The organism is Enterobacter sp. DSM 30060, from assembly GCF_013375955.1.
GTDB classification, from domain to species: Bacteria; Pseudomonadota; Gammaproteobacteria; order Enterobacterales; family Enterobacteriaceae; genus Enterobacter; species Enterobacter intestinihominis.
Genome location: NZ_CP056118.1, coordinates 2,808,813 through 3,039,498 on the forward strand (window position 1 = coordinate 2,808,813; position 230,686 = coordinate 3,039,498).

Annotated in this window: 208 protein-coding genes, 1 tRNA gene, 1 other RNA gene, 6 pseudogenes and 1 other annotated feature (2 of these 217 only partly in view); of the genes and pseudogenes, 122 read left to right on the top strand and 94 right to left on the bottom strand. The window is 56.6% G+C overall.

Annotated elements, in window-relative coordinates; genetic code table 11:
- From ribD to thiL, 4 genes are all read left to right on the top strand, one after another.
- Positions 1-367 carry the 3' end of a bifunctional diaminohydroxyphosphoribosylaminopyrimidine deaminase/5-amino-6-(5-phosphoribosylamino)uracil reductase RibD gene (gene ribD, locus HWQ15_RS13340; RefSeq protein ID WP_022647225.1) on the top strand. Its footprint begins 737 nt before the window's first position, so the window shows 367 of its 1,104 coding nt (coding positions 738-1,104); the start codon falls outside the window, past its left edge; its stop codon occupies positions 365-367.
- A gap of 87 nt (positions 368-454) precedes the next feature.
- Positions 455-925, top strand: coding sequence for a 6,7-dimethyl-8-ribityllumazine synthase (ribE, locus tag HWQ15_RS13345; RefSeq protein WP_003859098.1), 471 nt, complete (start codon positions 455-457; stop codon positions 923-925).
- A gap of 22 nt (positions 926-947) precedes the next feature.
- The gene (gene nusB / locus HWQ15_RS13350) at positions 948-1,367 is read left to right on the top strand and encodes a transcription antitermination factor NusB (RefSeq protein ID WP_006809908.1); all 420 of its coding nucleotides are present in this window, start codon (positions 948-950) and stop codon (positions 1,365-1,367) included.
- 77 nt (positions 1,368-1,444) lie between these two features.
- On the top strand, positions 1,445-2,416 hold the full coding sequence (gene thiL, locus HWQ15_RS13355; RefSeq protein ID WP_022647226.1) for a thiamine-phosphate kinase: 972 nt from the start codon (positions 1,445-1,447) through the stop codon (positions 2,414-2,416).
- A 69-nt stretch (positions 2,417-2,485) separates the two neighbouring features.
- Here thiL and HWQ15_RS13360 read toward each other — a convergent pair whose 3' ends face one another.
- From HWQ15_RS13360 to xseB, 4 genes are all read right to left on the bottom strand, one after another.
- Positions 2,486-3,460: an aldo/keto reductase gene (locus HWQ15_RS13360; RefSeq protein WP_032624758.1), complete on the bottom strand. Its 975-nt coding sequence runs from the start codon at positions 3,458-3,460 to the stop codon at positions 2,486-2,488.
- 62 nt (positions 3,461-3,522) lie between these two features.
- On the bottom strand, positions 3,523-5,385 hold the full coding sequence (gene dxs, locus HWQ15_RS13365; protein WP_063149153.1) for a 1-deoxy-D-xylulose-5-phosphate synthase: 1,863 nt from the start codon (positions 5,383-5,385) through the stop codon (positions 3,523-3,525).
- A gap of 24 nt (positions 5,386-5,409) precedes the next feature.
- Positions 5,410-6,309 carry a (2E,6E)-farnesyl diphosphate synthase gene (gene ispA, locus HWQ15_RS13370; protein WP_038415485.1) on the bottom strand — a complete coding sequence of 300 codons (900 nt, stop codon included), beginning with the start codon at positions 6,307-6,309 and terminating at the stop codon, positions 5,410-5,412.
- Positions 6,310-6,552, bottom strand: coding sequence for an exodeoxyribonuclease VII small subunit (gene xseB, locus HWQ15_RS13375; RefSeq protein WP_003859094.1), 243 nt, complete (start codon positions 6,550-6,552; stop codon positions 6,310-6,312). It lies immediately after the preceding gene.
- A gap of 178 nt (positions 6,553-6,730) precedes the next feature.
- Here xseB and thiI point away from each other — a divergent pair, with 178 nt between their 5' ends.
- Entirely contained in the window at positions 6,731-8,179 is a 1,449-nt protein-coding gene (gene thiI, locus HWQ15_RS13380; RefSeq protein ID WP_022647230.1) for a tRNA uracil 4-sulfurtransferase ThiI, read from the top strand.
- A gap of 87 nt (positions 8,180-8,266) precedes the next feature.
- Here the strand turns inward: thiI and yajL are convergent, their stop codons facing one another.
- Positions 8,267-8,857 carry a protein deglycase YajL gene (gene yajL / locus HWQ15_RS13385; protein ID WP_022647231.1) on the bottom strand — a complete coding sequence of 197 codons (591 nt, stop codon included), beginning with the start codon at positions 8,855-8,857 and terminating at the stop codon, positions 8,267-8,269.
- Complete coding sequence (panE, locus tag HWQ15_RS13390) at positions 8,820-9,731, bottom strand: 2-dehydropantoate 2-reductase (RefSeq protein ID WP_063149154.1); 912 nt, start codon at positions 9,729-9,731, stop codon at positions 8,820-8,822. The genes yajL and panE overlap by 38 nt, the downstream gene beginning before the upstream one ends.
- A 125-nt stretch (positions 9,732-9,856) precedes the next feature.
- Here panE and HWQ15_RS13395 point away from each other — a divergent pair, with 125 nt between their 5' ends.
- The gene (locus HWQ15_RS13395; RefSeq protein ID WP_022647233.1) at positions 9,857-10,348 is read left to right on the top strand and encodes a YajQ family cyclic di-GMP-binding protein; all 492 of its coding nucleotides are present in this window, start codon (positions 9,857-9,859) and stop codon (positions 10,346-10,348) included.
- 32 nt (positions 10,349-10,380) lie between these two features.
- On the opposite strand, the gene HWQ15_RS13400 is transcribed toward HWQ15_RS13395, so the two are convergent.
- The 7 genes from HWQ15_RS13400 to HWQ15_RS13430 form a co-directional block, all read right to left on the bottom strand.
- A complete protein-coding gene (locus HWQ15_RS13400) occupies positions 10,381-11,742 on the bottom strand; it encodes an MFS transporter (RefSeq protein WP_063149156.1) in 1,362 nt (453 codons plus the stop codon).
- A gap of 114 nt (positions 11,743-11,856) precedes the next feature.
- The gene (gene fucA, locus HWQ15_RS13405; RefSeq protein ID WP_017383181.1) at positions 11,857-12,504 is read right to left on the bottom strand and encodes an L-fuculose-phosphate aldolase; all 648 of its coding nucleotides are present in this window, start codon (positions 12,502-12,504) and stop codon (positions 11,857-11,859) included.
- 28 nt (positions 12,505-12,532) lie between these two features.
- Entirely contained in the window at positions 12,533-13,528 is a 996-nt protein-coding gene (locus HWQ15_RS13410) for a LacI family DNA-binding transcriptional regulator (RefSeq protein WP_023299444.1), read from the bottom strand.
- A gap of 60 nt (positions 13,529-13,588) precedes the next feature.
- The gene (locus HWQ15_RS13415) at positions 13,589-15,178 is read right to left on the bottom strand and encodes an FGGY-family carbohydrate kinase (RefSeq protein ID WP_032621616.1); all 1,590 of its coding nucleotides are present in this window, start codon (positions 15,176-15,178) and stop codon (positions 13,589-13,591) included.
- Positions 15,179-15,189: 11 nt separating this feature from the next.
- A complete protein-coding gene (locus HWQ15_RS13420; protein ID WP_000858088.1) occupies positions 15,190-16,140 on the bottom strand; it encodes an ABC transporter substrate-binding protein in 951 nt (316 codons plus the stop codon).
- Between the two features lie 46 nt (positions 16,141-16,186).
- On the bottom strand, positions 16,187-17,170 hold the full coding sequence (locus tag HWQ15_RS13425) for an ABC transporter permease (RefSeq protein WP_022647237.1): 984 nt from the start codon (positions 17,168-17,170) through the stop codon (positions 16,187-16,189).
- 2 nt (positions 17,171-17,172) lie between these two features.
- Entirely contained in the window at positions 17,173-18,672 is a 1,500-nt protein-coding gene (locus HWQ15_RS13430; protein WP_063149157.1) for a sugar ABC transporter ATP-binding protein, read from the bottom strand.
- A 407-nt stretch (positions 18,673-19,079) separates the two neighbouring features.
- Between HWQ15_RS13430 and fucI the strand changes: the two genes are divergently transcribed.
- Genes fucI through fucU form a run of 3 tightly spaced genes read left to right on the top strand, consistent with a single transcriptional unit; the run spans position 19,080 to position 22,732 of the window.
- Entirely contained in the window at positions 19,080-20,858 is a 1,779-nt protein-coding gene (fucI, locus tag HWQ15_RS13435) for an L-fucose isomerase (RefSeq protein WP_063216056.1), read from the top strand.
- 49 nt (positions 20,859-20,907) lie between these two features.
- Positions 20,908-22,311 carry an L-fuculokinase gene (gene fucK, locus HWQ15_RS13440; RefSeq protein ID WP_023305580.1) on the top strand — a complete coding sequence of 468 codons (1,404 nt, stop codon included), beginning with the start codon at positions 20,908-20,910 and terminating at the stop codon, positions 22,309-22,311.
- Positions 22,304-22,732, top strand: coding sequence for an L-fucose mutarotase (gene fucU, locus HWQ15_RS13445; RefSeq protein WP_063149159.1), 429 nt, complete (start codon positions 22,304-22,306; stop codon positions 22,730-22,732). Before fucK ends, fucU begins: the two co-directional genes overlap by 8 nt.
- Positions 22,733-22,772: 40 nt before the next feature.
- Here fucU and cyoE read toward each other — a convergent pair whose 3' ends face one another.
- From cyoE to HWQ15_RS13480, 7 genes are all read right to left on the bottom strand, one after another.
- Positions 22,773-23,660, bottom strand: coding sequence for a heme o synthase (gene cyoE / locus HWQ15_RS13450; RefSeq protein WP_022647242.1), 888 nt, complete (start codon positions 23,658-23,660; stop codon positions 22,773-22,775).
- Positions 23,661-23,671: 11 nt separating this feature from the next.
- Entirely contained in the window at positions 23,672-23,998 is a 327-nt protein-coding gene (locus HWQ15_RS13455; RefSeq protein WP_006809888.1) for a cytochrome o ubiquinol oxidase subunit IV, read from the bottom strand.
- Positions 23,998-24,612: a cytochrome o ubiquinol oxidase subunit III gene (locus HWQ15_RS13460; protein ID WP_022647243.1), complete on the bottom strand. Its 615-nt coding sequence runs from the start codon at positions 24,610-24,612 to the stop codon at positions 23,998-24,000. The genes HWQ15_RS13455 and HWQ15_RS13460 overlap by 1 nt, the downstream gene beginning before the upstream one ends.
- On the bottom strand, positions 24,602-26,593 hold the full coding sequence (gene cyoB, locus HWQ15_RS13465; protein WP_006809887.1) for a cytochrome o ubiquinol oxidase subunit I: 1,992 nt from the start codon (positions 26,591-26,593) through the stop codon (positions 24,602-24,604). Before cyoB ends, HWQ15_RS13460 begins: the two co-directional genes overlap by 11 nt.
- A gap of 16 nt (positions 26,594-26,609) precedes the next feature.
- A complete protein-coding gene (gene cyoA / locus HWQ15_RS13470) occupies positions 26,610-27,557 on the bottom strand; it encodes a cytochrome o ubiquinol oxidase subunit II (RefSeq protein WP_006809886.1) in 948 nt (315 codons plus the stop codon).
- Positions 27,558-28,034: 477 nt separating this feature from the next.
- Complete coding sequence (gene ampG, locus HWQ15_RS13475; RefSeq protein WP_022647245.1) at positions 28,035-29,510, bottom strand: muropeptide MFS transporter AmpG; 1,476 nt, start codon at positions 29,508-29,510, stop codon at positions 28,035-28,037.
- Positions 29,511-29,555: 45 nt separating this feature from the next.
- A complete protein-coding gene (locus HWQ15_RS13480) occupies positions 29,556-30,134 on the bottom strand; it encodes a lipoprotein (RefSeq protein WP_022647246.1) in 579 nt (192 codons plus the stop codon).
- Between the two features lie 303 nt (positions 30,135-30,437).
- On the opposite strand from HWQ15_RS13480, the gene bolA reads away from it, so the two are divergent.
- From bolA to HWQ15_RS13525, 9 genes are all read left to right on the top strand, one after another.
- The gene (gene bolA / locus HWQ15_RS13485; protein ID WP_003859051.1) at positions 30,438-30,755 is read left to right on the top strand and encodes a transcriptional regulator BolA; all 318 of its coding nucleotides are present in this window, start codon (positions 30,438-30,440) and stop codon (positions 30,753-30,755) included.
- 331 nt (positions 30,756-31,086) lie between these two features.
- Complete coding sequence (tig, locus tag HWQ15_RS13490) at positions 31,087-32,385, top strand: trigger factor (protein WP_006809881.1); 1,299 nt, start codon at positions 31,087-31,089, stop codon at positions 32,383-32,385.
- A gap of 260 nt (positions 32,386-32,645) precedes the next feature.
- Positions 32,646-33,269, top strand: a complete 624-nt coding sequence (gene clpP, locus HWQ15_RS13495) for an ATP-dependent Clp endopeptidase proteolytic subunit ClpP (protein ID WP_006809880.1) — start codon at positions 32,646-32,648, stop codon at positions 33,267-33,269.
- Positions 33,270-33,396: 127 nt separating this feature from the next.
- On the top strand, positions 33,397-34,671 hold the full coding sequence (gene clpX, locus HWQ15_RS13500) for an ATP-dependent protease ATP-binding subunit ClpX (protein WP_006809879.1): 1,275 nt from the start codon (positions 33,397-33,399) through the stop codon (positions 34,669-34,671).
- Between the two features lie 184 nt (positions 34,672-34,855).
- Positions 34,856-37,210: an endopeptidase La gene (lon, locus tag HWQ15_RS13505; protein WP_014882775.1), complete on the top strand. Its 2,355-nt coding sequence runs from the start codon at positions 34,856-34,858 to the stop codon at positions 37,208-37,210.
- 210 nt (positions 37,211-37,420) lie between these two features.
- Positions 37,421-37,693, top strand: a complete 273-nt coding sequence (gene hupB / locus HWQ15_RS13510; RefSeq protein ID WP_002444653.1) for a nucleoid-associated protein HU-beta — start codon at positions 37,421-37,423, stop codon at positions 37,691-37,693.
- A gap of 212 nt (positions 37,694-37,905) precedes the next feature.
- On the top strand, positions 37,906-39,777 hold the full coding sequence (ppiD, locus tag HWQ15_RS13515) for a peptidylprolyl isomerase (RefSeq protein WP_063149160.1): 1,872 nt from the start codon (positions 37,906-37,908) through the stop codon (positions 39,775-39,777).
- 148 nt (positions 39,778-39,925) lie between these two features.
- Positions 39,926-40,306, top strand: a complete 381-nt coding sequence (locus HWQ15_RS13520) for a helix-hairpin-helix domain-containing protein (protein ID WP_038415510.1) — start codon at positions 39,926-39,928, stop codon at positions 40,304-40,306.
- A 97-nt stretch (positions 40,307-40,403) separates the two neighbouring features.
- Positions 40,404-40,802, top strand: coding sequence for a YbgC/FadM family acyl-CoA thioesterase (locus HWQ15_RS13525; RefSeq protein ID WP_017694410.1), 399 nt, complete (start codon positions 40,404-40,406; stop codon positions 40,800-40,802).
- 62 nt (positions 40,803-40,864) lie between these two features.
- Here HWQ15_RS13525 and queC read toward each other — a convergent pair whose 3' ends face one another.
- Positions 40,865-41,560: a 7-cyano-7-deazaguanine synthase QueC gene (gene queC / locus HWQ15_RS13530; protein WP_063149161.1), complete on the bottom strand. Its 696-nt coding sequence runs from the start codon at positions 41,558-41,560 to the stop codon at positions 40,865-40,867.
- Positions 41,561-41,626: 66 nt separating this feature from the next.
- Entirely contained in the window at positions 41,627-43,327 is a 1,701-nt protein-coding gene (locus tag HWQ15_RS13535) for an SgrR family transcriptional regulator (RefSeq protein ID WP_063149162.1), read from the bottom strand.
- Between the two features lie 101 nt (positions 43,328-43,428).
- Between HWQ15_RS13535 and cof the strand changes: the two genes are divergently transcribed.
- Positions 43,429-44,247 carry an HMP-PP phosphatase gene (gene cof, locus HWQ15_RS13540; RefSeq protein ID WP_063149163.1) on the top strand — a complete coding sequence of 273 codons (819 nt, stop codon included), beginning with the start codon at positions 43,429-43,431 and terminating at the stop codon, positions 44,245-44,247.
- 41 nt (positions 44,248-44,288) lie between these two features.
- On the opposite strand, the gene HWQ15_RS13545 is transcribed toward cof, so the two are convergent.
- A complete protein-coding gene (locus HWQ15_RS13545; protein WP_022647253.1) occupies positions 44,289-45,335 on the bottom strand; it encodes a PLP-dependent cysteine synthase family protein in 1,047 nt (348 codons plus the stop codon).
- 115 nt (positions 45,336-45,450) lie between these two features.
- Here HWQ15_RS13545 and HWQ15_RS13550 point away from each other — a divergent pair, with 115 nt between their 5' ends.
- From HWQ15_RS13550 to amtB, 5 genes are all read left to right on the top strand, one after another.
- Positions 45,451-45,909: an Lrp/AsnC family transcriptional regulator gene (locus HWQ15_RS13550; RefSeq protein ID WP_022647254.1), complete on the top strand. Its 459-nt coding sequence runs from the start codon at positions 45,451-45,453 to the stop codon at positions 45,907-45,909.
- A 30-nt stretch (positions 45,910-45,939) separates the two neighbouring features.
- The gene (locus HWQ15_RS13555; protein WP_063149165.1) at positions 45,940-47,694 is read left to right on the top strand and encodes a SmdA family multidrug ABC transporter permease/ATP-binding protein; all 1,755 of its coding nucleotides are present in this window, start codon (positions 45,940-45,942) and stop codon (positions 47,692-47,694) included.
- On the top strand, positions 47,687-49,468 hold the full coding sequence (locus HWQ15_RS13560) for a SmdB family multidrug efflux ABC transporter permease/ATP-binding protein (RefSeq protein ID WP_023299457.1): 1,782 nt from the start codon (positions 47,687-47,689) through the stop codon (positions 49,466-49,468). Before HWQ15_RS13555 ends, HWQ15_RS13560 begins: the two co-directional genes overlap by 8 nt.
- A gap of 211 nt (positions 49,469-49,679) precedes the next feature.
- Positions 49,680-50,018, top strand: coding sequence for a P-II family nitrogen regulator (gene glnK / locus HWQ15_RS13565; protein WP_006809867.1), 339 nt, complete (start codon positions 49,680-49,682; stop codon positions 50,016-50,018).
- Positions 50,019-50,053: 35 nt separating this feature from the next.
- Complete coding sequence (gene amtB / locus HWQ15_RS13570) at positions 50,054-51,340, top strand: ammonium transporter AmtB (RefSeq protein ID WP_022647257.1); 1,287 nt, start codon at positions 50,054-50,056, stop codon at positions 51,338-51,340.
- Positions 51,341-51,433: 93 nt separating this feature from the next.
- On the opposite strand, the gene tesB is transcribed toward amtB, so the two are convergent.
- A complete protein-coding gene (gene tesB / locus HWQ15_RS13575) occupies positions 51,434-52,294 on the bottom strand; it encodes an acyl-CoA thioesterase II (protein ID WP_022647258.1) in 861 nt (286 codons plus the stop codon).
- 203 nt (positions 52,295-52,497) lie between these two features.
- Between tesB and HWQ15_RS13580 the strand changes: the two genes are divergently transcribed.
- Positions 52,498-53,025, top strand: coding sequence for a YbaY family lipoprotein (locus HWQ15_RS13580; protein ID WP_022647259.1), 528 nt, complete (start codon positions 52,498-52,500; stop codon positions 53,023-53,025).
- A 37-nt stretch (positions 53,026-53,062) separates the two neighbouring features.
- On the opposite strand, the gene HWQ15_RS13585 is transcribed toward HWQ15_RS13580, so the two are convergent.
- Positions 53,063-53,374: an MGMT family protein gene (locus HWQ15_RS13585; RefSeq protein ID WP_058676952.1), complete on the bottom strand. Its 312-nt coding sequence runs from the start codon at positions 53,372-53,374 to the stop codon at positions 53,063-53,065.
- A gap of 170 nt (positions 53,375-53,544) precedes the next feature.
- Here HWQ15_RS13585 and ffs point away from each other — a divergent pair.
- From ffs to HWQ15_RS13600, 3 genes are all read left to right on the top strand, one after another.
- Positions 53,545-53,641, top strand: an RNA gene (ffs, locus tag HWQ15_RS13590) — signal recognition particle sRNA small type.
- A 247-nt stretch (positions 53,642-53,888) separates the two neighbouring features.
- Positions 53,889-54,140, top strand: coding sequence for a hypothetical protein (locus HWQ15_RS13595; protein ID WP_022647261.1), 252 nt, complete (start codon positions 53,889-53,891; stop codon positions 54,138-54,140).
- The gene (locus HWQ15_RS13600; RefSeq protein WP_006809861.1) at positions 54,137-54,352 is read left to right on the top strand and encodes a hypothetical protein; all 216 of its coding nucleotides are present in this window, start codon (positions 54,137-54,139) and stop codon (positions 54,350-54,352) included. The genes HWQ15_RS13595 and HWQ15_RS13600 overlap by 4 nt, the downstream gene beginning before the upstream one ends.
- Positions 54,353-54,422: 70 nt before the next feature.
- Here HWQ15_RS13600 and HWQ15_RS13605 read toward each other — a convergent pair whose 3' ends face one another.
- Positions 54,423-55,844 carry a PLP-dependent aminotransferase family protein gene (locus HWQ15_RS13605; protein ID WP_058676951.1) on the bottom strand — a complete coding sequence of 474 codons (1,422 nt, stop codon included), beginning with the start codon at positions 55,842-55,844 and terminating at the stop codon, positions 54,423-54,425.
- An 84-nt stretch (positions 55,845-55,928) separates the two neighbouring features.
- Between HWQ15_RS13605 and HWQ15_RS13610 the strand changes: the two genes are divergently transcribed.
- The 3 genes and pseudogenes from HWQ15_RS13610 (at position 55,929) to HWQ15_RS13620 (ending at position 60,879) form a co-directional block, all read left to right on the top strand.
- Positions 55,929-56,540 (top strand): YitT family protein, encoded by a 612-nt coding sequence (locus tag HWQ15_RS13610; protein WP_022647263.1) that lies wholly within the window; start codon positions 55,929-55,931, stop codon positions 56,538-56,540.
- 75 nt (positions 56,541-56,615) lie between these two features.
- Positions 56,616-57,686 (top strand): LacI family DNA-binding transcriptional regulator, encoded by a 1,071-nt coding sequence (locus tag HWQ15_RS13615; protein WP_063149167.1) that lies wholly within the window; start codon positions 56,616-56,618, stop codon positions 57,684-57,686.
- A 103-nt stretch (positions 57,687-57,789) separates the two neighbouring features.
- Positions 57,790-60,879, top strand: a pseudogene (locus HWQ15_RS13620) (beta-galactosidase).
- Positions 60,880-60,930: 51 nt separating this feature from the next.
- Here the strand turns inward: HWQ15_RS13620 and HWQ15_RS13625 are convergent.
- The gene (locus tag HWQ15_RS13625) at positions 60,931-62,490 is read right to left on the bottom strand and encodes an EAL domain-containing protein (protein ID WP_063945703.1); all 1,560 of its coding nucleotides are present in this window, start codon (positions 62,488-62,490) and stop codon (positions 60,931-60,933) included.
- A gap of 215 nt (positions 62,491-62,705) precedes the next feature.
- Between HWQ15_RS13625 and HWQ15_RS13630 the strand changes: the two genes are divergently transcribed.
- Positions 62,706-62,966, top strand: a complete 261-nt coding sequence (locus tag HWQ15_RS13630) for a type B 50S ribosomal protein L31 (RefSeq protein ID WP_015571255.1) — start codon at positions 62,706-62,708, stop codon at positions 62,964-62,966.
- 2 nt (positions 62,967-62,968) lie between these two features.
- Positions 62,969-63,109 carry a type B 50S ribosomal protein L36 gene (gene ykgO / locus HWQ15_RS13635; RefSeq protein WP_003859006.1) on the top strand — a complete coding sequence of 47 codons (141 nt, stop codon included), beginning with the start codon at positions 62,969-62,971 and terminating at the stop codon, positions 63,107-63,109.
- Here the strand turns inward: ykgO and HWQ15_RS13640 are convergent.
- Complete coding sequence (locus HWQ15_RS13640) at positions 63,106-63,816, bottom strand: GNAT family N-acetyltransferase (protein ID WP_063149169.1); 711 nt, start codon at positions 63,814-63,816, stop codon at positions 63,106-63,108. The two genes, ykgO and HWQ15_RS13640, sit on opposite strands and share 4 nt — an antisense overlap.
- Positions 63,817-63,918: 102 nt before the next feature.
- Between HWQ15_RS13640 and HWQ15_RS13645 the strand changes: the two genes are divergently transcribed.
- On the top strand, positions 63,919-65,379 hold the full coding sequence (locus tag HWQ15_RS13645) for a PLP-dependent aminotransferase family protein (RefSeq protein WP_063149170.1): 1,461 nt from the start codon (positions 63,919-63,921) through the stop codon (positions 65,377-65,379).
- On the opposite strand, the gene HWQ15_RS13650 is transcribed toward HWQ15_RS13645, so the two are convergent.
- The 6 genes from HWQ15_RS13650 to acrA form a co-directional block, all read right to left on the bottom strand.
- A complete protein-coding gene (locus HWQ15_RS13650) occupies positions 65,351-65,818 on the bottom strand; it encodes a YlaC family protein (protein WP_022647269.1) in 468 nt (155 codons plus the stop codon). The two genes, HWQ15_RS13645 and HWQ15_RS13650, sit on opposite strands and share 29 nt — an antisense overlap.
- A 116-nt stretch (positions 65,819-65,934) precedes the next feature.
- A complete protein-coding gene (gene maa, locus HWQ15_RS13655; RefSeq protein WP_022647270.1) occupies positions 65,935-66,486 on the bottom strand; it encodes a maltose O-acetyltransferase in 552 nt (183 codons plus the stop codon).
- Positions 66,487-66,693: 207 nt separating this feature from the next.
- Positions 66,694-66,912, bottom strand: coding sequence for an HHA domain-containing protein (locus tag HWQ15_RS13660; protein ID WP_015571250.1), 219 nt, complete (start codon positions 66,910-66,912; stop codon positions 66,694-66,696).
- Between the two features lie 28 nt (positions 66,913-66,940).
- On the bottom strand, positions 66,941-67,315 hold the full coding sequence (gene tomB / locus HWQ15_RS13665) for an Hha toxicity modulator TomB (RefSeq protein ID WP_006809850.1): 375 nt from the start codon (positions 67,313-67,315) through the stop codon (positions 66,941-66,943).
- Between the two features lie 509 nt (positions 67,316-67,824).
- A complete protein-coding gene (gene acrB / locus HWQ15_RS13670) occupies positions 67,825-70,971 on the bottom strand; it encodes a multidrug efflux RND transporter permease subunit AcrB (protein WP_023299464.1) in 3,147 nt (1,048 codons plus the stop codon).
- Positions 70,972-70,993: 22 nt separating this feature from the next.
- On the bottom strand, positions 70,994-72,187 hold the full coding sequence (gene acrA / locus HWQ15_RS13675) for a multidrug efflux RND transporter periplasmic adaptor subunit AcrA (protein ID WP_022647272.1): 1,194 nt from the start codon (positions 72,185-72,187) through the stop codon (positions 70,994-70,996).
- Positions 72,188-72,328: 141 nt separating this feature from the next.
- Here acrA and acrR point away from each other — a divergent pair, with 141 nt between their 5' ends.
- Entirely contained in the window at positions 72,329-72,982 is a 654-nt protein-coding gene (gene acrR, locus HWQ15_RS13680; RefSeq protein ID WP_032624732.1) for a multidrug efflux transporter transcriptional repressor AcrR, read from the top strand.
- A gap of 113 nt (positions 72,983-73,095) precedes the next feature.
- Positions 73,096-76,473 carry a mechanosensitive channel MscK gene (gene mscK, locus HWQ15_RS13685; RefSeq protein WP_023305598.1) on the top strand — a complete coding sequence of 1,126 codons (3,378 nt, stop codon included), beginning with the start codon at positions 73,096-73,098 and terminating at the stop codon, positions 76,471-76,473.
- Between the two features lie 33 nt (positions 76,474-76,506).
- Here mscK and rsmS read toward each other — a convergent pair whose 3' ends face one another.
- Entirely contained in the window at positions 76,507-76,701 is a 195-nt protein-coding gene (gene rsmS / locus HWQ15_RS13690) for a pleiotropic regulatory protein RsmS (RefSeq protein ID WP_022647275.1), read from the bottom strand.
- Between the two features lie 12 nt (positions 76,702-76,713).
- The gene (gene priC, locus HWQ15_RS13695; protein ID WP_058646028.1) at positions 76,714-77,241 is read right to left on the bottom strand and encodes a primosomal replication protein N''; all 528 of its coding nucleotides are present in this window, start codon (positions 77,239-77,241) and stop codon (positions 76,714-76,716) included.
- Between the two features lie 50 nt (positions 77,242-77,291).
- On the opposite strand from priC, the gene HWQ15_RS13700 reads away from it, so the two are divergent.
- From HWQ15_RS13700 to HWQ15_RS13740, 9 genes are all read left to right on the top strand, one after another.
- Positions 77,292-77,669: a DUF454 family protein gene (locus HWQ15_RS13700; RefSeq protein ID WP_023299466.1), complete on the top strand. Its 378-nt coding sequence runs from the start codon at positions 77,292-77,294 to the stop codon at positions 77,667-77,669.
- A gap of 151 nt (positions 77,670-77,820) precedes the next feature.
- Positions 77,821-78,372, top strand: a complete 552-nt coding sequence (gene apt / locus HWQ15_RS13705; protein ID WP_000127359.1) for an adenine phosphoribosyltransferase — start codon at positions 77,821-77,823, stop codon at positions 78,370-78,372.
- An 88-nt stretch (positions 78,373-78,460) separates the two neighbouring features.
- Complete coding sequence (gene dnaX / locus HWQ15_RS13710) at positions 78,461-80,389, top strand: DNA polymerase III subunit gamma/tau (protein WP_063149172.1); 1,929 nt, start codon at positions 78,461-78,463, stop codon at positions 80,387-80,389.
- Positions 79,719-79,783, top strand: a sequence feature (DnaX frameshifting element). It overlaps the preceding gene by 65 nt.
- Positions 80,390-80,442: 53 nt before the next feature.
- Complete coding sequence (locus HWQ15_RS13715) at positions 80,443-80,775, top strand: YbaB/EbfC family nucleoid-associated protein (protein ID WP_003858972.1); 333 nt, start codon at positions 80,443-80,445, stop codon at positions 80,773-80,775.
- Positions 80,775-81,380, top strand: a complete 606-nt coding sequence (recR, locus tag HWQ15_RS13720) for a recombination mediator RecR (protein WP_006809843.1) — start codon at positions 80,775-80,777, stop codon at positions 81,378-81,380. The genes HWQ15_RS13715 and recR overlap by 1 nt, the downstream gene beginning before the upstream one ends.
- Positions 81,381-81,490: 110 nt before the next feature.
- Positions 81,491-83,365 carry a molecular chaperone HtpG gene (gene htpG / locus HWQ15_RS13725; RefSeq protein WP_015571245.1) on the top strand — a complete coding sequence of 625 codons (1,875 nt, stop codon included), beginning with the start codon at positions 81,491-81,493 and terminating at the stop codon, positions 83,363-83,365.
- A 228-nt stretch (positions 83,366-83,593) separates the two neighbouring features.
- Positions 83,594-84,238: an adenylate kinase gene (gene adk, locus HWQ15_RS13730; protein ID WP_022647279.1), complete on the top strand. Its 645-nt coding sequence runs from the start codon at positions 83,594-83,596 to the stop codon at positions 84,236-84,238.
- 124 nt (positions 84,239-84,362) lie between these two features.
- A complete protein-coding gene (gene hemH, locus HWQ15_RS13735) occupies positions 84,363-85,325 on the top strand; it encodes a ferrochelatase (protein WP_017383216.1) in 963 nt (320 codons plus the stop codon).
- 62 nt (positions 85,326-85,387) lie between these two features.
- Positions 85,388-86,692, top strand: coding sequence for an inosine/guanosine kinase (locus tag HWQ15_RS13740; protein WP_022647280.1), 1,305 nt, complete (start codon positions 85,388-85,390; stop codon positions 86,690-86,692).
- Between the two features lie 106 nt (positions 86,693-86,798).
- Here HWQ15_RS13740 and ybaL read toward each other — a convergent pair whose 3' ends face one another.
- Both ybaL and HWQ15_RS13750 read right to left on the bottom strand, forming a co-directional pair.
- Positions 86,799-88,475 carry a YbaL family putative K(+) efflux transporter gene (gene ybaL / locus HWQ15_RS13745; RefSeq protein ID WP_022647281.1) on the bottom strand — a complete coding sequence of 559 codons (1,677 nt, stop codon included), beginning with the start codon at positions 88,473-88,475 and terminating at the stop codon, positions 86,799-86,801.
- 232 nt (positions 88,476-88,707) lie between these two features.
- On the bottom strand, positions 88,708-89,928 hold the full coding sequence (locus HWQ15_RS13750) for an MFS transporter (protein ID WP_063149173.1): 1,221 nt from the start codon (positions 89,926-89,928) through the stop codon (positions 88,708-88,710).
- Positions 89,929-90,092: 164 nt separating this feature from the next.
- On the opposite strand from HWQ15_RS13750, the gene ushA reads away from it, so the two are divergent.
- Entirely contained in the window at positions 90,093-91,745 is a 1,653-nt protein-coding gene (gene ushA / locus HWQ15_RS13755) for a bifunctional UDP-sugar hydrolase/5'-nucleotidase UshA (protein ID WP_063149174.1), read from the top strand.
- A gap of 121 nt (positions 91,746-91,866) precedes the next feature.
- Here ushA and ybaK read toward each other — a convergent pair whose 3' ends face one another.
- From ybaK to copA, 3 genes are all read right to left on the bottom strand, one after another.
- Positions 91,867-92,346, bottom strand: coding sequence for a Cys-tRNA(Pro)/Cys-tRNA(Cys) deacylase YbaK (gene ybaK / locus HWQ15_RS13760; protein ID WP_010428207.1), 480 nt, complete (start codon positions 92,344-92,346; stop codon positions 91,867-91,869).
- Between the two features lie 198 nt (positions 92,347-92,544).
- Positions 92,545-93,339, bottom strand: coding sequence for a TraB/GumN family protein (locus tag HWQ15_RS13765; protein WP_023299471.1), 795 nt, complete (start codon positions 93,337-93,339; stop codon positions 92,545-92,547).
- Between the two features lie 103 nt (positions 93,340-93,442).
- Complete coding sequence (copA, locus tag HWQ15_RS13770; RefSeq protein WP_063216046.1) at positions 93,443-95,941, bottom strand: copper-exporting P-type ATPase CopA; 2,499 nt, start codon at positions 95,939-95,941, stop codon at positions 93,443-93,445.
- 108 nt (positions 95,942-96,049) lie between these two features.
- Between copA and cueR the strand changes: the two genes are divergently transcribed.
- Positions 96,050-96,460, top strand: coding sequence for a Cu(I)-responsive transcriptional regulator (gene cueR, locus HWQ15_RS13775; protein WP_017383222.1), 411 nt, complete (start codon positions 96,050-96,052; stop codon positions 96,458-96,460).
- On the opposite strand, the gene HWQ15_RS13780 is transcribed toward cueR, so the two are convergent.
- The 3 genes from HWQ15_RS13780 to HWQ15_RS13790 all read right to left on the bottom strand — a co-directional run bounded on the left by HWQ15_RS13780 (position 96,457) and on the right by HWQ15_RS13790 (position 98,829).
- On the bottom strand, positions 96,457-96,909 hold the full coding sequence (locus HWQ15_RS13780) for an NfeD family protein (RefSeq protein WP_032624729.1): 453 nt from the start codon (positions 96,907-96,909) through the stop codon (positions 96,457-96,459). The two genes, cueR and HWQ15_RS13780, sit on opposite strands and share 4 nt — an antisense overlap.
- Positions 96,906-97,820 (bottom strand): SPFH domain-containing protein, encoded by a 915-nt coding sequence (locus HWQ15_RS13785; RefSeq protein ID WP_003858941.1) that lies wholly within the window; start codon positions 97,818-97,820, stop codon positions 96,906-96,908. The genes HWQ15_RS13780 and HWQ15_RS13785 overlap by 4 nt, the downstream gene beginning before the upstream one ends.
- Before the next feature lie 154 nt (positions 97,821-97,974).
- Complete coding sequence (locus HWQ15_RS13790; protein ID WP_063149176.1) at positions 97,975-98,829, bottom strand: hypothetical protein; 855 nt, start codon at positions 98,827-98,829, stop codon at positions 97,975-97,977.
- A 142-nt stretch (positions 98,830-98,971) separates the two neighbouring features.
- Between HWQ15_RS13790 and fetA the strand changes: the two genes are divergently transcribed.
- Entirely contained in the window at positions 98,972-99,643 is a 672-nt protein-coding gene (gene fetA, locus HWQ15_RS13795; protein ID WP_023305606.1) for an iron ABC transporter ATP-binding protein FetA, read from the top strand.
- On the top strand, positions 99,636-100,418 hold the full coding sequence (fetB, locus tag HWQ15_RS13800; protein ID WP_022647290.1) for an iron export ABC transporter permease subunit FetB: 783 nt from the start codon (positions 99,636-99,638) through the stop codon (positions 100,416-100,418). The genes fetA and fetB overlap by 8 nt, the downstream gene beginning before the upstream one ends.
- A 49-nt stretch (positions 100,419-100,467) precedes the next feature.
- Here the strand turns inward: fetB and HWQ15_RS13805 are convergent, their stop codons facing one another.
- Genes HWQ15_RS13805 through tesA form a run of 3 tightly spaced genes read right to left on the bottom strand, consistent with a single transcriptional unit; the run spans position 100,468 to position 102,803 of the window.
- A complete protein-coding gene (locus tag HWQ15_RS13805) occupies positions 100,468-101,322 on the bottom strand; it encodes a co-chaperone YbbN (RefSeq protein WP_022647291.1) in 855 nt (284 codons plus the stop codon).
- A 58-nt stretch (positions 101,323-101,380) separates the two neighbouring features.
- Complete coding sequence (locus tag HWQ15_RS13810) at positions 101,381-102,190, bottom strand: SDR family oxidoreductase (RefSeq protein WP_096216772.1); 810 nt, start codon at positions 102,188-102,190, stop codon at positions 101,381-101,383.
- Positions 102,171-102,803, bottom strand: coding sequence for a multifunctional acyl-CoA thioesterase I/protease I/lysophospholipase L1 (gene tesA, locus HWQ15_RS13815; RefSeq protein WP_003858933.1), 633 nt, complete (start codon positions 102,801-102,803; stop codon positions 102,171-102,173). Before tesA ends, HWQ15_RS13810 begins: the two co-directional genes overlap by 20 nt.
- On the opposite strand from tesA, the gene ybbA reads away from it, so the two are divergent.
- The 3 genes from ybbA (at position 102,774) to HWQ15_RS13830 (ending at position 107,199) form a co-directional block, all read left to right on the top strand.
- Positions 102,774-103,460 (top strand): putative ABC transporter ATP-binding protein YbbA, encoded by a 687-nt coding sequence (gene ybbA, locus HWQ15_RS13820; protein ID WP_006809828.1) that lies wholly within the window; start codon positions 102,774-102,776, stop codon positions 103,458-103,460. The genes tesA and ybbA overlap by 30 nt on opposite strands.
- Positions 103,457-105,871 (top strand): putative ABC transporter permease subunit YbbP, encoded by a 2,415-nt coding sequence (gene ybbP, locus HWQ15_RS13825; protein WP_063149177.1) that lies wholly within the window; start codon positions 103,457-103,459, stop codon positions 105,869-105,871. The genes ybbA and ybbP overlap by 4 nt, the downstream gene beginning before the upstream one ends.
- Before the next feature lie 182 nt (positions 105,872-106,053).
- Positions 106,054-107,199, top strand: coding sequence for a porin (locus tag HWQ15_RS13830; protein WP_022647296.1), 1,146 nt, complete (start codon positions 106,054-106,056; stop codon positions 107,197-107,199).
- Between the two features lie 125 nt (positions 107,200-107,324).
- Here the strand turns inward: HWQ15_RS13830 and mnmH are convergent, their stop codons facing one another.
- The 5 genes from mnmH to ppiB all read right to left on the bottom strand — a co-directional run bounded on the left by mnmH (position 107,325) and on the right by ppiB (position 111,392).
- Positions 107,325-108,395, bottom strand: coding sequence for a tRNA 2-selenouridine(34) synthase MnmH (gene mnmH, locus HWQ15_RS13835; RefSeq protein ID WP_038415556.1), 1,071 nt, complete (start codon positions 108,393-108,395; stop codon positions 107,325-107,327).
- Positions 108,396-108,479: 84 nt separating this feature from the next.
- Complete coding sequence (gene purK, locus HWQ15_RS13840) at positions 108,480-109,547, bottom strand: 5-(carboxyamino)imidazole ribonucleotide synthase (protein WP_063149178.1); 1,068 nt, start codon at positions 109,545-109,547, stop codon at positions 108,480-108,482.
- A complete protein-coding gene (purE, locus tag HWQ15_RS13845) occupies positions 109,544-110,053 on the bottom strand; it encodes a 5-(carboxyamino)imidazole ribonucleotide mutase (protein WP_006809824.1) in 510 nt (169 codons plus the stop codon). Before purE ends, purK begins: the two co-directional genes overlap by 4 nt.
- Before the next feature lie 118 nt (positions 110,054-110,171).
- A complete protein-coding gene (gene lpxH, locus HWQ15_RS13850) occupies positions 110,172-110,894 on the bottom strand; it encodes a UDP-2,3-diacylglucosamine diphosphatase (protein WP_022647299.1) in 723 nt (240 codons plus the stop codon).
- Between the two features lie 3 nt (positions 110,895-110,897).
- On the bottom strand, positions 110,898-111,392 hold the full coding sequence (gene ppiB / locus HWQ15_RS13855; protein ID WP_000256009.1) for a peptidylprolyl isomerase B: 495 nt from the start codon (positions 111,390-111,392) through the stop codon (positions 110,898-110,900).
- Between the two features lie 175 nt (positions 111,393-111,567).
- Here ppiB and cysS point away from each other — a divergent pair, with 175 nt between their 5' ends.
- A complete protein-coding gene (gene cysS, locus HWQ15_RS13860; protein ID WP_063149179.1) occupies positions 111,568-112,953 on the top strand; it encodes a cysteine--tRNA ligase in 1,386 nt (461 codons plus the stop codon).
- An 86-nt stretch (positions 112,954-113,039) separates the two neighbouring features.
- Here the strand turns inward: cysS and HWQ15_RS13865 are convergent, their stop codons facing one another.
- The 5 genes from HWQ15_RS13865 to folD all read right to left on the bottom strand — a co-directional run bounded on the left by HWQ15_RS13865 (position 113,040) and on the right by folD (position 117,602).
- Complete coding sequence (locus HWQ15_RS13865; RefSeq protein ID WP_045307898.1) at positions 113,040-113,564, bottom strand: metal-dependent hydrolase; 525 nt, start codon at positions 113,562-113,564, stop codon at positions 113,040-113,042.
- 73 nt (positions 113,565-113,637) lie between these two features.
- On the bottom strand, positions 113,638-114,654 hold the full coding sequence (gene malI, locus HWQ15_RS13870) for a Mal regulon transcriptional regulator MalI (protein ID WP_023299483.1): 1,017 nt from the start codon (positions 114,652-114,654) through the stop codon (positions 113,638-113,640).
- Between the two features lie 83 nt (positions 114,655-114,737).
- Positions 114,738-116,237 (bottom strand): PTS transporter subunit EIIC, encoded by a 1,500-nt coding sequence (locus HWQ15_RS13875; protein ID WP_003858916.1) that lies wholly within the window; start codon positions 116,235-116,237, stop codon positions 114,738-114,740.
- Positions 116,238-116,520: 283 nt separating this feature from the next.
- The gene (gene ybcJ, locus HWQ15_RS13880) at positions 116,521-116,733 is read right to left on the bottom strand and encodes a ribosome-associated protein YbcJ (RefSeq protein WP_022647303.1); all 213 of its coding nucleotides are present in this window, start codon (positions 116,731-116,733) and stop codon (positions 116,521-116,523) included.
- Positions 116,734-116,735: 2 nt separating this feature from the next.
- Entirely contained in the window at positions 116,736-117,602 is an 867-nt protein-coding gene (gene folD, locus HWQ15_RS13885) for a bifunctional methylenetetrahydrofolate dehydrogenase/methenyltetrahydrofolate cyclohydrolase FolD (RefSeq protein ID WP_022647304.1), read from the bottom strand.
- Positions 117,603-117,911: 309 nt separating this feature from the next.
- Here folD and fimA point away from each other — a divergent pair, with 309 nt between their 5' ends.
- From fimA to sfmF, 6 genes are all read left to right on the top strand, one after another.
- Positions 117,912-118,475, top strand: coding sequence for a type 1 fimbrial major subunit FimA (gene fimA, locus HWQ15_RS13890; RefSeq protein WP_022647305.1), 564 nt, complete (start codon positions 117,912-117,914; stop codon positions 118,473-118,475).
- Between the two features lie 69 nt (positions 118,476-118,544).
- Positions 118,545-119,087 (top strand): type 1 fimbrial protein subunit FimI, encoded by a 543-nt coding sequence (fimI, locus tag HWQ15_RS13895; RefSeq protein WP_023305613.1) that lies wholly within the window; start codon positions 118,545-118,547, stop codon positions 119,085-119,087.
- A 34-nt stretch (positions 119,088-119,121) separates the two neighbouring features.
- A complete protein-coding gene (gene fimC, locus HWQ15_RS13900) occupies positions 119,122-119,814 on the top strand; it encodes a type 1 fimbria chaperone FimC (RefSeq protein WP_022647307.1) in 693 nt (230 codons plus the stop codon).
- 14 nt (positions 119,815-119,828) lie between these two features.
- Complete coding sequence (locus HWQ15_RS13905; protein ID WP_063149180.1) at positions 119,829-122,387, top strand: fimbrial biogenesis usher protein; 2,559 nt, start codon at positions 119,829-119,831, stop codon at positions 122,385-122,387.
- Positions 122,380-123,387: a type 1 fimbria D-mannose specific adhesin FimH gene (gene fimH / locus HWQ15_RS13910; protein ID WP_022647309.1), complete on the top strand. Its 1,008-nt coding sequence runs from the start codon at positions 122,380-122,382 to the stop codon at positions 123,385-123,387. Before HWQ15_RS13905 ends, fimH begins: the two co-directional genes overlap by 8 nt.
- Positions 123,388-123,396: 9 nt before the next feature.
- Positions 123,397-123,918 carry a fimbria assembly protein gene (gene sfmF / locus HWQ15_RS13915; RefSeq protein ID WP_023299488.1) on the top strand — a complete coding sequence of 174 codons (522 nt, stop codon included), beginning with the start codon at positions 123,397-123,399 and terminating at the stop codon, positions 123,916-123,918.
- A 50-nt stretch (positions 123,919-123,968) separates the two neighbouring features.
- On the opposite strand, the gene fimZ is transcribed toward sfmF, so the two are convergent.
- The 3 genes from fimZ to HWQ15_RS13930 all read right to left on the bottom strand — a co-directional run bounded on the left by fimZ (position 123,969) and on the right by HWQ15_RS13930 (position 126,811).
- A complete protein-coding gene (gene fimZ, locus HWQ15_RS13920) occupies positions 123,969-124,601 on the bottom strand; it encodes a fimbria biosynthesis transcriptional regulator FimZ (protein WP_022647311.1) in 633 nt (210 codons plus the stop codon).
- Between the two features lie 806 nt (positions 124,602-125,407).
- Positions 125,408-126,124, bottom strand: a complete 717-nt coding sequence (locus HWQ15_RS13925; RefSeq protein ID WP_023299489.1) for a response regulator transcription factor — start codon at positions 126,122-126,124, stop codon at positions 125,408-125,410.
- Between the two features lie 24 nt (positions 126,125-126,148).
- The gene (locus HWQ15_RS13930) at positions 126,149-126,811 is read right to left on the bottom strand and encodes an EAL domain-containing protein (protein ID WP_063149181.1); all 663 of its coding nucleotides are present in this window, start codon (positions 126,809-126,811) and stop codon (positions 126,149-126,151) included.
- A 303-nt stretch (positions 126,812-127,114) separates the two neighbouring features.
- On the opposite strand from HWQ15_RS13930, the gene HWQ15_RS13935 reads away from it, so the two are divergent.
- Positions 127,115-127,191, top strand: a tRNA-Arg gene (locus HWQ15_RS13935).
- Positions 127,192-127,320: 129 nt separating this feature from the next.
- Here the strand turns inward: HWQ15_RS13935 and HWQ15_RS13940 are convergent.
- Complete coding sequence (locus HWQ15_RS13940) at positions 127,321-127,611, bottom strand: hypothetical protein (protein WP_022647314.1); 291 nt, start codon at positions 127,609-127,611, stop codon at positions 127,321-127,323.
- Positions 127,612-127,919: 308 nt separating this feature from the next.
- On the opposite strand from HWQ15_RS13940, the gene HWQ15_RS13945 reads away from it, so the two are divergent.
- The 10 genes and pseudogenes from HWQ15_RS13945 to HWQ15_RS13990 all read left to right on the top strand — a co-directional run bounded on the left by HWQ15_RS13945 (position 127,920) and on the right by HWQ15_RS13990 (position 140,239).
- Entirely contained in the window at positions 127,920-128,348 is a 429-nt protein-coding gene (locus tag HWQ15_RS13945; RefSeq protein ID WP_063149182.1) for a glycine zipper 2TM domain-containing protein, read from the top strand.
- Between the two features lie 10 nt (positions 128,349-128,358).
- Positions 128,359-129,078, top strand: a complete 720-nt coding sequence (locus HWQ15_RS13950) for a lipopolysaccharide core heptose(II) kinase RfaY (RefSeq protein WP_023305620.1) — start codon at positions 128,359-128,361, stop codon at positions 129,076-129,078.
- 149 nt (positions 129,079-129,227) lie between these two features.
- Positions 129,228-129,503: a DUF1471 family periplasmic protein YahO gene (gene yahO / locus HWQ15_RS13955; RefSeq protein WP_022647318.1), complete on the top strand. Its 276-nt coding sequence runs from the start codon at positions 129,228-129,230 to the stop codon at positions 129,501-129,503.
- A gap of 200 nt (positions 129,504-129,703) precedes the next feature.
- A pseudogene (locus HWQ15_RS13960) lies at positions 129,704-131,886 on the top strand (TonB-dependent receptor).
- Between the two features lie 127 nt (positions 131,887-132,013).
- Positions 132,014-133,987, top strand: a complete 1,974-nt coding sequence (locus HWQ15_RS13965; RefSeq protein ID WP_063216044.1) for a PhoX family phosphatase — start codon at positions 132,014-132,016, stop codon at positions 133,985-133,987.
- A gap of 102 nt (positions 133,988-134,089) precedes the next feature.
- On the top strand, positions 134,090-135,478 hold the full coding sequence (gene pheP / locus HWQ15_RS13970) for a phenylalanine transporter (RefSeq protein ID WP_176587395.1): 1,389 nt from the start codon (positions 134,090-134,092) through the stop codon (positions 135,476-135,478).
- 302 nt (positions 135,479-135,780) lie between these two features.
- Positions 135,781-137,016 carry an MFS transporter gene (locus HWQ15_RS13975; protein ID WP_023299501.1) on the top strand — a complete coding sequence of 412 codons (1,236 nt, stop codon included), beginning with the start codon at positions 135,781-135,783 and terminating at the stop codon, positions 137,014-137,016.
- Between the two features lie 15 nt (positions 137,017-137,031).
- Entirely contained in the window at positions 137,032-138,057 is a 1,026-nt protein-coding gene (locus HWQ15_RS13980) for a sugar phosphate isomerase/epimerase (RefSeq protein WP_063149185.1), read from the top strand.
- Positions 138,050-139,192 carry a Gfo/Idh/MocA family protein gene (locus HWQ15_RS13985; protein WP_045621285.1) on the top strand — a complete coding sequence of 381 codons (1,143 nt, stop codon included), beginning with the start codon at positions 138,050-138,052 and terminating at the stop codon, positions 139,190-139,192. The genes HWQ15_RS13980 and HWQ15_RS13985 overlap by 8 nt, the downstream gene beginning before the upstream one ends.
- 75 nt (positions 139,193-139,267) lie before the next feature.
- Entirely contained in the window at positions 139,268-140,239 is a 972-nt protein-coding gene (locus HWQ15_RS13990) for a LacI family DNA-binding transcriptional regulator (RefSeq protein ID WP_063149186.1), read from the top strand.
- On the opposite strand, the gene HWQ15_RS13995 is transcribed toward HWQ15_RS13990, so the two are convergent.
- Entirely contained in the window at positions 140,240-141,484 is a 1,245-nt protein-coding gene (locus HWQ15_RS13995) for a mechanosensitive ion channel family protein (RefSeq protein WP_022647326.1), read from the bottom strand.
- A gap of 67 nt (positions 141,485-141,551) precedes the next feature.
- Entirely contained in the window at positions 141,552-142,988 is a 1,437-nt protein-coding gene (locus HWQ15_RS14000; protein ID WP_063146562.1) for an MFS transporter, read from the bottom strand.
- Between the two features lie 107 nt (positions 142,989-143,095).
- Here HWQ15_RS14000 and HWQ15_RS14005 point away from each other — a divergent pair, with 107 nt between their 5' ends.
- Positions 143,096-143,965 (top strand): helix-turn-helix transcriptional regulator, encoded by an 870-nt coding sequence (locus HWQ15_RS14005; protein ID WP_022647328.1) that lies wholly within the window; start codon positions 143,096-143,098, stop codon positions 143,963-143,965.
- A 153-nt stretch (positions 143,966-144,118) separates the two neighbouring features.
- Positions 144,119-144,721, top strand: coding sequence for a hypothetical protein (locus tag HWQ15_RS14010; protein ID WP_023299508.1), 603 nt, complete (start codon positions 144,119-144,121; stop codon positions 144,719-144,721).
- Positions 144,722-144,748: 27 nt separating this feature from the next.
- On the opposite strand, the gene nfsB is transcribed toward HWQ15_RS14010, so the two are convergent.
- The 3 genes from nfsB to HWQ15_RS14025 all read right to left on the bottom strand — a co-directional run bounded on the left by nfsB (position 144,749) and on the right by HWQ15_RS14025 (position 146,471).
- Positions 144,749-145,402, bottom strand: a complete 654-nt coding sequence (nfsB, locus tag HWQ15_RS14015) for an oxygen-insensitive NAD(P)H nitroreductase (protein WP_003858884.1) — start codon at positions 145,400-145,402, stop codon at positions 144,749-144,751.
- A gap of 120 nt (positions 145,403-145,522) precedes the next feature.
- Positions 145,523-145,891, bottom strand: a complete 369-nt coding sequence (locus HWQ15_RS14020) for an MmcQ/YjbR family DNA-binding protein (protein ID WP_022647330.1) — start codon at positions 145,889-145,891, stop codon at positions 145,523-145,525.
- Positions 145,881-146,471, bottom strand: coding sequence for a TetR/AcrR family transcriptional regulator (locus tag HWQ15_RS14025; protein WP_176587396.1), 591 nt, complete (start codon positions 146,469-146,471; stop codon positions 145,881-145,883). Before HWQ15_RS14025 ends, HWQ15_RS14020 begins: the two co-directional genes overlap by 11 nt.
- A gap of 192 nt (positions 146,472-146,663) precedes the next feature.
- Here HWQ15_RS14025 and HWQ15_RS14030 point away from each other — a divergent pair, with 192 nt between their 5' ends.
- Together HWQ15_RS14030 and HWQ15_RS14035 are read left to right on the top strand one after the other, a co-directional pair.
- Complete coding sequence (locus HWQ15_RS14030; protein ID WP_022647332.1) at positions 146,664-147,767, top strand: RomA family MBL fold metallo-hydrolase; 1,104 nt, start codon at positions 146,664-146,666, stop codon at positions 147,765-147,767.
- 32 nt (positions 147,768-147,799) lie between these two features.
- Positions 147,800-148,141, top strand: a complete 342-nt coding sequence (locus HWQ15_RS14035; RefSeq protein ID WP_017694370.1) for a RamA family antibiotic efflux transcriptional regulator — start codon at positions 147,800-147,802, stop codon at positions 148,139-148,141.
- Between the two features lie 106 nt (positions 148,142-148,247).
- Here HWQ15_RS14035 and HWQ15_RS14040 read toward each other — a convergent pair whose 3' ends face one another.
- Positions 148,248-150,392 carry a TonB-dependent siderophore receptor gene (locus HWQ15_RS14040; RefSeq protein WP_063149187.1) on the bottom strand — a complete coding sequence of 715 codons (2,145 nt, stop codon included), beginning with the start codon at positions 150,390-150,392 and terminating at the stop codon, positions 148,248-148,250.
- Between the two features lie 123 nt (positions 150,393-150,515).
- Between HWQ15_RS14040 and HWQ15_RS14045 the strand changes: the two genes are divergently transcribed.
- On the top strand, positions 150,516-152,084 hold the full coding sequence (locus HWQ15_RS14045) for an alpha/beta hydrolase-fold protein (protein WP_063149188.1): 1,569 nt from the start codon (positions 150,516-150,518) through the stop codon (positions 152,082-152,084).
- On the opposite strand, the gene HWQ15_RS14050 is transcribed toward HWQ15_RS14045, so the two are convergent.
- Complete coding sequence (locus tag HWQ15_RS14050; RefSeq protein WP_003858875.1) at positions 152,070-152,318, bottom strand: DUF1158 domain-containing protein; 249 nt, start codon at positions 152,316-152,318, stop codon at positions 152,070-152,072. The two genes, HWQ15_RS14045 and HWQ15_RS14050, sit on opposite strands and share 15 nt — an antisense overlap.
- Positions 152,319-152,806: 488 nt before the next feature.
- Here HWQ15_RS14050 and HWQ15_RS14055 point away from each other — a divergent pair, with 488 nt between their 5' ends.
- From HWQ15_RS14055 to HWQ15_RS14065, 3 genes are all read left to right on the top strand, one after another.
- Complete coding sequence (locus HWQ15_RS14055; protein WP_063216041.1) at positions 152,807-155,515, top strand: cation-transporting P-type ATPase; 2,709 nt, start codon at positions 152,807-152,809, stop codon at positions 155,513-155,515.
- Between the two features lie 111 nt (positions 155,516-155,626).
- Positions 155,627-156,691 (top strand): efflux RND transporter periplasmic adaptor subunit, encoded by a 1,065-nt coding sequence (locus HWQ15_RS14060; protein ID WP_063149190.1) that lies wholly within the window; start codon positions 155,627-155,629, stop codon positions 156,689-156,691.
- A 9-nt stretch (positions 156,692-156,700) separates the two neighbouring features.
- Positions 156,701-159,856, top strand: coding sequence for an efflux RND transporter permease subunit (locus HWQ15_RS14065; protein ID WP_063216039.1), 3,156 nt, complete (start codon positions 156,701-156,703; stop codon positions 159,854-159,856).
- On the opposite strand, the gene HWQ15_RS14070 is transcribed toward HWQ15_RS14065, so the two are convergent.
- Positions 159,786-160,907, bottom strand: coding sequence for a YbdK family carboxylate-amine ligase (locus HWQ15_RS14070; RefSeq protein WP_063149192.1), 1,122 nt, complete (start codon positions 160,905-160,907; stop codon positions 159,786-159,788). The genes HWQ15_RS14065 and HWQ15_RS14070 overlap by 71 nt on opposite strands.
- Positions 160,908-161,011: 104 nt before the next feature.
- Between HWQ15_RS14070 and HWQ15_RS14075 the strand changes: the two genes are divergently transcribed.
- The 12 genes and pseudogenes from HWQ15_RS14075 to HWQ15_RS14125 all read left to right on the top strand — a co-directional run bounded on the left by HWQ15_RS14075 (position 161,012) and on the right by HWQ15_RS14125 (position 173,561).
- Complete coding sequence (locus HWQ15_RS14075) at positions 161,012-161,902, top strand: oxidoreductase (RefSeq protein WP_063149193.1); 891 nt, start codon at positions 161,012-161,014, stop codon at positions 161,900-161,902.
- A gap of 117 nt (positions 161,903-162,019) precedes the next feature.
- On the top strand, positions 162,020-162,457 hold the full coding sequence (locus HWQ15_RS14080; protein WP_063149194.1) for a DcrB-related protein: 438 nt from the start codon (positions 162,020-162,022) through the stop codon (positions 162,455-162,457).
- 17 nt (positions 162,458-162,474) lie between these two features.
- Complete coding sequence (locus tag HWQ15_RS14085; RefSeq protein ID WP_150323864.1) at positions 162,475-166,686, top strand: RHS repeat-associated core domain-containing protein; 4,212 nt, start codon at positions 162,475-162,477, stop codon at positions 166,684-166,686.
- On the top strand, positions 166,683-167,114 hold the full coding sequence (locus HWQ15_RS14090; RefSeq protein WP_063149196.1) for an SMI1/KNR4 family protein: 432 nt from the start codon (positions 166,683-166,685) through the stop codon (positions 167,112-167,114). Before HWQ15_RS14085 ends, HWQ15_RS14090 begins: the two co-directional genes overlap by 4 nt.
- A gap of 1,202 nt (positions 167,115-168,316) precedes the next feature.
- The gene (locus HWQ15_RS23215) at positions 168,317-168,430 is read left to right on the top strand and encodes a hypothetical protein (protein WP_237764299.1); all 114 of its coding nucleotides are present in this window, start codon (positions 168,317-168,319) and stop codon (positions 168,428-168,430) included.
- Positions 168,431-168,441: 11 nt separating this feature from the next.
- On the top strand, positions 168,442-168,975 hold the full coding sequence (locus tag HWQ15_RS14100; protein ID WP_074143554.1) for an SMI1/KNR4 family protein: 534 nt from the start codon (positions 168,442-168,444) through the stop codon (positions 168,973-168,975).
- A 231-nt stretch (positions 168,976-169,206) separates the two neighbouring features.
- Positions 169,207-169,560 (top strand): SMI1/KNR4 family protein, encoded by a 354-nt coding sequence (locus tag HWQ15_RS14105; RefSeq protein WP_223862001.1) that lies wholly within the window; start codon positions 169,207-169,209, stop codon positions 169,558-169,560.
- A gap of 240 nt (positions 169,561-169,800) precedes the next feature.
- The gene (locus tag HWQ15_RS14110) at positions 169,801-170,322 is read left to right on the top strand and encodes an SMI1/KNR4 family protein (RefSeq protein ID WP_045309179.1); all 522 of its coding nucleotides are present in this window, start codon (positions 169,801-169,803) and stop codon (positions 170,320-170,322) included.
- Between the two features lie 498 nt (positions 170,323-170,820).
- Positions 170,821-172,167 (top strand): annotated as a pseudogene (locus HWQ15_RS14115) (RHS repeat-associated core domain-containing protein); the annotation flags it as partial.
- 150 nt (positions 172,168-172,317) lie between these two features.
- Positions 172,318-172,527: pseudogene (locus HWQ15_RS23220) on the top strand (ribonuclease domain-containing protein); the annotation flags it as partial.
- Positions 172,527-172,865: a barstar family protein gene (locus HWQ15_RS14120; RefSeq protein ID WP_023299531.1), complete on the top strand. Its 339-nt coding sequence runs from the start codon at positions 172,527-172,529 to the stop codon at positions 172,863-172,865. The pseudogene HWQ15_RS23220 and the gene HWQ15_RS14120, both read left to right, overlap by 1 nt.
- A gap of 132 nt (positions 172,866-172,997) precedes the next feature.
- On the top strand, positions 172,998-173,561 hold the full coding sequence (locus HWQ15_RS14125; RefSeq protein WP_023299532.1) for a hypothetical protein: 564 nt from the start codon (positions 172,998-173,000) through the stop codon (positions 173,559-173,561).
- 83 nt (positions 173,562-173,644) lie between these two features.
- Here HWQ15_RS14125 and HWQ15_RS14130 read toward each other — a convergent pair whose 3' ends face one another.
- The 3 genes from HWQ15_RS14130 to HWQ15_RS14140 form a co-directional block, all read right to left on the bottom strand.
- On the bottom strand, positions 173,645-173,974 hold the full coding sequence (locus HWQ15_RS14130; RefSeq protein WP_032671566.1) for a type II toxin-antitoxin system HigB family toxin: 330 nt from the start codon (positions 173,972-173,974) through the stop codon (positions 173,645-173,647).
- 200 nt (positions 173,975-174,174) lie between these two features.
- Positions 174,175-174,585: an ASCH domain-containing protein gene (locus HWQ15_RS14135; RefSeq protein ID WP_023299534.1), complete on the bottom strand. Its 411-nt coding sequence runs from the start codon at positions 174,583-174,585 to the stop codon at positions 174,175-174,177.
- A gap of 200 nt (positions 174,586-174,785) precedes the next feature.
- Positions 174,786-175,241 carry a hypothetical protein gene (locus HWQ15_RS14140; RefSeq protein ID WP_023305643.1) on the bottom strand — a complete coding sequence of 152 codons (456 nt, stop codon included), beginning with the start codon at positions 175,239-175,241 and terminating at the stop codon, positions 174,786-174,788.
- 703 nt (positions 175,242-175,944) lie between these two features.
- Here HWQ15_RS14140 and cspA point away from each other — a divergent pair.
- The gene (cspA, locus tag HWQ15_RS14145; RefSeq protein ID WP_022647355.1) at positions 175,945-176,157 is read left to right on the top strand and encodes an RNA chaperone/antiterminator CspA; all 213 of its coding nucleotides are present in this window, start codon (positions 175,945-175,947) and stop codon (positions 176,155-176,157) included.
- 226 nt (positions 176,158-176,383) lie between these two features.
- Here the strand turns inward: cspA and HWQ15_RS14150 are convergent, their stop codons facing one another.
- Positions 176,384-177,280, bottom strand: coding sequence for a LysR family transcriptional regulator (locus HWQ15_RS14150; RefSeq protein WP_063216034.1), 897 nt, complete (start codon positions 177,278-177,280; stop codon positions 176,384-176,386).
- A 105-nt stretch (positions 177,281-177,385) separates the two neighbouring features.
- Between HWQ15_RS14150 and budA the strand changes: the two genes are divergently transcribed.
- From budA to HWQ15_RS14175, 5 genes are all read left to right on the top strand, one after another.
- Complete coding sequence (budA, locus tag HWQ15_RS14155) at positions 177,386-178,165, top strand: acetolactate decarboxylase (RefSeq protein ID WP_088581799.1); 780 nt, start codon at positions 177,386-177,388, stop codon at positions 178,163-178,165.
- Between the two features lie 58 nt (positions 178,166-178,223).
- A complete protein-coding gene (gene alsS, locus HWQ15_RS14160) occupies positions 178,224-179,858 on the top strand; it encodes an acetolactate synthase AlsS (protein WP_226860900.1) in 1,635 nt (544 codons plus the stop codon).
- Positions 179,859-179,878: 20 nt separating this feature from the next.
- On the top strand, positions 179,879-180,649 hold the full coding sequence (locus HWQ15_RS14165; protein ID WP_045623291.1) for a (S)-acetoin forming diacetyl reductase: 771 nt from the start codon (positions 179,879-179,881) through the stop codon (positions 180,647-180,649).
- 130 nt (positions 180,650-180,779) lie between these two features.
- Positions 180,780-181,253 (top strand): cold-shock protein, encoded by a 474-nt coding sequence (locus tag HWQ15_RS14170; protein WP_022647360.1) that lies wholly within the window; start codon positions 180,780-180,782, stop codon positions 181,251-181,253.
- A gap of 107 nt (positions 181,254-181,360) precedes the next feature.
- Positions 181,361-182,059 carry a GNAT family N-acetyltransferase gene (locus HWQ15_RS14175; RefSeq protein ID WP_063149199.1) on the top strand — a complete coding sequence of 233 codons (699 nt, stop codon included), beginning with the start codon at positions 181,361-181,363 and terminating at the stop codon, positions 182,057-182,059.
- A gap of 333 nt (positions 182,060-182,392) precedes the next feature.
- On the opposite strand, the gene betA is transcribed toward HWQ15_RS14175, so the two are convergent.
- The 3 genes from betA to betI are packed head-to-tail and all read right to left on the bottom strand — an operon-like array spanning position 182,393 to position 186,144.
- Positions 182,393-184,057: a choline dehydrogenase gene (betA, locus tag HWQ15_RS14180; RefSeq protein WP_017694353.1), complete on the bottom strand. Its 1,665-nt coding sequence runs from the start codon at positions 184,055-184,057 to the stop codon at positions 182,393-182,395.
- A 13-nt stretch (positions 184,058-184,070) separates the two neighbouring features.
- Positions 184,071-185,543 (bottom strand): betaine-aldehyde dehydrogenase, encoded by a 1,473-nt coding sequence (gene betB, locus HWQ15_RS14185; protein ID WP_023299543.1) that lies wholly within the window; start codon positions 185,541-185,543, stop codon positions 184,071-184,073.
- A gap of 13 nt (positions 185,544-185,556) precedes the next feature.
- Positions 185,557-186,144, bottom strand: coding sequence for a transcriptional regulator BetI (betI, locus tag HWQ15_RS14190; RefSeq protein WP_003858827.1), 588 nt, complete (start codon positions 186,142-186,144; stop codon positions 185,557-185,559).
- 128 nt (positions 186,145-186,272) lie between these two features.
- Between betI and betT the strand changes: the two genes are divergently transcribed.
- The 7 genes and pseudogenes from betT (at position 186,273) to HWQ15_RS14225 (ending at position 192,731) form a co-directional block, all read left to right on the top strand.
- A complete protein-coding gene (betT, locus tag HWQ15_RS14195) occupies positions 186,273-188,306 on the top strand; it encodes a choline BCCT transporter BetT (RefSeq protein WP_063149200.1) in 2,034 nt (677 codons plus the stop codon).
- A 138-nt stretch (positions 188,307-188,444) separates the two neighbouring features.
- Positions 188,445-188,831: pseudogene (locus HWQ15_RS14200) on the top strand (type II toxin-antitoxin system RelE/ParE family toxin).
- A gap of 2 nt (positions 188,832-188,833) precedes the next feature.
- The gene (gene nadS / locus HWQ15_RS14205) at positions 188,834-189,118 is read left to right on the top strand and encodes a NadS family protein (RefSeq protein ID WP_003858821.1); all 285 of its coding nucleotides are present in this window, start codon (positions 188,834-188,836) and stop codon (positions 189,116-189,118) included.
- A gap of 211 nt (positions 189,119-189,329) precedes the next feature.
- Positions 189,330-190,241, top strand: coding sequence for an iron/manganese ABC transporter substrate-binding protein SitA (gene sitA / locus HWQ15_RS14210; protein ID WP_032624705.1), 912 nt, complete (start codon positions 189,330-189,332; stop codon positions 190,239-190,241).
- Positions 190,242-190,243: 2 nt separating this feature from the next.
- Positions 190,244-191,050, top strand: a complete 807-nt coding sequence (gene sitB / locus HWQ15_RS14215) for an iron/manganese ABC transporter ATP-binding protein SitB (RefSeq protein ID WP_063149201.1) — start codon at positions 190,244-190,246, stop codon at positions 191,048-191,050.
- Positions 191,047-191,895: an iron/manganese ABC transporter permease subunit SitC gene (gene sitC, locus HWQ15_RS14220; protein WP_022647369.1), complete on the top strand. Its 849-nt coding sequence runs from the start codon at positions 191,047-191,049 to the stop codon at positions 191,893-191,895. The genes sitB and sitC overlap by 4 nt, the downstream gene beginning before the upstream one ends.
- The gene (locus tag HWQ15_RS14225) at positions 191,892-192,731 is read left to right on the top strand and encodes a metal ABC transporter permease (RefSeq protein ID WP_022647370.1); all 840 of its coding nucleotides are present in this window, start codon (positions 191,892-191,894) and stop codon (positions 192,729-192,731) included. Before sitC ends, HWQ15_RS14225 begins: the two co-directional genes overlap by 4 nt.
- Here the strand turns inward: HWQ15_RS14225 and entD are convergent.
- Together entD and HWQ15_RS14235 are read right to left on the bottom strand one after the other, a co-directional pair.
- Positions 192,667-193,356: an enterobactin synthase subunit EntD gene (gene entD, locus HWQ15_RS14230; RefSeq protein WP_063149202.1), complete on the bottom strand. Its 690-nt coding sequence runs from the start codon at positions 193,354-193,356 to the stop codon at positions 192,667-192,669. The genes HWQ15_RS14225 and entD overlap by 65 nt on opposite strands.
- A 519-nt stretch (positions 193,357-193,875) precedes the next feature.
- Positions 193,876-196,116 carry a TonB-dependent siderophore receptor gene (locus HWQ15_RS14235; RefSeq protein ID WP_023299551.1) on the bottom strand — a complete coding sequence of 747 codons (2,241 nt, stop codon included), beginning with the start codon at positions 196,114-196,116 and terminating at the stop codon, positions 193,876-193,878.
- Between the two features lie 146 nt (positions 196,117-196,262).
- Here HWQ15_RS14235 and fes point away from each other — a divergent pair, with 146 nt between their 5' ends.
- The 3 genes from fes to entF are packed head-to-tail and all read left to right on the top strand — an operon-like array spanning position 196,263 to position 201,539.
- Positions 196,263-197,462, top strand: a complete 1,200-nt coding sequence (gene fes / locus HWQ15_RS14240) for an enterochelin esterase (protein ID WP_032670401.1) — start codon at positions 196,263-196,265, stop codon at positions 197,460-197,462.
- Between the two features lie 10 nt (positions 197,463-197,472).
- Positions 197,473-197,685, top strand: coding sequence for an MbtH family NRPS accessory protein (locus tag HWQ15_RS14245; RefSeq protein WP_032624700.1), 213 nt, complete (start codon positions 197,473-197,475; stop codon positions 197,683-197,685).
- A complete protein-coding gene (entF, locus tag HWQ15_RS14250; protein WP_063149471.1) occupies positions 197,682-201,539 on the top strand; it encodes an enterobactin non-ribosomal peptide synthetase EntF in 3,858 nt (1,285 codons plus the stop codon). Before HWQ15_RS14245 ends, entF begins: the two co-directional genes overlap by 4 nt.
- An 88-nt stretch (positions 201,540-201,627) precedes the next feature.
- Here entF and fepC read toward each other — a convergent pair whose 3' ends face one another.
- The 3 genes from fepC to fepD are packed head-to-tail and all read right to left on the bottom strand — an operon-like array spanning position 201,628 to position 204,418.
- Positions 201,628-202,428: an iron-enterobactin ABC transporter ATP-binding protein gene (gene fepC / locus HWQ15_RS14255; protein ID WP_023299555.1), complete on the bottom strand. Its 801-nt coding sequence runs from the start codon at positions 202,426-202,428 to the stop codon at positions 201,628-201,630.
- Positions 202,425-203,414 carry an iron-enterobactin ABC transporter permease gene (gene fepG / locus HWQ15_RS14260; protein WP_074143601.1) on the bottom strand — a complete coding sequence of 330 codons (990 nt, stop codon included), beginning with the start codon at positions 203,412-203,414 and terminating at the stop codon, positions 202,425-202,427. The genes fepC and fepG overlap by 4 nt, the downstream gene beginning before the upstream one ends.
- Positions 203,414-204,418: a Fe(3+)-siderophore ABC transporter permease gene (gene fepD / locus HWQ15_RS14265; protein WP_022647378.1), complete on the bottom strand. Its 1,005-nt coding sequence runs from the start codon at positions 204,416-204,418 to the stop codon at positions 203,414-203,416. Before fepD ends, fepG begins: the two co-directional genes overlap by 1 nt.
- Before the next feature lie 108 nt (positions 204,419-204,526).
- Between fepD and entS the strand changes: the two genes are divergently transcribed.
- On the top strand, positions 204,527-205,753 hold the full coding sequence (gene entS / locus HWQ15_RS14270) for an enterobactin transporter EntS (protein ID WP_058677448.1): 1,227 nt from the start codon (positions 204,527-204,529) through the stop codon (positions 205,751-205,753).
- A 77-nt stretch (positions 205,754-205,830) separates the two neighbouring features.
- Here entS and fepB read toward each other — a convergent pair whose 3' ends face one another.
- The gene (fepB, locus tag HWQ15_RS14275; RefSeq protein ID WP_063149473.1) at positions 205,831-206,790 is read right to left on the bottom strand and encodes a Fe2+-enterobactin ABC transporter substrate-binding protein; all 960 of its coding nucleotides are present in this window, start codon (positions 206,788-206,790) and stop codon (positions 205,831-205,833) included.
- 188 nt (positions 206,791-206,978) lie between these two features.
- On the opposite strand from fepB, the gene entC reads away from it, so the two are divergent.
- From entC to entH, 5 genes are read left to right on the top strand one after another with little or no spacing between them, the layout of a single operon-like run.
- Positions 206,979-208,154 carry an isochorismate synthase EntC gene (gene entC / locus HWQ15_RS14280; RefSeq protein WP_022647381.1) on the top strand — a complete coding sequence of 392 codons (1,176 nt, stop codon included), beginning with the start codon at positions 206,979-206,981 and terminating at the stop codon, positions 208,152-208,154.
- Between the two features lie 9 nt (positions 208,155-208,163).
- Positions 208,164-209,774 (top strand): (2,3-dihydroxybenzoyl)adenylate synthase EntE, encoded by a 1,611-nt coding sequence (gene entE / locus HWQ15_RS14285; RefSeq protein WP_045622252.1) that lies wholly within the window; start codon positions 208,164-208,166, stop codon positions 209,772-209,774.
- Between the two features lie 10 nt (positions 209,775-209,784).
- Complete coding sequence (locus HWQ15_RS14290; RefSeq protein ID WP_022647383.1) at positions 209,785-210,639, top strand: isochorismatase; 855 nt, start codon at positions 209,785-209,787, stop codon at positions 210,637-210,639.
- Positions 210,639-211,391, top strand: a complete 753-nt coding sequence (gene entA / locus HWQ15_RS14295) for a 2,3-dihydro-2,3-dihydroxybenzoate dehydrogenase EntA (protein ID WP_063149474.1) — start codon at positions 210,639-210,641, stop codon at positions 211,389-211,391. The genes HWQ15_RS14290 and entA overlap by 1 nt, the downstream gene beginning before the upstream one ends.
- Complete coding sequence (entH, locus tag HWQ15_RS14300; RefSeq protein WP_022647384.1) at positions 211,391-211,804, top strand: proofreading thioesterase EntH; 414 nt, start codon at positions 211,391-211,393, stop codon at positions 211,802-211,804. Before entA ends, entH begins: the two co-directional genes overlap by 1 nt.
- Positions 211,805-211,902: 98 nt before the next feature.
- Here the strand turns inward: entH and HWQ15_RS14305 are convergent, their stop codons facing one another.
- The 3 genes from HWQ15_RS14305 to HWQ15_RS14315 are packed head-to-tail and all read right to left on the bottom strand — an operon-like array spanning position 211,903 to position 214,185.
- Positions 211,903-213,015 (bottom strand): M20 family metallopeptidase, encoded by a 1,113-nt coding sequence (locus tag HWQ15_RS14305; RefSeq protein WP_063149475.1) that lies wholly within the window; start codon positions 213,013-213,015, stop codon positions 211,903-211,905.
- A gap of 13 nt (positions 213,016-213,028) precedes the next feature.
- Positions 213,029-213,493, bottom strand: coding sequence for a YjiG family protein (locus HWQ15_RS14310; protein ID WP_063149476.1), 465 nt, complete (start codon positions 213,491-213,493; stop codon positions 213,029-213,031).
- On the bottom strand, positions 213,490-214,185 hold the full coding sequence (locus HWQ15_RS14315; RefSeq protein ID WP_063149477.1) for a nucleoside recognition domain-containing protein: 696 nt from the start codon (positions 214,183-214,185) through the stop codon (positions 213,490-213,492). Before HWQ15_RS14315 ends, HWQ15_RS14310 begins: the two co-directional genes overlap by 4 nt.
- A gap of 268 nt (positions 214,186-214,453) precedes the next feature.
- Between HWQ15_RS14315 and cstA the strand changes: the two are divergent.
- Positions 214,454-216,559, top strand: a pseudogene (gene cstA / locus HWQ15_RS14320) (pyruvate/proton symporter CstA).
- Between the two features lie 104 nt (positions 216,560-216,663).
- Positions 216,664-216,861: a YbdD/YjiX family protein gene (locus tag HWQ15_RS14325; protein ID WP_006809671.1), complete on the top strand. Its 198-nt coding sequence runs from the start codon at positions 216,664-216,666 to the stop codon at positions 216,859-216,861.
- On the opposite strand, the gene HWQ15_RS14330 is transcribed toward HWQ15_RS14325, so the two are convergent.
- The 4 genes from HWQ15_RS14330 to HWQ15_RS14345 form a co-directional block, all read right to left on the bottom strand.
- Positions 216,858-217,262 carry a helix-turn-helix transcriptional regulator gene (locus HWQ15_RS14330; RefSeq protein ID WP_038415640.1) on the bottom strand — a complete coding sequence of 135 codons (405 nt, stop codon included), beginning with the start codon at positions 217,260-217,262 and terminating at the stop codon, positions 216,858-216,860. The two genes, HWQ15_RS14325 and HWQ15_RS14330, sit on opposite strands and share 4 nt — an antisense overlap.
- Positions 217,237-217,539, bottom strand: coding sequence for a type II toxin-antitoxin system RelE/ParE family toxin (locus HWQ15_RS14335; protein ID WP_058645965.1), 303 nt, complete (start codon positions 217,537-217,539; stop codon positions 217,237-217,239). Before HWQ15_RS14335 ends, HWQ15_RS14330 begins: the two co-directional genes overlap by 26 nt.
- 183 nt (positions 217,540-217,722) lie before the next feature.
- Complete coding sequence (locus tag HWQ15_RS14340) at positions 217,723-218,466, bottom strand: SDR family NAD(P)-dependent oxidoreductase (protein ID WP_006809669.1); 744 nt, start codon at positions 218,464-218,466, stop codon at positions 217,723-217,725.
- Between the two features lie 57 nt (positions 218,467-218,523).
- A complete protein-coding gene (locus HWQ15_RS14345; RefSeq protein ID WP_023299565.1) occupies positions 218,524-219,612 on the bottom strand; it encodes an oxidoreductase in 1,089 nt (362 codons plus the stop codon).
- Between the two features lie 159 nt (positions 219,613-219,771).
- Between HWQ15_RS14345 and HWQ15_RS14350 the strand changes: the two genes are divergently transcribed.
- The 4 genes from HWQ15_RS14350 (at position 219,772) to HWQ15_RS14365 (ending at position 224,675) form a co-directional block, all read left to right on the top strand.
- The gene (locus tag HWQ15_RS14350) at positions 219,772-221,274 is read left to right on the top strand and encodes a sugar ABC transporter ATP-binding protein (RefSeq protein WP_063149479.1); all 1,503 of its coding nucleotides are present in this window, start codon (positions 219,772-219,774) and stop codon (positions 221,272-221,274) included.
- Positions 221,271-222,266: an ABC transporter permease gene (locus HWQ15_RS14355; RefSeq protein WP_022647397.1), complete on the top strand. Its 996-nt coding sequence runs from the start codon at positions 221,271-221,273 to the stop codon at positions 222,264-222,266. The genes HWQ15_RS14350 and HWQ15_RS14355 overlap by 4 nt, the downstream gene beginning before the upstream one ends.
- Positions 222,267-222,285: 19 nt before the next feature.
- Complete coding sequence (locus tag HWQ15_RS14360; protein WP_023299568.1) at positions 222,286-223,350, top strand: sugar ABC transporter substrate-binding protein; 1,065 nt, start codon at positions 222,286-222,288, stop codon at positions 223,348-223,350.
- An 83-nt stretch (positions 223,351-223,433) separates the two neighbouring features.
- Positions 223,434-224,675 carry an LVIVD repeat-containing protein gene (locus HWQ15_RS14365; protein WP_023299569.1) on the top strand — a complete coding sequence of 414 codons (1,242 nt, stop codon included), beginning with the start codon at positions 223,434-223,436 and terminating at the stop codon, positions 224,673-224,675.
- Between the two features lie 87 nt (positions 224,676-224,762).
- On the opposite strand, the gene mtnK is transcribed toward HWQ15_RS14365, so the two are convergent.
- Complete coding sequence (gene mtnK / locus HWQ15_RS14370; protein WP_063216344.1) at positions 224,763-225,962, bottom strand: S-methyl-5-thioribose kinase; 1,200 nt, start codon at positions 225,960-225,962, stop codon at positions 224,763-224,765.
- Positions 225,963-226,064: 102 nt separating this feature from the next.
- Here mtnK and mtnA point away from each other — a divergent pair, with 102 nt between their 5' ends.
- Together mtnA and HWQ15_RS14380 are read left to right on the top strand one after the other, a co-directional pair.
- Positions 226,065-227,081, top strand: coding sequence for an S-methyl-5-thioribose-1-phosphate isomerase (mtnA, locus tag HWQ15_RS14375; protein WP_063149481.1), 1,017 nt, complete (start codon positions 226,065-226,067; stop codon positions 227,079-227,081).
- A 43-nt stretch (positions 227,082-227,124) separates the two neighbouring features.
- Positions 227,125-227,595, top strand: a complete 471-nt coding sequence (locus HWQ15_RS14380; RefSeq protein ID WP_176587397.1) for an SRPBCC family protein — start codon at positions 227,125-227,127, stop codon at positions 227,593-227,595.
- A gap of 61 nt (positions 227,596-227,656) precedes the next feature.
- Here HWQ15_RS14380 and HWQ15_RS14385 read toward each other — a convergent pair whose 3' ends face one another.
- Positions 227,657-227,929, bottom strand: a complete 273-nt coding sequence (locus HWQ15_RS14385) for a helix-turn-helix transcriptional regulator (protein ID WP_045308960.1) — start codon at positions 227,927-227,929, stop codon at positions 227,657-227,659.
- A gap of 106 nt (positions 227,930-228,035) precedes the next feature.
- Between HWQ15_RS14385 and HWQ15_RS14390 the strand changes: the two genes are divergently transcribed.
- The gene (locus tag HWQ15_RS14390; RefSeq protein WP_023299573.1) at positions 228,036-228,260 is read left to right on the top strand and encodes a helix-turn-helix transcriptional regulator; all 225 of its coding nucleotides are present in this window, start codon (positions 228,036-228,038) and stop codon (positions 228,258-228,260) included.
- 121 nt (positions 228,261-228,381) lie between these two features.
- Here the strand turns inward: HWQ15_RS14390 and HWQ15_RS14395 are convergent, their stop codons facing one another.
- Genes HWQ15_RS14395 through HWQ15_RS14405 form a run of 3 tightly spaced genes read right to left on the bottom strand, consistent with a single transcriptional unit; the run spans position 228,382 to position 230,221 of the window.
- Positions 228,382-228,924, bottom strand: a complete 543-nt coding sequence (locus tag HWQ15_RS14395; protein WP_058645960.1) for an acireductone dioxygenase — start codon at positions 228,922-228,924, stop codon at positions 228,382-228,384.
- Positions 228,921-229,610: an acireductone synthase gene (mtnC, locus tag HWQ15_RS14400; protein WP_023305674.1), complete on the bottom strand. Its 690-nt coding sequence runs from the start codon at positions 229,608-229,610 to the stop codon at positions 228,921-228,923. Before mtnC ends, HWQ15_RS14395 begins: the two co-directional genes overlap by 4 nt.
- Positions 229,607-230,221, bottom strand: a complete 615-nt coding sequence (locus tag HWQ15_RS14405; RefSeq protein ID WP_022647407.1) for a methylthioribulose 1-phosphate dehydratase — start codon at positions 230,219-230,221, stop codon at positions 229,607-229,609. Before HWQ15_RS14405 ends, mtnC begins: the two co-directional genes overlap by 4 nt.
- Positions 230,222-230,343: 122 nt before the next feature.
- Here HWQ15_RS14405 and HWQ15_RS14410 point away from each other — a divergent pair, with 122 nt between their 5' ends.
- A protein-coding gene (locus HWQ15_RS14410; protein ID WP_063149483.1) for a pyridoxal phosphate-dependent aminotransferase crosses the window boundary here: on the top strand, positions 230,344-230,686 show its 5' end (the start). Its footprint extends 818 nt past the window's final position; the window shows 343 of its 1,161 coding nt (coding positions 1-343); its start codon is at positions 230,344-230,346; the stop codon falls past the right edge of the window.

A 230,686-nucleotide genomic window follows, 5' to 3' on the forward strand; every position in this document is an offset into this window, starting at 1 on the left:
GCAACCGGGGGAAACCTGGATTGCCCGCACCAAAGAAGATACGCGCGAATGGCCGCAAGGCGTGCGCAGCATTATGGTACCGGAGCACAATGGGCATCTCGATCTGGTGGTGCTGATGATGCTGCTGGGTAAACAGCAGGTCAACAGCATCTGGGTTGAAGCCGGTCCGACGCTCGCCGGCGCGCTGCTCCAGGCAGGGCTGGTGGATGAGCTTCTGGTCTACGTTGCGCCTAAACTGTTAGGTAACGACGCGCGCGGCCTGTTTGTGCTGCCCGGCCTTGAAAAACTGGCCGATGCGCCGCAACTCTCATTCAGCGAGATTCGTCCGGTAGGCCCGGATGTCTGCCTCCATTTAACGACAGCGTAATTGCTCCTGAAATAGGGAAGCAGTGCGCAAAGTATTATGATAAAATCCGCCCCCCTGCGGGGCCAAATGAACCCGTAAAGGAAGAGTATGAACATTATTGAAGCTGCTGTAGCTACCCCGGACGCTCGCGTCGCCATCACCATTGCGCGTTTCAACAACTTCATCAACGACAGCCTGCTGGAAGGTGCGGTTGACGCCCTGAAACGTATCGGCCAGGTTAAAGATGACAACATTACCGTCGTTTGGGTACCAGGTGCTTACGAACTGCCACTGGCAGCGGGCGCGCTGGCGAAAACTGGTAAATACGACGCGGTGATTGCACTGGGTACCGTTATTCGTGGCGGCACTGCGCACTTCGAATACGTTGCGGGCGGTGCAAGCAATGGTCTGGCGCACGTTGCACAGGATGCTGAAATTCCTGTCGCGTTCGGCGTACTGACTACCGAAAGTATTGAACAAGCCATCGAACGTGCTGGCACCAAAGCCGGTAACAAAGGTGCAGAAGCTGCACTGACCGCGCTTGAAATGATCAATGTATTGAAAGCCATCAAGGCCTGATTTTTTTTGTAAGGGGAATTCCGTGAAACCTGCTGCTCGTCGCCGCGCCCGTGAATGTGCCGTCCAGGCACTTTACTCCTGGCAGTTGTCCCAGAACGACATCGCTGATGTTGAATACCAGTTCCTGTCAGAACAGGACGTGAAAGACGTTGACGTTCTGTACTTCCGTGAACTGCTGTCGGGAGTGGCGACTAATAGCGCGTATCTCGATGGTCTGATGAAGCCATACCTGTCCCGTCTGCTCGAAGAGCTGGGCCAGGTCGAAAAAGCAGTGTTGCGTATCGCGCTGTTTGAGCTGTCTAAACGTGATGATGTGCCGTACAAAGTAGCCATCAACGAAGCGATCGAACTGGCAAAAACCTTCGGCGCTGAAGACAGCCACAAGTTTGTAAACGGCGTGCTGGATAAAGCCGCACCTGCGATCCGTCCCCACAAAAAGTGATCCGCAAACCGGAGTCTTGCATTGCCTTTTTGGCAGTGCGGCTCCGGTTTTTTCTTTTATTTGCTGAGGCATAACGTATGGCATGCGGCGAATTCTCCCTGATTGCCCGTTATTTCGACCGTGTCAGAACCTCTCGTCTTGATGTTGAAACCGGCATTGGCGATGACTGCGCACTTCTCAATATTCCCGAAAAACAGACGCTGGCAATCAGCACCGACACCTTAGTATGTGGGCGTCACTTCCTGCCCGATATCGATCCTGCCGACCTGGCGTATAAGGCGCTGGCGGTAAACGTTAGCGATCTGGCGGCAATGGGCGCCGACCCGGCTTGGCTGACGCTGGCGCTGACCCTGCCGGAGGTGGATGAAGCCTGGCTTGAAGCCTTCAGCGATGCCCTGTTTGAACAGCTGAATTATTACGATATGCAGCTGATTGGCGGTGATACCACCGCCGGGCCGCTGTCGATGACCCTGGCAATCCACGGCTATGTGCCAGCGGGGCGCGCGCTGAAGCGTTCGGGCGCAAAACCGGGCGACTGGATCTACGTGACCGGTACGCCGGGGGATAGCGCGGCCGGGCTGGCGATCCTTCAGAACCGTTTAGCAGTTGAAGATGCTGACGATGCGGCGTACCTGGTGAAGCGCCACCTGCGGCCCACACCGCGTATTTTGCACGGTCAGGCGCTGCGCGAGCGGGCCAGTTCTGCTATCGATCTCTCTGACGGGCTGATCTCCGATCTCGGCCATATCCTGAAGGCCAGTGGCGTGGGCGCACGGATCGATCTGGATCTGTTCCCACTGTCAGAGCCGTTGCGTCGCCATGCCGATCCTGAACAGGCGCTGCGCTGGGCACTATCCGGTGGGGAAGATTATGAGCTGTGCTTTACCGTTCCCGAGCTGAATCGCGGGACGCTGGATGTGGCGTTAGCGCATCTGGGGGCGAAATTTACCTGCATCGGGCAGGTGATGCCGGAAAGTGAAGGGCTGCTGTTTGTCCGCGACGGTGCCCCGGTTACGCTTGACTGGAAAGGGTACGATCACTTCGCGTAATTTTGTGCGCTCTGTATTGCCGGGTGGCGCTGCGCTTACCCGGCCTACGGATTTTGTTCCCTGAATTGTTTATTTAAACCCTACCACCGGATGTTGCTGATACGGCGTCTCCAGCTCGGCAATCTGCTCCGGCGTCAACGATAAGTCCACCGCACTCAACAACTCGTCCAGCTGTTCTTCCCGCGATGTGCCCACAATCGGCGCGGCGACACCGCGCTTGCTCAGCAGCCACGCCAGCGCTACCTGCGCGCGCGTTGCACCGATATCGTCGGCGATCCCGGCTAATCGTTCGGCAATTAACGCATCGCTGGCTTCTGTATCGTCATACAGATTTTTACCTACTTCATCCGATACCAGCCGGGCGGTAGTTTCACCCCACGGACGGGTTAACCTTCCGCGCGCCAGCGGGCTCCACGGGATCACCGCCACGCCTTCCTGGTAGCAGAGCGGCAGCATCTCGCGTTCTTCTTCCCGGTAGATCAGGTTGTAGTGATCCTGCATAGTGACAAAGCGCGCCCAGCCGTTCTGCGCCTGGAGATCGAGCGCCTGAGCAAACTGTGAGGCATGCATGGACGATGCGCCGATGTAGCGCGCTTTACCGGCTTTCACGACGTCGTTCAACGCTTCAAGCGTCTCTTCGATCGGCGTGTTGTAATCCCAGCGGTGAATTTGCAGCAGGTCGACGTAATCCATGTTCAGGCGTCTGAGGCTGTCATCAATGGAGCGCAGGATCTGCGCGCGAGAAAGGCCTTCCGCCAGATCGCCTGACGGGTAATACACCTTGGTGGCGACCACAATCTCATCCCGACGGGCAAAATCTCGCAGGGCGCGGCCCACAATCTCTTCGCTGCTGCCGTCGGAGTAGCTGTTGGCGGTATCGAAGAAGTTGATGCCGCCGTCAATGGCGCGCTTAATGATAGGGCGGCTGCTCTCTTCAGGCAGCGTCCAGGCGTGATTTCCCCGGTCAGGCTCGCCAAACGTCATGCAGCCCAGGCAAAGCCGGGACACCTTGAGGTCTGTTTTTCCTAATGTTGTGTATTGCATGGTTCCGCTCCTGCTGTTTAAACAATACGTTTAAGCATAGCAGGAGCAGAAAAGGGGAGGGATCAGGCCAGCCAGGTGCGGATTTTAGCTTCGATACCGACGGCGTCCAGGCCAATGTCGGCGCGCGCCTCGTCCTGAGTGCCTTGCGGGATGAAGTGGTCCGGCAGGCCGAGATTAAGCACCGGAACGACTTTACGGTTCGCCATCAGCACTTCGTTCACGCCGCTACCCGCGCCACCCATGATGGCGTTCTCTTCCAGCGTGACCAGCACCTCATGGCTTTCCGCCATGCTCAGAATCAGAGATTCATCGAGCGGCTTCACAAATCGCATATCGACGAGCGTCGCATTCAGGTTTTCAGCGGCTTTTGCCGCTTCCGGCATCAGCGTACCAAAGTTCAGGATCGCCACTTTTTCACCGCGACGTTTCACCAGACCTTTACCGATGTCCAGTTTTTCCAGCGGCCGTAATTCAACGCCAAGGGCATTGCCGCGTGGATAACGTACCGCACAGGGACCGTCCTGATAGTGGTAACCGGTATACAGCATCTGACGACACTCGTTTTCGTCGCTTGGCGTCATGATCACCATGTCCGGGATGCAGCGCAGGAAGGAGAGGTCAAATGCGCCCTGGTGCGTCTGGCCGTCAGCCCCCACGATGCCCGCACGGTCGATAGCAAACAGCACCGGCAGCTTCTGGATGGCAACGTCATGGATCACCTGATCGTAGGCGCGTTGCAGGAAGGTAGAGTAAATCGCTACCACCGGCTTGTAGCCGCCAATCGCCAGGCCCGCTGCGAAGGTTACCGCGTGCTGCTCGGCAATGGCGACGTCGAAATACTGGTCCGGGTATTTTTTGGAAAACTCGACCATGCCGGAGCCTTCACGCATGGCAGGCGTCACCGCCATCAGCGTGTTGTCTTTCGCCGCCGTTTCGCACAGCCAGTCGCCAAAGATTTTTGAGTAGCTCGGCATTCCGCCGCTGCTTTTCGGCAGACAACCGCTGGTATGGTCGAACTTGGGCACCGCGTGGAAGGTGATCGGATCTTTTTCCGCCGGTTCGTAACCACGCCCTTTTTTGGTCATGATATGCAGGAACTGCGGGCCTTTCAGGTCGCGCATGTTTTTAAGCGTCGTCACCAGACCTAACACATCGTGGCCGTCCACCGGGCCAATATAGTTAAAGCCCAGCTCTTCAAACAGCGTACCCGGCACGACCATGCCTTTGATATGTTCTTCGGTACGCTTAAGCAGCTCTTTGATCGGCGGTACGCCCGAGAAGACTTTTTTCCCGCCTTCGCGCAGTGAGGAGTAAAGCTTACCGGACAGCAGCTGCGCCAGATGGTTATTCAGCGCGCCGACGTTCTCGGAGATCGACATTTCGTTATCGTTGAGGATCACCAGCATGTCCGGTTTGATATCGCCCGCGTGGTTCATGGCCTCAAAAGCCATCCCGGCGGTGATCGCCCCGTCACCAATCACGCAGACGGTACGGCGTTGCTTATTCTCTTTTTCGGCGGCAACGGCAATCCCGATGCCTGCGGAAATGGAGGTGGAAGAGTGGCCGACGCTTAACACGTCAAACTCGCTCTCGCCGCGCCACGGGAACGGATGCAGGCCGCCTTTCTGGCGAATGGTGCCAATCTTATCGCGACGTCCGGTCAGAATTTTGTGCGGATAGGCCTGGTGGCCAACATCCCAGATCAGCTGATCGAACGGCGTGTTATAGACGTAATGCAACGCCACGGTCAGCTCAACCGTGCCAAGTCCGGAGGCGAAGTGGCCGCTGGAGCGGCTAACGCTGTCGAGCAGGTAGCGACGCAGCTCGTCACACAGCTTCGGCAGACTCTCTTTCGGCAACAGACGTAACTCCTGAGTGGAGTCAACTAACGCCAGTGTCGGGTATTTGGCAATATCAAAACTCATCAAAGGCTCATCGAGATATATAGTTTATTTATTACGCTGGATTATGTAGTCCGCTAGCGCTTCCAGTGCCGAGGTATCCAGCGATTGCGCGGCCAGCTCATTCAGTGACCGGCGGGCATCGTCTATCAGATCCCGGGCTTTACGTTGGGCATGCTCAAGGCCCAACAGGGCGGGGTAGGTACTTTTGCCAAGCTGCTGATCCGCACCCTGACGTTTTCCCAATGTTGCAGTATCGCCCACCACATCCAGAATGTCATCCTGAACCTGGAATGCCAGACCGATACTTTCTGCGTATCTGTCCAGAACCGGCAGGGCTTTACGCCCGCGTTCACCCGCGCTCAGCGCGCCCAGACGAACGGCTGCCCGAATCAGGGCGCCCGTTTTGTGACGGTGGATGCGCTCCAGCTGTTCCAGAGTTACCTGACGACCTTCAGCCTCTAAATCCAGCGCCTGGCCGCCGCACATCCCGGCGACGCCGCTGGCCATTGCCAGTTCGGACACCATTGCCAGACGATCGCGATCGCTCACTTCAACCATCGGCGCATCGCTCAGAATAGAGAACGCCAGGGTTTGCAGCGCATCACCTGCCAGAATAGCATTCGCTTCGCCGAACTTAATGTGGCAGGTCGGCTGACCGCGACGCAGATCGTCATCGTCCATGGCCGGCAAATCATCGTGGATCAGCGAATAGGCGTGGATACACTCCACGGCGGCTGCCGGGGCGTCCAGCGTGTTATCGCTGATACCGAACATGTTGCCCGTGGCATACACCAGGAACGGACGCAGGCGTTTACCCCCCAAGAGTGCGCCATAGTGCATGGCTTCAACCAGAGGAGTGTTCTGAAAAGGCTGCGGCTCAATGAAACGGCGCAGCGCGTCGTTGGCGCGGATGACGCGCGCCTGAAGCGCGTTGGAAAAATCCATTTACTCGGCGTCCGGTGTGAATGGCGTGGTTTTAGCGTCTTCGCTGTCGGAAAGCAGGATCTGCACACGCTGCTCGGCCTGCTGGAGTTTTACCTGCCCCTGGCGCGCGAGCTGCACGCCGCGTTCAAATTCGTTGAGCGCGTCTTCCAGCGGGAGATCGCCGCTCTCAAGACGGGTAACGATCTGCTCCAGTTCACTCAGCGCAGTTTCGAAACTGGCCGGTGCGTCGTTTTTCTTCGGCATAGTGAATTGACTCTTAAATTTTTCGCCCTGACATGGTAACGGACTCAGGGCAATTATCAAATAACGCGAGTGGCGCGATGGTGGTATACTTGCGCGCCTGGATGCAGCCACGGGTGTGGGCTGCTGTATCATTTTCCACTACAAGCCTTTATAAGCTTGCCTAAGAAACATTGCCGCCATGAAGTTTATCATTAAATTGTTCCCTGAAATCACCATCAAAAGCCAATCCGTGCGTTTGCGCTTTATTAAAATTCTCACCGGGAACATTCGTAACGTATTAAAACACTACGACGAAACGCTCGCCGTGGTGCGTCACTGGGACCACGTTGAAGTCCGCGCGAAAGACGAAAACAAACGTCTTGATATTCGCGACGCGCTGACCCGTATCCCGGGTATTCACCATATTCTGGAAGTGGAAGACGTTCCCTTCACCGATATGCACGATATCTTCGAAAAGGCGCTGGTACAGTACCGCGATCAGATCGAAGGGAAAACGTTCTGCGTACGCGTGAAGCGCCGTGGTAAGCATGAGTTTAGCTCCATTGACGTTGAGCGCTATGTCGGCGGCGGTCTGAACCAGCACGTTGAGACGGCGCGCGTGCGCCTGACTAATCCGGACGTTACCGTTAATCTTGAGATCGAAAACGATCGCCTGCTGCTGGTTAAGGGCCGTTATGAAGGTATTGGCGGCTTCCCGATCGGCACGCAAGAAGATGTGCTGTCGCTGATCTCCGGCGGGTTCGACTCCGGCGTTTCCAGCTATATGCTGATGCGTCGCGGCTGCCGCGTGCACTACTGCTTCTTTAATCTGGGCGGCGCGGCGCACGAAATCGGCGTACGTCAGGTGGCGCATTACCTGTGGAACCGCTTCGGCAGCTCTCACCGCGTGCGTTTCGTGGCGATCAACTTTGAGCCGGTGGTCGGCGAAATTCTTGAGAAAGTGGATGACGGCCAGATGGGCGTGGTCCTGAAACGTATGATGGTGCGTGCGGCGTCCAAAGTGGCTGAGCGCTACGGCGTGCAGGCGCTGGTCACCGGTGAAGCACTGGGGCAGGTCTCCAGCCAGACGCTGACCAACCTGCGCCTTATCGACAACGTGTCTGATACGCTGATCCTGCGTCCGCTGATCTCTCACGATAAAGAGCACATCATCGATCTGGCGCGTAAAATCGGTACTGAAGATTTTGCCCGCACCATGCCGGAATATTGCGGCGTGATCTCAAAAAGTCCAACCATTAAAGCGGTGAAGGCGAAGATCGAAGCGGAAGAAGAGAACTTCGATTTCAGCATCCTGGAAAAAGTGGTGGCGGAAGCGTCCAACATCGATATCCGTGAGATCGCCCAGCAGACCGAGCAGGACGTGGTTGAGGTGGAGACGGTCAGCGGCTTCGGTGCTAACGATACGATTCTGGATATTCGTTCTGTTGATGAGCAGGATGACAAGCCGTTGCAGGTGGAAGGCGTGGAGGTGGTTTCGCTGCCGTTCTACAAACTGAGCACCCAGTTTGGCGATCTCGACCAGAGCAAAACGTATCTGCTGTGGTGCGAACGTGGGGTCATGAGCCGTTTACAGGCGCTGTACCTGCGCGAGCAGGGCTTCGCGAACGTGAAGGTGTATCGCCCGTAGCCTATTGCCCGGCGGCGCTTCGCTTACCGGGCCTACGGTACCGTACACTTGTAGGCCGGGTAAGGCGTAGCCGCCACCCGGCTTTTTTTACTCGTAGTAGTTATAAATCCCTGCCGCCATCACCAGCGATGACGCCACTTCGTACGCTTTTTCGCGCCCGACCAGCAGGTCAATAATCTTCAGGCCAAAATCAATGGCGGTACCCGGCCCCTGGCTGGTGAGCAGGTTAACGCGCGGATCCCAGACCACGCGTTTATCCACCCACTGGTCTTCCGGAATCGTATCCTTCAGGCCTGGGAAGCCGGTCATATTGCCGATGGGGAAAATGTCGTGCGGAACCAGTACCGTACCTGCGGCCGCACAGATTGCCGCGACGATACGCCCGGAAAGATGAAACTGACGAACGGTTTCAACCAGCAGCGGGCTGTCGCGGAAACACTCCGCGCCTTTCAGACCGCCCGGCAGCACGATAATGTCGTAATCACCGTCCGCCACCTGTACAAGCGGTGCATCTGCCAGGATCTTGACTCCACGCGAGCAGGTAATCGCCAGACTTCCGTCGCTGGCGACGCTGGCGGTGGTAACCTTAATACCACCACGTACCATCAAATCAATGGTGGTGACCGCTTCTGTCTCTTCGCTACCAGGGGCGAGGCATACCAGTGCCGATGCGCTCATACTCACTCTCCTTTCGTTTTACTAACTCAAACAGACGGCTGTTTTCCGCAACGGTAATGCCGTGTGCCCGGGCGCGTTTTAACAGATAACCGGTAATGTAATCAATTTCGGTATGCCGCATAGCCCGGATATCCTGCAGCATTGAGGAGATATTTTCTGCCGTACTCTCAATGACCTGGTCGACATAATAACGTAAATCAGACTCTGAGGTGTGGTAGCCTTCGCGTTCAATGACGGCGGCAACTTCCCGGCAAATCAGCGCTAACCGATCGGGATGCTGGCGCAGATCACCGTTAGGGCAATCCAGCAGGGCAGTCAGCGGATTGATCGCGCAGTTGACCGCCAGCTTGCGCCACAGTTCCGCACGAATGTTATTGTGCCAGGCGACGTCAGGCAGCGTGCATTGCAGGGTATCCGCAAGATAGCTGTAATCGCCGGGCTGCTCACGCGCAGGACCGATATGGGTGATGCCACTGGCAACATGAATAATGACGTTACCGTCGCGGCGTGCCGCGTGGGTGGTTGTTCCCATCAGCAGCGGTTGCCGGACAGACTTTAGCTCTTCAATGGTACCCATACCGTTGTGAATCAGCAGGACTGGCGTGCTTTCAGGTAATTGGGCGGCCAGGCTTTTCACCGCATCGGAGACCTGCCAGGCCTTCAGCGTGACCAGCAGCAGATCGCTGCTCGCGAGAAATTCCGGATCGTTTGCCGTCAAAGACTCGTTAAAAATTGAACCGTCTGTACCTATCACATTCACACTGCAATAGGGTTGGGGAATTCGCAGCCAGCCCTGAACGTCGTGTCCCTGTTTGCATAGCGCGCTAAGCCAGAGTTGACCAAGGGCGCCGCATCCAAGCACTGTTACTTTCATTGTTCCTCCTCACCTGCAACTGCGCCAGGTGCTAAGACGCTAAGTATAGCGCCATCAGCTAAGCTTCTCGTTATGCCTCGTTGCAGGTATTATGCAACGCAACAAAAATGAAGGGAGAAGAAAAGATGCCATCTTTCGATATTGTTTCTGAAGTTGATCTGCAGGAAGCGCGTAACGGCGTAGATAATGCTATTCGTGAAGTGGAGTCACGTTTCGATTTTCGTGGCGTTGAGGCGACCATTGAACTGAACGACGCGAACAAGACAATCAAAGTCCTGAGTGAGTCTGATTTCCAGGTCAACCAACTGCTGGATATCCTGCGCGCCAAGCTGCTCAAGCGCGGCATTGAAGGGACCTCACTTGATGTACCGGAAGATTTTGTTCACAGCGGCAAAACCTGGTTTGTGGAAGCGAAGCTGAAGCAGGGGATTGAAAGCGCGGTACAGAAAAAAATCGTTAAGCTTATCAAAGACAGCAAGCTGAAAGTGCAGGCGCAGATCCAGGGGGAAGAGATCCGCGTGACCGGAAAATCCCGTGATGACCTGCAATCCGTGATGGCGCTGGTGCGTGGCGGCGATCTCGGTCAGCCATTCCAGTTTAAAAACTTCCGCGATTAAGACAATTATGCCCGGCTAAACCGGGCATTTTTTCAGGCCTTCAGCGCCTGCTCTACCTCAAAGCGGTTAGTCACTTTGCTGTCAATTTTGACATACGCACTGCGCTCTTCCGGGACAATCAGCACTTCGCTCACGCCCTCTGTCGCTTCCAGACGCTTTTGTAACGCGTCACCGATTGCCACGTCATCGGGAATTTCTACCCGCAGGCTACTCACATAGCGCGGCTCTTTCATGGTGCTGGCAACAAACAGCCAGAGCATCGCCAGTAGCGCACCGGCGAGGAACACGGTCTGAGAATCAAAAAGGCCGTCCACCCAGCCGCCGAGGGACCCGCCGATCGCCACGCCGAGAAACTGGCTGGTGGAGTAAATGCCCATCGCGGTGCCTTTGTATCCTGCCGGAGACTCTTTGCTGATAAGCGACGGCAGCAGGGCTTCCATCAGATTAAACGCCAGGAAGAACAGCTGTACGCCTGCGATCAGCTCCCAGAAATGTGGGCCGGCGCCCCACAGCACAATCTCGGCAATCAACAGTAACGCCACGCAGCCCACGAAGACGCGTTTCATTTTGCGCTTCACTTCGGCGTAAATAATGAAGGGCACAACGGAGACAAACGAGATCAGCATTGTGACCAGATAAATTTTCCAGTGCTCTGCCGCCGGGAAACCTGCTGCGGCAAGTTGACCGGGCAGGGCGACAAAGGTGGACATCAGCAGAATGTGCAGGCACATAATGCCGAAGTTCAGCTTAAGCAGGCGCGGCTCGGCGATGACTTTGCTGAAGCAGCCTTTGACCATCCCGGATTCACGGTTCAGGACATGGTTTTTACTGTCCGGCACAACCCACAGCGTGAGTGCGATCCCGATGGTTGCCAGCACGGCTATCATCCAGAACAGGGCGTGCAGGCCGAGTGAATGGGTAATAATCGGCCCCAGCACCATGGCAATGGCAAACGTAACGCCGAAGCTGACGCCAATAAACGCCATGGCTTTGGTGCGGTTTTGCTCGCGGGTTAAATCTGACAGCAGCGCCATCACGGCGGCGGCAATCGCCCCGGAACCTTGCAGGGCGCGGCCAAGAATAATTCCCCAGATGGAGTGGGAGAGGGCGGCGATGATGCTGCCAAGTACAAACACCAGCAGCCCGCCGACAATCAGCGGTTTGCGACCCACGCGGTCGGAGAGCAGGCCAAAGGGGATCTGGAATATCGCCTGCGCCAGGCCGTAGATACCGATCGCCAGACCAATCAGCGCTTCGCTGGCACCCTGTAACGCCATGCCATATGTGGTCAGAACGGGCAGGACCATAAACATGCCAAGCATCCGCAGCGAGAAAACAGTCCCTAAACCCCAGGTCGCACGCAGTTCACCTGGCGTCATTTTATAATCGTTCATTACCACCTCTACCAAAAAGCAGGCCATAGTTTAGGCGGGGTGATAAGTGCGGTAAATAGGTGTTTGTTTAAGAGATATTACGAGGGTGTGATAAAAGCACCCCCGGATAAAAAATTACGCCTCGACGCGCAACCCGTAGCTTTTAAATTTCTCAAGAACAATGGCAATTTCATCGTCACTGAGTACCGGAACGGGATCCACGATCGCCAGCGTGGCCAGGTAGAGTTTTGCCAGCACCTCTACCTCCTGCGCCAGCCACAGTGCCTTCTCAAGATTTTCTTCGCAGGTGATCAGGCCGTGGTGCTGTAATAGCGTCGCTTTGCGATCGCGTAACGCGACCGCGACATGCTCTGACAGCGCGCGCGTCCCGAAGGTCGCGTAAGGCGCGCAGGGAATGGAGTTTCCCCCGGCGGCGGCAATCATATAGTGAATAGCAGGAATGGGGCGGTTGAGTATCGAGACGGCGGTACAGTTAACCGCATGGTTATGGACGACGGCGTTAGCATCCGGGCGGGTCTGATACACAACCTGATGAAAACGCCATTCGCTGGAGGGTAGTTTATCCTCTTCGTGTCGCCCCTGTGCATCGACATAGACGATACTCTCTTCGGTCAGATGCTCGTAGGGAATTCCGGTCGGCGTAATCAGCATACCGTCGCGATAGCGAACGCTGATATTCCCGGCGGTGCCCTGATTTAATCCCATGCGGGTCATCTCAAGGCAGGTGTCGATAATGTCTCTGGCTAATCGGGCTCGTTCCATTTTTTATTCTCCGGGTACAGTTTTATTTTTACTGGCGGGAACGTTTGACCAGCTTCATATCGACTTTCGCCGTCTCGTTGACCGCTTCGCCGTCGATGGCTCGCTGCATCAGTTCAAACGCTTTTTCCGCCCAGGTATCTTCATCCTGCTGCATGGACCAGACGCTGTTAGGCAGGAACCCCAGCATGGGGTGCTCATCGAAGGTACCAATATTGATGTGTTGAGGCACGGTACCGGTACGCGTCCGCAGGGCTTCGATTGCCCCTTCCAGGACGGGTAACGATGAGGCGATAAACGCCTGCGGAACACCCTGGCTGTCGATAAGCGAATCCATCAGGGCATATCCCCCCTCCGGCGTATTGTCCGGCCCTTCGATGACCCACTCGCGATGGTGAATACCGGCTGTTTTCAGGGCCTGCAAATAGCCGTTCAGACGGTCCGTAATGCTGGGCAGTGCGGTATCGCCCACAAGGAACCAGAGCGGCGTTTTGCACTCTTCCAACATATTGCGGGCCAGTTCATCCCCCCCAGCCTCGTTATGACTCTCTACCAGCGCGTTGTCAGTAAAGCCAAAATCCCGGTCAAGGAGCACCAGTGGCTTTTGGATCTGCCGCAAATGATGCTGCTGATTTTCCAGCGTCGAGGGAACGATAAATAAGCCGTCCACGTTGCGCGCCATCAGAGCTTTTACCAGCTTGTTTTCGTAATCCACATCGTTGTAAGTACAGCTGATCATCAGCTGGTAGCCCGAACGGCGGCAGCGCAGTTCGAGTTTCTCGGCGAGCGTTGCAAAGAACACGTTTGAGATGTTGGGCACGATGAGCCCCAGCGTCTCGGTTTTGTTTAACTTCAGACTGCGCGCCGAATGGTTGAGGGTATAGCCGAAGCGCTCGACGTGTTCATTAATTCGGGACTGTGTTTTCACACTGATCCGATACTGTTCGGCTTTCCCGCTCAGTACCAGCCGCACGGTGGTGACGGATAAATTCAGATCCTTCGCTATCTGTTCAACTGTTTTGGCCATCGCTACGCCTCAATCCTTAACGTACGTAAAAACTGCTGATAAAGCATACGCATCCTGCCATTACATTTCCTGCTGCATCAGGAGATTAAGCGCCTGTTGCTGGGTCCACAGCATCAGGTACGCCTCATATTTTTGCCGGTGGAAGGCCGCGGTTTCCGGCCGACGGGTGATGATAGCGCCGGCTTTGACCATTTCCCGGGTGGCGTCGGTAAGCGTTGCCCATGCACCGCTCGCCACAGCGCCGCAAATGGCCGCGCCGAGAGTGACCGCATCTTCTTCGGCTAAAAGGTGAATATCGCAGCCTGTGGCATCGGCATACTCCCGCAGCCAGAGCCGGTTATGAGTAGCTCCACCACAAATGACAATGCGCGACAAGGTGTGCCCATGATGTTTCAGAGTATCCATAATGTGTCGTGTGCCGTAGGCAATGGCCTGTAGCGTAGCCAGATAGAGCCTCGCCAGCGCGCGCTCACCGGTCTCTAATGTCAGACCGACAACGCTGCCCCGGGCATCAGGACGCGAACGCGGCGAGCGGTTGCCGTGGTGATCGGCCAGAATGTGCAGGTTGCGGGTGGGATATTTTTCTTCCTGTTCAAGCGCGGCTACCCAGTCGTTGAGTAATGCCACTGGATGGCATTGCGCCGCTTCTGCTTTTGCAAACAGCTCTGCGCTGACTCCGTGCTCGCGCAACGTCCAGTCGACCAGCGCCCCGGCAGCACTTTGCCCGCCTTCCGTCAGCCAGTAGCCCGGCAGCATGGCGCTCCAGTAAGGTCCCCAGACGCCGGGCGTATGGATCTCCGTCTGACTGGCAAGCATATGGCAGTTCGAGGTTCCGCTGATGAGCGCCAGCGTGCCTTCCGGGTGTGAGCCCGTCAGCGCCACGCCACCCGCGTGGGCATCGATCATGCCGCTTGCCACAACCACTTCTTCGGACAAACCCAGAGCTTGCGCTGCCTGCGGGCTAAGTTTTCCGACGCATTCAGCGACGTCCAGAATAGTGCCGGGAATTTTTGTCAGTAAGTTTTCCAGCCCCACCGCCCTGAGCAGCGATTCGCTGAACTGCGCCTCATGCGCAAGGTAGTTCCATTTGCAGGTGAGGGTGCACAGGCTGGCGACGTCCTGGCCCGTCGCTTTCCAGACCAGAAAATCGGCTAGGTCGTAAAAGCGCCAGGCCTGATTCCAGGTTTCAGGATGATGCCGCTGCAACCACAGCAGTTTTGGCAACTCCATCTCGATGCTGACCTCGCCGCCCACGTAGCACAGGGCCGGATCGCGTGTGGCATTGATGTGAACGGTTTCTTCGTGAGCACGATGATCCATCCACATAATGATGTCCTGCGATGCCGGACTGTCCGGGGAGACGCTCAGGCCGTTACCGTCAGCATCCAGCGCGACCAGCGAGCACGTGGCGTCGAAGCCAATCGAACGAATGGCGTCAGGTGAAATCCCAGAGGAGTCGACGGCTTCCCGCACCACCGCACAAACCTGCTGCCAGATTTCCACAGAGGATTGTTCCACGCGCGCGTTGCTGGCGTGAAACTGCGAAATCGGACGGGTCGCGAAGCTCAAACGCTCGCCTTGCGCAGAGTAAAGCCCTGCACGAACGCTGGCTGAACCTACATCTACCCCGAGGAAATAGCCGTCACTCATCATGAACTTCCTTATTTTTTACCAAACGGATGCAGCAGTTTATCAATTTCAGGCGTGTTGATATTCTGCGCATTGACATATTTCACTGGAATATCAATTTCTTTGGCCACCGTCTGTCCGGAAATCACCGCGTTCAGCGCTTTTATGCCCTGATAACCAATCTGATAGGCGTCCTGCACCACGAAGCCCTGAATCACACCGTTTTTAAGGAAGTTAATGATGGCTTCGGTGCTGTCAAAACCGATGACTTTTACTTTGCCCTTCAGATTCTGGCTGTCGATAGCGTTCGCAACGCCCAGGGTTGAGCCTTCGTTGGTGGCATAAATACCGGCGATATCCGGGTTGGCCTGAACCATATCAATGGTTTTATCCATCGCTTTTTGCGGGTCGCCATCGCTGTATTGCACCGGCAGTACCTGAATATTCGGGTACTTCTCTTTCATCCGCTCGCTGAACCCTTCAGAGCGCTCAATGGCGGACGTCGTCCCGGCTACGTGAGCGATAATACCCACTTTCCCCTTCTGGCCAACCTGCTCCGCCAGCGCATCCGCAGCCTGTGCGCCCGCCTTACGGTTATTGGTGGCGACAAAGCTGGCCGGGATATCCGAGTTCACGCCCGAGTCGAAGGTCACCACTTTGATCCCCCGGCTGTTGGCGGTTTCGACCAGCGGGGCAAGGGCGTTTGCATCAAGTGCGGCCAGCAACAGGCCGTTTGGCTTTTGTGCCATGGTGTTTTCGACTAACTGGATCTGTTCGGCGATTTGCGTTTCATCGGCAGGGCCAACGTAGCTGGTTTTGTCACCCAACTCTTTTGCGGCAGCTTCCGTTCCCATTTTGACCGTCTGCCAGAATTCGTGCTGGTAACCTTTACTGACCACCGGCAGGTTTAAATCTTTTGCCAGCGCGCTGCTGGACAGGATGGCAACGAGCGACAGGGCGCTCAGGATATGGCTGGTTTTCATTATTTTGCTCCGTTGTAGGGTTGGCAGGGCTTGTTGTATCGAGAACCTAACGCATTCTTTTACGTAACGTGTCCAGGTAGACGGCGGCAACGACGACCACGCCCATCGCCACCATCTGCCAGAACTGGGACACGCCCATGAGATTGAGGCCGTTTTTCAGCACGCTCATAATGAACGCGCCTATGATGGTGCCGCCAATCGTGCCCACGCCGCCCATCAGACTGGTACCGCCGATCACTACCGCCGCAATGGCTTCCAGCTCATAACCCACGCCCACGGTTGGCTGGCCTGAGTTGAGACGAGAGGCGAGGATCACCCCGGCCACGCCGGTTAACAGGCCGCAGAAGGCGTAAACGAAAATTTTCACTCGCTGGACTTTGATCCCGGAAAGGTGTGCCGCCGTTTCATTGCTGCCGACAGCGTAGATATAGCGGCCCATCACCGTTTTCTTCAGGATCCACATGGCGATCAGTGCCACGATGACAAGGTAGAACACCGGATAAGGCAGAACGTCGAACAGGCGACCCTGTGCTAGCAGCTTGAACTGCGGGTAGTCAGAAAAATAAATCGCGCGGCCATCGGTCATCACCATATTGATGCCGCGTACCGACATCATTAAGCCGAGGGTGGCAATAAACGGTGGTATGGTCATTTTGGTGACCAGAAACGCGTTCACATAGCCGCAAAGTCCGCCTGCGAGCACGCCTGCCAGAATACAGACCGGCAACGGCATACCAAACCCGGCGGCGATGCCCACCGCAACCCCTGAGAACGCCACCACCGATCCGAGTGACAGGTCGATCCCGGCGGTAATAATCACAAAGGTCACGCCAATGGCCATGATGCCAATCACCGCCGTTTGCAGGGCGATAGTCATGATATTTTCAGTATTAAAGAAGAACGGTGAGCTGAAGCTGAAAAACAGAACCAGCAATACCAGGCTAAAAAGAGGCGCCAGACGCATCAGGAGCGCTTTATTTATTTTCATCGTATGACTTCCGCTTTGCGGCGATGGAACGGTAACGGACATGATTAATCCTCCAGCGTGGCGTATTGCATGATTTTTTCCTGGGTGGCGTGCTCAGCCGCTATTTCGCCGGCAATGCGGCCGCTGCGCATCACGAGTATGCGGTCGCACATTCCTAATACTTCCGGCAGTTCGGATGAAATCATGATGATCGATTTACCTTTAGCGACAAGGCGATTCATTAATTCGTAGATTTCCAGCTTGGCGCCAACGTCAATTCCCCGGGTTGGCTCATCAAAAATTAAAATATCGGTGTCTTTGCAGACCCAGCGGGCAATAATAATCTTCTGTTGATTACCGCCGCTTAAATTCAGTGCCGCCTGTTCCAGATGTGGCGTTTTTATTCGCAGCGTATCCACCAGTTTCTGGCTGGACTCCCGGCAGCGTTTTTCATCAACATTACCCGCGGCGCCAGCGTAGTCCGGGTAATTGCCGAGCATAATGTTCATCTCAACAGAAAGGCCGAGGGCGAGTCCCTCTTTTTTGCGGTCTTCTGTTAAATAGCTGATGCCTTTCTCAATGGCGTCAGCCACGTCTTTAATACGTGTGGGGGTGCCGTTCAGCGTCAGGGTGCCAGCGTCGATCGCATCGGCGCCAAACAGGGCCCGGCCCAGTTCAGTTCGGCCTGCGCCCATTAAGCCAGCGAGACCGAGGATCTCACCGCGCCAGAGGGTAAAGTTGATGTCATGCAGTACACCATTACGCGTCAGGCCGTTCACCTCCAGCACTTTTTCTCTGCGCTGATGCGGCGGGCGTTTTGGGTAGATGTTATCGAGATTGCGGCCAACCATCATGGCGATAAGCTCGCCGATCTGAACCGTTTCATAATCTACGGTGGCGATGTATTGTCCGTCGCGCATGACGGTCGCGCGATCGGCGATCAGCGCCAGCTCTTCCAGACGGTGCGAGATGTAGACAATCCCCGTGCCCTGAGCCTTGAGCATCCGCGTGACGTCAAACAAACTCTCGATTTCACTTTCGGTCAGCGCGGCGGTGGGTTCATCCATGATTAGCACTTTGGCATTGACCGAAATCGCTTTGGCAATTTCCACCATCTGCTGCTGGGCTACGGTTAATTCACTGACGCGGGCGTCCGGGGCGATTTTTAAATTCAGCGTGTGCAGTATTTTCTCAACCGCCTGTCGCTGGGCGCGTTTATCTAACTGCCAGCGACTATTTTTGCAGAATTCACGGCCAATAAAGATATTCTCTTCCACGGTTAAATCGGGGAAGAGATTAAATTCCTGATGGATAATCGTAATACCTGCATGCTGAGCACTTAGCGGATCGCTGAATGATACGGATTGCCCTTCATAGCGAATTTCACCGGCATCAGGTTGGTAAACACCGGATAATATTTTCATCAGCGTCGATTTGCCGGCACCGTTTTCACCTAAGAGGGCATGAACTTCGCCGCAGCGTAAATCGAAATCAACCTGATTCAGCGCCAGCACGCCGGGAAAGCGTTTGGTAATGCACGTCATCTGAATAAGAGTCTCTGACATTGCAAAATTCCTGTGTTGGAAAGGCAATGAATCACAAGCCACAGTGATTTAGTTAATAAGCTAACTCGACTTAGCTTTCGTCCTTAAAAGCTATTTTAGGGTTATAATTTAGCCAAATCATTTGTATTCAAATTGTGACGTCGTGCAAAGGTATTTTGTTATTTGATTGAATTTAAACGATATGTTTAGTTTTTGCTGAATCGTAATACCTGACGTTGATCGAATTTTGACCTCTCATCGTGAAACTGCTCACAGATCCTGCACATTTATCTTGTCTCATTTTTAGTGTGAACCCTAAGCTAATTCGAGTTAGCAAATTTCACCACTTTCCGTTCACGGCGCTGCCTGGGCGCTTTTTCACGGCTATGCCCCTGAGACGGATAGGTTAACCAACGTGAGGAAGGGCTATGAAAACGATAAAAGCGTTACCCCGTATTGGCATTCGACCTGTTATTGATGGCCGCCGAATGGGCGTACGCGAGTCTCTGGAAGAGCAGACCATGAACATGGCGAAAGCCACGGCGGCGCTACTCAGTGAAAAATTACGCCACCCCTGCGGTACGCCCGTTGAGTGCGTGATTGCCGATAGCTGCATTGCCGGAATGGCGGAGGCCGCTGCTTGCGAAGAGAAGTTCAGCACGTGCCACGTTGGTCTGACGATCACCGTCACCCCCTGCTGGTGTTACGGGAGTGAAACCATTGATATGGATCCGCTGCGTCCGAAAGCGATCTGGGGCTTTAACGGCACCGAGCGTCCGGGGGCAGTATATCTCGCGGCGGCACTGGCGGCGCATAACCAGAAAGGGATCCCGGCGTTTTCCATATATGGCCACGATGTACAGGATGCGGGCGACGAGACCATCCCGGCAGACGTTGAGGAAAAATTGTTGCGCTTCGCCCGCGCGGGCCTGGCGGTCGCCAGCATGAAGGGGAAAAGTTATCTGTCGGTGGGCGGCGTCTCGATGGGGATTGCGGGCTCGATTGTCGATCACAACTTCTTTGAATCCTGGCTGGGGATGAAGGTGCAGGCGGTGGATATGACCGAACTGCGTCGCCGCATCGATCATAAGATTTACGACGAGCAAGAACTTGAGCTGGCCCTGGACTGGGCGCAAGCACATTTCCATTTCGGCGAGGATAAAAACGCGGATCAGTATCGTCGCAATGAACAGGAGAATGCCGCGATCCTCCGGGAGAGTCTGCTGATGGCGATGTGCATCCGCGACATGATGCAGGGTAACCCAAAACTCGCTGCGATGGGCCGCGTGGAGGAATCTCTGGGCTATAACGCCATCGCGTCCGGGTTCCAGGGACAGCGCCACTGGACGGATCAGTATCCAAATGGCGATACCGCAGAGGCGCTGCTGAACAGCTCCTTTGACTGGAACGGTATTCGCCAGCCGTTGGTGGTGGCGACGGAAAATGACAGCCTGAACGGGGTAGCAATGCTGTTTGGACATCTGATGACCGGTACAGCGCAAATCTTTGCCGACGTGCGCACCTACTGGTCGCCAGAGTCGGTTGAGCGTGTTACCGGCCAGAAACTCACTGGACGGGCTGAGCAGGGCATTATTCATCTGATCAACTCCGGCTCGGCGGCACTGGACGGTACAGCGGAGCAGAAAGATGCCGAGGGGAAACCGACCCTGAAACCACACTGGGACATTACTGAGCAGGAAGCCAACGCGTGCCTGGCCGCAACCCACTGGTGTCCGGCGGTGCATGAATACTTTCGCGGGGGCGGTTTCTCATCAAACTTCCTCACCCGAGGTGGCGTGCCATTTACCATGACCCGCGTAAACCTCATCAAGGGGGTGGGCCCGGTATTACAGATAGCGGAAGGCTGGAGTGTTGAGCTGCCGGAACAAGTACATGACATTCTGAATAAGCGCACCGATTCAACCTGGCCCACCACCTGGTTTGCCCCACGTCTGACCGGTAAAGGCCCGTTCAGCGACGTCTATTCAGTGATGGCGAACTGGGGGGCTAACCACGGGGTGCTAACCGTCGGGCACGTCGGTGCTGATTTCATCACCATGGCGTCCATGCTGCGCATTCCCGTGTGCATGCATAACGTACCGGAGGCGCTTATTTATCGGCCGACGGCCTGGGGCGCTCACGGTATGGATCCGGAAGGGCAGGATTACCGCGCCTGTGAAAATTACGGACCGTTATACAAACAATAAGCCGGTTTGCCAGCCTGCTCCGGCGGACTGGCAGCCTGTGGGGACCGCAATGAAAAAATGTTTTCTGGTTCTCGATTGTGGCGCGACGAACGTGCGCGCCATTGCGCTGGATCCTGAAGGGAATATTGTGGCGCGAGCCTCGGTGGCGAACGAAAGCGAAAGTGCCGCTGAAAATCCGGCCTGGCACCAGTGGTCGCTCGACGCCATCATGCAACGTTTTGCCGTCTGTTGTCAGAAAATCAGCGCAGTGCTGAGCAAGCATCAACTGTGCGGAATGAGTGTGACGACCTTTGGCGTGGATGGCGCGCTGGTAGATGAGCGGGGAGAACTGCTTTACCCGATCATCAGCTGGAAATGTCCACGGACCGTGCCAGTGATGGAAGCGGTTGCCCGTTTGTGCTCCCCGGCTGAACTACAGCAGATCACCGGCGTTGGGCAGTTTAGTTTCAACACGTTGTATAAGCTAGGCTGGCTTCAGGACAACCATCCCGATCTGTTACAGCGTGCTCACGCCTGGCTTTTTATCTCCTCGCTAATCAACCATCGCCTGACCGGAAAAATGACGACCGATCTCACGATGGCCGGTACCAGTCAGATGTTCGATCTGCATCAGCGGTGCTTCAGCGAAACGATCTTAAGCAAGATCGGCGTGCCTCATTCCCTTTTCCCGCCGCTGGTTTCCCCCGGAGAGATGATGGGTGAACTGCAGCCCGACGCTGCATCCAGACTCGGATTGCCTTGCGGTGTGCCGGTGATCTCCGCCGGGCACGATACGCAGTTTGCCCTTTTTGGCGCCGGTGCGGGAATTAATGAGCCGGTTCTCTCTTCGGGAACCTGGGAGATTTTAATGGCGCGCACCTCGCAGGTTGATACCGCTTTACTGGGGCAATACCCGGGCGCGACCTGCGAACTGGATAGCCGGACGGGGCTCTATAATCCGGGAATGCAATATCTGGCGTCTGGCGTACTGGAGTGGATCCGCGCGCTGTTCTGGTCGCCTGATGTCAACTGGGACACTATTCTGGCTCAGGCGGCGGCAATTCCGTACGGGGCGGATGGCGTCACGATGAATACCCAGTTGCTCGATTCTCCGCTCGCCGGCTGGCAGGGCGTTACGCTCACCACCACGCCAGCCCATTTTTACCGCGCAGCCCTGGAAGGACTCACGGTGCATCTGCAAGAAAAACTCCAGGCGCTGGAGGCGATCGCGCAATTTAAGGCGCGTGAACTCCTGCTGGTGGGGGGAGGTAGCCGCAATATGCTGTGGAATCAGCTCAAGTCCAATGCGCTTGGGATCCCGGTGAAGGTTCTTGAAGATGCAGATACGACCGTGCTGGGGGCGTCTTTGTACGGATGGTGGGGCGTCGGTGAAACGGCCAGCGCTGAGGCTGCTCGCGATCGGGTCCACTATCGTTACCGTTATTTCTATCCTGAGGAGCAAAGCCGTGCTTAAAACGATATCCCCACTGATTTCACCCGAGCTGCTGAAAACGCTGGCAGAGATGGGCCATGGTGACGAGATTATTTTTGCAGACGCTCACTTTCCCGCGCACAGCCTGGGGCCAAAGACGATCCGCGCAGATGGCCTGCTCATCAGCGATTTGCTGGCCGCGGTGATACCGCTGTTTGAACTCGACAGCTATGCGCCACCGCTGGTGATGATGGCCCCTGTCGACGGGGATACGCTCGATATACAGGTAGAAGCACGCTATCGCAACGCACTCTTTGGTGAGGCGGGAGGGGAGGGGATTATGCGTATTGACCGTTATGCGTTTTATGCGCGGGCACAGAAAGCGTACGCCATTGTGGTGACAGGCGAGACAGCGAAATACGGCAATATACTGTTAAAGAAAGGGGTTACGCCGTACCAATAAAAAACGCCGGGTTAAACCCGGCGTTTTCACTTCAGTCTTCTTACCAGACGTACGTCAGCAGGCTTTGTGAATCTGGCACCATGAAGTCTACGGACATCATCACGGACAGGGAGGTGATGGCGACAATCGAGAACACAAACAGCTTGCGTGCCCAGACCTTGTCATCTTCCACTTTGTAACCGCGCAGAGCCATGCCGAGCCACCAGACGCTCACCGCAGCGGCCACCACCAGATATTTATATCCGGCGTAACCGCCCAGAGAGAGCATCAGCGTTGCCACGGCAAAAGCGATGATGTACAGCGTGATGTGGTTTTTGGCAACTGAGATGCCTTTCACGACCGGCAGAACCGGAATGTTCGCTGCCTGATAATCCTTAAAGCGGAAAATCGCGATGGCGTAGGAGTGCGGCATCTGCCACAGGCTAAAGATAGCCAGCAGGATCAGCGCACCGCTGTCGAACTCGTTCGTGACGGCGCAGTAGCCAATCACCGGCGGCGCAGCGCCGGAGAGAGAACCAATCAGCGTGCCGTAGACGGAGTGGCGTTTCATATACAGGCTGTAGACGCCTACATACACCACGAACCCCATCACCCCCAGCCAGCAGGCCAGCGGGTTAGCACCAAACCACAGCAGCATAAAGCCAGCAATACCCAGCAAGGTGGCGTACACCAGCGAGACGGAAGGAGCAATCAGGCCTTTAACCAGCACCCGATTTTTGGTCCTTTCCATCTTCTTGTCGATATCCATGTCGATGTAGTTGTTAAATACACAACCGGACGCAACCACCAGTGACACACCGACCAGCGTGTAAATAAAGAGGGTGTAATCAATGCTGCCTTTAGAGGCCAGCAGGAACCCTCCGATTACGGAGATCAGGTTGCCAAAGATGATGCCTGGTTTCGTGACTTGCAGGTATTGCTTAAACATACTCGCCGCTCTTAGTGAACCATCATGTTGTAGTTAAGGTTCCACATAATCCAGATGGAACCGACTACCAGGATAGCGATGATAATCACGGTAAAGATAAAGGCCGTCATGTTCCAGCCTTCATCGGACTTGGTATTCATGTGCAGGAAGCAAACCAGATGCACCAGAATCTGAATCACCGCGGTCACCAGGATTGCGCCTAGGATAACCGGCTTAGATGCAGAACCGTTCATCACCATCCAGAACGGGATCACCGTCAGGATGATCGACAGGATGAAACCTGTCATGTAGGTTTTTACGCTGCCGTGGGAAGCGCCATGATCGTTAGAATGACTCATTACATCGCCCCCATCAGATAGACAACAGAGAACACACAGATCCATACCACGTCCAGGAAGTGCCAGAACAGGCTCAGGCACATGATACGGGTACGGTTAGTACTGGTCAGGCCGCGACGGGAGATCTGGAACATCAGCACTGCCATCCAGATCAGACCCGAGGTCACGTGCAGACCGTGGGTGCCGACCAGCGCGAAGAACGCTGACAGGAAGCCACTGCGATCCGGACCAAAGCCTTCCGCAATCAGGTGATGGAATTCATAGATTTCCATCCCGATAAAGCCAGCACCAAATAACCAGGTCAACGCCAGCCAGGAAACAACCTGGCTTTTGTTGTTTTTGTACATGGCGATAGCCGCCATGCCGTAGGTGATGGAGCTGAATAACAGCAGTGCGGTTTCAACCAGAACGAACGGCAGCTCAAAGATGTCCTTACCGGTCGGGCCGCCCGCTGTGCCGTTCACCAGAACGGCATAGGTTGCGAACAGACAGCAGAACAGGATGCAGTCGCTCATCAGGTAGATCCAGAAACCGAAGACTTTCGTCGGTCCTGTATCATGGTGCGCATGTTCATGCGCGTGGGCAGTCGAGTGCGCCAGAGTATCAGTTGCCATTTTTCAGCCCCGCTTTAGAAATCTCGTCAAAATGCTGGTTTTCCAGCTTTTCAACTTCACGGACTGGTACGTAGTAGTCCACGTCCTCGTCAAAGCTCTTCACAATCCAGCTGATTACGATGCCAGCGAAGCCAACAATCGCCATCCACCAGATGTGCCAGATCATTGCGAAACCAAATACCGTTGCGAAGGCGGCAATCACGATGCCCGCACCGCTGTTTTTCGGCATATGGATCTCTTCGTAATGTTCAGGTTGCTTGTACGCTTCACCTTTTTCTTTCATTTCCCAGAATGCGTCACGCTCATGAATGTGCGGCACTACGGCAAAGTTATAGAACGGAGGTGGAGAAGAGGTAGACCACTCCAGCGTACGGCCACCCCACGGGTCACCGGTCAGGTCGCGGTTCAGGTTACGGTCACGGATAGACACGTAGTACTGAATCAGCTGGCACAGGATACCGCAGGCAATCAGCGCGGCGCCGCCCGCTGCAATCATTAGCATCGGATGGAACTGCGGATCGATCTGCTGGCTCAGACGACGGGTCATCCCCATGAAGCCCAGCACGTACAGCGGCATAAACGCCACGAAGAAGCCGATGATCCAGAACCAGAACGCGCGTTTGCCCCATTTTTCGTTCAGGGTGAAACCGAACGCTTTTGGCCACCAGTAGGTCACACCTGCGAAGCAGCCGAAGACGACGCCGCCGATGATAACGTTATGGAAGTGCGCAATCAGGAACAGACTGTTGTGCAGGACAAAGTCAGCGCCCGGAACCGCCAGCAGCACGCCGGTCATCCCACCTACGGAGAAGGTCACGATGAAGCCGATGGTCCACAGCATCGCTGAGTGGAACTGGATACGGCCCTGGTACATGGTGAACAGCCAGTTGAAGATCTTAACCCCGGTCGGGATCGCGATAATCATAGTGGTAATACCAAAGAAGGCGTTTACGTTGGCGCCCGCACCCATGGTGAAGAAGTGGTGCAGCCAGACGATGAACGACAGGACGGTAATACACACGGTTGCCCACACCAGAGAGGTGTAACCAAACAGACGTTTACGCGAGAAGGTTGCCGCGATTTCGGAGAACACACCGAACACCGGCAGAACCAGGATGTACACTTCCGGGTGACCCCAGGCCCAAATCAGGTTGATGTACATCATCATGTTGCCACCCATATCATTCGTGAAGAAATGGGTACCCAGATAGCGATCCAGGGTCAGCAGCGCGATGGTGACGGTCAGAATTGGGAACGACGCGATAATCAGGACGTTGGCGCACAGAGATGCCCAGGTAAATACTGGCATCTTGAACATCGTCATACCTGGTGCACGCATCTTCAGGATGGTCACGAAGAAGTTAATACCGGTCAGGGTGGTACCGACACCGGAGAGCTGAAGCGCCCAAATCCAGTAGTCAACGCCCACGCCCGGACTGTACTCAATTCCCGAAAGTGGCGGGTAGGCCAGCCAGCCGGTCTGAGCAAATTCGCCCACACCCAGTGACAGGTTAACCAGGATAACGCCGACAACGGTGAACCAGAAGCTCAGGTTGTTCAGGAACGGGAACGCAACGTCGCGCGCGCCGATTTGCAGCGGAACGACAACGTTCATCAGACCGATTACCAGCGGCATCGCCACGAAGAAGATCATGATAACGCCGTGAGCAGTAAAGATCTGATCGTAGTGGTGCGGTGGCAGGAATCCGGCTTCGCCCGCAGACGCAAGCGCCTGCTGGCTACGCATCATGATTGCATCCGCAAAGCCACGAATTAACATGACGATACCGACGATGCAGTACATGATGCCGAGTTTTTTGTGGTCAACCGAAGTCAGCCACTCGTTCCACAGGTAGCTCCACTTACCGAAGTAAGTGATCAGGCCAACTAAGGCCGCGCCACCAATGATAATTGCAGCAATCGTAACCATGATAATGGGTTCATGGTACGGCACCGCATCCAATGTCAATTTTCCGAACATTTTCTTCCTCGGCCCCTTAGTGAGCGGTTTCCGCGTGGCTCATGTCCATGCCTTCCATACCCTGGTGCGTGTTGTGCTCGCCTTCAGGCTGGGTCATGTCCATGCTCATGCCGTGATCCATAAATTTGCCAATAACATCTTTGAACAGATTCGGTTTCACGTTAGAGAAGTACTCCACCTTGTTGTATTCGCTAGGTGCAGCCACTTTTTCGAACGCCGCCATGTCAGACATGGTGTTAGGAGACTGCTTCGCTTTTGCAACCCACTGGTCGAAAGTCGCGCGGTCTGGCGTAGCGATAGCTTTGAACTTCATACCCGAGAAGCCCGGGCCACTATAGCTGGCGGAGATACCGTCGTAGGTGCCTGCTTCATTCGCAATCAGATGCAGGTTAGTCTGCATACCGGCCATCGCGTAAATCTGGCTGCCCAGACGTGGGATGAAGAAGGAGTTCATTACGGAGTTGGAGGTCACTTTGAACTGAACCGGAGTGTTCGCCGGGAAGGCGATTTCATTCACGGTAGCAATACCCTGTTCTGGATAGATGAAGAACCATTTCCAGTCCATGGAGACCACTTCAATGGTAATGGGTTTTTCATCGTGAACCAGCGGTTTGCTCGGCTCAAGTGCGTGAGTGGTTTTCCAGGTCAGTACAGCAAGGAACAGGATGATCAGAATAGGTACCGTCCAGACCACAGCTTCCACTTTATTGGAGTGTGACCAGTTAGGGCTATACTTCGCATCTTTATTGCTCGCACGATACTTCCAGGCGAAACCAACAGCCATCAAGATGGCAGGAATAACCACAATCAACATCAGGCCAAAAGCCGTCAGTATCAATGAACGTTGTTCCAGTCCAATCTGTCCTTTGGGGTCTAGTAGTGCAGAATCGCAGCCACTGAGTAATACAGTGCCTGCGAATAATGACAACCATCCCAAACTTTTATTGTATTTCCTGAGTCTCATTTAACGACCTCAATTCCACGGGAGTCTGGTGGCGTTTAAAGTGTGGGGGCATTTTACGGGAAGGTTACATTACTGTAAACATCATTAGCCCTGTGTCAGGAAGGTGTTACTGGGTTCTGCCGCACATGTCACAAGTGTTGCAAATTATGTCGCGTTTCCAGACGGAAGCCGCACGGAGTGGGCGTTATAACGAAAGGGTGCCCCAGCATACCGCAAAAGGGACAATTGGTATAACCATTGCGAAAAACACACAATTAGTTAACAATTAATTATCAATAAAAAGACAACTAAAAAACGAAAATTCAATGTTTCGAATGCTGAATCGTTTAATGAAAAATAGCGTAGCGAAATAAGCTCCAATAATTTCCGAATGCTATCCCGCACAAAACAACAAATATTTTTTTGTCGATGGCGGTTATTTCACCGTTATAATTTCGGGCTGTTATTACAACGGGAAATAACCTTTCGCTTTTTACTTCATGTCATCTGCGTCTTTCGTAATGACATGAAATCCAGCATCCCACCCGTCAGGATCCCCGCCAGGGCGAGAAACACACCTGCATCAAGCAGAAGGGTTTCAAAAGGAAGTGACAAGTCGGTAGTCGCATTCATGATGAGCACCGTGAGCCACCCTACCAGGGCAAGACAACCTGCCATTAGCAGACGCAGGGCAAACCGATAGGCAGCGTGATATTCCGTGCGCGGCATGAAGTGTTCCGTCCGCTGGGTATATTCCAGCGTCTGGCGACAGACCAGCAGCAATAAAATCCCCGGCACGGCCGCCACCACCGAGAAGAGATAAAAGGTCGGCCAACCGTAGGCTTCAACAAACCAGCCCGCGACGGGGCCAACGTATACGCGCCCGACGGCGGAAAGGGCAGAGAGCAGCGCAAACTGGGTAGCGGAAAATGACTTATTGCACAGCGTCATCAGCAGGGCGACAAATGCCGCAGTGCCCATACCGCCGCACAGGTTCTCAAAGAATACCGCCGTCCCCATACTGATCATATTCTTGTCGGTGATCGACAGCAGCCAGTAACCGGCATTCGATGCGCCCTGAAGGATGCCAAATATCAGCAGAGCGCGGAACAGCGTCAGGCGCTGCATCAATACGCCGCCGTACAGCGCGCCGACAATCGTGGCAAACAGCCCCAGGGTTTTGTTCACCACGCCGACCTCGCCCGCATCAAACCCGACGCCGCGGATCAGGAAGGTAGTGGTCAGACTCATGGCGAAAGCGTCGCCAAGCTTATAAAGGACAATAAGCAGCAGGATCAGCCAGGCATTATTGCGACCAAAGAAGTCGCGCAGCGGTGCGGCGACGGCCTGCTCCAGCGAGCGTGGAACCGGGATCACATCGCTCGGTTCAGGCGCGAATAGGGTGGCAATAATGCAGGGGATCAGCAGTGCGGCCATCAGCCAGTACATGCCCTGCCAGCCGAGATAGCGGTCAGCAAGCCACAGTGCGAGTCCGCCGGAAACCAGCATACCCAGGCGGTAGCCGAGCACGCTGATTGCCGCACCGGCGCCACGCTCTTCTGCTGGCAGGACGTCCGTTTTCCAGGCGTCAAAAACAATGTCCTGCGAGGCGGAGCAGAAGGCGATGACCACCGCAAGCGCGGCCATCCAGCGCAGCTGCGTTGACGGTTCAAGGAAACCCATTGCGGCAATGGCGAGCAACAGCAGCACCTGCGTCATCACTAACCAGCCGCGACGGCGCCCGAGGAACGGTGGGGTATAGCGATCCATCACTGGCGACCACAGGAACTTAAAGACGTAAGCCTGGCCGACGAGCGAGAAGAAACCAATGGTTTTAAGATCGATGTTCTCAACCGTCATCCACGCCTGTAACGTGCCGGAGGTGAGCGCAAGGGGTAAACCGGAGGCGAAACCCAGGATCAGCAGAATAGCTGATTTCGGTTGCTGGAAAATGCGTAAGTAGTGACTGGACATGTTCTTATGAACTGACCCGGTGAAGCACCGGGTCAGTCAGCAGGATTAACGTGCGTTCTGCTTGATGAAGTCGTGAATGCTGGTGTCCTGTGCCATGTCGGCAATGGTGTCAGTCAGCACGCTGTTAACCGCGTTAGCGATATTTTTGTTGGAGGCCTGGAATGCGCCTTCAACGGAATAGCTTGCACGGTAGTTTTTGTTCATCTTGTTGCCGTTCTTCGCGGTAGCGATGATGGAGATATCGGCTTTGGTCGCAATGTTGTAGCGAACGTTACCCTGAGAGACGTCAGCGTACAGGTTGTTCACGATGATTTGCAGATCAACCGCGCCGCTTGGGCCAATCATGTAGCCACGGGAGGTCATCTGTTTTTCCAGTACTTCCTGCAACAGGAAGCGCAGGTCGCGGGAAGCGGTCAGCGTAACCTGCTGGTTGTCGCGAGTCACTTTCGCCAGCGCCTGGTCCTGACGCTGATCGGCGCCATTAATGCTGACCGTCACGCCCATCAGGCTTGGATCCTGCTGAGGCAGGGTAATTTTTGGTGAAACGTCAATGGTCGTCGGCGGGGTTGCGCAACCGGCGAGCATAAAGAGTGCTACCAACGGAAAGAAGATTTTTTTTAACATTTTCGGGTTCTCAACGAATCGTAAGCAAAGAGAGAAAAATTGCCGCCATCATAACATCGCCAACGGCCAGGGGAAGTGGTCAACGCATGTAAATTCATCGCCTTGTCCGAAAACTGACCACCTTGCCGCTTTTCTCTGCCTGTAAGTGACAAAACGTATGAACCTCATAGTGAACTTCATCCGTTTGGATGAGAAAATCAGACGAAAGCTAAATATTTGTTGTCACGGTGTAATGGAACCGGTAAAAGCGGCTAATATTTAAAGGGATGGGTGACATCTTAGCGTTGTCGGAGGAGTGATTTCATGATGATACGTGAACAGATAGAAGAAAAATTAAGGGCAGCGTTCAACCCTGTGTTTCTCGAAGTTGTCGACGAAAGCTATCGTCATAACGTGCCGGCAGGTTCTGAAAGCCACTTCAAAGTGGTTCTGGTCAGCGATCGCTTCACGGGAGAACGTTTCCTGAACCGACACCGCTTGATCTACAGCACCTTGACGGAAGAACTCTCCACAACCGTACATGCGCTGGCGCTGCATACCTACACCATTAAGGAATGGGAAGGGCTGCAGGATACGGTATTCGCATCACCGCCTTGTCGGGGTGCAGGCACCATCGCCTGATAAATCGGATTTGCAACCGCCGGAGTTTTTCCAGTATGTTGCTTACAGATTTCGTCAAAACGGCCTTCGGGCCGTTTTGTTTTGTCTGAGTTTTGAGCGGATGGCGCGTTTTTAAGGCTAAAAATAGCCTTAAAGTGTGAAAAAAGCCGCAGCAACATGCTCCAACCGTTCTCGACTCACCTAAGTGATGCCGCTATAATGCCGCGTCTTATTGAATGTCTTCGGGATGATTCTGGCGACAGGGAATGTGAATCTGCACATAAGAGAGCATCCCGGTATAACAGACAGATTCAGAGTTGACCGAGCACTGTGATTTTTTTGAGGTAACAAGATGCAAGTTTCAGTTGAAACCACTCAAGGCCTTGGCCGCCGTGTAACGATTACTATCGCTGCTGACAGCATCGAAACTGCTGTGAAAAGCGAGCTGGTCAACGTAGCAAAAAAAGTACGTATTGACGGCTTCCGCAAGGGCAAAGTACCAATGAATGTTGTTGCTCAGCGTTATGGCGCTTCCGTGCGTCAGGATGTGCTGGGTGAACTGATGAGCCGCAACTTTATCGACGCGATCATCAAAGAAAAAATCAATCCAGCCGGCGCGCCAAACTACGTTCCAGGTGAATACAAGCAGGGCGAAGACTTCACCTATTCCGTAGAGTTCGAAGTGTACCCGGAAGTTGAGCTGAAAGGTCTGGAATCAATCGAAGTTGAAAAACCGATCGTTTCCGTGACTGACGAAGACGTTGACGGCATGCTGGATACCCTGCGTAAGCAGCAGGCGAACTGGAAAGAGAAAGAAGGCGCTGTTGACGCGGAAGACCGCGTAACCATCGACTTCACCGGTTCAGTAGACGGCGAAGAGTTCGAAGGCGGTAAAGCGTCTGATTTCGTACTGGCGATGGGCCAGGGTCGTATGATCCCAGGCTTCGAAGACGGTATCAAAGGCCACAAAGCAGGCGAAGAGTTCACCATCGACGTGACCTTCCCTGAAGAATACCACGCTGAAAACCTGAAAGGTAAAGCAGCGAAGTTCGTCATCAACCTGAAGAAAGTTGAAGAGCGCGAACTGCCAGAACTGACTGAAGAATTCATCAAGCGTTTCGGCGTGGAAGATGGTTCTGTTGCGGGTCTGCGTGCTGAAGTGCGTAAAAACATGGAGCGCGAGCTGAACGGCGCTGTACGTAACCGCGTGAAGTCTCAGGCGATTGAAGGTCTGGTGAAAGCGAACGACATCGACGTTCCTGCTGCCCTGATCGACAGCGAAATCGACGTTCTGCGCCGTCAGGCTGCACAGCGCTTCGGTGGCAACCAGCAGCAAGCGATGGAACTGCCACGCGAGCTGTTCGAAGAGCAAGCGAAACGTCGCGTTGTTGTTGGCCTGCTGCTGGGCGAAGTGATTCGTACCCACGAGCTGAAAGCTGACGAAGAGCGTGTGAAAGGCCTGATCGAAGAGATGGCTTCTGCATATGAAGATCCATCAGAAGTGATCGAGTTCTACGGTAAGAACAAAGAGCTGATGGACAACATGCGCAACGTTGCACTGGAAGAGCAGGCTGTTGAAGCGGTACTGGCGAAAGCGAAAGTAACCGAAAAAGAGACCTCTTTCACCGAACTGATGAACCAGCAGGCGTAATTTCGCCCCAACGGTTTAAAGTTTGAACAAAAAACCCGTTGCCCTCCGGCGACGGGTTTTTTTTATCACAGCTTTAGTCCTGGAAGGGTGCTAAAACGCCCTTTCAGTGTTAGCGTTACAACAAAACGTTGTTATGCTTGAAATAGGGCATGGCGACCCCCATTAGTATGTAATCACGATGATTGAGACTGGCTGATAATCCGTCCATAAGGTTACAATCAGTACAGCAGGTGTTTTCAATTTTGAACCAGGAGACGGAAATGTCATACAGTGGCGAACGAGATAACTTTGCACCCCATATGGCGCTGGTGCCAATGGTTATTGAACAGACCTCACGCGGTGAGCGATCTTTCGATATCTATTCCCGTCTGCTCAAGGAACGCGTTATCTTTCTGACCGGCCAGGTGGAAGACCATATGGCTAACCTGATCGTGGCGCAGATGCTGTTCCTGGAAGCGGAAAACCCGGAAAAAGACATTTACCTGTACATCAACTCGCCGGGCGGTGTGATTACGGCGGGCATGTCTATTTATGACACCATGCAATTCATCAAGCCGGATGTCAGCACCATCTGTATGGGACAGGCGGCGTCCATGGGGGCTTTCCTGTTAACCGCAGGGGCGAAAGGTAAGCGTTTCTGCCTGCCTAACTCCCGCGTGATGATTCACCAGCCGCTGGGTGGTTACCAGGGCCAGGCGACGGATATTGAAATCCACGCCCGAGAAATTCTGAAAGTAAAAGCGCGCATGAATGAACTTATGGCGCAGCATACGGGTCAACCACTCGAGCAGATCGAGCGCGATACCGAGCGCGATCGCTTCCTGTCTGCACCTGAGGCAGTTGAGTACGGCTTAGTCGACTCCATTTTGACCCATCGTAATTGATGCCCGCGACGCGAGTGTGCCGCTATACTAATTTAGGGCGGCACGTTGCCTGTAAGCAGCTTGCGTCTGAGTATGGCATTTGCGTCGTCATGTGCGGCACATAGAACTTAAAAAGAGGTTTGGACTCATGACAGATAAACGCAAAGATGGTTCGGGCAAACTGCTGTACTGCTCTTTTTGCGGCAAAAGCCAGCATGAAGTGCGTAAACTGATTGCCGGGCCGTCCGTGTATATCTGCGACGAATGCGTCGATTTATGTAACGACATCATTCGCGAAGAGATTAAAGAAGTCGCGCCGCACCGTGAGCGCAGCGCGTTACCAACGCCACACGAGATTCGCCACCACCTGGACGACTATGTCATTGGTCAGGAGCAGGCGAAAAAAGTGCTGGCGGTGGCGGTATACAACCACTACAAGCGTCTGCGTAACGGCGATACCAGCAATGGCGTGGAACTGGGCAAAAGTAACATTCTGCTGATCGGGCCTACGGGTTCCGGTAAAACGTTGCTGGCGGAAACGCTGGCGCGCCTGCTGGATGTTCCGTTCACCATGGCGGATGCCACCACCCTGACCGAAGCCGGTTATGTGGGCGAAGACGTTGAAAATATTATCCAGAAGCTGCTCCAGAAGTGCGATTACGACGTACAGAAAGCCCAGCGCGGGATCGTCTATATCGATGAGATTGACAAAATCTCCCGTAAATCAGACAACCCATCCATCACCCGTGACGTCTCGGGCGAAGGCGTGCAGCAGGCGCTCCTGAAGCTGATTGAAGGTACGGTTGCGGCTGTTCCACCGCAGGGTGGGCGTAAACATCCGCAGCAGGAATTCTTGCAGGTTGATACCTCCAAGATCCTGTTTATCTGTGGTGGTGCGTTTGCAGGCCTGGATAAAGTGATCTCTCACCGTGTGGAAACCGGCTCCGGCATTGGTTTTGGCGCAACGGTGAAAGCTACGTCTGAAAAACCAAACGAAGGCCAGCTGCTGGCGCAGGTTGAACCGGAAGATCTGATCAAATTTGGTTTGATTCCGGAATTTATCGGCCGTCTGCCGGTTGTGGCGACCCTGAACGAACTGAGCGAAGACGCGCTGATTCAGATCCTGAAAGAGCCGAAAAACGCGCTGACCAAGCAGTATCAGGCGCTGTTTAATCTGGAAGGCGTTGAGCTGGAATTCCGTGACGAAGCACTGGACGCGATTGCCAAGAAAGCGATGGCGCGTAAAACCGGTGCCCGTGGCCTGCGTTCTATCGTGGAAGCAGCATTGCTCGACACGATGTACGATCTTCCTTCTATGGAAGATGTCGAAAAAGTCGTGATCGACGAGTCCGTCATTGGTGGCCAGACCAAGCCGTTACTGATTTACGGTAAACCGGAAGCGCAGCAGGCATCTGGCGAATAATTCACCATTTCATACAATCAGTTAATCAAAAAGGGGGGATTTTATCTCCCCTTTACTTTTTCCGTATTCATGGCGTTGAATGTATGGGAAACATCCCCATATACTGAATTACATGTTAATGGTTGTGTGAAGCACAGTTACATGACCAGTTTACCTGGCGGACACTAAACTAAGAGAGAGCTCTATGAATCCTGAGCGTTCTGAACGCATTGAAATCCCCGTATTGCCGTTGCGCGATGTGGTGGTTTATCCGCACATGGTCATACCCTTATTTGTAGGGCGGGAAAAATCTATCCGTTGCCTCGAAGCCGCCATGGATCATGATAAAAAAATCATGTTGGTTGCGCAGAAGGAAGCATCAACGGATGAGCCGGGTGTAAACGATCTTTTCACCGTCGGGACCGTGGCCTCTATTTTGCAGATGCTGAAGCTGCCAGATGGCACCGTGAAGGTGCTGGTGGAAGGCTTACAGCGCGCGCGTATTACCACTCTGTCAGACGATGGCGAGCACTTCTCTGCGAAGGCAGAGTACCTTGATTCACCGGAACTTGATGAGCGCGAGCAGGAAGTGCTGGTACGCACCGCGATCAGCCAGTTTGAAGGCTACATCAAGCTGAACAAGAAAATCCCACCTGAAGTGCTGACGTCGCTGAACAGCATCGACGATCCTGCACGTCTGGCGGATACCATCGCTGCGCACATGCCGCTGAAGCTGGCTGACAAACAGTCCGTGCTGGAAATGTCCGACGTTAACGAACGTCTGGAATACCTGATGGCGATGATGGAGTCTGAGATCGATCTGCTCCAGGTTGAGAAGCGCATTCGCAACCGCGTCAAAAAGCAGATGGAAAAATCGCAGCGTGAGTACTATCTGAACGAGCAAATGAAAGCCATTCAGAAAGAGCTCGGCGAGATGGACGATGCGCCGGATGAAAACGAAGCGCTGAAGCGTAAGATCGACGCGGCGAAGATGCCGAAAGAGGCGAAAGAGAAAGCCGAAGCTGAGTTGCAGAAGCTGAAAATGATGTCTCCGATGTCGGCAGAGGCGACCGTCGTGCGCGGCTATATTGAGTGGATGGTGCAGGTTCCGTGGAATGCCCGCAGCAAGGTCAAAAAAGACCTGCGTCAGGCGCAGGAAATCCTCGATACCGACCACTACGGCCTGGAACGCGTGAAAGACCGCATTCTTGAGTACCTCGCGGTACAGAGCCGTGTGAACAAAATCAAAGGTCCAATTCTGTGCCTGGTAGGGCCTCCAGGCGTGGGTAAAACCTCTCTGGGCCAGTCCATCGCCAAAGCGACCGGACGTAAGTATATCCGTATGGCGCTGGGCGGCGTACGCGATGAAGCGGAAATCCGCGGTCACCGCCGTACCTACATCGGTTCTATGCCGGGCAAGCTGATCCAGAAGATGGCGAAAGTGGGGGTTAAAAACCCGCTGTTCCTGCTCGATGAGATCGACAAAATGTCTTCGGACATGCGTGGCGATCCGGCGTCGGCGCTGCTGGAAGTGCTTGATCCAGAACAGAACGTGGCGTTCAGCGATCACTACCTGGAAGTGGACTACGACCTGAGCGATGTGATGTTCGTGGCGACCTCCAACTCCATGAACATTCCGGCCCCGCTGCTGGACCGTATGGAAGTGATCCGTCTCTCCGGTTATACCGAAGATGAGAAGCTGAACATTGCTAAGCAGCACCTGCTGCCGAAACAGATTGAGCGTAACGCGCTGAAAGCCAACGAGCTGACCGTCGAGGACAGCGCGATTATTGGCATCATTCGCTATTACACCCGTGAAGCGGGCGTTCGTAGCCTTGAGCGTGAGATCTCTAAGCTGTGCCGTAAGGCGGTGAAACAGCTGCTGCTGGATAAGAGCCTGAAGCACATTGTGATTAACGGCGACAATCTGCATGCTTACCTTGGCGTTCAGCGCTTCGACTACGGTCGTGCGGACAACGAAAACCGCGTTGGTCAGGTGACCGGTCTGGCATGGACGGAAGTGGGCGGCGATCTGCTGACCATTGAAACCGCCTGTGTACCGGGTAAAGGCAAGCTGACCTACACTGGCTCGCTCGGTGAAGTGATGCAGGAGTCCATCCAGGCAGCGTTGACCGTGGTGCGTGCGCGCGCGGAAAAACTGGGTATTAACCCGGATTTCTACGAAAAACGCGACATTCACGTTCATGTTCCGGAAGGGGCGACGCCGAAAGATGGCCCAAGCGCGGGTATTGCTATGTGTACGGCGCTGGTTTCCTGCCTGACGGGGAACCCGGTCCGTGCTGATGTGGCCATGACTGGTGAAATTACGCTGCGTGGTCAGGTACTGCCCATCGGCGGGTTAAAAGAAAAACTGCTGGCGGCACACCGTGGTGGGATCAAAACCGTATTGATTCCTTACGAGAATAAACGCGATCTGGAAGAGATTCCGGACAACGTTATTGCTGATTTGCAGATCCATCCGGTGAAACGCATTGAGGAAGTTCTGACTCTCGCACTGCAAAATGAACCGTCCGGAATGCAGGTTGTAACCGCAAAATAGTGACCTCGCGCAAAGAGCGCTAATAAAAACAAGGCTGGTAAGTCATTTCGTACTTGCCAGCCTTTTTTTGTATAGCTAATTTAGATTGCTGATTGGGTTAGCCATCAACAACGGGTGTTGTAAGGTCATAGCAGGACTGATATAACTGCTGCGCGGTCGCGCTGTGAAGGATTCAGGTGCGATATAAATTATAAAGAGAGGAAGAGAACAGTGAATAAATCTCAACTGATTGACAAAATTGCTGCGGGTGCTGATATTTCTAAAGCTGCAGCTGGACGTGCTTTAGATGCTTTAATTGCTTCTGTTACTGAATCTCTGCAAGCTGGGGACGACGTTGCACTGGTAGGCTTCGGTACTTTTGCGGTTAAAGAGCGTGCTGCCCGTACTGGCCGCAACCCGCAGACCGGTAAAGAGATCACCATTGCTGCCGCTAAAGTGCCGGGTTTCCGTGCAGGTAAGGCGCTGAAAGACGCAGTAAATTGATTGCTTTCCCGCTCCAGGGAAGCTGAAAAGTACAAGGGCGCATCGTTTGATGTGCCTTTTTTGTTTGTCCAGACCTGATTTGTGCGAGTTTATGCGAGTTGTGGGCTGACAATTGCCCTGTTTTCTTGTCACAATACGCCTTTACGCGCGACGGTCAGGATTTTCCGTCAGCGTCAGGTAACCAGTCACCTACAGCGGAGTGTTGTTACACCATGATGGACAGCTTACGCACGGCTGCTAACAGTCTCGTGCTCAAGATTATTTTCGGTATCATTATCGTGTCGTTCATATTGACCGGTGTGAGTAGTTACCTCATCGGCGGTGGCGCGAACTACGCCGCAAAAGTGAATGGCCAGGAAATTAGCCGTGGGCAGTTCGAGAACGCTTTTGCTGGTGAACGTAACCGCATGCAGCAACAGCTGGGCGACCAATACTCTGAACTTGCAGCCAACGAAGGCTATATGAAAAACCTGCGTCAGCAGACGCTGAACCGCCTTATCGACGAAGCGCTGCTGGACCAGTACGCGAAAAGCCTCGGTCTGGGCATCAGCGATGAGCAGGTTAAAAAAGCCATCTTCTCGACGCAGGCTTTCCAGTCTAATGGGAAGTTCGACAACGCGCGTTACAACAGCATTGTTAACCAGATGGGGATGACGGCTGACCAGTACGCACAGGCGCTGCGTAACCAGTTGACCACGCAACAGCTGATCAACGCGGTGGTGGGCACCGATTTCATGCTGAAAGGCGAAACTGAAGCGCTGGCGGCACTGGTGGCGCAGCAACGCGTGGTGCGTGAAGCGACGATTGATGTCAATGCACTGGCGGCGAAACAGCAGGTTAGCGACGCTGAAGTTAATGCTTACTATGAGCAAAACAAGAACAACTTCATCTCTCCTGAACAGTTCCGCGTAAGCTATATCAAGCTGGATGCAGCTGCGATGCAGAAAAACGCGGCTGACGCCGAGATCCAGTCTTATTACGACCAGCATCAGGATCAGTTCACTCAGCCGCAGCGTAACCGTTACAGCGTGATCCAGACCAAAACGGAAGCAGAAGCAAAAGCCGTGCTGGACGAGCTGAACAAAGGCGCTGATTTCGCGACCGTGGCGAAAGCAAAATCCACCGACATTATTTCTGCCAAAAACGGTGGTGATATGGGCTGGCTGGAAGATTCCACCACCCCGGATGAGCTGAAAAATGCGGGTCTTAAAGAGAAAGGCCAACTGTCTGGTGTAATCAAATCCTCCGTTGGCTTCCTGGTGGCGCGTCTGGACGATGTCGTGGCGGCGAAAACCAAGCCGCTGGCTGACGTTCGTGATGATATCGCTGCGAAAGTGAAGCAGGAGAAAGCGCTGGACGCCTTCTATGCTCTGCAACAGAAAGTGAGCGATGCCGCAAGCAACGACAACGAATCACTGGCGGGCGCTGAGCAGGCTGCTGGCGTGAAAGCGGTTGAGACGGGCTGGTTCAGCCATGAAAATCTGCCGGAAGAACTGAACTTCAAACCGGTTTCAGATGCCATTTTCAATGGTGGTCTGGTAGGTGAGAACGGTACGCCGGGCAGCAACTCAGACATCATTACCGTTGACGGTGACCGTGCGTTCGTACTGCGCGTCAGCGAGCACAAAGCCGAGGCAGTGAAGCCCCTGGCGGAAGTGAAAGATCAGGTGGTGGCGCTGGTCAAACACAACAAAGCGGCACAGCAGGCAAAACTGGATGCAGAGAAAATTCTGGCCGATCTGAAAGGCGGTAAGAACGATGCACTGAAAGCGGCTGGCCTGAGCTTTGGCGAAGCCAAAACGCTGAGCCGTACCGGTCAGGATCCTGTCAGCCAGGCGGCGTTTGGTCTGAGCCTGCCGGCGAAAGACAAACCTGTCTTTGGCACCACGACCGATATGCAGGGTAACGTGGTGATTCTGGCGCTGGATGAAGTCAAAGCCGGCACGCTGCCAGACGCGCAGAAGAAGGCCATGGTTCAGGGAATTACCCAGAATAATGCCCAGATTGCTTTCGAAGCGATGATGAGCAACCTGCGTAAAGAAGCCAAAATCAAGCTGGGTGATGTGGTGACCCAGGAGCAATAATTACGTACCTGCTCGCAGATTTTCGTAAGGCTCTGCAAAAACTAAAGGCCGCTTTCGCGGCCTTTTCCATTTCTGCAATCTGCTGTTTGTCCCTGTTTTCTCGTACGGCTATCGTGGCGTGGCTGTCAACAAACAAGGAGAAAACAGCATGAAATGTGGAATCAAAGCACTGTTAATTACACTGGCTATTGCCACTTCCGGGATGAGTGCGGGCGCGCTGGCGGCGTCGCCCTCGGCTAAAGCGCAGGCTGCACAGACCAAAACAGACTCAGCTGCGCAGGCTTATACGCAATCAAAAGCGACTGATGCCGGTAAAAGTGCAGAGGATGACGGTACGCGAGTCAGCATCAATTCGGCATCGGCAGAAGAGCTCGCGCGCGTGATGAACGGTGTGGGACTTAAAAAAGCCCAGGCCATTGTTAGCTACCGCGAGGAGTACGGTCCTTTCAAAACCCTTGACGATCTCAAGCAGGTGCCGGGTATGGGCAGCGCGCTGGTTGAGCGCAATCTCGCACACCTGACGCTGTAATCGCGTAATCACTTGCACTGCGGCAAAAATTTGCCAGGATAAAGAGGTCATACCAGTTATGACCTCTGAACCTATAACAACGAAAGGCTATTGCGCTATGCAGACACAAATCAAAGTCCGTGGTTATCACCTCGATGTTTACCAGCACGTCAATAACGCCCGCTACCTTGAATTTCTTGAAGAGGCGCGCTGGGATGGCCTGGAGAACAGCGAAAGCTTCCAGTGGCTGACCGCACACAACATCGCGTTTGTGGTCGTCAACATCAACATTAACTACCGCCGCCCGGCTGTGCTTGGGGATGTGCTCACCGTGACCAGTGAGGTCCAACAACTGAATGGCAAAAGTGGTGTATTGAGCCAGGTCGTCACGCTTGAGCCAGAAGGGCAGGTGGTGGCCGATGCGCTGATCACCTTTGTCTGTATCGATCTCAAAACCCAGAAAGCGTTGCCGCTGGAAGGGGAGTTGCGCGAAAAGCTGGAGCTGATGATCGCATAAGTAATATTCAGGAATGCCCGCGCTGTCGACTCCTGTTGTACGACAGCGCGGACAGTTAGCCCTTATTTCAGACCGGTCTTTTTCTGCATCGCGGCCATCACGCCCGCTTTATCCGCAAGATAATGATTCAGACCGTTCGCGCGCAGGTTACAGGCGGCACACTGCCCGCAGCCGTCCCCTTTAATGCCGTTGTAGCAGGTCAGGGTCTCGTTGCGAACGATATTCAGCTTGCCCCAGTAGTCGGCCAGCGCCCAGGTTTCGGCTTTATCCAGCCACATCAGCGGCGTTTCGAAGCGGGTCTCTTTTGCCATACCCAGATCGACGGCGTGATTGAGTGCTTTCACGAATTCATCCCGACAGTCCGGGTAGCCAGAGAAGTCGGTCTCACATACGCCCGTGATCACCGCTTCGGCTTTCACCTGGTAGGCATAGATTGCCGTCAGGGTCAGGAAGAGAATATTACGCCCAGGTACGAAGGTATTCGGAATGCCGCTGGCATCCGGTTCGTAATCAGGAACCGGAATGCTGTCGCGGGTGAGGCTGCTGACGGCCAGTTCATTTAACAGCGTCACGTCCAGCACTTTATGAGCGCGGGCGCCCAGTTTGAGGGCCAGTTCACGAGCGACATCGATTTCAGCGCGATGACGCTGACCATAATCAAAAGTGACGCAATGCACTTCATCATACTGGTGAAGTGCCTGAATCAGGCAGGTTGTGGAATCTTGTCCTCCGCTGAACACGACGACGGCACGTTTCATAGATCATCTCGACAGTTACGGTAAAAGCGTCATGTTAACGCCTGGCTAAAGCGGCGACCAGCTTCTTCACGCGTTTGGTGGAGGAAGCCAGGCTTCGGTGAAGTCAAACCAGCCGCGAGTGTTAAGGCGTATGCCGTTGACCCCCGGAGGCGCGCTGATTTGATACTGGTAGTTAAAGAGCGGTGTCAGGACGGCTGTCTCCATTAATCGGCTGAAGATAGCCTGAAGTCCTGCGTGTCGGTCACGTTCGTCGGCCTGCGTCTGCACCGCATCCAGTGTGGCCTGCAAATGGGCGTATGCCGGTGCGCTCAGCAGATGCGGCCAGAGCGCATCGCAGCGGAGCCATTGCTCAAGGGTGTACGCTGGCGCTTCGCCAATCAGTCTGTCTCCCATCATGATGTCTGCATCGGCAAGCTGCTGGCAACCGTCCCACGTCTTGGCGTCGTGAAAGATGACGGTCAGTTCACACCCCTGCCGCGCAAGGTATGCTTTTAACTGACTGGCCATGGTGTGAAGCTCAACCGGCAGGTGGTAGACAAGCGTCAATGCCTCTGGCAGCACAACGTCGGTTAAATCAGTCCACTGGGGGATCGCCCAGCCGGGAAGCAGTTCCTCGGTAGGAGTGATGAGCCCTTCGTTCAGGGGAAGCGTGTGCAGCAGCGTTGAGAGATGAATGATATTAATCAGCCGCTTTGCCTGAAGTTCGCTCAGACGCTGACTTTGTTTCAGCGTGAGGTAGCAGAAGCCCAGACTGGTGCTGTTACTCACCAGCCGCAGGCTGGCCAGCTCGTCGGCCTCGCCAATGGCGATTTGCACCGGGTGGCGACAGCTGGTGCCCAGACTGTAGTCAAAAAGCTGGGGCGTGATCCAGTACTCGATAGCCTTAAGCAACGGATGGCCAAGATGATACTGCTCGTGGCTTTCCAGACGCACCAGTTCAGGCTCAAAAACGCTCAGCCGAAAGGGACCGCTGCCCACCACGGGGTAATCAGGATGCGCCAGACGGCTACAGTAGGTTGCCAGCCTGTGCGCCAGCCAATAGTCAGGTTGATGCAGAATAAACGTCAGGCTTTGCGGATGCGTGGTTTCGATACGTAAGACGCTGCGGAAAAGCGTGTCCATGCCGGGCTGCGATAGCAGCGCCGTCAGGCTTTGCCTGAGCTGTGCCGTCTCTATTTTATCGCCGTTATGCCAGTGCAGGGTGGAGCGTATGTAGAAATGCCAACGCAGGCCGTCAGCAGAGACTTCCCAGTGATGCGCCAGATCGCCCGTGGGTTCACTGCTGTTACCATTAAAACGCGTCAAACCAGAGAATACCTGTCCCGCCAGATGCTGCTCCGCCCGGCCAGGGAGAAACCCCGGCTGAAGCGGCTCCAGCGAGCGATAGTAGGGAATACGCAGCGTCGGCGTATCGTTCTGCCATTGCCCGCCCATAAACGGATGCAGCAGCGATCGCAAATCTTCAGGCGCGAGCTGGGCCAGCTCCAGCGCGTTTTGCTGCTGTCCACTTTTCAGGGCCTTTTCCATCATCGTATTACGCAACGAATCCGGGGTGACGTGAAAGCGTAATTCCCCACGCTTTCCTCGTCCGGAGCGGGCGTGCCAGCTTAGCCAGCCCGCCTCCTGCGCCTGGCGCAGCAGGGTGCGTACATGTCGCTCGCTGCAAAAGCAGCGGCTGGCAAGTTCACTGATGGTCACCTGCTGCGTTGCGCCGGCGGAGGGGTGCCACAGACGCTGATACTGGTTAAGACGGTTAAGCTGGCGCATGAAAAACCCGGAACAATAATTATCATCTATTCACTATTACTTCCGTATATCTCACGTAATACTGATGCACAAGTTAACCGCATCACATTTCGGGAGTAATTATGGCTCGGCTCGCTGCATTTGATATGGACGGCACGCTGTTAATGCCGGATCACCGTTTAGGGGAGAAAACCCTGAACACACTTAAGCGCCTGCGCGAGCGTGAAGTCACCCTGACGTTTGCCACTGGTCGTCATGTGCTGGAGATGCGCCATCTACTGGGAACATCTGCCCTCGATGCGTTCCTGATCACCGGCAACGGGACGCGCATTCACTCCGTCGAGGGCGATGTGCTGCACCGTCAGGATCTGGATCCGGAAGTGGCGGACATCGTCCTGCACAGCACCTGGGATACGCAGGCCAGCGTGCATGTTTTTAACGATGAAGGCTGGTTTACCGGGCGTGAGATCCCGGCCTTGCTGCACGCTCACGTTTACAGTGGCTTTAAATATCAGCTCATCGATTTGCGCCGCATTCCGGCACACAAGGTAACCAAGATCTGCTTCTGCGGCGATCACGACGATCTCTGCCGCCTGCGTATTCAGCTTAACGAGGCGCTGGGCGACCGGGCGCACCTGACCTTCTCGGCGGTGGACTGTCTTGAAGTGCTGCCGGTGGGCTGTAACAAAGGATCTGCGCTGGCGGTGCTGAGCGATCGTCTGGGGCTGACGATGCAGGACTGTATGGCCTTTGGTGACGCCATGAACGACCATGAGATGCTGAGCAGCGTAGGCCGTGGTCTGATTATGGGGAACGCGATGCCGCAACTTATCGCCGCGCTCCCGCATTTACCGGTTATCGGACACTGTCGTAACGAAGCGGTGTCCCATTTTTTGACGCATTGGCTGGACAAAAATAACCTCCCATATTCCCCCGAATAGCGAGATCCTTCCAGCAAGCCAGGCTAAAGCCTGGCTTTTTTTTATTTCACCAGATGCGAAATCTGCGCTTTCCACGGTTCAACATCGCCAATATTGGCCTGCACCCATTCTGCGTTGTAATAGGTGTCCAGGTAGCGCTCCCCGCTGTCGCACAGCAGCGTGACGACAGAGCCGCTAAGGCCTTCTTCACGCATTCTCGCGGCCAGTTGTAGCGCCCCCCACATATTGGTGCCGGTAGAGGCCCCGACTTTACGGCCAAGCTGTGTCTCCAGCCAGTGCGCCGTCGCGACGCTGGCGGCGTCCGGCACGCGGAGCATCTCATCCACAACGTCCGGAATGAACGAGGGTTCGACGCGCGGGCGACCAATTCCTTCGATCTTGCTCCCCACAGGGCTGCGCAGGCTGGCATCGCGAGATTGCCAGTAATCAAGGAACACCGAGTTCTGAGGGTCAACCACCATCAGCTGCGTATCATAACCCTGACAGCGGATATAACGTCCGATGGTGGCGGAGGTTCCGCCCGTGCCCGCGCTCATGACAATGTAAGAGGGGACGGGATGTGGCTCGTGGGTCATCTGGCGGAAAATGCTGTCCGCAATGTTATTATTGCCGCGCCAGTCGGTGGCGCGCTCGGCGAAGGTGAACTGGTCCATATAGTGACCATTTAGTTCGCGGGCCAGCATTTCGGAGGCCGCATAGATTTCGCAGGCGCTTTCCACAAAGTGGCAGCGTCCGCCGTAAAATTCGATCTGTTCAACTTTACGTTTCGCCGTGCAGGAGGGCATCACAGCGATAAACGGAAGGCCCAGCAGGCGGGCAAAGTAGGCCTCTGAGACGGCAGTTGATCCGGACGACGATTCAATAATCGTGGTGCCTTCTTTAATCCAGCCGTTACATAAACCGTATAAAAAGAGTGAACGCGCCAGGCGATGCTTCAGGCTGCCGGTAGGATGGGTACTTTCATCCTTCAGGTAAAGCTGAATGCCGGGAAATCCAGGCAAAGGCAGGCGGATCAAATGGGTGTCTGCCGAGCGCTGATAGTCGGCATTTATTTCGCTGATGGCATGTTTAACCCAGGTGCTATTCATCGTAGTTATCCGTTTGTCATTTTGTGCCCAGCATAGCGAAAAGCACAGAAAAAATTGTTGCTATCTGGCCTTTAAAATAGAATGTAAGGAGAATAATTTTCTCTGGGAGGTGGATATGCTAGATAAAATTGACCGCAAGCTGCTTTCTTTGCTGCAAAGCGACTGCACCCTCTCTTTGCAGGCGCTGGCAGATGCCGTTAATCTGACCACCACACCGTGCTGGAAGCGCCTCAAGAAGCTGGAAGACGATGGCATTCTGCTGGGACGTGTGGCGCTGCTGGACCCCGAAAAACTGGGGCTTGGACTGACCGCCTTCGTCCTGATAAAAACGCAGCATCACAGCAGCGAATGGTACAGCCGCTTCGTCACCCAGGTTTCCGACATGCCCGAGGTGCTCGGCTTCTGGCGCATGGCGGGGGAATACGACTATCTGATGCGCGTTCAGGTGGCAGACATGAAGCGCTACGATGATTTTTACAAGCGGCTGGTCAATAGCGTACCGGGCTTGTCCGATGTCACCTCCAGTTTCGCCATGGAACAGATTAAATACACCACAGCGTTACCCATTGAATAACTTCATAAAATATCTTCAGGAAAAGACCGCGTGCGATTATTTGCCCAATTAAGCTGGTACTTTCGTCGGGAGTGGCAACGCTACCTCGGCGCGGTGGCCCTGCTTATTATCATTGCCATTTTGCAACTGATCCCGCCCAAAGTGGTGGGATACGTCGTGGATGGTGTTACGGAACAACATTACACCGCCGCACGGGTGATGATGTGGGTCGGTACGCTGGTGTTGACGGCCGTGGTGGTTTACCTGCTGCGTTATGTCTGGCGCGTGCTGCTGTTCGGCGCGTCCTATCAGCTTGCCGTTGAGCTGCGCGAGGACTTTTACCGCCAGCTGAGCCGCCAGCACCCTGAGTTTTATCTGCGTCACCGTACCGGGGATCTCATCGCCCGCGCCACTAACGATGTGGACCGTGTGGTGTTTGCCGCCGGTGAAGGGGTGTTAACGCTGGTGGATTCCCTGGTGATGGGCTGTGCGGTACTGATTGTGATGTCTACGCAAATTAGCTGGGAGCTCACGCTGCTGGCGCTGCTGCCGATGCCGCTGATGGCGCTGGCGATTAACCGCTACGGCGAGCAGCTCCATGAACGCTTTAAGCTGGCGCAGGCGGCGTTCTCGTCGTTAAACGATCGCACCCAGGAGAGCATGACCAGCATCCGCATGATCAAAGCGTTTGGTCTGGAAGACAGGCAGTCCGCGCTGTTTGCGGCCGACGCCGCCGATACCGGTGCGAAAAACATGCGCGTGGCGCGTATAGACGCCCGCTTTGATCCGACAATTTATATTGCGATTGGCATGGCGAACCTGCTGGCGGTGGGCGGCGGCAGCTGGATGGTGGTGCGAGGCACCATGACCCTCGGGCAGTTAACCAGCTTTGCGATGTACCTCGGGCTGATGATTTGGCCGATGCTGGCGCTGGCCTGGATGTTTAACATCGTTGAACGTGGGAGCGCCGCCTACAGCCGTATCCGCGCCATGCTGGCGGAAGTGCCGGTAGTGAACGATGGCAGCGAGCCGGTACCGGAAGATCCGGGTGTTCTGAAGGCTGATATCCGCGTCTTTATCTACCCGCAAACGGAACATCCGGTGCTTGAAAACGTCAGTTTCACGCTGCGTCCTGGTCAGATGCTGGGCATCTGCGGCCCGACGGGCTCCGGTAAAAGCACCATTCTGTCACTGATTCAGCGCCATTTTGACGTGAGCGAAGGCGATATCCGTTTCCATGACGTCCCCCTGCCACGTCTGCTGCTGGATGACTGGCGCAGCCGCCTGGCGGTCGTCAGCCAGACGCCGTTTTTGTTTTCAGACACCATAGCCAACAATATCGCGCTCGGGTGCCCGACGGCGACACAGGACCAGATCGAGCATGTGGCGCGCTTAGCCAGCGTCCATGAGGATATTCTGCGCCTGCCGCAGGGCTACGACACAGAAGTGGGTGAGCGGGGCGTTATGCTCTCCGGTGGACAAAAACAGCGTATCTCTATTGCCCGCGCGCTGCTGCTGGACGCTGAGATCCTGATTCTGGATGATGCGCTGTCCGCGGTTGACGGACGTACTGAACATCAAATTTTGCATAACCTTCGCCAGTGGGGAGAGGGGCGCACGGTCATCATCAGCGCGCACCGTCTGTCGGCCCTTACCGAAGCCAGCGAAATTCTGGTGCTTCAGCACGGGCATATTGCTCAGCGTGGTCAGCATGAGCAGCTTGCCGGGCAGACCGGATGGTATCGGGATATGTACCGCTATCAACAGCTTGAAGCCGCGCTGGATGAGGAGGTCGCCGATGCGTAAGTTTGGACAGATGTGGCCGACGTTAAAACGGCTGCTCGCCTATGGCTCGCCGTGGCGCAAACCGCTTTCCATCGCCGTGCTGTTGCTGTGGATCGCCGCGATTGCGGAGGTGACCGGTCCGCTGCTTATCAGCTATTTTATCGATAACATGGTGGCGAAAAGCTATCTGCCGCTGGGGCTGGTGGCGGGGCTGGGTGTGGCGTATGTCGGGCTACAGCTGACGGCGGCGGGGCTGCACTATGCGCAGTCGCTGCTGTTTAACCGGGCCGCCGTGGGCGTGGTCCAGCAGCTACGCACGGATGTGATGGATGCCGCGCTACGCCAGCCGCTGAGCGAGTTTGATACCCAGCCGGTCGGGCAGGTTATTTCGCGCGTCACCAATGACACCGAGGTGATCCGCGACCTTTATGTGACCGTTGTCGCAACGGTTCTGCGCAGTGCCGCATTGATTGGCGCGATGCTGGTGGCGATGTTCAGTCTGGACTGGCGGATGGCGCTGGTGGCGATCGCTATTTTCCCGGCGGTGCTGATTGTGATGGTAATTTACCAGCGCTACAGCACGCCGATTGTTCGTCGCGTGCGCGCTTACCTTGCAGACATCAATGATGGCTTCAACGAAGTGATCAACGGCATGAGCGTTATCCAGCAGTTTCGCCAGCAGGCGCGTTTTGGCGAGCGAATGGGAGAAGCCAGCCGTTCGCACTATATGGCGCGGATGCAGACGTTACGTCTGGACGGCTTCCTGTTACGCCCGCTGCTGAGCCTCTTCTCTGCGCTGGTGCTGTGCGGGATGTTGATGCTGTTTGGCCTGACGACGCGTGGAACCATTGAGGTGGGAGTGCTGTACGCGTTTATCAGTTACCTTGGCCGTCTTAACGAACCGCTGATTGAACTCACTACGCAGCAATCGATGCTGCAACAGGCGGTAGTCGCGGGTGAGCGTGTGTTTGAGCTGATGGACAGGCCGCGTCAGACCTATGGCGATGATGAACGTCCGCTGGAAAGTGGATCCATAGCGTTTGATCATGTCTCGTTTGCCTACCGCGACGATCAGCTTGTCTTGCAGGATATCAACCTCGAGGTACCGTCGCGCGGTTTTGTCGCCCTGGTTGGGCATACCGGCAGCGGCAAAAGCACGCTCGCCAGTTTGCTGATGGGCTACTATCCGTTGACGCAGGGGGAGATCCGTCTGGATGGACGGCCTCTTTCCGCGCTTAGCCACAACGCGTTGCGTAAAGGCGTCGCGATGGTGCAGCAGGATCCGGTAGTGCTGGCGGATACCTTTTATGCCAACGTGACGCTGGGACGATCTTTCACGCCTGAGCAGGTATGGGAGGTGCTGGAAACGGTGCAGCTGGCAGATCTGGCGCGCGGGTTAAGCGAGGGGATCAATACCCGGCTGGGCGAGCAAGGCAATAACCTCTCTGTCGGGCAAAAGCAGCTCCTGGCGCTGGCGCGCGTGCTGATTGAGACGCCGCAGGTGTTGATTCTGGATGAAGCGACCGCAAGCATCGACTCCGGTACCGAACAGGCGATCCAGCTGGCGCTGGCTGCCGTGCGGGACCGCACTACGCTGGTGGTGATCGCTCACCGCCTCTCAACGATCGTCGATGCCGATACCATTCTGGTGCTGCACCGTGGCCAGGCCGTTGAACGGGGTACGCACAAAGCGCTGCTCGAGGCAAAAGGACGCTACTGGCAGATGTATCAGTTGCAGCTGGCAGGCGACGAGCTGGCCGCCAGCGTGCGCGAGGAGGAGTCACTCAGCGCCTGATGCACCATAACAAGGCAATGCGCTAACAGTCTTAACCGTTGGTGCAAAACTGAAACGCACCCTGCACTGCCATGGTGCGTTTTTTTTCACCCCTTAGCTGCGCATGCGCGCCGCGGCGCTTTCCTCCTCACATTTCACTTCTGGCACACCCTTTGCAATATCCCTCTCGTGTTAGCTGCGGCCATTACCGAATTCTGACTGGAGGGGATATATGAAGCTGGTTACGGTGGTAATCAAACCATTCAAACTCGAAGACGTGCGTGAAGCGCTGTCTTCCATGGGTATTCAGGGACTGACTGTCACCGAAGTGAAAGGCTTTGGGCGTCAGAAAGGTCATGCCGAGCTTTATCGCGGGGCGGAATACAGCGTTAACTTCCTGCCAAAAGTGAAGATTGATGTGGCGATTGCCGACGATCAGCTTGATGAGGTGATTGATGTCGTCAGCAAAGCGGCCTACACCGGAAAAATTGGCGACGGCAAAATTTTCGTTGCCGAACTACAGCGCGTCATTCGCATCCGTACCGGCGAATCTGACGAAGCGGCGTTGTAAGTAACTCCTGGCACACAGTGATAGGGATCGAGAAAATGATGAAAGCAACAATGAAAACAGGTCTGGGTTCGCTGGCACTGCTGCCGGGCCTGGCAATGGCTGCACCTGCTGTGGCAGACAAAGCCGATAACGCCTTTATGATGATTTGCACCGCGCTGGTGCTGTTCATGACGATTCCGGGGATCGCGCTGTTTTACGGCGGCCTGATCCGCGGCAAGAACGTACTCTCCATGCTGACGCAGGTTGCCGTCACGTTCGCGCTGGTGTGCGTGCTGTGGGTGGTTTACGGTTATTCGCTGGCCTTCGGGGAGGGCAACGCCTTCTTCGGCAACGTTAACTGGGCGATGCTGAAAAATATCGAACTGACCGCGGTAATGGGCAGCTTCTATCAGTATATTCATGTCGCGTTCCAGGGCTCATTCGCGTGCATCACCGTGGGGCTGATTGTGGGCGCGCTGGCTGAGCGTATCCGCTTCTCTGCGGTACTGATTTTCGTGGTGGTCTGGCTGACGCTCTCCTATGTCCCGATTGCGCATATGGTCTGGGGCGGTGGTCTGTTGGCTTCCCATGGCGCTCTGGACTTTGCGGGCGGCACCGTTGTTCACATCAACGCCGCCGTAGCCGGCCTGGTAGGCGCATACCTGATTGGCAAGCGCGTGGGCTTCGGGAAAGAAGCATTTAAGCCGCACAACCTGCCGATGGTCTTTACCGGCACCGCCATCCTCTACTTTGGCTGGTTCGGCTTCAACGCAGGTTCAGCCAGCGCCGCTAACGAAATCGCCGCGCTGGCCTTCGTGAATACCGTGGTGGCAACTGCCGGGGCCATCCTCTCATGGGTATTTGGCGAGTGGGCCGTTCGCGGCAAGCCATCCCTGCTGGGTGCCTGTTCTGGGGCGATTGCCGGTCTGGTAGGTATTACGCCAGCATGCGGTTACGTGGGCGTGGGCGGCGCATTGCTGATCGGTATCGTCGCGGGTCTGGCGGGGCTGTGGGGCGTTACCGCACTGAAACGTATTCTGCGCGTTGACGATCCGTGTGATGTATTCGGCGTACACGGTGTGTGCGGCATTATCGGCTGTATCATGACCGGTATCTTTGCTGCACAATCTTTGGGCGGCGTGGGTTATGCTGAAGGCGTGACCATGATGCATCAGGTGCTGGTCCAGCTTGAAAGTATCGCGATTACGGTTGTCTGGTCGGGCGTTGTAGCTTTTATCGGCTACAAGCTGGCCGATATGACCGTGGGGCTGCGCGTACCGGAAGAGCAGGAGCGCGAAGGTCTGGACGTCAACAGCCACGGCGAGAATGCGTACAACGCATAATTTGAGTGCCTTGCCGGGTGGTGGCTTCGCCTTACCCGGCCTGAAAAAGTGAAATTTGCAGGCCCGGTAAGCGTAGCGACCGGGCTTTTTAACTCACCCGCGATTACGCATCACACCTTCCTGCACGGTAGAAGCCACCAGCACACCATCCTGGGTGTAAAACTCCCCGCGAACAAAACCGCGTGCGCTGGACGCAGAGGTACTTTCTACGCTGTAAAGCAGCCACTCGTTCATATCGAAAGGACGATGGAACCACATGGAATGGTCAATCGTGGCGACCTGCATCCCTTTTTCCAGGAATCCCACGCCGTGCGGCTGTAGCGCAACCGGCAGGAAGTTGAAATCCGACGCATAACCCAGCAGATACTGATGCACGCGCAAGTCTGCCGGTACGCTGCCGTTGGCGCGGATCCACACCTGGCGGGTGGGCTCAGCAGTATGCCCCTTCATTGGGTTATGAAATTCGACCGGGCGGATCTCCAGCGGTTTATCGCACAGAAACTTCTCTTTTACCTGCGGCGGCAGCAGATGTGCGAGTGCGCGGGCAATTTCGGTTTCCGATTTCAGATCGTCCGGCGATGGGGCAGACGGCATCTGTTTTTGATGCTCATAGCCCGGCTCTGGCGCCTGGAAGGAGGCGGTCATGTAGAAGATGGGTTTCCCATGCTGGATGGCCGCCACACGGCGAGCGCTGAAGCTTTGGCCGTCACGCAGAACTTCCACGTCGTACACAATCGGTTTAGCGCTGTCACCGGGGCGTAAAAAGTAGCTGTGGAATGAGTGCACCAGACGGTCTGCCGGAACGGTCTCCTTAGCGGCATATAGCGCTTGCCCCACGACCTGGCCCCCAAAAACCTGGCGTAAGCCTAAATCTTCGCTCTGTCCGCGAAAAAGCCCTTCTTCTATTTTTTCCAGGTTCAGCAATGTCAGCAGATTGTTCAGTGCCTGACTCATAGTGGTCCTCAATAAACGCCGTGACGAAAGATACGCTGAGTATAACGCAGAAACGATAGTGGTCCGATGGGTAGAATTATCTTAATACCTGGGCAAAATTAGGCATAAATCCGTGATTTGTGCCACACTTGTTTACGTTATGTGAATAAAACGACATCGGATGGGATCGATCCCGCCGGTGCATTGATGATAAGGAGACTTCAATGAAACTCGTGCCTATGTTAAGCGGTGTTGCAATGGCGGTGGCGTTGTCCGCCTGTGCGGATAAGAGTGCCGATGTAGCGGTACCAACGGCGACCCCAAACGGGATTAACACCCTTTCACAGCAAGCTATTCGACAGCCTAACGTGTCCGGTACCATCTGGATCAAACAGAAAGTCGCTCTGCCGCCGGACGCGGTTTTAACAGTCACGTTATCCGATGCGTCACTGGCGGATGCACCGTCTAAAGTCCTTGCACAGCGTGCAGTTCGTACAGAGGGTAAACAGGCGCCGTTCAGCTTCGTGCTGCCGTACAACCCGTCTGACGTTCAGCCTAACGCGCGTATCCTCCTGAGCGCGGCGGTAACGATCAACGATAAGCTGGTCTTTATCACCGATACCGTGCAGGAAGCGGTCAACAAAGGGGGCACCAAAATCGACCTGACCCTGGTCCCGGTGCAGCAGACTGAAGTGCCTGTGGCAACGCAGACCAATCAGCCGACCTTGCCTACACCGCCAACACAGTTGTAACTTTCTTTCGCCCTCTTCATTTTGACGGGAGAGGGCGTCAGTATTCCCAGCGATACTTCTGCATATCTATCTGTCCCGTCCCGGACACCTGTACCCCTTCTGAGAGTAATGCCTGACGCTGGCGCTGCAAGTCTGGCCCGGTGAGGGAAATGGCACCATGGCGATTAACTACCCGGTGCCATGGTAACGTACTTCCCTCCGGAAGCCTTCTCAGCACGCCGCCAACCTGACGCGCTGCGCGCGGAGAGCCCGCCAGTCGGGCGACATCCCCATAGGTCGTGACATAGCCTTCCGGAATCGAGGCCACGATTTGCCACACTCGCTGTGGGAAAGTGTCATGTTCGTCCATTGTTTCTCCAGCGGGAATTCAGCGAAGGGTAATGTTATACGAAGATAAAGAAGATTGTCGGGTCAGTTTGCGCAATAATCCAGCATCCAGTTGCCAGCGGCTTGCAATTGAGGTGCTCCACAGGGATAATGCGCCAGCGCGTTGGTTATCAACGCTCTCAATGGGGGCTCTGTTGGTTCTCCCGCAACGCTACTCTGTTCACCAGGTCAGGTCCGGAAGGAAGCAGCCAGGGCAGACGACGTGGGTGCCGGGATGTAGCTGGCAGGGCCCCCACCCATTTGTGTTCTTCTCTGAAGTTTCCCCCTATATAAACCTTCTCAATTATGTGCCTATTTTGTTCGTGCAATATATCCTTCATTGAACTGAAATAATAATGTCATAAACCTGTAATAATAGACTGTCATTTTATTATTGGGCGTCTTTTTGTTGTCATAAGTAAAAAAATATATATCTGGATAACAAACTTATCTTCGTGTATTAAATTAAACACGTGTTCCGAAAGGATGTGACAATCATGGTAACTGCGGTTTTAAACGTTAAAATTGATGAAGCGCTAAAAGAAAGACTCCGCCACTATGCGGAAGACAATAATGAGAATTTAAGCGTGACCACAGAGAAACTGCTGCTGCTGGCATTTGAAGCAGTAGAAGAGGCGGGAGTATCGGAAGAGGATGTTGATAATCAGCATACGGAAGAAGAGAGCGTAAATCCATTTACTCCTAAAGAAATCAAAGCACTACGTAAACTTCTGAAGAAGAGAAAATGAAACAACAACTATCGACTGCCAGCGATTACAACGAGGCCTGCAATCTGTTACGTTCGGGCTATGTGAAACATGTTCGTCTTGGCTGGAATGTAGGAAGCGATGAGTTCTTTCGAATTGCGTCTGACTGGTGTGATACCGGTGCAAAAATAAAGAAAGAAGGTGAAAATTTCATTATTTCGCTGAAAGGCTTCCCGATTCCTCCTCAACATTAAGTTCTTCTTCATAAAAACAGCTGACTGCATACGTTACAGTCAGCTGTTTTTATTGTTTCTGGCGAATAATTTACACCAGGCTCCGTTTTACTGGCGGTGTACTTTTATTTAAGGCAAGCCACAGCGGTTTGATACGCAGTAATGCCTCTTCAAGTTCTGGCGAATTGAGTGAGAAGGGCATACGCAGGTAGCGGTCAAACGCGCCTGAAAGCCCAAAGCGCGTGCCGGTGCCCATAATGATGCCTGTCGTTTCCGCACGTGCCGCCAGTTGAGTCGCCAGCATGCCGGGTAGTTCAATCCAGTATGAAAGTCCTCCCTCCGCTTCCTGAAACCGCCATTCGGGGAAATGCTTCCGTAACATCTGGCCGCAGCGGTCACGCCGTTCTGCCAGCATTTCCCGCCGGGCAGGCAGGAAGGTTTCACTGTTTTCGATAAGCCACAGCGTGGCCAGCTGTTCCAGCACCGGAGAGCCCAGATCCAGCGTATCGCGCGTCTGTGCGAGCGTGGCGATAGTGCGGGACGAGGCGCGGATCCAGCCGAGACGAAGCCCACCCCAGAAGCTTTTGCCTGCGGAACCCAGCGTAATCACCGCGGCCTCCGGGTTAAAGGCGGCCAGCGGCGGCGGCGGGGGAGCATCGAACCAGAGATCGACCATGGTTTCATCCACCACCAGCGTGGTGCGGGTTTGCGCGGCGATGTCGGTTATGGTCTGACGCGTCGCGGCATCCATGCAGCGCCCGGTCGGATTATGAAAATCCGGCATTAGATAGGCCAGACGCGGGGCTGTCTGGGCAAGCGTTGCGGCAAAACCATCGGTATCCCAGCCCGTTTCTGGCAGCGAGACGCCCACGGGCCGGCATTGCGCCCCCTGAATCGCGGCTATCGCCAGCGGGTAGGTGGGATGATCCACCACCACGCGATCCCCGGGCCCGGTCATCATTCTTAAGATCAGGGCGAAGCCGCTGACGGCACCGTTCACCACCATCACTTCGTCTGCCCGGGTGGGCAGACCGCGTGCGGTGTAGCGGGCGGCGATAGCTTCACGCAGCGCTGGAAGCCCAAGCTGATCGTACCCGGTCAGCGCCAGATTCGGCGTAATGGTCGTCAGCGCGTGGGTGTAGGCCTGATGGATCTCTGGCCCCGCGTTGAGCGCGGCGGTTGAGAGATCCAGCGCCGCGCTGGCAGTGGAAAGCGTGGGCACGGCCCGGCTGTCTGGCAGGATCGCCCGGGAACCGCTGCCGTGACGGCTCTCCAGAAAACCCTCTTCACGCAGATGCGCCAGCGCGCTGCTGATGGTGGTGCGGCTGACGTCCAGTGCGGCGGCCAGTTCCCGCTCTCCGGGCAGGCGCGTGTTTAGCGCCAGCCTGCCATCCAGAATTAACAGGCGTAACGCGTCAGCCAGCTGGCGCCACCGCGGGGTGCGGGAAGAGGTTTGCTGCCAGTGCCCTAACAGGCGAACCAGAGACTGGCTTCCAAAACGTCGTGATGACATGTGCAGTCCACTATTTGAAAACTGGACATTAATCATAGTGCCATTTTCAGCGAAGATGGAAGCTGGTTCTTCGGAGAAGTGAAAATGGTGCGTCGTCTGGTACAACTTTATGTCGGTTTAGCCCTTTACGGACTTTCAACCGCGATGTTTATTCGTTCGGATCTGGGTGTTGATCCCTGGAATGTTTTTCACCTTGGCGTCGCCATCCAGGCCGGAATGAGCATCGGCACGGTGATGATTTTAACCGGGGCTGCGGTGCTGCTGCTATGGATCCCGCTGCGTCAGCTTCCGGGGCTGGGTACGGTCAGTAACGTGATTTGTATTGGCCTGGCGGCAGATGCGTCAATGGCATTGATCCCGGAACTCACCTCGCTGCCCGTGCGCATCACCCTGCTGGTTTCCGGCATTGTGGTTAACGCCCTTGCCACCGGAATGTATATCGGCGCGGGTTTTGGCGCAGGCCCGCGCGACGGTCTGATGACCGGCATACACGCCCGGCTGGGCTGGTCGATCCGCAGCGTGCGTACCGCAATCGAGGTGACCGTGTTGATCGTCGGCTATCTCCTCGGGGGAGCGTTTGGCGTCGGAACCGTGCTGTATGCGTTAACCATCGGCCCGCTGATCCAGCTTTGTTTGCCGTGGTTTCGCCAGAGACCGCGCATGCAGAAAGCCGCGCAGCCGGAGCGGATTGCTTAATTTTGCGAAGCGCTCACAGGCTATAATGGCGTAACTGTGTCAGAATAGTGACTACCTTTTACGACGCCAGAATCTATGAAAGCGATCACTCTTTATGACGTTGCCCGCGTAGCGGGCGTTTCTTATCAGACCGTTTCCCGGGTGATTAACGACGCGGAACACGTTTCTGCCCGTACGCGGGAAAAGGTCCGACAGGCCATGGCGGCGCTACACTATGTACCTAACCGTGGCGCGCAGCAGCTGGCCGGAAAACGCACCCGCACGCTGGGGCTGATGACCAGCGATCTGGCGCTGCATGCGCCGTCGCAAATCGCCTCAGCTGTAAAATCCCGGGCAGTGGAGCAGGGGGCTGGCGTGCTCATCTCTATGGTGGAGCAGCCCGCGCAGTGTCAGGCTGCTTTGCAGGAGTTACTGGCGCAGCGCGTGGAGGCGCTGCTGGTGAACGTTCCGCTGGAAGATGCACAGGCAGAAATGCTTCAGGAAATGGCCTCGCCGACCCCGGTTCTTTTTCTTGATGTTTCCCCCACAGCTCGGGTTAACAGCCTCGTTTTCAATGCTGAACAGGGCGCTGGCCTGGGGGCGGAGCATCTGCTTTCGCTGGGGCACCGGCGAATTGCGCTGCTCGCCGGGCCGGAAAGTTCTGTCTCTGCCCGGGCTCGCCTGGCGGGATGGAAAACTACGCTGGCTCAGGCTGGCGTGGAGGCGTTTGCGGTGGCGCAGGGCGACTGGAGCGCGGCTTCAGGTTACGAGAAAGGGCATCAGCTCCTGGCGGGCGCGCAGCTGCCGGAGGCGATCCTTGTGGCGAACGATCAGATGGCGCTTGGCGTTTTACGCGCCTGTGCGGAAAAAGGCGTTGCGGTACCGGGGCAGATCTCGGTTGTCGGGTTTGATGATACGGCTGACAGCGCGTGGTTTTCCCCTCCGCTGACCACCGTTCGGCAGGCGTTCCGCGAGGCCGGTGAACGCAGCGTGGAGTGGCTCCTGGCAACAGCCCGTCACGCCGAACCCTGGCAACAACAACTTCCCGTTACGTTGATCGTTCGTCATTCCACCGCGCCGCGCGCCGTACAACAGGCCGATCGTGAAGATCTGGCGCAACAGCTAAGAATGCTGGCGCTGCTGGCGCAGAAACTGGCGCGCAGCTAGCACTTTTGTGATCGTGCTCGCCTGGTGACGATCAAAGTCTTTACCGCCACCGTTTACCAGGGCATGTTGACTAAAATTGTGAGCGCTTCGCAAAGAGGTTGATATGTCTTCTACATTGCCGCTGACCCTCAGCGCAATTCTGGCTCGTCGTGACTGGGAAAACCCGGGCGTGACGCAGTGGAATCGTCTGGCCGCACACGCGCCTTTTCATAGCTGGCGCGATGAAACCCTCGCCCGGGAGGATAAGCCTTCGCTGAGCGAGCGTCTGCTTAACGGCATCTGGCGATTCAGCTTTTTCCCGGCACCAGAGCAGGTGCCCGAGGCATGGGTAACGGGCGATCTGTCTGATGCCGTTGAGATGCCCGTGCCGTCGAACTGGCAGATGGAGGGATTTGATACCCCCATCTACACCAACGTCACCTATCCGATAAATGTGAACCCGCCCTATGTTCCGGCTGAAAACCCAACCGGTTGTTACTCGCTCACATTTGAGATGGATGATGCCTGGCTGCTCAGCGGGCAAACCCGCATTATCTTTGATGGGGTGAATTCAGCTTTTCATCTGTGGTGTAACGGCCAGTAGATGGGCTATTCCCAGGACAGCCGTCTGCCTGCGGAGTTCGACCTCAGCGCGGTGCTGCGACCGGGGCAGAACCGCCTGGCGGTGATGGTGTTACGCTGGTGCGACGGAAGCTACCTGGAAGATCAGGACATGTGGCGGATGAGCGGCATTTTCCGTGACGTCTCGCTGCTGCACAAGCCGGAAACGCAGATTGCCGATTATCAGATCGTGACCGATCTGAATGCCGAATGCGATCGGGCGCTGCTCCGGGTTGACGTTGCGCTGGAAGGCTTACGCTATGCCGAATGCGAGGTGGCGTTTACCCTGTGGCGTAACGGCGAAGCCTGCGCGCAAATCACGCAACAGCCCGGATCGGCCATCGTGGACGAACGCGGCAGTTGGGCGGAGCGGCTCACGGTGGCGATACCCGTGAACAATCCCGCGCTGTGGAGCGCTGAAACACCGGAACGCTATCGTTTGACCATGTCGCTTCGGGATATGCAGGGCAACATGCTGGAGACTGAAGCCTGCGATGTCGGTTTCAGACGCGTCGAAATCAGCAACGGCCTGCTGAAGCTTAACGGCAAACCGCTGCTGATCCGCGGCGTGAACCGTCATGAACATCATCCTGAGAAGGGGCAGGTGATGGATGAGGCGACCATGCGCCGCGACATCGAACTGATGAAGCAGCATAACTTCAATGCCGTGCGCTGCTCGCATTATCCGAATCACCCTCTGTGGTACACGCTTTGCGATCGCTACGGCCTGTACGTGGTCGATGAGGCGAATATTGAAACCCATGGCATGGTGCCGATGAGCCGCCTGGCGGACGATCCGCGCTGGCTGCCTGCCATGAGCGAACGCGTAACGCGTATGGTGCAGCGGGACCGGAATCATCCGTCCATCATCATCTGGTCCCTGGGGAATGAGTCCGGGCATGGGGCGAATCACGATGCGCTGTACCGCTGGCTGAAAACCACCGATCCCACGCGGCCGGTGCAGTACGAAGGCGGGGGGGCCAGTACGGCGGCAACTGATATTATTTGCCCGATGTATGCCCGCGTCGATCAGGATCAGCCGTTCCCGGCGGTGCCAAAGTGGTCGATTAAAAAGTGGATTGGTATGCCGGACGAAACCCGTCCGCTGATCCTGTGCGAGTATGCCCACGCGATGGGTAACAGCTTTGGCGGCTTTGCCAGCTACTGGCAGGCATTCCGCAGCCATCCCCGGTTGCAGGGCGGCTTTGTCTGGGACTGGGTCGATCAGGCGCTGACAAAAAAAGCGGAAGACGGCACGGCATTCTGGGCCTACGGCGGCGATTTTGGCGATAAGCCCAACGATCGTCAGTTCTGCCTCAACGGGCTGGTGTTTCCCGATCGCACCCCGCATCCCGCCCTTTACGAGGCACAGCGTGCCCAGCAGTTCTTTACCTTTACGCTGGTGAGCACTGCTCCGCTGCTCGTCGATATCCAGAGCGATTATCTGTTCCGTCATACTGACAACGAGAGTCTGCGATGGTCGGTGGCGCGTGACGGTGTGGTGTTGGCTTCCGGCGAAATAACCCTTTCTGTTGCGCCCCAGGGGACACAGCGCGTTGAGATCCCGCAGACTGAATTCGGCGCTGAACCGGGCGAGGTCTGGCTCAACGTGGAGATCGTTCAGCCGCAGGCCACGCCGTGGTCGCCGTTCGGCCACCGTTGTGCCTGGGATCAGTGGCCGCTCCCGGCTCCGCTGTACCTTACGCCACCGAAAGCAGGCGGAACCCCTCCGCAGTTAACGGTGCGGGACGAGGTGCTGGACATCACTCATCAGCAGCAGCGCTGGCAGTTTAGCCGTCTCACCGGCAACCTGACCCAGTGGTGGAACGCGGGCGCTGAAACGCTCCGTTCCCCGCTAACGGATAACTTTACCCGGGCGCCGCTGGATAATGACATTGGCGTCAGCGAGGCGACCCGCATCGATCCGAACGCGTGGGTGGAACGCTGGAAAGCGGCAGGGATGTATGAGATATCCTCGCGCCTTATCCAGTGTGAAGCGGAACAGCATGCCCGTGAGGTGGTGGTGACCACGCAGCACGTCTGGGAGCATCAGGGTAAAGCGCTGTTTATCAGCTACAAGGTCTGGCGGATTGATGACCACGGGTTACTGCACGGTGATGTGCAGGTGACGGTGGCGTCTGACATTCCTGAACCCGCTCGCGTGGGCCTGAGCGTTATGCTGGCGGATATCCCGCAAACGGTGCGCTGGCTGGGGCTGGGCCCGCTGGAGAATTATCCGGACAGAAAACTGGCGGCGCAGCAGGGGCGCTGGGCGTTACCGCTGGACGCCATGCAGACGCCGTATATCTTCCCGACGGAGAACGGTTTACGCTGCGACACCCGTGAGCTGACGTTTGGCTCACATCACTTCCAGGGACAGTTCCATTTCTCCCTGAGCCGTTACAGCCAGCAGCAACTGCATACGACAACGCATCACCATTTGCTACGGGAAGAGGATGGCTGCTGGTTGAATCTTGATGCCTTCCACATGGGCGTGGGGGGGGACGACTCATGGAGCCCGAGCGTAGCTCCCGCCTTCATTCTGCAAAACCGTAGGCTGCGCTACACGTTTAGCTGGCAGCAGAACGGCTGAGCTGAAACGTGCGGCCACTGCCGTGGCCGCACGTAACACCGCGTAATGGGTTTATTTCCTGAGGTTGTGCTCGGCCCAGCGAATGAAATCTTCTTTAGGCAGCGCCTTGCTGAAATACCAGCCCTGTCCGTACTGCACGCCGTGGCGATGCAACCATTCGAGCTGCCCTTCAGTTTCAATGCCTTCTGCGACCATCGCCAGCTTAAGCGATTTGGCCATTTCGATGATGTGGGGAGTCACGTTCTTATACTCCAGCGCGTCCACAAAGGATTTATCAATCTTCAGGGTATCGACATCAAGATCCTGCAAATAGCTCAGGCTGGAGTAACCCGTACCAAAATCATCAATGTAGATGGCATGCCCGGAGCGCCGAAACGCAGCGATGGCAGGGGCGCTGACGGCAGGATCGGCAAAGCCGCGCTCGGTCAATTCAAGGGCGATCTGGCGCGGGTGGACGCCCCATTTGTTGAGCAATTGACTCAGCAGGCGAGGCAGCTCGGGGGACGTTAAATCGGATGGTGCAAGGTTGACAGAAATGTGCAGTTCCGGGTGATGATGCAGCCAGGCACCTAAATCCTCAAACACCTTATTCACCACCAGCTGTGTCAGCGTTGAAATAAGCCCCGTCTGCTCCGCCAGGGGAACAAAGAGATTAGGCGACAGGTCACTGCCATCTGGCTGCGGCCGGCGCATCAGCGCTTCTGCACCCACCAGTTTTCCACTGCATAGCGCCACAATGGGCTGATAGTAAACCTCGATCTCCCGGTTGTTGATCGCGTCGATCAGCCGGTTACGCGGGGAAAGCAAACGGCGGAGGATGCGAAGCACAATAAGGGCTGCAACCAGGCTTATCAGTATGCCTGCCGGTAGCCAGATGATCAGCTGCTGATGCCAGGATGCCGCGAGCGGTTTTAACGATGCCCAGGCAATAACCGTAAGCCCCAGTTCTGGCACCGGTTTCAACACGTACATCGAGCCGTTGTATTGCACGCGCTTAACGTCCTGCTGCTCCTTAACGACAGAAAGAATATACGGGTCGAGAATATTGCTTCTGGCAAATATCCGATGGGTTTCGCTGCCCACCAGGGCGGCATCCATCGAAATGTCACCGAACGGGACAACATCCACAAGCGACGCCGGATCGACCATTACCAGATAATGTCCTTTCCCCAGAACGGCCATATAACGGTGAATGCCGAGGTCGTTTTGCGAGGTGAGCCACGCGCTATATCCGTCTGCGGTGATCCGCATCGGGGGCGGTAAGATCGCCGTATTACTGGATTGTTCCAGAGAGGAGCAGAGCGGCTTCAGGTTATCGATATACATCACTTCCTGAATATAGCGCCATGAGAACGCGACACGACGCATTTCGCGTAAGTGCGGAGGAGTGCAGGGCGGGGCGTTGAACAACTGTAGGTGCGTGAGCGCCTGTTTTGCCTGCGCAACGACTCTGTCGGTACGGATCAGGACGCGCGAGGCATATCTGTCCAGTGCATCCACAAATTTCGCCTCTGCCTGACGATGCGCCAGCCAGATACTGAGGCACACAGGGACCAGCACAGAGAAGATCAGTACGCCTGTCACCAGGCTGACCAGATGTCGGGTTCGCATGCTGCTGTATCCTTTCCATATGCCCGACCAGGGCATGGAGTTTACGCGCCAGATGAAAAATTTTTTATCGCTAAATGATATAGTTATAGCATGTAACAGTCTCTGGCAGTATTTGAAAAAACCTTTCAAAAACAGGCTGTGCGTCACAGGGGTTGTTTTTGCAGCAAAGCTCAGATAGTATTTTGTTATGTTATAACAATACATGAAGGCCAGAGATGAAACCGAATATCCATCCAACCTATCGCACCGTTGTGTTTCACGACACCACGGCTAATGAATATTTTAAAGTTGGCTCAACGATTAAGACAGACCGTGAAATTGAGCTTGAGGGGAAAACGTATCCCTACGTTACTCTTGATGTCTCCTCTAAATCACATCCGTTTTATACCGGGAAGCAGAAGACCTTCTCGACGGATGGCAGCGCGGCACGCTTCCGCAAACGTTTTGGCGGCTTTCTTGATGCGAAGCGAGGCTAATCATGCAGGTGCTTAACTCATTGCGCAGTGCAAAACAGCGTCACCCGGATTGCCAGATAGTCAAACGCAAGGGACGCTTATACGTGATTTGCAAATCTAACCCGCGCTTTAAGGCGGTGCAGGGGCGTAAAAAAAGACGCTAGAGGCGCGTTTCTCGCCAGCTTTCAAGGGATCTTTTCTGTTTGCCATCGACGGTAAAATTGTCGGTGGCAAGCCAGCTTTCAAACGCGCTCGCCAGCGCTGACCACTCTTTGTCGAGAATTGAAAACCAGTCGGTGTCGCGGTTTCGGCCTTTAATGACCAGCGCCTGGCGAAAACGCCCTTCAAACTGAAAGCCAAGACGCAGGGCCGCTTTGCGGGATGGTTCGTTCAGGCTGTTGCACTTCCATTCATAACGTCGGTAGCCCAGGGTATCGAACACGTACCGCATCAGCAGATACTGCGCTTCTGTCGACATGGGCGTGCGGCTTAACAGTGACGAGAAGTGAACATGTCCCACTTCTACAACGCCGTTTTTAGGATCGATCCGCATAAGGGACAGCGTCCCGACAGGAGATTGGGTCTGGTTATCGATAACGCTAAAGTGGATGGGATCGGATAATTTGCTCACGCTCGCCACCCATTCGGCAAACTCCTCTGCGGTGGCATCGGGTTCACGCAGCAGCCACGTCCAGCTTCGGGTATCTCCGGCCAGGGAATACGCAGAGAACAACGCGTGGGCATGCTCCACGCGCAGCGGCTCAAGCCGACAATAGCGACCCTGAAGTACCACCCGGGACGGGTGCGGGCGAGGCTGCCAGTCGGTAAGGCTTTCCCCTACATGTTGTCCAAACTCATTGAATATACTCATCTTTATTTCCACGATGTTGAAAAGATCTCCAGATTAGTGAATTACTGGTTCCTTAAAAAGAACCACCAGGCTATGTTTTGCTGGTACCACGAGGAGGTAAAGATGAATATACCGGGTGATGAGCTATACACCCTGCTCCATGCTGCGCTGAAAAAACGTGGGGAAGAAACGCTCCAGCGCGCGCTCTACCTTGCTTTGCGGGAGGCCATACTGTGCGGAAGGCTTCGGTCCGGCAGTCATTTGCCCGGCTCGCGAACGCTGGCGCAGCAGATCTCGGTGTCCCGAAACACCGTTAATGCGGCGCTGGACCAGCTCACGCTCGAAGGTTATTTGCTGCGTAGCCGCCAGGGTACGCGGGTGGGGCAATTCACTCCTCGGACGCTTGCCCGGACATTACCGGACCCGGACGTCAGGCTGACAAAACGTGTCGCGCTACTGCCCGCGCCTGTGCCGCGCGACACTCCGGTGATGGCGTTTACGCCGGGAACGCCTGCTATCAACTATTTCCCCTTGCCGCTGTGGCGGCGGTTGTACGATCGCGTCCTGCGCGAGGAGGGAAGCGCCCTGTTAGGGTATGGCGACCCGGCCGGTGAGCCGACGCTGCGGGCCGCCATTGCCCGCCATCTTGCGCTCTCCCGCGGCATTGACTGCGATGCAAGCCAGATAGTGATAACCGAAGGGGCGCTGGAGGGCGTCAATCTGTGCACGATGCTGTTAAGCGAGCCGGGGGATGTCGCCTGGGTGGAAAATCCTGGCTATAGCGGCGCCAAAAGCGCTTTCGTCAAAACCGGCCTGGCGATGACCGGCATACCGGTGGATGACGAGGGGATGTGCTGGGAAGGGCTGTGTGCGCCTTCACCCGCGCTGATTTTTACCTCGCCATCGCATCAGTTCCCTTACGGAAGCGTACTCAGCGCGCGGCGGCGTCTGGCGCTGCTGGAACTGGCCCGGCAGCATAGCGCGTGGATCATTGAGGACGATTACGACAGCGAATTTCGTTATACCGGTGAGCCCGTCCCGGCGATGCTGGGCATGCTCAACAATGCGCCCGTTGTGTATCTGGGGACATTCAGCAAAACGCTGTTTCCGTCGCTCCGGATGGGGTTCATGGTGTTACCGCCAGCGCTGGCGAAGGCGGCGCGTCCTGCCATCGGCTCGCTGCTGCGCGGCGGGCATCGCGCTGAACAGCGCACCCTGGCGCTGTTTATTGAGGAAGGCCACTATGCACGACATCTTGCCGCCATGCGCCGCCTTTACCGTAAGCGTTACCGCCAGCTGAGGGAGGTGCTGAGCGCAGAGCTTCATACGCCGCACCGTGTTCTTGCCGGGGAAGGGGGAATGCACCTGACGCTGGCGATTGACGGTATCGACGACCAGCGGCTGGTGGAGCAGGCAAGAGCGTTTCAGCTGGCACCCGCTGCGCTGAGCGGGTATTACCTTGAGACGAAGCAGGGACAAACCGGTCTGGTTTTAGGTTACGGCAATACCTCTGCTTCGCAGTTTGCGCCGGGTATTCGACGTCTTCAGGCGCTCATTACACAGCAGCGGGGCGGGAAAGGGTAAAGACATCATAAAAAGAGAGCTGGCCCTTGGTGATGACCATTTTCTGCAACTTCTCTTTTTGCCCGGCTTCGACAGCCGGCGAGTGCAGGATGCTGTCGATCAGCTCCTTCGGCACGTAACGCGTGTTGTACCACTCCCCGTTGTAGCAGACGCGGAAATCGAGTACGTCGATATCTTCATACCGGTAACGCGGATTGACGTCGAAAAAGAAAAACGCGTTAAACACCACGAACAGCACAACCAGCAGCCAGACGGAATCGACCAGCGTTTCAGACTTCAGCATGACGATAAGCGTTGCCAGCCAGGCGGCGTACATGGCGACGAACAATCCGGGATGTTTGCGAATAAAGCTGATGCTAAAGCGCGGACGATTGTCGCGCTTTTCGCGGGTATTGAGCTCGTCGATGGTGGCGGTAAGCAGGCGCTGTATCTCTGTCATTTTTTGCCTTTATGATTGTTAAAAAAACAGGTGATCTGCCTATTTTATGAGAGGGGTTTATGCGATGAAAGTAACAGTTATGCCAGGAAAAAGCATAACAGTTACTCAGGATGAGCTTAGATCATTTTAATGATTTTCGCCGGATTCCCGCCCACTACCGCATTGGCCGGCACGTCTTTGGTCACTACCGCGCCGGAAGCGATAACCGCATTATCGCCAATGGTCACGCCCGGATTAATCACCGCGCGTCCGCCGATCCAGACGTTATGGCCTATGGTGACCGATTTACCATACTCCAGCCCGCTGTTACGTTCGGTCGCGTCCAGAGGATGCGTGGCCGTATAAATGTGCACCCCCGGTGCGAGCATACAGTTATCGCCAATGCGGATAGGGCAGACGTCCAGCATGACGCAGTCGAAGTTGGCGTAAAAATTGTTGCCCAGATAGATGTTATAGCCGTAGTCGCAGCGGAAGCTCGGCTCAATATAAGCGCCTTCGCTTTGACCCAGCAGGTCAGCTAATAAGGCGCGACGTTCGGCCTTCTCATCGGGTGCGGTATGGTTATAGCGGTGAACAATATGACGAGCGCGTAAACGGTCAGCCCTCAGCGTGTCATCGCCGGGGCGATAATATTCACCGGCAATCATCTTCTGTTTTTCTTCACTCATGGGAACCTCTCTGGAATCGTTTTACGTAGCGTAAAGAGGATTAGCCAGAAAGGGAACGTTCCCTAAAAGTGGCTGTGACAGGAGTCACAACATTCTTGCGTATAAATACGTTTTATACGGGGACCTGGCGTTTGCACTTGAAGCGTAATACGAAAGGTAAATTCAGCTTAACAACGGGCGTAGTGCCTTAAAGTCTCTCTTCAACGACTAACGAACAAATTTCCATACCGAAGAGGGGATCTTGTCATAGAGTTTATTCATGGTCAGTTCAGCAAGACGATGGTCGGCAGCTGAATAAAATACCGCCAGTTCATTATCAGACAGCTCGTATTTATTTTTCTCAATAACACGTTCGAGCGTGTCAATTGACTGACAGCGTCGCAGGCGCATCAAATAATCGACTTTAGTTAATGGTTTATCAGACATAAAATTCACCTTAGTATTTGTAATAATTTTAACAGGAAAGACTAACCGGATTAGCTCTGCTGACATTCGTGAAGCAGCGAAATAGACGGTTTCCTGATTTACGCCATTTCTGCAAATCCTGTGCGTTAATGCCGTAGCTGCTGAACAACATAAAGGTGTCGTCCAGGTATTCATCAATTTGCTCTATCAACTTATTATCTTCATTGTACTTAATTTTATAATTAAGTGCGAAGGTTGCGATATGCTCGATCAGCTCATTAAGCTGTAAATTGATAGCAGACGTAGGATCGTTCACCCAGCCATGGTTACTTTCTTCAAGATTGGCAAGGCAGTCATGGTACAAGGATTCGCAGAGAAATTTCAACTGCGCGATATCATGCCTTTTTGGCGAGTACTCGTCCATAGCGCATCCCCTTCTGAGTGATTTTTTACTCACCGAACATCATGTCGGGATGGATACAATTTGCTTAGCCACACGGGAGCTGTGTTCCTGATAACACTAACTATAAGCCACTCTGATCAGGATTTCACCGCGCTATTACGAAAAATTACAATTAAAACGTTTCCTTGCGAGCGCTTACGCAAATGTGACCTCTGACGCGAACACTTTTATCGAGAGAAACCCTTTTTTTAATCCGTTCCTTAAGATTCATTGAGTTAGCGCAATGTTTCATTTGAAGTCCGGATTCAGATGTCTTCGGCATTTACGATGATTTAGGATTTGTCCGAATATTTTAGGCGATGAATTGATATTGAAAGAATGCTGAATTCTACGATTAGCTTATCGGATTATTATGATAAGTCTTATCAGGACGGGTGAAAATAAATAAAACGACAATAAGACTATTTTATGAATTTTTCTGAAAATGAAAAAGGCCGCAAATGCGGCCTTTTTATCATGTGAAACCGGTATCAGTGATGTTCTACCGAATGATTGTGCTCCACATCTTCATTTTTGCGGCTAAAGCGGCGACGTACCACCACGAAGAACACCGGTACAAAGAAGATGGCGAGAACGGTCGCAGTGACCATACCACCCATTACACCGGTACCTACCGCGTTCTGTGCGCCGGAGCCTGCGCCTGAGCTGATAACCAGCGGCATAACGCCGAGGATAAACGCCAGGGACGTCATCAGGATTGGACGCAGACGCATACGAACGGCTTCAAGCGTTGCTTCAATCAGGCCTTTACCTTCTTTCTCCATCAGATCTTTGGCGAATTCGACGATAAGTATCGCGTTCTTCGCCGACAAGCCAATGGTTGTCAGCAGGCCCACCTGGAAGTAAACGTCGTTAGTCAGCCCTCGGAAGGTTGCGGCAAGCAGCGCACCGATAACCCCCAGCGGAACCACGAGCATAACGGAGAACGGAATCGACCAGCTCTCATACAATGCCGCCAGACACAGGAACACCACAATCAGTGAAATGGCGTACAGGGCAGGGGCCTGGTTACCGGACAGACGTTCCTGATAGGACATACCGGTCCAGTCGTAGCCAATACCCGCAGGCAGTTTGCTGGCCAACTCTTCCATCAGGTTCATGGCTTCACCGGTGCTTCGGCCCGGCGCCGCCTGACCGAGGATCTCCATCGAAGGCAAGCCGTTATAACGCTCCAGACGCGGCGAACCGTATTCCCAGCGCGAAGTTGAGAAGGCGGAGAACGGCACCATCTGGCCATCGCTGCCGCGAACGTACCAGTTGTTGATATCGTTCGGCAGCATACGGTATTGCGCTTCGGACATGACGTACACTTTCTTCACGCGACCACGGTCGATGAAGTCGTTGACGTAGCTGCCACCCCAGGCTGCACCCAGCGTGGTATTGATGTCACTGATGGACACACCCAGCGCCTGTGCTTTTTCCTGGTCGATATCGATCTTGTACTGCGGCGTATCTTCCAGACCGTTAGGACGCACGCCCACCAGCAGGTCAGGGTGTTTAGCCACCTCGCCAAATAGCTGGTTACGCGCCTGAGTCAGTTTTTCGTGGCCCAGACCGCCCTGGTCAATCAGCTGGAAGTCGAAGCCGGTCGCCGTACCCAGTTCAACAATCGCTGGCAGGTTAAAGGCGAAGACCATCGCATCTTTAATCTGTGAGAAGGTACCCATGGCCCGGTTGGTAATGGCTTCAACTTTGTTCTCATCACCCGGACGTTCGGACCAGTCTTTCAGAGAAACGAAGGCAATACCGGTGTTCTGACCACGACCCGCGAAGCCAAAGCCGTTAACCGCAAACACGGATTCGACGTTGTCTTTCTCTTTGGTCAGGAAGTAGTCGGTCATCTCATCCAGCACTTTTTGCGTACGTTCTTGCGTCGCACCCGCCGGAAGCTGAGCCATGCTCAGGAACACGCCCTGGTCTTCATCTGGCAGGAACGAGCTTGGCAGACGAACAAACAGGAAAGCCATGCCCACCACGATGATGATATAGAGCAGCAGATAACGACCGGTGCTGCGCAGGATGTTCCCCACGCTGTCGGTGTAGTGGTGCGTACTCTTATCAAACATGCGGTTAAACCAGCCGAAGAACCCTTTGTGCTCGCCGTGGCCACCTTTCTTAATCGGCTTCAGCATGGTCGCACACAGGGCTGGCGTCAGGATCAGGGCTACCAGCACCGACAGCGCCATCGCGGAAACGATGGTAATAGAGAACTGACGGTAAATCGCACCGGTTGAACCACCGAAGAAGGCCATCGGGATAAATACCGCAGACAGAACCATCGCGATACCGACCAGCGCGCCCTGGATCTGGCCCATTGATTTACGGGTTGCTTCCTTCGGCGGCAGGCCTTCTTCCGCCATCACACGCTCAACGTTTTCGACCACTACGATGGCGTCATCCACCAGCAGGCCGATGGCGAGCACCATCCCGAACATCGTCAGGGTGTTTATCGAATAGCCAAATATCGCCAGAACCGCGAAGGTGCCGAGCAGTACGACCGGCACGGCGATGGTTGGGATCAGCGTTGCGCGGAAGTTTTGCAGGAACAGGTACATTACCAGGAAGACGAGGATGATCGCCTCAACCAGGGTTTTAACCACTTCGTGAATCGAAATTTTAACGAACGGCGTGGTGTCATACGGGTAAACAATTTTCAGACCTGACGGGAAGAAAGGTTCCATCTTCTTCAGTTCTGCACGGATAGCCGTCGCGGTGTCCAGGGCGTTCGCCCCAGTCGCCAGTTTGATACCTAAACCGGAAGCCGGTTTACCGTTGAACTTCGCAATAACGTCGTAGTTCTCGCCACCCAGCTCCACTTTCGCCACGTCACGCAGGCGAACCTGCGAACCGTCCTGATTCACCTTCAGCAGAATTTTACTGAACTCATCCGCCGAGGTCAGACGCGTTTGCGCGATGATAGACGCGTTAAGCTGCTGGCCTTTCACCGGCGGCGTGCCGCCTAACTGACCGGCTGCAACCTGGGCGTTTTGCGCTTTAATTGCGCTGATCACGTCAACCGGGGTCAGCTGGAAGTTGTTCAGCTTATTCGGATCCATCCAGATACGCATCGCGTACTGTGAACCGAACAGCTGAACGTCACCCACACCAGACGTACGGCTGATGGCGTCCTTCATGTTGGCGCCCACGTAGTCGGAAATATCTTCCTGCGTCATGGTGCCATCGGTGTTAATCACGCCGACAACCATCAGGAAGCTACTGGACGATTTCTCGACGCTCACACCCTGTTGTTGCACTTCCTGCGGCAGCAGGGGCATCGCCAGCTGCAGTTTGTTCTGCACCTGAACCTGCGCAATGTCCGCATCCGTACCGGATTCAAAGGTCAGGGTAATCTGAACTGTACCGGTTGAGTCACTGTTTGAGGACATGTACATCAGGTTATCGATACCGTTCATGTTCTGTTCGATAACCTGCGTAACGGTGTCCTGCACCGTTTTGGCATCAGCGCCCGGGTAGGTTGCGGAGATCGTCACTGCCGGCGGCGCAATCGTTGGATATTGCGCAACAGGCAGCTTCAGGATCGCAAGTCCCCCGGCCAGCATGATGATAATGGCGATCACCCACGCAAATATGGGGCGATCGATAAAGAAATTAGGCATGTCTTAACGGCTCCTGTTTAAGTTAAGACTTGGTTTGTTCTGACTGGCCAGCGGCCGACGCTTGTTGTTTGTCGTCAGATTTCACTTCCTGAGCTTTGACCTGCGCGCCAGGACGAACTTTTTGCAAACCAGTAATAATCACGCGATCGCCATCTTTCAGACCTTCCGTTACCAGCCACTTGTCGCCAATCGCCTGCGTTGCAGTGATATTGCGTGTTTCGACTTTGTTATCGGCACCTACAACCAGCGCGCTCGCATCGCCGCGTGGCGTACGGGTCACACCTTGCTGCGGAACCAGAATGGCGCTTGGGTTAGTCCCTTCTTCAAGACGGGCGCGTACGAACATACCCGGCAGCAGGGTTTTATCCGGATTCGGGAAAATAGCCCGGATGGTGATAGAGCCGGTGGTCTGATCGACGGTCACATCAGAAAATTCCAGTGTGCCTGTTTGTGAGAACTTGATACCGTCGTTGGTAACCAGTTCAACTTTGGCTTTACCGTTTTCCTGTTTCAGTTGTCCGCTGGCAAGCTCCTGTTTGAGACGCAGGAAATCGTTGCTGGACTGTGTAACGTCAACGTAGATCGGGTCAAGCTGCTGCACGGTGGCCAGCGCGTTGGTTTGACCGTTCTGCACCAGCGCACCTTCGGTGACGGCTGATTTACCAATGCGACCGCTGATAGGGGAGGTCACTTTGGTGTAGGCGAGGTTAATACGCGCGGTTTCTACCGCCGCTTTCGCCGCCACAACGGCTGCATTGGCTTGCTGTGCATCGGCCAGGGCAGAATCGTAATCCTGTTGGCTGATGTACTGCGTGCCGAGCAGTTTCTTGTAACGATTCAACGTCAGTTGCGAAATTTTGGCTGCCGCTTCTGCTTTCGCCAGATCGCCTTTAGCGCTCTCATAAGACGCCTGATAGGTTGCTGGATCAATCTGATAAAGAGACTCACCTGCTTTCACATCACCGCCTTCGGTGAAGTTACGTTTCAGGATGATACCGCTCACCTGCGGACGTACTTCTGCAATGCGATAGGCGCTGGTGCGGCCCGGTAGTTCTGTTGTCATCTGGAGAGGTTCGGATTTGAGCGTCACGACGCCAACTTCTGGCACCTGCTGAGCTCCTTGTTGAGCCTCTTTGTCGTCACATCCTGTAAGCGCTAAGCTGCCTGAGAGCATCAGAACGACCGCCAGAGGCGTTAACCCTCTGTTTTTGTTCATATGTAAACCTCGAGTGTCCGATTTCAAATTGATCAAGGGTCCTGAGTCTAAAAACCCATTGCTGCGTTTATATTATCGTCATGCTATGGTACATACATTCATAAATGTATGTAAATCTGACTCCTGTAAATTCATCAACGTATGGCACGAAAAACCAAACAACAAGCGCTGGAAACCCGACAACACATTCTGGATGTGGCAATGCGTTTGTTCTCACAGCAGGGTGTTTCGGCAACCTCGCTGGCGCAGATTGCTCAGGCCGCGGGCGTCACGCGGGGAGCGATTTACTGGCATTTTAAAGACAAGTCAGATCTGTTTGGTGAAATCTGGGAGCTTTCAGAGTCCAGCATCAGCGATCTTGAGAGTGAGTATCGGGCAAAATTCCCTCACGATCCACTCTCAGTATTAAGAGAAATATTAGTATATATCCTTGAAGCGACTGTTGTGGAAGAACGCCGACGTCTGATGATGGAAATCATCTTCCATAAATGTGAGTTTGTTGGCGAAATGGCGGTGGTTCAGCAGGCGCAGCGCGACCTGTGTCTGGAAAGCTACGATCGCATCGAGCAAGTTCTTAAGGAATGTATGCAGGCCGACATGCTTCCCGCTACGCTGTTAACGCGCCGGGCGGCGATCCTGATGCGCAGCTATATTTCCGGCCTGATGGAAAACTGGCTTTTCGCCCCGCAGTCGTTCGATCTGAAATCAGAGGCGCGCAGCTACGTCGCGATTTTCCTGGAGATGTGCCAGCTTTGCCCGACCCTCCGCAGCGAGGGAGCGCCGCTTACTGCCTGAATCTTTCCAGGAAATGTCTTAGAGGATTACCTTCCCGCTATTCTGCTTTAGCCGGGCGTGATATTCTTCACGCCCGACTATTTTCGGTCATTTCTCAGATCACATTCACGACTATGCTGCACACCTATCGCTCGACACATTCTGTTCTGGCCGTTTTTTTGATCCTGCTGTTTTTCTTTGCAGCCGCACCGCATTCCTGGGCCCGTGCAGACAACGGCAGTGACGTCCCGACGCGTGCCGAGGTTCAGTCGCAACTCGACACCCTGAATAAACAAAAAGATCTCTCCGCCCAGGAAAAGCTCGTTCAGCAGGACCTGACGGAAACCCTGGATACGCTGGATAAGATCGATCGCATCAAAGCCGAAACGGCCCAGCTGCGGCAGAAGGTCGCTCAGGCGCCGGAGAACATGCGTAAAGCAACGGAGGCCCTGAACGCGCTTAGCGACGTTGATAACGACGATGAAACCCGAAAAACGCTTGCCACGCTTTCGTTGCGCCAGCTCGAGTCGCGCGTGGCGCAGCTGCTGGACGATCTGCAAACGGCGCAGTCCGATCTCTCGACCTATAACAGCCAGCTGGTTTCGCTGCAAACCCAGCCTGAGCGCGTGCAGAACGCCATGTATTCTGCATCGCAACAGCTACAGCAGATACGTAACCGTCTGAATGGCATTACCGTGGGGGAAGGGGCGCTTCGACCGACCCAGCAAACGCTGCTGAACATCCAGCAGACGCTGCTGAACGCGGAGATTGAACAGCAGCGTAAGAGTCTGGAAGGCAACACGGTGTTGCAGGATGCGCTGCAAAAACAGCGTGACTACGTGAACGCGAATATCAACCGGCTCGAGCATCAGCTTCAGCTGTTGCAGGAGGCGGTGAACAGCAAGCGCCTGACGCTGACCGAAAAAACGGCGCAGGAAGCGGTCTCGCCAGACGAAACGGCGCGTATCCAGGCCAATCCGCTGGTGAAGCAGGAGCTGGAGATTAACCATCAGCTGAGCGAGCGCCTGATTCAGGCGACTGAAAGCGGCAGCGCGCTGGTGCAGCAGAATATTAAAGTCAAAAACTGGCTGGATCGCGCTTTGCAGGCTGAGCGCAATGTCAAAGAGCAGATTGCCGTCCTGAAGGGAAGCCTGCTGCTGTCGCGCATTCTTTACCAGCAGCAGCAGACGCTGCCGTCCGCCGACGAGCTGGAAGACATGACCAACCGCATTGCGGATTTGCGTCTTGAACAGTTTGACGTTAACCAGCAGCGCGATGCCCTGTTCCAGAGCGATACGTTTGTTGCCAAAGTGGAAGAAGGCCATTCAAGTGAAGTAAACGGTGAAGTTCACGACGCGCTGTTGCAGGTTGTGGATATGCGCCGCGAACTGCTCGATCAGCTTAATAAGCAGCTGGGCAACCAGCTGATGATGGCGATTAACCTGCAAATCAACCAGCAGCAGCTGGTGAGCGTGTCTAAAAGCCTCCAGGAGATCCTGACCCAGCAGATTTTCTGGGTGAACAGCAACAAACCCATGGATTGGGACTGGTTTAAATCTTTCCCTGAAACGCTGAAATCCCAGATCAAAAGCATGAAAATTACCGTGAACTGGGAGAAAGCCTGGCCTGCGGTAATGATTGCCTTCCTTGCGGGTCTGCCTTTGCTGCTCATCGCCGGAGTAATACGCTGGCGTTTGAAATGGCTGAAGCAGTACCAGGCGAAGCTGGCCTCGGAAGTGGGGCAACTGCGTAACGACAGCCAGTTGCACACCCCGAAAGCGATCCTGATCGATCTGATCCGTGCTCTGCCGGTCTGCCTGCTGATCCTCGCCGTCGGCCTGATCCTGTTGACCATGCAGCTCAATATCAGCGACCTGCTGTGGGCGTTCAGCAAAAAGCTGGCGCTGTTCTGGCTGGTGTTTGGTCTGTGCTGGAAAGTGCTGGAAAAAGATGGCGTCGCGGTCCGACACTTCAACATGCCGGAGAAACTCACCAGCCACTGGCGTCGCCAGATTGTACGTATCAGCCTCGCGCTGTTGCCGCTGCACTTCTGGTCCGTTGTGGCCGAGCTTTCGCCGCTGCATCTGATGGATGACGTGCTGGGACAGCTGGTAATTATGCTGAACCTGCTGCTGATAGCCGTCCTGATGTGGCCGATGTGCCGCGACAGCTGGCGTGATAAAGAGTCCCACAATCTTCGTCTGGTTACCGTAACGGTGCTGGCGATCATTCCGCTGGCGCTGATGGTGCTGACGGCAACGGGTTACTTCTATACCACGCTTCGTCTGTCAGGCCGCTGGATTGAAACCGTGTATCTGGTGATCCTGTGGAACCTGCTGTTCCAGACCGTGCTGCGCGGTTTGAGCGTGGCGGCGCGCCGCATTGCGTATCGTCGCGCTGTTGCCCGTCGACAGCATCAGGTTAAAGAGGGGGCTGAAGGGGCTGAGCCGCAGGAAGAGCCGACCATTGCCCTGGAGCAGGTCAACCAGCAAACGATGCGTATTACCATGCTGGTGATGATTGCGCTGTTTGCGGTGATGTTCTGGGCCATCTGGTCTGATTTAATTACCGTCTTCGCCTACCTCGACAGTATCACCCTCTGGCAATACAACGGTACCGAAGCGGGCGCTGCGGTAATGAAAAGCGTCACCATGGGCAGCCTGCTCTTTGCGCTGGTGTCGTCGGTGGTGGCCTGGGCGTTGATCCGCAACCTGCCTGGTCTGCTGGAAGTGCTGGTGCTCTCAAGGCTGAACCTGCGTCAGGGGGCGTCGTATGCCATTACCACCATCCTGAACTACGTCATTATTATTGTCGGGGCGATGACGGTATTCGGCTCGCTGGGCGTCTCGTGGGATAAACTCCAGTGGCTGGCGGCGGCGCTGTCGGTAGGTCTGGGCTTCGGCTTGCAGGAGATCTTCGGTAACTTTGTTTCTGGCCTGATAATCCTGTTCGAACGTCCGGTGCGTATCGGCGATACCGTCACCATCGGCACCTTCTCCGGGACCGTCAGCAAGATCCGTATTCGTGCGACCACCATCACTGACTTCGATCGTAAAGAGGTGATCATCCCGAACAAAGCCTTCGTGACCGAGCGACTGATCAACTGGTCGCTTTCGGATACTACGACGCGCGTGGTGGTCCGACTCGGGGTGGCCTATGGTTCAGATCTGGATAAAGTGAAAGAGGTCCTGCTGGAAGCCGCGAAATCACATCCTAAAGTAATGCACGATCCTGCGCCTGACGTGTTCTTCACCACCTTCGGGCCAAGCACGCTGGATCATGAGCTGCGCCTGTACGTACGCGAACTACGCGATCGCAGCTACACCGTCGATGAGCTGAACCGCACCATTGACCGTCTGTGCCGTGAAAACAACATTAATATCGCCTTCAACCAGCTTGAAGTTCACCTGCGTAACGAGAAAGGTGACGAACATACGGAAGTGAAGCGCGAGATTAAGGGTGACGAAAACTCCGCCCCTCACCCTGCCCTCTCCCCTGAGGGGAGAGGGTAAAAAGCGAATCAGTGCAGATCTTTCAAACCGCACCTAACGGTCCCCTCTCCCTCCAGGGAGAGGGCTAGGGTGAGGGTGAGGGCAACCGGCCTTCACCTTTCCCTCAAAATCCCGCCGCACAATCTCCAGCGCTTTCAGCACCGTCTCCGCCGGGATCTCGTGATTCTCCAGCAGCATAATTAAATCGACGGCCAGCTTGACCTCGTCGGGGGCATTTTCCAGTGACATTAGTGGCTCCTGTTAACGGGTCAGGCGTTCAATGACGCGTTCAATCTCATCCAGCGCCTGACGGCAGCGGACGATGCGGCCTTCCAGCGCGCTGATTTCACGCATTAATAACTGCTGCTGTTGCAGCGTTTCGCTGGTGGTCAGGCGGGCTTCGCGCTCACACTTCATCTCAAACAGACGCCGCTCAAACTCCTGGTTCTCCAGCCGCTTGCGCTGCCATTTTCCGAGCCCAGGCGAGGCGCTGTCCCACGCCCGTAGCGGCCAGGCGGCGATTTCGCGGTGCAGGGCGGTGATCTGCTCGGTAAGATGCTCCGCAAGCCACACCACCTGTTCCTGCTGTTCACTCTCAACCGCGTGGCGAAGCTCGTCGAGGTTGGTCTGCATCTCAGCAAGGTAATCCTGAATGACGGTACTGCGGGTGCGGAAGAGCTGCCGATCAAAGCGCGGTTTCAGCGTAGCATGTCCCATCAGCGGTGTGGCCTGCGCCCGCAGCGCGATCAGCTGATTTTGCAGCCTCTCAAGAAGCAGTGCTGTTTTCAATGCGCTCTCCAGTGGTAAAGTAGCCGTTCAGTTTGATAACGATTCGCATTATGCAGCGTACTATTTTAATCATCATTGGCTGGCTCGCGGTAGTGCTGGGTACGCTGGGCATCGTATTGCCCTTGCTGCCGACCACCCCGTTCATCCTGTTGGCCGCCTGGTGCTTCGCCCGCTCGTCGCCGCGTTTTCACCACTGGCTCCTGTACCGTTCGTGGTTTGGCGGCTACCTGCGGCACTGGCAAAAACACCGGGCCATGCCGCCCGGGGCCAAGCCGCGCGCCATTGCCTTCATCCTGATCACCTTCGCCGTCTCGTTATGGCTGGTGAAAATGATGTGGGTGCGCATTCTGCTGCTGGCGATCCTGGTCTGCCTGCTGATCTTCATGTGGCGGATCCCCGTGGTTGATGAAAAGCAACAAAAGCACTGAAGCCTCATCATGGCGGTTGCAATTATGGCGCACAGCCAGTAAATTCGACCGTTTTCGAGCACAGGTGCGCCTGGTCAAAGGTTAAACAACTGTTACTTTGACCGACTCGTCGCGCGCCGTGAGTAACACTGTTTCATTTAGGCACAAACCGATGACCGCAACTGCACAGCAGCTTGAATATCTGAAAAATAGCATCAAAAGTATCCAGGATTATCCAAAGCCTGGCATTCTTTTCCGTGATGTCACCAGCTTGCTGGAAGACCCGAAAGCGTACGCCCTCAGCATTGAACTGCTGGTTGAGCGTTATAAAAACGCCGGGATCACCAAAGTAGTAGGTACCGAAGCCCGTGGCTTCCTGTTCGGCGCACCGGTTGCGCTGGCGATGGGCGTGGGTTTTGTGCCGGTGCGTAAGCCGCGCAAACTGCCGCGTGAAACCATTGCTGAGAGCTATGAGCTGGAATACGGCACCGATCAGCTGGAAATTCACGTTGATGCCATCAAGCCAGGCGACAAAGTGCTGGTGGTGGACGATCTGCTGGCAACCGGCGGCACCATCGAAGCGACCGTGAAGCTGATCCGTCGTCTGGGCGGGGAAGTGACCGACGCGGCCTTCATCATCAACCTGTTCGATCTCGGCGGCGAGCAGCGCCTGGAAAAACAGGGTATTACCAGCTACAGCCTGGTGCCTTTCCCGGGACATTAATCCCGTATCTCACAACCTCGCTCAATGGGTGAGGTTGTGATAGCATTCCCCTCCATTAATTCACCTTCCAGCGTTGCAGAGCCTGCCCATGAGTTATCAGGTGTTAGCCCGTAAATGGCGACCACAAACCTTTGCTGACGTTGTCGGTCAGGAACATGTGCTGACGGCCCTGGCGAACGGCTTGTCGCTAGGTCGCATCCATCACGCCTATCTTTTCTCCGGCACCCGCGGCGTCGGTAAAACTTCTATTGCCCGTCTGCTGGCAAAAGGTCTGAACTGCGAAACCGGGATCACCGCCACCCCGTGCGGCGTATGTGACAACTGCCGCGAGATCGAGCAGGGGCGTTTTGTCGATCTGATCGAGATCGACGCCGCCTCGCGCACCAAGGTGGAAGACACCCGCGATCTGCTCGACAACGTGCAGTACGCCCCGGCGCGCGGCCGCTTCAAGGTCTATCTGATCGATGAAGTGCACATGCTGTCGCGCCACAGCTTCAACGCCCTGCTGAAAACGCTGGAAGAGCCGCCTGCGCATGTCAAATTCCTGCTGGCGACCACCGATCCGCAAAAGCTGCCGGTCACGATCCTGTCGCGCTGCCTGCAATTCCATCTGAAGGCGCTGGACGTTGAGCAGATCCGCGCACAGCTTGAACACATTCTTGATGAAGAGAAGATCGTTCACGAGCCGCGCGCCCTGCAGCTGCTGGCCCGCGCGGCGGACGGCAGCCTGCGTGATGCGCTGAGCCTGACTGACCAGGCAATTGCCAGCGGTGACGGTAAGCTTTCCACTGACGCGGTCAGCACCATGCTCGGCACGCTGGATGACGATCAGGCGCTGTCGCTTATCGAAGCGATGATCGCCGCCAACGGTGAGCGGGTAATGACCCTCGTCAACGATGCCGCCGCCCGTGGCATTGAATGGGAAGCGCTGCTGGTCGAGATGCTCAGCCTGCTGCATCGCGTGGCGATGCTGCAATTGTCTCCGTCGGCCATTGGCGCGGACATGGCGACCATTGAACAGCGGATGCGTGAACTTGCGCGCACCGTGCCGCCGGCTGATGTTCAGCTTTATTATCAGACGCTGCTGATTGGCCGCAAAGAGCTGCCGTTTGCACCGGATCGCCGGATGGGCGTTGAAATGACGCTGCTGCGCGCGCTGGCCTTCCATCCGCGCAAGCCATTGCCGGAGCCGGAAACGCCCCGGCAGTCCTTTGCGCCGGTTGCGCCGACCGCGGTAATGTCACCGCAGCAGTTGCCACCGCAACCGGCATCGCCGCCGCCGCAGAACGTGCCGCTGTCGGATGCCACCAGTTCGGTGCTTGCCGCACGAAGCCAGTTGCAACGTGCGCAGGGAGCAACCAAACCAAAAAAGAGTGAACCGGCAGCGCCTGCAAGAGCGCGGCCGGTGAACAACGCCGCGCTTGAACGACTGGCCTCGGTAACGGAGCGCGTGCAGTCGCGTCCGGCACCGTCCGCGCTCGAGCAAAAAGCCCCGGCGAAAGAAGAGGCATACCGCTGGAAGGCGACTACCGTTGTTGAAACGGTCAAGGAAGTGGTCGCCACGCCAAAAGCGCTGAAAAAGGCGCTTGAGCATGAAAAAACGCCGGAGCTGTCCGCGAAGCTCGCGGAAGAGTCCATCGAGCGCGACGCCTGGGCCGCTGAGGTCAGCAAACTTCAGCTGCCGAAGCTGGTGGAGCAGGTCGCGCTGAATGCCTGGAAAGAGCAGGAAGGCAATCAGGTGCGTCTGCATCTGCGTCCGGGCCAGCGACATCTGAATTCCCCTGGTGCGCAAAAGGCGCTGGCCGAGGCGCTTACCGCCTTACAGGGTGTGCCGGTTGAATTGACTATCATTGAAGATGATAATCCGGCGGTGAAAACGCCGCTCGAGTGGCGACAGGCGATTTATGAAGAGAAGCTCGCGCAGGCGCGCGAGTCGATTATCGCGGATAACAACATCCAGACCCTGCGCCGGTTCTTCGACGCCGATCTGGATGAAGAGAGTATTCGCCCCCTTTGATCGTGAGTCTGACTTACGGTTGTAATCCTTAACGTGAAAGAAGAGAGAAGCCTATGTTTGGTGGAAAAGGCGGTCTGGGTGGCCTGATGAAGCAGGCTCAGCAGATGCAGGAAAAAATGCAGAAGATGCAGGAAGAGATCGCTCAGCTGGAAGTCACGGGTGAATCGGGTGCCGGTCTGGTCAAGGTGACCATCAACGGTGCGCACAACTGCCGTCGCGTTGAAATCGACCCGAGCCTGCTCGAAGACGACAAAGAGATGCTGGAAGATCTGGTTGCAGCCGCGTTTAACGATGCCGCTCGCCGTATCGACGAAACCCAGAAAGAGAAAATGGCCTCTGTTTCCAGCGGTATGCAACTGCCGCCGGGCTTTAAGATGCCATTCTGATGCAAACCAGTCCGCTGCTCACGCAGTTAATGGAAGCACTGCGCTGCCTGCCGGGCGTTGGCCCGAAGTCGGCGCAGCGTATGGCGTTTACGCTATTGCAGCGCGACCGCAGCGGCGGGATGCGCCTGGCGCAGGCTCTGACCCGCGCCATGTCAGAAATTGGTCACTGTGCGGATTGCCGGACCTTTACCGAGCAGGACGTCTGTAACATCTGCACGAACCCGCGTCGTCAGGAAAACGGTCAGATTTGCGTGGTGGAGAGTCCGGCGGACATCTACGCCATCGAACAAACCGGGCAGTTTTCCGGCCGCTATTTCGTGCTGATGGGGCATCTCTCCCCGCTGGACGGCATCGGCCCGGATGATATCGGTCTCGATCGTCTTGAACAGCGTCTTGAGTCCGAGACGATCAAAGAGGTGATCCTCGCCACCAACCCGACGGTGGAAGGGGAGGCAACCGCCAACTACATCGCCGAGCTGTGCGCGCAGTACGGCGTTGACGCCAGCCGCATCGCCCACGGCGTGCCGGTCGGCGGTGAGCTGGAGATGGTCGACGGCACCACGCTGTCGCACTCGCTGGCCGGACGACACAAGATTATTTTCTGACCAAACGGAGGCTGCGTGCGCGGCCTCCGCTTGAAAATTCCCCCCCTTATCCCCATCTCTCACTCAACGTTTTACAACCCCATTAAATGGCATTGTTGAGGTCGACTTAGATGAAAGGACAAGAAACCCGTGGTTTCCAGTCAGAAGTAAAACAGCTTCTGCACCTGATGATCCATTCCCTGTATTCCAACAAAGAAATCTTCCTGCGTGAACTGATTTCCAACGCCTCCGATGCGGCGGACAAGTTGCGCTTCCGCGCGCTGTCCAACCCGGATCTGTACGAAGGCGATGGCGAACTGCGCGTGCGCGTCTCTTTTAATAAAGAGAACCGCACCCTGACCATCGCCGATAATGGCATCGGGATGAACCGCGACGAGGTGATCGACCATCTCGGCACCATCGCTAAATCCGGCACCAAAGCGTTCCTCGAGTCCATGGGCTCTGACCAGGCGAAAGACAGCCAGCTGATCGGTCAGTTCGGCGTAGGCTTCTACTCGGCATTCATCGTGGCGGATAAAGTCACCGTGCGCACCCGCGCCGCGGGCGACAGCGCCGAAAACGGCGTGCTGTGGGAATCCAAAGGGGAAGGCGAATACACCGTTGATGATATCACCAAAGCGGATCGCGGCACCGAAATCACTCTGCACCTGCGCGAAGGCGAAGACGATTTCCTGAACGACTGGCGCGTACGCTCCATCATCAGCAAATATTCTGACCACATCGCGCTGCCGGTTGAGATTGAAAAACAGGAAGAGAAAGACGGCGAAACCGTGGTTTCCTGGGAGAAAATCAACAAGGCGCAGGCGCTGTGGACGCGCAACAAAGCTGAAATTAAAGACGACGAGTACAACGAGTTTTACAAGCACATCGCCCACGACTTTACCGACCCGCTGACCTGGAGCCACAACCGTGTGGAAGGGAAGCAGGAGTACACCAGCCTGCTGTACATTCCGGCGCAGGCGCCGTGGGACATGTGGAACCGCGATCACAAGCACGGCCTGAAGCTGTACGTGCAGCGCGTCTTCATCATGGACGACGCCGAGCAGTTCATGCCGAACTACCTGCGCTTTGTGCGTGGCCTGATAGATTCCAACGATCTGCCGCTGAACGTCTCCCGTGAAATTCTCCAGGACAGCACCGTCACCCGTAACCTGCGTAACGCCCTGACCAAGCGAGCGTTGCAGATGCTGGAAAAACTGGCGAAAGACGATGCGGAAAAATACCAGACCTTCTGGAAACAGTTCGGCCTGGTGCTGAAAGAAGGCCCGGCGGAAGACACCGCGAACGTGGAAGCTATCGCTAAACTGCTGCGCTTCGCCTCTACGCACAACGACTCCTCCGCCCAGACCGTGTCGCTGGAAGAGTACGTCTCCCGCATGAAAGAAGGGCAGGAGAAGATCTACTACATCACCGCCGACAGCTATGCGGCAGCGAAGAGCAGTCCGCATCTGGAGCTGCTGCGTAAGAAAGGCATCGAAGTGCTGCTGCTGTCTGACCGCATCGACGAGTGGATGATGAACTACCTGACCGAGTTCGACGGTAAATCCTTCCAGTCCGTTGCTAAAGCCGACGAGTCTATCGATAAGCTGGCGGATGAAGTGGACGACAGCGCGAAGGAAGCCGAGAAGGCGCTGGAGCCGTTCGTTGAGCGCGTGAAAACCCTGCTGGGCGACCGCGTGAAAGAGGTGCGCTTCACGCACCGTCTGACCGATACGCCAGCCATTGTCACCACCGATGCGGACGAAATGAGCACCCAGATGGCGAAACTGTTCGCTGCGGCGGGCCAGGCCGTGCCGGAAGTGAAATATATCTTTGAGCTTAATCCGGATCATCCGCTGGTGAAACGCGCGGCGGATACCCAGGACGACGCCCGCTTTGCGGAGTGGGTTGAACTGCTGCTGGATCAGTCCCTGCTGGCCGAGCGCGGCACCCTGGAAGATCCTAACCTGTTCATTAAACGTGTGAATGCGCTGCTGCTGGCGTAATACAAAACCTACCCCTCACCCTGGCCCTCTCCCCAAAGGGGAGAGGGTATAATCGTCCCCTCTCCCCTTTGGGGAGAGGGTTAGGGTGAGGGGGCATTCTCGCACTAACCCAAATAATCTCCCCCGTTAACCGTTTCAGCCTCCCCGCCTTCCTTGAGCGATACCCGTTCTGGTGGTATTGTTTAGCGCTTTTGAAAAATTGAATCGACATTTGAGGGGATTTTCGCAATGCGTATTATTCTGCTTGGCGCTCCGGGCGCGGGTAAGGGAACTCAGGCTCAGTTCATCATGGAGAAATACGGTATTCCGCAAATCTCTACTGGTGACATGCTGCGTGCCGCTGTTAAATCTGGCTCCGAGCTGGGCAAACAAGCTAAAGACATCATGGACGCAGGCAAGCTGGTGACCGACGAACTGGTTATCGCGCTGGTAAAAGAGCGCATTGCTCAGGAAGACTGCCGCAATGGTTTCCTGCTGGACGGCTTCCCGCGCACCATTCCTCAGGCTGACGCCATGAAAGAAGCGGGCATCAACGTGGATTACGTGCTGGAGTTCGATGTACCGGACGAACTGATCGTTGACCGTATCGTTGGCCGTCGCGTGCACGCTGCCTCTGGCCGCGTTTACCACATCAAATTCAACCCGCCTAAGGTTGAAGGCAAAGACGACGTGACCGGCGAAGAGCTGACCACCCGTAAAGACGACCAGGAAGAAACCGTGCGTAAACGCCTGGTGGAATACCATCAGATGACCGCACCGCTGATCGGCTACTACTCCAAAGAGGCGCAGGCGGGTAACACCAAATACGCGAAAGTTGACGGCACCAAAGCCGTGGCTGACGTACGTGCAGAGCTGGAAAAAATCCTCGGCTAAGCGCACCTCTCTCACCCGGAGCCCCGGGTGAGAAAAATTCTCATCTTACCTATTACAGCAATGGGTTTCGTTTAAACGCATTTCCGCTACAATTGACAGCCTATCAAATGGTTAAGAGGCGTGAATGAGTCAGGCGAAAACCGGCATCCTGCTTGCCAATCTGGGCACCCCAGAAGCACCTACTCCAGCGGCGGTAAAACGCTACCTGCGACAATTTTTAAGCGACACGCGCGTCGTGGATACCCCAAGACTGCTGTGGTGGCCACTGCTGCGTGGTGTCATTCTGCCGATTCGTTCTCCGCGTGTAGCAAAGCTCTATCAGTCCGTGTGGATGGAAGAAGGCTCGCCGCTGATGGTCTACAGCCGTCGTCAGGAGAAGGCGCTGGCCGCCCGTCTGCCGGACATGCCCGTTGCGCTCGGTATGAGCTACGGTAAGCCATCCCTGGAAAGCGCCGTCGACTCTCTGCTGGCGCAGGGCGTTGAACACATTGTGGTGCTGGCCCTTTATCCGCAGTATTCGTGCTCCACGGTGGCTGCCGTCTGGGACGAACTGGCACGCATTCTGGCGACCCGCCGCCGTATACCGGGCATCACCTTTATCCGCGACTACGCCGATAACGAGCTGTACATTCAGGCGCTTGCCAGCAGCGCGCGCGCGTCGTTTGAAAAACACGGCGAGCCGGATCTGCTGCTGCTCTCCTATCACGGTATTCCGCAGCGTTTCGCGAACGAAGGGGACGATTACCCCCAGCGTTGCCGCGATACCACCCGTGAACTGGTCTCCGCCCTCGGCCTGCCGCCTGAGAAGGTGATGATGACCTTCCAGTCGCGCTTCGGCCGTGAACCGTGGTTGACCCCGTATACTGATGAAACGCTAAAAATGCTGGGCGAGAAGGGCGTGAAGCACATTCAGGTTATGTCGCCGGGCTTCTCGGCGGATTGTCTGGAAACGCTGGAAGAGATTGCCGTCCAGAACAAAGAGTTCTTCATGGAGGCCGGCGGAACGAAATACGAATACATTCCTGCGCTTAACGACTCCCCTGAACACATCGATATGATGGTGTCACTGGTCACCACCCGCCGCTGATCGCGTTACGGGCCGGGTTTGTGCTACCATTCCCGGCCCGTATTCTTTGCACAGTTCAGACCATGAAATTTCCCGGTAAACGTAAGTCCAAACACTATTTCCCCGTCGATGCCCGCGATCCGCTGTTACAGCAAATTCAGCAGGAAAGCGAAACCAGCGCTGCCTGGGTGGTCGGTATCGATCAGACGCTGGTGGACATTGAAGCCAAAGTGGATGATGCGTTTGTCGCACGTTACGGTCTGAGCGCCGGGCACTCGCTGGTGATTGAGGATGACGTTGCCGAAGCGCTGTATCAGGAACTGATGCGCGAAAATCTTATCACCCACCAGTTTGCTGGCGGCACCATCGGTAACACCATGCACAACTACTCCGTTCTGGCAGACGACCGCTCGGTACTGCTTGGCGTGATGTGCAGCAATATCGAAATCGGTGGCTACGCCTACCGCTACCTGTGCAATACCTCCAGCCGCACCGATCTGAACTATTTGCAGGGCGTTGACGGGCCAATTGGTCGTTGCTTTACGCTGATAAGCGATTCCGGCGAGCGTACCTTTGCCATCAGCCCCGGCCATATGAACAAGCTACGCGCTGAAAGTATTCCGGAAGAGGTGATCGCGGGCGCGTCTGCGCTGGTGTTGACGTCTTATCTGGTGCGCTGCAAGCCGGGCGAACCAATGCCGGACGCAACCATGAAGGCAATTGAGTATGCGAAGAAATACAACGTGCCTGTGGTTCTGACGCTGGGCACCAAATTCGTGATTGCCGACAACCCGGAGTGGTGGCAGGCCTTCCTGAAAGAACACGTCTCGATTCTGGCGATGAATGAAGAAGAAGCCGAAGCGCTGACCGGAGAAAGCGATCCGCTGCTGGCGTCTGATAAGGCGCTGGACTGGGTGGATCTGGTGCTCTGCACCGCCGGGCCGGTCGGGCTGTACATGGCGGGCTTCACGGAAGAAGAGAGCAAGCGGAAAACCCAGCACCCGCTGCTGCCGGGCGCTATCGCCGAATTTAACCAGTACGAGTTCAGCCGCGCCATGCGTCATAAAGACTGCATCAACCCGCTGCGTATCTTCTCCCACATTGCACCGTATATGGGTGGCCCCGAGAAGATCATGAACACCAACGGCGCGGGCGACGGCGCGCTGGCCGCGCTGCTGCACGACATCACCGCTAACGCCTACCACAAAACCAATGTGCCGAATTCCAGCAAACACACCTTCAACTGGCTGACCTATTCCTCGCTGGCGCAGGTGTGCAAGTACGCGAACCGCGTGAGTTATCAGGTGCTGAACCAGCATTCACCGCGCTTAACGCGTGGGCTGCCGGAACGGGAAGACAGCCTCGAAGAGGCGTATTGGGACAGGTAAAAGAAGACCCCTCACCCTGGCCCTCTCCCCAAAGGGGAGAGGGAACTTGAACACCCTCTCCCCTTTGGGGAGAGGGCCAGGGTGAGGGGACCAGGCCGCACAAAATTTACCCCGTCACTGCCTCTTCAACTGGCGGCTTCGTCAGCATTGTCAGCATCGTATTCGCAATCTCACGCTCACCCATCACCACCTGATTCGCGCCGCGCTCGGTAATGTACTCCACTTCGTCATCATAATGGGCGCGGGCTATGATTTCGATATGCGGGCATTTTTCACGGGCTGTGGCGACAATCTCGCCAGCCTCGTAACCGTTCGGGATAGTGAGCAGCAGCCAGCGAGCGCAGTCCAGATGCGCCAGATTCATAATCTCTTCGTTAGCAGCGTTGCCCAGCACCGCGCGGATGCCGCGCTCGCGAAGCTCGTCGACGCGAGTGCGTGACGTTTCAATCACTACAAGTGGAATGCCCTGAGCCATCAGTTTTTCACCCAGCAGGCTGCCGACGCGGCCAAAACCGACCAGCAGCGCGTGGTTGCAGATATCCACCGGGATCTGTTTCTCTTCTTCTGTCGCCTCTTCCAGCGTCAGCTCTTCGAGGGTTTCGGTCTTCTCGAGATATTTCTCCAGTAGGGCAAACAATACCGGGTTCAACATGATGGAGAGGATCGCCCCCGCCAGCACCAGATTTTGCCCAGCCTGTGGCAGCAGGTTCAGGGCCATCCCCAGACCAGCCAGAATAAAGGCGAACTCGCCAATCTGCGCCAGGCTGGCGGCGATAGTCAGCGCTGTGCGCGGCGAGTGACCGAACATCCGCACCAGGAAGAAGGCGGCAACGGACTTACCAAAGATGATGATTGCCAGCGTACCCAGCACGGCCAGCGGCTGCTGGATGAGGATCATCGGGTCGAACAGCATCCCGACGGAGACAAAGAACAGCACCGCGAACGCATCACGTAGTGGCAGAGTATCGTGCGCGGCACGGTGGCTCAGCTCGGACTCGTTCAGCACCATCCCGGCGAAGAACGCGCCCAGCGCAAAGGAGACGTCAAACAGCTCGACAGCGCCAAAGGCAATGCCCAGCGCCAGCGCAAGGACCGAAAGCGTGAACAGTTCACGCGAGCCGGTGGCGGCGCTGCGGGACATGATCCACGGCACCAGACGGCGGCCCACCAGCATCATGATGGCAATAAACGCCACAACCTTACCGATGGTAATGCTCATATCCAGCGCCAGCGAAGCGAAGCCGATATTCTCTTTTTCCATCATCCCGGCGACGGCGGGCAGCAGTACCAGCGTCAACACCATCACCAGATCTTCAACTATCAGCCAGCCAATCGCGATTTGCCCGCGCTGGCTGTCTATCAGCTGCCTCTCTTCAAGCGCGCGCAGCAGCACCACGGTACTGGCGGTTGAAAGACACAGCCCAAATACGATACCGGTCATGATTGACCAGCCCAGCACCGCCGAAAGCGCCATGCCCAGCAGCGTCGCCACCCCTATCTGGGCGATCGCTCCCGGTATGGCGATCGACTTTACCGCCATCAGATCCTTCAGGGAAAAATGCAGTCCGACGCCAAACATCAGCAGGATAACGCCCAGTTCCGCCAGCTCCGGTGCAAGTTTGGTATCTGCGACAAAACCCGGCGTAAAGGGTCCTGCCAGCACGCCCGCTAACAAATAGCCTACCAGGGGCGAAATACGCAGTTTGTTGGCAATCATGCCGAGGATAAAAGCGAGCACAAGTCCACCAACAATGGTGGTGATAAGCGGTGTGGCGTGGTGCATTCCGTCTCCTTTCGCGATGGGTGATCCATTTTTGGTGCAAATACCAAAAAGCCGATTAATAGTTTATGACAATTTTTACGCTTATGTTTATGAATAATTGTTGAAATCACAATAAAAAGGCAATAAGCATGAAAAAAGGCAGATTTTGATAAATTTGCTGAGGGGAGGCAGAGGAAAGCCTTATGGCATCAGGTTATCCGGCTGCCAAAGTTTAACTTTGGCAGCCATGAAGTTACGCTTTATGACGGTTGTCAGGCAGGAATATGGTCAACATCCCCAGAAGTGGCAGGAAAGCGCAGATTTTATAGACCAGGAAGATGCTGGTGTGGTCTGCAACCATCCCTAACACGGCGGCGCCAAGGCCGCCCATGCCAAAGGCAAAACCGAAAAAGAGACCGGAAACCATACCGATACGTCCCGGCAGCAGCTCCTGCGCATAGACCAGAATGGCTGAAAACGCCGACGCGAGAATAAAACCTATAATCACTGTCAATATTCCGGTCCATTCCAGCGTTGCGTACGGTAAAACAAGCGTAAACGGCGCAACGCCGAGGATAGAGCCCCAAATCACATATTTACGTCCGATTTTATCTCCCACAGGGCCGCCAATCACCGTGCCTGCCGCCACCGCAAACAGGAAGGCAAAGAGATGGAACTGGGCGTTTTGTACCGATAATCCGAATTTTTGCATCAGATAGAAGGTGTAATAGCTGCTGATGCTCGCCATATAGAAATATTTCGAGAAAATCAGCACCAGCAGCACGCTGACGGCAAGGATCACCTTATTACGCGGAAGGGGATTGGTTATCTTTGCGACAGGTTTTCCCTTATTTACGCGATGCTGCGCGGCATACCAGCGGCTGATTTGCGCCAGGACGACAATCGCCAGCAGCGCGGCCAGCACAAACCACGCCACGTTGCCTTTGCCGTAAGGCGCGATAATTACCGCCGCCAGCAGAGGACCGAGGGAGCTACCAAAATTCCCCCCCACCTGAAACAGAGACTGCGCCAGCCCGTGGCGTCCGCCGGAGGCCATACGCGCCACGCGGGACGATTCCGGATGGAACACCGATGAACCGGTTCCTACCAGCGCCGCGGCAACCAGTACCGCCTCAAAGCTGTCCGCCATGGCCAGCAGCACCAGCCCGATCAGGGTGAAGCACATCCCAATGGGCAGCGACCATGGCATCGGGTATTTGTCCGTCCAGTAGCCCACCACCGGCTGTAGCAGCGAAGAGGCCAGCTGGAAGGTCAGGGTGATCATCCCGATCTGCACGAAGGTTAATGAGAACTCAGACTGCAACAGCGGGTAGATCGCCAGAATCAGCGACTGGATCATATCGTTGAGCAGATGAGAGAGACTGATTGCGCCTAATACTTTGAAGGAAGTGCGCGATTTCGGCGGCGACGCCGGAACGCCCTGAACAGGCTGGGTTGATTCACTGATTGCCATAAATACCACGTCAATTTGTAATTAGAGATGCAGGGAGTAATTATTATCCGACTAACATACCCGTCCGTGACATTTGAAGAAAGTCGCAATTCTGAAAACTTATTTGTCTATTCTTGTGAGTCACTGTAATTTTTGCGTTTGTCTATGGGTCAGGGAGAGAGAAGATGAAGTTAATAAAGCGTGGCGTCGCGCTGGCGCTCATCGCCGCATGGGGGCTGACAAGCCTGCCCGCGCAGGCGTATGAAAAAGATAAAACCTATAAAATTACCATTCTGCATACTAACGATCATCACGGCCATTTCTGGCGCAGCGAATACGGTGAATATGGCCTGGCGGCGCAAAAAACGCTGGTGGACGGCATTCGTAAAGAGGTCTCGGCTCAGGGCGGCAGCGTGCTGTTGCTGTCGGGCGGGGATATTAATACCGGCGTACCGGAATCTGATTTGCAGGATGCCGAGCCTGATTTCCGCGGCATGAATTTAATTGGTTACGACGCGATGGCGGTCGGAAACCACGAGTTTGATAACCCGCTGAGCGTATTGCGCCAGCAGGAAAAGTGGTCCAAATTTCCGTTCCTTTCCGCCAATATTTATCAGAAAAGCACCGGCGAGCGCCTGTTTAAACCGTGGGCGCTGTTTAAGCGTCAGGATCTGAAGATCGCGGTCATCGGCTTAACCACCGACGATACGGCCAAAATTGGCAACCCTGAATTTTTCACCGATATCGAATTCCGTAAACCGGCGGACGAAGCGAAGCTGGTGATCCAGGAGTTGCAGCAGAATGAAAAACCGGAAGTGATTATCGCTACCACCCACATGGGGCATTACGACAACGGTCAGCACGGCTCTAACGCGCCGGGCGACGTGGAGATGGCGCGCAGCCTTCCTGCGGGCTCGCTGGCGATGATTGTGGGCGGTCATTCGCAGGATCCGGTCTGCATGGCTTCTGAGAATAAAAAGCAGGTAGATTATGTGCCCGGCACGCCGTGCGCCCCGGATCGTCAGAACGGTATCTGGATTGTACAGGCCCACGAGTGGGGTAAATACGTTGGCCGTGCGGATTTCGAATTCCGTAACGGCGAGATGAAGCTGGTGCACTATCAGCTCATCCCGGTCAACCTGAAGAAGAAAGTGACCTACCCGGACGGCAAAAGCGAGCGGGTACTCTACACGCCAGAGATCGCTGAAAACCAGCAGATGCTCTCCCTGCTGACGCCGTTCCAGAGCAAAGGGAAAGCGCAGCTGGACGTGAAGATTGGCACGCTTAACGGACGACTGGAAGGGGACCGCAGCAAAGTCCGCTTCGTACAAACCAACATGGGGCGTCTGGTGCTGGCCGCGCAGATGGCGCGTACGAATGCGGATTTCGGCGTGATGAGCGGCGGCGGTATTCGTGATTCCATCGATGGCGGAAACATCACCTATAAAGACGTGCTCAAAGTGCAGCCGTTTGGCAACGTGGTGGTGTATGCGGACATGAGCGGGAAAGAGGTAATTGACTACCTGACCGCCGTGGCGCAGATGAAGCCGGACTCCGGAGCGTATCCGCAGTTTGCTAACGTCAGCTTCGTCGCCAAGGACGGTAAGCTCAACGATCTCAAAATCAAAGGCGAACCTGTTGATCCGGCGAAAACCTACCGCCTGGCAACGTTAAGCTTTAACGCCACCGGCGGCGACGGCTATCCGCATATCGATAACAAACCGGGCTATGTAAATACCGGGTTTATTGATGCGGAAGTGTTAAAGCAGTTTATCCAGCAAAATTCACCGATTGACGTGAACGCGTATGAGCCGAAGGGCGAGGTGAGCTGGCAGTAGTGTTGTGCGGCCTGATGCCCTCACCCCAACCCTCTCCCACCGGGAGAGGGCGCGAACACAAAAAAACGGTAACGCCTGTTACCGTTTTGCTTTTACCTCGCAGCGCCACCGGGCAATTTTCTCAATCCCTGCGCGCAATATCCGCAAATTTCGCGTCCAGCATTTTCGCCAGATCGCCTGCGGCCAGTTCGATATCCAGCCCGCGTTTGCCGCCAGAAATATAGATCGTCTCAAATTCCTGCGAAGGCGCATCGATCAGGGTCGGCAGACGCTTTTTCTGGCCGAGCGGGCTGATCCCGCCGACCAGATAACCCGTAGTGCGTTGCGCAACCATCGGGTCTGCCATATCGACCTTTTTCGCTCCCAGCGCTTTGGCCACTTTCTTCAGATCAAGCTGTCCGGCGACGGGCGTCACTGCCACGGCGAGGTGCTTCATATCGCCATTCACCGCGACCAGCAGCGTTTTGTAAACCTGGTCCGCGTTCAGCCCCAGCTTGCGCACCACTTCATCACCAAAGTTGGTTTCGTTCGGATCGTGATCGTAGGTGTGGATCCGGAAAGAAATTTTGTTTTTTTCGAGTAATTTAACGGCGGGAGTCATGGCTATCCTTCTTACGACAGACGGTTCATGCCAGCAGCATACGCCTGACGTTTGTCTAAAAAATAGCACCATCTTGCGCAATAGTATTGGCAGTGATGGTTACTTTGAGCGACAATCGGCGTAGCCGAAGGTCACTTCGGTATAATAAAAACGATGAAATTCCTCTTTGACGGGCCAATAGAAATATTGGCCATTTTTTTATTTCAGCAGCGACGGCAAATTCCCTTCTCCGTACAAATGCAACGCGCCAACCGCGACAACATAACGACCGGCAGGCAGGGCATACAGCGTCTCCCGCCACGCCTGGTTGCGCGCGTTCATCAGCACATCATACAACGATTCACTGAACGTCGACGGTAACGCCAGCTTACCGTCTGCGGGCGGCGCATCCAGCCACCAGCCAATCATCGTTTGCAGCAGACGCGCGTTGGTGTGCCAGTGGGTCAGGGTATCATCCAGTAGCATCTTACCGTCATCAGGAAGCTGGCGAAGAAGCGCAATCTGGCTGTCCGTGCCTTCCAGTTCAATGACGGACAGGTTGCACGCCCTTGCCGCATTCAGCAGTTGATAATCGATACCGTAATCGCCGCGCAGCCCCAGGCGCTGCGCCTGGGTTGCCTGTAGCACCATGGCAATTTGCCACAGGGGCAGGGTGTCGAGCATTGAGAGCGAGACGCCGGACTCATCCGCAAGACGGGTAAGCTCAGCCAGCTGCGTCTCGTTAAGACGTTCAGCCAGGGGGCGGTCGCTTTCCAGCCCGGCAAACGGCGATTCATGGCCGGAGATGTCGGCTTCGACGATCAGCGCGTCGGCGCGCTTCAGTAGTTTAATCAGGCCGGAGGGCAGGGGGGACATATCCTGCGTGCCCATATGAATGCTTCCCACCAGGTGCAGTTGCTGCCCACCCGGAAGCGAAATATCCATACCGGGCCAGGCATAACGGCGGGGAAAAAGGGCGCGAAACGATGTTTTTATACGATTAAACAGACCCATACGCGCTCCATAAACGGAAAGGTTCATGCTAGCGCGTGGGGAAGGGGGGCGCAATAGGCGAAAGCCGGGCGGCGCTGCGCTTACCCGGCCTGCTTCCGGGATTCTACGCTTTCGGTTTAAACCGCAGCAGACGGTTAGCGTTGCTCACCACGGTAATTGACGAGAGCGCCATCGCCGCACCCGCAACAACCGGGTTCAGCAGGGTGCCGGTCAGCGGCCACAAAATCCCGGCGGCAATCGGAATGCCGAGCGAGTTATAGACGAAGGCCCCTAGCAGGTTCTGCTTCATGTTGCGCAACGTGGCTTTCGAAATCGCCAGCGCATCCGCCACACCCATCAGGCTGTGGCGCATCAGGGTGATTGCCGCGGTTTCAATGGCGACATCGCTCCCGCCGCCCATCGCAATACCTACGTCAGCCTGCGCCAGCGCCGGGGCGTCGTTGATGCCGTCGCCGACCATCGCCACCTGACGACCATCACGTTGCAATTTCCTGATGGCGTCCGCTTTGCCATCTGGCAGTACGCCGGCTATCACCTCATCAATCCCGGCTTCTCTGGCGATGGCGTTAGCGGTAGTCGGGTTATCACCGGTTAACATCACCAGGCGATATCCCGCATGGTGCAGGCGTTGCAAGGCATCCACGCTGTCCTGGCGTAACGGATCGCGCACGGCCAGCAGCGCCGCCACATGACCATCCCTCGCCAGCAGAACCGGCGTCGCGCCCTGAGAGGCCTGCGCGTTCAGCTCAGCGTCCAGCGCGGACGTATCAACACCGTGTTCAGTTAGCAGTGCCTGGTTACCCAGCAGCAGCGTATGGCCTTCTGCTTCACCGCTGACCCCTAAACCGCGCAGGGTGCGGAAGTTGCTTACCTGCGGCAGACGGGCATCACCGGCTTTCTCAAGGATGGCGCGCGCCAGCGGGTGACTGGAGCCTTGTTCCAGCGCGGCGGCCAGGCGCAGGGCATCCGTCTCCGTACAGCCAATGGTATTAACGGCCACTACCTGCGGTTTGCCCTCGGTGAGCGTGCCGGTTTTGTCAAAGACGAGGGTGTCCAGCGTGCTTGCCCGTTGCAGGGCGTCAGCATCACGGACCAGTACGCCAAATTCGGCGGCGCGTCCGACGCCAGAGATAATCGACATCGGCGTGGCCAGACCAAGGGCACAAGGGCAGGCGATGATCAGTACCGTGGTGGCGATCACCAGGGTGTAGACAATCTGCGGCGCCGGGCCGAAGAAATACCAGATTGCCGCGCTCAGCAGGGCAATACCGACCACCACTGGCACAAAAATGGCGGAGATTTTATCGGCAAGCTGACCAATTTCCGGCTTACTGCTCTGCGCCTGGCGGACCATCCGAATGATGCGTGACAGTGTGGTATGGCTGCCAACGGCGCTGGCGCGGAACAGCACGCTGCCGTCCTGTACCACCGTACCCGCATGCACCGCATCGCCCTGAGATTTCTGCTGGGGGATCGGCTCACCGGTTAGCATGGCTTCATCAAGCCAGGCATCGCCCTGGGTGATTTCACCGTCGACGGGTACGCGGTCGCCGGTCGTGAGACGCAGCGTCATACCGGGTTGCACCTCTGAGAGAGGAACGTTTTTTTCCCCATCGTCGGTGACCACGCGGGCCGTCGGCGGGGTTAAATCGAGTAATCTCTCCAGCGCTTTCGACGAGCGCTGACGCGCGCGGGCTTCGAGCATATGGCCTAAGTTAATCAGAGCTATAATCATCGCGCTCGCTTCATAATAGAGATGGCGCGCCTCCATCGGGAACCACTGCGGCCAGACGTTAACGCTCATCGAATACAGCCACGCCGCACCCGTCCCGAGCGCGACCAGCGTGTCCATCGTCGCGGTGCGGTTTTTCAGGCTCTTCCAGGCGCTGGTATAGAAATGTCCGCCTGCAAACACCATCACCGCAAGGGTAATCAGACCAATCACTAGCCACAGGGTGCGGTTGTCTGCGGTGACCATCATGTTGTCACCCATCATGCCCCACACCATCACCGGAATACCGACCAGCAGGGCGACGATCGCCTGCCAGCGGAAGCGCTTCATGGTGGCGACAGCCGTTTCCTGCTGGCGCTCGCGGCGCTCGGCATCATCTTCGATGGCCTCCGCCCCGTAGCCCGCTTTCTCCACGGCCTGCACTAAATCTGCGGCGGAGGCACTGCCCATCACCAGCGCAGTACGCTCCGCCAGGTTTACCCGTGCCTGTGCGACGCCCGGTACCGCCTGTAAGGCGTTTTGTACCCGGGAGACACAGCTGGCGCAGCTCATGCCGTTGATCAGCAGCTGTTGGCTGTCATCAATATCATCAGCTACCGGAAGCTCAGGAGTGGCCGCTGTCAGTGCTTCCGACGGGGATGATGACTCTGCCAGCGGTTTAGCCTTTGGGTGGCTTAACTCCGCCCCGTAACCGGCCTGTTTAATGGTATCAATCAGCGCGTCGGCGCTGGCGCTGCCGGTCACGGCGGCATGATCGATAGTCACCTCAGCGCTTTCCACATCAGGACGCTGCTCCAGGCTTTCTTTAACACGTTTGACACAGTGGCCGCAGGAGAGGCCGTCCAGTGTCAGGTCAATAGTGTGAGACATAACAAAACTCCCGTATAATGTTCTGGTCAATTGTTGACCTTCACTCTGCTTTTCGCTAACTGTTATGAAGGTTAAACCTTCCATCAAGGGGAAGGTCAAGGGGGAAATGTGAATATCAGCGATGTTGCGAAAAAAACCGGCTTAACCAGCAAAGCGATTCGCTTTTATGAGGAAAAAGGGCTGGTGACGCCACCGTTGCGCAGTGAGAACGGCTACCGCAGCTATACGCAGCTGCATCTTGATGAACTGACGTTACTGCGCCAGGCAAGACAGGTAGGATTTAACCTTGAAGAGTGCGGCGAGCTGGTTAACCTGTTTAACGATCCGAAACGCCACAGTGCCGACGTGAAAAAACGTACGCTGGAAAAAGTGGCGGAGATCGAACGCCATATCATCGAATTACAGGCGATGCGTGAGCAACTGCTACAGCTGGCAGAATCCTGCCCGGGAGATGACAGCGCCGAGTGCCCGATTATCGACAATCTTTCCGGCTGCTGCCACCGTAAAACCCACGCCTAACAGGCTTTAACCCGCAGGGTAATGCCTTCTACCGCAATGACCTCAACCCGCGTGCCGGCGCTGAGGTCATCATCGGCCACCACCGGCCATGAACTGTCCCCCACACGCACATGACCGCGTCCGTTGATCAGCGCGTTATCAAGCGTAAAACGTTTACCCACGATCTGCTGCCCACGCTGATTGAGATGCGCGTCGACCGGCTTCTGCGCCTTCACCCGTTTGTTCAGCCAGCGCCACCACAGCCAGGCGGCCAGCAGCGTCAGCACGGCAAACAGCGCGCCCTGCCACTCCCAGCCGACAGGCAGCAGCCAGACGACCAGCCCGGTAATCACAGCGGCAACACCGCTCCACAGCAGATAACCGTTGCCGCCAAGCATCTCGGCGGCCAGCAGCAAGCCGCCAAGGCTTAGCCAGAACGCATGAGGATGTGCAACGATGAGCTCAATCATTTTTTACGCTCGTTTCCGCCGTCTTTGATCAACTCGGCAATTCCGGCGATAGATCCCATCAGACTGCTGGCATCCAGCGGCATCATCACCACTTTGCTATTGTTCGCAGAGCCGATCTCCTTCAGCGCATCGGTATATTTTTGCGCGACGAAGTAGTTCACAGCCTGGATATCCCCGGCGGCAATCGCCTCGGAAACCATTTGCGTCGCGCGGGCTTCCGCTTCTGCCGAACGTTCACGCGCTTCTGCCTGGAGGAAGGCAGACTGACGGTCGCCCTCGGCTTTCAGGATCTGCGACTGTTTTTCCCCTTCCGCTTTCAGGATCTCGGCCTGACGCACCCCTTCGGCTTCAAGAATATAGGCGCGTTTGGTACGCTCGGCCTTCATCTGCGCATTCATGGAAGCAATCAGCTCTGCCGGTGGGCGCACGTCGCGGATCTCAATGCGGGTCACTTTGATCCCCCACGGATTGGTGGCTTCATCAACAATGTGCAGCAGGCGGGTATTAATGCTGTCGCGCTGGGAGAGCATTTCGTCCAGCTCCATCGAGCCAAGCACGGTACGGATGTTGGTCATCGTCAGGTTGACGATCGCCAGCTCCAGGTTGCTCACCTCATAGGCCGCTTTCGGCGCATCAATCACCTGAATAAAGCACACCGCATCGATGGTGACGTTGGCGTTATCCTTGGAGATGACTTCCTGGGAAGGAATATCCAGCACCTGCTCCATCATGTTGATTTTACGCCCAATTCTGTCCATGAAGGGGACGATCAGGCTTAAACCCGGCTGAAGGGTATTGGTGTAGCGACCGAAACGTTCGACGGTCCACTGGTAACCCTGCGGAACAATTTTGACGCCTGCGCCCACGATAACCAGCGCAACGAAAATAAGGACAGGAACAACGATGAGCATAAAAACCTCCTGTTTTGCATGCCGTAACGAGAAAAAGTGCGTATTTGTTGAACGTAAGTATATCGGTTAACGGGCGGGATTTCGCCCCTGTAAAGAGGTGGGAACCGGACTGGTAAAATTAAAACGCCCCGCCAGGAGAGCGGGGCGCATAGCGTTACTCTTCAGACCAGGTATAGCTGAAGTCGGTGATAAACCCATCCCCGGCGTCAGCGATGGCTTTCGATAAGCCCTGATAGTATTTTTCCAGGCCGATGGCCTCTATCTGCTGGATCTGCTCGCGAATGGGCGCGCAGAACAGTACTGCATTGCCCGCTCCGACACGTTTGTTGTTCGGCGGCAGATCGCCGGTAATCCCCTTAAACCAGGTTCTGATCCCTTGCTTTAAGCTGTGCGGCGCTTTTGCAAGATCCTTCTGGCCTGTCAGCACCTGTAAGGTGGGGAACTCATTTGCATTGACGGCGGTTTTCATGCGTGCAAAGAACGCGGTAAAAAGCTCAAAAGAGCCGAGATCCGTGACGCGAGGCTTGGTGGTTTTTCCGTTTTTATTGCCCATTTTTCCGGCAGGGGCTGTAGGCGCCGGAACCACATTGACCTTATGCAGATCCAGACCAAACAGCAGATTGCAGTGCGCCCGGCGCTCTTTAAGCGGGTAGGACATTAGCACGTCAATAAACGCCGTCGCCTTCACATCGGCCAGGTCATGGTTAATCAGCCATTGCGAGCGGGCAAATTCCGCGGGGGAAACGAACCAGTCCGGCACCTCAGTAAAGCGTCTGGATTTACCCTTGCCGTCAAACTCGAGAAAGTAAGCCCCATCATCGAAAGCAAAATAGCAGTTTTTAAAGCTTCCGATCGTGGTGTTAACGATGAGCGCCTTCTTAACAAAATCGACCACCTCTGCACCCATGACAAAACGCGTGAGTTCAGAAGAATTGATGACTTCCATTAATGTTTCCACATCTGGAACACCAGGCTTCAGGGAAGAGAACTCATAAAAGATATGTGTCATGTTGCTGACTTCCTGTAGTTATAGAGGTGACAATTACCGAACAAAAAGTTTAACACTTGCGATAGGTTAAGGCTATTCGCGCAGCGTAGCGGAAAGGATTATGCTAAAGGCTGTTCTTATCACAGCGGTTAACGGAATCGGAATGAATAATAAAAAAAATCTTCTGGATATCAGGGATGTTGGCTTTCGTGTGGGTGATAACACCATCCTTCAGCACGTCGATTTTTGTCTCTCTCCGGGCGAATTTAAACTCATAACCGGCCCCTCCGGCTGCGGCAAAAGCACCCTCCTGAAAATCGTGGCTTCGCTACTGAGTCCAACGGAGGGAACCATCCTGTTTGAAGGGAAAGATATCGCCACGCTTACACCGGAAAGCTATCGCCAGCAGGTGTCATACTGCGTGCAAACGCCGTCCCTGTTTGGCGACACGGTGTACGACAATCTGGTTTTCCCCTGGCACATCCGCAACCAAACGCCCGATCCGAAAAAGTTTGCGGACGATCTGACCCGTTTTGGGCTTCCGCCGGAGACGCTGACCAAATCGACTGCCGAACTGTCAGGCGGGGAAAAGCAGCGCGTCTCGCTGATCCGTAACCTGCAATTCCTGCCGAAGGTGCTTTTGCTGGATGAAATCACCAGCGCGCTGGATGACGCTAACAAGCGCAACGTCAATGAGATTATTCATCGCTACGTCCGTGAACAGGATATTGCCGTGCTGTGGGTGACGCACGATTCAAACGAAATTAGCCATGCGGATGATGTCATCACGCTCAGGCCGCAGGGCGGGAAAATGGAGGAGGCTCACCGTGGGTGAACATAACATAACCAACGAATCGCTGGCGCTGTCGATGGTCCTGGTGCTGGTGGCGATTGTGGTCAGCTACCGGGAGAAGCTGGGGCTGGAAAAAGATATTCTGTGGAGTATCGTTCGCGCGGTCATTCAGCTCATCATCGTCGGCTATGTGCTGAAATACATCTTCAACGTCAATCATGCCGTGCTGACCCTGTTGATGGTGCTGTTTATCTGCTTTAACGCGGCATGGAACGCGCAGAAACGCAGTAAATACATCGATAAAGCGTTCCTCTCGTCGTTTATTGCCATCACTACCGGGACCGCGTTAACGCTGGCAGTACTGGTGCTCTCCGGCTCGATAGAGTTTACGCCAATGCAGGTGATCCCCATTTCCGGGATGATTGCGGGCAATGCGATGGTGGCGGTCGGGTTATGCTACAACAATCTGGGGCAACGCTTCAGCAGTGAACAGCAACAGCTTCAGGAGAAGCTAAGCCTGGGCGCGACACCGAAGGTGGCCTCGGCGCGGTTGATCCGCGACAGCATTCGTTCTTCGCTGATCCCAACGGTGGATTCCGCCAAAACCGTGGGTCTGGTGAGCCTGCCGGGCATGATGTCGGGGCTGATTTTTGCCGGTATCGATCCGGTAAAAGCGATTAAATACCAGATTATGGTGACGTTTATGCTGCTCTCTACGGCGAGCCTGTCGACGATTATTGCCTGCTATCTGACCTATCGGAAGTTTTACAATGCGCGCCACCAGCTGGTGGTGACGCAGTTGAAAAAGACGGGGTAATATCGGCTTTTGTAGGCCCGGCAAGCGTTAGCGCCACCGGGCATTTTTGTTAGTAAAGCAATGCGTACAGCTGACGACGATACTTAGACGCCAGCGCGTCACCGGTGCCGAGCGCGGCCAGGATCTCCTGGAACATCTTTCGCGCCTGACCGTCTGCGGCGCCCAGGTCCTTCTGAAGGTGGCTAAACAGCAGCTCCAGCGCCTCTTCATTACGCCCCACCTGATGAAGCTGAAGCGCCAGCTGGCTTGCCAGCGCGGCATCCGCCGGGTTGTCCGCAACCTGCTGCTGAAGTTGCTGAATTTCAGGGGTATCCGCCGCCTGTTTCAGCAGGTCAATCTGCGCCACCAGGCCCTGATAGCGGGTGTCCTGATCCTGCATCGGCACCGTTTTCAGCACGGCTTCCGCGTCTTCGGGGCGGTGCAGCGCAATCTGGGTCTCTGCCAGCAGCAGACCAATCTGGCTGTTCTGGTTCGACAGCTGCCACGCGTCTTTTAACAGCGGCAGCGCCTCGTCGTACTTGCCTTCCTGCATCAGCGCCATGGCTTCCTGCGCTTTCAGCTCTTCTTCGCGCGGCAGGACTTTATCAAGCAGGGCGCGGATCGCCTCTTCCGGCTGCGGCCCCTGGAAGCCATCCACCGGCTGACCGTTCTGGAACAGGTAGACGGTTGGGATCGCACGCAGGCCAAACTGGGAAGCCACCATCGGTTCGGCGTCACAATCCAGCTTCGCCAGAATGAATTGACCGTTGTACTGCGCGGCAAGGCTTTCCAGGACCGGCGTCAGCTGCAGGCAGTGTTGGCTGCGTTCAGACCAGAAGTAGAACAGCACCGGTGTAGTCATTGACTGTTCGAGTGTCTGTTGCAGGTTAGCTTCAGTTATGTTGACGATATTCTGTACGGACATGCGGCATTCTCTTTTATCGGTTTACTCTTTACATGGGGGTAAGCGTCGTCGCTTCAACTCAACCCTGCAAAATTTTGTCCATCATCCGCCCCGGCAGCAGGCGTTTCAACCAGCCGACGGCATGGGTCACCAGCGTCACCGGATAGCGCATTTTAGGGGTATCGCTCTCAAATGCGTGGCGCACTTTGGCAACCACGGCTTCTGGCCCAAGCGTAAAACGCGCCGCGATACCGGGATTTTCGACCGGTTGGTCCGCCTGCGTCTGGTTAACGTTTTCCGTAAAGCGGGTGCGGATGGGGCCCGGTTCAATCAGGCTGACCTTAATGCCGCTGTGGCGCAGCTCCATGCGCAACGCATCGGACCAGGCTTCAAGCGCATATTTACTGGCAGCGTAAGCCCCGCGTCCCGGCGTGGAGATCAGGCCCATCACCGAGGAGGTCATGACAATCCGCCCTTCGCCGTGCGGCAGCATGGCGGGGAGAAGGCGCATGGTGAGCTGATGCGCCCCAAAAAAGTTTGCGGAGAACTGCTGCTCCAGCTGTTCCCGCGAGAGGGTCTGTAGCGGGCCGTACACGCCGTAGCCCGCATTGTTAAACAGACCGTAAAGACGGTTGCTGGTCAGGGCGATAACCTCATCGGCGGCCTGCTCCACGCTCTCTGGCGAATCGAGATCCAGCAGAATGCCGGTAAATCCCAGCCCTCGCATGCGTTCGACATCTTCGGGTTTGCGGCAGGCTGCAAGCACCCAAAACCCCTGGCGTTTCAGTTCAAGGGCGCTTTCAAGGCCAATTCCGCTGGAACATCCTGTTATTAAGACCGATTTTTGCATAACTTTACCTGTCAGGTTCTCAGCTGTTTGACGAGTCATGTTTTACTAAAGGAGCCAGCCGGGTTGCCATCCAGTCGGCAATGAACGGCTGGGCATCGCGATTGGGGTGAATGCCATCATCCTGCATCCACTGGGGTTTCAGATAGACCTCTTCCATGAAAAATGGCAGCAGCGGAATATCAAACTCTTTGGCAAGCTTAGGATAGATCGCGCTAAACGCCTCATTATACCGACGGCCGTAGTTAGCGGGCAGGCGAATTTGCATCAGCAGCGGCTGGGCGTTAGCGGCCTTAATGGTCTGCAAAATAGTCCGCAGCGTTTGCTCCGTTTGCTGTGGCTGGAAGCCGCGCAAACCATCATTACCGCCCAGTTCGACCAATACCCAACGCGGTTGATGCTGCTTAAGCAGGGCAGGCAGGCGCGATAAGCCTTGCTGCGACGTATCGCCGCTGATGCTGCCGTTAACGACAGACGCCCGGGACTGCCATTTATCATTGAGCAGGGCGGGCCAGGCCGCACTGGCGGCCATACGATAGCCCGCGCTCAGGCTGTCGCCCAGAATCAATAACGTGTCCGCAGCCGCCGCGCGGAAGGTCATCAGCATCAAAAACAGGAAGGGCAAATGCCAGCGGAAAACATTGTTGAAGTTCATCGTCTTAAGAAGTCCGTCGGTCAGGGAGAACACGAGCTTTCCATCCTCACCGGAGTTGAACTCGTTGTCAAACGTGCCGAAACCATCGCCCTGATTGGCGAATCCGGTTCCGGTAAGTCCACGCTGCTGGCCATTCTCGCCGGGCTGGACGATGGCAGCAGCGGGGAAGTGAACCTGGTCGGCCAGCCCCTCCACGCGCTTGATGAAGAGGCGCGCGCCGCGCTGCGTGCCCGGCATATCGGGTTTGTCTTTCAGTCATTCATGCTGATCCCAACCCTCAACGCGCTGGAAAACGTTGAGCTGCCCGGCCTGCTGCGCGGTGAAAATACCCGCGAAAGCCGCGATCACGCCAAAGCGTTGCTGGAACAGTTGGGGCTGGGAAAACGTCTCGACCACCTTCCGGCACAGCTTTCCGGCGGTGAGCAGCAGCGCGTGGCGCTGGCCAGGGCGTTTAACGGGCGCCCGGAAGTGCTGTTTGCCGATGAGCCCACGGGCAATCTCGACCGTAAAACCGGGGACAAAATTGCCGATCTGCTGTTTTCCCTCAACCGCGAGCATGGCACCACGCTGATTCTGGTTACCCACGACCCGCAGTTGGCCGCCCGCTGCGACCGCCGCCTGCGGCTGGTGAACGGTGTTCTTCAGGAGGAAGCATGATTGCTCGCTGGTTCTGGCGCGAATGGCGCTCGCCCTCGCTGCTGATTGTCTGGCTGGCGTTGAGCCTGGCGGTGGCCTGCGTGCTGGCGCTCGGCAGCGTCAGCGATCGTATGGAGAAAGGGCTTAGCCAGCAGAGTCGGGAATTTATGGCGGGGGACCGGGCTCTGCAAAGTTCTCGTCCCGTGCCGCCGGGCTGGATTGAGGAAGCGCGCAAAGAGGGGCTGAAGGTGGGAGAGCAAATCACCTTCCAGACCATGACCTTTGCGGGCGACACGCCACAGCTTGCCAGCGTAAAAGCCGTGGATGACATCTACCCGATGTATGGTGACTTACAAACCAGTCCGCCGGGGCTAAAACCGACGGCCGGTACGGTACTGCTGGCATCGCGTCTGATGGCGCTGCTGAACCTGAAACCCGGCGACAGCATCGACGTCGGCGACGCGACCCTCAAAATTGCCGGGGAAGTGGTGCAGGAGCCCGACTCCGGATTTAATCCGTTCCAGCTCGCGCCGCGCCTGCTGATGAACACCGCTGATGTGGCGAAAACCAACGCCGTCCAGCCGGGTAGCCGCGTCACATGGCGCTATAAGTTTGGCGGGACGCCTGCTCAACTGGAGGCGTATGAAAAATGGCTCCTGCCTCAGCTCAAGCCGGAACATCGCTGGTACGGGCTGGAGCAGGATGACGGGGCGCTCGGCAAATCCCTCGAGCGTTCTCAGCAGTTTCTGTTGCTGTCGGCGCTGTTAACCCTGCTGCTGGCCATTGCGGCCGTTGCCGTGGCAATGGGGCACTACTGCCGCAGCCGTTACGATCTGGTGGCGATCCTCAAAACTCTCGGCGCGGGCCGGGCACAGCTGCGCAAGCTGATTGTCGGCCAGTGGCTGATGGTGCTGGCGCTGTCGGCTCTGACCGGCGGGGCGATAGGGCTGCTGTTTGAAAAGCTGCTGATGGTGCTGCTCAAACCGGTACTGCCCGCTGCGCTGCCGCCTGCCAGCCTCTGGCCGTGGCTGTGGGCCATCGGCGCGATGACGACGATCTCCCTGCTGGTGGGGTTACGCCCCTACCGGCTGCTGCTCGCCACCCAGCCGCTGCGCGTGCTGCGCCGGGATGTGGTGGCCAGCGTCTGGCCGCTGAAGTTCTATCTGCCGGTGATTATTGCGGTGGCAGTCGGGCTGTTGGCCTGGCTGATGGGCGGCAGTACGCTGCTGTGGGCGGTGCTGGCGGGCGCGGTGGTGCTGGCGCTGCTGTGCGGCGTGGTGGGCTGGGTACTGCTTAATGTGCTGAGTAAGCTGACAGTTAAATCACTCCCCATACGGTTAGCGGTTAACCGACTGCTGCACCAGCCGTGGTCTACCCTCAGCCAGCTCTCGGCATTTTCGCTGTCGTTTATGCTGCTGGCGCTTCTGCTGGTGCTGCGCGGGGATCTGCTGGATCGCTGGCAGCAGCAGCTTCCGCCGGAAAGCCCGAACTATTTCCTGATCAACATTGCTCCCGAACAGGTGACGCCGCTGAAGGGGTTCCTGTCTGAGCATCACATTATTCCGGAATCGTTCTATCCGATCGTGCGCGCCCGCCTGACGCAGATCAACGGCCTGTCGACGGAGGGAAATAAGGATGAATCGCTCAACCGCGAGCTCAACCTGACCTGGCAGGCGAAACGTCCGGACCATAACCCGATCGTGGCCGGCACCTGGCCGCCGAAAGCGGGGGAGGTGTCGATGGAGGAGGGGCTGGCGACACGCCTGAACGTGAAGCTCGGCGATAGCGTGACCTTTACCGGTGATACCCAGGATTTCACCGCCAAAGTCACCAGCCTGCGCAAAGTGGACTGGGAAAGCCTGCGGCCAAATTTCTTCTTCATCTTCCCGCCGGACGCGCTGGACGGACAGCCCCAGAGCTGGCTGACCAGCTTCCGCTGGGAAAACGGCAACGGCATGCTGACGCAACTTAACCGGGAATTTCCGACGGTGAGCCTGCTGGATATCGGCGCGATCCTCAAACAGGTCGGGCAGGTGCTGGAACAGGTGAGCCGCGCCCTGGAGGTGATGGTGGTGCTGGTGACCGTCTGCGGCCTATTGCTGCTGCTGGCGCAGGTGCAGGTCGGCATGCGTCAGCGTCATCAGGAGCTGGTGGTCTACCGCACGCTGGGGGCCAGTAAACGGCTGCTGCGCGCCACGCTGTGGAGCGAATTTGCCCTGCTCGGGCTGGTGGCGGGCCTGGTGGCGGCCATCGGGGCGGAAACCGCACTGGCGGTGCTTCAGACGAAAGTCTTTGATTTTCCATGGGAGCCTGACTGGCGGCTGTGGTTAACGTTGCCCGTATGCGGCGCGGTGCTGCTGTCCCTGTGCGGTGGCTGGCTCGGGACGCGGCTGTTGAAAGGTAAAGCGCTGTTCCGCCAGTTTGTCAGCTAGTTTACTTGCGTGATGATGACGCACCGGCATTTCTGCTGGTGTGTCATCGCTTAATAGCACAAATCGTTAATACCCATGCATTTAGTAGCACAAAACATTAAAAACCCGCCCACGCAGCCCGAATTTTTCCGGTTAATATTCACCAGCTAAATATTTAGCAGCGTGTCTATCAAGGAAAAATAATGACTATAAGAAAAACAGCGCTGGCGACAACGATCGGCGCAGCAGTGGCATTGGCTTCTTTCGCATCTCAGGCGGAAATCACCCTTCTGAAACAGGATCCGCAGGCGGGTAACCCGCTGAGCCGTCTGAACTTCACCGTTGGCGGCAGCATCCGTCCTCAGTTCCAGAACATGACCGGTGATGACGGCAAAAACGGCTACAAGCGTAACGGTTTTGACGGCGGTACCCGTTTCCGTTTCGCGGCAGACTACTACCTGTTCGATGACATCAGCTGGATCACCTACTACGAGCTGGGTGTGAACATTCCGGCGCAGTTTAACTGGGATAACCACTACGCCGACGGCGCGCACGACACCTCACGCCGTATGCTCTACACCGGTCTGAAGAGCGACACCTGGGGTACGCTGACCTTCGGCCAGCAGAACAGCGTGTACTATGACGTGGTGGGCGCGAAAACCGATATCTGGGACTACGACATGATTGGTCAGGCGTCGGGTAACGGGATCAACGGCGACTACGACGGCTCTTACCGTTCACGCCAGATGCTGAAGTACAAGAAAACCGTGGGCGATGCTGACATCTACGCCTCTTACCTGTTTGAAGACAGCGAATACCTGCCGGGCAACGGCCTGCGCTACAAGCGCAAAGGCGGCGGTTCACTGGGTATCGATTACCACCTGACCACCGATCTGACCTGGGGCGCAGCGTGGAACTACACCCGCGCGGACATGCGTAATCCGGACAACGGCGACAGCAAATCCTACGACCAGAACATTCTCGGCACCGCACTGAGCTGGACGCCGGATAACTGGACCTTCTCCGCAGGCGGCGGCTGGTATCAGAACTTCATGACCACCAAAAAAGTGTCCGTTAACGACTACTTCGCCGGTGATGCATGGGGTATTGAATACTTCGCAGGGTACAAATTCCCGGTCGGTCAGTATGCGGTGAAATCCATTCAGCCGTACTTCATGGGCGACCGCATTGAGTACGTGAACGGCCGTAACTACCAGCGCATCGACAACGGCGTAGGTATCAGCGTCCAGCTGGACTACGGTTTCCGCGTGGATTACGAACACGTGTTCACCTCCAGCACCGACAACCTGGGCGACATGAACCTGGTGCGTCTGCGTTACGACTTCTGAGTTGTCATGTAGGGTGCGGCCTGATGCCCTCACCCTGACCCTCTCCCACGGGGAGAGGGAAAAAACATTAAAAACGGCAACCCAGGTTGCCGTTTTGCTTTTACCTCGCCACCCGGCTTTATTTTTCAGCGATCAAGCCACTCGGCAATTTCTTCGTACGTCCCGCGAAAAACAATCTTCTCCGCTTTCTTCTCCAGCTGATAGCCGTACATCGGGTCGTAATAGTCCTTCAGCAGCGGCACAAGCCAGCTGAAGTGCGCGTCAGTGCTTCCAGAGCGCTGTTGTTCCAGCAGCGCGGAATCTAATAGCGCGGTAAATTCCGCGAATCGTTGCAGCCCCAGACGACGGCGGATGGCGAACAGGCCGTGATGCAGGTATTCGCTGTAGGCTTTCCAGCCCGCTTCTTCACCGTAGGCGGCAAAAAAATCGGCCCACATGTGGTCGAAATACTCTTCGCGCAGGCGCTCAAGACGGATCTCAAACGGATCTTCGACCACCACGACAGGCGCTTCCGCCATGCGGTCGCGCAGGCACTCCGGCAGGTGGTTAGAGCCAATCATCCGGCCCTCATCCTCCAGCACCCAGCGCGCGGCATCTTTTTTTAGCAGCTCGACGGCAAGGTGATTCTCGAAGCTCGCCTGAGAAAGTTGCGGGGTGAGCGTACGGCCAAATGACGAGCCGCGATGGTGCGCCAGCCCTTCCAGATCGATGCCCTGCGCATGCTGCTTCACCAGCAGCGTTTTGCCGTTTCCGGTACAGCCACCGATAAGCACCATCGGTTTTTGTGACTGCTCAATCGTCACCTGAATCGCTGTCTGGCGCAGGGCCTTATAGCCGCCGCGGATCAGCGGATAATCGATTCCCGCCTCTTTAAGCCAGGCCTGGGAGATATGTGAGCGCTGGCCACCGCGCGCGCAGCAAAGGTAGCCCTCAGGATGGGCCAGGCTGGCTTCGCGCCAGGCGTTGATGCGCGCCTCTCGCGTCTCGCCGTTGACCAGGCTATGGCCGAGCGTCAGTGCGGCGTCCGGACCCTGGCGTTTATAGCAGGTGCCGACGGCGGCACGCTCGTCGTCGTTCATTAAGGGCAGGTTGAGTGCGGCGGGCATCGCACCCTGGACAAATTCGATCGGCGCGCGAACGTCGATTAAAGGGGTATCGGACGCGAGGATCGCGCGATAGTCCGTTCCATCGTTCATGGTGGTTCCAGAAGAAAGCTAAGCAGCAATGGGCGGGAATTGTACGCCGGGGAAGGGGAAGGTCAACTCCCCGGCGGGGGTTACTTACTTCAGTTTTGACTGCGCCCAGACAATCCCGCTCGCGTATTCTGGCGGCAGCAGGGGAACAATCGCTTCCAGCGTGGCGCTCAGGCGGTCCGTGTCGGTATCGTTCAGGTTCAGGTGGCCGACCTTACGACCCGGGCGCACCGCTTTGTCGTACCAGTGCAGGTGCACCAGCGGCAGCTTCAGCCAGTCGTAGTTCAGATCGGTGCCGATCAGGTTGATCATCACCGACGGGCTGGTCACCACCGGCTGCGGCAGCGGCAGGTCAGTGATGGCGCGCAGGTGCAGCTCGAACTGGCTGATGGAGGCACCGTTTTGCGTCCAGTGGCCGCTGTTGTGCACGCGCGGCGCAAGTTCGTTGATCAGCAGACCCGATGGCGTGACGAAACACTCCATCGCCATTACGCCCACATAGCCCAGCTCATGCATGATGGCAGAGAGCATCTCTTCCGCCTGCGCCTGCTGGTCAGCATTGGCCTGCGGGAAGGCGACGCTGGTGCGCAGAATCCCGTCCTGATGCAGGTTATGCGTTAGCGGGTAAAAAACGGTGTGCCCGTCATGCCCGCGCCCACCCACCAGCGACACTTCACCGCTGAAGTTTATGCCCTGCTCAACGATGCACTCGCCGTAGCAGTCGTCCGGCAGCTCGGCGGTGTCGTTCGCGCGCAGGCGCCACTGCCCGCGACCGTCGTAGCCGCCGACACGACGCTTCACGATCGCCAGATCGCCCAGCATGGCGAAGACGTCATTCCACTCGCTTTTGTCGGACAACAGCTGCCACGGCGCGGCCGCAAGGCCGAGCTTGTCGAACAGCTGCTTTTGCGTCAGACGGTCGGCGATGATCGGGAAGACGTCGCGGTTCACAAAGGCGTTATGGCGCGCCAGCTCGCGGGTCAGGGCGGTTTCCGGCCAGCGTTCAATTTCGGCGGTGATCACGCTCTGATGGAACGGCACGGCTTCCGGCTCGGCGTCCAGCCCGACGGGCCAGACGGCAATACCCAGCGGCTCACCGGCCTGACGCAGCATCCGGCCAAGCTGACCATTACCAAGAACGCAAACCTGCTTCATGCTGCACCCCGCGGATCCGGGTTATCCAGCACCTCGTCGGTCTGGGCTTTACGCCACTCCGCCAGGCGTTGATGTAAGTCTTTATCATGCGTCGCGAGGATCTGCGCGGCCAGCAGGGCGGCATTTGCGGCACCCGCCTTACCAATCGCCAGCGTACCGACAGGGATACCGCGCGGCATCTGGACGATAGAGTACAGGCTATCAACCCCGCTTAACGCGGCGCTCTGTACCGGCACGCCCAGTACCGGCACCAGGGTTTTGGCGGCAATCATGCCCGGCAGATGTGCTGCGCCGCCCGCACCGGCAATGATCACCTCGTAACCGTTCTCTTCGGCGCTTTCGGCGAAGCTGAACAGTTTATCCGGCGTACGGTGCGCGGAAACCACTTCGACGTGGTGCGGAACATTCAGGATTTCAAAGATTTCGGCGGCGAATTGCATGGTAGCCCAGTCGCTTTTGGACCCCATCACGATGGCGACACGCGCCGGATTATTGCGGGAAGACATGCGTCTTAAAACTCCTGTGGTGCGGAACACACTGCTTTCAAGGGCACAGAGAATAGCATGTAATACCGGCAAGGAAAACGGTTGCGTGGTCGGGAAATGAGCGAAAAAACGAGGAGGGTTAAAACGGGAAGGCGATCAGTTCCACACCTTCCGGCGTGACTTTGACCATCGATCCTTCGCTGTGCCAGGCGCCTAAAACCACGCGATGGGCGGGCTCGCCGTTGGCGATAAGGGAATGCACATCGGGACGATGGGTATGGCCGTGGATCAGCCACTGAACGCGATGCTTCTCCATCACGTTCACCACCGCCTGCGGGTTGACGTCCATGATGGTCATCGATTTGCTGCTATTGGCGGCCTTGCTGCCCGCGCGCATTCTGGCGGCGATGCGGTTGCGGATAAACAGCGGCAAGGCGAGGAACACTTTCTGGATCCACGGGGTGTGAACTTTGGCGCGAAACGCCAAGTAGCCGGTATCGTCAGTGCATAGCGTGTCGCCGTGCATGATCAGAATATTGCGGCCATAGAGGTCAAGCACCTGCTCTTCCGGGAGCAGCGTCATGCCGCTCTCGCGGGCGTAGCGCTGGCCGATCAGGAAATCACGGTTGCCGTGAATGAAATAGCAGGGGACGCCGGAATCCACCAGCGCTTTAATGGCCGCTGCCATCTCACGGTGCAGCGGGTTCGGATCGTCGTCGCCTATCCAGGCCTCAAACAGGTCACCCAGAATGTACAGCGCATCGGCGCTTTTCGCTTCACCGCGTAAAAAACGCAGAAAACCGGCGGTTATCGCCGGTTCTTCTGTTTGCAGATGCAGATCCGCAATAAAGAGTGTCGCCACGAATTACTCGCTGACGGTCACGCTTGTGATCACAACGTCTTCTTTAGGAACGTCCTGGTGCATACCGCTGCGGCCAGTAGAAACGGCTTTGATCTTGTCGACCACGTCCATGCCTTCAACCACTTCTGCGAATACGCAGTAGCCCCAGCCTTGCAGGCTTTCGCCAGAGAAGTTCAGGAAGTCGTTGTCCGCCACGTTAATGAAGAACTGTGCGGTAGCAGAGTGCGGGGCCTGAGTACGGGCCATTGCCAGCGTACCGCGGGTGTTTTTCAGGCCGTTGTTCGCTTCGTTTTTGATCGCTTCTTTCGTCTCTTTCTGGCGCATGCCAGGCTCGAAACCGCCGCCCTGGATCATAAAGCCGTTGATCACACGGTGGAAAATAGTGTTGTTGTAGAAACCTTCGCGGCAGTAGTCCAGGAAGTTTTTAACTGTTTCAGGCGCTTTGTCATCAAAGGTTTTGATTACGATATCGCCATGATTAGTGTGGAAAGTAACCATTTTTGCATCCTGTTCCGTTATTGTGGTGCGTCGACCCGTGCTCGGGTCACATATAGGGGCTTGTTATAGCATAACCACAGGACACGATCACCTTGCATTGTGTGCTGACCGTGCTCCGAATTATGGGTATTATAAGGAACAAACAATCCACACACGTGTTTACATGGAATCTTCGATGTTAAAAATCTTTAATACAATGACGCGCCAAAAAGAGGAATTTAAACCTATCCATGCCGGGGAAGTCGGCATGTACGTGTGTGGTATTACGGTTTACGATCTCTGTCATATCGGCCATGGCCGTACCTTTGTCGCGTTCGACGTGGTGTCCCGCTACCTGCGTTTCCTGGGCTATAACCTGAAGTATGTGCGCAACATCACCGACATCGACGACAAAATCATTAAACGTGCTAATGAAAATGGCGAAAGCTTTGTCGCGCTGGTGGATCGCATGATCGCCGAAATGCACAAGGATTTTGATGCCTTGAATATTCTGCGCCCGGATAGCGAGCCGCGTGCGACCCACCATATTCATGAAATCATTGAGATCACCCAAAAGCTGATCGAGCGCGGTCACGCCTATGTGGCGGACAACGGCGACGTGATGTTCTCGGTGCCGACGGACCCAACCTACGGTGCGCTTTCCCGCCAGGATCTGGACCAGCTCCAGGCCGGTGCACGCGTGGACGTGGTTGACGTGAAGCGTAATCCGATGGACTTCGTGCTGTGGAAGATGTCCAAAGCGGGCGAACCGAGCTGGCCATCCCCGTGGGGCGAAGGGCGTCCGGGCTGGCACATTGAATGTTCCGCGATGAACTGCAAACAGCTGGGCAACCATTTCGACATCCACGGCGGCGGTTCGGATCTGATGTTCCCGCATCATGAAAATGAAATCGCGCAGTCCACCTGTGCTCACGGCGGCGAGTACGTGAACTACTGGATGCACTCCGGGATGGTGATGGTTGACCGCGAGAAGATGTCGAAATCGCTGGGTAACTTCTTCACCGTGCGCGACGTGCTGAAGTATTACGACGCGGAAACCGTGCGCTACTTCCTGATGTCCGGCCACTATCGCAGCCAGCTGAACTACAGCGAAGAGAACCTGAAGCAGGCGCGCGCTGCGCTGGAGCGTCTGTATACCGCACTGCGCGGCACCGACAGGTCTGTTCCGGCCGCTGGCGGCGAGGCGTTCGAAGCCCGCTTCGTTGAGGTCATGAACGACGACTTCAACACGCCGGAAGCCTACTCCGTGCTGTTCGACATGGCGCGTGAGGTGAATCGCCTGAAGTCAGAAGATATGGCGGCGGCGAATGCGCTGGCGTCTCATCTGCGTAAGCTCTCTTCCGTGCTCGGCCTGCTGGAGCAGGACCCGGACGTGTTCCTGCAAAGCGGCGCGCAGGCGGACGACGGTGAAGTAGCTGAAATTGAAGCACTGATTAAAGCGCGTCTGGAAGCGCGTCAGGCGAAAGACTGGGCGGCGGCGGATGCGGCGCGTAACAGTCTGACCGAGATGGGTATTATTCTGGAAGATGGCCCGCAGGGCACCACCTGGCGTCGTAAGTAAGTCCGTAATGCCCGGTGGCGCCTACGCTTACCGGGCCTACAGGTGAAAGTAGGCCGGGTAAGGCGCAGCCGCCACCCGGTTTTTTTTTACCTTCTCTTCTTCCACCATAATACTCCCATCAGCACGATTCCCGGCAGCCACACCCACAGCAGTTCCGAGATAATCACCTGATGCCCGTACGGCGTGGTATAGCGCGACAGTGCAAACGGCGCGACCTTAATCACCTGCCACGGTGCAAAGAAGCGCTCATCTGACCAGGGCCACAGCCAGCCGACGCCTTTCCCGCCGGTGGTAATCGAATCCAGCAGGCTGTGCGACAGCAGCGACACGGTTAAAAACAGCCAGCAGCGCGACAGGCTGGCCCGGAACCATCGACGCCCAGCCAGCACGCAAAGTATGGGCACTACCAAGGCAAACAGCAGCGAATGAGTGAAACCGCGGTGGCCGAAAATATTCCCGTAGGCGACACCGAATTTAAACGCCAGTACGTCAGCGTCAGGCAGCATGGCGAGGACGATCCCGGCAAACAGCAGGCGGGGTGGGATGACTTTGGTTCCGAGCCCTAAGCCCAGACACAGAGGTACGGCAGCGTGGGTGATAACGGTAGGCATTGCATTTATCCATGGCAAATCATGGAAATATAGCAGTCATCACGCGCTATAAGACCCATGCTAAATTCTGAATTTACGCCGATTCCCGCGCGATAAGCTGGCCGGAGAGGGTAATACGCTGCGTTTGCAGATCCGGCTCCTTCAGCCTGCGGATCATCAGCCCTGCCGCCTGGCGGCCTGTCTCTTCGCTGGCAGACGAAACGTAAGTCAGTGACGGCGACGTGAGGTTTACGTGAAGCATATCTTCAAAGCCGATCAGCGCCACCTGCTGAGTCAGGAAAACATCTTTGCCCACCGTGCGCCCCACCTGGTGAATGCCGGAGATCGAACCGATCATCGCGTCCGGCGAATGGCAGAGCAGGGCGGTAATCGTGTTGTTCTTCTCCAGCAGCTGGCGAGTCGCCATGGCCGCCGCCTGCGTATCATCGGTGCAGGCGGGAGAATATTCCTCACGCCAGACCAGGCCGTTCTGCGTCATCGCGCTGCGAAAACCGAGCAGGCGCTGCTCGCGAATACGGCACCCGTCGCGCCCGCCAATGTAGGCGATGGTGCGGTGCCCGCGCTCGATAAGATAACGCGCGGCCAGGTTCGCCGCCTGGCGGTTATCGCGCATCACCAGATTGCATTTCTCTTCCAGCAACGACTGCGAAACCGCCACAAGCGGCAGCGGGCATTGGCGAATGTGTTCCGGGAGAGAGGCGGCGCGGGTGTCCGACGCCAGATAGATGACGCCCGCCACGCCCTGCTGCTTAAATGAGAGCAGGGTACGCTCAAGATGTTCGTCGTCGTTCAGCGGCTGACCGAGAAAAACCATATAACCCTGTTTCTCCAGCTCCTGAACGATGCTCGCCATCACTTTGATGGAAAAGCTGTCGCTGAAGTCCCGCAGGATCAGGCCGATTAAATTGGAGGTGTTGGCGCGAAGGTTGGCAGCGGCGACGTTATGAACATAGCCCAGCGTTGTGATGGCGGCATTGACCTTCCCGATCGTCGCCTCTGAGATCTTCCCTTTCTGGCGCAGCACCAGCGACACGGTAGAAACCGACACGCCCGCATGCTTTGCAACATCAATAATGCTGACTTTCTTCAAAACCGCTCCCTGAAATTTACCGATTATCAGCCAGATAAGAGGCGTACCCCAGCGTACAGGAGACGCCTCCTTCAGGCATCTTATTATTTGCCAATCATCGTTGACATGGTCTGGGCGATAAACTGTGCTCTGGCCCCGAAAATCACCTGTATCCCGTTATCGCCAACAAACACCACGCCGCGCGCGCCCAGCCCGTTCAGCCCGTCCCGGTCCACCGCTTCGCTCTTCGCCACTTCCAGACGCAAACGCGTGATGCAGGAGCCGACAGAATCAATGTTCTGCGCACCGCCCAGCAGGCCGATGATTTCGGTGGCAAGTTCGGAATCGGACTTGTCATTCGCGCTGGCGGTCACTTCGGTGCGGCCCGGCGTTTTCACGTCGAAACGGCGGATCACGAAGCGGAAGGTGAAATAGTAAATCAGGGCCATTGGGATACCGATGATAATGGCGCTCAGGAAGTTGGTCTGATAGCCGTTAAACGACGGCAGGATCCCGAACGACAGGTAGTCGATAAAGCCCGCCGAGAACGACTTGGCGATGTGCGCATGCAGCAGGTACATGGTCATGTACGCCAGGCCCGCCATGATGGCGTTGAAGACGTAAAGGATTGGCGCCACGAAGATAAAGGTGAACTCTACCGGCTCGGTGATGCCCGTCAGGAAGCAGGTGAGGGCGGCGGAGAAGAGAATACCGGCCGCGATTTTCTTATTCTTCGTGTGCGCTTCATGGTACATCGCAAGGCACGCCGCAGGCAGCGCGAACAGCATCAGCGGGAACTCGCCCTGCATGAATTTCCCGGCGTTCTGGTAGGTATCGCTGCTGAAGGATTTCACCCCCTCTTCGAGCATCTTGAACCAGATGGTCTGGTCGCCGTGGATCACCTGACCCGCCTGGGTAGTGTAATCCCCGAACGAATACCAGAAGGAGGGATACCAGATGTGGTGCAGGCCGAGCGGGATCAACGCGCGCTCCACCAGCCCGAAGATAAAGGTCGAGGCCGCCTGGTTATCGCCGTTCACCACCACGGACAGGGCGTCGATCCCGGACTGAATATGCTGCCACACGTACGGCAGCAGCAGGCCGAGCAGGAACGACAGAAATGCCGTCGCAATCGCCACAAAACGCTTCCCGGAGAAGAAGCCGAGGAATTCCGGCAGCTGCATGGTGTGGAAGCGGTTGTAGCACCAGGCCGCGAGAATACCGCAGATCAGGCCGCCAAAGACGCCCATCTGCAACGTCGGAATGCCGACGACCATGGCGTATTTCCCGCCCTGGGAGGCCATTTCCGGCGTAATGCTCAGCACGGTGCTGATGGTGATGTTGGTGACAAACACCGAGACCGCCGCAGAGAGTGCCGCAATGCCGGATTCCGAAGCCAGACCGACGGCAGAGCCGATGGCGAACAGCATCGGCAGGTTATCAAAGATAACCCCGCCGGCGTTCATCATCAGCGGCAGGTGGAACTTATCGCCGAAGGCCAGCAGCAGGCCCGCAGCGGGAAGCAGTGAAATTGGCAGCATTAAGGCGCGACCAATCATCGATAACTTAGACAGCGATTTAACAAACCCTGATATCAGACTCATGCTGATTTCCCCCCGAGTAGCGCTTTTTTCGCGCTGTTATTGTAAGTAGAACGTTTTAGTAGAACGTTCTACTTATCGTGGGGAAAGTCTGAAAATCGCGCAACATAATTTTCACGTTTCGCCAGAGGGAATAGTGATTATTTGAAGTTGATCGATAATTAACCGTGATGGGTGTGAGGGGATTGTGAGAGAAATTGCCGGGTGGCGGCTTCGCCTTACCCGGCCTACAAACGGAGACAGTACGTAGGCCCGGTAAGCGCAGCGCCACCGGGCATCAGACAGCTCAGGCCGTCACGGTCACGCTCTGACCTGCAAAGCTCACGGTCTGGCCCGCGACAATTTTGCAGCGCTTGCGGGTTTCCACCGTGCCGTCTACTTTTACCTGCCCGTCGGCGATGACGATTTTCGCCTGCGCGCCGCTTTCGCTCCAGCCTTCCAGCTTCAGCAGATCGCACAGCTCAACGTGCGGATGTTTACCTAAAGAAAAAGTTGCCATGATTACGCGTCCTCTACGTCGTGATACTCCTCGCACGCCTGCAAGGTATTCTGAATCAGTGTTGCTACCGTCATCGGGCCTACGCCGCCCGGGACCGGAGTAATATAGGATGCGCGCGCTGCGGCATCTTCATACACCACGTCGCCAACCACTTTGCCGTTTTCCAGACGGTTAATACCCACGTCCACGACGATTGCGCCCTCTTTGATCCACTCGCCCGGAATAAAGCCCGGCTTGCCGACCGCAACGATCAGCAGATCGGCGTTTTCGACGTGATGACGCAGGTTTTTGGTGAAGCGGTGGGTGACGGTGGTGGTGCAGCCCGCCAGCAGCAGCTCCATGCTCATCGGACGGCCTACGATGTTGGAGGCGCCAATCACCACGGCGTTCAGGCCGTAGGTATCGATGTTATAACGCTCCAGCAGCGTCACGATGCCGCGCGGGGTGCATGGACGCAGGCGCGGCGCGCGCTGGCACAGGCGGCCTACGTTATACGGATGGAAACCGTCAACGTCTTTGTCCGGCGCGATACGCTCCAGCACCTTCACGTTGTCGATGCCCGCAGGCAGCGGCAGCTGAACCAGGATGCCGTCGATCTCTTTATCGGCATTCAGGGTGTCAATCAGTTCCAGCAGTTCTGCTTCGCTGGTGGTTTCCGGCAGATCGTAAGAGCGGGAGACGAACCCCACCTCTTCACACGCTTTGCGTTTGCTGCCGACATAAATTTGCGAAGCCGGGTTGCTGCCAACCAGCACAACGGCCAGCCCTGGGGCGCGTTTTCCGGCGGCTATACGCGCCTTCACTTTTTCCGCAACCTCAGAGCGCACCTGCTGCGCAATCGTTTTACCGTCAATAATCTTTGCTGCCATCAGAGAGAAGATTCCGTCTGTAACGTTAAAAAGGGGGATTACCTGTATTTTGTCAGAAGCGAGCGCCGCTGTCAGTCACCCTTTACGAGATTTCATCGATGGCCCGCAAAACCCCTTCTCAGGGCATGGTCAATTTCTTAGAGGCGATTAGGATGTGACCTGGCAAAATGGCAGCGTTTTGACATATTACAAAATAGATTCCTGAGCTACTTTGTCCTCTCCGAAATAAGCCTTCAATTTTTTAATTGAACGTATTTCTTATTCCCGAATATGCGCGGGAAGGGTTATTTACATTTTAAAGGAATAGACATGAAACTCAGCAACATTGCTTCTACTGTTATTGCAACTCTGGCCCTGGTCGCGGGTGCCGCTCACGCAGAAGATCCGGTAGCACCTGTATCTGTAAACGGTGGTACGGTGCATTTTAAAGGTGAATTAGTGAATGCCGCGTGTTCAGTGAATACTGACTCTTCAGAGCAGACGGTTAATCTCGGCCAGTACCGTACCGCGAAATTCACTAAAGTGGGTGACACCACCTCCAATATTCCCTTCACCATCGAACTGAACGACTGCGATCCTGCGGTAGCGAAAACCGCTGCTGTCGCGTTTACCGGCCAGATCGACGCCACCGACAAAACGCTGCTGGCGGTAAGCTCCGGTAACAACGACAACTCCGCGAAGGGCGTAGGCATTGAGATCCTCGACAGCAAATCCTCCACGCTGACCCCGGACGGTGCAACCTTCTCTGCGGCGCAGAACCTGATTGAAGGGACTAACACCCTGAACTTCACCGCGCGCTATAAAGCCACGGCGGCGACCACCGCGCCAGGCCAGGCAAACGCGGACGCAACATTCGTAATGAAATACGAGTAATGCCTGAGTACAGGGATGTGGCTGGCCTCAGGGAAGAGGTCTTTTGATCGCCTATACCGGGAGCGAAGGATGACAAGGACTGGGATACTGCTGTGTGCCCTTGCGATTGCCTCAGCAGTAAACGCACATACCGTTGTCATAGACGGCGGCAAAGTACACCTCAGGGGAGAGCTGGTTAACGGCGGCTGCGCCGTGGCCCCGGACAGCCAGAATATGCGCGTGGATATGGGGCAATACCGCACAAACGCCTTTTCCGGCGTCGGCAGCTTTTCCACGGTTAATGTGCCTTTCACCGTACGTCTGCTGGATTGCAGTGTGGACGTCTCCCGCACCGTGGGGATCCAGTTCCAGGGAGTGACACCGGCAGAAGACCCGCAGGTTTTCCTGGCGACATCGCGGCCGGGGGAAAATGCAGTCAGCAGCGGTGTCGGACTGGCGCTTTTTGACGAACAGCAACGTCAGATCATCCCGAACGCGACGGCAGTGAGCTGGTTACCCATTAACACCCGCGAGCTGGTATTTCATTTCAGCGCCCGCTACCGGGCTATTTCCGAACACCTTGTACCAGGCACTATTCAGTCGAATGTCTGGTTTACGTTGATTTATCCCTGACGCCTGCGAACTAATTATTAAAGGTACGGTTGTGATGAACACCCTGATTAAACCTGGACTGTTTTTAACTTTTATTTTGATGATGGTTTCTGCCAGCGCGAATGCATCCGGCGGAATTGCGCTGGGCGCGACGCGCGTTATTTATCCGGCCGATGCAAAACAAACGTCGCTGGCGATCACCAACAGCAATAAACAAGAGCGCTATTTAATTAACGCGTGGATAGAAAATGCCAACGGGCAAAAGGAAAAAACCTTTGCCGTCACGCCGCCGCTGTTTGTCAGCGAGCCGGCCAGCGAAAACACCCTGCGCATTATCTACGCAGGCCCGGCGCTGCCTGCCGATCGCGAATCACTCTTTTACATGAACGTCAAAGCGATTCCCTCCGTCAGCAAAAAACATCAGGACGGCAACAACGTCCTGCAACTGGCTATTCTGTCACGCATCAAGCTGTTTGTTCGCCCGGCTAACCTGGCGATGCCGCCGGAAGAGGCGCTCTCACAGCTGCGTTTTGAGCGCGTCGGCAACCATCTTAAGGTGAGCAATGCCTCGCCGTATTACGTCACGCTGGTCAATCTGAAGCTCGGCGGTCAGACGCTGGAGAACCTGATGGTTGCCCCTAAAAGCTCGGCGCAGCAGGTGCTGCCTGCCGCAGCGAGCGGCACGCTCTCCTGGCAGAGTGTGAATGACTACGGTGCCATTACGCCGGCGCGTAGCGTCAGCCTGTGAGCAGAGACAGGGCGATGAACACTCAATGGCGTTACTGCCCGGTTGCGCTGGCACTGATGGCAACGCTCTGGCCACACGCTGGCTGGGGTGAAAGCTACTTTAACCCGGCGTTTCTCTCCGATGACGCGGCGAACGTGGCGGATTTGTCGCGTTTTGAGAAAGGCCACCAGCAGGCACCGGGCGTCTATCGCGTCGATATCTGGCGTAACGATGAGTTTATCGGCACCCAGGACGTGCGGTTTGAGCAAGCCGACAACACGCCGCCGGTCGCGGGCGGTTTGTCGCCGTGCATTACGCGCGCGATGCTCGATCGCTTTGGCGTCAATATCGCCGCCTTCCCGGAACTGAGCAACGTGCAGGGCGAGACCTGCGTTCCGCTCACCACGGCTATTCCGGGCAGCGAAACGGCGTTCAACTTCGCCTCGTTGCGCCTTAACGTCAGTCTGCCTCAGGTGGCGATGCAAAACAGCGCCCGCGGGTATATTCCGCCTGAACAGTGGGATGAAGGCATCCCCGCCGCGCTGCTGAACTACAGCTTCACCGGCAACCGGGGCAGCGACGACGACAGCTACTATCTGAACCTGCAAAGCGGGTTGAACTATGGCGCCTGGCGATTACGCAATAACGGCGCGTGGCGTTATACCGAAAGCAACGGCCAGCGGCACAGCAGCTGGCAAAATATTGGCACCTGGGCGCAGCGTACGGTCATTCCGCTAAAAAGCGAGCTGGTGCTCGGCGACAGCAACACCGGTAACGATGTCTTCGACAGCGTCGGTTTTCGCGGTGGTCGGCTCTATTCGTCCGACAGCATGTATCCGGACAGCCTGCAAGGCTACGCGCCTACCGTACGCGGAATCGCCCGCACCCCTGCCAAAGTGGTTATCCGCCAGAACGGATACGTGATTTACCAGAGCTATGTGCAGCCGGGGGCTTTTGCGATAACTGACCTTAACCCGACCTCCTCAAGCGGTGACCTGGAGGTGACGGTGGAAGAGAAGGACGGCAGCCAGCAGCGCTACACCGTCCCGTATTCCACCGTTCCGTTGCTTCAGCGTGAAGGACGCTGGAAATACGATCTGGTGGCAGGGGACTATCGCAGCGGCAACAGCGAGCAGGACACGCCGTTCTTTACTCAGGGTACGATGATTGCGGGTCTTGCCGACGGCTACACGCTGTACGGCGGAACGCAACTGGCCTCGCGCTATACCGCCATCGCCATTGGCGCGGGAAAAAACCTCGGTGACTGGGGGGCGGTGTCACTTGACCTCACCCATGCCCGCAGCCAGCTTGCCGATGACAGCCGCCATGAAGGGCAGTCTCTGCGGTTCCTGTACGCAAAATCCCTTAACGGATTCGGCACCAACTTCCAGCTGCTGGGCTATCGCTACTCGACCAAAGGCTTCTACACCCTCGACGATGTGGCCTGGCGCACAATGGAAGGCTACCAGTATGGCGACGATCAGGACGATGACGGCGTGCCGGACGTGCAGAGCTATCACAACCTGACGCTGAATAAAAAAGGACGTTTCCAGCTCAATATCTCCCAGTCTCTTGGCGATTACGGCTCGGTGTACGTGTCGGGCAGCCAGCAAAGTTACTGGGGCACCAGCGAGTCCAACGTCTGGTATCAGCTCGGCTACGCAGGCGGGGTGAAAGGGGTCAGCTACGCCTTATCCTGGTCATGGAACAAGGCCGTCGGCATTGAAGGAACTGACCGGATCGCCTCGTTTAACGTCTCCGTCCCGTTCAGCCTGTTCACCCGTCACGGCTACCGTCGCGATAACGCGATCGACCGGGCCTATGCCACGGCCTCAGCCAGCCGCAACAGCGACGGTGATACCAGCTGGCAGACCGGGATCAGCGGAACGCTGCTCCAGGATCGTAACCTGAACTACAGCGTCACGCAGGGTCATACCAGCAATAACGGTGCCAGCGGCAGCGCCAGCGCCAACTGGCAGGCAACGTACGGTACGTTGGGCGTGGGCTACAACTACACGCGGGATCAGCACGACCTCAACTGGCAGCTCTCCGGCGGCGTGGTAGGGCATTCAGACGGCATCACATTCAGTCAGCCGCTGGGCGATACCAACGTCTTGATCAAAGCGCCGGGCGCGTCAGGCGTGAGCGTCGAAAACCAGACCGGCGTCAAAACAGACTGGCGTGGCTATGCGGTGATGCCGTACGCCACGGTGTACCGTTACAACCGCGTGGCGCTCGACACTAACACCATGAGCAACAACACCGACATTGAAAATAACGTTTCCAGCGTCGTGCCGATGAACGGTGCGCTGGTGCGCGCCAGTTTTGACACCCGCATCGGCGTGCGTGCGTTGCTCACCGTGAAGCGTGATAACCAGCCTGTGCCGTTTGGGGCGGTGGTGCGTGAGACGCAGAGCGGCGTAACCAGCATGGTGGGAGATGACGGTCAGATTTACCTGAGCGGGCTGCCGCTGAGCGGGGAACTGCTGATTCAGTGGGGAGACGGGAAGCAGTCCCAGTGTCGTGCGCCCTACAGCCTGCCAGAACAGAGCCTGCAACAGGCGATCACACTTAAGGGGATCCGCTGTGAATAAAATCCATTATCTGGGGCTATCCCTTCTGGCATTTTTGCCGCTATCTGAGGCGTTCGCCACCGTCTGCGTCAATGAAAATGGCGTGCCGACGGAGGTGTATTACGACCTGACGGATAAATTCAACAGCTCCAATAACCAGGTGGGGCAGATTGTTACACTCAGCGAGAAGTCCCAGTGGGTGGGCGTCAACGCCGTCTGCCCTAAGGGAACGTCCGGGAACACCACCAAGCGTAGCTATGTGACCGAATTCCCGGTCACAGGCACCAGCGATGGCTACCAGTATCTGAAGCTAAACGACTATCTGGACGGGGCGATGAAAATCACCGACAGCTACGCTGGCACGTTCTATCCACCCAGAAAGTACATTCAGATGGGGAGCCATCCGAACGTGTCTAAAAACAAACCGTTTGGTGTACAGGATTCCAGCCTCGTCTTTCGGCTTAAGGTGACCCGACGCTTTATCAATATGGTGGTGATCCCCCGGGCAATCATGTTCCGGGTTTACGTCACCACGACCTCCACGGATCCGCTCACCACGCCGGTTTATACCATCAGCTACAGCGGGACCATTCAGGTGCCTCAGAGCTGTGAGATTAATGCCGGAAATGTGGTGGAGTTCGATTTCGGAGACATCGGCGCCTCTCTGTTCAGTAAAGCGGGCATCGGAAATAAGCCGGAGGGGATCTCAGCGCAAAGCAAAACCATCGGCATAAAATGCACCAACGTCGAGGCGAACGCCATGCTCACAATGCGTGTTGAAGCGGAGAAGGTTTCAGGCAGTACGCTGGTCTCTGATAACGCGGATGTGGGTTTTGTGATTGCCAACAGTAATGGCGTGCCGCTGACGCCGAACAACCTGACCAGCAAAATCCCGTTCCGTCTGGACGATAGCGCACAGGCACAGGTGGGGATCCGCGCGTGGCCCGTCAGCGTGACCGGTAAAAAACCTGCCGAGGGGCGTTTTACCTCTCGCGGCTATTTACGCGTCGACTATGACTAAGGAGCAGGTATGCGAAACGGAATGCGGTATTTAGCCGTCGCGCTCTTTGCGCTTTGCTCCCCTGCGCACGCAGAGACGGCGCTTGGGGAAATTAACATTCAGCTCTATGGCAATATCGTGGATTTTACCTGCGTGGCGGAGGGGGACGACAGCAATAAAACCGTCACGCTCGGCACCTGGCCCACGAAACAGCTCCGCACAACGGGAAGCCGGACGCAGCCTGTACCGTTCACCCTGAAGCTGACCGGATGCCCGCCGGGGGCGGCTTCGATCACATTTACGGGGAAGATGGACGGGCATGATAACAGCCTGCTGGCGCTGAATGATGCCAGCGCGGCCAGTAACGTGGCCGTGGAGATCCTCGACCGGGATAAAACGCGCCTCGCGTTGCAGCAGGCCAGCCAGACGGTGTCGGTGGATGCGCAGGGAAATGCCGAACTGTCGTTTTATGCCAATTATATCGCCACGGCGGATAACCCGCAGCCGGGCCGGGCTGATGCCGATGCAACTTTCATGATTAATTATAATTAATCGTATCCCCTCTCCCTGTAACGGTTATATGTTGCAGGGAGAGGGAAGGATTACAGTAATTCGTGCGCTTTCGCGTAATCAATTAATTCAACGATACTTTGTACGCCCAGCTTGGAAAAAATATTAGACTTATGGGCGCTAATTGTTTTGTTGCTAAGTAATAATTGATCCGCAATCTCCTTATTAGATAATCCGTTCGCCAGATATCGCAGAACCGTCACTTCACGATTCGATAATGGCATATCCACAGCGGCGCCTGTCCGGGAGCCTATATGGTTTATAAAACTCAATGTTTCTGACGGGAAAAAAGAATAGCCCGTCAGTATCATTTCCACCGCGTTATAAATTTCCCCCAGATCTTTCCGCTTACTGACAAAACCATTTGCCCCGGCGCGGATGGCGCGCCCTGCGTAGAAGGCTTCAGATTTCGAAGAGAGGAAGAGAATCTTAATATCTTTATTTAAGTTTCTGATTCTTTTCAATAATACGAAGCCGTCCGTGCCTGTCATTTCGATATCGAGAATGACCAGGTCGATGGGGTGGTTGCGTATACAGTCAAGCACTTCGTGGCTGTCGCCTGACTTCAGTTTGACCTGGATGTTTTTATTTTTCTGTAGCAGGACTTCTATCGACATTCTGACGATAGGGTGTTCGTCCATAATGATAACGGATGCCGGTTTCATTTTTTATGCCTCAGATTGTTAAAAGCGTTATGCTGAGTTTTGTTAAAACTCTCGAAAAGCCGGAAGGATAATTACGCAGATCCTTGTACGGTAGATCCCTGGGAAGAGCGAAAGCATCCTTGTTTACGTAGTGGTGATATCAATGCCTGAGCGCAGTTATCTCATAAGGCTGTTATGGCAAAATGATTTTTCTTATTCGCGTGTCAAACACGTCTTATTATACCGTTTAAGTATTGTCCGAAAAGCCTGTAAATTAATGTCCATATATTGATGATTATTATCTTCTGTATCTGAATCGCTAACTTTTTAAAATTAGCAAAAATGTCCTGATATTGCATTTACCACACAGTTTCATCTTTATGTAATAACAAAAAATAAACGATCTTACTGTATGTTGATCAAATGTTAACAATACGCAGGTCGTGACAAAGTGCTTTTCGCCTGTCCGCTACCTCTGATGTCCGCTCTTTAGCGCGTCATTGCCTCATTTCTAACACCTCAGGCCAGGAGGATGATCCCTTCGTCAAAACAGCACTATCTGCTGTTTTCTTCACCTCTCATCGCTTTTATTTACAGATAAATCGCTTGTTTTTACACCATTATCATCCTGTTAACGGAAACGTCAGAAACTTAACGCATGGATAAAATGACTCTCGTTTAGCGTACAGGCAGCATTTCGCATGGTTTAAGTTGAAGAATTAGGAATAGTTATAAAATCGAAAGTTTTGTTAAAAAACACAAAAAATTAACATATGTCCTAAGTATTTTCTTAAAGGTCTTTAGGAATTAATGGGTTACTGAATACGTTAATACGTGAAATCTGAAAGGTTGTTGAGAAGATGTAGCAACTCATGACGATGATTCAGCCCAAGTTTCGCCAGGATGCAGCTGAGACGGTAAATAATGCGGCTATAGGGGCGGTTCTGTAACTGAGCAATCTGTCGCAGGGTGCTACCCTGCGACAGCGCCTGCAGGATCGGCCATTCATCACGTGAAAACCACTCTTTCCGGTGGCCGGCGGGTGACGGCGCTTCCAGCAAGGTTTGTTGCAAAGCCCGCGGCGTAAGTTGCCGTTCAATCACATGAAAAGGGCCAGCCGCTTTGCAAAACAGGCGTGTATCGTAATCATCGGCGCGGATGAGCAGGTAGGGTGTCAGGTAGGGGGCGAACAGGCTGTGGCGTCGTAATCGGTCCAGCAGGTCAATAAGCGGCGAGGCGCGGCTTTCTACATCTACCACCAGACGTGATGAAGGCCACTGATTCAGATCGCTGAGGGCGGCTTCCAGGGTGGAATAGTCACAGCAATTGCTCAGGGGAGAGTGCCCGCTCAGAAAACCGGAACGGAAAAAGTTATCCTGTGTGACCAGGACGATAAAGGGAGCATCGGTTTTGCGGGTCTGGTTGATTGACTGGCTCAAATATTCGAGACGATCAAAAAATGGGAGAGCAAAAGGCGAGTGCGTTGAACCCGGTGAATCACTTCCTGTCCGACGACGCCGGTAACGGCGTACTGTCATTCGCATAGCTTCCCTCTTGGCGATGACCGTTCAGTCCTCCTGCCATCTCCAGGATGGCCAATAATATCCCTGACCGAAGCGCGCGCCAGCCTGAAGCGCAAACTTACGGTCCGTTTCTGTTTCAATGCCTTCTATGAGTACATTTTCAGCAATTTTTGAACAAAGCGTGACCAGGTTTGCCAGCGCTGGCGTTGCACGTAAACGCCAGAAAGCGATCTTATCGATTTTTATTCCGCTTAACGGCATGCGGCAGGACAAAAACGCGCGCCCTGACGCTTCATCAATGTCATCCAACCAGATCCGATGTCCTTGCGCCGTCAACTGCTGAAGCGCACAACTCACCCTCAGACGTGCCGGGTCTGAGAGAGAAAAGAAGGAAGCAGGCTCCACGAGTTCAATGTTCAGCGGTGGGCTTTTAAGTTGCAGTAAACGCTGGAACATTTCCGGTATGGTCAGAACGGTTATCGGCAAATTTATGAAAAGGTTGTCGCAGGGAAAGGTTTTTTTTAACGCAGCGATCTGTGCTTCCAGCAGCATAAGCGCCCGAGCAGCGGACCAGTCGTGAAAAAAGCCTTCGCTTTGCTGATGCGGTGACAGCACGCTGAGCACTTCAGCCCCTACCGAGCGCGAAGAGGAGAGGGCGACAATGGGTTCAAGCTTGATGCCTGTAATGTCGTGTGAGATGTGCTGCACGCACGAGGGGAAACCTGTCTGGTCTGGCGCTGTCACTCCGTCGTCCTGTTCATTTCCAGCCTCCAGGCGGCCGGGATACCGCAGGACAGTGTGAAGGGGAAGTAAACAGGAAAACAGCAGGCGTTACTTAAAAGCGGCTAAGCCTTTTCGCAGCCCGTAAAAGAGGGATAAATGTTGAAAAAACAGCCGTATTTACAATCAGCTAGTCATTAACGGCAGAGAAGGTGGAAAAGGCATTGACTCACTACGCATTGACCGTATAATTCCAGGCGTTTCACCACCGCGAAGTACACTCTTCTCCGTGCGCCCTTAGCTCAGTTGGATAGAGCAACGGCCTTCTAAGCCGTAGGTCGTAGGTTCGAATCCTACAGGGCGTGCCATTAACCCTCCGGCACTCAGCCGTTCCTGACCAGCCTGAATCGTGTTTTCATTACCTTTAATAACTGGCCTTCCAGGGTCATACGACACATTGACTTTTCCCCCAGCTTCCTTGCCGGGGGAGAGCGCCATTAGTGCCCTGTAACGGCCGCGGCGGCGACCGGATGGTCAGCGTTAGCGACCACGGTCGCGCGGGCGACGGGATGATAACTACCGTCTGTTGCAGCTGCGACGGCGACAGGGTGATCGGCAGATACCACCGCCGTGGTGCGGGCGACAGGATGGTTACCTTCACCGGTGGCCGCCGCAACGGCAACAGGATGATCGGCGGAGGCGACGGCAGTCGCACGGGCTACCGGATGATTTGCAAATGCAGAAAATGATGCCGCAGTGAAAGCCAGAGCGAGAATGACTTTTTTCATAATATAACTCCTGATGTTTTCCCTGTATGGACAGGGACCATTATTTTAATAACGATGATTGGTACTTATTGAGAATTGTGCAATGGATATTGCTTCGTCTGAATCAAATACTCTGACAATGTATCTGGAAAACACGTTATTGATAATTGAAGTCAATATACCTTTCCAGTTTTAAATTGTTTATTTTTAAATTTATGGTCGTTTTGTGTAAAAATAAATTATTTGCCTGGTAAAGCATATTTAGCTAAAGGAGATGATTTTTCGCCGGGCAGAATAGTGTCACCTTCAATGAATAATAAAGGCTTAAAATGAAAAAATATTTACTCATCGCGTTGAGCTTTCTGGCTATCACCAGTCCGGCGAGTTACGCTGGCATCCGATCGCTGGTGGAGGATGGCACGGTTCTGCAGAGCCAAATTATTACGCATACCCGAGAAGGGTATCATCCGCTGCGTACCTTAACCGCGGGCACGATTGGTGGCGTAGTGGGTCACCAGTTCGGTAACGGCAAAGGGAAAACCGCCATGACGGTAGCCGGTGCAACAGCCGGGGCGGCGGCTTCTCATAAACGGCAGTCTAACGAATTGGCAGCACAGGAAGTGAAGTTACTTATCAAGACCCAATCCGGGCAGACTATTCAGGTGGTGCAGCACAATAATGGTTTGACATTTAACCCTGGCGACAAAGTTCGTATCATCACAACGGGTTCTAATACCACCGTGGAAAAATCATACTAAGCACATTATTATGATTACAAAAATGAAATACCGTGGTTTTCACGTCTGTTATAAAAATAACGATACACGATACCTGGAAATACTGGACGATATATTGTCCTGTAATGTAAAACGACTCAGCGTTCAGATGGTATTTAAAAGCCTTCCGCATACCCACGTCTCTTTACTGAATACCCCCTACGGACAGTTTGTATTAAAGATTTACTCCCCCAGGAAAAAAAGGATAGAAAAATTTTTCAAATCGTTTTTTACGCCTAACCCCAACGAAAATTTGATTGAGCGGATCGACTATGCCGGCAGGCAAGGTCATACCTTCCCGAATGATTTTTATCTCCTGGCTGAACGCCGGATTTTCAGATTCGCAAAAATCTCGCTCATGTTGTTTGAGTATGTCCCCGGTCCGGAGTTACGCGTTCTTCCCGCGATCACGCCGGACATAAAGCGTGAAATCCGACACAGTATGCAGAAAATGCACAATCTGAAAATCATTTCCGGGGATGCGCACGGCGGGAACTTCATCCTGAGTGAAAAAGGAATAAGGATCATCGATCTGTCCGGGAAGCGTTGTAACGCGAAAAGGATTGTTGAAGACAACGTGACGGCCAGCCTGCGCATTGGTATTCCCATTGAATCCCACCGGCGTTGGGAAAAACGCCTGATCGCAAAAAAAATCAGACGACACCATAAAATCGTCCAGAGGAAGTATCTGGCGCGTTCAAATACCGCTTAAACCCTTTATTCATGCAGGACAACAGCCTGTTATAAAAGAATTTTCCCTGGTATATGGCATTTTCGCCAATCCTCTACCATGCTCATTACACCTCACCGTTTCGCGTGGGGGCTTTTCGTAGTTGCTCATTAATCTTAAGGAAAAAGTTTATGAAAAAAACGACTGCTATTTTGTTGGGCACCGCGTTTCTGTTTACCACCAACGCCTTTGCGGCTGAAATGATGACAAAAAACGAATTCGAAAAAGTTGAGTCTCAGTACGAAAAAATCGGTACCGTGAGCACGGCTAACGAAGTCTCTGTCGACGATGCGAAAAAAGAGCTGGTCGAAAAGGCCGATAAAGAAGGTGCTGATGTACTGGTGCTGACTTCCGGTAATACAAACAACAAAATTCACGGCACCGCCGATATTTACAAGAAAAAATAATGCTTTAGCAACCACCCCTGTCTGGGGGTGGTTGTGCGCCGTACTTCTCCCCCACATCGTTTTTAACCTCTTCTCGCGCAGTACTCCTCGTTGACGCTTGATTACGTATATATAATGCGTATAGTTCTCATTTGCATTTCATTTGATAAATACTAAGGCCCGACAACGGGCCATTTTTGCGCGCACGTTAAGAGCTCATTATGAACAACACCACAATGCACAAAACGCTGCTGGCGATTGCCATCGGCGCGGTTACACACTCCGCCTTTGCGGCGGAAGAGAAAAAAGAGGACACCATCGTGGTCCAGTCCACGGCGGGGAGTGATTTCAAACCCGGCGGTGACCAGCTGCTTCCGGCCTTCCTCGACGGCCAGGTGGCTAACGGCGGACGTATGGGGATGCTCGGGCAGCAGAACGCCATGGACGTGCCGTTCAACATCATTAGCTACACCTCGAAGCTGGTGGAAGATCAGCAGGCGAAAACCATTGCTGACGTGGTCGCTAACGACGCGGGCGTGCAGTTCGTTCAGGGGTACGGCAACAGCGCGGAAACCTTCCGTATCCGCGGCCTGAAGTTTGACGGCGACGATATGACCTTTGGCGGATTGTCCGGCGTACTGCCGCGTCAGGTGGTGGATGCCCAGATGGTTGACCGCATCGAGATCTTCAAAGGGGCCAACTCCCTGATGAACGGCGCGGCCAGCTCGGGCGTGGGCGGGATGATCAACCTTGAGCCAAAACACGCGGGCGACATCCCGCAGGCGAAAGTGGGCGTCGACTACACCTCGGTTTCCAGATTGGCACCACGCTGGATGCGGGGCGTCGCTTTGGCGATAACGACCAGTTCGGCGCGCGGGTGAACCTTGTGCATCGTGAAGGCGAAACCGGCGTGCCGAACGACCGCCGCCGCACCACGCTGCTCTCCACCGGTCTGGATTACAAAGGTGACCGTTTCCGCACCTCGCTGGACCTGGGCTATCAGAAAAAAACCTTCCACGGCAGCCCGACCAGCGTCAACATCTCGGCGGCGGACTTCGTGCCTGAACCACCGAAGAACGATCGCAACTTCTCGCAGAAGTGGGCCTACAGCGATATCGAAAACGAATTCGGCATGTGGCGCAGCGAGTACGACATCACCGATAGCTGGACGGCCTATACCGGCCTCGGCGCACAGCACGCGCACGAAGAGGGGATCTACAGCGCGCCGAAGCTCCTGGATAAAAGCGGTAATGCGACGGTCAGCCGCCTTGATACCAACCGCATCAGCGATTCCGTCAGCGGCATGGCGGGCATTCGCGGTAACTTCATGACCGGCTTCGTCTCGCACAAGGTGAATGTCGGGTATTCGGCGATGACCAAAAACGAAAAAATCGCGTGGAAAATGTCTGCCGCGGCGGATAACCCGACCACCAACATCTACCACAACACTGGCGTTGCTATGCCGGACAGCAGCAACTTCAGCGGCTCAGGCGGCAAATACAGCGATCCGCTGACCAGTGGGCGCACCCGCACGCAGGGCTGGCTGTTGAGCGATACCCTGGGCGTGCTGGACGACAAACTGCTGTTTACCGCAGGCGCACGCCATCAGAAAGTGGTGATTCGCGGGTACAACAAAATTACCGGTGCGGAAAACGACGCGGACGGTTTTGACGGTAGCCGCTGGATGCCAACCTACGGCGTGGTCTATAAGCCGTGGGAGGAAATTTCCCTCTACGCCAACCACACCGAGGCGTTACAGCCCGGTGAAACTGCGCCTCGCTCAGCAAACAACTACGGCCAGAGCACCGGTATCGTGCACTCTAAGCAGAACGAAGTGGGTGTAAAGGCGGACTTTGGCCGCGTGGGCGGCTCCCTGGCACTGTTTGAGATCAAAATGCCGTCGGCTATCCTCGACGACAGCGGCCACTACGGCCTGGACGCTGAACAGCGTAACCGTGGCGTGGAGCTGAACGTTTTCGGCGAGCCAATGCTTGGGATGCGTCTGAACGCCAGCGCCACCTGGCTTCAGGCCGAGCTGACCAAAACTAAAAACGGCGTGAACCAGGGGAACGACGCGATCGGTATTCCGAGCTTCTACGCCGTGCTGGGGGCAGAATACGATATCAAGCCGATTGAGGGCCTGACGGCGACTGCGCGCGTTAACCACTCCGGCACGCAGTATGCTGACCTGGCGAATACCAAAAAGCTGGACAGCTACACCACGCTGGATCTGGGCATGCGCTATCGCTTCGCGGTGAACCACAATGAAAACCAGATGACCGTGCGCGCAGGCATCGACAACGTGACCAACGAGAACTACTGGTCAAGCGTGGATGATTCCGGTACTTACATCACTCAGGGCGAGCCGCGTACCTTTAAGGTCTCGGTTGGCTACGAGTTCTAAGCGTTCCACCTCGTTATCCGGGGCAGGGACGCCCCAATCCCTTCGTTGTCGTGTTATAAAATTGTAATAAAAGCTTCTTACACTGGTCGCCACATCCTTACCTCTTGGCCAATGACAGGAAGCCGCAATGGGCAGACCCCTCAAATCCGTATTTAAAAAAGAACATCGCGACGATATCAGTAACCGCAGCGCTAACCCGGTATTCTCCGAGGTGGCAGAGGTGTTCCTCTCCCGCCGCCGTTTTCTCCAGATGGGGGCCGTAGCGGGGGCAGCCGTATCATTCCCGTATCTGATCACACCCGAGAATGCGATCGCCGCGGTCTCAAAACCGTCCGCGCTGGCAAAAGCGGTTTCCCTGGGCTTTACCAGCATCGACGTCTCCACGGAAGATACGGTCAGGGTGCCGGAAGGTTATATTGCCCGCCCGTTCTATCGCTGGGGCGATCCGACAGGCATCAAAAACAACATGCCGGCGTTTAAACCGGACGCCAGCAATACCACAGACGAACAGGCCGTGCAGGCGGGCATGCACCACGACGGCATGGCGTGGTTTAGCCTGCCGCAGGGGGGGCAAAGCCCGGAGCATGGCCTGCTGGCGATGAACCATGAATACATCGACAACGGAATGCTGTTTACGGACGGTACGGCGAACTGGAGCCTCGACAAAGCCCGCAAGGGGCAGAACGCGATGGGCGTGTCGGTGGTGGAAGTGAAAAAAACGGGCAGCGGCTGGGAGGTGGTGCGTCCGTCTTCGTTCGCCCGCCGTATTACCGTCAATACGCCGATGCAGCTTACCGGCCCGGCGCGGCATCAGGACTTAATGAAAACCGCCGCCGATCCGCAGGGGGAACGCGTTCTGGGCACCATGCAGAACTGCGCCAACGGCCACACGCCGTGGGGGACCTATCTCACCTGCGAGGAGAACTGGTCGGACATATTTGTGAAAAAAGCCGATCTCAACCCGCTGGAAAAACGCTACGGCATTAGCGACAGCGATGAATCGTACCGCTGGAACGAGGTGGATGAGCGGTTCAGCGTCGATAAAACCCCTAACGAACCCAACCGTTTCGGCTGGGTCGTGGAAATCGATCCCTACAACCCGACCTCCACCCCGCGCAAGCACACCGCGCTGGGCCGCTTCAAGCATGAGGGGGCAGCCGTCACGCTCGCCGCCGATAATCGCGTGGTGGTTTATATGGGTGACGACCAAAAGTTTGAGTACATCTATAAATTTGTTTCGGATAAAAAATACGATCCCGCGAACCGTGAAGCCAATATGCAGCTGCTGACGTCCGGCACGCTGTACGTCGCCAGGTTCAACGAAAACGGCAGCGGCGACTGGCTGCCGCTTGTCTTCGGGCAAAATGGCCTGGATAAAAGCAACGGTTTTGCAAGCCAGGGCGATCTGCTGATTAAAACCCGTCTGGCGGCCGACGTGGTGGGGGCAACGAAGATGGATCGCCCCGAGTGGATAGCCGTCGATCCGCACGCCAGCGGCAGCGTCTACTGTACGCTCACCAACAACAGCGATCGCGGGAAAGAGGGCAAGGCACCGGTCGATGCTGCTAACCCGCGCGCCAACAACGTGTACGGGCATATTATGCACTGGCTCGAAGAGGGGGCCGATCCTGCCGCCGCACGCTTTAAGTGGGATATTCTGGTCATGGCCGGGCGCACCGGCGGCGACGATCCGAAGGCCAAAGGCTCGATGCAGGGCGCGGAATTTGGCAGCCCGGACGGCCTGTCGTTTGACCACCAGGGCGTCCTGTGGATCCAGACCGATGTCTCCTCCAGCACCATCAATAAGAAAGCGTACGAGGGGATGGGCAATAACCAGATGGTGGCTACCATTCCAGGCACCAACGAGTATCGCCGATTCCTGACCGGGCCGCGCGGGTGCGAAATCACCGGCATTGCATTTACGCCAGACAACCGGACGCTGTTTATCAACATTCAGCATCCGGGGGAGGGCGGGGATGATATTACCGACCCGGCCAACCCTCGCGCTGTTTCCAGCTGGCCAGACGCGAGTCCGAACGGGCGTCCGCGATCGTCAACGGTGGTGATCGTCAAAGCAGACGGCGGGATCATCGGGTCGTGACGTTTATCCGCCGGGCGCATGCGCTGGCCCGGCGTTAAGCTTGCTACCACCAGCATGAAGTGTTAAAACGTGCCCCTTCTAAAAAAGAGACAGGGGTAGGGCGTGAAAGACGCGTCATCCGCTTCAGGCCATGGTAGCGCTGAAGCTTCGTCGGATCAGAGTCCGACGCTGCAACGTGGTTTGCAAAATCGACATATTCAGTTAATTGCCCTTGGCGGCGCGATCGGTACCGGGCTGTTTCTCGGCATCGGCCCCGCCATTCAAATGGCTGGCCCGGCGGTTCTGCTGGGTTACGCTCTCGCAGGGATTATCGCCTTCCTGATCATGCGCCAGCTCGGCGAGATGGTTGTTGAAGAGCCGGTGTCCGGCTCCTTCGCGCATTTTGCCTATAAATACTGGGGTCCGTTCGCAGGCTTCCTCTCCGGCTGGAACTACTGGGTGATGTTTGTGCTGGTGGGCATGGCGGAGCTGACCGCCGCAGGCATCTATATGCAGTACTGGCTGCCGGATGTCCCGACGTGGATCTGGGCGGCGGCCTTCTTCATCATCATTAACGCCGTTAACCTTGTGAACGTGCGCATGTATGGCGAGACCGAGTTCTGGTTTGCGCTGATCAAGGTGCTGGCGATTATCGGCATGATCGGCTTTGGCCTGTGGCTGCTGTTCTCCGGCCACGGCGGCGAGCGTGCATCGATCGACAACCTGTGGCAGCACGGCGGCTTCCTGGCGACTGGCTGGAAAGGGCTGATCCTCTCGCTGGCGGTCATTATGTTCTCCTTTGGCGGTCTGGAGCTGATTGGCATCACCGCTGCTGAAGCGCGCGATCCGCACAAAAGCATTCCGAAAGCGGTCAACCAGGTGGTGTACCGTATCCTGCTGTTCTATATCGGCTCGCTGGTGGTGCTGCTGGCGCTCTATCCGTGGGTGGAAGTAAAATCTGACAGCAGCCCGTTCGTGATGATCTTCCATGACCTGAACAGCAACGTGGTGGCTTCCGCGCTGAACTTCGTCATTCTGGTGGCGTCTTTGTCGGTATACAACAGCGGGGTTTACTCCAACAGCCGCATGCTGTTTGGCCTCTCCGTACAGGGCAACGCGCCGAAGTTCCTTACCCGCGTCAGCCGTCGCGGCGTGCCGATCAATTCGCTGTTCCTTTCCGGCGCTATCACCTCGCTGGTGGTGCTGATCAACTATCTGCTGCCGAAAGAGGCGTTTGGCCTGCTGATGGCGCTGGTTGTCGCCACGCTGCTGCTGAACTGGATCATGATCTGCCTGGCGCACCTGCGCTTTCGCGCCGCGATGCGCCGCAAGGGGCGCGAGACGCAGTTCAAGGCGCTGCTCTATCCGGCGGGGAACTACATCTGTATCGCCTTCCTCGGCCTGATTCTGGTGCTGATGTGCACCATGGATGAGATGCGCCTGTCAGCGATGCTGCTGCCGGTGTGGGTGGTGTTCCTGTTTATCGCGTTTAAGCTTTCACGCAAAAAGTAGCGCGGTTTTCTCCCTCTCCCTGTGGGAGAGGGCCGGGGTGAGGGCACCAGACCGCACCAAACCAGACAGCACCACACTACCCGCCTTCACGCCCGGCACCGCTGCGCTTACCGGGCCTACATGTTCGGGGACGTTATTTAGTAGGCCGGGTAAGGCGAAGCCGCCACCCGGCACCTCCCCTTCACCATTATCGTGACCCCTCTCCCAATTCTGTTTCGATCCACAGGATCTTTGTTTTGTAATCGATTACTTTTCATTTGAACGAATTTGTAATCGATTACTTTTTCCGGGTGAGGCTTATCATGGTGTCAACTGAGAGTAGTGAAAAGGCGATAACGCAGCACCGGCTGCTGGTGCCGCGTCTGTCGCTGATGATGTTTCTGCAATTTTTTATCTGGGGTAGCTGGTCGGTCACGCTTGGCCTGGTGATGACCCGGCACAACATGTCACTGCTGATTGGCGATGCGTTCTCAGCCGGGCCCATCGCCTCCATTCTTTCGCCGTTCGTGCTCGGGATGCTGGTGGACCGCTTCTTCGCTTCACAGAAGGTGATGGCGGTGATGCACCTCGCGGGCGCGGCGATCCTCTGGTTCGTGCCGGGGGCGCTGATTGCTGAGAACGGCGCGCTGCTGATTGGCCTGCTGTTTGGCTACACGCTCTGCTACATGCCAACGCTGGCGCTGACCAACAACATCGCGTTCCACAGCCTGGCAAACGTGGATAAAACTTTCCCGGTGGTGCGTGTGTTTGGCACCATCGGCTGGATCGTGGCGGGCATTTTTATCGGCGTCACCGGCGTGGCGTCCAGCGTGACCATCTTCCAGGTGGCGGCGGTCAGCTCCGTGCTGCTGGCGCTCTATAGCCTGACGCTGCCGCACACTCCTGCACCGGCGAAAGGCCTGCCTGTGAAGGTGCGCGATCTCTTCTGCGCGGACGCCTTTGCGCTGCTCAAAACCCGCCACTTCTTCGTCTTCTCCGTCTGCGCAATGCTGATCTCCGTCCCGCTCGGCACCTATTACGCCTACACCGCCTCGTATCTGGCGGATGCCGGCATTGCCGACGTCAGCACCGCCATGTCCTTCGGGCAGATGTCTGAGATCGTCTTCATGCTGGTTATTCCGCTGCTGTTCCGCCGCCTGGGCGTGAAATATATGCTGCTGATCGGCATGCTGGCGTGGTTCGTACGTTATGCCATGTTCGCGCTGGGTGTCAGCGAGGAGGGGCGCATTCTGCTGTATCTGGGCATTCTGCTGCACGGCGTCTGCTACGATTTCTTCTTTGTCGTCGGCTTTATCTACACCGACCGCGTGGCGGGAGAAAAGGTCAAAGGCCAGGCGCAGAGCATGATCGTGATGTTCACCTACGGCATCGGCATGCTGCTCGGCTCGCAGATTTCAGGGGCGCTTTACAACCGCCTGGTGGCAGGGCAGACCGTGCCGCAGGCGTGGGTTACATTCTGGTGGATCCCGGCGGTGGCTGCCGCGGCGATCGCGCTGATTTTCCTTCTCACGTTTAAGTATGACGATGACAAGGCGTAATGTTCTGGAGGTGGTATGAGGACAATGAAAGGACCGGGCATTTTTCTGTCGCAGTTTATTGGCGGGGAAGCGCCCTTCAACACGCTCGACGGGCTGGCAGAATGGGCGGCGTCGAAGGGTTACAGAGCGGTGCAAATCCCCTGCAACCATCCGCATATCTTTGATGTGGAGAAAGCCGCAGAGAGTCAGGCCTACTGCGACGACATCACCGCTAAGCTGGCCGCGCACGGGCTGGTCATCAGCGAGCTGTCGACCCATCTGGAAGGGCAGCTTGTGGCGGTGAACCCGGTTTACAGCGAGGCGTTTGACCACTTCGCACCCGCATCCGTGCGCGGTAACGATGCGGCGCGTCAGGCGTGGGCGACGGAAAAACTGAAGCAGGCGGCGGTCGCCTCGGCCCGATTAGGCCTGAAAGCGCACGCCACCTTCTCCGGCTCGCTGGCCTGGCCATTTTTCTATCCGTGGCCGCCGCACAACGAGCAGCGTTTTCAGGAGGCGTTCGAGGCGCTGGCAACCCGCTGGCGGCCGATACTGGATACCTTCGACGAGCAGGGCGTGGACGTCTGCTTTGAGCTGCATCCGGGGGAAGATCTGCACGACGGCGTAACCTTCGAGCGTTTTCTGGCGCTGGTGGATAACCATCCGCGCTGCAACATTCTCTACGACCCGAGCCACATGCTGCTTCAGCAGATGGATTACCTGACCTTTATTGATCTCTACCATGCGCGCATTAAAGCGTTCCATGTCAAGGACGCGGAGTTCCGCCCCAGCGGGCGCAGCGGCGTCTACGGCGGCTACCAGCCGTGGATCAACCGCGCCGGACGTTTTCGCTCGCTGGGTGACGGGCAGATCGACTTTAAGGGCATCTTCAGCAAGCTGACCCAGTACGACTACAACGGCTGGGCGGTGCTGGAGTGGGAGTGCTGCCTGAAGGATGGCGATACTGGCGCGAGTGAAGGCAGCGAATTTATCCGCCGCCACATTATTCCCGTTTCCGGACGGGCGTTTGATGATTTCGCCGCAGGGGGCAGCCATGATTAACGTCGGGATTATCGGCAGCGGGTTTATTGGCCCGGCACACATCGAGGCGCTCAGGCGTCTCGGGTTTGTGCAGGTGGTCGCGCTCTGCGACGGTTCGCTCGTTAAGGCGCAGGAAAAGGCGCGCCAGCTAAATGTGCCGCATGCTTACGCCAGCGTGGAAGAACTGCTCGCGCACTCCAATCTGCATGCGGTGCACAACTGCACGCCGAACCACCTGCACGCGGAGATTAACCGCCAGATCCTGCGCGCGGGCAAGCACGTGTTTTCCGAAAAGCCGCTGTGCATGACACCGGACGAGGCGCGCGAGCTGGTGGCGCTGGCAGAGCAGGCGGGCGTGGTGCATGGCGTGAGCTTTGTCTATCGTCAGTTTGCGATGGTGCGCCAGGCGGCGAGCATGATGCGCGCGGGCACCCTCGGGCGGCTGTTTGCCTCGCACGGCAGCTATTTGCAGGACTGGATGCTGCTGGAAACCGACTACAACTGGCGGGTGGATGCCGCGCTCGGCGGCGCATCGCGGGCGGTGGCGGATATCGGCTCCCACTGGTGCGATACGGTGCAGTATGTCACCGGCAGGCGCATTACTGAGGTGATGGCTGATTTATCCATCGTCTGGCCGACGCGCAAGGCTAACGTGGCGGGCAGTCAGACGTTTACGCACGACGAACATGCTCACTATGAAGATAAACTGGTCACTACCGAAGACTTCGGCTCGGTGCTGTTGCGTTTTGACGACGGCAGCAAGGGCAGCTTTAGCGTCTCGCAGGTGAGCGCGGGGCGAAAAAACCGCCTGACCTTTGAAATTAACGGCAGCGAGCAATCGGTGGCGTGGGATCAGGAAACCCCGCAGCAGCTGTGGATCGGCCATCGCACCCGGGCAAACCAGACGCTCAGCGACGATCCGGGTTTGATGAACCGTGATGTGGCCGACAGCGCCCATTTCCCCGGCGGACACATTGAAGGCTGGCCGGATGCCTTTAAAAATATGATGGCGCAATTTTACCGTGCCGTGCAGGCGGGAGCGATGCCGGATAATCCGCAGTTTGCCACCTTCCACGATGGCGCCAGTGTGATGTATATCCTTGATGCGATTGTGAAAAGCCATCAGCAGCAGCGCTGGGTGCGTGTGGAATACTGACGCATTGCCCGGTTCGCCGGGCAACCAATTTATGGTAGCCTGCACAAAACGCTAACCGCAGGATGTATCGTCGCTATGTCAATTCAGAAAATCGCTCAACTGGCCGGGGTATCCGTGGCAACGGTCTCTCGCGTACTGAATAACAGCGATACCGTGAAGGCGAAAAACCGCGAGCGCGTTTTGCAGGCGATCCAGGAGAGTAACTACCAGCCCAATCTGCTGGCGCGTCAGCTGCGCACCGCCCGCAGCTATATGATCCTGGTGATGGTCTCGAACATCGCCAACCCGTTCTGTGCCGAAGTGGTGAAGGGCATCGAAGCCGAGGCGGAAAAGAACGGCTATCGCATTCTGCTGTGCAACTCCGGCTCGGATATTGAGCGCTCCCGCTCGGGCTTAAGCCTGCTCTCCGGCAAAATCGTCGATGGCATTATCACCATGGATGCGTTCTCGAAGCTGCCGGAGCTGGCCGCGCTGATTGGCAACGCGCCGTGGGTGCAGTGCGCCGAATACGCCGATGCGGGCGCGGTCTCCTGCGTGGGGATTAACGATGTTGATGCCTCCCAGCACGTTGTCAGCCAGCTTGCCGACGGGGGCCGCAAACGCATTGCGCTCATCAACCACGACCTCAGCTACAAATATGCCCGTTTGCGCGAACGCGGCTACAAGAGCGTCATACACCTGCGGGATCTGGACTATCAGGCGGTGGAGTACGCCAGTGAGCTCAGCTCCAGTGCGGGCATGGCGGCGATGCAAAATCTGTTAACGGCAAACCCGCCGGATGCGGTGTTTGCCGTTTCCGATACGCTGGCGGCGGGGGCGCTGCGCGCCATTCAGCAGGCAGGGCTGCGGGTGCCAGAAGATATCGCGGTGGTGGGTTTTGACGGCACCGAGCTGGCGGAGATGATTTCTCTCACCACCATTGAACAACCGTCGCGGGATATCGGGCGCAAGGCGGTCAATCTGCTGTTAAATAAGATCGACAACCCGGATGCGCCCACGGAAAGGGTCATGATGGACTGGCGCTTTATTTCCCGCGTCAGCACCTGATTATCTGGCGATGACGCCAGCCAGCGAGCGAATATCGTTTCCGGTTGGCGACTGGTGAATACGCAGGCCAAATTCATCCACCACCGCGAAAATATGATCGAAGATGTCGGCCTGAATATCTTCGTATTCTGCCCAAATCACCGTGTTGGTAAAGGCATATATTTCAATCGGCAGCCCGTTGGCATCGGGCGCGAGCTGGCGCACCATCAGCGTCATATCTTTACGAATACGCGGGTGGTTACGCAGATATTCATTCAGATAGGCACGGAAGGTGCCGATATTGGTCATCTTGCGCAGGTTTAATACCGATTCCCCTTCGCCGTTCTGCTGATTCCACAGGTTAATTTCCTCATGACGCGCGGCCAGATACGGCTTCAGCAGTTTCGCCTGAATCAGTTTCTGCTGCTCCTGCTCATCGAGGAAATGAATGCTGGTGGTATCGATATTCAGGCTACGCTTGATGCGGCGACCACCGGAGGCTGACATGCCGCTCCAGTTGATGAACGCGTCGGACACCAGCGCCCAGGTCGGGATGGTGGTGATGGTGTTATCGAAGTTGCGCACTTTAACGGTGGTCAGGCCGATGTCGGTCACCGTGCCGTTGGCCCCGTATTTCGGCATCTCCAGCCAGTCCCCGAGCTTCAGCATGTCGTTGGCGGAGAGCTGAATACCGGCCACTAAGCCCAGTATTGGGTCTTTAAAGACCAGCATCAGAACGGCAGCCATCGCACCCAGGCCGCTTATCAGAATGGCGGGTGACTGACCGATCAGAAGGGAGATAATTAATATTCCCACCAGAATGGCGCTCACCAGCTTGATGCCCTGAAATATCCCCTTCAGCGGCAGCTGTGATGCGGTGGCCATTTTCTGCGACAGATTAAAAATCACATCCAGCAGCGAGAAGAAGGAGAGCAGGGCATAGACCATCACCCACAATTTTGCGCAGGTGGTGAGCATTTCCGCCGCTTCGCTGCCTTTTTGCAGCCACAGAACCGCCTGAACGTTGACGATTATCCCCTGGAGGGTAAACGCCAGACGGTGAAATAACTTGTTCTGCGTAATGATCTGCAACCATAAATGGCTGCTGGCCTGCGCGCGTTTTTCGAAGGCGCGCAGCACCACTTTGTGCAGAATAAAATGAACGATAATGGCTGTAAGAAAAATAATACCAAAGATAATCACTAAAGAGGTGGTGTGATTAATTTCAATCCCTAACTCTTCAACCTGAGCAATTAATTCCTGCATAACGTCTCCTGTATTGATGCAGCCCCATAATGGCGGCTGCGGATCTATTATGCAAATTCAGGCAGTTTTATTTTGTCGCCGGACAGGCCTTGACGACCGGTAAACACAGACGATGGCGCATACGCAGCGTGGCCAGCGCCAGCACTACCATCATGGCCGTTTCCACCATCAGGAAGACGTTGACTGCCTGGGTGTAATCTCCGTGATGATTTTGCAGCCCGTGCAGCAAAATCGCGCCGAAAATGGCCGGGCCAAGCCCCAGCGCAGCCTGTTGCAGCGTACTTAAAATCGCGCTCGCGGCTCCTGCGTCGTCAGGCTGGATATCGCGCATCCCGATACGGTAGAAGCTGTTTACAATCAGCGCCTGACCGTAACCCACCAGCCCGGTGGCCGGGGCCAACGTCAGCGCGGTATTCTGCATTCCCCAGTGACGGAACGTGGCGATCAGCGCCACCAGGCCGACAAGCTGAATCGCAAGCCCGGTCAGCAGGATGGCGCTGGTGCTGTAGCGGGCAATCAGGCGTGGGGCGAACCAGGCGGAAATAAAATAGGTGACGCCGAGCGCGATAAAGCTGTTCCCGGACTGCCACGGCGCCATCCCCAGACCGCTTTGCATGGTCAGCGCCATACAGAACATAAACCCGGACCAGACGCTGAAAAAGAGTATCCCGATCAGCACGCCAAAACGGATGCTGCGCAGCTGCAACAGGCGCGGCGCGATGAGCGGGTGGGCATTCTCACGTTCTTTCTTACGCGCGTTTAACACCATCAAATAGACCAGCGGCACAATCGCCAGCAGCGCGGCCTTCAGCGGCCACGACCAGTGCCACTGCGGGCCGAGCGCCATCGGAAACAGCAGACAGCACAGTATCGCCGTCAGCAGGATAGTCCCGGTCCAGTCAATGCGCGACGGCGTGTCGCGGCGGGTTTCCGGTACGTAGCGACGGCTCAACGCCAGCACCACCAGACAAATCGGCACGTTGATAAAGAAGGCGTTACGCCAGCCAAGCCCGGCGATGTCCGCCGACACCAGCCAGCCGCCACCCATCTGGCCGACGATAAACGCAATACCGCCGATACCGCCGAACAGACTGATCGCTTTGGCGTGTGCCGTTCCTTTTAACGTCACGTGCAACGTCGCGAGAATTTGCGGCATGATCAGCGCGGCGCCCGCGCCCTGAATAATGCGCGCGGCAAGCAACTGTTCGATATTGCCCGCCATGCCGCACAGCAGCGAGGCCAGGCCAAAACTCGCCACGCCCCACATAAACAAGCGACGGCGGCCAAGGTTATCGCCCAGCTTGCTGCCGGGGGCCAGGCAGACGGCAAAGGCCACGCCGTAGAGGGCGACGATCAGCTCCAGTTCGGTGGCGGTGGCGTGTAACGAATGGGTGATGGAATCCAGCGCCACGTTGGTGATCGAGGTATCAATCAGCGGCAGCATCTGGCCGGTTAACAGCAATATCAGGCCCGCACGACCCGGTGAAACAACTGACGTATTCATGGTGACTCCATTGCGTCAAACAGCGTAGAGTCGTAGCATCAACCATCTGATAAACGGGTACCAGTTCTTACTTATACTGGTACTGGCACTACCATGCAGGAGATGTTATGGCGCTGATGTCTGAACCTGTCACCTCTCTCCAGGATGACACCCGCAAGCAGCTGGGCGCGTTTTTGCGTGCCCGGCGCGAAAGCCTCGATCCGCAGCGGCTCGGCTTACCGCGCAGCGGCCGTCGCCGCACGCCGGGCCTGCGCCGGGAGGAGGTAGCGATGCTCGCGGATGTCGGTGTGACCTGGTACACCTGGCTGGAACAGGGCCGGGACGTCAATCCGTCCAGCGCGGTGATGGCCGCCATTGCAAAAGCGCTGCAATGCACCCCGACCGAAGCCCGGCATCTTTTTGTGCTTGCCGGTTTGCCGCCGGGCGAAGCCCCGCAGGCGGTGTGCTGTGAGGGGATCAGCGAAGGCACGCGTCGCCTGCTGGATACCCTGATGCCGAAGCCTGCCAGTATTCAGAAACCGAATTTCGATATCGTGGCGTGGAACGACAGCTTCGGACACCTGATGGGCGTCGATTTCAACGCTATCCCGCCGGAAGATCGCAACTGTATTTACCTGTTCCTCACCCATCCGGCGTGGCGCGCGCGGCTCGGCAAACGTGACGACGTGCTGCCGATTTTCGTCTCCTACTTCCGCGCGGCAATGGCCGAGCACCGTGGCGACCCGCTCTGGGAAGCGAAGCTGGCGCGTTTTTTTGCGGTGTCTGAGGAGTTCAAAACCCTGTGGCACCAGCGTAACGACGTGCGCGGCGTGGAGAACCAGCTCAAGCTGTTCACCCATCCCGAGCTGGGGGATTTTCATCTCCAGCAGATGTACTGGTACTCTGCGCCGCGAAACGGATCGCGGCTGCTGGTCTATTTACCGGTGGACGAGGCGGGGGAGAGGGCGATGGCGTGGCTGGAGGCGCAGGGGAAATAAGTTTTTTGCGAGGGGCTTTCAGGGAATAAGAGCTGGCTCTGCTAAGCGGATGAGACAGGTATAAGGTGGCGTTTAACTTAAACCAACCGACTGAATCGACATCATTTCGATGAGGGATTAAGTCGACTATACTCACGCCATGAGAAACAACAAATGTCGCCACTGATGATTGATTCCGCAGACTTCAGCCAAAAACTCGGCCTTATCTCCCGAAACGTCGAACACACCGAAGCGTTCCTGGCACGAGGTACGGCGGATTTTCATCTGCCGGGGTTTCTGCTGCCTGTGGGATACCGGCTCCTGAAATCGCGTTATGGTGATGAATATCGTCTCGTGACCACCGATGACGGCAAACCTTATACGGCGTATGCCGTAAAGCTTAAATTTCATAAAGAAATTACCTTTCCCCACGGTGCCGCCACGCAGGTGATGGTGTGGCGTACGCCACGTGCCGTTCATCAACGCGTGATAAGCGGGTTGCCACAACTCTTTTTTCAGTGGGTGCTAAGCGAATACGACATCGTTGTCTCTGACAGCGAACAAACGGGAGACGGGCAACGGTTCTGGCTGCGCATGATCGACTGGGCGTTTACCATGAACTATCGCATTAGTGTGGCGGACGGTACGGTGGGAGAAGAGTGGACGTTAACGCCCGTAAATTCCTACGCTGAGCTGGAAGAGCGCTGGATTGCTTTTGCCTGGGGAAACGATCGTGAGGTCCATCCGCATCGCAGGCTTGTCATCAGTAAAGCGTAACGGGCCGCATGCAGCGGCCCATTTTCATTAGCATTCAGTCACAATCGTGCTCAGCGGCAGGCGAGACTTCGGCAGCGTGGCATTGAAATCCTCAACGCTGTGATGCCCAACCGGCACCACCACCAGGCTGGTGAAGCCTTTCTCTTTCAGGCCGAACTCTTCGTCGAGGATTGCGGCATCGAAGCCTTCAATCGGCACTGCGTCCAGGCCCATCGCGGCCACGCCCAGCAGGAAGTTGCCGACGTTCAGGTAAACCTGCTTCGCCATCCACTGGTCGTCATCTTTCAGATCCACGCGGTGCATGTCGGCAAAATAGCACCGGCCTTTGTGGTTCGCGGCTTTTGCTTCTGGCGTGGCGAAACGGCCGTCAGCCTCTTCCTGATCGACGACGCGCTCAAGCCAGGCATCGTCCATCGCGGTTTTCGCACAGAACACCACCACGTGAGAGGCATCCAGCATTTTGCGTTCGTTAAACACATAGGTGCCCGCCGCGGATTTTGCCACGCGCGCTTTACCCTCTTCAGTACTGGCAACAATAAAGTGCCACGGCTGGGAGTTGGTGCTGGACGGGCTGTATTGCAGCAGCGTTTTGATTTTTTCCGCTTCTTCTGCGGTCAGTTTTTTGGCTGGGTCGAACGCCTTGGTAGAGTGGCGTTTCAGGGCGACAGAAATAATATCCATAACAACTCCTGGTGATGAAATTCGCCCGCAGGCGGGCGTGAAAGGAAAGCAGATTACCGCGCGAAGCGGGAAAAGATAAGTGCGATTCGAGCGCTTATTCTGTTCGTCTCAGACGAACAATCAGGCTGGCCGAATCCACTTCTGATCTTTTTTCGGCAGTTTATCAACGACCAGATTCCACGAATCCGTAATCAGGTCGGTGACCAGTTCAGGCGTGATGTCGTCCGTGCCATAAAGGGAGATCCAGTGTTTTTTATTCAGATGGTAGCCAGGCTCCACGCCACGGTAGATCTGCTGATTGAGCAGCGATTTTTCCGGATCGGATTTCAGGCTGACGTGGGCCCGACCGTGAGCGGTCGCCATCAGCATAAAAATTTTCCCGCCCACCTTAAACACGTCATACTCCGGGCCAAACGGCCAGCAATGTTCGGTAAAAGGCATTTCCAGCGCGACGCGTCTGGCATGTTCCTGCAAGGCTTTACTGTCCATGGCTCTCTTCCTCAGCAAGCCCGCGCCACATGGCTTCAAAGCCCAGCGCTTTAAAATCGACGGCACGGGACGGATCGCGCGCGGCAAACTCCATGGTGGTTTCAGCCAGCGATAAGAATATTGCATCACCGAAGGTCTTAAACTCGTCAGACATAAACACCGGGCGCATCGAGCGGTGACACAGTTCGTGTATTTCCGGGAACATGTCTTTCACCGCCTGCTCGGTTTCAATGTTCAGCTTTTCACTGACGCCAATCTGGCGGATAGCCGCATGCGCCAGGGGGTTACGAATGCCCCAGTCCACATAGCTATTCCAGATATTACGGGTATGCTCTTTTGGCTGGGTGATGGTGCGATCGAGGTTTGCCAGCATGGTCTGGCAAAGATCCTGCTTCAGATGCAGATAGAGGGCATTCAGCAGATCGTCTTTGGTAGCAAAGTAGCGAAACAGTGTCCCTTCAGCGACGCCCGCATTACGGGCAATTAACGCCGTTGAGGCGGCAATACCTGACTGCGCAAACGCAGCCGTTGCTGCTTCCAGTAAGGCCTGTTTTTTATCTTCACTCTTCGGACGTGCCACTAAATTTTTCCTCCCGTCAATTGTAAAAACCCTGATTGAAACACGTGCTTTGCCACGCTGCAACGCGGAATGTCAAAGATCGAAAACCTTCTTGACGGCGTAATCATCCTATCTATAATGAGTGCTTACTCACTCATAATCAAGTTCAACCCGCGCAAACTATCGGACAGGGCGCGTTGGCGGGTCAGGATAATGAAAAAGCCTCTATTCATCTGCGTGGTGTTAGTCATGATTATTGCTTCAGCTGCCAGTTTACCGTTTGTACTGAATGCCGGATTTGGCCAGCCACCGCAGGGTGCGCAGCTCTCTGAAGTGGAGGCCTCTCCGCACTATCGCGACGGGCAATTCCATAACACGCTCCCTACGCCGGGCTTTACCGGGCAACAAAATATGCTGGTGGCGTGGTGGCAGTTTCTTACCCGTAAAACCGAAAACGCCCGTCCTGCGCAGCCGCTGCCGCTGGTGAAAACCGATCTGGCGAGCCTGTCGCCTGAACAGGACACGCTGGTGTGGCTCGGCCACTCCTCCTGGTATATGCAGCTGGCGGGGCAACGAATCCTGATCGATCCGGTTCTGAGTAACTACGCCGCACCGTTCTCCTTCCTCAATAAAGCCTTTGCGGGGGAGTACCCGTGGCGTGCGGAGAGCATGCCGGAGATCGACCTGCTGATTATCTCCCACGATCACTATGATCATCTGGATTACGCCACCATCAAGGCGCTGCTGCCGAAGGTTAAGCGCGTGGTCACCCCGCTGGGCGTGGGTTCGCATCTGCGCTACTGGGGGATGAACCCTGAGATTATCGACGAGCGGGACTGGAACCAGTCGGTACGTATCAGCGATGCGCTGACGGTTCACGTGTTGCCGGCGCGCCATTTTTCCGGGCGCGGCATTAAGCGTAACCAGACCCTGTGGGGCAGCTTTATGTTTGTCTCTCCGGAGCAGAAGGTCTACTACAGCGGAGACTCCGGTTATGGCCCGCACTTCAAAGCGATTGGCGAGCAGTTTGGCGGAGTTGACTTAGCCATTATGGAAAACGGCCAGTACGACCAGGACTGGAAGTACATCCATATGCATCCGGCGGAAACGGCGCAGGCCTCGGCAGATCTCAATGCCAGAGCGGTCGTACCGGGACATAACGGGCGTTTTGTGCTGGCGAAACATACCTGGAACGATCCACTGATCCAGCTGGCGAAAGCCAGCAAGGATAAAAACTACCGGCTGCTGACACCGGAGCTGGGCGAGCCCGTGCGGGTGAGTGATACCACGCAACAATTTCGCGAGTGGTGGGAATAATGTTTAAGCGAGAAGCAGAGGGGGAGAGCAGTATGACGATTTCCGCTCAGGTCATTGATACGATTGTCGAATGGATTGATGACAACCTACACCAGCCGTTACGCATCGAAGAGATTGCCCGCCATGCGGGTTACTCAAAATGGCATTTACAGCGGCTGTTTATGCAGTACAAAGGCGAAAGTCTGGGGCGCTACATCCGCGAACGCAAGCTGCTGATGGCGGCGCGCGATCTGCGTGAGTCAGACGAGCGCGTGTACGATATCTGCCTGCGCTACGGGTTTGACTCGCAGCAGACGTTTACCCGCATCTTTACCCGCACCTTCAACCAGCCGCCCGGGGCGTACCGCAAAGAGAACCATAGCCAGACACATTAACATGTCGCGTGTAGGCCGGGTAAGGCGTAGCCGCCACCCGGCTTTTTTGTGGGCTCGGTGCCCGTAATTGCCCGGTGGCGCTGCGCTTACCGGGCCTACAAATCCCTTACCACCGATAATTCACCGTCGCCGTCACCGTCCGGCCAATCCCGTAGAAGCACGCCGTATCGCTTGCGCATGACGCCACATACTTCGTGTCCGCCACGTTATTGACGTTGAACTGCACGCTTGCCCCTTTCAGGCTGCGGTTCATCTCGCCCAGATCGTAGCGCAGCATCGCGTCATACAGATCCACCGATGGCACCTTAAAGGTGTTCTTCGCATCGCCGTAGCTGGTGCCGATGTAGCGCATCCCCACGCCAGCGGTCAGGCTCTTCAGCACGCCGCCCGGAACGGTATAGCTGGCGAACGCCGATGCCATATGCGCTGGAATGCGCGCAGGCGTTTTGCCTTCTGTTCCCGCCACCGTGGTGCTTTCGGTTTTTGCATCGGTATAAGTGTAGGAGCCAATCAGGTTGATGTTATCCATCAGCGTGGCGTGGATTTCCGCTTCAGCGCCTTTCGAACGCACCTTGCCCGCATTTTCGAACCAGCCTTCAGCGCTGTTATAGGTCGCTACGTTGTCCTGAGTTAAATCGTACAGCGCGAGAGTCATCAGCGTGGTGTCGACCGGCTGATATTTCAGGCCAATCTCGGTCTGCTCCCCGGTAGTTGGCCTGAATGGCGCGACGCCCGGCGCACGGTTGGTTTGCAGGTTCGGCTCAAACGACGTGCTGTAGCTGATGTACGGCGAGAGACCAAAATCGAACGCGTACAGCAGGCCAGTGCGCCAGGTAAATTTGCTGTCGTTCTGCTGCGTAAAGCTATTATCGGTGAAGTCGTTGGTACGCACTTCGCTCCAGTCGTAGCGCCCGGAAACCAGCCACTCCCAGTTGTTCCAGCTCATCTGATCCTGAAGATACAGCCCCATCTGGTCGAGATTTTGCTGCTCGTCGGAGGCCGTTTTGAAGGTGCTTTCATCCACGTTCACGCCGTAAACCGGGGTTGTCCAGTCGAGGTCATACTGTGAGCCGCTCCCGCGCGCCAGCAGCTGTTTATCCTTGCTTGTCTTGTAATCAAACCCGCCGAGCAGGGTATGGCTGACGCTCCCGGTCTCCAGCAGATATTCCAGCTGGTTATCGAGGCCAAATTCATTGGTCGTGCGCTCTTCACGCTGGGCGCGACGGGTCAACACCGTGCTGTTGGCCGCGCTGTTGGCGTAAACCAGATAACGGTATTTCTGCTTGATGGTGGCGTAACGGGCGTTCTGGCGGAAGGTGAGGTTGTCGGCGAACTGGTGTTCCAGCTCGTAGCCAATCATCGTCTGCTCGCGCCAGGACTGATTGTAATTCGGATCGCTGACGTTAAAGTCGCGCGGGATGTACTTCCCGTCGACGCTTTTCACCGTGCCATACGCGGGCAGGAAGTTGCGGTATCCGGCATCCGGATCTTTCTGGTAGCTGGTCAGCAGCGTAAAGCGGGTCTGATCGTTCGGATACCAGGTGATCGCCGGGGCGATCGCCATCCGCGTCTCTTTATAATCGTCCACCTGATTATGCTGCGTACGGGCGATACCGTTCACGCGATACAGTACGCGGCCGTCGTCGCTCAGCCTGCCGCCGAAATCAAACGCACCTTCGGCGAGATCGTTATTGCCGGTGCGGAACTGCACGTTGTGAATGGCCTCCGCCGTCGGGCGCTTGCTGGTCATGCTGATTAACCCGCCAGGATTCACCTGACCAAACAGGACCGACGCCGGGCCGCGCACCAGCTCCACGCGCTCCAGCAGCCACGGGTCAACTGTGCCCGTCTGTGATGAGGCCGTTGCGCCAAAGCTTAAGCCGTCGAGGAATTTTGGCACGTAGCTAAAGCCGCGCACAAACACCTCGTCGTTACGGTTAGACGAGCCCCGGTATTCGGTAAACACGCCCGCCGAGTAGCGCAGCGCCTGCGAAACGGATGTGACGTCCTGCATGTTCATTTGATCGCGGGTGATCACCGATACCGACTGCGGCGTCTTCACAATCTCCGCGCTGGTCTTGGTGGCGGAGAGCGTTTTCGTCGCCACAATGCCTTTTACGGGCGCAGTGGGCTCTTCACTCACGCCCTGCGTCACCGTAATCGTTTCTTCTTTCATTTCTGCATGAGCCGCGACGCTGGTCGTCGCCAGACTCATCAGCCAGAGATACATTATCTTATTATTTTTAAACATTTTTATTGAACGTCCTTGGTTGCTATCGCCATAAAAACACCGGTAAATCGCCGTTGATGATATTGCAAATTATTACCATTTGCATTAGCGTTATTAGCAAATTTCGTTGGGGAACAAGCGGTAATGAAGAGGGTATGGAGTGGGTTGCTGTTGGGGATCGGCGCGCTGCCCGCCGTGGCGGCAACGTGCGAGCAGTCGTCCCGGCAGGGCGATGTTCAGGGAAAGTTTGATGCCAGCGGCGAAGTCTGCTTCTCCCTGCCTGAACTGGGTGAAAATTACGTTTCCGCCACGCTGAATGGCGTGACGGATGCGCGCCTGCTGGATGGGCAAAACCGCCGCATTCGCACGCTGATCGAAAATGGTCCTGCGGACGGGGAACACACGCTGCTGTTTGCCCTGCCGGTGAAACAGAACACCTCGCTGGTGCTACACGGCGAAGCCGGTAAGCCGTGGCGTTTTCAGTGGCGGATGAAAGAGACCTCTCCGTTACCACGCGTGCAGATGCTGGCGCCAGAAAGCCCGACGCTAAAGGCGCTGGCAAACGTCATTTCTGCCGGTGGAAGTACCGAGGCGTTCTGGCAGGCGCAGCGTCGACAGGGAACGCCAATGGTGGAACCGGTAGATGCGAACCATAAGCGCGTGACCTTTCTGTGGCGCGGCGCGCGGGATAACGTCTTCATTCTCGGCTCTCCGGCGGGGGATCACGATCCGCTGTTCCGCCTGGGCAACAGCGACGTCTGGTTCCGCAGCTACGTGGTCCCCGCTGATACGGTGATGCAATATAAGCTCGCCCCCGATGTGCCGATCGTTGAAGGCTCTGCCCGCGATCAACGCCGCGCCATCCTGGTGAGCGCACAGGCCGATCCGCTTAACCCGAACACCTTTGGGGAGCAGAAGGCGGATCGATGGAACCGTTACTCGCTGCTCGATCTCAGCCCGGCGCGCTACTGCTCCGTTCAGGCCACGGCAAAGCCGCTGGTGCACGGGACGTTGAGCCGTCAGAGTTTTTCCAGCCACATCCTCGGCAACGCCCGCGACGTGATGATCTACAAACCGCGCGGCGCACAGCCCGCACGCTGGACGTTAATTCTGTTCGACGGGCAGATTTATCAGGACGAATACCATTTTGCCAACGTGCTGGACGGTCTGATTGCCCGGCATCACCTGCCACCGATTAACGTGGTGTTTATCGACAGCCTCGATCACGCCCGTCGCGGCAACGAGCTGCCGCCGAACCCGGAATTTGCTGACTTTATGGCGCACGAGCTGCTGCCGTGGCTGCGCGGGCTGGGCATCGCGATGCAGCGGCAGAAAACGGTGCTGGCGGGGTCGAGCTACGGGGGAATTGCCTCGTCATGGGTGGCGCTGCGCTATCCGCGCCTGTTTGGCAACGTGCTGAGCCTTTCCGGCTCCTACTGGTGGGCGCCGAAAGGTGACGCCCCCGGCTGGCTGACGCGTCAGTACCAGCAGTCGCCGCCGTATCCGGTGCGCTTCTGGTTACAGGCCGGAAAGTTTGAAACCACGGGGCCGGGCGGCGGCATTTATCGCACCACGCAGGATTTTGAACAGGTGCTGAAGGAAAAAGGCTATCGCGTCAGCTTCCACCCCTCATCCAGCGGCCACGACTACGCGGCCTGGTGTGAAGCGCTGATCCACGGGATGCGCGATCTTACTGGCTTACGACGCCAGTGAAAACCAGCGGCGCCAGATGAAACGCAGGATAAAGAATTCGATGGCGCCGAGCACCAAAAACCATAGACAGAACAGAATGGTGTACAGCTGATTCAGATCGACCATATGAAAGGTCTGAACCAGTTTCTGCGCCAGCACCAGACCCAGCGACGGCGCAGGTAACAGCAGACAGGAGAGCAGGGCCATCAGCAAAATGCCCCCTGCGGTGAGCAGCGATTCTAACGGGTGTTTCATCGTAATGTTAATCGTGAGTTAAAAATGTCATTGTCCGGCATCCTGAAACGTAAAGCAATATCATCCCCACTGGCAAAATTGAGTGAAAGGCCACCGTTATTCTGCGAGTTAATAACGGAAAATAGATAATATTTCCGGGGCGATTAAATTAATATCGCGTAATGTAAATAAACGTCTTTTTCACGAAAATAATTTTACAAAGCTATAGGTGCTATATCCAATTAACGTCGCAATAACAATGGCTGCGACAATGTATAACGCCAGGCGCCGCCCGCGATAAATACCAAACATGCTTCCTCCTCGTTTAGTGTTGGTTTAGAAATATTTTGTAAAAATCAACGCGTCGAAATAATTTTAATCAGTTTTGAATAACCGGGTAGTCAATATATTGCGGTAGATCAATTTAACCCGCAAGACTTAAAAATGAATTATTTAAAGCCAGAAAGGAATTCCGGCTTCCGTCCACCGGATATTGAAGGAAAAATACCATGACCAAAAAAAATTTCTCGCAGAATATGCCACCCGCAGGCGGGCAGGCGTACCAGCAGACCGTAGAGCAGGTGCTTGCTCAGGCGCAGAGCCAGGCGAATGGCCTGGGCCGCACCGAGGCGCAGGCGCGTTTGCAGAAGCATGGCCCGAACGCGCTGCCGGAGAAAAAAGGCAAGCCGGGCTGGCTGCGTTTTCTCGCGCATTTTAACGATGTCCTGATTTACGTCCTGCTGGCGGCCGCCGTATTAACGGCTGTAATGGGACACTGGGTTGATACGCTGGTTATCCTGGGTGTGGCGGTAATCAATGCCTTAATTGGCCACATTCAGGAAAGTAACGCAGAAAAATCCCTGAAGAGTATTCGCAATATGCTCTCCAGCGAGGCGCGCGTAATTCGTAATGGTAACCATGAAACCATCCCGACGACGGAAGTCGTCCCAGGCGATATTATTGTGTTGCGCGCAGGAGATCGTATTCCGGCGGATATGCGCTTAATCGAAGCGCATAATTTACGCGTGGAAGAGGCAATTCTGACCGGCGAATCCGCCGTGGTGGATAAACACATTAATCCGCTGAGCGGTGAACTGCCGCTGGGCGACCGCACCAATATGGTCTTCTCCGGGACGACCGTAAGCGCGGGCGGTGGCGTTGGCCTGGTCACCGCGACCGGTAAGGATACGGAGCTCGGCCACATCAACCAGATGATGGCGGGCATTGAAAAGCACCGCACCCCGCTGCTGGTGCAGATGGACAAGCTGGGCAAAGCGATTTTCGCCATCATTCTGGCGATGATGGCCGCGCTGTTTGTCTTCAGCCTGGTGTTCCGCGAGATCCCGATGGGCGAGCTGCTGCTCTCCCTGATTAGCCTGGCGGTAGCCTCCGTACCGGAAGGTCTGCCGGCGATTATCTCCATCATCCTCTCTCTGGGCGTACAGGCGATGGCGCGTAAGCGGGCGATTATCCGCAAGCTGCCGACGGTTGAAACCCTGGGCGCGATGACCGTGGTCTGCTCGGATAAAACCGGCACCCTGACCATGAACGAGATGACGGTGAAAGCCATCATTACCGCCGATACGTGCTATCGCGTGGACGGCAACAGCTACGAGCCGGTGGGCAACCTCTACCTCGAAGGCAGCGACGAGCCGGTGCAGATCCAGCCGGGCACCGTGCTGGAGCAGTACCTGCGCACCATCGACCTGTGTAACGACAGCCAGCTGATTCAGGACGAGCGCGGCCTGTGGGGCATCACCGGCGGCCCGACCGAGGGCGCGCTGAAGGTGCTGGCGGCAAAAGCCCACCTCGCACCGGTCGAGACCACCCTGGTCAACAAGATCCCGTTCGACTCGCAGTACAAGTACATGAGCACCCACTACCAGATTGGCGGTGAGGAGCAGATATTGATCACCGGCGCGCCGGACGTGATTTTCGCCCTGTGTGAGCAGCAGCAGACCCGCAACGGTGCGCAAGCCTTTGACCGCGCGTACTGGGAAACGGAGATGGAGCGCTATGCGCGTCAGGGGCTGCGCATGGTCGCCGCGGCGTTCAGGCCAGCGAACGGTGAGCAGGCACTGACTCACGACGACCTGAGCCACGGCCTGATCTTCCTCGGCATTGCCGGGATGATGGATCCGCCGCGTCCGGAAGCGATTGAGGCAATTAACGCCTGCCAGCAGGCGGGGATCCGCGTGAAGATGATCACCGGGGATCACCCGCAGACGGCGATGAGCATAGGCCAGATGCTGGGGATAACCAACAGCGAGCAGGCGGTCACCGGCTATGAGCTGGAGAAGATGGACGACGCCGAGCTGGCCGAAGCGGCGGTGAAGTATGACATCTTCGCCCGTACCAGCCCGGAGCATAAGCTGCGCCTGGTGAAAGCGTTACAGGACAAAGGCGAAATCGTCGGCATGACCGGTGACGGCGTGAACGATGCGCCAGCGCTGCGTCAGGCGGATGTGGGTATTGCGATGGGCATCAAAGGCACGGAAGTCACCAAAGAGGCGGCGGACATGGTCCTGACGGACGATAACTTCGCCACCATCGCCAGCGCGGTGAAAGAGGGGCGTCGCGTTTACGACAACCTGAAGAAGACCATTCTGTTCATCATGCCGACCAACCTGGCGCAGGGGCTACTGATTGTGATTGCGCTGCTGGCGGGGAACATCATTCCGCTGACGCCGGTACTGATCCTGTGGATGAACATGGCGACCTCCGCCACGCTCTCCTTCGGCCTGGCCTTCGAGGCCGCCGAGCGCAACATCATGCGCCGCCCGCCGCGCCAGACCGGGCAGCACGTGATGGACGCCTACGCCGTATGGCGCGTGGCTTTCGTCGGCACCATGATTGCCATCGCCGCCTTTGCGCTGGAAGCCTGGCTGGCCCCGCGCGGGCACAGCGCGGAGTTCATCCGCACCGTGCTGCTCCAGATGCTGGTCTGCGCCCAGTGGGTGTACATGATTAACTGCCGCAACACCGAAGGGTTCTCCCTGAACCGCGGCCTGCTGGCGAACAAAGGGATCTGGCTGGTAACGGGCGTACTGTTCCTGCTCCAGGCGGCGATCATCTACCTGCCGTTTATGCAGATGCTGTTCGGCACCGAAGCACTGCCGCTGCGCTACTGGTTCGTGACGCTGGCGGTGGCGGGGGTGATGTTCTTCGTCGTCGAAATCGAGAAGCGACTGACCCGCAGGTTCCGTAAGGCTGCATAACTAAAACCTTACCCCTCACCCTGCCCTCTCCCCAAAGGGGAGAGGGTGTTCAAGTTCCCTCTCCCCTTTGGGGAGAGGGTTAGGGTGAGGGGTAAATACTGAGGTATTCCCATGAAATTCCCACTTCTGTTCGCGCTCCTCGCCGCTACCCTGCCGCCCGCATTCGCCGCAGTCATTCCCGTGCGTGTCGCCACCGTGGAGCAGACCGCCCACGCCGCCGAACGTCAGATCCCGGGTCGCATCGAAGCGATTCACACCGTTGAACTGCGCGCGCGTACGGAAGGCGTCATCACCAGAATCCACTTTCGCGACGGCCAGTACGTGAAAAAAGGTGACGTGTTGTTCGAGCTGGACGACGCCGAGCCGCGCGCCGCCCTGCGCCTGGCGCAGGCCGAGGTGAAAAGCGCCGAAGCCACGCTGCGTCAGGCGCAACAGCAGCTGTCCCGCTTCGAAAGCCTGGGCAGCAGCAACGCCATCAGCCGCCACGACGTGGATAACGCCCGCATGCAGCGCGACGTAGCGAGCGCCGCGCTGGAGCAGGCGAAAGCCCGGCTCGAGACCCGCAGCGTCACCCTCAACTACACGCGCATTACCTCACCGATTGACGGGCGCGTGGGGCACAGCAACTTTCACGTCGGCAGCCTGGTGAATCCTGCCAGCGGCGTGCTGGTGGAGGTGGTGCAGCTCGATCCGATCCGCATTGCCTTTGCGCTGGAAGAGGGCGCGTTTGCCACTAAAGCCGGACAGCATGCGGATATCAGCGCCATGAAGCAGGCCTGGCAGGCGCTGATTGACAGCAACGGCCAGCGCATCAGCGGGGAACTCACCTCCGTGGACAACCGCATTGACCCGCGCACCGCCAGCGTGATGCTGCGCGCCGAGTTCGCCAACCCGCGCCATCAGCTGCTGCCCGGCGGCAACGTGAACGTCTACCTGGGTCCGGTAAGCGAGCAGCCTGTCCTGACCCTGCCCGCCGCTGCCGTACAGCAGAATGGCGACGGGTTCTTCGCCTGGGTGGTTAACGCCGAGGATAAAGCCGAAATGCGTCCGCTTAAGGTCGCCGGGCAGATGGGCCAGCAGTTCCGGATTGCCTCCGGCGTGAAGCCCGGTGAGCGAGCGATTACTGACGGTGCGCAGCGCGTGCAGCCAGGCGTTGCCGTCCAGATACTGAATTAAGGAGCCATCATGCTGACGTTTTTCATCAAACGCCCGCGCTTTGCGATGGTGATTGCGCTGGTCATCACCCTGCTGGGGGCCATCGCGCTGAGGATTATTCCGGTGGAGCAGTACCCGCAGATCACACCGCCGGTCGTGAATGTGTCAGCGTCATGGCCGGGCGCCAGCTCGGCTGACGTGGCGGAGGCCATCGCCACGCCGCTGGAGACGCAGCTGAACGGGGTGGATCATATGCTCTATATGGAGTCCACCAGTTCGGACGAAGGCACGTACAGCCTGAACATCACCTTTGCGGCGGGCACCGATCCGGATCTCGCCGCCATCGACGTGCAGAACCGCGTGGCGCAGGCCGTGGCGCAGCTGCCGACCGAGGCGCAGCAAAACGGCGTGCAGGTGCGCAAGCGCGCCACCAACCTGATGATGGGGGTAAGCCTTTACTCACCAAATAACACCCACACGCCGCTGTTCGTCAGCAACTACGCCAGCACCCAGGTGCGCGAGGCGCTGTCGCGTCTGCCGGGCGTCGGGCAGGTACAGATGTTTGGCGCGCGCGACTACAGCATGCGCATCTGGCTGCGTCCGGACCGCATGAATGCCCTGAACGTGATCAGCGATGACGTGGCGCAGGCGTTGCGCGAGCAGAACGTGCAGGGGGCGGCAGGCCAGGTCGGCACGCCGCCGGTGTTTAACGGCCAGCAGCAGACGCTAACCATCAACGGGCTAGGGCGCTTAAACCAGGCCGACGACTTTGCCAACATCATTATCCGCACCGGGGAGATGGGCCAGCTGGTGCGCCTGAAGGACGTCGCCACCATTGAGCTTGGCTCGCGCAGCTACAGCTCGGGCGCGCAGCTAAACGGGCATGACTCCGCCTACCTTGGCATCTACCCGACGCCGTCCGCTAACGCCCTGCGCGTTGCCGATGCGGTGCGCGCGGAGCTGGAACGGTTATCCACGCGCTTCCCGGACGATCTGGTCTATGAAGTCAAATTCGACACCACCTCGTTTGTGGCCGCTACCATCAAAGAGATTGGCGTCTCGCTGGCGCTGACGATGCTGGCGGTGGTGGTCGTGGTGTCCCTGTTCCTGCAAAGCTGGCGCGCGACGCTGATTGTCGCCCTTGCCATTCCGGTGTCGCTGGTGGGCACCTTTGCGGTGCTCTACGCGCTCGGCTACTCCGCGAACACGCTCAGTCTGTTCGCCATCATTCTGGCGCTGACCATGGTGGTGGATGACGCCATCGTGGTAGTGGAGAGTGTCGAAACGCTGATGGCGGAAGGGCAGAGCCGCACGGCGGCGACCGCGCTGGCGCTGCGTCAGATTGCCGGGCCGGTGATTGCCACCACGCTGGTGCTGCTGGCGGTGTTTGTACCGGTGGCGCTCCTGCCGGGGATCGTGGGCGAGCTGTACCGCCAGTTCGCGGTGACGCTCTCGACCGCCGTCACGCTCTCAAGCCTCGTGGCGCTGACCCTGACGCCCGCGCTCTGCGCGATGCTGCTGCGCCCGCGTCCGGCACAGCCCGCCGCCGTTTTCCGTGGGTTCAACCGCGGGCTGGACGCCACGCGCACGCTTTACACCCGGATCGTGAGCGTGTTCAACCTCCGTCCGTGGCTGGCGCTGCTGGCCACCGCAGGCGCGGCGGCGGTGGTGGTATTCAGCTTTATGTCGATGCCAAAGGGCTTCCTGCCTCAGGAGGATCAGGGCTACTTCTTCGCCAGCGTCCAGCTGCCGGAGGCAGCCTCGCTGGAGCGCACCGAAGCGGTGATGACCACCGCGCGCGAGCTGATCGCTAAAAACCCGGCGGTGGAAGACGTGATTCAGGTCTCCGGGTTTAACATCCTCAACGGCACCAGCGCATCGAACGGCGGGTTTATCTCCATCATGCTCAAAGACTGGAGCGAGCGTCCGCCGCTGGATGAGGTGATGGGCACCCTTCAGCGCCAGCTGCTGGCCCTGCCGGAAGCCACCATCATGACCTTTGCACCGCCGACGCTGCCGGGGCTGGGCAACGCCTCCGGCTTCGATCTGCGCATTCAGGCACAGGCGGGGCAGAGCCCGGCGGAGCTGGAGCGCGTAACTCGCGAGGTGCTGGCGAAAGCCAACCAGCACCCGCAGCTGAGCCGCGTGTTCACCACCTGGAGCAGCAACGTGCCGCAGATGACGCTCACCGTTGACCGTGAGCGCGCGGCCCGCCTCGACGTGCCGGTGTCGCGCATCTTCAGCAGCCTGCAAACCGCCTTTGGCGGCACGCGCGCCGGGGATTTCAGCGTCAACAACCGCGTCTACCACGTGGTGATGCAGAACGAGATGCAGTGGCGCGAGCGCGCAGAGCAAATCAGCGAGCTGTTCGTGCGCAGCAACAGCGGCGAGCGGGTGCGTCTGAGCAACCTCGTCACCATCACGCCGACCGTCGGCGCGCCATTTATTCAGCAGTACAACCAGTTCCCGTCGGTATCGGTGAGCGGCTCGGCAGCGGAAGGGGTGAGCAGCAGCACCGCAATGGCGGCGATGGGCGAGATTCTGGCGGAAAACCTGCCAGCCGGGTACGACTACGCCTGGAGCGGCATGTCGTATCAGGAGCAGCAGACCGGGAATCAGGCGATATGGATTGTGCTGGCGGCGGTGGTGATGGCGTGGCTGTTCCTCGTCGCCCAGTATGAGAGCTGGACGCTGCCGGCGAGCGTGATGCTCTCGGTGCTGTTCGCCATCGGCGGAGCGCTGGTCTGGCTGTGGCTGGCAGGCTATGCCAACGACGTGTACGTGCAGATTGGTCTGGTGCTATTGATAGCCCTCGCCGCCAAGAACGCGATCCTGATCGTGGAGTTTGCCCGCGCCCGGCGTATGGACGGAATGGCGATTGTCGATGCCGCGCGGGAAGGGGCATCGCGCCGCTTCCGCGCGGTAATGATGACCGCCGTGTCGTTCATCATAGGCGTCCTGCCGATGATGCTGGCGACCGGGGCGGGTGCCCAGAGCCGCCGTATCATTGGCACCACGGTGTTCAGCGGCATGCTGGTAGCCACCGTGGTGGGGATAGTGTTCATCCCGGCGCTGTTCGTGCTGTTCCAGCGCCTTCGCGAATGGGGGCACGGCCTTACGGACTCGTCGCCCACAGCTCACAGTGCTTCTGCACCAGAGAAATCAGCGAGCCGCCATCGGCGATAAAGTCCCGCATGCGCTGCGCCTCGCTCTTGCCCTGCTTTAACAGCAGGGCAATTTCCTTGATGGCGCTCGTCGCGCCGAGTTTCTCGGCCGACGGTGCAACCTGCTCCAGCAGCCAGGCGATATCCTCCGCCACGGTTTTGTGCTCGCCGGTATGCACGTCCGTCAGAATGCCTTCCAGCCCGTAGCGACAGGCCTGAAAACGGTTAAAGCGGTACAGCAGAAAATCCCGTTCCTGATGCTTATAGGGCCGCGCAGTCAGCAGCCAGTGCGACGTCGCCTGAATAAGCCCGGCGATGTTAATGGCGTGACCGAGCGTCAGCGGCGTATCCATCACCCGCACCTCCACGGTGCCAAAGTGCGGGCTGGGGCGGATGTCCCAGTGCAGATCCTTAATGCTGTCGATCATGCTGGTGGAACTCAGGCGGCGGAACAGCCCCTCGAACTCCTGCCAGCTGTTGACCCACGGCATCTGGCCGTTATCCGGGAACCCGGAAAATATGTTGAGCCGCGACGAGGAAAACTTGGTGTCCGTGCCCTGCATATAAGGCGACGACGCGGCGAGGGCGATAAAGTGCGGCACGAAGCGCGACAGGCCGTGCAGCAGGTAAATCGCGTCGTCCCCGTTTCGGCATCCCACGTGCACGTGCTGGCCGAACACCGTCGCCTGCAAAATCAGATAGCCAAAGCGCTCCAGCGTGACGTTATAGCGCTCGTCGTCACACACCTCCTGCCGCTGCCATTTCTGGAACGGGTGCGTGCCGCCGCCGCAGATCTGGATGTGCTGCTCCGACGCCGCCCGCAGGATGCTCTGCTGCATCACGGAGAGCTGCGCCGCCGCCTGGTCGATGGTCTGGCAGACACCGGTGGCGATTTCGAGCATGCTTTCGGTGATGTCGTGTTTGACTTCGCCCCCTATGATGTCGTCTTTGACGGCGGCGATGAGGGCAGAGGAGTCCTGGCTCAGATCGTAACCCGGCGGGTTAACCACCTGGAGTTCGAGCTCAATGCCGAGGGTATAAGGTTCAGAGGACTTGAAATCGGGTAAGGGCATGGCGCACTCCGTTGTCTGTTATGTGTTGAGTATAGACAATGGGCGTGGCGCGCTCTTTTCAGGGTGGTATAACTGATAGCAGGCTTAGCAAAAGGGAGTGACCCATGTCTGACTATCCAACCATTGCGCTGATTGGTCCCGGTGCGATTGGCACCACCATTGCCGCGGTGCTGCATGACGCGGGCCGTACGCCGCTGCTGTGCGGTCGCACCGCGCATCCGGTATTACGCCTGCGTCACGATGAGGATGAAACTGTGGTGCCCGGTCCGGTACTCACCGATCCCACCGTCATTATGCGCCCCGTAGACCTCGTTTTTGTGGCGGTAAAAACGACGCAAAATGCCGACAGCGCCGGGTGGCTGCGCGCCCTGTGCGATGAAAACACCGTGGTCTGCGCGCTGCAAAACGGCGTGGAGCAGAAAGCCCAGCTTGCGCCTTTGGTCAACGGCGCAACGGTGCTGCCGTCGGTGGTCTGGTTCCCGGCGCAGCGCGAGCCGGACGCCTCCGTCTGGCTGCGGGCAAAACCGCGTCTGACGCTACCGGATGTGCCGCAGGCGCAGCGGGTGGTCGAGGCGCTTCGCGGGACGCGCTGTGATGTTGAGCTCTCGACAGATTTCGCCACCGTCGCCTGGCGCAAGCTGCTGCAAAACGCGGTCGCCGGGCTGATGGTGCTGGCCAACCGCCGCGCCGGGATGTTCAGACGCGAGGATATCAGCGAACTGGCGCTGGCCTATCTGCACGAGGGACTTGCCGTCGCCCGCGCCGAAGGGGCGAAGCTGGACGATGCGGTGGCCCAGGAGATTCTGGCGAACTTCCAGCGCGCGCCCGAGGATTTAGGCACGTCGATCCTTGCCGACCGTCAGGCCGATCGTCCGATGGAGTGGGATATCCGCAACGGGGTGATCCAGCGCTATGGCCGCAGGCATGGTATTGCGGTGCCCATTAGCGACGTGGTGGTGCCGCTGCTGGCGGCGGGGGGCGAGGGGCCGGGCTAACGGCCGCTGTTTTTCCGTTCGGCGAGCGTGACGGTGGAGCAATAATCTGGGGATAGTCAGCCTTAAACACATATGCGAAACTTACCGCTTCTGAAAAAATGTGGTGGGACCCGCTCAATGTCAGAACCATCTTCGCAGTGCCTGTTTAATGAAGGAATGATTGCTTTTCCTGAGGGCTATCAGGACCGTACCGTCAATGTCTTCGCGCCGCCTGCAGCGGATGCGCCCGCGTTCAATATTTCCCGCGATGCCCTCAACGCCGGCGAAGCGCTTGCCGCGTATATCGATCGCCAGCTCGCCCTGATGGCAAAGCACATCAAGGGCTGGAAGCAGGGTGAGCGCAGCACCGCTACGCTGGGCGACAGCCTTTTACAGGGTGAAACCGTCCATGCCAGCTACCTGCGCGACGGGAAACGCATCTGGCAGCAGCAGGCCGTGTTTAACGTCGACGGCGATAAAATCCTGGTGTTCACTATGACCTGCACCCGCGCGCTGGGCGATGCCGACGGCGCGCTGTTTGGCGATCTTCTCAGGAGCTTCCGCTTCCACCATTAACTTCAGGGACCGTTGTTATGTTTGAAGCAGCACGCGTTGGTGATGATATCGGCCACTCCGGTGCGCTGGCCGGGATGATTGCCGGAACGATTGTCGGTGGCCTGATTGCCGCAGCCGGGGGCATTCTGGCGGGGGCCATGTTTATTGCCGGTCTCGGCGCATCCTGTCTTGGCGTGGGCGTCCTGCTCGTCGGCGCCAGCCTGGCCGTGGGGTATTACACCGGGGAGCTGGCCACTGCCGCCAGGGACAGCATCGCCGACGCCGGGGCATCCAGCATGACGAAGAAAGGCGTCATCACCTCCGGCTCGCCCAACGTGTTTATCAACGGTAAACCCGCCGCGCTTGCCACCGATAGCACCGTCGACTGTTCTGACGACGGCTCGCAGCAGATGGCCGAAGGCTCAAAGCGTGTCTCCATTAACAGCCAGCCTGCGTCCCGCATCGGGGATCGCACCACCTGCGACGCGAAGGTGATGACCGGTTCAGACAACGTCATTATCGGCGGCGATCCGCAGCAAACCCTCCCCATTCAGTCTGAAGTGCCCGAGTGGCTCTATAAGGTCTCCGATCTTACCCTGCTGTTCGCCGGGCTTCTCGGCGGCTGGGGCGGCGCCGCTGGCAAAGTCGGGGCGCTCTCTAAGCTGCTGGGCAAAATCCCCGGCATCAACAAGCTGGCCCGTATCGCCTGTCGCGCCGGCACGCTGATGACCGGCGTGGCGGCCGCGGGGATCATCGCCCGCCCGGTGGATATCGTCAGCGGACAGAAGTTTCTCAGCGGGGATGATGAGCTGGACTTCGTCCTGCCTTCCCGTCTTCCGGTGCGCTGGCAGCGCTACTGGCGCAGCGGCAACCCCGGCGACAGCGTGCTGGGCCGCGGATGGAGCCTGTTCTGGGAAAGCCGCCTGGAGCCTTATCAGGACGGCCTGGTGTGGCGCGCACCGTCCGGCGATTACGTCGCCTTCCCGAAGGTCCCGAAAGGGATGCGCTCCTACTGCGAAAGCGAAAAAAACTGGCTTGAACATCACCAGGACGACAGCTGGTCGGTGTATGACGTCAGCGGCGAGCGCTGGCACTATGCGCCGCTGCGGGATGATGCCCCGTCGCTGCTCCAGCGCCTCTCCGAACCCTGCGGCAACGATATCCTCTTTGAGTGGAATGTGGATAATACCCTGCATGCCCTGACCGACTGTGCGGGCCAGCGCGTGGTCTGCCGCTACGACCGCGACAGGCTTGTTGGCGCCTGGCTGGATGACGAGATCTGCCTGGTCAGTTACGCTTATGATGAACAGCGCCAGCTGGTCTCCGTGACCGGCCGGGGCGGTAGCGTGCGCCGACGCTTCAGCTGGCAGGACGGGCTGATGAGCGCTCATGAGGACGCCAACGGCCTGCTGAGCGAATACCGCTGGCGGGAGATTGACGGCCTGCCGCGCGTGGTCGGCTTCCGCCATAGCGGCGGCGAACAGCTGACGTTCGAATACGATTTTGAGAACGGCACCCGCCGCGCGACCCGCGAAGACGGCGCGCAGGCGCACTGGCTGGTGGATGACGACGACAACGTCGCGCGCTTCACGGATTACGACGGTCGCCAGACGACGTTTGTCTACCGCGACGGCGAGCTCTGCCACGTCATTCTGCCGGGCGGGGCGATGCGCCGCAGCACGTGGGACAAATACGGCCGCATGACCAGCGAGACGGACCCGGCGGGCCGCCGCACGGAGTATCACTGGCATCGCCTGACCGACCGCATCACCCGCACGGTGTACCCGGACGGTACCTCATCGCAGGCCATGTACGACCTTCGCGGTCGCCTGCTGTCGGAGACGGATCCGGCCGGTAGCACCACCGCGTATCGCTATCCCGATGATGAAGAATTCCTCCCGGAGAGCATCACCGACGCCATCGGCGGCGTGGTGCGCCTGGTCTGGAACCACCAGGGGCTGCTGACGCAGCGCACCGACTGCTCCGGCAGCGTCACCCGCTTCACCTACGACCGCTTCGGGCAACTGATTGCCAGCGAAGATGCAGAAGGGAATATCACGCGGCGGGAGTGGAGCCGTGCCGGGCTGCTGAGCGTCGTGATCCATCCGGATGGCAGCCGCGAGTCGCTGGTGTGGAACGAACGCGGCCAGCTCACGGGCTGGCGCGACCCGCTGGAAAGCGAGGTGAGCTGGGCCTATAACGCGCTCGGCCTCCCGGTCAGCCTTACCGACCGTATTGGCCGCGTGCGCCAGTGGCGCTACGACCCGCGCGGTAACCTGCTGCGGCTCGATAACGGCAACGGGGCGGAATACCGCTTCACCTACGACGCCGTGGGCCGCCCGCTCAGCGAAACGCGCCCGGATGAGACCGTGCGCCATATGGAATGGGACGCGCGAGGGTTTCTCTGCGCGCTCGAAGAAAACGGACGGCCTGCCGCCGACGGCGGCATCGCCCGTCGCGTCCAGCAGTTCAGCTATGACGACAGCGGGCTGCTGATCGGGCGCACTCAGCGCCACGCGGAGTACCGCTACTTCCGCGACCTGAGCGGCCAGATTACCCGCATCCGCCGCACGCCGACGGCCGAAGGCGTTGCCCTGGGTATCGAAAGCGATGAGATCGCTTACCGCCACGACGCCGCCGGGCGCGTGCTGAGCGAGTCCGGCATTAACGGCGCGGTGGGCTACGAATGGGATGCCCTGAGCAACCTGACCGGCCTGACGCTGCCCGGCGGGCAAAAGCTGGCCTGGCTGCACTACGGCTCCGGCCACGTCAGCGCCATCCGCTTCGGGCAGCAGCTGGTGACCGAGTTCACCCGCGACCGCCTGCACCGCGAAGTGCGCCGCACCCAGGGCGCGCGCGAGCAGTTCCGCCAGTATGACAGCCTCGGCAGACGCACCCTGCAGCGCAGCGAACTGAGCACGGACGTGATCCTGCCGGAGCAGGCGCTACTGGAACGCCTGTACCGCTACACCGCGCGCGGTGAGCTTTCCGGCGTCAGCGACACCCTGCGCGGTGAGGTGGACTACGGGTACGACGCCGAAGGGCGCCTGCTGAAGCACTACGAGGCCCGACAGGGGCACAGCCGCGCGCAGTTCAGCTATGACGCCGCGGATAACCTCGCCGCCAGTGACGATCCGGTACCGGTTACGGATAACCGCCTCCAGCACTGGCAGGCGCTGTTTATGAAATACGACCACTGGGGCAACCTGGTCAGCCGCCGCATCGGGCTGTACGAGCAGCATTATGCGTATGACGCCGAGAACCGTCTGGTATCCGCCCGCGGAACCGGGCCGGAAGGGCGGTTTGAGGCGCGCTATCATTACGACGCGCTGGGCCGCCGTACGCGCAAAATCGTCACCACGACGCACGGCACCACCGACACCCGCTTCCTGTGGCAGGGCTACCGCCTGTTGCAGGAGCAGCAGGAGAGCGGGCTGCGCAGCACCTATGTATACGACCCGAATGAAGCCTGGAGCCCGCTGGCGCGTGTGGATCACCTTCGTGACCAGAGCAGCGGTGAGATTTACTGGTTCAATACCGATCTGAACGGTGCTCCGCTGGAGGTCACAGACGAGCGCGGCGCGGTGCGCTGGAGCGGCCAGTACGGCAGCTTTGGCGAGGTGCGCCATCAGAGCGAAGGGTTCTCACGGCTTGTGAATCGCACGGCGATGGCACACCAGCCGCTTCGCTATGCCGGGCAATACGCTGACGGTGAAACGGGGCTGCACTATAACCTGTTCCGCTACTACGACCCGCAGGTCGGGCGGTTTATTGTGCAGGATCCGATTGGGCTGAATGGTGGGTGGAACCTTTATCAGTATGCGCCGAATCCGTTGGGGTGGATTGATCCGCTGGGTCTTGCTGCTTGTAATTCTTCTGGGCAAAACAGGAAGTTTTGGAAAAATGAACCAATAGAATTTAACGGAAATAAAGTTTATCAGCGGGATGATTTATTTGATCCTGACTTGATGACAACTTGGCGTGAAAAAGGAAAAGTTTTCAGGGGAACGAACGTAGAGCGAATGGCTACAGGCCGTGCACCTGTTGGATATGATGGAAATGCGGTAAATTTACATCATATGTTACAAACTCAAGATGGCCCAATTGCGGAGATGAGTCAAACATTCCATAAAACTAACCATGGAATAATACACATAAATCCAAACACAATCCCATCTGGTATAGATAGATCTGTATTTGATACATGGCGTAAACAATATTGGACAAACAGAGCGAGTGATTTCCTATGAGCAGAGAAGAATTAGTAGAGCTTTTTGATAAACATTCTGATTTAATCAACATGGGAACGTCTGAAGATTCTCCAGGAAGTGACTGGATCGATGCTGCAGAAAAAGCATTATCAGTGACTTTTCCTGCTAGCTATAAGTGGTTTTTAAACAATTATGGTGGCGGAGATATCTGTGGTGAGGAAATTTATAGTATTTACTGCCTGCCTTTTGATGAGGCGGTAGGTGGAGATATAGTATATCAAAATACTATAGCAAATGATAATTTGAAAAAAGGAAGAATTGTTGTATCGAATACGGATTTTGGCGAAGAGTTCTTTTTTGATGCAAATGAAATGGAAAAAATATATGTATCATTAGGGGAGAATGTTCAACCCTATGCTGATAATTTTATTGTGTATCTCAAGAAACGATTGTTTGCATACATTTAATAACTGTATTTTTCCGTTCTAACTAAAACGCCGGGAAGTACTTTTTAATTTCCGGCTTGTTTTACCTATTAAGTTTAATATAACTACTACGCTCCTCGGATAGACTGTATATCGTACAGGATCCGATTGGTTTGAATGGTGGGTGGAATCTTTATCAGTATGCGCTGAATCCGCTGGGATGGTTTGCTCCGTGCAGGTTATGTAATGGTAATAGTGTCATAAGAGCGGTGACGCCTGAAAACGAGAGAGTATATGAGCGGATAAAACAATAAGAACAACACTTTAGCATAAAATAACGCCGGCCTAACATATATTGTAGGTGCTCCGCATTCGCGTGACTCTTAGATTTCCTCCACCAGAAGCCAGGCATCAGCAGAGTATTTACAAACGCCGTTTACTCGAAATGCTGATGCGGCGCATCAGAAAATTTTAATTTTGGTGAGGAATCTCTCGAAATCATAATATTTTAATAGGTCATTTATGTTAAATGATGTAAAGGAAAAATTAATTGATAATAATTTTTTTAATATTGATAGAATTAATATGGTTTTCAATGATGAACAGTATAATGAATTGGTCTCTAATTTAGAGATGCTTGCTAACCTCTTGAAAAATAATCAATTCATAGATAAATAATTAGCTGTGTATTTATACAAGACCTCAAATGATAAGAAATGTGTATGCTAATTTTGAAAAAAGTGGAAAACAAACCAGATTTGGCTTTTAAATTAGAAAATGCATGGATAGAGTTAGACTCGCTAGTAATAAACTGTTTAAGCTAAAAGAGTGACGGCCGGGTGAGAGATTCGCCCGGCTTTGATATGATATAATCCTTTCTTGAACTTTAAGCAAAGATATAATTAATAATCCATCCTCTACTACGACCCGCAGATTCTGCGGTTTATTGTGCAGGATCTGATTGGGTCATGTAAGGGATATGAAGTCAGAGATATCAATCCATACCAGACGCGGGTTGATCCTCGTTATACCGGAAGACCTCATCATGCATTATCAATAGATACCAGGACATTAGTATCAGGAATACATATTTCAAATTGCGATATAAGAAAATACCAAGAATATTGGAGTCAATAATCTGATATGTATTGGGTTCCTTAAGTTAAAGTAAGGTATATAGGATAAAAGAAGTGGGATAGTGACCAAAAATAGATGACACATGGATTAAAGCATTTCCTGAACATGTGAATTATAAAGGAGATACAATAATACATCATCATGTCGATTTTGGACCATATGCTATACCCGTACCTGGAAGTACTCATGTTGGCAGTGGCGGTGTTTGGCATACGAAATGAGGGTAATAGTTATGTTGTTAATAATAAATGAAATTGAAGTAAAATTGAATGAGAAGTTCTCTCCTTTTAATGGAGAGATGGATGATTTGATTTTGAAAAAAAGAATGGTGCCTGTAAATAACATCAAGCATTCTGAGGAAAGACTTGGTGTAGATTTCCCAAAGGATTTTATTGAGTTTGTCAATAATTATGATATTGATAACTTCTCTTTGGGGAATATATCTTTCGGCCATGGTGATGATTATTTGGAGAAAATAGTCAGGATTAACAATGATGAGTTTAACCATTGGTGGATTGGCGAGCATAGACCAGATGGTGTGATATGTATCGCAATATCAGATCCTTATACTATCTTGCTTAATACTCACGATGGCAAAGTTTATGCTATTACAAGTGAACAAACGATGGATGGATGGGAATCGATAGCTGATACTTTTGAGCTATTTATCAGAGGTGTTGGTTCGCATTTTTTAAAAGCATGCCCGCTAACGGAAATTATAAATTCAACAGGGGCAAATGATATTTCTTTTTGGAATAGTATATAATCTATTTTTAAGGGGAGTATCTCTTGGATATTTCCCGATTTTCATTCATGAATAGAGTGTAGTAATAAAAATTCTTTGGAATGAAAATTAATTTCTAAATTGGTTATTTTGGTAGACGTTCAGGCCCGATTAAATGCTGTTCATATCAATATTGGAACGCATGCTATGTTGATAAATAAACTGGTTACAATATTAGCAGTATCTTTCGCCCCTTCGGATTCGGGGAAGGGAATGAAATGGTCACTGATTGAGGATGGTTTACCTTTCCCCTCTGATTATATTGAGTTTATAAATGAGTATGGTTCAGGTCGTATCGCGGACTTTATTGTTATTTTTAACCCATTTAGTAAAAATGAAGGTATCAATTTTTTTGAACAGTATAAATTAATTTTGGAAGACCTTAATTATCTGATTGAGTCAGATAAGGGTTATTATAATTATCAATTGTATCCCAAGGGTAATGGATTGATTCCGTTAGGAGTTACCGATAATGGGGATTATCTATTCTGGGTAGTAAATTCTAAAGATAATAGTGAGTTATGGACCGTTGCTATTATTGCAGCACGATCACCAGAAGTTGAGTAATTTGATAGTGGGCTAACTGATTTTCTTGAGGGATTATTAAAAAACAAAATTAGATGTAAATCATTCCCTGATGATTTTCCCCCATCTGTTATCAAGTTCGAAAGCATTTGAAATAAGAATTCGGGATATTTTTCCCGACTTTATTACTACAATAAATTATGTATGTAAAAATTAATTGTAGTTTGTTTTTTTTTGAGGTGGATTATCTAAGATCAAGGAATTATATACTAAGGATAGCTTATGCCTATTTCATGCGGTAAACCCAAAACAAAAGATGAACTTAGAATTTTGGAGGCGAAATTTAATTTCGGTTTGCCAGAAGATTATAAAGAATTCCTCAGGTTTAAAAATGGTTTTGTTGTAAAATCTCCAGATTTTTGTGAACTTGAGTACGAAGGTGTCGATGAAGGGGTTATAGCTTTTTATGCCCTTTTTGGAATAAATATGAAAAATCCTAATCACGACATTTTTCGTCAAAATAAGTGTTTTTTAAATGAACTTGATTTTATTGATGATAAATTAATCATCGGCGGTGATCCTGGAGGTAACTTTTACCTTATATTAAATGGTAGTGAAAGCCAAGGTGTGTATTATTGGGACAGAACACATCTACATGCAGATGATGATATCCAATATTTTGAGTTCGCTGAGCAAAATGAGTGTGGCAATATCTATAAAATTACTAATAGCTTTACTGAATTTCACAAGATAATTTGCAAGACTTCCCTTGATGCAGGAATGAATGTAACTGTTGATTTATGATGTTTCAAAATTAAGTCATATTAACAATATGATTATGGCTTGTTTTTAAATTTAGAGGTTATTAAATGGATAAATAGTAAAATAAGAGTATCACGTATGCTTGTATTCAAATATTCATATTAAAGTCGACAGCATTGTTAGGTTTAGAACATTAGATAAGCACGTTGTAAAATAAACCATTTGACTTTTTATAATTATAAATTCTACTTATTTGTTACCAGTAATGATATTCATAATGTGAATGAAATATTGATGATAATCCCAATCTCGTCGTTTCTGGCTACTAGATCTTGAAGTGTGAAAAAAGACTCTGTGCATATCTGGCTGAGGCTTCGATTTTACGGCTGGGATAGATAATACCTATATAGTCGACCATAAAACAGTACTATGTGTAAGTAAGTTTCTGTGTTTAATCTGCTGTTTAAAAAGTAAAATAGTTATCGTGCAGATAGCTTAATTGATCAGGGTATGGCGGTAGCATTATTGTTTCATGCAAATCGCCATTTCCGCGACCCGAGCGGCCAGATTACCCGCATCCGCCCCCGCATCCGCCGCACGCCAACCGCCGAAGGCGTTGCCCTGGGTATCGAAAGCGATGAGATCGCTTACCGCCACGACGCCGCCGGACGCGTGCTGAGCGAGTCCGGCATTAACGGCGCGGTGGGCTACGAATGGGATGCCCTGAGCAACCTGACCGGCCTGACGCTGCCCGGCGAGCAAAAGCTGGCCTGGCTGCATTACGGCTCCGGCCACGTCAGCGCCATCCGCTTCGGGCAGCAGCTGGTGACCGAGTTCACCCGCGACCGCCTGCACCGGGAAGTGCGCCGCACCCAGGGCGCGCGCGAGCAGCTCCGTCAGTATGACAGCCTCGGCAGACGCACCCTGCAGCGCAGCGAACTGAGCACGGACGTGACCCTGCCGGAGCAGGCGCTACTGGAACGCCTGTACCGCTACACCGCGCGCGGTGAGCTTTCCGGCGTCAGCGACACCCAGCGCGGTGAGGTGGACTACGGCTACGACGCCGAAGGGCGTCTGCTGAAGCACTACGAGGCCCGACAGGGACACAGCCGCGCGCAGTTCAGCTATGACGCCGCGGATAACCTCGCCGCCAGTGACGATGCGGTACCGGTTACGGATAACCGCCTCCAGCACTGGCAGGCGCTGTTTATGAAATACGACCACTGGGGCAACCTGGTCAGCCGCCGCAACGGGCAGTATGAACAGCATTACGCGTATGACGCCGAGAACCGTCTGGTGTCCGCCCGGGGAACCGGGCCGGAAGGGCGGTTTGAGGCGCGCTACCACTACGACGCGCTGGGCCGCCGTACGCGCAAAATCGTCACCACGACGCACGGCACCACCGACACCCGCTTCCTGTGGCAGGGCTACCGCCTGCTGCAGGAGCAGCAGCAAACCGGGCTGTGCAGTACGTATATTTATGACCCGAATGAAGCCTGGAGCCCGCTGGCGCGGGTGGATCATCTCCGTGACCAGAACAGCGGTGAGATTAACTGGTTCAACACCGACCTGAACGGCGCGCCGCTGGAGGTGACCGACGAGCGCGGCGCGGTGCGCTGGAGCGGCCAGTACGGCAGCTTTGGCGAGGTGCGCCATCAGAGCGAAGGGTTCTCACGGCTTGTGAATCGCACGGCGATGGCACACCAGCCGCTTCGCTATGCCGGGCAGTACGCTGACGGTGAAACGGGGCTGCACTATAACCTGTTCCGCTACTACGACCCGCAGGTCGGGCGGTTTATTGTGCAGGATCCGATTGGGTTGAATGGTGGGTGGAACCTATATCAGTATGCGCCGAATCCGTTGGGGTGGATTGATCCGCTGGGTCTTAAATGTTCTCATTCATCAAAGAATCCTAAAGAATTTCATGCTGTTGTAAACGAAAAATGGGGGCATAAAATGACCGCCTCAGAAATGAGGGAAGTACAAAAAACAATCGATAATATTAAATTGAATAGACCAGCTTTTCCTCGTGATGGAATACCTTTTGAAAATAATTTCAAAATTTCACCAGATAGTCAGCGCCTTAATACAGGAAGCGGTCCTTATAGAGAATGGACAGTAAAAACACCTGGTGTAGGAAATCGAGGAGCCAGGCGTATAGTTGTGGATACAAAAACAGGTCAAGCATTTTATAGTCACGACCATTACAACACTTTCATAGAGATCGGTCTGGGAGGATGGAAGTAATGAAAGTAATTACTTTATCTATTGACTTTAAAGAAATAAATGATGTTACAGAATTTCATGATAGGGTTAAGCACTTGTTTGGCTTTCCTGATTTCTATGGTAATAATTTCCATGCATTCATAGATTGCCTGACTAGTTTGCGATTCCCAGAAGAGGGGATGACATCTTTAAACTTAAAGCAAGACGAGTTTTTATTACTTAAGATAAGTAATATCAACAATTTGAATGAGGGATTGAAGCATGATTTTCTTTTGTCAATTCAAGAGGTAAATAATAGAAGTATTTTATTTGGTGAGGAGCCAACTATCTTGTTATTGCTTTGTGCACAACATAAGTGAAATATGGCGGGCGAAAAGAAAAATTCGCCTGTTTTTTATTAATTGATATTATTCTGAACGGAAGTATGTTGCGGAAAGTATATTTTTCACTCACTATGTGGAGTGTAATCATAGATACTTTAGGGAGGGCTGATGAGAGGGATTAAAGAGGCGTTGAAGCAACTAGCCGCTATTTGTAATGAATACTCGGTATCCGGAAATTTCAATACCGTTAATGACTTGGACAATGCATTTCCAACCAACCTACCTCGTTCCACAGATGTTGATTACTTATATAAAAATTACAATCCGGAAAAATTAAACATTGAAACAGGCTTCACGCCAATTAAAATTCACTCTATCAGTGAGCTCTCGAAGGCTCAAAGTGGTTATGAATACTTACCGGATAATTATCTTGTTATTGGTGATGATTTAGGTGGAGGTAAACCTTTAATTGCGGTTATCGAAGAAGGGAATACCTCTGTCTATGCTAGTTATGATGTAATTGAACCATTTAAAATAGCTAGCAGTCTCTCTGGATTTATATTTTCATTAGCTGAGCTTATTGATTTGGTATATGGTCAATACGGTATCTTTGATATAGCAGATGATAATGACGAAGTGAAAGGTGACTTTATTGATGAGTTGCGGAAAAGAATTGCGCCTCTTATCGGTAATGAAGGTTTTAATGCATTCTATGATTATTTTTATGGCTAGGGTACATGTTTTTTATTTAAATAAATGAATGGGATATGCCTCGCTTGTCAGATTGTTCGCCGCTTTGATGGCTGCTGCAAAGTTCATTCTTTCGTTCTCCGGTAGAGGTACGTGAGCTTGTCATACTCTGCGTGAGTGCTGGTGTGTTTGATGAAGAGCTTTCCGCGCTCAAAATCAGTAAATAACATTACTCTTAAATACCCGCCACCTACGTCAATGACCCACCATTTTTCCCGGTATTTCATCCTCTCCCGGCTGGGGAAGCGCTTTCGCATGTCGTCTGGTGATGGGTAGTGGTCTCCTTTTAGTACCCAGTAAAGATCTTCCAGAGCGAGTTCTTGAATAGGAAAATGTCTGGTGGCCGCGTCGAAAGCGCTCTTGAGACTGCGGGCATTTTTGCCCCTTGTTTCCAGATTGGAAACATTTAAGGTGGTGGTCGGCGGGTTGAGAATGTGGGAATTGTCATGGATTGCAGTTTTCATTTGCTCGTGATAAAGGCGATCATTTAATGAGTGTGAACACTGTAAGAGGTGACTGTGAAAGAAATGTCCACTTTGTGCCAGGAGCGGACATTGTTATTAATAGCAGCAGACGCCAGCCGGACTCTCTCGTCTTACAGCACTTCAACCACTTCAAATTCTTCTGCGATCAACTCCATATCTTTAGAAAAATGACCTTCGCGGGTAAAAAATCGCTGATGCTCATTTCGCCAGTATTGAAGGCTTAAATCGCCTTCACCTTCTTTGCGGGCAAACTCCTCAGTCACATCACAAAAACGCACCAGTCGCATTGAAACCAGCCGGGTCACGCAGACCGGGGCATTCAGGCCATCAAGGATAATGTTATAGCTTCCAATCCTCGGGGCAGACTTTTCTTGCTGGTAAGAGGCAAAGGATCCGCAGGAGGCCGTTTTAATCCCTTTTTTAATCAGGTCCGCAAGCTCGCTGGCCAGTTCCGGGCTGTCTCCCATTTGCCAGGCATCTGCGCCTGGATACTTTACTTTTAATACCTCAACAGTAGCCATTAAGAGCCCTTTTTAATCGTCGATGAAAAATGTCATACAGAGTTTTAACATGAACTTTCCGGACATTAACATTGATGCTTTCCCTCTGCTACTTTGTCCGCTCTTCGCTCTTACCAGACATTCAAAAACAACATTAAATTTTGCGTATGGCCGGGGATCCGCTTCTTACCCAGCAGAACTCCGGCCTCCCATCACCCGCCTCAGTGCGTCGTTATATACGGCTCCTTCACAAACTCTGCCAGCAACCAGACCATATCATGCAGTAGCCCGGTGAGTTCTTTCGCCACGCTCGCAGGCAGTGTCCCGCCCATCACCGCCAGCGTTAATGCCACGGCATAATCCACCTGCAACACCGTTTCCTGCCAGCAGTCCGGCACGCAGGAAGTAATCTTTTCACCTGCAATCAATTGCTCAACCAGATACGACGGAAGCTCTGAGTCACAGCACTCACGCAGCCGCTTCAGCGCGGCCAGCAATCGCTTGCAGAGCGTGGTAAACGTCACTGTGTCGTCAGTTTCCACCAGCACGCTGACATACGCGGCGCAGGTATCAGCCAGCTCGAAAAGATTCGCAAAATCGGAAATTGAAGCGTTGATGAGCTGATGAACAGCGCTTTCTTCAGAGAGCGCATAAGAAAAGTTAGGTGTAGTAGCCATTTAGCATCCTCGTCGTGCAGAAAAGTGTCATGTTATGCTAACGGGTTCCTACGCCCGGTTACGGATGTGCCGCAACGCAGGCACTTTAAGACCGTGAAGAAGGGATGAAAAGGGATAACCCTGAATTACATAAGGTTGCTTGCAGGTTTGCGAGGCGGCTTCCAGAAGGGGATTGCCGCGTGGCGGCTACGCCCGACCCGGCCTCCAAAACCACCGCGATACGACCCGTAGGCCCGCGCAAGCGCAGCGCCCCCGGGCACAGTTTGCACTGCGGTTACGTCTTACGCAGACCTTTTCATTTTGAGCATCCCTTCTAATGATGTCTGCGTCGCGCGGGAGGATTTTCCCGCCTGTGAACAAAACACCCCAAACTCCCGGCACAGTGAAAGCGTAGACATTTTGTAGTACATGGTAGACCTCAAGCCAGAACGATGTCTGGCACCGCGACCAGCCATCCGGGCGTTTAAATGGTTAAAATAAATAATAATAATCATTGCGCAATAAATTTCGCTGTGTCTTAATAGCGTCATCGGTTTGGAATACAGACCTTATGAAAGCAGTTTTAGTAAAGCAGTCCTCAGTTCAGGTGTTATCAGTAGATACTCCTTCTTCGTGAGCCTCCTCCTAAGTGCCAAATAAGTAACTCTCGAAATACAGGCCATCATCGCCGCGCTTAAGTGGCTCATAAATTAAGGATTTATCTATGTCTAATAAAATGACTGGTTTAGTAAAATGGTTCAACGCAGATAAAGGTTTTGGCTTTATCACCCCTGACGACGGCAGCAAAGATGTATTCGTACATTTCTCTGCAATTCAGAGCGACAACTTCAAAACGCTTGATGAAGGTCAGAAAGTTTCCTTTACCATTGAGAATGGCGCAAAAGGTCCAGCAGCTGGAAACGTTTCTCCACTGTAACCCGCGCTAAATATCAGTGCGGCGTACGATAGCGATGAAGACAATAGTCCGAGCAGTTAAGCTGTACTGATAAAAATTAACCCGCACCTGTGCGGGTTTTTTATTTTTAAAGGGTAATGGTACTGAGTTTTATATGGCAGCCTGCCCATACTCCCTTCAAATTCAGCCTCAAAAACTGCTTCGCAATAAATTGAGCATCAATACAGTCCGCAGTTTCTGAAAAGGTTCATCCCTGCTCCCGTTCCCCCTCGCTCATCATCGCCAGAAACCGTTTCACCGTCCGTGAGCGTTCAAAGCGCCGCCAGCAGAGCGCGATATCGGTATAAAGCGCCTGTGAGCTCAGCGCGTGGTAGGTGACATTCGGCGGAGAAATAGCGGCCATCGATTTCGGCACCAGCGCGAACCCGCCGCCAGCGGAGACCATGCTCAGAGAAGAGGAAAGTTGTGAAGATTGCAGCGTGTGTTGCATATCGACTCCGGCCCGCTCGCAGCTGCCGTAAACGCGGTCATACAGTCCCGGCGCGACCTCCTGGGGGAACAGCACCACCGGTGTATCCCGAAGCTGCTCTAACGCCAGCGAATCGCACGCAGCCAGAGGATGATCGCGATGCAACGCCACCACCATCGGCTCCCGGTCGAGGATTTTCAACTCGAACACCTTGCTGCTTTCGCACGGCAGGCGCACAAAGGCGATATCCAGTTCACCCTCCGCCAGCATTGTCGTCAGCGAAGACATATTGGCTTCCACCTGGTGAACCTGCACCGCCATGTTCTGCACCTGAAACTGACGAATCAGCGCGAAAATTTTGGGATGAAAGGCGTCGGAGCTGGTGATGCCAATCGACAGGCTGCCGTTCAGGCCGCGCGCGATGCCCCGGGCTTTCTCCAGCGCGGCGTCGCTCAGCGCCAGGATCTTACAGGCGTCCTCATAGAAGGCTTCTCCCGCCTCGGTCAGCTCCACGCCCCGCGTCAGGCGCCTGAACAGCGGTGTGCCCACTTCCTCCTCAAGCCGTTTAATCTGCTGGCTCAGTGGAGGCTGTGAAATACCCAGCGCTTTGGCCGCCCTGGTGAAGTGTCGCTCGCGTGCAACCGCGACAAAATAGCGCAGATAACGAAGTTCCATATCAAAAACGTCTCAAACCAGCATGGATTCTATATTGGAACTCTCTGCTGAATCGGGTCAACATTTATTTAACCTTTATAAATAAAGTTGAAGAGGACGGGCATGATGATGCATTCATCTGCATGCGACTGTGAGGCGAGTTTATGCGAGACCCTGCGTGGGTTCTCGGCTCAGCATCCTGACAGCGTGATCTATCAGACATCGCTAATGAGCGCCCTGCTAAGCGGCGTCTACGAAGGGGAGACGACGATCGCCGACCTGCTGGCACACGGTGATTTTGGTCTCGGCACCTTTAACGAGCTGGACGGTGAAATGATTGCCTTCAGCAGCCAGGTGTACCAGCTGCGCGCCGACGGCAGCGCCCGCGCCGCTAAGCCGGAGCAAAAAACGCCGTTCGCGGTGATGACCTGGTTCCAGCCGCAGTACCGCAAAACCTTTAACGGTCCGGTCAGCCGTCAGCAGATCCACGACGTGATCGACCAGCAGATCCCCTCCGATAACCTGTTCTGCGCGCTGCGCATCGATGGCAACTTCCGCCATGCGCATACCCGCACCGTTCCGCGCCAGACGCCGCCGTACCGGGCGATGACCGACGTGCTGGACGACCAGCCGGTGTTCCGCTTTAACCAGCGCGAGGGCGTGCTGGTCGGGTTCCGCACCCCGCAGCATATGCAGGGCATCAACGTGGCGGGCTATCACGAGCACTTTATCACCGACGACCGTCAGGGCGGCGGCCATCTGCTCGACTATCAGCTGGAGAGCGGCGTGCTCACCTTCGGCGAAATCCACAAGCTGATGATTGACCTGCCCGCCGACAGCGCGTTTTTACAGGCCAACCTGCACCCCAGCAACCTTGATGCGGCTATCCGCGCCGTCGAAAACTAACAGGAGAACTACCGTGAACAGTGAGAAACAGTCACGTCAGTGGGCGCACGGCGCCGATATGGTTGTCGGCCAGCTGGAAGCGCAGGGTGTGAAGCAGGTGTTCGGGATCCCGGGCGCAAAAATCGACAAGGTCTTTGACTCCCTGCTGGACTCCTCCATCGAGATCATCCCGGTGCGTCACGAGGCGAACGCGGCGTTTATGGCGGCAGCGGTAGGGCGGTTAACCGGCAAGGCCGGAGTCGCGCTGGTCACCTCCGGGCCGGGCTGCTCCAATCTGATCACCGGCATCGCCACCGCCAACAGCGAAGGCGACCCGGTCGTCGCGCTGGGCGGGGCGGTGAAGCGGGCGGATAAAGCCAAGCTGGTGCACCAGAGCATGGACACTGTCGCCATGTTCAGCCCGGTGACCAAATACGCCGTCGAAGTCAATTCGCCTGACGCGATTGCTGAGGTGGTATCGAACGCGTTTCGCGCTGCCGAGCAGGGCAGGCCGGGCGGGGCGTTTGTCAGCCTGCCGCAGGATATTGTCGACCAGCCCACCACGGGAGCGATTTTACCCGCCAGCGGCCCGGCGCTGATGGGCCCGGCACCGGAGTCCGCCATTAACGACGTGGCGAAGCTTATCGAGAACGCCAAAAACCCGGTCATTTTACTCGGCCTGATGGCCAGCCAGCCCGCCAACAGCGCCGCGCTGCGCACGCTGCTGGAGAAAAGCCGCATTCCGGTCACCAGCACTTATCAGGCCGCCGGGGCGGTGAATCAGGAACACTTCACCCGCTTCGCCGGGCGCGTCGGCCTGTTCAACAACCAGGCCGGAGATCGGTTGCTGCATCTGGCGGATCTGATTATCTGCATCGGCTACAGCCCGGTGGAATACGAGCCGTCCATGTGGAACAGCGGCGATGCCACGCTGGTGCACATTGACGTGCTGCCCGCCTATGAGGAGCGCAAGTATGTTCCCGATCTGGAACTGGTCGGGGATATTGCCGCCACGCTGAATCTGCTTGCCAGCCGAATCGAGCACAAACTTGAACTCAGCCAGCGCGCCTCGGAAATTCTTGTCGATCGCCAGCATCAGCGTGACCTCCTCGACCGTCGCGGCGCATCGCTAAACCAGTTTGCCCTGCATCCGCTGCGCATCGTGCGCGCCATGCAGGACATCGTGAATAACGACGTAACGCTCACCGTCGATATGGGCAGCTTCCACATCTGGATCGCCCGCTACCTCTACAGCTTCCGCGCGCGTCAGGTGATGATCTCCAACGGTCAGCAGACCATGGGCGTGGCGCTGCCGTGGGCGATTGGCGCGTGGCTGGTCAACCCGGGGCGCAAGGTGGTGTCGGTCTCCGGGGACGGCGGATTTTTGCAGTCGAGCATGGAGCTGGAAACCGCTGTGCGCCTCAATGCCAACGTGCTGCACATCATCTGGGTGGATAACGCCTACAACATGGTGGCGATCCAGGAAGAGAAAAAATACCAGCGTCTCTCCGGCGTGGAGTTTGGCCCGGTCGATTTTAAAGCCTATGCCGACGCCTTCGGTGCGAAAGGCTTTGCCGTCGAGAGCGCCGACGCGCTCGAACCGACGCTGCGTGCCGCAATGGATGTCGATGGCCCGGCCGTGGTGGCCATTCCCGTCGACTACAGCGATAACCCGCTGCTGATGGGCCAGCTCCATCTCAGCCAGATTTTGTGAATCAATATAAGGACAGAGAAATGCAAAAAGTGGCTCTCGTAACCGGCTCCGGCCAGGGGATTGGCAAAGCGATCGCGCTTCGCCTGGTGAAGGACGGCTTTGCCGTCGCTATTGCGGATTACAACGAAGAGACGGCGAAAGCGGTCGCGGATGAGATCACCCGCAACGGCGGGAAAGCCGTCGCCGTGAAGGTGGACGTCTCTGACCGCGACCAGGTGTTTGCGGCGGTGGAAAAAGCCCGCACCGCGCTGGGCGGCTTCAACGTCATCGTCAATAACGCCGGGGTGGCGCCGTCTACCCCTATCGAATCCATCACGCCGGAAATTGTCGACAAGGTTTACAGCATCAACGTGAAAGGGGTGATCTGGGGCATTCAGGCCGCGATTGACGCGTTCCGCAAAGAGGGGCACGGCGGTAAAATCATCAACGCCTGCTCCCAGGCGGGCCATACCGGCAACCCGGAACTGGCGGTCTACAGCTCCAGCAAGTTCGCGGTGCGTGGCTTAACCCAGACCGCCGCGCGGGATCTCGCGCCGCTGGGGATCACCGTTAACGCCTATTGCCCGGGCATCGTCAAAACGCCGATGTGGGCGGAAATCGACCGTCAGGTCTCCGAGGCGGCGGGTAAACCGCTCGGCTACGGAACGGAAACCTTTGCCAAACGCATCACGCTTGGCCGTTTGTCCGAACCGGAAGATGTGGCCGCCTGCGTCTCTTACCTCGCCGGACCAGACTCCGACTACATGACCGGTCAGTCGCTGCTGATTGATGGTGGGATGGTGTTCAACTAAATTCTAATAAGCTCTGACATGAACTTTCCCCTGCTCCCGTGCAGGGGCTTTTTTTTGTCTCCTCAGCCATTGTGCATTACACTGCGCGCTGCAAAACTTTAGTCTTAAGATCTGACAGGCGGTAACAGCGATGAACGGTACAATCACAACGTGGTTTAAAGATAAAGGCTTCGGATTTATCAAAGATGAAAACGGCGACAACCGCTATTTTCACGTGATTAAGGTCGCCAACCCTGATCTGATTAAGAAAGATGCGGCGGTGACCTTCGAACCCACCACAAACACCAAAGGCCTTTCCGCGTATGCGGTGAAGGTGATCCCGGAGAGCAAGCATCTTTATATCGCGGGCGAGCGCGTGAAGCTCACCTCGATCAAATCCTTCGTGGTGTTCAGCGAAGAAGAGCCCGTTGAGACCAAAATCGACAAAGAGAACGCGGTGCTGTCGGTGGGGCTACTGATGAACAGCATCAAGCCGAAAAGTGAGAAAAAGCCGGGCGAGATGCGCACGGTGAAGAAGCTGGCGATCACCACCTTCCAGAACACGACGATGATCTTCACCGAAGATGAAATCGACATCGACGCCACGGTTAAGCTGCTGAAGTAATTTTATGCCGGGTGGCGGCTCTCCCTTACCCGGCCTGCATTTCCTCTCTTTTCGTCCGCTTTTTAACCTGCTATAACAAACTCCTTACCTTTCAGGGAGTCATCGCCGTGCCCGAAATCAATCAATATGGTCAAACCGTTAACGATATCGTCCCGGACTGGAAGTGCGCCCGGGTCTTAACCCGCACCCCGCTCACCGGTCAGTATTGTCGTCTGGAGCCGCTGGACGCCGATCGTCACTCGGCTGATTTATATGAGGCCTACGCGCTGGGTGATGAGAGCGACTGGACGTGGCTTGCCAGCACCCAGCCTGAAAGCGTGGAAGCCACCGCCCACTGGGTGCTCGGCAAGGTGATGGATGACGATCTGGTCCCGTTTGCGGTAATCGATTTACGCACTGAAAAAGCGGTAGGGCTGGTGAGCTACATGGCGATAGAGCGGTTCCAGGGCTCGGTGGAGATCGGCCATGTCACCTGGTCGCGGAGGATGAAAGGCACCCGCATCGGCACCGAAGCGGTGTGGCTGCTGCTGAAAAATGCCTTTGAGCATAAATATCGTCGGCTGGAGTGGAAATGCGATTCGATGAACACCGCCTCACGCCGCGCGGCGGAGCGGCTGGGGTTCGTCTGGGAGGGACGTCTGCGCCAGAAGCTGGTGCGCAAAGGACGCAACCGCGACAGCGATATGCTTTCGATTATTGACGGCGAGTGGCCGCAAAGGGACACGGAGCTGCGCGCCTGGCTGGCGGCGGAGAATTTTGACGCTGAAGGGCGGCAGGTCAGGCGGTTAGAGGAATTTCGAAAATAATTTTCCCTCACCCTAACCCTCACCCAAAGGGCTGAGGGATCCCCAGTAATTTTTTTATGCAGAAGCAATAAAGTTACTTTCTAAATGACTGAGGGCTGTCAGCGATGCCCTGGTCCGGCTGTAAATCGCTGAGCCACCCTGGCACGTTCACCGGTCATGTCGTTACAGAGTAGCAAGGAACATAAAGTGAACGGAATGACCACCACCGCCGTATGTTCCCCTCACCCTAACCCTCTCCCCGGAGGGGCGAGGGGATTGCTCAGTGCTCGCATTAATTTGTGGGGAACCCTCAGCCCAAAGGGAGAGGGCCGGGGTGAGAGGAGAAGTTCGCACTCAGCGGCGAACCGGCGCCCCATCCGCCACATAATACGCCGCCGTGCTCTTCGCCAGCGGCTCGCGCCCGCGAATGGCGTCGGCAATCTTCTCACCAATCATGATGGTGGTGGCGTTCAGGTTGCCAGTGATAATTTGCGGCATAATCGACGCATCTACCACGCGTAACCCTTCCAGCCCGTGAACGCGGCCTTCGCCATCGACCACCGCCATCTCGTCATAGCCCATTTTGCAGGTGCCGCACGGATGGAACGCGGTTTCGGCATGGTTACGCACAAACTCGTCCAGCTGTTCGTCGGTCTGGCATTCGACGCCCGGGCTGATTTCGCGCCCACGGTATTTGTCCAGCGCCGGCTGGTGCATGATCTCACGGGTGATGCGGATCGCGTCGCGGAACTCCTGCCAGTCCTGCTCGTGGGACATATAGTTGAACAGGATCGCCGGATGCTGATGCGGGTCGCGGGACTTAATCCGTACGTGCCCGCGGCTCGGCGAGCGCATGGAGCCGACGTGGCACTGGAAGCCGTGTTCTTTCACCGCGTTCGAGCCGTTATAGTTAATCGCTACCGGCAGGAAGTGATACTGAATGTTCGGCCACTCGAACTCCTCGCGGCTGCGGATAAACCCGCCCGCTTCGAAGTGGTTGCTCGCACCCACGCCGGTGCCGCCAAACAGCCACTCCGCGCCAATCTTCGGCTGGTTCCACCACTGCAGGGCAGGGTAGAGGGAAACGGGCTCTTTGCATTCATACTGAAGGTACATCTCCAGGTGATCCTGCAAGTTTTCCCCCACGCCGGGTAAATCATGTACCAGCGGGATATCAAACTGCTTCAGCAGTTCAGCGTTACCCACGCCGGAGCGCTGGAGGATCTGCGGAGACGCAATAGCGCCCGCGCACAGCAGTACCTCTTTCTTCGCTGTCGCTTTTGAAGGAATGGTGCTTTCGCCTTCCAGCCACTCGACGCCCACCGCGCGCTTGCCGTCAAAGATAATGTGATCGGTCATGGCGTGGGTGCGGATGGTCAGATTCGGGCGCGGTTTGGCCTGATCCAGATAGCCGCGCGCGGTGCTGGCGCGTCGGCCCTGCGGCGTGACCGTGCGATCCATCGGGCCAAAGCCTTCCTGCTGATAGCCGTTGAGATCGTCGGTGCGCGGGTAGCCCGCCTGCACGCCTGCCTCCACCATCGCTTCAAACAGCGGGTTCACGCCCGGCTTAGAGGTGGTGACGCTCACCGGACCGTCGCCGCCGTGGTAGTCGTTCGGCCCCACGTCGCGGGTCTCTGCCTTGCGGTAGTAGGGTAGGCAGTTGAGATAGCTCCAGTGCTCCAGACCCGGTTCTTTCGCCCAGTTGTCCAGATCCATTGCGTTGCCGCGCACGTAGCACATGCCGTTGATCAGCGACGAGCCGCCCAGCCCTTTTCCGCGTCCGCACTCCATGCGGCGGTTGTTCATGAAAGGCTCTGGCTCGGTTTCATACGCCCAGTTGTAGCGCTTGCCCTGCAACGGGAAGGCCAGCGCGGCAGGCATCTGGGTGCGGAAGTCAAAGCGGTAGTCCGGCCCGCCCGCCTCAAGCAGCAGGACGGTGGTGTTCGGATCTTCAGTCAGTCGTGTTGCCAGAACGTTGCCGGCAGAGCCGGCCCCGATAATGATGTAGTCAAATTGCAAATAAACCTCCCGGTTAAAATATGGACTGGAATTTACCCATCTCAACCTGGATGGACTTCACCTGGGTGTAACTCTGAAGCGTCATGACGCCGTTCTCGCGGCCAATGCCGGAGTGTTTGTAGCCGCCCACCGGCATCTCCGCGGCGGATTCGCCCCAGGTGTTGATCCAGCAGATGCCCGCTTCGAGCTGATGAATAGCGCCGTGGGCGCGGTTCAGATCGGCGGTGACAATGCCCGCCGCCAGACCGTAGTCGGTGTCATTGGCGCGACGAATGGCCTCTTCGTCAGTGTCATAGGAAAGAATGGACATCACCGGGCCGAAGATCTCTTCGCGCACGATGGTCATTTCGTCGGTGCAGTCGGTGAACACGGTCGGGGCAACCCACGCGCCGTTATCAAAGCCGTCACCCTTCAGCACATCACCGCCGCACAGCACGCGCGCACCTTCCTCTTTGCCTTTGGCGATGTAGCGCATCACGCTGTCGCGGTGTGGGAAGCTGACCATCGGGCCAAAGTTAGTGTTTTCATCGAACAGGTCGCCCGCGCGGATGCGGCCCACGCGCTCAACGATTTTTTGCTCAAACGCGGCTTTGAACTTCGCGGGCACGAACACGCGGGTGCCGTTGGTGCACACCTGACCGGAGCTGAAGAAGTTGGCCATCATGGCGATATCTGCCGCGAGATCCAGATCCGCATCGTCAAACACTATCAGCGGGGATTTACCGCCCAGCTCCATCGTCACCTCTTTCAGGGACGAGGCCGCCGAGTTCGCCATCACCTTTTTGCCGCTGGCGACGCCGCCGGTAAAGGAGACTTTGGCGATGCCCGGATGCTCGGTCAGGTACTGGCCGGTTTCCGCGCCCACACCCGGCAGAACGTTAAACACGCCGTCCGGCACGCCCGCTTCGGTGTAGATTTCCGCCAGTTTCAGGGCGGTAAGCGGCGTTACTTCGCTCGGCTTGAAGATCATCGCGTTGCCCGCCGCCAGCGCCGGGGCGGATTTCCACAGGGCGATCTGGATCGGATAGTTCCACGCGCCGATGCCCGCCACCACGCCCAGCGGCTCGCGGCGGGTGTAGACGAAGGAGGTCTCGCGCAGCGGGATCTGGCTGCCTTCCAGTGCCGGGATCAGCCCCGCGTAGTACTCCAGCACGTCCGCGCCGGTGACGATGTCGACGGTCGAGGTTTCAGAAAACGCTTTACCGGTGTCGAGGGTTTCCAGCTTTGCCAGCTCGTCGTTGCGCTCGCGCAGGATATCGACGGCGCGACGCAGGATGCGCGAGCGCTCCATGGCGGTCATCGCCGCCCAGATTTTTTGCCCGCGCTTTGCGCTATCCACGGCGCGGTCCACGTCTTCACGCCCGGCGGCCTGCACGCTCGCCAGAACTTCACCGTTGGCCGGGTTGATGGTCTCGAAGGTGCGACCGCTGGTGGCGGATGTATAACCACCATTGATATAAAGCTGCTGTTCTGCCATTCGGGACATGCTTCCTCCTCGGTTAGTCGGTCGGTAAATGCTGGCTGATAAAGTGGCTGGTAAGCGACTGGGCCAGGGTTTTATCCAGCGGTTTGCCGCTGAGCGCGGCGCGCAGCCACAGCCCGTCAATCAGTGCGGCGAGCCCGTAGCCCGCCTCTTCAGCCTGTTCACGCGGCAGTTCGCGGCGGAATTCGTACACCAGATTTGAGAGCAACCGGCGGCTGCTGACCTGCTGCAAACGATAGAGCATCGGCTGATGCATGCTGCTGGCCCAGAAGGCCAGCCAGGCCTTCATCGCCGCGCCGCTGACCTGGGTTTCATCAAAATTGCCGCCGACAATCGCCTGCAAACGCTGCTCTGCACTGCCGTCCGGCAGGGCGCGTAAACGGCTTAATACCGCATCGCGTAACTGACCGGTGATGTCGCGCATGGTTGCTTCCAGCAGACCGTTTTTATCTTTGAAATAGTGGCTGATGATGCCCGTGGACACGCCCGCCCGACGGGCGATTTGCGCGATGGTTGCGTCATGCATTCCCACTTCATTAATTGCTTCCAGCGTGGCATCGATGAGCTGCCTGCGCCGGATCGGCTGCATCCCCACTTTGGGCATTTTTGCCACTCCATTCATCAGCGTTGGTAATCTATTAAAGCGGTTTTTGATTGGACGTTCAATATAAAATGTGTCTTAATTGTTGCGATTTTGGATTTTAATAGTTACAAAAACAGTGGGGATACTGGATGACAGACCTTTCACAAGACAGAGAAAAAGACAAAATCAACCCGGTCGTTTTTTTTACGTCCGCCGGGCTGATTTTGTTGTTTTCCCTGACGACTATCTTCTTTCGTGATTTTTCTGCCGAGTGGATTGGGCACACCCTGAACTGGGTGTCGAAGACCTTCGGCTGGTACTACCTTCTGGCGGCGACGCTCTATATCGTCTTCGTCGTCTGCATTGCCTGCTCGCGCTTCGGTTCGGTGAAGCTTGGGCCAGAGCAGTCCAAGCCCGAGTTCAGCCTGCTGAGTTGGGCCGCGATGCTGTTTGCCGCGGGCATTGGCATCGACCTGATGTTCTTCTCCGTGGCGGAACCGGTCACGCAATATATGCAGCCGCCGGAAGGGGCAGGGCAGACGATGGAGGCCGCGCGTCAGGCGATGGTCTGGACGCTGTTCCACTACGGCCTGACGGGCTGGTCAATGTATGCCCTGATGGGCATGGCGCTCGGATACTTTAGCTATCGTTATAATTTGCCCCTAACCATCCGCTCCGCGCTGTACCCGATTTTCGGGAAAAAGATCAACGGCCCGATTGGCCACAGCGTCGATATCGCGGCGGTGATCGGCACCATCTTCGGCATCGCCACCACGCTCGGGATTGGCGTAGTGCAGCTTAACTACGGGCTGAGCGTGCTGTTTGACATCCCGGATTCGATGGCGGCGAAGGCGGCGCTAATTGCGCTGTCGGTGATCATCGCTACCATCTCGGTGACCTCCGGCGTGGATAAAGGTATTCGCGTGCTCTCCGAGCTGAACGTCGCGCTGGCGCTGGGGCTGATCCTGTTCGTGCTGTTTATGGGCGACACCTCGTTCCTGCTCAACGCCCTAGTGCTCAACGTAGGTGATTACGTGAACCGCTTTATGGGCATGACGCTGAACAGCTTCGCCTTTGACCGCCCGGTGGAGTGGATGAACAACTGGACGCTCTTCTTCTGGGCGTGGTGGGTGGCCTGGTCGCCGTTTGTCGGCCTGTTCCTGGCGCGAATTTCGCGTGGGCGCACCATCCGTCAGTTCGTGATGGGCACGCTGATCATCCCGTTCACCTTCACCCTGCTGTGGCTGTCGATTTTCGGCAACAGCGCGCTGCACGAAATTATCCACGGCAATGCGACCTTCGCGCAGGAAGCGATGGTGCACCCGGAGCGCGGCTTCTACAGCCTGCTGGCGCAGTACCCGGCGTTTACCTTTAGCGCGTCCGTAGCAACCATTACCGGCCTGTTGTTCTACGTCACCTCGGCGGACTCCGGCGCGCTGGTGCTGGGGAACTTCACTTCGAAGCTTAAAGACATCAACAGCGATGCGCCGAACTGGCTGCGCATCTTCTGGTCCGTCGCCATCGGCCTGCTGACGCTCGGGATGCTGATGACCAACGGCATTTCGGCGCTGCAGAACACCACGGTGATCATGGGTCTGCCGTTCAGCTTCGTGATCTTCTTCGTGATGGCCGGGCTGTATAAATCGCTCAAGGTGGAAGACTACCGCCGCGTCAGCGCCAGCCGCGACACCGCGCCGCGGCCGATGGGCGCGCAGGACAGGTTGAGCTGGAAGAAACGCCTGTCGCGCCTGATGAACTACCCGGGCACGCGCTACACCAGCCAGATGATGGAGACGGTCTGCTTCCCGGCGATGGAAGAGGTGGCGCAGGAGCTGAAGCTGCGTGGCGCCTACGTGGAGCTGAAAAACCTGCCACCTGAAGAGGGCGAAACCCTGGGGCACCTGGATCTGCTGGTGCACATGGGCGACGAGCAGAACTTTGTTTATCAGATCTGGCCGCAGCAGTATTCGGTGCCAGGGTTCACCTACCGGGCGCGCAGCGGGAAATCGACCTACTACCGGCTGGAGACCTTCCTGCTGGAAGGGAGCCAGGGGAATGATTTGATGGATTACAGCAAGGAGCAGGTAATTACGGATATTCTGGACCAGTATGAACGGCACCTGAACTTTATCCATCTCCACAGGGAAGCGCCGGGGAATAGCGTGATGTTCCCGGATGTCTAAACGGATTCTTAAAATACCTTCAGACTGTATATAAATACAGTTATTTGGCGCAGCATTACTCAAGGAAGAGTAACCATGCAGCAAGAGCCTGATGCTGAAGCATTCGGGCTTTTGCTGCGTTTAGGGAAGGAACTATGGATGAGTCATGCGATAGAGTTTATCGAAACATCACTCTTTACCCGACAGATTAAAAGCATTGCTACGGATGATGAATTAAAGGATCTGCAAAAGGAACTTATTGCCTGGCCTGATAAAGGTGACCTGATCCAGCAGACGAGGGGTTAACGTAAAATAAGGATGGCGGCAGGCTCAAAGGGAAAGAGAGGGGGGATCAGAGTGATTTACTTTCTTGCCACAGAGGAGGTGATCTATTTCATTATGGCCTATCCAAAATGCATAAAGGACAGCCTGACAGAGACAGAGAAAGCAGAACTTAAAAAGCTGACTTCCATTCTGAAAAATACTGCTTCCAGTGCCGTAAATTTGAGATGTACTATGTACCCTAATCAGGCAGGTGGAGGCTGATAATGAGTATTTTTAATGAATTAAAATCTTCGCTTGAAGAGGCCGTTGAGATCCATAACGGAAGAAAAGCCGCTTCCCGGGTAACCCGCTATGAAGTTGCTGATGTGCGCGCCATCAGAGAGCAGCTCAATATCACGCAAAGCGAAATGGCGAAGGCGCTTGGCACGAGCGTCGATACGATAAAGAGCTGGGAGTCTAAACGTCGCAACCCAACCGGGCTGGCGGCGAAGGTACTTAATGTGATTCGGGAGAATCCTGCATTTTATAAGGCACTTGCCGGGCAGTGAGTCGCCCTTATGCCGGGTGGCGCTGCGCTTACCCGGCCTACAAAACTCCAAAACTGCTTTACAGTAGGCCTGATAAGCGAAGCGCCATCAGGCTCTCCCTCCGTTGACATAACTTTAATGATAACTATTTTCATTTAAATATAGCCTGTGCTATACCTTATAGCACGGGCTAATTTTGCTTTTAATTTAATCACCTCAGGAGACTTCTGCGATGCATCCACGGCAAGGATTGAAGCGTCTGTTGCTCGGCGCGCTGCTTATGACCGCGACCACAACCGGCGCGCTGGCGGCTGAAAAGTTCCAGGTCATCACCACTTTTACCGTTATCGCTGATATGGCGAAAAACGTAGCGGGGGATGCCGCAGAGGTCACCTCCATCACCAAACCGGGCGCGGAAATTCACGAATACCAGCCCACCCCGGGTGATATCAAACGCGCGCAGAAGGCGCAGCTGATCCTGGCGAACGGCATGAATCTGGAGCTGTGGTTCCAGCGCTTTTATCAGCATCTGAACGGCGTGCCTGAGGTGATTGTTACCAAAGGCATCACCCCGATGGGCATCAGCGAAGGGCCCTATAACGGCAAGCCCAACCCGCATGCGTGGATGTCGCCGGACAACGCCCTGATTTACGTCGATAACATCCGCGACGCGCTGGTGAAGTACGATCCGGCCAACGCGCAGACCTATCAGCGTAACGCCGACGCCTACAAGCAGAAGATTACCGCTACCCTTGAACCGCTGCGCAAGCAGGTCACGGCGATCCCGGAAGACAAGCGATGGATGGTGACCAGCGAAGGGGCGTTCTCCTATCTGGCGCGGGATTTGGGCCTGAAAGAACTGTACCTGTGGCCGATCAACGCCGATCAGCAGGGCACGCCGCAGCAGGTGCGCAAGGTTATCGATCTGGTGAAAAAACATCACATTCCGGCGGTGTTCAGCGAAAGCACCGTCTCGGATAAGCCCGCTCGTCAGGTGGCGCGGGAAACCGGCGCCCATTACGGCGGCGTGCTGTACGTTGACTCCCTGAGTGCAGAAAACGGCCCGGTGCCGACCTATATCGATCTGCTGAACGTCACCACCCGCACGCTGGTGCAGGGCATCCGCGACGGGATGAAGGAGTAACCATGCAGAAGGGGATTGTTGTAACCGACGTGACCGTGACCTACCGCAACGGCCACACGGCGCTGCGCGACGCGTCGTTCAGCGTGCCGGGCGGATCGATTGCCGCCCTGGTGGGGGTGAACGGATCCGGCAAGTCCACGCTGTTTAAGGCGGTGATGGGCTTTGTGCGGGCGGCGAGCGGCACTATCTCCATTCACGGGCTTCCGCCTCACCGGGCGCTGCGCCAGAACCTGGTCGCCTACGTGCCGCAGTCGGAAGAGGTCGACTGGTCATTTCCGGTGCTGGTCGAGGACGTGGTGATGATGGGCCGCTACGGGCATATGGGGTTTCTGCGTCGGCCTAAAGAGCGCGACAGGCAGATTGTAACCGACGCCCTGAAGCGCGTGGATATGCTTGAGCTGCGCCATCGGCAGATTGGCGAGCTCTCCGGCGGCCAAAAGAAGCGCGTGTTTCTGGCGCGGGCGATTGCCCAGCAGGGCGAGGTGATCCTGCTCGACGAGCCGTTTACCGGCGTGGACGTCAAAACCGAAGCCAGGATCATCAGCCTGCTGCGGGAGCTGCGCGACGAGGGTAAAACCATGCTGGTTTCGACCCACAATCTGGGCTCGGTCACGGAATTCTGCGATTACACGGTGATGGTCAAAGGCACCGTGCTGGCGAGCGGCCCGACGGATATCACTTTTACCGCTGAGAATCTTGAGCGCGCCTTTAGCGGCGTGCTGCGCCACGTGGTGCTCAGCGGCTCGGAAGATCGCATTATTACCGACGACGAACGCCCCTTCGTCACGCACCGACAGGAGGCCAAATGAACGCGCTTCTCGAACCCTTCGGCTACGAGTACATGCTCAACGCGATGTGGGTCTCGGCGATGGTGGGCGGGCTGTGCGCGTTTCTCTCCTGCTATCTGATGCTCAAAGGCTGGTCGCTGATCGGCGATGCGCTGTCGCACTCCATCGTGCCGGGCGTAGCGGGCGCTTACATGCTCGGACTGCCGTTCTCGCTGGGGGCGTTTTTATCGGGCGGGCTGGCGGCGGGCAGCATGCTGTTTCTCAACCAGCGCAGCCGCCTGAAGGAGGACGCCATTATCGGGCTGATCTTCTCCTCGTTTTTCGGGCTGGGGCTGTTTATGGTCTCACTCAACCCGACCTCGGTGAACATTCAGACCATCGTCCTCGGCAATATTCTCGCCATCGCCCCGGAAGATATCGTCCAGCTGGCGATTATCGGCGTGGTGTCGATAGTTATCCTGCTGTTCAAATGGAAAGATCTGATGGTGACCTTTTTTGATGAGAACCACGCCCGCGCCATCGGCCTGCGCCCGGAACGTCTGAAAATTCTCTTCTTTACGCTACTGGCGGTCTCTACCGTGGCGGCGCTGCAAACCGTCGGCGCATTTCTGGTGATCTGTCTGGTGGTTACGCCCGGTGCGACCGCCTGGCTGCTGACCGATCGCTTCCCGCGCCTGCTGATGATTGCCGTCGCCATTGGCAGCATCACCAGCTTCCTCGGCGCGTGGGCCAGCTATTACCTGGACGGCGCCACCGGCGGCATTATCGTGGTCGCCCAGACGCTGCTGTTCCTGCTGGCGTTCGTCTTTGCGCCGAAGCATGGGCTGCTTGCCAGCCGCCGTCGGGCGCGGGAGGCACATCCATGATGACGCTGATCCTCGAACCGTTCCAGTTTGCGTTTATGAACAACGCGCTGCTGATTTCACTCCTGGTGGCCGTGCCCTGCGCGCTGCTGTCGGTTTTTCTGGTGCTGAAAGGCTGGGCGCTGATGGGCGACGCCATGAGCCACGCGGTGTTTCCCGGCGTCGTGCTGGCCTGGATGATGGGCCTGCCGCTGGCGCTGGGCGCATTCGTGGCCGGTCTGTTCTGCGCGGTCGCCACCGGATACCTGAAGGATAACAGCCGAATCAAGCAAGATACGGTTATGGGGATCGTCTTTTCCGGCATGTTCGGCGCCGGGCTGATCCTCTATATCGCCGTCAAACCTGAGGTGCATCTCGACCACATTCTGTTCGGCGATATGCTGGGCATTAACGGGATGGACATTTTGCAAAGCGGTCTCGTCGCGGGGTTGATTGCGCTGGTGATTGGCCTGAAGTGGCGCGATTTTCTGCTGTTCTGCTTTGACTATCAGCAGGCGCAGGCGAGCGGCCTGCGCACCCGCTGGCTGCACTACGGCTTACTATGCATGGTTTCGCTGACCATCGTGGCGACGCTGAAAGCGGTGGGTATAATTCTGTCGATTTCGCTGCTGATTGCCCCCGGCGCGGTGGCGGTGCTGATCACCCGACGCTTTCACATGGCGCTGCTGGTGGCGGTCGCCGTTTCAGCGCTGGTGTCGGTAAGCGGCGTGTATGCCTCGTTTTATCTCGACAGCGCGCCCGCGCCGACCATTGTGGTCCTGTTCGCGATGGTGTTTATCGTGACGTTTGTGGTGACCAGCGTGAAGGCACGTCGGCAGGAGCGTGTGACAGCAGGGTGATGACCTGTTCGCCGTGCTGCTGCCAGTGAAGGGTGAAGGCAGTGCCTTCCTCAAAGCCTGCAAGTTGACGGGTCAATGCCAGCGTAAGCGTCCTGTCGTCGAGCAGGGTAATGCGGGCGCTGTCAAAACCCATCCAGGCCTGCACCTGCGGAAAGAGGGCCTTGAACAGGCTCTCTTTGGCGCTGAACGCCAGCGTCAGGGCGAGGGCGAACGGGTATCCCGAGCGGGAAAGCACAGGTTCTTCCTGCATATCAATAATGCCGTCTTTGATTTCCCAGGCTTCGTTTTCGGAAAGGATCGTTTCACAATCGATGCCGATAAGCGCCGGGTATTGCGTGACGACGGCCATCGCCTGCGTGCCGCTGTGGGTGATGCTGCCGGAAATACCTTGCGGCCAGAGCGGTTCGCCGCTGGGGCCGATGCCGGGGATTACGCGCTCGTTTAGCGCATGCGCCGCGGCGATGCGGCCTGCCAGGTGGTCGGATTTGCGCTTGCGTCCGGCGTCAGCCAGCTGTGCGTGATGGGGGAGCCAGAGGAGATCGGCGTCGGTGAAGGTGGTGGGGTCGAAAGTGATGCGGTGAAGGGTGTGGCCGGCGAGAGAAAATGTGCTGTGGGTTGTGTGCATGGTTTTCCCTTCAGTATTGTGCGGCCTGATGCCCTCACCCCGGCCCTCTCCCAAAGGGCTGAGGGTTCCCCACAAATTAATGCGAGCACTGAGCAATCCCCTCGCCCCTCCGGGGAGAGGGTTAGGGTGAGGGGAATATACGGCGGTGGTGGTCATTCCGTTCACTTTATGTTCCTTGCTACTCTGTAACGACATGACCGGTGAACGTGCCAGGGTGGCTCAGTCGCCACCACCCTGGCGACCCGGGCTCCCGGCGGTAAATCGCCGCTTCGCGGTGCCCTCGGCTCATTCCTTCCGGCTTATCGGGTACGGGCGGAGGCAACGTCCCTGTAAAGCCGCCCTCTCGGCGCATCCCTGCGCCTCGCCCCGGCCGGAAGGCAAACGCCTCAGCGATTTACAGCCGGACCAGGGCATCGCTGACAGCCCTCAGTCATTTAGAAAGCAACTTTATTGCTTCTGCATAAAAAAATTACTGGGGATCCCTCAGCCCATAGGGAGAGGGGGAAGTCACTACCTGTATCAGAACCTCGTATTCACGCTCATGTACCAGGTGCGACCCGGCTCATTATACGTATACGCACCCGCACCGTACATATACGCACCCGTCGTGGTATTACCCGTGGTCTGGGCGTTACCGGCGCGCCACTGGCGCTTGTCGAAGACGTTGTCCACGCCGCCGGTCAGGCTGACGTTTTTCGTCACGTCCCAGGTCGCGCTCAGGCCAACGATGCTGTACGGGCTGACTTCGTCTTTCTCAGACCCGGTCACCGGCTGACCTTTGTAGTTGTACTTCTTCGGCTGCTGCTTGCCGTACCAGGTGAAGGTCGACTGCAATGAGACATCCTGACGTACCTGCCAGCTCAGGGTAGAGTTCAGCGTATACTCCGGGATGATCGACAGACGATCGCCGGTCTCCTTGTTCTTGCTTTGCAGCATGTAAGTGATGTTGTTGGTCCAGTTGATGGTATCGCTGACCGGCACGTTCAGGGAGCCTTCCAGACCTTCCACTACCGCCTTCGGTACGTTTTCCCACTGGTAGATATCGGTGGTGACTTTGCCGGTGGACGTCTGGCCAATCGGCGCGTAGCCCGCTTCAATCTTGTTGCGATAGTCGTTGCGGAACCAGGTCACGCCCGCCAGCCAGCCGTCGCGTTTCCACTCCAGGCCAATCTCTTTGTTGATGCTGGTTTCCGCTTTCAGATCGTCGTTACCCATCATGTAGCAGCCCACGCCGTCGGAGCTGGCGTAGCAGCCCTGGCCTTTACTGTACAGCAGGTAGTTCGGGTTGGTCTGATACAGGCTTGGCGCTTTATAGGCGCGCGCGATGCCCATCTTCAGGGTGAAGTCATCCCCCAGACCTTGCGACAGGTTCAGGGACGGGCTCCAGTTATTGCCGACAATAGTGTGGTGATCGAAGCGCAGGGCAGGGGTCAGCATGGTGCTGTCGGTCAGCTCCATGTTGTTTTCGGCGAACAGGGAGAAGATCTCCGCTGACGTGTAGGGGCTACGGTCTTCGCTCATGCCCGGGATGGTGCCGCCCTGCTGGGTTTGCGTGAAGGAGGTCGAGTCCTTCATGCGCTGCTGGTTCCACTCGGTGCCGAGCGTCAGGTTCTGGTTCACAATGAAATCAATCGGCAGGTTGATTTCGCTGTGCAGCATCACGTCGGACAGATCGGTGTCGGTGAATTTATTGCTGTTGAACAGACCTTCAGTACCGCCCGCCAGTCCTTCACCCAGACGGGAGTTGCGGGTGTGCTCGTACTGCGCCCAGTTGCTGGTGGTAATGCCGTTATCCCAGCCGCCGTTCCAGGTCACGGCGAAGTTCTGGCGATAAATACGGTTCGTCTCTTTACCGTAGTTCTTCTTCACCAGCGCGTTGTCGTTGTTGGTGTTCTGCGTGTCGCCCGCATACAGGTTGTTCTGGCGGCTGTAGCCCGCTTCAAACTCCAGCGACTGCATCGGTGCGAAGTCCCAGCGCACCACGCCGTTGATGTCTTTGTTTTCCACACCTTCACGGCCTGCGGGCAGGGTGTTGGCGTAGGCACCGGTACGTTCAGACTGGTGACCCTGGTTGATGTCCCACGCATCGGCCTGGGTTTTGTCCAGGTTACCAAACATGCGGAAGCTGAAGTCGCCGCCCAGCGGGCCGCTCAGGCTGAAGTTGGTGCGTTTAGTCGAACCTTCGTCCTTATGTTCTGGCGCGTTCAGATAGGTGTTCCAGGAGCCGTGCCACTGGTCGTCGAATTTTTTGGTGATGATGTTCACCACGCCGCCCGCCGCGCCGTTACCGTAGCGTGCAGCGGCCGGGCCACGGATCACTTCGATGCGCTCGATCATCTCTGGCGGTACCCAGCCGGTATCGCCGCGGGTGTCACGCTCGCCGCGCCAGCCCAGACGGATGGAGTTGCGGCTGGTGACCGGCTTGCCGTCAATCAGAATCAGGGTGTTTTCCGGGCCCATGCCGCGAATGTCAATCTGGCGGTTGTTCCCGCGCTGGCCGCTGGTGGAGTTGCCGGTCAGGTTAACGCCCGGCATGGTGCGGATGATTTCCGCCACGTCGCGCGCGGGCGGGTTTTTGCGGATCTCATCGGCGGTGATGGTCGACACGCCCGGCGCCTGCAAATTCTGCTCGGCGGCGGTGATCACCATGGTGTCTTCGTGCTGCGCGGAGGCGGTGTTGTCGTCTGCCATGGCGGGCAGCGCGACACCATAAATCCCTAAATTGACCAGCAAGGCCAGAGAGTGAATCTTCTTATTCATTGTACGTCCCGCTTTTATGGTTATTTAATGAGCGCGCTTCCCACAGCGCGGGCATTACGCTATTGCAAATGCAAATAGTTATCAATAATATTATCAATAAAATTTGCTCTGAAACAAAAAAGACTGTTAAACATGGGGTTATAAGGGTGACGGCGTTAACAACCGGAAGTGAAGCGTGGTGGCAGGCGAAAGACGGGCCGGAACGGGAACGTCATCAGGAAAACTATCGCGTGACATTCTGGTGGCGGGACCCGGCGGGAACGCAGAAAACGTCGACGGTTAAACGCGTCTGGCTCTACGTCACCGGTGTGACCGATCACCATCAAAATGCCCGTCCGCAGTCCCTTGAACGTATCCCGGATACCGACGTCTGGCAGTGGCAGGGCGAGTTCAGCCCGGAATGGCGCGGCAGCTACTGTTTTATCCCCTCCGACAATGAAAACGATTTTGCCAGCGCAGTGTTTGAAGGCGATCAGCCGGACCGCATGGCGCTGCGCGAAGGCTGGCGCAAACTATTGCCGCACGCGGTGTCCGACCCGCTGAATGCCCAGAGCTGGCGCGGCGGGCGCGGGCACGCCGTCTCGGCGCTGGAGATGCCGGAGGCGCCCGTACAGCCCGGCTGGAACCATCCCGATACCCCTTACAAAAAGCCTGTCTGCATTGAGTGGCACAGCGCGCGTCTGAAGAACCGTCGCCGCGTGTGGATTTTTACCACCGGGGATGAAAGCCCCGAGCGCCCGCTGGCGGTGCTGCTCGACGGGCAGTTCTGGGCCGAAAGCATGCCCGTCTGGCCTGCGCTGGCGTCGCTCACCCATGAAGGCAAACTGCCGCCTGCGGTCTATGTCTTAATCGACGTGATTGACACCGCACACCGCAGCCGCGAGCTGCCGTGTAACCCTGATTTCTGGCTGGCGGTGCAGGACGAACTTCTCCCGCAGGTGAAAAGCATGGCCCCGTTCAGCGACCGCGCCGACCATACCGTGGTGGCGGGTCAGAGCTTCGGCGGGCTCTCTTCCCTCTATGCGGGCCTCAACTGGCCGCAGCGTTTTGGCTGCATCCTCAGCCAGTCCGGATCCTACTGGTGGCCGCACCGCGGCGCGCAGCAGGACGGGCTGCTCATCGAACAACTCAAAGCGGGTGACAAAACCGCTCGCGGGCTGCGCATCGTCCTTGAGGCCGGGCGCAACGAGCCGCTTATCTTACGCGCAAACCAGGCGATCCTCGCCGAACTACACACTCAGCAACCGGTTTTCTGGCGTCAGGTTGACGGCGGACACGATGCGCTTTGCTGGCGCGGTGGGCTGACACAGGGGCTGATGACCCTCTGGCAGCCGCTTATTCAATAACGGAGTCTGTATGGAATTCAGCAATCCTTTCGATAATCCGCAGGGACAGTTCGCCATTTTGCAAAATGACCAGGGGCAGTACAGCCTGTGGCCGCAGGAGTGCGAGTTGCCCGCGGGCTGGCGCGTGGTGTGCGAACCGCAATCTCAGGAGGCGTGCCAGCAGTGGCTGGCGGAACAGTGGCAGACGCTTGAGCCGTCTTACTTTGCGGGGGAGCGCGCATGAACCGTCTCCCTCTTGTCGCCGCCCAGCCGGGGATCTGGATGGCAGAGCAGCTTTCCTCCCTGCCAAACGCCTGGAGCGTGGCGCACTACACCGAACTGAAAGGCGCTATCGACGCGCCGTTGCTGGCAAAAGCCATCGCTGAAGGCATGATGCAGGCCGACACCCTGCGGATGCGTTTCACTGAGGATAACGGCGAGGTGTGGCAGTGGGTCGATGAGGCCATGATCCTGCCGGAGCCGTCCATTGTGCGCGTTAACTCCCACGACGCCGCCGTGGCGCTGATGGAGGCCGATCTCAACCAGAACCTGCGCGTCGACAGCGGTCAGCCGCTGGCGTTTCACCAGCTGATTCAGGTGGGAGAAAACCACTGGTACTGGTATCAGCGGTATCATCATCTGGTGGTAGATGGCTTCAGTTTCCCGGCCATTACCCGTCATATCGCCGCCATTTACGCTGCGTGGCAGAAAGGTGAACCTGCGCCCGCCTCCCCGTTTACTCCGTTCGCCGAGGTGGTGGAGGAGTATCAGCGCTATCGCGACAGCGAGGCGTATCAGCGCGACGGTGCTTTCTGGGCCGAACAGCGCCAACAGCTTCCTTCTCCGGTCTCGCTCTCTTCCGCACCCCTGCCGGGACGCGCCGCCACCACCGACATCCTGCGCCTGAAAATGGCGATGGACGGCCGTGCGTTCAGCCAGCTTGCACAGGCGGCCGGACAAACGCAGCGAACCGATCTGGCGCTTGCGCTGGTGGCGCTGTGGCTGGGTCGCCTGACCGGACGGCTGGACTACGCCGCCGGGTTTATCTTTATGCGCCGCATGGGCTCCGCCGCGCTGACCGCGACCGGACCGGTGCTCAACGTCCTGCCGCTGGCGGTGAATATTCGCCCGCACGAGAGCTTGCCAGCGCTGGCGCTGCGCCTGGCGAACCAGCTGAAAAAGATGCGCCGCCATCAGCGCTACGATGCCGAGCAGATCGTGCGCGACAGCGGGCAGGCCGCAGGGGACGAACCCTTGTTTGGTCCGGTGCTGAACGTCAAGGTGTTCGATTATCAGCTGGATATCGACGGCGTGGAGGCCATTACCCACACGCTGGCGACCGGCCCGGTGAACGATCTGGAGCTGGCGCTGTTCCCGGACGAGCAGGGCGGACTAAGCATTGAGATCCTCGCCAACAGGCAGCGTTACGACGAGGCGACGCTGAAGGGGCACGCGGCGCGGCTGAACGCAATGCTGACGCAGTTTGCCGCCAACCCGGACCTGCGTTGTGGCGACGTGGAAACCGTATCAGAGCAGGAATACGCGCGGCTGGCGCGAATCAACGATACCGGGCTGGCGCTGCCGTCCACCACGCTGGCGGACCTTGTCGCGGAGCAGGCGAGCAAAACGCCGGACGCCCCGGCGCTGGCGGATGCCCATACTGAGCTGAACTACCGCCAGATGCGCGAGCAGGTGGTCGCGCTGGCAAATCTGCTGCGCGCGCGCGGCGTGAAGCCGGGCGACAGCGTGGCGGTGGCGCTCCCGCGCTCGGTGTTCCTGACCCTGGCGCTGCACGGGATTGTTGAAGCTGGCGCCGCCTGGCTGCCGCTGGATACCGGTTACCCGGACGACCGTCTGCGGATGATGCTGGAGGACGCGAAGCCGTCGCTGCTCATTACCACCGACGAGCAGCTTCCGCGCTTTAACGATCTGCCGATCGCCACCTTTAGTTACAACACACTATTACCGGCCACCGATGCTGAACCTCTGCGCCTGGCGAAGCCGGAGCAGACCGCGTACATCATCTTTACCTCCGGTTCGACGGGACGACCAAAAGGCGTGATGGTCGGCCATACCGCCATCGTTAACCGCCTGAAGTGGATGCAGGATCATTATCCACTGGCGGCGCATGACGTGGTGGCGCAGAAAACGCCGTGCAGCTTTGACGTGTCGGTGTGGGAGTTCTGGTGGCCGTTTATCGCCGGGGCGAAGCTGGTGATGGCCGAGCCGGACGCGCACCGCGATCCGCAGGCGATGCAGAGCTTCTTCGCACAATATGGCGTAACCACCACCCACTTCGTGCCGTCGATGCTGGCGGCGTTCGTCGCCTCGCTGACGCCGGAAAACGTCGACTGTTGCAGGACGCTGAAGCAGGTGTTCTGTAGCGGCGAGGCGTTGCCGACTGCGCTGTGCCGCGAGTGGGAACAGCTCACCCATGCGCCGCTGCACAACCTCTATGGCCCGACCGAAGCGGCGGTGGACGTCAGCTGGTATCCGGCGTACGGCCCCGAGCTGGCGGCGGTGGAAGGGAACAGCGTGCCGATCGGCTTCCCGGTGTGGAATACGGGGCTGCGCATTCTGGACGCGATGATGCGCCCGGTGCCGTTCGGCGTGGCGGGGGATCTGTATCTCACCGGCATCCAGCTGGCGCAGGGGTATCTGGGACGCCCCGACCTTTCCGCCAGCCGCTTTATCGCCGATCCGTTTGCCCCCGGCGAGCGGATGTACCGCACCGGGGACGTTGCTCGCTGGCTGGACAACGGCGCGGTAGAATATCTGGGCCGCAGCGATGACCAGTTAAAAATTCGCGGTCAGCGCATTGAGCTGGGCGAAATCGACCGGGCCATGCTTGCGCTGCCGGATGTGGCCCAGGCCGTGGCGCACGCCTGCGTGTTCAACCTGGCAACTGCCACGGGTGGCGATGCCCGCCAGCTGGTGGGGTACGTTGTCTCCGAATCCGGCTTACCGCTGGATCGCGACGCGCTGCTAGCATCACTCAAAGCCCAGCTGCCGCCACATATGGTGCCGGTGGTGCTGCTGCAAATCAGCGCGCTGCCGTTAAGCGCCAACGGCAAGCTGGATCGCAAGGCGTTGCCGCTGCCGGAGCTGACCAGCAAAACCTCTGGTCGCGCGCCTGAGACACAAACCGAAGTCGCCGTGGCGCAGGCGTTTTCTGCCCTGCTGGGCTGCGCAGTGAACGATATCGAATCCGATTTCTTTGCCCTCGGCGGCCACTCGCTGCTGGCGATGCGCCTCGCGGCTCAGCTCAGCCGTGCGTTCAGCCGTAAGGTCACGCCGGGCCAGATTATGGTCGCCTCGACGGTGAGTAAGCTTAGCGCCCTGCTGGACTCGCAGATGAGCGACGAGCAGGCGCAGCGTCTGGGGTATGAAACTGTTCTCCCGCTGCGTGAAAGCAACGGCCCGACGCTGTTCTGCTTCCATCCGGCATCCGGCTTTGCCTGGCAGTTTAGCGTCCTGGCGCGCTACCTCAGCCCGCGCTGGTCAATCGTCGGCATTCAGTCTCCCCGGCCTGAGGGGCCGATGGAGCAGTGTGCGGATCTCGATGCGGTGATCGAACATCATCTGAACACGTTGCGTAAGCAACAGCCTCAGGGGCCGTATTATCTGTTCGGCTATTCCCTCGGCGGCACGCTGGCGCAGGGCATTGCGGCGCGTCTGCGCGAGCAGGGTGAAAACGTAGCGTTCCTCGGCCTGCTGGATACCTGGCCGCCGGAAACCCAGAACTGGGCGGAGAAAGAGGCCAATGGCCTCGATCCTGAGGTGCTGGCGGAAATTGAGCGCGAGCGTCAGGCGTTTATCGCCGCCCAGCAGGGGCAAGGTTCCAGCGAGCTGTTTAACGCTATTGAAGGCAACTACGCCGATGCGGTGCGGCTGCTCACCACCGCGCATAGTTCACGGTTCGACGGCAAAGCGACGCTGTTTGTCGCCGAACGCACGCGAACCATGGATCCGCAGGCCGCATGGGCGCCGTGGGTGAGTGCGCTGGAGGTGTACAGCCAGGACTGCGCCCACGTGGATATTATTTCACCGCAGGCGTTTGAAAAGATTGGGCCGGTACTGAAGGAAATTTTAGGATAGTGCAAATGCCCCTCACCCTAACCCTCTCCCACGGGGAGAGGGGATGGTTTGCTCCCTCTCCCTGTGGGAGAGGGCCGGGGTGAGGGCATCAGACCGCACGCTTGCCCAACGGCACCACCAGCGGCGTACCCGCCACCGGGTCGTCAATAATCATGCAGCGCATGCCGTAGATCCGCGCGATCAGATCCGGCGTCACAATCTCCTTCGGCGCGCCCTGCGCCACAATCTCGCCGTCGCGCAGCGCAATCAGATGCGTCGCGTAGCGGCACGCCTGATTTAAGTCGTGCAGCACTGCCGCCAGGGTGTACCCCTGCGTGCGGTTCAGTTCGCTCAGCAGCTCCAGCAAATCAATCTGATGGCTGATATCGAGCCAGGTTGTCGGCTCGTCCAGCAGCATAATCGAGGTTTCCTGCGCCAGTACCATTGCAATCCAGGCGCGCTGGCGCTGTCCGCCGGAGAGAGTATCGACGCTTTGCTGGGCCAGATTGGTGATGCCCGTAGCCTGCATCGCGCGCTTCACCGCCTCGTCGTCCTCCTTGCGCCAGCGGGTAAACAGCGGCTGGTGCGGGTAGCGCCCGCGGGAGACCAGCTCCTGCACGGTAATATCCCCCGGCGTGGTGGCGTTTTGCGCCAGCAGACCAATTCGGCGCGCCACCTCTTTGCTGGCGAAGCGCTGGATCTGCTCCCCGTCGAGGAACACGCTACCCTCAACCGGCGACATCAGGCGGCTCAGCGTGCGCAGCAGGGTCGATTTGCCGCAACCGTTCGGGCCGATAATGGCGGTGAAGTGGCCGTCCGGAATGGACACGGATAAATCCCGGGCAATGATTTTTTTGCCGTAGCCGAGGGTCAAGTTTTCGCCGCGCAAGCGGAATGTTGAATCTGTCATTTCTTGCGTGACTCCTGAACGAGCAAGACGATGAGGTAAATCCCGCCGAGGCTGACGGTCACCACGCCCACCGGCAGTTGATAAGGCATAAACAGCTGCTGAGCGCAGAGATCGGCGGCCAGCAGTAACAATGCGCCGCACAGCGCCGCCTGGGTTAATCCCCAGCGCGCGGTACCGCTAAGACGCCGCGCGATATGCGGGGCCACGAGGGCAATAAACGAGATCGGCCCGGCGATGGCGGTAGACGCTGCGGTCAGCAAGACCGCCACCAGCATCAGCATCAGGCGCGAGCGCTCTACGCGCACGCCCAGCGCGCAGGCGCTGTCGTCGCCCATCTCCAGCAGCCGCATGCGCCTGACCAGCAGCAACGCGCCAATAAACATCAGCAAAATCAGCGGCGCGGCGGGCCAGGTTTTTCCCCACGTCAGACCGTTGAGGGAGCCGGCGTACCACAGCCCGGCGGAGAGCGCGGTTTCCAGCGATGCCTGTAGCAGAAGCCAGGTGTTGAACGCCATCAGCATCGCACGGATGCCGATCCCGATGATGATCAGACGGAAGGTGTCGATGCCGTTGCGCCAGGCCAGGGCCCAGATAAGCAGGGAGGTGAGAATGCCGCCCGCCATCGCCGTAAAGGTAATGGCCGTAAGATGCTGCCCGAACAGCACCATCGCCACCAGCACGCCGCTCCACGCGCCGGTATTCAGGCCCATCACGTCCGGGCTCCCGAGGGGGTTACGCATCAGCGACTGGAATATCGCGCCGCTGACGCCAAGCGCCGCGCCCACCAGGATCGCCATCGCCACGCGCGGCAATCGCCATTCGGTGACCACCATGGTGATGTTACGCGGCGCGCTGCCGCTGAGAGCGTGAAAGACCTGCGCGAAATCAAGCGTTACGGCACCGCTTTGCAGGCTCCAGACCGCCAGCAGCAGACTGGCGACGACCAGCAGGGCGACGCAGGTAAGTAAACGACGGGACGGGGCCATCATGCGCCACCCCCGCGTCTGCGTCGAACCAGGAAGATCAGCACCGGCGCGCCGATAAAGGCGCTGACCACCGAGACGCGCAGTTCACCCGGCACCAGCAGGCGGCCCAGTACGTCAGCAAAGAGCAGCAGGGCAGGGGTCGCCAGCAGCGTGACCGGCAGCGACCAGCGGTGATCCGCCCCCACCAACCAGCGCGCCATGTGCGGCATCATCAGGCCGATAAAGGCAATCGGCCCGACCACGGCGGTCGCGCTGCCGCAGAGCACGGTAATGGCGAGTAGCCCCGTCAGCTGCGTGCGCGCCACACGGTTGCCGAGGGCGGTCGCGGTATCGCTGCCGAGGCTCAGGCTGTTCAGCGCCCGGCTTAAACAGAGCGCCACGGCGGCAGCGACGATCGTCGGGATCACCACCACCTTTAAGGTTTCAAGGGTACGAATATCCAGCGAACCCGCCTGCCAGAAGCGCAGCTGGTCATACACGTCCGGGTTGAGCAGGGCGATGCCGTTGGACAAGCCTTCCAGCACCGCCGCGAGCGCTACGCCCGCCAGCGTTAAGCGTACCGGGCTGAGCTGGCCGCCGCCCTGGCTGCCGGTAAACGCCACCACCAGCGAGGCCGCCAGCGCGCCGCAAAAAGCCATCATCAGCTGTTCAGAGGGGGACGTAAATCCAAACAGCGCTGCGCCGAGCACGATGGCAAAGCTGGCGCCGGAGTTAACGCCGAGAATGCCGGGGTCCGCCAGCGGGTTGCGGGTGAGGGTTTGCATCAGGGCACCGGCAAGGCCGAGCGCACCGCCAGCCAGCAATCCGGCAAGGGTGCGGGGCAGGCGAGCGTCGAGCACGATGGTGCAGTCGGCGCTCTGACAGGTACCGGATAGCGCATCGACAATAACGGACGCGGGCAGCGGTTTTGCGCCGACCAGCAGGCTGAGTGCAATCGCAAGGATTAGCAGTAGCAATAAAACGGGCACGGCAAGGGCGCGCACCGCAGAAGAGGAAAACGACATAGCAACATCCATGATTTGATAATGATAGTGATTATCGTTATCTATCTTATTTGGCTATGTTAGCATGTGCGCCCATGGAATGGGTAGAAATAGACTCAAGGCTTTGTCATGAATCAAAAATCCTGGCTGCTTAACCTCAGCCTGCTCAAAACACACCCGGCGTATCGCGCCGTTTTTATCGCTCGCTTTATCTCCATTTTGTCCCTCGGTCTGCTTGGTGTGGCCGTACCGGTGCAAATCCAGACCATGACTCACTCCAGCTGGCTGGTGGGGTTATCCGTCACCTTAACCGGCGGGGCGATGTTTATCGGCCTGATGGTGGGCGGCGTGCTGGCGGACCGCTACGAGCGTAAAAAGCTGATCCTGCTGGCGCGCGGCACCTGCGGGGTGGGCTTTATCGGGCTGTGTCTGAACGCCATGCTGCCGGAGCCGTCGCTGGTGGCCATTTACGTGCTGGGATTGTGGGACGGCTTTTTTGCTTCGTTAGGCGTGACGGCGCTGCTGGCGGCCACGCCCGCGCTGGTCGGGCGCGAGAACCTGATGCAGGCGGGGGCGATCACCATGCTCACCGTACGTCTCGGCTCGGTGATTTCGCCGATGGTGGGCGGTCTGTTGCTGGCGACCGGCAACGTGGCGTGGAACTACGGCCTTGCCGCGGCGGGAACGTTTATTACCACCCTGACGCTACTGCGTCTGCCGCTCCTGCCACCCCCGCCGCAGCCGCGCGAGCATCCGCTGAAGTCCCTGATGGCCGCGATTCGTTTCCTGTTCAGCAACCCATTGATTGGCGGGATTGCGCTGCTCGGCGGCCTGCTGACGATGGCGAGCGCCGTGCGCGTGCTGTATCCGGCGCTGGCGGGTGAGTGGCAGATGAGCGCCTCAGAGATTGGCGTGCTGTACGCCGCCATTCCGCTCGGTGCGGCCTTCGGGGCGCTGACCAGCGGCAACCTGGCGCAGAGCGCGAGACCGGGGTTGATCATGCTGGTGGCGACGCTGGCCTCGTTTATCGCCATTGGTTTCTTTAGCCTGATGCCGGTGTGGGCGCTGGGGGTGATGTGTCTGGTGATTTTCGGCTGGCTGAGCGCGGTCAGCTCTCTTTTACAGTACACCCTGATCCAGACCCAGACGCCGGAAGGGATGCTCGGGCGCATTAACGGCCTGTGGACGGCGCAGAACGTCACGGGCGATGCGATTGGCGCGGCGATCCTCGGCGGGCTGGGGGCGATAATGACCCCGGTGGCGTCGGCGAGCAGCAGCGGGTTTGTGTTAGCCGTTGTTGGCGTGATTTTACTGGCGGTTCTGGTGGAGTTGCGTCGGTTCAGGCAAACCCTGTAGGTCGGGTAAGGCGTAGCCGCCACCCGACAAAACGCCCGGTGGCGCTGCGCTTACCGGGCCTACGGGGAACGTGCCACTTATTTAAAAATTGAATTCAAACGCTGCAACACCAACATCGCGCTGTAATAATCCAGGCGGAACGTCTCGGTTCCTAATGCCCAGACGCGCTTGTTCTTCACCGACGGCAGATGCGCCAGCAGCGGGTTGGCGTAAATCGCGTCCACGTCTTTCTGATCGCCGGCAAACACGAACAGCCCTTCGCCGTTCAGCCCCGTCGCCAGGTTTTCACCCCCTAACTGGATAATGTCGTGGCGTTTGCCCTGACTTTTTGAGGTGTGCAACCCGGCAGGCACGTCGGCCAGCGTAAAGCCCAACTGGTGCAAAAGCTTGCCCTGCGCGGAGTCTGTCGTCCACAGGTTCGCCGTGTGCGCCGCGGCGGTGTAGACGATGGCGTTCACCGGCTGTGGCGGCAGCTTCATCTGCTGTTTCACCTTGACGAGCTGTTTGTCGAAGGCAGCGATGCGCTCTGCGGCCTGTGTCTCCTGCCCGGTGATCGTCCCCAGTTGGGTCAGCAGTTCCTGCCAGCTTTTGTCGTCGTAGTTAATGATAAGCGTCGGCGCGATGGCGGAAAGCTGATCGTAGAGCGCCAGCGCGGAATCCCCGCCGGTGGCGCTGATCAAAATCAGGTCCGGCATCTGGGCCGCGACGGCTTCGGCGCTCGGCTCGCCGATGTACAGCCGGGCAACCTTACGCTGTTTGGCGATATCGCCCCACTGACGCAGGAAGCCCTGCGCATCCGCCACGCGGTTGTTTGGCGTGGTCGCGCCGCTGGCAATGACCGGCGCGTCAATGGCCAGCAGGGAGCCGGTTAAGGTCACGCTGGTGGAGACAATGCGCGTCGGTTTGCTCTCAAGCGTGTGAACGCCGCGGCTGTCGGTGACCTGGCGCGGCCAGTCGGCGGCGAGGGCTGAGGTTAGTCCTAAAACAAAAAGTCCTGTTAAAAGAAGGGCATTGCGGCAAACGGCAGCGATTTTCACAGAGCGGCATCCTGATTTTATTGAAGATAATGCTTCTCATTTTCAGGGCTGTAGGGAAGGGATGCAAGCGTTTGTCGCACAAGTTATTTGCCCGACGGTTGACAGCGGGGCGATGTGGGATTAGGTTAGCCGACGAAAATATAAATGATAATCATTATTGCTTCTTTTATCATTTTAAGGAGGATGATATGGACACGTCCCTGGCTGAGGAAGTTCAGCACACCGCGACAACGCTGCAATCAGACAGCTTTTTCTTTATGTCGCCTTACCGCAGTTTTACCACGTCCGGCTGTTTTGCCCGTTTTTCTGAACCCGCCGTCGGCGGTGACGATCCGGCGGGTCCCTTTCAGCAGAAATTAGCTCAGGCTTTCCAGAATGCGAAAAACAGCGGCATTGCCCATCCGGTGATGGTAGGGGCGATCCCCTTCGATACCCGCAAACCGTCATCGCTGTTTATTCCACAACGCTGGCAAACCTTCTCCCGCCCGGCGCGTCAGCAGTCCGCACGTTATGCCTCCGGCGCGCAGACGCTGAACGTGCAACAGCGCACCGAGATCCCGTCGCAGCCGGTTTTCGAGGAGATGGTTGCTCGCGCCGCGTCGCTCACCGCTACGCCGCAGGTGAATAAGGTGGTGCTGTCGCGCCTGATTGATATCGCTACCGACAAACAGATCGATAGCAGCGCGCTGATGGAGCGTCTTATCGCCCAGAACCCGGCGAGCTTTAACTTCCACGTACCGCTGGAAGACGGCGGCGTGCTGCTGGGCGCCAGCCCGGAACTGCTGCTGCGCAAAGAGGGCGCGCACTTTAGCTCGCTGCCGCTGGCAGGCTCTGCGCGCCGTCAGCCGGACGATGTGCTGGATCGCGAAGCGGGCACTAAGCTGCTGGCCTCCGAAAAAGACCGCCACGAGCACGATCTGGTCACGCAGGCAATGAAAACCATTCTGGAACCGCGTAGCCATCATCTGAGCATGCCAGCTTCCCCGCAGCTCATCACCACCCCGACGCTGTGGCATCTGGCCACGCCGGTAGAAGGTGAGGCACGTGAAAACGAGAACGCCCTGACGCTGGCCTGCCTGCTGCACCCGACGCCCGCGCTGAGCGGCTTCCCGCATCAGGCGGCAAAAGAGCTGATTGCCGAGCTGGAGCCGTTCGACCGCGAGCTGTTCGGCGGCATCGTCGGCTGGTGCGACAGCGAAGGTAACGGCGAGTGGGTGGTAACTATCCGCTGCGCGCGGCTTCATCAAAATACCGTTCGCCTGTTTGCCGGCGCGGGCATTGTGCCTGCCTCCTCCCCGGTCGGCGAGTGGCGCGAGACGGGCGTGAAGCTCTCCACCATGCTCAACGTGTTTGGTTTGCACTAAGGAATACTCATGACCATCCCTTTTACCCGCTGGCCTGAGGAGTTTGCCCGCCGCTACCGTGAAAAAGGCTACTGGCAGGATCTGCCGCTGACCCACATCCTGACGGACCATGCGGACAGCGATACGGTCGCGATAATTGACGGCGAACGCCGCATCACCTACCGCGCGTTTAATCAGGCGGTGACGAATCTGGCGTCCTCCCTTCAGGCGCAGGGGCTGCATCGCGGTGAGACCGCGCTGGTGCAGCTTGGCAACGTGGCCGAGTTCTACATCACCTTCTTCGCGCTACTGCAAATCGGCGTCGCGCCGGTCAACGCGCTCTTTAGCCATCAGCGCAGTGAACTCAACGCCTACGCGGAGCAGATCAAACCCGCCGTGCTGATTGCCGATCGCGACCACGCGCTGTTCTCGGGCGACGATTTTCTCAACACCTTTGTGGATGCGCATCGCTCGGTACGCGTTGTGCTGCTGCGTGGCGATAAGGGCGAACATGCGCTGGAGGCGGCGATTGCGCGCCCGGCGGACAATTTCATCCCGAACCCGACGCCCGCCGACGAAGTGGCGTTCTTCCAGCTCTCCGGCGGCAGCACCGGCACGCCGAAGCTGATCCCGCGCACGCATAACGATTACGACTACAGCATCCGTCGCAGCAACGAAATCTGCGGTATCACTGCGCACACCCGCTATCTGAACGCGCTTCCCGCGGCGCACAACTACGCCATGAGCTCGCCAGGATCGTTAGGCGTTTTCACGGCGGGTGGCTGCGTGGTGCTGGCGAACGATCCGAGCGCCACGCTCTGCTTCCCGCTGATTGAGCAGCATCAGATAAACGTCACCTCGCTGGTGCCGCCCGCGGTCAGCCTGTGGTTGCAGGCGATTGCCGACGGCGCGGGGAACGCCCAGCTGAAATCCCTCAGGCTGCTCCAGGTGGGCGGCGCACGCCTCTCCGCCACGCTTGCGGCGCGCATTCCGGCGGAAATTGGTTGCCAGCTTCAGCAGGTGTTTGGCATGGCGGAAGGGCTGGTGAACTATACCGCCCTCGACGATGCGCCGGAGCGCATCATCAATACCCAGGGCCGCCCGATGTGCCCGGACGATGAAGTGTGGGTGGCGGACGAGGACGGTAACCCGCTGCCGCGCGGGGAGGTCGGGCGTCTGATGACGCGCGGCCCTTACACCTTCCGCGGCTATTTCAACAGCCCGGACCACAACGCTAGCGCCTTCGATGCCAACGGCTTCTACTGCTCGGGCGATCTGATCGCCATCGATGAGCAGGGTTACATCACCGTGCAGGGGCGCGAGAAAGATCAGATCAACCGCGGTGGCGAGAAAATCGCCGCCGAAGAGATCGAAAACCTGCTGCTGCGCCACGACGCGGTGATCCACGCCGCGCTGGTGAGCATGGAGGACAGCCTGCTGGGCGAAAAAAGCTGCGCGTACCTGGTGGTGAAACAGCCGCTGCGCGCGGTGGAGGTGCGCCGCTTCCTGCGCGAGCAGGGCGTTGCCGAATTTAAGCTGCCGGACCGCGTGGAGAGCGTGGATGCGCTTCCGCTCACGCCGGTCGGCAAAGTTGATAAGAAACAGTTGCGCCTGTGGCTTGCTGAACGCGCCCGGGGCTGAGGAACAGAGAATGGCTATTCCAAAATTAACCGCATATGCGCTGCCAACCGCCGCCGAACTGCCGACCAGTAAAGTAAGCTGGGCGTTTGAGCCGGAGCGCGCCGCGCTGCTGATCCACGATATGCAGGAGTACTTCCTGAATTTCTGGGGCGAAAATAGCGACATGATGCAGCAGGTAGTGGCGAACATCGCTAAACTGCGCGCGTACTGCAAAGAGCACAATATTCCGGTGTACTACACCGCGCAGCCGAAAGATCAGAGCGATGAAGACCGCGCCCTGCTGAACGATATGTGGGGGCCGGGTCTGACTCGCTCACCGGAGCAGCAGCGCATCGTCGCTGAGCTGACCCCGGACGAAGCGGACACCGTGCTGGTGAAGTGGCGCTACAGCGCGTTTCACCGCTCCCCGCTGGAGCAGATGCTGAAAGAGACCGGCCGCAACCAGCTTTTGATCACCGGCGTGTACGCCCACATCGGCTGCATGACCACCGCCACCGACGCCTTTATGCGCGACATCAAACCGTTCTTTATCGCCGACGCGCTGGCGGATTTCACCCGCGACGAGCACCTGATGTCGCTGAAATACGTGGCCGGACGTTCGGGCCGCGTGGTGATGACCGACGAGCTGCTGCCGTCTGTTCCGGCAACGAAAGCCGCGCTGCGTGAGCTGATCCTGCCGCTGCTGGACGAGTCCGACGAGCCGATGGATGACGAAAACCTGATCGACTACGGTCTGGATTCAGTACGGATGATGGCGCTGGCCGCCCGCTGGCGCAAAGTGCACGGCGACATTGATTTCGTGATGCTGGCAAAAAATCCGACCCTCGATGCCTGGTGGGCGCTGCTCTCCCGCGAGGTGAAGTGATGGTTTTTGATTTTACCGGTAAAACCGTCTGGGTGACGGGCGCGGGTAAGGGCATTGGCTATGCGACCGCGCTGGCATTTGTGGAGGCCGGGGCGCAGGTGACCGGGTTCGATCTGGCTTTCCCTCACGGCGAATATCCGTTTGCCACCGAAACGCTGGACGTGGCGGATGCGGCGCAGGCGAGTGACGTCTGCGGGCGTTTGCTCAGCAGCCTTGAGCGGCTCGACGTGCTGGTTAACGCGGCGGGCGTTCTGCGTATGGGCGCGACGGATCAGCTTTCGCAGGAGGACTGGCAGCAGACCTTTGCGGTCAACGTCGGCGGCGCGTTCAACCTGTTCCAGCAGACGATGGGCCAGTTCCGTCGTCAGCAGGGCGGGGCGATTGTGACGGTGGCCTCTGACGCGGCGCACACGCCGCGCATCGGCATGAGCGCCTACGGCGCGTCGAAAGCGGCGCTGAAAAGCCTGGCGCTGACCGTCGGGCTGGAGCTGGCGGGCAGCGGCGTACGCTGCAACCTGGTGTCGCCGGGTTCTACGGATACCGACATGCAGCGCACGTTGTGGACCAGCGATGATGCGGAACAGCGGCGCATTCGCGGCTTCGGCGAGCAGTTCAAACTCGGCATTCCGCTCGGTAAAATTGCCCGTCCGCAGGAGATTGCCGCGACCGTGCTGTTCCTGGCATCCGATGCCGCCAGCCATATCACCTTGCAGGATATCGTGGTGGACGGCGGCTCCACGCTGGGGGCGTAATGATCTGGAAACGTCATTTATCCCTCGACGAACTGAATGCCACTAGCCAGAACACGATGGTGGAACACCTTGGCATCGTCTATACCCGCCTCGGGGACGATACGCTGGAAGCCGAGATGCCGGTGGATGCGCGCACCCACCAGCCGTTTGGCCTGCTGCACGGCGGTGCGTCGGCGGCGCTGGCGGAAACGCTGGGGTCGATGGCCGGTTTTCTGATGACCCGCGACGGGCAGAATGTGGTGGGCACGGAACTGAACGCTACGCACCACCGCGCGGTCTCTCACGGTAAGGTGCGCGGCGTATGTCAGCCGCTGCATCTGGGCCGCTCCAGTCAGAGTTGGGAGATTGTGGTGTTCGACGAGCAGGGGCGGCGGTGCTGTACGTGTCGGTTGAGTACGATGGTGCTGGGTTAGATTGTGCGGCGGGAGTGCCGGGTGGCGGCTTCGCCTTACCCGGCCTACGAAACTGTTACCTATGTATCCGGTCATACAGAAGCGCCACCGGGCGGTTGTTACAACATCGATACCACCCGCTTCAACAGCCGAACTCGCGGCGCAATGGACGCTTTATCCAGCCATTCCGCCGGGCTGTGGAACCCGGCGCCAACCGGCCCGAAGCCGTCAAGCGTGGGGATGCCGAGCGCGGCGGTGTGGTTGGCGTCGCTGCCGCCGCCGACTGCCTGCCAGGTAATGTCGATGCCTTCCGCTTTACCCGCCGCTTCAACCTGCTGCATCAGCGCCTGCGTCGCGTCGCTCGCGGCCATCGCCGGTTTGTGATTAACCCGCGTCAGCGTGGTGGTCACGCCGTCTAAAAAGCCTTGTTCACATAACAACTCCAGCGCCTGGTTCACCCGGTCATACTCGTCGTTTTCCCAGAAGCGAACGTCCAGTTCTGCCACAGCGCTGTCCGCGACCACGTTCGCCGCGCTGCCGCCCTGAATCACGCCGACGTTAAGTGTAGTGCCGCGATCCCAGTCCGTCAGCGCATTGATGGCGATAACGCTCTTTGCCAGCGCGGTGATCGCCGAGCGGCCTTTTTCCGGGTCATTGCCCGCGTGTGCCGCCACGCCGCTAAAGGTGAGGTGATAGCCCGCCATCCCTTTACGCGCTTTCACCAGCGAACCGTCGGCGCGGGCGGCTTCGCACACCAGCACGCAGCGGGAACGCTTAGCCAGCTCGCCAATCCACTCATGGGAATGGACAGATCCGGTCTCTTCGTCCGGGTTCATCGCAACGGCAATCGCGAGACGATCGTTGTCTGCGGCGTCAAGCGCGCGCATTGCCCACAAAATATTCAGAAGTCCGCTCTTCATATCCGAGACGCCGGGGCCGTACAGGCGGGTTTCATCCTCGCTCAGCGGACGCGCGGCCACGGTGCCGGCGGGAAATACGGTATCCAGATGCCCGACCAGCAGCACGTCGAACCGTTCCGCCTGCGGCTTGTTACTGACGAAGACGGCGGGGCCCACCTTGTCGCCCAGGTTCACTTGCTCCGTATGCCAGCCTTCGCGCTGCCACAGTTGCTGCATGATGCCTGCAACAGCGGCGACGCCGTCAATCGTCTGGGTGCCGCAGTCTACGTTCACCAGGGTTTTCAGCTCTTCGATATAATGGTCAAGATTCATGTTCACGTCCTGTTCAGAGAATAATGCGCATCAGCAGCATGGCTAAGAAAGCGTTGACCACCGAGAGGGCGATCATCAGCGGAATACGTTTGGCGCGGGTGCCAATCACCCCCAGAATGCGGCCCAGGTACTGCACCTGCGAGCCCATCAGGTAGATGGCGGGCGCCAGGATCGCCAGGTGCTCGCCGGTGAGGATGCCTTTATCAAACAGGCCGATGGCAACGCCGATCCCGCCGCCCATCGACATCCAGCCGCCAATCAGCACGGCGGCCGCTTCGCCCGGCAGGCCAAACAGGCCCATCAGCGGAGAGAAGATCGTGCCCAGCCCTTTCAGCGCGCCGGTAATTTCCAGCGCCTTGATGATGATAAAGGCCATCACCACGTTGGGCAGCGTGCTGCTGGTGGCAATGCTCCAGCCTTTGCGCGCGCCTTCGATAAACACATCGGTAATGACGGGATTGGACTGTGAGGCACTCATGCGGCGTCTCCTTTATGGGTAAACGTCAGGATCAGGCGCAGCAGATTGGCGCCGACAATTTTCATGATAAACATCACCGCGATACAGGCCCCGATGGAGGTGGGCACCGCCGCCGTGCCGTCAACGGCGAGCAGCGTGAAGAGGATCGCCCCGGAAGAGAAAAAGTTGGTGATCATCGCCCCGGCGGAGAACTGGAACATGGCGAAAACGTCTTTCTCTTTTTCGCTGATTTGCCCTTCATCAGAGAGATTACGGGTAAGCGACGCGCCCACGTCGGTACTTTGCAGGCTGCCAATCAGCGCCAGCCCGGTGGTGCCAGGGATCCCCAATAGCGGGCGCAGCAGAGGAGTTAAGAGTTTTCGCGCGGCACGCAGGGCGCCATAGTGCTCCAGCACGTTGATCATCCCCAGGGCGAACATCACCGCGGGAATTAAACCGAGCGCGAAGAGAAACCCGTCCATCGCGCCGCTGCCGCCGGTGCCGCGAAAGGTGCTGCTGGCTGTGGTTAACGTACCGTCATCCAGACTGGCTTTGCTGACCACTTTGCCAAATGCGCCGTTGAGGGTGGTGAAATCAAAGACGCCGTACCACTCTTGTCCGCCTAACAGACCCGAGAAGAAAACGGCTGCAAACGCCAGCGCGAAGTACGCGCCCGGCCCGACCTGACTATCCTGAGGTACTGAACTGTTCATATCCTTTTCCTTGTATGCACGCGATTGCGCAGGATCATTCTGGCGAGGTTATGGCCAAAAAAAATGATACAAATCATTCCGTAAGGCGGTGTCTGGCCGAAAAAGGTAAAAGTGTGAACGGTGACGCTACGAAAGTGATCGGCTTAACAATGTGGTGTAAATGTCTGGTTTGACCACGCATTATTGCGTTTCAAAGTTGTTAAATTTTATCCGTTGTTCTAGAAACAAAATGTAACATCTCACTGTTTCACAACAACGGATAACCATTATGAACAACTCAGGGAAATACCTTATATGGGCAGGGCTCTCCGTTGTGGGAGCCTTTGCCCTGGGCTACATCGCCCTCAACCGGGGGGAGCAGATCAATGCGCTCTGGATCGTGGTCGCCTCCGTCTGCATTTATCTGATCGCATACCGTTTTTATGGCCGTTATATCGCGAAGACGGTACTGGGCGTAGACGGCACGCGCATGACGCCGGCCGTGCGTCATAACGATGGTCTGGACTACGTGCCGACCGATAAAAAAGTGCTGTTCGGTCACCATTTCGCGGCGATTGCCGGGGCAGGCCCGCTGGTGGGGCCGGTACTGGCGGCGCAGATGGGCTATCTGCCGGGGATGATCTGGATCCTCGCGGGGGTGGTGCTGGCGGGCGCGGTGCAGGACTTCATGGTGCTGTTCGTCTCCACCCGTCGCGACGGTCGTTCGCTGGGTGAGCTGGTGAAATAGGAGATGGGGGCAACTGCCGGGGTGATTGCGCTGGTGGCGACCTTTATGATCATGGTCATCATCCTCGCGGTACTGGCGATGATTGTGGTGAAAGCCTTGACCCACAGCCCGTGGGGAACCTATACCGTCGCCTTCACCATTCCGCTGGCGCTGTTCATGGGGATCTACATTCGCTATCTGCGTCCGGGACGCATTGGTGAAGTTTCAGTCATTGGCCTGGTGTTCCTGGTGTTTGCTATTATCTCCGGTGGCTGGGTGGCGGAAAGCCCGACCTGGGCACCGTTCTTCGACTTCACCGGCGTGCAGCTGACCTGGATGCTGGTGGGCTACGGCTTCGTGGCGGCGGTGCTGCCGGTATGGCTCCTGCTGGCCCCGCGTGACTACCTCTCTACGTTCCTGAAAATTGGTACCATCGTCGGGCTGGCGATCGGCATTCTGATTATGCGCCCGACCCTGACCATGCCTGCCCTGACCAAATTCATTGACGGCACCGGCCCGGTTTGGACCGGCAATCTGTTCCCGTTCCTGTTTATCACCATCGCCTGTGGGGCAGTGTCTGGCTTCCATGCGCTTATCGCCTCCGGGACCACGCCGAAGATGCTGGCGAATGAAAATCAGGCCTGCCTGATTGGCTATGGCGGCATGCTGATGGAATCCTTCGTGGCGATTATGGCGCTTGTCTCGGCCTGTATTATCGACCCGGGCGTGTACTTCGCGATGAACAGCCCGATGGCGGTACTGGCCCCGGCCGGCACTGTTGACGTGGTCGCCTCTGCTGCGCAGGTGGTGAGCGGCTGGGGCTTTGCGATTACCCCTGAAACGTTGACGCATATCGCTAACGAGGTCGGCGAGCAGTCGATTATCTCCCGTGCGGGCGGGGCGCCGACGCTGGCGGTGGGTATGGCCTACATCCTGCACGGTGCGCTGGGCGGGCTGATGGATGTCTCGTTCTGGTATCACTTCGCCATTCTGTTCGAGGCGCTGTTTATCCTGACGGCGGTGGATGCCGGTACGCGCGCGGCGCGCTTTATGTTGCAGGATCTGCTGGGGGTGATCTCCCCGAATCTGAAACGTACCGATTCACTCCCGGCTAACCTGCTGGCGACGGCACTGTGCGTGCTGGCGTGGGGCTACTTCCTGCATCAGGGCGTGGTCGATCCGCTGGGCGGCATTAACACCCTGTGGCCGCTGTTCGGTATCGCCAACCAGATGCTGGCGGGCATGGCGCTGATGCTTTGTGCCGTAGTCCTGTTCAAGATGAAGCGCCAGCGTTACGCATGGGTGGCGCTGGTGCCAACGGCGTGGCTGCTGATCTGTACCCTGACAGCAGGCTGGCAGAAAGCCTTCAGCCCGGACAACAAGGTGGGCTTCCTGGCCATTGCCAACAAGTTCCAGGCGATGATCGACAGCGGCAAGATCCCGGCGCAGTACACCGAATCTCAGCTGTCCCAGCTGGTGTTTAACAACCGTCTGGACGCCGGGCTGACCATCTTCTTTATGGTGGTGGTTGTGGTGCTGGCGTTGTATTCTCTGAAAACCGCGCTGGCGGCGTTGAAAGTCGACACGCCAACGGCGAAAGAGACGCCGTATGAGCCAATGCCTGAGAACCTGGACGAGATTGTCACCCAGGCGAAAGGGGCGCATTAACCCGTGTGCCGGGTGGCGGCTTCGTCTTACCCGGCCTACATTTCTTATCCTCCCTCTCCCTCCGGGAGAGGGCCGGGGTGAGGGAAACAAACGAGAAACTGATTATGTTCGACACCCTTTCCAAAGCAGGTAAATACCTGGGCCAGGCCGCTAAAATGATGATTGGCGTGCCGGATTACGACAACTACGTCGAGCATATGCGCGTCAACCACCCGGATCAGACGCCAATGACCTACGAAGAATTTTTCCGCGACCGCCAGGACGCCCGCTACGGTGGCAAGGGCGGGGCGAAGTGCTGTTAACCCTCTTTTGGTAAATAGAGGCTGATCTGCTCCTGTTTACAGCCGTAAATTGCCGCCAGCTTTTCGCGGGTGCGCTTTTGCGGACGGGAGTCCAGCGCTTCCAGCTGTGATACGGCGGACTGGCTGATGCCGAGTTTTTCCGCCACCTCCTGCTGGGATAGCCCGCGCAGGATACGCCACGCGGCCTGCAGGCTGACGTTCTCGCTATGCATGATGTCGCACACTTCACCCGGTAAACCTACGTTATCGTAGATATCTGATTCGTAAGGGATGTCTTCCCAGTCGTTTTCATCATCGTCATCATACTCAAGCATGGCTAAACGCATGCGAAAATATTCATCGTAGGGAATGACAACATACTGTTTTTTTCCTTCTTCATCCTTGATGAACTGAACAGTCATATTCCGTATGCTCCTCATGAAGGTAGGTGGTGGTTGTCCGGCGTTTTACCGCCACTACGTAGCAGATATCACCCGGCGGATCCCCGAAGGTGTAAATGACCCTGTAATCACCTAATCGCAACCTGTAGTGGTTTTCGGGAGAAGATAATTTCTTGATATCCGAGACAGGTGATGTTTTATCATCCATCTTCTCCAGCCTGAATTTAATGCGGTTCTGATATCGCGTATCGATTTTAGAAAATTGCTTCTCTGCTGTTTTTGACCACACGATCTTCATCCGTACCTCCACTGTACGCCCACACAAAATATAAGGAAATAATAAGACTATTAGATAAATTCCGAATTTCTTATGGGGTACTGTAGAGCGGAAAAAAAGCGCAGGTAAGAGGCAAAACGCAAACCGTCGAGGCGGCTCGAAAAGGCCTCTGCTGGGCGACAGAGGCTTGCAGGAAAATTGCGATCAGGCGTTCAAACCGCCATCCACGTCCAGACCGGTGCCTGAGATCTGCCCGGCTGCCGGGCTGGCAAGGAAGGTGACCGCCGCCGCGACGTCTTCCGGCTGGCCGTAATGGCCCAGGGCAATAAGCTGACGCTGTGAGTCAGCCTGTTCACCGTCCTCCGGGTTCATATCGCTGTTGGTCGGGCCGGGGTGCACCAGGTTAACGGTAATGCCGCGCGGGCCAAGATCGCGGGCCAGACCTCGGGTGAGGGAGTTCAGTGCAGATTTGGTCATTGAGTAGACGGCAATCCCCGGCTGTGCCACGCGGTTCGCCAGACAGCTGCCGATGTTGATGATGCGTCCGCCGTCAGACATATGCACCAGCGCTTCCTGAATGGCGATCACCACGCCGCGGATATTGACGTTGATCAGAGCGTCGATGTCCGCCAGGGTCATGGACTCCAGCGGGCCGCCGCGTGCAATCCCGGCGTTATTGACCAGAATATCCAGCCCGCCGAGGGAGCGCGCCGCCTGCGTGACCGCATCCTGAATCGCCTGCGCGCTGGCGCTGTCGGCCTGAATCGCCTCGCCGTGTCGCCCCAGCGCGTTGATTTCATCGACGACCTGCTGGGCTTTATCGACGGATTTTTCGTAGGTGATAACCACATCGGCACCGGCGCGTGCCAGCGACAGCGCAATCGCCCGACCCAGCCCACGACTGGCGCCGGTGACCAGCGCCTTTTTACCTGTTAAATCGATCTGCATGATGACCTCGTTGCAAGAGTGGAGAGAATCATCATTAGGTATAGCCCGTCGGCGCGATTAACGGCTGAAGGATTCCACCTTCTCAAACGCGGCGCGCAGAACGTCAGGGCTTAACGTAATCGGTAAAAAGTGAATCGACTCCACCGGGCGCAGGGTGTGAGCAATGACCTTGTCCAGCTCGTCGCGGTTATGGATATCGACCTCCAGCGCGCGAAGCGTGGTCGGCAGGTTAAAACGCTGGTATGCCGCCACCAGCTGCGCCAGCACGTCCTCCTGACCGAGCAGGGCGCTCTGCACCAGAATGCCGTAGGCCACCTTGGTGCCGTGGAGGTATTTTTCCGTCTGCGGCAGCACGGTTAAGCCGTTGTGCACCGCATGTGCCGCCGCCACGCGGGTATAGCGTTCGCCCAGACCGCCGACCATACCGCCACCGGCGATAACGGCGTCCACCACGTCCCGAAACGCCTGCGTCTGGTCGCCGCGCTGCTGGTCGGCCAGCGCCTCTTCGCTGCGCTCCAGCAACACGTCGCGGATCGCCAGCGCACCGTTCAGGCCAAGACGCACGGTCAGCGGCAGGTTTTCCGGTTCAGGGGCGAGTACCGCCGCTTCGTACCACTTCGCCAGCGTATCGCCGATGCCTGCCAACAGGTATTCCGCCGGGGCGTTAAGGATGATTTGCGGCTCCACCAGCACCAGATAGTTGGCGTCGTCAAAAATCTCAAACTGTAGCGCCTGCCCGGCATCGTTGTACCACACGGAGAGCGGGGTCCACGCCGCGCAGGTGGCGGCGATGGTGGGAATGCCCACGAACGGCACGCCCAGACGACGCGCCACGGCCTTGACGGTATCCATTACCGCACCGCCGCCCACGCCAATCACCACGCTGGCTTCACCACCCGACGCGTTCACCAGATGAGTGACGTCACGCTCGCTGCAATGGCCCTTAAACAGCAGATGTTTTGCCCCCGTCGCGTTAAAACTCTCCGGCAGATAAGGGCGTGCGCCCTCGATAGCCCGCTCGCCGTAGATCCACACCGCGCGGGAAAGCTGTTCCGGAGTAAAGAAATCATCCAGGTGCGCAAGGCTTCCCGGATGAGAGAAGTAGTTCGCCGGGCCGGGCACGACGCGGATATCGGTGTTGCTCATGAAGTTGTCCTTTTTTAGCAAGCGCTAACCCGATGTTATGTCTGGACATCCGGATGGCTAATAATATTTCGCTTTATCTTATGCCTTTTCCGTCGTTGTCAGTCAACCGGAGCTGTGAAAAATTCGCTAAATCAGAAGAGTAATGAAGGATTTACGCGGATGGTTTCCAGTCGCCTTGAGATGCGCGGTATCAGCCTGGCCTTTTCCGGCTTTCAGGCCTTGTCGCGCGTGGATTTCACCCTGAATGGCGGGTCGGTGCATGCGCTGACCGGCGCCAACGGCGCGGGAAAATCGACGTTGATGGCGGTGCTGTGTGGGACGCACGATCGTTATGAAGGCGAAATCTGCATTAACAACCAGCCGGTAAGCATCCGCGAGCCGCTGGACGCCAAACGGCTGGGTATCCACCTTGTGCAGCAGGAGGTGGACGTGGCGCTGATCCCCGGGCTGAGCATTGCGGAGAACATTATGCTCGACCAGCTGGCGCAGCCGGGACACCGCTACAGCTGGCGCGCGATTCGTCAGCAGGCGCGGCAGGCGCTGGCGCAGCTGGATGTTTCGCTGGACGTTCGCCGTTCCATCGACAGCAGCACGCTGGCTGAAAAGCAGCAGATTTTGCTGGCGCGGGCACTCTCGCACCACTGCCGTTTTCTCATTCTTGATGAGCCCACTGCGCCGCTGGACGCGCACGAAAGCGAGCGTCTGTTTGCGGTAGTAAGACGTCTGCAACAGCAGGGCATTGGCGTGGTGTTTATTTCTCACCGCATTCACGAGCTGAAGGCCATCTGCGACACCCTGACGGTGCTGCGCGACGGCAGGCTGATTGAGTCCGGCCCGATGGCGGATCTGAGCGGAGAGGAGATCGTCGAGAAGATGCTCGGCCACGAGCTGAGCGATATCTATCCGCCCCCGCGACCGCCGCACGGTGAAGAGATGCTGCTGCGGGTGGAAGGCCTGCACGACGACGCGCTGCTGAAAGATATCTCCCTGCATCTGCGCAAAGGTGAAATCCTCGGCATTGCCGGGCTGGCGGGGGCGGGGAAAACGGAACTCTGCAAGGCGCTGTTTGGCGCCAGCAAAAGCCGCGTGGCGCGTGGCGAGCTGAACCATCAGGCCTGGAAACCGCGCGATCCGGCAGACTCGGTGCTACGCGGTCTGGCGCTGGTGCCGGAGGAGCGGCGCAAAGAGGGCATTTTTATCGACGAGCCGGTGAGCATGAACCTTGCCGTGTGCGCCGATAACAGTTTCTCGCGCTGGAGCCTGTTTGGTCATCGTCAGGCGTGGCGCTGGGCGGAAGAGGTGATTGCCCGCGTCGGCGTGCGCACGCGCGGGCCGGGGCAGGTGCTGCGTCGGCTTTCCGGCGGTAACCAGCAGAAGGTCGCCATCGGGAAATGGCTGCGCAATGACGCCAGCGTGCTGATATTCGACGAGCCGACCAAAGGCGTGGACGTGAAGGCCAAAACCGATCTGTTTCAACTGATCGACGGCCTGGCGCGCGAGGGCAAAGGGGTGATTTACGCCTCGGGTGAATTTGCCGAGCTGGTCGGTCTGTGCGACCGCATCTGCGTGCTGTGGGACGGGCGCATCGTGGCGGAAATCGCCGGGGCAGAGGCCCGGGAAGAAACACTACTTTATTATTCAACCGGAGGAACGGCGTCGTGAGCAAGGCCCTTTCAGTGACCACGGCGGCGTCTGGCCGTCAGCAGATTTTCGATTTTCTTTATAAGTGGGGCATGCTGCTGACCGTCGTCGCGCTGGTGGCGGTGTTTGGCCTGGCGTCGGACAGCTTCCTCGACCCGAACAACATCATCAACATTCTGCGCTCGATTGCCATCGTGACGGTGATTGCCGTTGGCGTCTCTATTTCGCTGACCGTCGGCGGGTTCGATCTCTCCGTGGGATCTACCGCGTCGCTGGCGAACGCGCTGGTGATTTCGCTTTTCGTCTGGCACGGCTTTGGCACCACCGAGTCGATTCTGCTGACCCTCGCGCTCTGTACGCTGGTCGGCCTGTTTAACGCCTTTCTGATCGTCATCCTGCGCATTCCGGACATGCTCGCGACCCTTGCCAGCCTGTTTGTCATTCAGGGTGTGGCGATGACCTACAGCTACGGCGGGTCGATTACCGAGAACATGGTACTGCCGAGCGGCGACATGGCGGAAGGGACCATTCCGGCGGCGTTTGGCCTGCTCGGGCAGGTGCCGACCATTGTGATCGTCATGCTGGTGGTGACGATTCTGGCACAGCTGGGCCTGTCGCTGACCACCCATGGACGCCGGATGTACGCCATTGGCGGCAACCCCGAAGCCGCGCGCCTCTCCGGCATTCGCACCACCCGCTACAAAGTGGCAGCCTACGTGATTGCCTCTCTGCTGGCGGGGCTGGGCGGCATTCTGCTGGCCTCGCGTATTGGTTCATCGCAGGTGAATGCGGGCGGCGGCTACCTGATGGACGCGGTGGCGGCGGCGTGGATCGGCTTCTCGCTGGCCGGATCCGGCAAGCCGAACGCGCTGGGTACGCTGGTGGGGGCGGTGATCCTCGGCGTGCTGTCGAACGGGCTGGTGATGCTCTCCGTGCCGTATTACGCCATGGACATTATAAAAGGGCTGGTGCTCGCGGTAGCGCTGGCGATTACCTACATACAAAAACGCTGACAACACAACGGGATAATAAATGAAAAAGATTGCGCTCTCTTTGGTAGCTCTTGGGTTACTCACTTCTCTGCCGGGCCTGGCGGCTACCCCCGCGCCGGTTCCGACCGCCATTGCCAGCCATGACGGCCCGATCCGCATCGCGGTGATCCGCAACCTGGGCTCGGACGACAACACCACGCAGTTTGTTGCCGGGGCGATTCAGGAAGGGAAAAAGCTCGGCTTTAAGGTCAGCACCTTTTTAAGTAACGGGGACGACGCCAAATTCCAGGATTTCGTTAACCAGGCCATCAGCCAGAAATACGACGGGATTATTCTCTCTCAGGGGCGCGATCCGTACTCCACCGCGCTGGTGAAGAAGGCGGTGGATGCCGGGATCAAAGTTTCGGTGTTTGATACCGCTGTGAACGGCGAGATCCCGGGCGTAACCGTTACCCAGCAGGACGATGCCTCCCTGACCAACCTCTCTTTCGGCCAGCTGGCGAAAGATTTCAACGGCAAGGCCAATATCGTCAAGCTATGGGTCGCGGGCTTCCCGCCGATGGAGCGCCGTCAGGCGGCCTACAAAGAACTGCAAAAGCAGTACCCGGAGATTAAAGAGCTGGAGTCCATCGGCGCGGTCTCCTCTGACGTGCAGGGCGACACTGCCAACAAGGTGGGCGCGATCCTCGCGAAATACCCGAAAGGTAAAATCGATGCCATCTGGGGTACCTGGGATGCCTTCAGCCAGGGCGCGTATAAGGCGCTGAAAGAGAACGGCCGAACCGAGATCAAACTCTACAGCATCGACATCTCCAACCAGGATTTACAGCTGATGCGCGAGCCGGGTAGCCCATGGGCAGTGAGCGTGGCGGTGGATCCGAAGCTGATTGGCGCGACCAACGTACGCCTGATTGCCAATAAGATTGCCGGAGAAGCGACGCCTGCCACTTACGATTTCAAGGCGGCGGCCATTCCGCAGGCGCTGCTGACCGCCCAGCCGGGCGCGGTGAACGTGGCGTCTCTGGGGAAAATCATTCCGGGCTGGGGCCAGACGGAAGATTTTGTTGCGCCGTGGTTTGCGACGCTGGAAGCCAGGTCAAAATAATGCCCGGTGGCGCTTTGCTTACCGGGCCTACGGTGTTGTAGGCCGGATAAGGCGCAGCCGCCATCCGGCGAAAGGACTTATACATGTCTGCATTACCTCAACCCGAATACAGCCGCAATATGCGGCTGATTGGCCATAGCGATCAGGGCGGTCGCCCGGACGGCGTGCAGCTGATGGTGCACCGCGGTTTCGCCTATATCGGCCATATGGTGTCGCAGGGCTTTTCGATAGTGGACGTGCGCGACCCGAAAAAACCAAAAGCCGCAGGATACGTGCCTGCGCCGCCGGGTACCTGGAATGTGCATCTCCAGGCGCATGACGACCTGCTGCTGGTGATCAACGCCCGGGATCTGTTTGCCGATGCGCGTTTTGCCGATGAGAAGGTTTACTACACCCGCCAGGTGGGGGAGACCGTCAGCGATGTGCAGGATAAAGGCTGGAGCGCCGGGCTTCGCGTCTTTGATATCTCCACACCGGACAGGCCACGCGAGATAGGCTTTTTATCGCTGAGCGGCATCGGCATTCACCGCATCTGGTACGTCGGTGGCCGCTGGGCGTATGTCTCAGCGCTGATAGACGGCTTTACCGACTACATCTTTCTGACCATCGATCTGGCGGACCCGCGCAAGCCTGAAGTGGCGGGACGCTGGTGGCTGCCGGGGATGAATCAGGCCGAAGGCGAACAGCCGAACTGGCCGGAAGGCAAACGCTACGCCCTGCACCATGCGATTATTGCAGGCGATACCGCGTACGGCAGCTGGCGCGACGGTGGCCTGACGCTGCTGGACGTGAAGGACCGCACCCGGCCTAAGCTCATTAGCCACCGTAACTGGAGCCCGCCGTTTGGCGGCGGGACGCACACCGCGCTTCCGCTGCCGGATCGCGACCTGCTGGTGGTGCTGGACGAGGCGGTGCTGGATAACCAGCAGGACGGCGAGAAGCTGATCTGGCTGTTTGATATCCGCGAGCCGTCGAACCCGGTGAGCATTTCTACCTTCCCGCAGCCGGATGAAACCGACTACGTGGCGAAAGGGGCGCATTTCGGCCCGCACAACCTGCACGAGAACCGGCCGGGGAGCTTTGTCAGCTCAACGCTGATCTTCGCGACGTACCAGAACGCGGGCGTGCGCGCGTATGACATTTCCAATCCGTATCGCCCGGTGGAAACGGGGGCGCTGGTGCCCGCGGCGCCGGAAAAGATGATGGATACGCGGCCCAATCGCCCGCAGGTGATCCAGTCGTGCGACGTGTTTGTGGATGCGCAGGGGATTATTTACAGCACGGATTATAACGGTGGGATGTCGGTGATTGAGTATCTGGGGTGAGTTTTTGCCGGGTGGCGGCTTCGCCTTACCCGGCCTACATTTTGCACCCGTAGGCCCGGTAAGCGCAGCGCCACCGGGCAAACGTTCTCAACTGTACTGCCGCACCCGCGCGACCAGCTCTTCCGCGCTGTCGATGCGGTCGGCAATCACAATCAGCGCCTTGCCGAGGGATATCGCGTGGCGCAGGCATTCGTGACGCATCGCTTCATCCTGAATGGTGTCGATATCCGCCACATGGGAAAGCCCGACGCTGCGGCGAATCAGCTCGGTGCCGCAGAATCCGATGGCGTCATGCCAGACCTTTTTCAGGAACGCAGAGGCATAGCCCGGCGCGCTCAGCGCGGCGTCGCGCGTTTTCTCATTCGCCAGCGCCTGGAAGCGCTCCGCGAAGGTGTTCCACAGTTCCTGAATATCGGTCAGGCGCTGCTCGCGCGCGGCGGCGGCATCGCGAATGCCCAGATGCCCCGGCAGGCCGCAGAAGTTCAGCAGCAGGTTGCCGATGGCAGTGCCAACGTCAAAGCCAATCGGGCCAAAGTAGCCGAACTCGGCGTCGATGGCCTTCAGACTGCCGTCGGCCACAAAAATTGAGCCGCTGTGAATGTCCCCGTGCAGCAGGGCTTCGGCATGCGAAAAGAAGCGGTGCTTCAGGGAGGCCACAGCGATTTTAAGCTGGGCGTCGTCGCGCAGGGCGGCAACATCGTTCTCCAGATCGGCCGGGTAGCTATTGCGCGCGTGGATCTGGTACGGATCGTTGAAGAACAGATCTTCGGTGATCTCGCACATCTCCGGGTTGATGAATTTTGCCACCTGCGCTTTTTTCTCGTGCGGATGCAGATAAAAATCGCTGGTGTGGAACAGGGTGTGAGCCAGATATTCACCCAGCTGCCGCGCCGCCTGCGGGTAGTAAATGTTGTTAATCAGCTCGCCGCGCCAGATGCGATGGCTGGAGAGATCTTCCATCACCATCACCGCCAGTTTCGGGTCAAAGTGGTGGATTTTCACCGTGTGCTGAGGGCTGTGCTTGTAATGCTCGACCAGGGTTTGCGCCTCCAGGCGAGCGCGATCCAGCGTCAGCGGCCAGGACTCGCCGACGCAGCGCACATAGGGCAGCGCCTGCTTAACGACGATGCGGCTCACGCCCGCGCGGTCGAAAACTTTAAAGACCAGGTTGAGGTTACCGTCGCCGATTTCCTGCGCCTCCACCAGCGATGACGGATCGTCAAGTCCGCCAAACTGCCTGGCATACTCCACGGCGTCCTGAGCGGTAAAGGTACGGTATTGCGACATGGCCTGCTCCTCAGTTTTGCTAATTAAGACATGTAGACGTCTATACATCTGGATTTCATCCTGACACAATGTGCTACAACAACGCAACAGGGAATTAACGACATGCAGACATTACAGACGACCAGCCTGCGGGTGGCGAATAATCAGCTCTATATTCTCGACCAGCAGGCGCTTCCGCAGGAGAAACGCTGGCTGGATGCCTCGACGGTGGAGGCGCTGGTTGGGCATATCCACGCTCTGCGCGTGCGTGGCGCGCCGTTAATTGGTCTCTCTGCAAGCCTGCTGCTGGCGCTGTTAGCGGAAAGCGGTAAAGGCCGCGACGAGCTGGCGGCGGCGCTGGAGACCCTGCGTGCCTCCCGCCCGACGGCGGTGAACCTGATGAACAATCTCGACCGCATGAAGATTGCGCTGTGGCAGGAAGCGTTCGTTCCGGCGCTGGTGGCTGAAGCGCTGCGCCTGATTAATGAAGACAAACGGCTTTGCGACGCGATTGCGAAAGCTGGTAGCGCGCTGGTGAAGCCCGGCAGCCGCCTGCTGACCCACTGCAATACCGGCGGGCTGGCAACGGCGGGCGTCGGGACGGCGCTAGGGGTGATTGCCCGCGCGCATCAGGCAGGCAACGTCAGCAACGTCTGGGTGGATGAAACCCGTCCGCTGTTGCAGGGCGGCAGGCTGACCGCATGGGAGCTGGGCGAGCTGGGCGTGCCGTATCAGCTGATTACTGACTCCATGGCCGCCAGCCTGATGGCAAAAGGGCAGGTGGATGCCGTGTGGGTGGGGGCAGACCGCATTGCCGCCAACGGCGACGTGGCGAACAAAATCGGCACCTATTCCCTGGCGGTGCTGGCGAAGTTCCACGGTATTCCGTTCTACGTCGCCGCCCCGCAAACGACCCTCGACCGGGACTGCCCGAACGGTGACGCGATCCCGATTGAGCAGCGCGCGGCCAGCGAAGTGACGGGCGTGGCGGGAAGCTTTGGCGCGGTGCAGTGGGCGCCGCAAGAGGCGCAGGTCTATAACCCGGCGTTTGACGTTACCCCCGCCTCGCTGATTAGCGGCTGGGTGCTGGATACGGGCGTGGTCACCCCTGAAGAGGTAGCGAAAGGGAAATTCGCCTGAGTGGGACTATCCTTGTAAGGGGTTCCCTTTAGAGGACGTTATCGTGACGCTCGATCCTGAAACAGACTTAAAACTGGAACGCGTGGTGGATGCACCGAGCGACCTGCTGTGGCTCTGCTGGACCACACCGGAGCACATCAAAAACTTCTTCATTCCTGCTCCCCATAAGGTGACTGAATGCGACCTCGATCTGCGCGTGGGTGGGCGGTTCAATACCGTGTTTGAGGTGGACGGGCAGCGGATGGATAACCGGGGCGTATTTCTTGAAATCGATCCGGGGAACAAGCTGGTCTTTACCGATGGCTATACTGAGGGCTGGAAGCCGGCTGAAAAGCCGTTTATGACAGCGATCCTGCTGCTGGAAGATGTGGGGGAGGGCAAAACCCGCTACACGGCGATAGCGCGTCACCCAACGAAGGAGATCCGCGAGCAGCATGAACAGATGGGCTTCCACGAAGGGTGGGGCGTGGTGTTGGATCAGCTGGTGGGGTATGTGAAAGGGCCGAAACGGTAGTGCCCTTAGACCCCCTCTCCCTTGAGGGAGAGGGCTGGGGTGAGGGGGGAGAATTCATTGATTATGTTGAAGACAGATTTCTCTTTTTGGTATTCCTCATCTGACGAAATACTCGCTCTCCCTTTTCATCAAAGTATCTTTCCGGCCATATCACATCGGGTGGAATGTCTGGCACCTGAGCGATAAGCAATTCACCTTTAGGCCATGGTCGGGTAAGCGCATTTGCCAGTGTGGATGAGGAAAGGCCAGCCTTTCTGGACAACGCAGCCAGGCTTGTTCCATGTTTCTTTAGTGCAGCGATAATATCGGCCGGGTGCCAGTTCTGATGTTGCATTGTGTCCTCCTTACATGTGTTCGTTACGCGCTCAATTATCCTATTTTGGGATAAAAAGGCAACGGGAGGATATTCGATTTCAGGATATTTGTATGGAATCGGAACAATGGCTTCAGTTTACTCGGATGAATACCAGCGTGTTATCAATGCGTTGAAGAAAGCGCGTAAAGAGAAGGGGATGACTCAGGCGCAGCTTGCGGAGGCACTGGGAAAGCCACAATCGTTTATTGCTAAAGTGGAAAACGGTGAGCGTAGGTTGGACGTGGTGGAGTTTGTGCATCTGGCGAGGCTGGTTGGCGCAGATGTGCAGAGGATTATCGCCAGTATTTAATTAATGCCTGAGTATGGAACTGACCCCCTGAGCCGTATGTTCCCCTCACCCTAACCCTCTCCCCAGAGGGGCGAGGGGATAGCACGGTGCTCGCATTACTTTGCGGGGTAGGGAGAAAAGATCAGGCCAGGCGTGGATACGCATCCGCGATTGCATCGCCCGTAAACTGGGCAACCCAGCCTTCCGGATTGTCGAAAATACGAATGGCGGTAAAGTTCGGCTCTGAACCCATGTCAAACCAGTGCGGCGTGCCTGCAGGTACGGAAATCAGGTCGTTTTTCTCGCACAGCACCTGATACACCTCATCGCCGATGTGCAGGCAGAATAGTCCCGCCCCTTCCACGAAAAAGCGCACTTCGTCTTCGCCGTGAGTGTGTTCGTTCAGAAACTTCGCGCGCAGCGCCTCTTTCTGCGGATTGTCGGCGCGAAGGCTAATCACGTCCCAGCTCTGATAACCTTTCTCTGCCACCAGCTTGTCGATTGCATGCTGATACGCCTCAATCACGGCTTCAGGCGCGGGATCCTGCCCTAAATCACGGTCTGCCGCCCAGCGTTCAAACCGCACGCCTTTGGCGTTGAGCTGTTGGGCAATCTCGGCGGCGTCGGTGCTGTGCCACAGGTGATGACTGGCGTCTTTATCGGAATAAATGGTCAATGCGCTCATGAAGGGATCTGCTCCGGGTTAATCTCGTCAAACTGGTGGATCTGATGGTGATGGCTTGCGCCGTCATCTTCACCGCGTATCAGTTGCAGGGTGCGAAAACCCGCCTGTTCAGCCGCGTCCAGCTCCTGATGAATATCCGACAGGAACAGGATCTGCGACGGGGCGATGCCCGTTTGCGCCGCAATATTTTGATAAGACTGCACCTCACGCTTGGCGCCGATGCGGGTATCAAAATAGCCGCTGAACAGATGAGTAATATCACCTTCGTCGCTGTAGCCAAATAACAGTTTCTGCGCGGCGACGGAGCCAGAGGAATAAACATAGAGATCAATCCCTTGTGCCTTCCATTTTTCCAGCGCGGGCAGTACATCAGGGTAGAGATGGCCGGTAAAGTCACCGTTGATGTAACCGTCCTGCCAGATGATGCCTTGCAGGGCTTTGAGCGCCGTCGATTTGCGGTCTTCATCCATAAAGGTAAACAACACGTTGATGAGATCGCTGACGCTGGCATGCGGAGTGCTGATTTCATCGCGCAGGTTGTCCAGAATCGATTTGACCGGCTCGGCGTACTGCTGCGCGGTCACAAAGGCCGCCAGCCGCTCACGCGCGTAAGGGAACAAAACATCATGGACAAAACGGATATCGCTGGTGGTCCCTTCAATATCCGTCACAATCGCGCGAATCATACTCTCTCCCATTGTCGTAAACGCATTTCGCATTCAAATAAGAATTCTAAACCTTCCAGATGACGGCGAGCTTCGGCCACGTCGCGTCCCCAGCAGGTTAAGCCATGACCGCGCAGAAGAAAACCATAATTAAGCGGGCGTTCCTGCGCGTAATGGGCGATGCGAGAGGCGAGGGCGTCGATGTCCTGGTCATTATCAAACACCGGGATGGCCACCGTATCCCGATGCGTGGTCTGCCCGGTAAGGGATTTTTGCATCTCGAAGCCGGAGATCTTCAGCTCGGTCTCGTTGACCAGCCGTGACAGCACCGTGGCATTGACGGTGTGAACGTGCAGGACGGCGTTAGCCTCGGGGAACAGGCGGTAGATGAGGGTATGCAGCCCGGTCTCTGCCGACGGTTTACGGCCAGAAGGCGCACGGTTGGTGGCGATTTCAACCTGTAGAAAATCGGCGGTGGTCAGGCTGCCTTTGTCTTTTCCGGATTCGCTCAGCCAGCACAGATGTTCATCCTGACGCACGGACATATTGCCGCCGGTAGCGGGCGCCCAGCCTTTAGCGCCAATCCAGCGGCAGGCCTCGACCAGGTGTGTGAGTTGCAGGTTGTCTGTCATTTCCTTTTACCCTCTCGGTCAGGAATATTTATATCATTTAGACGTCTAAGCGTCTTGATTGCCAAAGACTAACATCGTGTTATAGTGTCAGCAACATAAGTATTACAGGCAGGCACACTACAATGAGCAATAACCCGTTGATCCCGCAGAGTAAACTTCCGAATCTCGGCACGACGATTTTTACGCAGATGAGCGCCCTGGCGCAGCAGCACAACGCCATTAACCTCTCACAAGGTTTCCCGGATTTTGACGGGCCGAAATATTTGCAGGAGCGTCTGGCGTACCACGTTGCGCAGGGAGCCAACCAGTATGCGCCGATGACCGGCGTGCAGGCGTTGCGTGAAGCCATTGCGGATAAAACGGCGGAGTTATACGGCCATAAGCCTGACACGAACAGCGATATCACGGTAACCGCAGGGGCGACCGAAGCGCTGTATGCGGCGATAACCGCCCTGGTGCGTACGG

Excerpts from the sequence above, each read along its gene's own strand:
- yahO (WP_022647318.1), top strand. The coding sequence starts at position 129,228 with ATGAAAAAAACGACTGCTATTTTGTTGGGCACCGCGTTTCTGTTTACC.
- alsS (WP_226860900.1), top strand. The coding sequence starts at position 178,224 with ATGGTTGTCGGCCAGCTGGAAGCGCAGGGTGTGAAGCAGGTGTTCGGG.
- HWQ15_RS13645 (WP_063149170.1), top strand. The coding sequence starts at position 63,919 with ATGAATATACCGGGTGATGAGCTATACACCCTGCTCCATGCTGCGCTG.
- HWQ15_RS13945 (WP_063149182.1), top strand. The coding sequence starts at position 127,920 with ATGAAAAAATATTTACTCATCGCGTTGAGCTTTCTGGCTATCACCAGT.
- betB (WP_023299543.1), bottom strand. The coding sequence starts at position 185,543 with ATGTCCCGAATGGCAGAACAGCAGCTTTATATCAATGGTGGTTATACA.
- dnaX (WP_063149172.1), top strand. The coding sequence starts at position 78,461 with ATGAGTTATCAGGTGTTAGCCCGTAAATGGCGACCACAAACCTTTGCT.
- HWQ15_RS14345 (WP_023299565.1), bottom strand. The coding sequence starts at position 219,612 with ATGAGCAACACCGATATCCGCGTCGTGCCCGGCCCGGCGAACTACTTC.
- hemH (WP_017383216.1), top strand. The coding sequence starts at position 84,363 with ATGAGTCAGGCGAAAACCGGCATCCTGCTTGCCAATCTGGGCACCCCA.
- adk (WP_022647279.1), top strand. The coding sequence starts at position 83,594 with ATGCGTATTATTCTGCTTGGCGCTCCGGGCGCGGGTAAGGGAACTCAG.
- mtnC (WP_023305674.1), bottom strand. The coding sequence starts at position 229,610 with ATGATTCGCGCGATTGTGACGGATATTGAAGGGACCACCAGCGATATC.
- HWQ15_RS13750 (WP_063149173.1), bottom strand. The coding sequence starts at position 89,928 with ATGGCAATCAGTGAATCAACCCAGCCTGTTCAGGGCGTTCCGGCGTCG.
- entS (WP_058677448.1), top strand. The coding sequence starts at position 204,527 with ATGAATCAAAAATCCTGGCTGCTTAACCTCAGCCTGCTCAAAACACAC.
- HWQ15_RS13425 (WP_022647237.1), bottom strand. The coding sequence starts at position 17,170 with ATGTCCGTTACCGTTCCATCGCCGCAAAGCGGAAGTCATACGATGAAA.
- HWQ15_RS13925 (WP_023299489.1), bottom strand. The coding sequence starts at position 126,124 with ATGCGAATGACAGTACGCCGTTACCGGCGTCGTCGGACAGGAAGTGAT.
- HWQ15_RS14365 (WP_023299569.1), top strand. The coding sequence starts at position 223,434 with ATGTCTGCATTACCTCAACCCGAATACAGCCGCAATATGCGGCTGATT.
- ykgO (WP_003859006.1), top strand. The coding sequence starts at position 62,969 with ATGCAGGTGCTTAACTCATTGCGCAGTGCAAAACAGCGTCACCCGGAT.
- HWQ15_RS14055 (WP_063216041.1), top strand. The coding sequence starts at position 152,807 with ATGACCAAAAAAAATTTCTCGCAGAATATGCCACCCGCAGGCGGGCAG.
- HWQ15_RS13430 (WP_063149157.1), bottom strand. The coding sequence starts at position 18,672 with ATGTCAGAGACTCTTATTCAGATGACGTGCATTACCAAACGCTTTCCC.
- HWQ15_RS14360 (WP_023299568.1), top strand. The coding sequence starts at position 222,286 with ATGAAAAAGATTGCGCTCTCTTTGGTAGCTCTTGGGTTACTCACTTCT.
- bolA (WP_003859051.1), top strand. The coding sequence starts at position 30,438 with ATGATGATACGTGAACAGATAGAAGAAAAATTAAGGGCAGCGTTCAAC.
- ppiB (WP_000256009.1), bottom strand. The coding sequence starts at position 111,392 with ATGGTTACTTTCCACACTAATCATGGCGATATCGTAATCAAAACCTTT.
- entC (WP_022647381.1), top strand. The coding sequence starts at position 206,979 with ATGGACACGTCCCTGGCTGAGGAAGTTCAGCACACCGCGACAACGCTG.
- thiI (WP_022647230.1), top strand. The coding sequence starts at position 6,731 with ATGAAGTTTATCATTAAATTGTTCCCTGAAATCACCATCAAAAGCCAA.
- sitA (WP_032624705.1), top strand. The coding sequence starts at position 189,330 with ATGCATCCACGGCAAGGATTGAAGCGTCTGTTGCTCGGCGCGCTGCTT.
- HWQ15_RS13395 (WP_022647233.1), top strand. The coding sequence starts at position 9,857 with ATGCCATCTTTCGATATTGTTTCTGAAGTTGATCTGCAGGAAGCGCGT.
- fucA (WP_017383181.1), bottom strand. The coding sequence starts at position 12,504 with ATGGAACGAGCCCGATTAGCCAGAGACATTATCGACACCTGCCTTGAG.
- ppiD (WP_063149160.1), top strand. The coding sequence starts at position 37,906 with ATGATGGACAGCTTACGCACGGCTGCTAACAGTCTCGTGCTCAAGATT.
- HWQ15_RS13740 (WP_022647280.1), top strand. The coding sequence starts at position 85,388 with ATGAAATTTCCCGGTAAACGTAAGTCCAAACACTATTTCCCCGTCGAT.
- cspA (WP_022647355.1), top strand. The coding sequence starts at position 175,945 with ATGTCTAATAAAATGACTGGTTTAGTAAAATGGTTCAACGCAGATAAA.
- maa (WP_022647270.1), bottom strand. The coding sequence starts at position 66,486 with ATGAGTGAAGAAAAACAGAAGATGATTGCCGGTGAATATTATCGCCCC.
- betI (WP_003858827.1), bottom strand. The coding sequence starts at position 186,144 with ATGCCCAAAGTGGGGATGCAGCCGATCCGGCGCAGGCAGCTCATCGAT.
- fucK (WP_023305580.1), top strand. The coding sequence starts at position 20,908 with ATGAAAAAATGTTTTCTGGTTCTCGATTGTGGCGCGACGAACGTGCGC.
- HWQ15_RS13875 (WP_003858916.1), bottom strand. The coding sequence starts at position 116,237 with ATGAGTCTGATATCAGGGTTTGTTAAATCGCTGTCTAAGTTATCGATG.
- fimI (WP_023305613.1), top strand. The coding sequence starts at position 118,545 with ATGACAAGGACTGGGATACTGCTGTGTGCCCTTGCGATTGCCTCAGCA.
- HWQ15_RS14225 (WP_022647370.1), top strand. The coding sequence starts at position 191,892 with ATGATGACGCTGATCCTCGAACCGTTCCAGTTTGCGTTTATGAACAAC.
- entD (WP_063149202.1), bottom strand. The coding sequence starts at position 193,356 with ATGCACACAACCCACAGCACATTTTCTCTCGCCGGCCACACCCTTCAC.
- HWQ15_RS13780 (WP_032624729.1), bottom strand. The coding sequence starts at position 96,909 with ATGATTGAGCTCATCGTTGCACATCCTCATGCGTTCTGGCTAAGCCTT.
- HWQ15_RS14340 (WP_006809669.1), bottom strand. The coding sequence starts at position 218,466 with ATGCAGATCGATTTAACAGGTAAAAAGGCGCTGGTCACCGGCGCCAGT.
- HWQ15_RS14000 (WP_063146562.1), bottom strand. The coding sequence starts at position 142,988 with ATGAATACGTCAGTTGTTTCACCGGGTCGTGCGGGCCTGATATTGCTG.
- HWQ15_RS13550 (WP_022647254.1), top strand. The coding sequence starts at position 45,451 with ATGCTAGATAAAATTGACCGCAAGCTGCTTTCTTTGCTGCAAAGCGAC.
- acrA (WP_022647272.1), bottom strand. The coding sequence starts at position 72,187 with ATGAACAAAAACAGAGGGTTAACGCCTCTGGCGGTCGTTCTGATGCTC.
- fepG (WP_074143601.1), bottom strand. The coding sequence starts at position 203,414 with ATGGCCCCGTCCCGTCGTTTACTTACCTGCGTCGCCCTGCTGGTCGTC.
- HWQ15_RS14045 (WP_063149188.1), top strand. The coding sequence starts at position 150,516 with ATGAAGAGGGTATGGAGTGGGTTGCTGTTGGGGATCGGCGCGCTGCCC.
- entE (WP_045622252.1), top strand. The coding sequence starts at position 208,164 with ATGACCATCCCTTTTACCCGCTGGCCTGAGGAGTTTGCCCGCCGCTAC.
- nadS (WP_003858821.1), top strand. The coding sequence starts at position 188,834 with ATGAGTATTTTTAATGAATTAAAATCTTCGCTTGAAGAGGCCGTTGAG.
- HWQ15_RS14290 (WP_022647383.1), top strand. The coding sequence starts at position 209,785 with ATGGCTATTCCAAAATTAACCGCATATGCGCTGCCAACCGCCGCCGAA.
- HWQ15_RS13525 (WP_017694410.1), top strand. The coding sequence starts at position 40,404 with ATGCAGACACAAATCAAAGTCCGTGGTTATCACCTCGATGTTTACCAG.
- fepD (WP_022647378.1), bottom strand. The coding sequence starts at position 204,418 with ATGTCGTTTTCCTCTTCTGCGGTGCGCGCCCTTGCCGTGCCCGTTTTA.
- HWQ15_RS13810 (WP_096216772.1), bottom strand. The coding sequence starts at position 102,190 with ATGACTCGTCAAACAGCTGAGAACCTGACAGGTAAAGTTATGCAAAAA.
- HWQ15_RS13965 (WP_063216044.1), top strand. The coding sequence starts at position 132,014 with ATGGGCAGACCCCTCAAATCCGTATTTAAAAAAGAACATCGCGACGAT.
- HWQ15_RS13830 (WP_022647296.1), top strand. The coding sequence starts at position 106,054 with ATGACTATAAGAAAAACAGCGCTGGCGACAACGATCGGCGCAGCAGTG.
- entF (WP_063149471.1), top strand. The coding sequence starts at position 197,682 with ATGAACCGTCTCCCTCTTGTCGCCGCCCAGCCGGGGATCTGGATGGCA.
- queC (WP_063149161.1), bottom strand. The coding sequence starts at position 41,560 with ATGAAACGTGCCGTCGTCGTGTTCAGCGGAGGACAAGATTCCACAACC.
- ybaK (WP_010428207.1), bottom strand. The coding sequence starts at position 92,346 with ATGACTCCCGCCGTTAAATTACTCGAAAAAAACAAAATTTCTTTCCGG.
- HWQ15_RS13790 (WP_063149176.1), bottom strand. The coding sequence starts at position 98,829 with ATGACACATATCTTTTATGAGTTCTCTTCCCTGAAGCCTGGTGTTCCA.
- HWQ15_RS13985 (WP_045621285.1), top strand. The coding sequence starts at position 138,050 with ATGATTAACGTCGGGATTATCGGCAGCGGGTTTATTGGCCCGGCACAC.
- HWQ15_RS13580 (WP_022647259.1), top strand. The coding sequence starts at position 52,498 with ATGAAACTCGTGCCTATGTTAAGCGGTGTTGCAATGGCGGTGGCGTTG.
- HWQ15_RS14010 (WP_023299508.1), top strand. The coding sequence starts at position 144,119 with ATGTCGCCACTGATGATTGATTCCGCAGACTTCAGCCAAAAACTCGGC.
- HWQ15_RS14050 (WP_003858875.1), bottom strand. The coding sequence starts at position 152,318 with ATGAAACACCCGTTAGAATCGCTGCTCACCGCAGGGGGCATTTTGCTG.
- HWQ15_RS14125 (WP_023299532.1), top strand. The coding sequence starts at position 172,998 with ATGAGAGGGATTAAAGAGGCGTTGAAGCAACTAGCCGCTATTTGTAAT.
- HWQ15_RS14315 (WP_063149477.1), bottom strand. The coding sequence starts at position 214,185 with ATGAACAGTTCAGTACCTCAGGATAGTCAGGTCGGGCCGGGCGCGTAC.
- sfmF (WP_023299488.1), top strand. The coding sequence starts at position 123,397 with ATGCGAAACGGAATGCGGTATTTAGCCGTCGCGCTCTTTGCGCTTTGC.
- HWQ15_RS13415 (WP_032621616.1), bottom strand. The coding sequence starts at position 15,178 with ATGAGTGACGGCTATTTCCTCGGGGTAGATGTAGGTTCAGCCAGCGTT.
- HWQ15_RS14135 (WP_023299534.1), bottom strand. The coding sequence starts at position 174,585 with ATGGCTACTGTTGAGGTATTAAAAGTAAAGTATCCAGGCGCAGATGCC.
- cyoB (WP_006809887.1), bottom strand. The coding sequence starts at position 26,593 with ATGTTCGGAAAATTGACATTGGATGCGGTGCCGTACCATGAACCCATT.
- HWQ15_RS14070 (WP_063149192.1), bottom strand. The coding sequence starts at position 160,907 with ATGCCCTTACCCGATTTCAAGTCCTCTGAACCTTATACCCTCGGCATT.
- HWQ15_RS13640 (WP_063149169.1), bottom strand. The coding sequence starts at position 63,816 with ATGAGTATATTCAATGAGTTTGGACAACATGTAGGGGAAAGCCTTACC.
- HWQ15_RS13905 (WP_063149180.1), top strand. The coding sequence starts at position 119,829 with ATGAACACTCAATGGCGTTACTGCCCGGTTGCGCTGGCACTGATGGCA.
- apt (WP_000127359.1), top strand. The coding sequence starts at position 77,821 with ATGACCGCAACTGCACAGCAGCTTGAATATCTGAAAAATAGCATCAAA.
- cyoA (WP_006809886.1), bottom strand. The coding sequence starts at position 27,557 with ATGAGACTCAGGAAATACAATAAAAGTTTGGGATGGTTGTCATTATTC.
- tomB (WP_006809850.1), bottom strand. The coding sequence starts at position 67,315 with ATGGACGAGTACTCGCCAAAAAGGCATGATATCGCGCAGTTGAAATTT.
- HWQ15_RS14075 (WP_063149193.1), top strand. The coding sequence starts at position 161,012 with ATGTCTGACTATCCAACCATTGCGCTGATTGGTCCCGGTGCGATTGGC.
- ybbP (WP_063149177.1), top strand. The coding sequence starts at position 103,457 with ATGATTGCTCGCTGGTTCTGGCGCGAATGGCGCTCGCCCTCGCTGCTG.
- HWQ15_RS13460 (WP_022647243.1), bottom strand. The coding sequence starts at position 24,612 with ATGGCAACTGATACTCTGGCGCACTCGACTGCCCACGCGCATGAACAT.
- folD (WP_022647304.1), bottom strand. The coding sequence starts at position 117,602 with ATGGCAGCAAAGATTATTGACGGTAAAACGATTGCGCAGCAGGTGCGC.
- HWQ15_RS13950 (WP_023305620.1), top strand. The coding sequence starts at position 128,359 with ATGATTACAAAAATGAAATACCGTGGTTTTCACGTCTGTTATAAAAAT.
- xseB (WP_003859094.1), bottom strand. The coding sequence starts at position 6,552 with ATGCCGAAGAAAAACGACGCACCGGCCAGTTTCGAAACTGCGCTGAGT.
- sitC (WP_022647369.1), top strand. The coding sequence starts at position 191,047 with ATGAACGCGCTTCTCGAACCCTTCGGCTACGAGTACATGCTCAACGCG.
- yajL (WP_022647231.1), bottom strand. The coding sequence starts at position 8,857 with ATGAGCGCATCGGCACTGGTATGCCTCGCCCCTGGTAGCGAAGAGACA.
- HWQ15_RS13615 (WP_063149167.1), top strand. The coding sequence starts at position 56,616 with ATGAAAGCGATCACTCTTTATGACGTTGCCCGCGTAGCGGGCGTTTCT.
- HWQ15_RS13975 (WP_023299501.1), top strand. The coding sequence starts at position 135,781 with ATGGTGTCAACTGAGAGTAGTGAAAAGGCGATAACGCAGCACCGGCTG.
- dxs (WP_063149153.1), bottom strand. The coding sequence starts at position 5,385 with ATGAGTTTTGATATTGCCAAATACCCGACACTGGCGTTAGTTGACTCC.
- HWQ15_RS14085 (WP_150323864.1), top strand. The coding sequence starts at position 162,475 with ATGTTTGAAGCAGCACGCGTTGGTGATGATATCGGCCACTCCGGTGCG.
- fucI (WP_063216056.1), top strand. The coding sequence starts at position 19,080 with ATGAAAACGATAAAAGCGTTACCCCGTATTGGCATTCGACCTGTTATT.
- fimA (WP_022647305.1), top strand. The coding sequence starts at position 117,912 with ATGAAACTCAGCAACATTGCTTCTACTGTTATTGCAACTCTGGCCCTG.
- amtB (WP_022647257.1), top strand. The coding sequence starts at position 50,054 with ATGATGAAAGCAACAATGAAAACAGGTCTGGGTTCGCTGGCACTGCTG.
- HWQ15_RS14310 (WP_063149476.1), bottom strand. The coding sequence starts at position 213,493 with ATGAGTGCCTCACAGTCCAATCCCGTCATTACCGATGTGTTTATCGAA.
- HWQ15_RS14330 (WP_038415640.1), bottom strand. The coding sequence starts at position 217,262 with ATGACTGTTCAGTTCATCAAGGATGAAGAAGGAAAAAAACAGTATGTT.
- HWQ15_RS14105 (WP_223862001.1), top strand. The coding sequence starts at position 169,207 with ATGAAATGGTCACTGATTGAGGATGGTTTACCTTTCCCCTCTGATTAT.
- mnmH (WP_038415556.1), bottom strand. The coding sequence starts at position 108,395 with ATGAACGATGGAACGGACTATCGCGCGATCCTCGCGTCCGATACCCCT.
- copA (WP_063216046.1), bottom strand. The coding sequence starts at position 95,941 with ATGTCTCACACTATTGACCTGACACTGGACGGCCTCTCCTGCGGCCAC.
- ribE (WP_003859098.1), top strand. The coding sequence starts at position 455 with ATGAACATTATTGAAGCTGCTGTAGCTACCCCGGACGCTCGCGTCGCC.
- cof (WP_063149163.1), top strand. The coding sequence starts at position 43,429 with ATGGCTCGGCTCGCTGCATTTGATATGGACGGCACGCTGTTAATGCCG.
- HWQ15_RS14235 (WP_023299551.1), bottom strand. The coding sequence starts at position 196,116 with ATGAATAAGAAGATTCACTCTCTGGCCTTGCTGGTCAATTTAGGGATT.
- HWQ15_RS13360 (WP_032624758.1), bottom strand. The coding sequence starts at position 3,460 with ATGCAATACACAACATTAGGAAAAACAGACCTCAAGGTGTCCCGGCTT.
- HWQ15_RS14325 (WP_006809671.1), top strand. The coding sequence starts at position 216,664 with ATGTTCGACACCCTTTCCAAAGCAGGTAAATACCTGGGCCAGGCCGCT.
- budA (WP_088581799.1), top strand. The coding sequence starts at position 177,386 with ATGATGCATTCATCTGCATGCGACTGTGAGGCGAGTTTATGCGAGACC.
- clpX (WP_006809879.1), top strand. The coding sequence starts at position 33,397 with ATGACAGATAAACGCAAAGATGGTTCGGGCAAACTGCTGTACTGCTCT.
- betT (WP_063149200.1), top strand. The coding sequence starts at position 186,273 with ATGACAGACCTTTCACAAGACAGAGAAAAAGACAAAATCAACCCGGTC.
- entH (WP_022647384.1), top strand. The coding sequence starts at position 211,391 with ATGATCTGGAAACGTCATTTATCCCTCGACGAACTGAATGCCACTAGC.
- HWQ15_RS13700 (WP_023299466.1), top strand. The coding sequence starts at position 77,292 with ATGCAGCGTACTATTTTAATCATCATTGGCTGGCTCGCGGTAGTGCTG.
- HWQ15_RS13650 (WP_022647269.1), bottom strand. The coding sequence starts at position 65,818 with ATGACAGAGATACAGCGCCTGCTTACCGCCACCATCGACGAGCTCAAT.
- mtnA (WP_063149481.1), top strand. The coding sequence starts at position 226,065 with ATGCAGACATTACAGACGACCAGCCTGCGGGTGGCGAATAATCAGCTC.
- HWQ15_RS13545 (WP_022647253.1), bottom strand. The coding sequence starts at position 45,335 with ATGAATAGCACCTGGGTTAAACATGCCATCAGCGAAATAAATGCCGAC.
- HWQ15_RS14030 (WP_022647332.1), top strand. The coding sequence starts at position 146,664 with ATGAAAAAGCCTCTATTCATCTGCGTGGTGTTAGTCATGATTATTGCT.
- HWQ15_RS13610 (WP_022647263.1), top strand. The coding sequence starts at position 55,929 with ATGGTGCGTCGTCTGGTACAACTTTATGTCGGTTTAGCCCTTTACGGA.
- HWQ15_RS14020 (WP_022647330.1), bottom strand. The coding sequence starts at position 145,891 with ATGGACAGTAAAGCCTTGCAGGAACATGCCAGACGCGTCGCGCTGGAA.
- nfsB (WP_003858884.1), bottom strand. The coding sequence starts at position 145,402 with ATGGATATTATTTCTGTCGCCCTGAAACGCCACTCTACCAAGGCGTTC.
- HWQ15_RS14040 (WP_063149187.1), bottom strand. The coding sequence starts at position 150,392 with ATGTTTAAAAATAATAAGATAATGTATCTCTGGCTGATGAGTCTGGCG.
- cysS (WP_063149179.1), top strand. The coding sequence starts at position 111,568 with ATGTTAAAAATCTTTAATACAATGACGCGCCAAAAAGAGGAATTTAAA.
- panE (WP_063149154.1), bottom strand. The coding sequence starts at position 9,731 with ATGAAAGTAACAGTGCTTGGATGCGGCGCCCTTGGTCAACTCTGGCTT.
- HWQ15_RS14080 (WP_063149194.1), top strand. The coding sequence starts at position 162,020 with ATGTCAGAACCATCTTCGCAGTGCCTGTTTAATGAAGGAATGATTGCT.
- HWQ15_RS13625 (WP_063945703.1), bottom strand. The coding sequence starts at position 62,490 with ATGCGAACCCGACATCTGGTCAGCCTGGTGACAGGCGTACTGATCTTC.
- HWQ15_RS13990 (WP_063149186.1), top strand. The coding sequence starts at position 139,268 with ATGTCAATTCAGAAAATCGCTCAACTGGCCGGGGTATCCGTGGCAACG.
- HWQ15_RS14005 (WP_022647328.1), top strand. The coding sequence starts at position 143,096 with ATGGCGCTGATGTCTGAACCTGTCACCTCTCTCCAGGATGACACCCGC.
- HWQ15_RS14090 (WP_063149196.1), top strand. The coding sequence starts at position 166,683 with ATGAGCAGAGAAGAATTAGTAGAGCTTTTTGATAAACATTCTGATTTA.
- HWQ15_RS13865 (WP_045307898.1), bottom strand. The coding sequence starts at position 113,564 with ATGCCTACCGTTATCACCCACGCTGCCGTACCTCTGTGTCTGGGCTTA.
- HWQ15_RS13560 (WP_023299457.1), top strand. The coding sequence starts at position 47,687 with ATGCGTAAGTTTGGACAGATGTGGCCGACGTTAAAACGGCTGCTCGCC.
- tesB (WP_022647258.1), bottom strand. The coding sequence starts at position 52,294 with ATGAGTCAGGCACTGAACAATCTGCTGACATTGCTGAACCTGGAAAAA.
- HWQ15_RS14305 (WP_063149475.1), bottom strand. The coding sequence starts at position 213,015 with ATGAATCTTGACCATTATATCGAAGAGCTGAAAACCCTGGTGAACGTA.
- tesA (WP_003858933.1), bottom strand. The coding sequence starts at position 102,803 with ATGAACTTCAACAATGTTTTCCGCTGGCATTTGCCCTTCCTGTTTTTG.
- HWQ15_RS13630 (WP_015571255.1), top strand. The coding sequence starts at position 62,706 with ATGAAACCGAATATCCATCCAACCTATCGCACCGTTGTGTTTCACGAC.
- HWQ15_RS14165 (WP_045623291.1), top strand. The coding sequence starts at position 179,879 with ATGCAAAAAGTGGCTCTCGTAACCGGCTCCGGCCAGGGGATTGGCAAA.
- HWQ15_RS13995 (WP_022647326.1), bottom strand. The coding sequence starts at position 141,484 with ATGCAGGAATTAATTGCTCAGGTTGAAGAGTTAGGGATTGAAATTAAT.
- HWQ15_RS13805 (WP_022647291.1), bottom strand. The coding sequence starts at position 101,322 with ATGTCCGTACAGAATATCGTCAACATAACTGAAGCTAACCTGCAACAG.
- acrR (WP_032624732.1), top strand. The coding sequence starts at position 72,329 with ATGGCACGAAAAACCAAACAACAAGCGCTGGAAACCCGACAACACATT.
- HWQ15_RS14350 (WP_063149479.1), top strand. The coding sequence starts at position 219,772 with ATGGTTTCCAGTCGCCTTGAGATGCGCGGTATCAGCCTGGCCTTTTCC.
- tig (WP_006809881.1), top strand. The coding sequence starts at position 31,087 with ATGCAAGTTTCAGTTGAAACCACTCAAGGCCTTGGCCGCCGTGTAACG.
- purK (WP_063149178.1), bottom strand. The coding sequence starts at position 109,547 with ATGAAGCAGGTTTGCGTTCTTGGTAATGGTCAGCTTGGCCGGATGCTG.
- HWQ15_RS14120 (WP_023299531.1), top strand. The coding sequence starts at position 172,527 with ATGAAAGTAATTACTTTATCTATTGACTTTAAAGAAATAAATGATGTT.
- HWQ15_RS13600 (WP_006809861.1), top strand. The coding sequence starts at position 54,137 with ATGAAACAACAACTATCGACTGCCAGCGATTACAACGAGGCCTGCAAT.
- fimZ (WP_022647311.1), bottom strand. The coding sequence starts at position 124,601 with ATGAAACCGGCATCCGTTATCATTATGGACGAACACCCTATCGTCAGA.
- thiL (WP_022647226.1), top strand. The coding sequence starts at position 1,445 with ATGGCATGCGGCGAATTCTCCCTGATTGCCCGTTATTTCGACCGTGTC.
- HWQ15_RS14405 (WP_022647407.1), bottom strand. The coding sequence starts at position 230,221 with ATGACAGACAACCTGCAACTCACACACCTGGTCGAGGCCTGCCGCTGG.
- ushA (WP_063149174.1), top strand. The coding sequence starts at position 90,093 with ATGAAGTTAATAAAGCGTGGCGTCGCGCTGGCGCTCATCGCCGCATGG.
- HWQ15_RS14060 (WP_063149190.1), top strand. The coding sequence starts at position 155,627 with ATGAAATTCCCACTTCTGTTCGCGCTCCTCGCCGCTACCCTGCCGCCC.
- recR (WP_006809843.1), top strand. The coding sequence starts at position 80,775 with ATGCAAACCAGTCCGCTGCTCACGCAGTTAATGGAAGCACTGCGCTGC.
- HWQ15_RS14335 (WP_058645965.1), bottom strand. The coding sequence starts at position 217,539 with ATGAAGATCGTGTGGTCAAAAACAGCAGAGAAGCAATTTTCTAAAATC.
- ybbA (WP_006809828.1), top strand. The coding sequence starts at position 102,774 with ATGCCAGCGGAAAACATTGTTGAAGTTCATCGTCTTAAGAAGTCCGTC.
- HWQ15_RS14150 (WP_063216034.1), bottom strand. The coding sequence starts at position 177,280 with ATGGAACTTCGTTATCTGCGCTATTTTGTCGCGGTTGCACGCGAGCGA.
- HWQ15_RS14395 (WP_058645960.1), bottom strand. The coding sequence starts at position 228,924 with ATGAGCGCATTGACCATTTATTCCGATAAAGACGCCAGTCATCACCTG.
- HWQ15_RS13715 (WP_003858972.1), top strand. The coding sequence starts at position 80,443 with ATGTTTGGTGGAAAAGGCGGTCTGGGTGGCCTGATGAAGCAGGCTCAG.
- HWQ15_RS14170 (WP_022647360.1), top strand. The coding sequence starts at position 180,780 with ATGAACGGTACAATCACAACGTGGTTTAAAGATAAAGGCTTCGGATTT.
- entA (WP_063149474.1), top strand. The coding sequence starts at position 210,639 with ATGGTTTTTGATTTTACCGGTAAAACCGTCTGGGTGACGGGCGCGGGT.
- HWQ15_RS13520 (WP_038415510.1), top strand. The coding sequence starts at position 39,926 with ATGAAATGTGGAATCAAAGCACTGTTAATTACACTGGCTATTGCCACT.
- glnK (WP_006809867.1), top strand. The coding sequence starts at position 49,680 with ATGAAGCTGGTTACGGTGGTAATCAAACCATTCAAACTCGAAGACGTG.
- mscK (WP_023305598.1), top strand. The coding sequence starts at position 73,096 with ATGCTGCACACCTATCGCTCGACACATTCTGTTCTGGCCGTTTTTTTG.
- HWQ15_RS13400 (WP_063149156.1), bottom strand. The coding sequence starts at position 11,742 with ATGAACGATTATAAAATGACGCCAGGTGAACTGCGTGCGACCTGGGGT.
- HWQ15_RS14100 (WP_074143554.1), top strand. The coding sequence starts at position 168,442 with ATGTTGTTAATAATAAATGAAATTGAAGTAAAATTGAATGAGAAGTTC.
- fetA (WP_023305606.1), top strand. The coding sequence starts at position 98,972 with ATGAATAATAAAAAAAATCTTCTGGATATCAGGGATGTTGGCTTTCGT.
- HWQ15_RS13785 (WP_003858941.1), bottom strand. The coding sequence starts at position 97,820 with ATGCTCATCGTTGTTCCTGTCCTTATTTTCGTTGCGCTGGTTATCGTG.
- HWQ15_RS14245 (WP_032624700.1), top strand. The coding sequence starts at position 197,473 with ATGGAATTCAGCAATCCTTTCGATAATCCGCAGGGACAGTTCGCCATT.
- acrB (WP_023299464.1), bottom strand. The coding sequence starts at position 70,971 with ATGCCTAATTTCTTTATCGATCGCCCCATATTTGCGTGGGTGATCGCC.
- clpP (WP_006809880.1), top strand. The coding sequence starts at position 32,646 with ATGTCATACAGTGGCGAACGAGATAACTTTGCACCCCATATGGCGCTG.
- mtnK (WP_063216344.1), bottom strand. The coding sequence starts at position 225,962 with ATGTCGCAATACCGTACCTTTACCGCTCAGGACGCCGTGGAGTATGCC.
- lon (WP_014882775.1), top strand. The coding sequence starts at position 34,856 with ATGAATCCTGAGCGTTCTGAACGCATTGAAATCCCCGTATTGCCGTTG.
- sitB (WP_063149201.1), top strand. The coding sequence starts at position 190,244 with ATGCAGAAGGGGATTGTTGTAACCGACGTGACCGTGACCTACCGCAAC.
- htpG (WP_015571245.1), top strand. The coding sequence starts at position 81,491 with ATGAAAGGACAAGAAACCCGTGGTTTCCAGTCAGAAGTAAAACAGCTT.
- fimC (WP_022647307.1), top strand. The coding sequence starts at position 119,122 with ATGAACACCCTGATTAAACCTGGACTGTTTTTAACTTTTATTTTGATG.
- ispA (WP_038415485.1), bottom strand. The coding sequence starts at position 6,309 with ATGGATTTTTCCAACGCGCTTCAGGCGCGCGTCATCCGCGCCAACGAC.
- ybcJ (WP_022647303.1), bottom strand. The coding sequence starts at position 116,733 with ATGGCAACTTTTTCTTTAGGTAAACATCCGCACGTTGAGCTGTGCGAT.
- HWQ15_RS14385 (WP_045308960.1), bottom strand. The coding sequence starts at position 227,929 with ATGCAACATCAGAACTGGCACCCGGCCGATATTATCGCTGCACTAAAG.
- HWQ15_RS13660 (WP_015571250.1), bottom strand. The coding sequence starts at position 66,912 with ATGTCTGATAAACCATTAACTAAAGTCGATTATTTGATGCGCCTGCGA.
- HWQ15_RS14140 (WP_023305643.1), bottom strand. The coding sequence starts at position 175,241 with ATGGCTACTACACCTAACTTTTCTTATGCGCTCTCTGAAGAAAGCGCT.
- HWQ15_RS13605 (WP_058676951.1), bottom strand. The coding sequence starts at position 55,844 with ATGTCATCACGACGTTTTGGAAGCCAGTCTCTGGTTCGCCTGTTAGGG.
- HWQ15_RS13480 (WP_022647246.1), bottom strand. The coding sequence starts at position 30,134 with ATGTTAAAAAAAATCTTCTTTCCGTTGGTAGCACTCTTTATGCTCGCC.
- HWQ15_RS14065 (WP_063216039.1), top strand. The coding sequence starts at position 156,701 with ATGCTGACGTTTTTCATCAAACGCCCGCGCTTTGCGATGGTGATTGCG.
- cyoE (WP_022647242.1), bottom strand. The coding sequence starts at position 23,660 with ATGTTTAAGCAATACCTGCAAGTCACGAAACCAGGCATCATCTTTGGC.
- HWQ15_RS13595 (WP_022647261.1), top strand. The coding sequence starts at position 53,889 with ATGGTAACTGCGGTTTTAAACGTTAAAATTGATGAAGCGCTAAAAGAA.
- HWQ15_RS13585 (WP_058676952.1), bottom strand. The coding sequence starts at position 53,374 with ATGGACGAACATGACACTTTCCCACAGCGAGTGTGGCAAATCGTGGCC.
- HWQ15_RS13980 (WP_063149185.1), top strand. The coding sequence starts at position 137,032 with ATGAGGACAATGAAAGGACCGGGCATTTTTCTGTCGCAGTTTATTGGC.
- fepC (WP_023299555.1), bottom strand. The coding sequence starts at position 202,428 with ATGACAGATTCAACATTCCGCTTGCGCGGCGAAAACTTGACCCTCGGC.
- ybaL (WP_022647281.1), bottom strand. The coding sequence starts at position 88,475 with ATGCACCACGCCACACCGCTTATCACCACCATTGTTGGTGGACTTGTG.
- ampG (WP_022647245.1), bottom strand. The coding sequence starts at position 29,510 with ATGTCCAGTCACTACTTACGCATTTTCCAGCAACCGAAATCAGCTATT.
- HWQ15_RS13410 (WP_023299444.1), bottom strand. The coding sequence starts at position 13,528 with ATGGCCAAAACAGTTGAACAGATAGCGAAGGATCTGAATTTATCCGTC.
- HWQ15_RS14110 (WP_045309179.1), top strand. The coding sequence starts at position 169,801 with ATGCCTATTTCATGCGGTAAACCCAAAACAAAAGATGAACTTAGAATT.
- HWQ15_RS14035 (WP_017694370.1), top strand. The coding sequence starts at position 147,800 with ATGACGATTTCCGCTCAGGTCATTGATACGATTGTCGAATGGATTGAT.
- HWQ15_RS13765 (WP_023299471.1), bottom strand. The coding sequence starts at position 93,339 with ATGGGTCTGTTTAATCGTATAAAAACATCGTTTCGCGCCCTTTTTCCC.
- purE (WP_006809824.1), bottom strand. The coding sequence starts at position 110,053 with ATGTCTTCCCGCAATAATCCGGCGCGTGTCGCCATCGTGATGGGGTCC.
- HWQ15_RS13535 (WP_063149162.1), bottom strand. The coding sequence starts at position 43,327 with ATGCGCCAGCTTAACCGTCTTAACCAGTATCAGCGTCTGTGGCACCCC.
- HWQ15_RS13420 (WP_000858088.1), bottom strand. The coding sequence starts at position 16,140 with ATGAAAACCAGCCATATCCTGAGCGCCCTGTCGCTCGTTGCCATCCTG.
- HWQ15_RS13455 (WP_006809888.1), bottom strand. The coding sequence starts at position 23,998 with ATGAGTCATTCTAACGATCATGGCGCTTCCCACGGCAGCGTAAAAACC.
- HWQ15_RS14390 (WP_023299573.1), top strand. The coding sequence starts at position 228,036 with ATGGCTTCAGTTTACTCGGATGAATACCAGCGTGTTATCAATGCGTTG.
- HWQ15_RS13940 (WP_022647314.1), bottom strand. The coding sequence starts at position 127,611 with ATGAAAAAAGTCATTCTCGCTCTGGCTTTCACTGCGGCATCATTTTCT.
- rsmS (WP_022647275.1), bottom strand. The coding sequence starts at position 76,701 with ATGTCACTGGAAAATGCCCCCGACGAGGTCAAGCTGGCCGTCGATTTA.